At 63.3% G+C, this 230,686-nt stretch carries 175 protein-coding genes, 4 tRNA genes, 3 rRNA genes and 1 other RNA gene (2 of these 183 only partly in view); 104 read left to right on the top strand and 79 right to left on the bottom strand.

All coding sequences use genetic code 11. The annotated features are described in order from the left end of the window. The 5 genes from ACSX1D_RS02515 to ACSX1D_RS02535 all read right to left on the bottom strand — a co-directional run. On the bottom strand, positions 1-761 hold the start of the coding sequence (locus tag ACSX1D_RS02515; protein ID WP_439860835.1) for a hypothetical protein. It extends 1,318 nt beyond the left edge of the window; the window shows 761 of its 2,079 coding nt (coding positions 1-761); it begins with the start codon at positions 759-761; the stop codon falls past the left edge of the window. After that, a complete protein-coding gene (locus tag ACSX1D_RS02520) occupies positions 758-4,762 on the bottom strand; it encodes a hypothetical protein (protein WP_439860836.1) in 4,005 nt (1,334 codons plus the stop codon). The genes ACSX1D_RS02515 and ACSX1D_RS02520 overlap by 4 nt, the downstream gene beginning before the upstream one ends. Before the next feature lie 94 nt (positions 4,763-4,856). Next, the gene (locus tag ACSX1D_RS02525; RefSeq protein ID WP_439860837.1) at positions 4,857-5,504 is read right to left on the bottom strand and encodes a hypothetical protein; all 648 of its coding nucleotides are present in this window, start codon (positions 5,502-5,504) and stop codon (positions 4,857-4,859) included. Positions 5,505-5,885: 381 nt separating this feature from the next. After that, positions 5,886-6,692 carry a hypothetical protein gene (locus ACSX1D_RS02530; protein ID WP_439860838.1) on the bottom strand — a complete coding sequence of 269 codons (807 nt, stop codon included), beginning with the start codon at positions 6,690-6,692 and terminating at the stop codon, positions 5,886-5,888. 234 nt (positions 6,693-6,926) lie between these two features. Next, positions 6,927-7,913: a helix-turn-helix transcriptional regulator gene (locus tag ACSX1D_RS02535; protein WP_439860839.1), complete on the bottom strand. Its 987-nt coding sequence runs from the start codon at positions 7,911-7,913 to the stop codon at positions 6,927-6,929. An 83-nt stretch (positions 7,914-7,996) separates the two neighbouring features. On the opposite strand from ACSX1D_RS02535, the gene ACSX1D_RS02540 reads away from it, so the two are divergent. The 5 genes from ACSX1D_RS02540 (at position 7,997) to recD (ending at position 19,000) form a co-directional block, all read left to right on the top strand. After that, positions 7,997-8,857: a tetratricopeptide repeat protein gene (locus ACSX1D_RS02540; protein ID WP_439860840.1), complete on the top strand. Its 861-nt coding sequence runs from the start codon at positions 7,997-7,999 to the stop codon at positions 8,855-8,857. Positions 8,858-9,002: 145 nt separating this feature from the next. Continuing rightward, positions 9,003-9,617, top strand: a complete 615-nt coding sequence (locus ACSX1D_RS02545; RefSeq protein ID WP_439860841.1) for a hypothetical protein — start codon at positions 9,003-9,005, stop codon at positions 9,615-9,617. A 115-nt stretch (positions 9,618-9,732) separates the two neighbouring features. After that, the gene (recC, locus tag ACSX1D_RS02550; protein ID WP_439860842.1) at positions 9,733-13,194 is read left to right on the top strand and encodes an exodeoxyribonuclease V subunit gamma; all 3,462 of its coding nucleotides are present in this window, start codon (positions 9,733-9,735) and stop codon (positions 13,192-13,194) included. Beyond that, positions 13,191-16,874, top strand: a complete 3,684-nt coding sequence (gene recB / locus ACSX1D_RS02555; RefSeq protein WP_439860843.1) for an exodeoxyribonuclease V subunit beta — start codon at positions 13,191-13,193, stop codon at positions 16,872-16,874. The genes recC and recB overlap by 4 nt, the downstream gene beginning before the upstream one ends. Next, positions 16,871-19,000, top strand: coding sequence for an exodeoxyribonuclease V subunit alpha (gene recD / locus ACSX1D_RS02560; protein ID WP_439860844.1), 2,130 nt, complete (start codon positions 16,871-16,873; stop codon positions 18,998-19,000). The genes recB and recD overlap by 4 nt, the downstream gene beginning before the upstream one ends. Positions 19,001-19,047: 47 nt before the next feature. Here recD and ACSX1D_RS02565 read toward each other — a convergent pair whose 3' ends face one another. From ACSX1D_RS02565 to ACSX1D_RS02610, 10 genes are all read right to left on the bottom strand, one after another. Beyond that, complete coding sequence (locus ACSX1D_RS02565; protein ID WP_439860845.1) at positions 19,048-19,818, bottom strand: HNH endonuclease; 771 nt, start codon at positions 19,816-19,818, stop codon at positions 19,048-19,050. Positions 19,819-20,134: 316 nt separating this feature from the next. Next, positions 20,135-20,257: a hypothetical protein gene (locus ACSX1D_RS02570; RefSeq protein ID WP_439860846.1), complete on the bottom strand. Its 123-nt coding sequence runs from the start codon at positions 20,255-20,257 to the stop codon at positions 20,135-20,137. Positions 20,258-20,270: 13 nt separating this feature from the next. After that, positions 20,271-20,492, bottom strand: a complete 222-nt coding sequence (locus tag ACSX1D_RS02575; RefSeq protein WP_439860847.1) for a hypothetical protein — start codon at positions 20,490-20,492, stop codon at positions 20,271-20,273. Further along, a complete protein-coding gene (locus ACSX1D_RS02580; protein WP_439860848.1) occupies positions 20,459-20,824 on the bottom strand; it encodes a DUF4339 domain-containing protein in 366 nt (121 codons plus the stop codon). The genes ACSX1D_RS02575 and ACSX1D_RS02580 overlap by 34 nt, the downstream gene beginning before the upstream one ends. 81 nt (positions 20,825-20,905) lie before the next feature. Next, complete coding sequence (locus ACSX1D_RS02585; protein ID WP_439862258.1) at positions 20,906-21,355, bottom strand: hypothetical protein; 450 nt, start codon at positions 21,353-21,355, stop codon at positions 20,906-20,908. 35 nt (positions 21,356-21,390) lie between these two features. Further along, a complete protein-coding gene (locus ACSX1D_RS02590; RefSeq protein WP_439860849.1) occupies positions 21,391-21,591 on the bottom strand; it encodes a hypothetical protein in 201 nt (66 codons plus the stop codon). Between the two features lie 450 nt (positions 21,592-22,041). Beyond that, positions 22,042-23,775: a LeoA/HP0731 family dynamin-like GTPase gene (locus tag ACSX1D_RS02595; RefSeq protein WP_439860850.1), complete on the bottom strand. Its 1,734-nt coding sequence runs from the start codon at positions 23,773-23,775 to the stop codon at positions 22,042-22,044. After that, positions 23,747-25,486 (bottom strand): hypothetical protein, encoded by a 1,740-nt coding sequence (locus ACSX1D_RS02600; protein ID WP_439860851.1) that lies wholly within the window; start codon positions 25,484-25,486, stop codon positions 23,747-23,749. Before ACSX1D_RS02600 ends, ACSX1D_RS02595 begins: the two co-directional genes overlap by 29 nt. Before the next feature lies 1 nt (position 25,487). Continuing rightward, on the bottom strand, positions 25,488-26,282 hold the full coding sequence (locus ACSX1D_RS02605; protein WP_439860852.1) for a hypothetical protein: 795 nt from the start codon (positions 26,280-26,282) through the stop codon (positions 25,488-25,490). Between the two features lie 106 nt (positions 26,283-26,388). Next, positions 26,389-27,393: a helix-turn-helix transcriptional regulator gene (locus ACSX1D_RS02610; protein ID WP_439860853.1), complete on the bottom strand. Its 1,005-nt coding sequence runs from the start codon at positions 27,391-27,393 to the stop codon at positions 26,389-26,391. Positions 27,394-28,019: 626 nt separating this feature from the next. On the opposite strand from ACSX1D_RS02610, the gene ACSX1D_RS02615 reads away from it, so the two are divergent. After that, complete coding sequence (locus tag ACSX1D_RS02615; protein WP_439860854.1) at positions 28,020-28,889, top strand: site-specific integrase; 870 nt, start codon at positions 28,020-28,022, stop codon at positions 28,887-28,889. A 78-nt stretch (positions 28,890-28,967) separates the two neighbouring features. Here ACSX1D_RS02615 and ACSX1D_RS02620 read toward each other — a convergent pair whose 3' ends face one another. From ACSX1D_RS02620 to ACSX1D_RS02635, 4 genes are all read right to left on the bottom strand, one after another. After that, positions 28,968-29,627: a hypothetical protein gene (locus ACSX1D_RS02620; RefSeq protein WP_439860855.1), complete on the bottom strand. Its 660-nt coding sequence runs from the start codon at positions 29,625-29,627 to the stop codon at positions 28,968-28,970. A gap of 1 nt (position 29,628) precedes the next feature. Next, positions 29,629-30,024, bottom strand: coding sequence for a hypothetical protein (locus ACSX1D_RS02625; protein WP_439860856.1), 396 nt, complete (start codon positions 30,022-30,024; stop codon positions 29,629-29,631). 379 nt (positions 30,025-30,403) lie between these two features. Further along, positions 30,404-30,880: a plasmid pRiA4b ORF-3 family protein gene (locus ACSX1D_RS02630; RefSeq protein ID WP_439860857.1), complete on the bottom strand. Its 477-nt coding sequence runs from the start codon at positions 30,878-30,880 to the stop codon at positions 30,404-30,406. A gap of 14 nt (positions 30,881-30,894) precedes the next feature. Then, on the bottom strand, positions 30,895-31,770 hold the full coding sequence (locus ACSX1D_RS02635) for a helix-turn-helix transcriptional regulator (RefSeq protein WP_439860858.1): 876 nt from the start codon (positions 31,768-31,770) through the stop codon (positions 30,895-30,897). A 127-nt stretch (positions 31,771-31,897) separates the two neighbouring features. Here ACSX1D_RS02635 and rmuC point away from each other — a divergent pair, with 127 nt between their 5' ends. The 16 genes from rmuC (at position 31,898) to ACSX1D_RS02715 (ending at position 60,549) form a co-directional block, all read left to right on the top strand. After that, positions 31,898-33,478 (top strand): DNA recombination protein RmuC, encoded by a 1,581-nt coding sequence (rmuC, locus tag ACSX1D_RS02640; protein WP_439860859.1) that lies wholly within the window; start codon positions 31,898-31,900, stop codon positions 33,476-33,478. A gap of 25 nt (positions 33,479-33,503) precedes the next feature. Then, positions 33,504-33,722, top strand: coding sequence for a hypothetical protein (locus ACSX1D_RS02645; protein WP_439860860.1), 219 nt, complete (start codon positions 33,504-33,506; stop codon positions 33,720-33,722). Positions 33,723-33,872: 150 nt separating this feature from the next. Continuing rightward, positions 33,873-34,556: a hypothetical protein gene (locus tag ACSX1D_RS02650; protein WP_439860861.1), complete on the top strand. Its 684-nt coding sequence runs from the start codon at positions 33,873-33,875 to the stop codon at positions 34,554-34,556. Positions 34,557-34,567: 11 nt separating this feature from the next. Further along, positions 34,568-35,209, top strand: coding sequence for a peptidase M15 (locus tag ACSX1D_RS02655; protein ID WP_439860862.1), 642 nt, complete (start codon positions 34,568-34,570; stop codon positions 35,207-35,209). 12 nt (positions 35,210-35,221) lie between these two features. After that, positions 35,222-35,806 carry a hypothetical protein gene (locus ACSX1D_RS02660; RefSeq protein WP_439860863.1) on the top strand — a complete coding sequence of 195 codons (585 nt, stop codon included), beginning with the start codon at positions 35,222-35,224 and terminating at the stop codon, positions 35,804-35,806. A 20-nt stretch (positions 35,807-35,826) separates the two neighbouring features. Further along, positions 35,827-36,249: a hypothetical protein gene (locus tag ACSX1D_RS02665; protein ID WP_439860864.1), complete on the top strand. Its 423-nt coding sequence runs from the start codon at positions 35,827-35,829 to the stop codon at positions 36,247-36,249. A gap of 249 nt (positions 36,250-36,498) precedes the next feature. Continuing rightward, positions 36,499-39,372 carry a DEAD/DEAH box helicase gene (locus ACSX1D_RS02670; protein WP_439860865.1) on the top strand — a complete coding sequence of 958 codons (2,874 nt, stop codon included), beginning with the start codon at positions 36,499-36,501 and terminating at the stop codon, positions 39,370-39,372. 151 nt (positions 39,373-39,523) lie between these two features. Further along, positions 39,524-44,317 carry an Eco57I restriction-modification methylase domain-containing protein gene (locus tag ACSX1D_RS02675; protein ID WP_439860866.1) on the top strand — a complete coding sequence of 1,598 codons (4,794 nt, stop codon included), beginning with the start codon at positions 39,524-39,526 and terminating at the stop codon, positions 44,315-44,317. Next, the gene (locus tag ACSX1D_RS02680; protein WP_439860867.1) at positions 44,310-45,422 is read left to right on the top strand and encodes a serine/threonine protein kinase; all 1,113 of its coding nucleotides are present in this window, start codon (positions 44,310-44,312) and stop codon (positions 45,420-45,422) included. Before ACSX1D_RS02675 ends, ACSX1D_RS02680 begins: the two co-directional genes overlap by 8 nt. Positions 45,423-45,469: 47 nt before the next feature. Next, positions 45,470-47,257, top strand: coding sequence for a DUF262 domain-containing protein (locus ACSX1D_RS02685; protein WP_439860868.1), 1,788 nt, complete (start codon positions 45,470-45,472; stop codon positions 47,255-47,257). Between the two features lie 157 nt (positions 47,258-47,414). Next, positions 47,415-49,058, top strand: a complete 1,644-nt coding sequence (locus tag ACSX1D_RS02690; RefSeq protein ID WP_439860869.1) for a hypothetical protein — start codon at positions 47,415-47,417, stop codon at positions 49,056-49,058. Next, the gene (locus ACSX1D_RS02695; protein ID WP_439860870.1) at positions 49,058-49,789 is read left to right on the top strand and encodes an OmpA/MotB family protein; all 732 of its coding nucleotides are present in this window, start codon (positions 49,058-49,060) and stop codon (positions 49,787-49,789) included. The genes ACSX1D_RS02690 and ACSX1D_RS02695 overlap by 1 nt, the downstream gene beginning before the upstream one ends. Then, positions 49,773-50,861 carry a hypothetical protein gene (locus ACSX1D_RS02700; protein ID WP_439860871.1) on the top strand — a complete coding sequence of 363 codons (1,089 nt, stop codon included), beginning with the start codon at positions 49,773-49,775 and terminating at the stop codon, positions 50,859-50,861. Before ACSX1D_RS02695 ends, ACSX1D_RS02700 begins: the two co-directional genes overlap by 17 nt. An 81-nt stretch (positions 50,862-50,942) precedes the next feature. After that, positions 50,943-51,968 carry a toxin-antitoxin system YwqK family antitoxin gene (locus ACSX1D_RS02705; protein ID WP_439860872.1) on the top strand — a complete coding sequence of 342 codons (1,026 nt, stop codon included), beginning with the start codon at positions 50,943-50,945 and terminating at the stop codon, positions 51,966-51,968. A gap of 170 nt (positions 51,969-52,138) precedes the next feature. Further along, positions 52,139-58,459, top strand: coding sequence for a DEAD/DEAH box helicase (locus ACSX1D_RS02710; protein WP_439860873.1), 6,321 nt, complete (start codon positions 52,139-52,141; stop codon positions 58,457-58,459). Next, positions 58,456-60,549 (top strand): UvrD-helicase domain-containing protein, encoded by a 2,094-nt coding sequence (locus ACSX1D_RS02715; protein WP_439860874.1) that lies wholly within the window; start codon positions 58,456-58,458, stop codon positions 60,547-60,549. Before ACSX1D_RS02710 ends, ACSX1D_RS02715 begins: the two co-directional genes overlap by 4 nt. A gap of 65 nt (positions 60,550-60,614) precedes the next feature. Here the strand turns inward: ACSX1D_RS02715 and ACSX1D_RS02720 are convergent, their stop codons facing one another. From ACSX1D_RS02720 to ssrA, 6 genes are all read right to left on the bottom strand, one after another. Continuing rightward, positions 60,615-61,472, bottom strand: coding sequence for a helix-turn-helix transcriptional regulator (locus ACSX1D_RS02720; RefSeq protein ID WP_439860875.1), 858 nt, complete (start codon positions 61,470-61,472; stop codon positions 60,615-60,617). 240 nt (positions 61,473-61,712) lie between these two features. Continuing rightward, the gene (locus ACSX1D_RS02725; protein WP_439860876.1) at positions 61,713-63,860 is read right to left on the bottom strand and encodes an AAA family ATPase; all 2,148 of its coding nucleotides are present in this window, start codon (positions 63,858-63,860) and stop codon (positions 61,713-61,715) included. A 648-nt stretch (positions 63,861-64,508) separates the two neighbouring features. Further along, positions 64,509-64,676, bottom strand: coding sequence for a hypothetical protein (locus tag ACSX1D_RS02730; protein ID WP_439860877.1), 168 nt, complete (start codon positions 64,674-64,676; stop codon positions 64,509-64,511). Positions 64,677-65,287: 611 nt separating this feature from the next. After that, positions 65,288-66,559: a tyrosine-type recombinase/integrase gene (locus tag ACSX1D_RS02735; protein ID WP_439860878.1), complete on the bottom strand. Its 1,272-nt coding sequence runs from the start codon at positions 66,557-66,559 to the stop codon at positions 65,288-65,290. Between the two features lie 157 nt (positions 66,560-66,716). Beyond that, the gene (locus ACSX1D_RS02740) at positions 66,717-69,170 is read right to left on the bottom strand and encodes a site-specific integrase (RefSeq protein WP_439860879.1); all 2,454 of its coding nucleotides are present in this window, start codon (positions 69,168-69,170) and stop codon (positions 66,717-66,719) included. Positions 69,171-69,269: 99 nt separating this feature from the next. Beyond that, positions 69,270-69,627: a transfer-messenger RNA gene (gene ssrA / locus ACSX1D_RS02745) on the bottom strand. Between the two features lie 149 nt (positions 69,628-69,776). Here ssrA and ACSX1D_RS02750 point away from each other — a divergent pair. Further along, positions 69,777-72,308: an ATP-binding protein gene (locus tag ACSX1D_RS02750; RefSeq protein ID WP_439860880.1), complete on the top strand. Its 2,532-nt coding sequence runs from the start codon at positions 69,777-69,779 to the stop codon at positions 72,306-72,308. Positions 72,309-72,368: 60 nt separating this feature from the next. Here ACSX1D_RS02750 and ACSX1D_RS02755 read toward each other — a convergent pair whose 3' ends face one another. The 6 genes from ACSX1D_RS02755 to ACSX1D_RS02780 all read right to left on the bottom strand — a co-directional run bounded on the left by ACSX1D_RS02755 (position 72,369) and on the right by ACSX1D_RS02780 (position 80,440). Further along, positions 72,369-72,614 carry a hypothetical protein gene (locus ACSX1D_RS02755; protein ID WP_439860881.1) on the bottom strand — a complete coding sequence of 82 codons (246 nt, stop codon included), beginning with the start codon at positions 72,612-72,614 and terminating at the stop codon, positions 72,369-72,371. A 149-nt stretch (positions 72,615-72,763) separates the two neighbouring features. After that, positions 72,764-75,571, bottom strand: a complete 2,808-nt coding sequence (locus ACSX1D_RS02760) for an FAD-binding and (Fe-S)-binding domain-containing protein (protein WP_439860882.1) — start codon at positions 75,569-75,571, stop codon at positions 72,764-72,766. Further along, positions 75,568-76,239, bottom strand: coding sequence for a LutC/YkgG family protein (locus ACSX1D_RS02765; protein WP_439860883.1), 672 nt, complete (start codon positions 76,237-76,239; stop codon positions 75,568-75,570). The genes ACSX1D_RS02760 and ACSX1D_RS02765 overlap by 4 nt, the downstream gene beginning before the upstream one ends. A gap of 103 nt (positions 76,240-76,342) precedes the next feature. Beyond that, positions 76,343-77,803 (bottom strand): LutB/LldF family L-lactate oxidation iron-sulfur protein, encoded by a 1,461-nt coding sequence (locus ACSX1D_RS02770; RefSeq protein ID WP_439860884.1) that lies wholly within the window; start codon positions 77,801-77,803, stop codon positions 76,343-76,345. Further along, positions 77,800-78,624, bottom strand: a complete 825-nt coding sequence (locus ACSX1D_RS02775) for a (Fe-S)-binding protein (RefSeq protein WP_439860885.1) — start codon at positions 78,622-78,624, stop codon at positions 77,800-77,802. The genes ACSX1D_RS02770 and ACSX1D_RS02775 overlap by 4 nt, the downstream gene beginning before the upstream one ends. Before the next feature lie 121 nt (positions 78,625-78,745). Then, positions 78,746-80,440, bottom strand: a complete 1,695-nt coding sequence (locus tag ACSX1D_RS02780; protein ID WP_439860886.1) for an L-lactate permease — start codon at positions 80,438-80,440, stop codon at positions 78,746-78,748. A 319-nt stretch (positions 80,441-80,759) separates the two neighbouring features. On the opposite strand from ACSX1D_RS02780, the gene ACSX1D_RS02785 reads away from it, so the two are divergent. Beyond that, the gene (locus ACSX1D_RS02785; protein WP_439860887.1) at positions 80,760-81,527 is read left to right on the top strand and encodes an FCD domain-containing protein; all 768 of its coding nucleotides are present in this window, start codon (positions 80,760-80,762) and stop codon (positions 81,525-81,527) included. A 40-nt stretch (positions 81,528-81,567) separates the two neighbouring features. On the opposite strand, the gene smpB is transcribed toward ACSX1D_RS02785, so the two are convergent. Beyond that, positions 81,568-82,050 carry an SsrA-binding protein SmpB gene (gene smpB, locus ACSX1D_RS02790; protein ID WP_208708283.1) on the bottom strand — a complete coding sequence of 161 codons (483 nt, stop codon included), beginning with the start codon at positions 82,048-82,050 and terminating at the stop codon, positions 81,568-81,570. A 157-nt stretch (positions 82,051-82,207) separates the two neighbouring features. Between smpB and ACSX1D_RS02795 the strand changes: the two genes are divergently transcribed. From ACSX1D_RS02795 to ACSX1D_RS02805, 3 genes are read left to right on the top strand one after another with little or no spacing between them, the layout of a single operon-like run. Further along, a complete protein-coding gene (locus ACSX1D_RS02795) occupies positions 82,208-83,611 on the top strand; it encodes a sodium-dependent transporter (RefSeq protein WP_439860888.1) in 1,404 nt (467 codons plus the stop codon). Between the two features lie 34 nt (positions 83,612-83,645). Further along, positions 83,646-84,080: a type II toxin-antitoxin system RatA family toxin gene (locus ACSX1D_RS02800; RefSeq protein WP_208708285.1), complete on the top strand. Its 435-nt coding sequence runs from the start codon at positions 83,646-83,648 to the stop codon at positions 84,078-84,080. Then, on the top strand, positions 84,073-84,393 hold the full coding sequence (locus ACSX1D_RS02805; RefSeq protein WP_439860889.1) for an RnfH family protein: 321 nt from the start codon (positions 84,073-84,075) through the stop codon (positions 84,391-84,393). The genes ACSX1D_RS02800 and ACSX1D_RS02805 overlap by 8 nt, the downstream gene beginning before the upstream one ends. Positions 84,394-84,453: 60 nt before the next feature. Here the strand turns inward: ACSX1D_RS02805 and ACSX1D_RS02810 are convergent, their stop codons facing one another. After that, positions 84,454-84,972 (bottom strand): outer membrane protein assembly factor BamE, encoded by a 519-nt coding sequence (locus ACSX1D_RS02810; protein WP_439860890.1) that lies wholly within the window; start codon positions 84,970-84,972, stop codon positions 84,454-84,456. A 97-nt stretch (positions 84,973-85,069) separates the two neighbouring features. Here ACSX1D_RS02810 and fur point away from each other — a divergent pair, with 97 nt between their 5' ends. After that, the gene (gene fur / locus ACSX1D_RS02815; protein ID WP_255839970.1) at positions 85,070-85,474 is read left to right on the top strand and encodes a ferric iron uptake transcriptional regulator; all 405 of its coding nucleotides are present in this window, start codon (positions 85,070-85,072) and stop codon (positions 85,472-85,474) included. Between the two features lie 69 nt (positions 85,475-85,543). Here fur and recN read toward each other — a convergent pair whose 3' ends face one another. Beyond that, positions 85,544-87,217, bottom strand: a complete 1,674-nt coding sequence (recN, locus tag ACSX1D_RS02820; RefSeq protein ID WP_439860891.1) for a DNA repair protein RecN — start codon at positions 87,215-87,217, stop codon at positions 85,544-85,546. 155 nt (positions 87,218-87,372) lie between these two features. Between recN and grpE the strand changes: the two genes are divergently transcribed. The 8 genes from grpE to ACSX1D_RS02860 all read left to right on the top strand — a co-directional run bounded on the left by grpE (position 87,373) and on the right by ACSX1D_RS02860 (position 97,570). Continuing rightward, positions 87,373-87,939, top strand: coding sequence for a nucleotide exchange factor GrpE (gene grpE, locus ACSX1D_RS02825; protein WP_208708290.1), 567 nt, complete (start codon positions 87,373-87,375; stop codon positions 87,937-87,939). A gap of 100 nt (positions 87,940-88,039) precedes the next feature. Continuing rightward, a complete protein-coding gene (gene dnaK / locus ACSX1D_RS02830) occupies positions 88,040-89,956 on the top strand; it encodes a molecular chaperone DnaK (RefSeq protein ID WP_208708291.1) in 1,917 nt (638 codons plus the stop codon). 123 nt (positions 89,957-90,079) lie between these two features. Continuing rightward, positions 90,080-91,207 carry a molecular chaperone DnaJ gene (dnaJ, locus tag ACSX1D_RS02835; protein WP_208708292.1) on the top strand — a complete coding sequence of 376 codons (1,128 nt, stop codon included), beginning with the start codon at positions 90,080-90,082 and terminating at the stop codon, positions 91,205-91,207. 89 nt (positions 91,208-91,296) lie between these two features. Beyond that, positions 91,297-92,100, top strand: coding sequence for a 4-hydroxy-tetrahydrodipicolinate reductase (dapB, locus tag ACSX1D_RS02840; protein WP_208708293.1), 804 nt, complete (start codon positions 91,297-91,299; stop codon positions 92,098-92,100). Between the two features lie 193 nt (positions 92,101-92,293). Beyond that, a complete protein-coding gene (gene carA / locus ACSX1D_RS02845; RefSeq protein ID WP_439860892.1) occupies positions 92,294-93,430 on the top strand; it encodes a glutamine-hydrolyzing carbamoyl-phosphate synthase small subunit in 1,137 nt (378 codons plus the stop codon). 36 nt (positions 93,431-93,466) lie between these two features. Next, complete coding sequence (gene carB / locus ACSX1D_RS02850; RefSeq protein ID WP_439860893.1) at positions 93,467-96,688, top strand: carbamoyl-phosphate synthase large subunit; 3,222 nt, start codon at positions 93,467-93,469, stop codon at positions 96,686-96,688. Then, positions 96,685-97,161 carry a transcription elongation factor GreA gene (gene greA, locus ACSX1D_RS02855; protein ID WP_439860894.1) on the top strand — a complete coding sequence of 159 codons (477 nt, stop codon included), beginning with the start codon at positions 96,685-96,687 and terminating at the stop codon, positions 97,159-97,161. The genes carB and greA overlap by 4 nt, the downstream gene beginning before the upstream one ends. Positions 97,162-97,171: 10 nt before the next feature. Further along, positions 97,172-97,570 (top strand): DUF4149 domain-containing protein, encoded by a 399-nt coding sequence (locus ACSX1D_RS02860; RefSeq protein WP_439862259.1) that lies wholly within the window; start codon positions 97,172-97,174, stop codon positions 97,568-97,570. A gap of 46 nt (positions 97,571-97,616) precedes the next feature. Here the strand turns inward: ACSX1D_RS02860 and yhbY are convergent, their stop codons facing one another. Further along, on the bottom strand, positions 97,617-97,928 hold the full coding sequence (gene yhbY / locus ACSX1D_RS02865; RefSeq protein ID WP_208708297.1) for a ribosome assembly RNA-binding protein YhbY: 312 nt from the start codon (positions 97,926-97,928) through the stop codon (positions 97,617-97,619). A 102-nt stretch (positions 97,929-98,030) separates the two neighbouring features. Here yhbY and rlmE point away from each other — a divergent pair, with 102 nt between their 5' ends. The 16 genes from rlmE to ACSX1D_RS02945 all read left to right on the top strand — a co-directional run bounded on the left by rlmE (position 98,031) and on the right by ACSX1D_RS02945 (position 114,814). Beyond that, the gene (gene rlmE, locus ACSX1D_RS02870) at positions 98,031-98,654 is read left to right on the top strand and encodes a 23S rRNA (uridine(2552)-2'-O)-methyltransferase RlmE (protein ID WP_208708298.1); all 624 of its coding nucleotides are present in this window, start codon (positions 98,031-98,033) and stop codon (positions 98,652-98,654) included. Between the two features lie 194 nt (positions 98,655-98,848). Continuing rightward, a complete protein-coding gene (gene ftsH / locus ACSX1D_RS02875) occupies positions 98,849-100,762 on the top strand; it encodes an ATP-dependent zinc metalloprotease FtsH (protein WP_439860895.1) in 1,914 nt (637 codons plus the stop codon). Between the two features lie 8 nt (positions 100,763-100,770). Further along, entirely contained in the window at positions 100,771-101,622 is an 852-nt protein-coding gene (folP, locus tag ACSX1D_RS02880) for a dihydropteroate synthase (protein WP_439860896.1), read from the top strand. A gap of 19 nt (positions 101,623-101,641) precedes the next feature. Next, entirely contained in the window at positions 101,642-102,979 is a 1,338-nt protein-coding gene (gene glmM / locus ACSX1D_RS02885; RefSeq protein WP_439860897.1) for a phosphoglucosamine mutase, read from the top strand. 65 nt (positions 102,980-103,044) lie between these two features. Further along, positions 103,045-103,800, top strand: coding sequence for a triose-phosphate isomerase (gene tpiA, locus ACSX1D_RS02890; protein ID WP_439860898.1), 756 nt, complete (start codon positions 103,045-103,047; stop codon positions 103,798-103,800). Positions 103,801-103,804: 4 nt separating this feature from the next. Further along, on the top strand, positions 103,805-104,188 hold the full coding sequence (gene secG / locus ACSX1D_RS02895; protein WP_439860899.1) for a preprotein translocase subunit SecG: 384 nt from the start codon (positions 103,805-103,807) through the stop codon (positions 104,186-104,188). Positions 104,189-104,214: 26 nt separating this feature from the next. Continuing rightward, positions 104,215-104,300 (top strand) — tRNA-Leu (locus ACSX1D_RS02900). A 97-nt stretch (positions 104,301-104,397) separates the two neighbouring features. Beyond that, positions 104,398-104,474 (top strand) — tRNA-Met (locus ACSX1D_RS02905). A gap of 129 nt (positions 104,475-104,603) precedes the next feature. Beyond that, positions 104,604-105,062 carry a ribosome maturation factor RimP gene (gene rimP, locus ACSX1D_RS02910; RefSeq protein WP_208708304.1) on the top strand — a complete coding sequence of 153 codons (459 nt, stop codon included), beginning with the start codon at positions 104,604-104,606 and terminating at the stop codon, positions 105,060-105,062. 47 nt (positions 105,063-105,109) lie between these two features. Then, positions 105,110-106,591 (top strand): transcription termination factor NusA, encoded by a 1,482-nt coding sequence (gene nusA / locus ACSX1D_RS02915; RefSeq protein WP_208708305.1) that lies wholly within the window; start codon positions 105,110-105,112, stop codon positions 106,589-106,591. A 26-nt stretch (positions 106,592-106,617) separates the two neighbouring features. Continuing rightward, the gene (gene infB / locus ACSX1D_RS02920) at positions 106,618-109,101 is read left to right on the top strand and encodes a translation initiation factor IF-2 (protein ID WP_439860900.1); all 2,484 of its coding nucleotides are present in this window, start codon (positions 106,618-106,620) and stop codon (positions 109,099-109,101) included. Between the two features lie 112 nt (positions 109,102-109,213). Then, the gene (gene rbfA, locus ACSX1D_RS02925; protein ID WP_439860901.1) at positions 109,214-109,606 is read left to right on the top strand and encodes a 30S ribosome-binding factor RbfA; all 393 of its coding nucleotides are present in this window, start codon (positions 109,214-109,216) and stop codon (positions 109,604-109,606) included. A gap of 4 nt (positions 109,607-109,610) precedes the next feature. Then, a complete protein-coding gene (truB, locus tag ACSX1D_RS02930) occupies positions 109,611-110,528 on the top strand; it encodes a tRNA pseudouridine(55) synthase TruB (RefSeq protein ID WP_439860902.1) in 918 nt (305 codons plus the stop codon). Positions 110,529-110,683: 155 nt separating this feature from the next. Beyond that, positions 110,684-110,953 (top strand): 30S ribosomal protein S15, encoded by a 270-nt coding sequence (gene rpsO / locus ACSX1D_RS02935; RefSeq protein WP_208708309.1) that lies wholly within the window; start codon positions 110,684-110,686, stop codon positions 110,951-110,953. A 174-nt stretch (positions 110,954-111,127) separates the two neighbouring features. Beyond that, on the top strand, positions 111,128-113,233 hold the full coding sequence (pnp, locus tag ACSX1D_RS02940; RefSeq protein WP_439860903.1) for a polyribonucleotide nucleotidyltransferase: 2,106 nt from the start codon (positions 111,128-111,130) through the stop codon (positions 113,231-113,233). 165 nt (positions 113,234-113,398) lie between these two features. Beyond that, positions 113,399-114,814: a tetratricopeptide repeat protein gene (locus ACSX1D_RS02945; RefSeq protein ID WP_439860904.1), complete on the top strand. Its 1,416-nt coding sequence runs from the start codon at positions 113,399-113,401 to the stop codon at positions 114,812-114,814. A 17-nt stretch (positions 114,815-114,831) separates the two neighbouring features. Here ACSX1D_RS02945 and ACSX1D_RS02950 read toward each other — a convergent pair whose 3' ends face one another. From ACSX1D_RS02950 to ACSX1D_RS03030, 17 genes are all read right to left on the bottom strand, one after another. Continuing rightward, positions 114,832-116,286 (bottom strand): rhomboid family intramembrane serine protease, encoded by a 1,455-nt coding sequence (locus ACSX1D_RS02950; protein ID WP_439860905.1) that lies wholly within the window; start codon positions 116,284-116,286, stop codon positions 114,832-114,834. 21 nt (positions 116,287-116,307) lie between these two features. Then, positions 116,308-116,595: a DUF2845 domain-containing protein gene (locus tag ACSX1D_RS02955; protein WP_439860906.1), complete on the bottom strand. Its 288-nt coding sequence runs from the start codon at positions 116,593-116,595 to the stop codon at positions 116,308-116,310. A gap of 63 nt (positions 116,596-116,658) precedes the next feature. Beyond that, a complete protein-coding gene (locus tag ACSX1D_RS02960) occupies positions 116,659-116,958 on the bottom strand; it encodes a DUF2845 domain-containing protein (protein WP_439860907.1) in 300 nt (99 codons plus the stop codon). Positions 116,959-117,005: 47 nt separating this feature from the next. Beyond that, positions 117,006-117,299 (bottom strand): DUF2845 domain-containing protein, encoded by a 294-nt coding sequence (locus tag ACSX1D_RS02965; RefSeq protein ID WP_439860908.1) that lies wholly within the window; start codon positions 117,297-117,299, stop codon positions 117,006-117,008. Between the two features lie 12 nt (positions 117,300-117,311). Beyond that, positions 117,312-120,197, bottom strand: a complete 2,886-nt coding sequence (locus ACSX1D_RS02970; RefSeq protein ID WP_439860909.1) for a DUF748 domain-containing protein — start codon at positions 120,195-120,197, stop codon at positions 117,312-117,314. 104 nt (positions 120,198-120,301) lie between these two features. After that, the gene (locus tag ACSX1D_RS02975) at positions 120,302-121,318 is read right to left on the bottom strand and encodes a class I SAM-dependent rRNA methyltransferase (RefSeq protein ID WP_439860910.1); all 1,017 of its coding nucleotides are present in this window, start codon (positions 121,316-121,318) and stop codon (positions 120,302-120,304) included. Between the two features lie 99 nt (positions 121,319-121,417). Beyond that, positions 121,418-122,596 (bottom strand): acetyl-CoA C-acetyltransferase, encoded by a 1,179-nt coding sequence (locus tag ACSX1D_RS02980; RefSeq protein WP_439860911.1) that lies wholly within the window; start codon positions 122,594-122,596, stop codon positions 121,418-121,420. A 255-nt stretch (positions 122,597-122,851) separates the two neighbouring features. Further along, complete coding sequence (acs, locus tag ACSX1D_RS02985) at positions 122,852-124,789, bottom strand: acetate--CoA ligase (protein WP_439860912.1); 1,938 nt, start codon at positions 124,787-124,789, stop codon at positions 122,852-122,854. 121 nt (positions 124,790-124,910) lie between these two features. Continuing rightward, a complete protein-coding gene (gene pgi, locus ACSX1D_RS02990) occupies positions 124,911-126,575 on the bottom strand; it encodes a glucose-6-phosphate isomerase (protein WP_439860913.1) in 1,665 nt (554 codons plus the stop codon). A gap of 108 nt (positions 126,576-126,683) precedes the next feature. Further along, on the bottom strand, positions 126,684-127,064 hold the full coding sequence (gene panD / locus ACSX1D_RS02995) for an aspartate 1-decarboxylase (protein WP_208708323.1): 381 nt from the start codon (positions 127,062-127,064) through the stop codon (positions 126,684-126,686). Positions 127,065-127,146: 82 nt separating this feature from the next. Next, positions 127,147-128,007, bottom strand: coding sequence for a pantoate--beta-alanine ligase (gene panC, locus ACSX1D_RS03000; protein WP_439860914.1), 861 nt, complete (start codon positions 128,005-128,007; stop codon positions 127,147-127,149). Next, positions 128,004-128,804, bottom strand: a complete 801-nt coding sequence (panB, locus tag ACSX1D_RS03005; RefSeq protein WP_439860915.1) for a 3-methyl-2-oxobutanoate hydroxymethyltransferase — start codon at positions 128,802-128,804, stop codon at positions 128,004-128,006. The genes panC and panB overlap by 4 nt, the downstream gene beginning before the upstream one ends. A 240-nt stretch (positions 128,805-129,044) precedes the next feature. After that, positions 129,045-129,527, bottom strand: a complete 483-nt coding sequence (gene folK, locus ACSX1D_RS03010) for a 2-amino-4-hydroxy-6-hydroxymethyldihydropteridine diphosphokinase (protein ID WP_439860916.1) — start codon at positions 129,525-129,527, stop codon at positions 129,045-129,047. Beyond that, positions 129,527-130,927: a polynucleotide adenylyltransferase PcnB gene (locus ACSX1D_RS03015; RefSeq protein WP_439860917.1), complete on the bottom strand. Its 1,401-nt coding sequence runs from the start codon at positions 130,925-130,927 to the stop codon at positions 129,527-129,529. The genes folK and ACSX1D_RS03015 overlap by 1 nt, the downstream gene beginning before the upstream one ends. A gap of 698 nt (positions 130,928-131,625) precedes the next feature. After that, entirely contained in the window at positions 131,626-133,050 is a 1,425-nt protein-coding gene (locus ACSX1D_RS03020) for a sigma-54-dependent transcriptional regulator (RefSeq protein WP_439860918.1), read from the bottom strand. 34 nt (positions 133,051-133,084) lie between these two features. After that, the gene (locus tag ACSX1D_RS03025; RefSeq protein WP_439860919.1) at positions 133,085-136,039 is read right to left on the bottom strand and encodes a sensor histidine kinase; all 2,955 of its coding nucleotides are present in this window, start codon (positions 136,037-136,039) and stop codon (positions 133,085-133,087) included. A gap of 57 nt (positions 136,040-136,096) precedes the next feature. After that, positions 136,097-136,273, bottom strand: a complete 177-nt coding sequence (locus ACSX1D_RS03030) for a hypothetical protein (protein WP_208708330.1) — start codon at positions 136,271-136,273, stop codon at positions 136,097-136,099. Positions 136,274-136,494: 221 nt separating this feature from the next. Between ACSX1D_RS03030 and ACSX1D_RS03035 the strand changes: the two genes are divergently transcribed. The 3 genes from ACSX1D_RS03035 to ACSX1D_RS03045 are packed head-to-tail and all read left to right on the top strand — an operon-like array spanning position 136,495 to position 143,212. Next, entirely contained in the window at positions 136,495-139,785 is a 3,291-nt protein-coding gene (locus ACSX1D_RS03035) for a DUF2126 domain-containing protein (protein WP_439860920.1), read from the top strand. A 26-nt stretch (positions 139,786-139,811) separates the two neighbouring features. After that, complete coding sequence (locus ACSX1D_RS03040; protein WP_439860921.1) at positions 139,812-142,304, top strand: circularly permuted type 2 ATP-grasp protein; 2,493 nt, start codon at positions 139,812-139,814, stop codon at positions 142,302-142,304. Further along, positions 142,301-143,212 (top strand): transglutaminase family protein, encoded by a 912-nt coding sequence (locus ACSX1D_RS03045; RefSeq protein WP_439860922.1) that lies wholly within the window; start codon positions 142,301-142,303, stop codon positions 143,210-143,212. The genes ACSX1D_RS03040 and ACSX1D_RS03045 overlap by 4 nt, the downstream gene beginning before the upstream one ends. A gap of 6 nt (positions 143,213-143,218) precedes the next feature. On the opposite strand, the gene ACSX1D_RS03050 is transcribed toward ACSX1D_RS03045, so the two are convergent. From ACSX1D_RS03050 to ACSX1D_RS03065, 4 genes are all read right to left on the bottom strand, one after another. Further along, positions 143,219-143,806, bottom strand: a complete 588-nt coding sequence (locus ACSX1D_RS03050) for a TIGR00730 family Rossman fold protein (protein ID WP_439860923.1) — start codon at positions 143,804-143,806, stop codon at positions 143,219-143,221. A 714-nt stretch (positions 143,807-144,520) separates the two neighbouring features. Beyond that, positions 144,521-145,432 carry a glycerophosphodiester phosphodiesterase gene (locus tag ACSX1D_RS03055; protein ID WP_439860924.1) on the bottom strand — a complete coding sequence of 304 codons (912 nt, stop codon included), beginning with the start codon at positions 145,430-145,432 and terminating at the stop codon, positions 144,521-144,523. A gap of 203 nt (positions 145,433-145,635) precedes the next feature. Continuing rightward, the gene (gene osmE, locus ACSX1D_RS03060) at positions 145,636-146,013 is read right to left on the bottom strand and encodes an osmotically-inducible lipoprotein OsmE (RefSeq protein WP_439860925.1); all 378 of its coding nucleotides are present in this window, start codon (positions 146,011-146,013) and stop codon (positions 145,636-145,638) included. 162 nt (positions 146,014-146,175) lie between these two features. Then, positions 146,176-146,412: a hypothetical protein gene (locus tag ACSX1D_RS03065; RefSeq protein WP_439860926.1), complete on the bottom strand. Its 237-nt coding sequence runs from the start codon at positions 146,410-146,412 to the stop codon at positions 146,176-146,178. 315 nt (positions 146,413-146,727) lie between these two features. Between ACSX1D_RS03065 and ACSX1D_RS03070 the strand changes: the two genes are divergently transcribed. The 6 genes from ACSX1D_RS03070 to ACSX1D_RS03095 all read left to right on the top strand — a co-directional run bounded on the left by ACSX1D_RS03070 (position 146,728) and on the right by ACSX1D_RS03095 (position 153,922). Then, positions 146,728-147,234 carry a TRAP transporter small permease subunit gene (locus ACSX1D_RS03070; RefSeq protein WP_439860927.1) on the top strand — a complete coding sequence of 169 codons (507 nt, stop codon included), beginning with the start codon at positions 146,728-146,730 and terminating at the stop codon, positions 147,232-147,234. Next, positions 147,235-148,560 carry a TRAP transporter large permease gene (locus tag ACSX1D_RS03075; RefSeq protein ID WP_439860928.1) on the top strand — a complete coding sequence of 442 codons (1,326 nt, stop codon included), beginning with the start codon at positions 147,235-147,237 and terminating at the stop codon, positions 148,558-148,560. It begins immediately after the preceding gene. 161 nt (positions 148,561-148,721) lie between these two features. Next, complete coding sequence (locus tag ACSX1D_RS03080) at positions 148,722-149,774, top strand: TRAP transporter substrate-binding protein (protein WP_208708340.1); 1,053 nt, start codon at positions 148,722-148,724, stop codon at positions 149,772-149,774. A gap of 153 nt (positions 149,775-149,927) precedes the next feature. Continuing rightward, positions 149,928-151,301, top strand: coding sequence for a glutamine synthetase family protein (locus ACSX1D_RS03085; RefSeq protein WP_439860929.1), 1,374 nt, complete (start codon positions 149,928-149,930; stop codon positions 151,299-151,301). 54 nt (positions 151,302-151,355) lie between these two features. Next, positions 151,356-152,744: an aldehyde dehydrogenase family protein gene (locus tag ACSX1D_RS03090; RefSeq protein WP_439860930.1), complete on the top strand. Its 1,389-nt coding sequence runs from the start codon at positions 151,356-151,358 to the stop codon at positions 152,742-152,744. Between the two features lie 8 nt (positions 152,745-152,752). Further along, entirely contained in the window at positions 152,753-153,922 is a 1,170-nt protein-coding gene (locus ACSX1D_RS03095; protein ID WP_439860931.1) for an iron-containing alcohol dehydrogenase, read from the top strand. Positions 153,923-154,050: 128 nt separating this feature from the next. Here ACSX1D_RS03095 and choX read toward each other — a convergent pair whose 3' ends face one another. Both choX and ACSX1D_RS03105 read right to left on the bottom strand, forming a co-directional pair. Beyond that, a complete protein-coding gene (gene choX, locus ACSX1D_RS03100) occupies positions 154,051-154,995 on the bottom strand; it encodes a choline ABC transporter substrate-binding protein (protein ID WP_439860932.1) in 945 nt (314 codons plus the stop codon). Positions 154,996-155,314: 319 nt separating this feature from the next. Next, positions 155,315-156,217 (bottom strand): LysR substrate-binding domain-containing protein, encoded by a 903-nt coding sequence (locus ACSX1D_RS03105; RefSeq protein ID WP_439860933.1) that lies wholly within the window; start codon positions 156,215-156,217, stop codon positions 155,315-155,317. Positions 156,218-156,495: 278 nt separating this feature from the next. Here ACSX1D_RS03105 and ACSX1D_RS03110 point away from each other — a divergent pair, with 278 nt between their 5' ends. The 6 genes from ACSX1D_RS03110 (at position 156,496) to ACSX1D_RS03135 (ending at position 164,959) form a co-directional block, all read left to right on the top strand. Beyond that, positions 156,496-157,458, top strand: coding sequence for an NAD(P)-dependent oxidoreductase (locus ACSX1D_RS03110; RefSeq protein ID WP_439860934.1), 963 nt, complete (start codon positions 156,496-156,498; stop codon positions 157,456-157,458). 124 nt (positions 157,459-157,582) lie between these two features. After that, the gene (locus ACSX1D_RS03115; protein ID WP_439860935.1) at positions 157,583-159,112 is read left to right on the top strand and encodes an aldehyde dehydrogenase; all 1,530 of its coding nucleotides are present in this window, start codon (positions 157,583-157,585) and stop codon (positions 159,110-159,112) included. Positions 159,113-159,273: 161 nt separating this feature from the next. After that, positions 159,274-160,941 (top strand): ABC transporter substrate-binding protein, encoded by a 1,668-nt coding sequence (locus ACSX1D_RS03120; protein WP_439860936.1) that lies wholly within the window; start codon positions 159,274-159,276, stop codon positions 160,939-160,941. Positions 160,942-161,010: 69 nt separating this feature from the next. Further along, a complete protein-coding gene (locus tag ACSX1D_RS03125) occupies positions 161,011-161,943 on the top strand; it encodes an ABC transporter permease (RefSeq protein WP_439860937.1) in 933 nt (310 codons plus the stop codon). Between the two features lie 46 nt (positions 161,944-161,989). After that, complete coding sequence (locus ACSX1D_RS03130; protein ID WP_439862260.1) at positions 161,990-162,811, top strand: ABC transporter permease; 822 nt, start codon at positions 161,990-161,992, stop codon at positions 162,809-162,811. A gap of 15 nt (positions 162,812-162,826) precedes the next feature. Next, positions 162,827-164,959, top strand: coding sequence for a dipeptide ABC transporter ATP-binding protein (locus ACSX1D_RS03135; RefSeq protein WP_439860938.1), 2,133 nt, complete (start codon positions 162,827-162,829; stop codon positions 164,957-164,959). Between the two features lie 46 nt (positions 164,960-165,005). Here the strand turns inward: ACSX1D_RS03135 and ACSX1D_RS03140 are convergent, their stop codons facing one another. From ACSX1D_RS03140 to ACSX1D_RS03150, 3 genes are all read right to left on the bottom strand, one after another. Continuing rightward, positions 165,006-165,536, bottom strand: coding sequence for a hypothetical protein (locus tag ACSX1D_RS03140; RefSeq protein WP_439860939.1), 531 nt, complete (start codon positions 165,534-165,536; stop codon positions 165,006-165,008). A gap of 69 nt (positions 165,537-165,605) precedes the next feature. Beyond that, positions 165,606-166,904 (bottom strand): MFS transporter, encoded by a 1,299-nt coding sequence (locus tag ACSX1D_RS03145; RefSeq protein ID WP_439860940.1) that lies wholly within the window; start codon positions 166,902-166,904, stop codon positions 165,606-165,608. A gap of 171 nt (positions 166,905-167,075) precedes the next feature. After that, complete coding sequence (locus tag ACSX1D_RS03150; RefSeq protein ID WP_439860941.1) at positions 167,076-169,589, bottom strand: CoA transferase; 2,514 nt, start codon at positions 169,587-169,589, stop codon at positions 167,076-167,078. 921 nt (positions 169,590-170,510) lie between these two features. Between ACSX1D_RS03150 and ACSX1D_RS03155 the strand changes: the two genes are divergently transcribed. From ACSX1D_RS03155 to gcvA, 4 genes are all read left to right on the top strand, one after another. After that, on the top strand, positions 170,511-171,668 hold the full coding sequence (locus ACSX1D_RS03155) for an iron-containing alcohol dehydrogenase (protein ID WP_439860942.1): 1,158 nt from the start codon (positions 170,511-170,513) through the stop codon (positions 171,666-171,668). 68 nt (positions 171,669-171,736) lie between these two features. Continuing rightward, positions 171,737-173,233 (top strand): CoA-acylating methylmalonate-semialdehyde dehydrogenase, encoded by a 1,497-nt coding sequence (locus tag ACSX1D_RS03160; RefSeq protein WP_439860943.1) that lies wholly within the window; start codon positions 171,737-171,739, stop codon positions 173,231-173,233. A 121-nt stretch (positions 173,234-173,354) separates the two neighbouring features. Continuing rightward, positions 173,355-174,137, top strand: coding sequence for an IclR family transcriptional regulator (locus ACSX1D_RS03165; RefSeq protein WP_439860944.1), 783 nt, complete (start codon positions 173,355-173,357; stop codon positions 174,135-174,137). Between the two features lie 15 nt (positions 174,138-174,152). Next, the gene (gene gcvA / locus ACSX1D_RS03170) at positions 174,153-175,058 is read left to right on the top strand and encodes a transcriptional regulator GcvA (protein WP_439860945.1); all 906 of its coding nucleotides are present in this window, start codon (positions 174,153-174,155) and stop codon (positions 175,056-175,058) included. A 15-nt stretch (positions 175,059-175,073) separates the two neighbouring features. Here gcvA and gluQRS read toward each other — a convergent pair whose 3' ends face one another. Next, the gene (gluQRS, locus tag ACSX1D_RS03175; protein ID WP_439860946.1) at positions 175,074-175,961 is read right to left on the bottom strand and encodes a tRNA glutamyl-Q(34) synthetase GluQRS; all 888 of its coding nucleotides are present in this window, start codon (positions 175,959-175,961) and stop codon (positions 175,074-175,076) included. A 98-nt stretch (positions 175,962-176,059) separates the two neighbouring features. After that, positions 176,060-176,503 (bottom strand): RNA polymerase-binding protein DksA, encoded by a 444-nt coding sequence (gene dksA, locus ACSX1D_RS03180; protein ID WP_208708357.1) that lies wholly within the window; start codon positions 176,501-176,503, stop codon positions 176,060-176,062. 198 nt (positions 176,504-176,701) lie between these two features. On the opposite strand from dksA, the gene ACSX1D_RS03185 reads away from it, so the two are divergent. Next, positions 176,702-177,883, top strand: coding sequence for a pyridoxal phosphate-dependent aminotransferase (locus ACSX1D_RS03185; RefSeq protein WP_439860947.1), 1,182 nt, complete (start codon positions 176,702-176,704; stop codon positions 177,881-177,883). After that, complete coding sequence (gene sfsA / locus ACSX1D_RS03190) at positions 177,873-178,580, top strand: DNA/RNA nuclease SfsA (protein WP_439860948.1); 708 nt, start codon at positions 177,873-177,875, stop codon at positions 178,578-178,580. The genes ACSX1D_RS03185 and sfsA overlap by 11 nt, the downstream gene beginning before the upstream one ends. A gap of 202 nt (positions 178,581-178,782) precedes the next feature. Here sfsA and ACSX1D_RS03195 read toward each other — a convergent pair whose 3' ends face one another. Next, positions 178,783-179,100 (bottom strand): Rieske (2Fe-2S) protein, encoded by a 318-nt coding sequence (locus tag ACSX1D_RS03195; protein WP_208708360.1) that lies wholly within the window; start codon positions 179,098-179,100, stop codon positions 178,783-178,785. 201 nt (positions 179,101-179,301) lie between these two features. Between ACSX1D_RS03195 and ACSX1D_RS03200 the strand changes: the two genes are divergently transcribed. The 7 genes from ACSX1D_RS03200 to ACSX1D_RS03230 are packed head-to-tail and all read left to right on the top strand — an operon-like array spanning position 179,302 to position 187,488. After that, on the top strand, positions 179,302-180,285 hold the full coding sequence (locus tag ACSX1D_RS03200; RefSeq protein WP_439862261.1) for a FecCD family ABC transporter permease: 984 nt from the start codon (positions 179,302-179,304) through the stop codon (positions 180,283-180,285). Further along, complete coding sequence (locus tag ACSX1D_RS03205) at positions 180,285-181,052, top strand: heme ABC transporter ATP-binding protein (RefSeq protein ID WP_439860949.1); 768 nt, start codon at positions 180,285-180,287, stop codon at positions 181,050-181,052. Before ACSX1D_RS03200 ends, ACSX1D_RS03205 begins: the two co-directional genes overlap by 1 nt. 10 nt (positions 181,053-181,062) lie before the next feature. Next, on the top strand, positions 181,063-181,956 hold the full coding sequence (locus ACSX1D_RS03210) for a ChaN family lipoprotein (protein WP_439860950.1): 894 nt from the start codon (positions 181,063-181,065) through the stop codon (positions 181,954-181,956). Between the two features lie 34 nt (positions 181,957-181,990). Beyond that, a complete protein-coding gene (locus tag ACSX1D_RS03215; protein ID WP_208708363.1) occupies positions 181,991-182,188 on the top strand; it encodes a hypothetical protein in 198 nt (65 codons plus the stop codon). A 15-nt stretch (positions 182,189-182,203) separates the two neighbouring features. Then, entirely contained in the window at positions 182,204-184,975 is a 2,772-nt protein-coding gene (locus tag ACSX1D_RS03220; protein ID WP_439860951.1) for an ATP-binding protein, read from the top strand. Further along, entirely contained in the window at positions 184,972-185,343 is a 372-nt protein-coding gene (locus ACSX1D_RS03225; RefSeq protein ID WP_208708365.1) for a response regulator transcription factor, read from the top strand. The genes ACSX1D_RS03220 and ACSX1D_RS03225 overlap by 4 nt, the downstream gene beginning before the upstream one ends. A 3-nt stretch (positions 185,344-185,346) precedes the next feature. Further along, positions 185,347-187,488, top strand: a complete 2,142-nt coding sequence (locus tag ACSX1D_RS03230) for an exonuclease domain-containing protein (protein WP_439860952.1) — start codon at positions 185,347-185,349, stop codon at positions 187,486-187,488. 232 nt (positions 187,489-187,720) lie between these two features. Here ACSX1D_RS03230 and ACSX1D_RS03235 read toward each other — a convergent pair whose 3' ends face one another. From ACSX1D_RS03235 to ACSX1D_RS03255, 5 genes are all read right to left on the bottom strand, one after another. After that, positions 187,721-188,521, bottom strand: a complete 801-nt coding sequence (locus ACSX1D_RS03235) for a Crp/Fnr family transcriptional regulator (protein WP_439860953.1) — start codon at positions 188,519-188,521, stop codon at positions 187,721-187,723. 105 nt (positions 188,522-188,626) lie between these two features. Further along, the gene (locus ACSX1D_RS03240; protein WP_439860954.1) at positions 188,627-188,899 is read right to left on the bottom strand and encodes a TfoX/Sxy family protein; all 273 of its coding nucleotides are present in this window, start codon (positions 188,897-188,899) and stop codon (positions 188,627-188,629) included. Positions 188,900-188,951: 52 nt separating this feature from the next. After that, positions 188,952-189,701 (bottom strand): class I SAM-dependent methyltransferase, encoded by a 750-nt coding sequence (locus ACSX1D_RS03245; protein WP_439860955.1) that lies wholly within the window; start codon positions 189,699-189,701, stop codon positions 188,952-188,954. Positions 189,702-189,703: 2 nt separating this feature from the next. Beyond that, positions 189,704-190,048 carry a pentapeptide repeat-containing protein gene (locus tag ACSX1D_RS03250; protein ID WP_439860956.1) on the bottom strand — a complete coding sequence of 115 codons (345 nt, stop codon included), beginning with the start codon at positions 190,046-190,048 and terminating at the stop codon, positions 189,704-189,706. A gap of 79 nt (positions 190,049-190,127) precedes the next feature. Next, complete coding sequence (locus ACSX1D_RS03255; protein WP_439860957.1) at positions 190,128-191,690, bottom strand: AAA family ATPase; 1,563 nt, start codon at positions 191,688-191,690, stop codon at positions 190,128-190,130. A gap of 118 nt (positions 191,691-191,808) precedes the next feature. Here ACSX1D_RS03255 and mrcB point away from each other — a divergent pair, with 118 nt between their 5' ends. From mrcB to ACSX1D_RS03270, 3 genes are read left to right on the top strand one after another with little or no spacing between them, the layout of a single operon-like run. Then, positions 191,809-194,127 (top strand): penicillin-binding protein 1B, encoded by a 2,319-nt coding sequence (gene mrcB / locus ACSX1D_RS03260; protein WP_439860958.1) that lies wholly within the window; start codon positions 191,809-191,811, stop codon positions 194,125-194,127. A 15-nt stretch (positions 194,128-194,142) separates the two neighbouring features. Further along, a complete protein-coding gene (locus ACSX1D_RS03265; protein ID WP_439860959.1) occupies positions 194,143-194,850 on the top strand; it encodes a tetratricopeptide repeat protein in 708 nt (235 codons plus the stop codon). Beyond that, positions 194,850-195,179 (top strand): YqcC family protein, encoded by a 330-nt coding sequence (locus tag ACSX1D_RS03270; RefSeq protein ID WP_439860960.1) that lies wholly within the window; start codon positions 194,850-194,852, stop codon positions 195,177-195,179. The genes ACSX1D_RS03265 and ACSX1D_RS03270 overlap by 1 nt, the downstream gene beginning before the upstream one ends. Positions 195,180-195,200: 21 nt before the next feature. On the opposite strand, the gene ACSX1D_RS03275 is transcribed toward ACSX1D_RS03270, so the two are convergent. Continuing rightward, positions 195,201-195,638 (bottom strand): DUF4124 domain-containing protein, encoded by a 438-nt coding sequence (locus ACSX1D_RS03275; RefSeq protein WP_439860961.1) that lies wholly within the window; start codon positions 195,636-195,638, stop codon positions 195,201-195,203. Between the two features lie 401 nt (positions 195,639-196,039). On the opposite strand from ACSX1D_RS03275, the gene ACSX1D_RS03280 reads away from it, so the two are divergent. The 3 genes from ACSX1D_RS03280 (at position 196,040) to ACSX1D_RS03290 (ending at position 199,622) form a co-directional block, all read left to right on the top strand. Continuing rightward, on the top strand, positions 196,040-197,764 hold the full coding sequence (locus ACSX1D_RS03280) for an acetolactate synthase 3 large subunit (protein WP_439860962.1): 1,725 nt from the start codon (positions 196,040-196,042) through the stop codon (positions 197,762-197,764). 2 nt (positions 197,765-197,766) lie between these two features. Continuing rightward, complete coding sequence (gene ilvN, locus ACSX1D_RS03285; protein ID WP_090448329.1) at positions 197,767-198,258, top strand: acetolactate synthase small subunit; 492 nt, start codon at positions 197,767-197,769, stop codon at positions 198,256-198,258. A 143-nt stretch (positions 198,259-198,401) separates the two neighbouring features. Beyond that, a complete protein-coding gene (locus ACSX1D_RS03290; RefSeq protein ID WP_439860963.1) occupies positions 198,402-199,622 on the top strand; it encodes an ISL3 family transposase in 1,221 nt (406 codons plus the stop codon). An 18-nt stretch (positions 199,623-199,640) separates the two neighbouring features. Here the strand turns inward: ACSX1D_RS03290 and ilvY are convergent, their stop codons facing one another. Then, on the bottom strand, positions 199,641-200,522 hold the full coding sequence (gene ilvY, locus ACSX1D_RS03295) for an HTH-type transcriptional activator IlvY (RefSeq protein WP_208708377.1): 882 nt from the start codon (positions 200,520-200,522) through the stop codon (positions 199,641-199,643). 128 nt (positions 200,523-200,650) lie between these two features. On the opposite strand from ilvY, the gene ilvC reads away from it, so the two are divergent. From ilvC to rrf, 7 genes are all read left to right on the top strand, one after another. After that, positions 200,651-201,667 carry a ketol-acid reductoisomerase gene (gene ilvC / locus ACSX1D_RS03300; RefSeq protein WP_439860964.1) on the top strand — a complete coding sequence of 339 codons (1,017 nt, stop codon included), beginning with the start codon at positions 200,651-200,653 and terminating at the stop codon, positions 201,665-201,667. 156 nt (positions 201,668-201,823) lie between these two features. Further along, positions 201,824-202,639, top strand: coding sequence for a CDP-diacylglycerol--serine O-phosphatidyltransferase (pssA, locus tag ACSX1D_RS03305; protein ID WP_439862262.1), 816 nt, complete (start codon positions 201,824-201,826; stop codon positions 202,637-202,639). A gap of 935 nt (positions 202,640-203,574) precedes the next feature. Next, positions 203,575-205,111 (top strand): 16S ribosomal RNA (locus ACSX1D_RS03310). Between the two features lie 65 nt (positions 205,112-205,176). Further along, positions 205,177-205,253: transfer RNA gene (locus ACSX1D_RS03315), tRNA-Ile, on the top strand. A 31-nt stretch (positions 205,254-205,284) separates the two neighbouring features. Further along, positions 205,285-205,360, top strand: a tRNA-Ala gene (locus ACSX1D_RS03320). 250 nt (positions 205,361-205,610) lie between these two features. Further along, positions 205,611-208,501: ribosomal RNA gene (locus tag ACSX1D_RS03325) — 23S ribosomal RNA — on the top strand. 140 nt (positions 208,502-208,641) lie between these two features. Next, a 5S ribosomal RNA gene (rrf, locus tag ACSX1D_RS03330) occupies positions 208,642-208,757 on the top strand. Together the 16S, 23S and 5S rRNA genes with 2 tRNA genes alongside form the textbook arrangement of a ribosomal RNA operon. A 74-nt stretch (positions 208,758-208,831) precedes the next feature. On the opposite strand, the gene ACSX1D_RS03335 is transcribed toward rrf, so the two are convergent. The 3 genes from ACSX1D_RS03335 to imuA are packed head-to-tail and all read right to left on the bottom strand — an operon-like array spanning position 208,832 to position 213,942. Continuing rightward, on the bottom strand, positions 208,832-211,927 hold the full coding sequence (locus ACSX1D_RS03335; protein ID WP_439860965.1) for an error-prone DNA polymerase: 3,096 nt from the start codon (positions 211,925-211,927) through the stop codon (positions 208,832-208,834). Further along, positions 211,903-213,318, bottom strand: coding sequence for a Y-family DNA polymerase (locus ACSX1D_RS03340; protein WP_439860966.1), 1,416 nt, complete (start codon positions 213,316-213,318; stop codon positions 211,903-211,905). The genes ACSX1D_RS03335 and ACSX1D_RS03340 overlap by 25 nt, the downstream gene beginning before the upstream one ends. A gap of 6 nt (positions 213,319-213,324) precedes the next feature. Further along, a complete protein-coding gene (gene imuA, locus ACSX1D_RS03345; protein WP_439860967.1) occupies positions 213,325-213,942 on the bottom strand; it encodes a translesion DNA synthesis-associated protein ImuA in 618 nt (205 codons plus the stop codon). A 314-nt stretch (positions 213,943-214,256) separates the two neighbouring features. Here imuA and ACSX1D_RS03350 point away from each other — a divergent pair, with 314 nt between their 5' ends. From ACSX1D_RS03350 to ACSX1D_RS03360, 3 genes are read left to right on the top strand one after another with little or no spacing between them, the layout of a single operon-like run. Continuing rightward, positions 214,257-214,916 (top strand): paraquat-inducible protein A, encoded by a 660-nt coding sequence (locus ACSX1D_RS03350; protein ID WP_439860968.1) that lies wholly within the window; start codon positions 214,257-214,259, stop codon positions 214,914-214,916. Continuing rightward, the gene (locus ACSX1D_RS03355; RefSeq protein ID WP_208708383.1) at positions 214,903-215,526 is read left to right on the top strand and encodes a paraquat-inducible protein A; all 624 of its coding nucleotides are present in this window, start codon (positions 214,903-214,905) and stop codon (positions 215,524-215,526) included. Before ACSX1D_RS03350 ends, ACSX1D_RS03355 begins: the two co-directional genes overlap by 14 nt. Next, on the top strand, positions 215,519-217,825 hold the full coding sequence (locus ACSX1D_RS03360; RefSeq protein WP_439860969.1) for an MlaD family protein: 2,307 nt from the start codon (positions 215,519-215,521) through the stop codon (positions 217,823-217,825). Before ACSX1D_RS03355 ends, ACSX1D_RS03360 begins: the two co-directional genes overlap by 8 nt. 50 nt (positions 217,826-217,875) lie before the next feature. On the opposite strand, the gene mksF is transcribed toward ACSX1D_RS03360, so the two are convergent. Genes mksF through mksB form a run of 3 tightly spaced genes read right to left on the bottom strand, consistent with a single transcriptional unit; the run spans position 217,876 to position 222,661 of the window. Next, the gene (gene mksF, locus ACSX1D_RS03365) at positions 217,876-220,710 is read right to left on the bottom strand and encodes an Mks condensin complex protein MksF (protein WP_439860970.1); all 2,835 of its coding nucleotides are present in this window, start codon (positions 220,708-220,710) and stop codon (positions 217,876-217,878) included. Beyond that, positions 220,707-221,411: an Mks condensin complex protein MksE gene (gene mksE, locus ACSX1D_RS03370; RefSeq protein WP_439860971.1), complete on the bottom strand. Its 705-nt coding sequence runs from the start codon at positions 221,409-221,411 to the stop codon at positions 220,707-220,709. Before mksE ends, mksF begins: the two co-directional genes overlap by 4 nt. Further along, a complete protein-coding gene (gene mksB / locus ACSX1D_RS03375; protein WP_439860972.1) occupies positions 221,408-222,661 on the bottom strand; it encodes an Mks condensin complex protein MksB in 1,254 nt (417 codons plus the stop codon). The genes mksE and mksB overlap by 4 nt, the downstream gene beginning before the upstream one ends. A 353-nt stretch (positions 222,662-223,014) precedes the next feature. On the opposite strand from mksB, the gene ACSX1D_RS03380 reads away from it, so the two are divergent. The 3 genes from ACSX1D_RS03380 to rimI are packed head-to-tail and all read left to right on the top strand — an operon-like array spanning position 223,015 to position 225,805. Continuing rightward, positions 223,015-224,562 carry a 2-isopropylmalate synthase gene (locus tag ACSX1D_RS03380; RefSeq protein ID WP_439860973.1) on the top strand — a complete coding sequence of 516 codons (1,548 nt, stop codon included), beginning with the start codon at positions 223,015-223,017 and terminating at the stop codon, positions 224,560-224,562. After that, on the top strand, positions 224,559-225,356 hold the full coding sequence (locus ACSX1D_RS03385) for an energy transducer TonB (protein WP_439860974.1): 798 nt from the start codon (positions 224,559-224,561) through the stop codon (positions 225,354-225,356). The genes ACSX1D_RS03380 and ACSX1D_RS03385 overlap by 4 nt, the downstream gene beginning before the upstream one ends. Beyond that, complete coding sequence (gene rimI / locus ACSX1D_RS03390) at positions 225,353-225,805, top strand: ribosomal protein S18-alanine N-acetyltransferase (RefSeq protein ID WP_208708390.1); 453 nt, start codon at positions 225,353-225,355, stop codon at positions 225,803-225,805. Before ACSX1D_RS03385 ends, rimI begins: the two co-directional genes overlap by 4 nt. A 4-nt stretch (positions 225,806-225,809) precedes the next feature. On the opposite strand, the gene ACSX1D_RS03395 is transcribed toward rimI, so the two are convergent. Then, positions 225,810-226,181, bottom strand: coding sequence for a serine kinase/phosphatase (locus tag ACSX1D_RS03395; RefSeq protein ID WP_208708391.1), 372 nt, complete (start codon positions 226,179-226,181; stop codon positions 225,810-225,812). A 225-nt stretch (positions 226,182-226,406) separates the two neighbouring features. On the opposite strand from ACSX1D_RS03395, the gene can reads away from it, so the two are divergent. From can to ACSX1D_RS03420, 5 genes are all read left to right on the top strand, one after another. Then, the gene (gene can, locus ACSX1D_RS03400) at positions 226,407-227,051 is read left to right on the top strand and encodes a carbonate dehydratase (RefSeq protein ID WP_439860975.1); all 645 of its coding nucleotides are present in this window, start codon (positions 226,407-226,409) and stop codon (positions 227,049-227,051) included. 5 nt (positions 227,052-227,056) lie between these two features. Continuing rightward, positions 227,057-227,962, top strand: a complete 906-nt coding sequence (locus tag ACSX1D_RS03405) for a DMT family transporter (protein ID WP_439860976.1) — start codon at positions 227,057-227,059, stop codon at positions 227,960-227,962. 314 nt (positions 227,963-228,276) lie between these two features. Next, a complete protein-coding gene (locus tag ACSX1D_RS03410) occupies positions 228,277-228,942 on the top strand; it encodes a hypothetical protein (protein WP_439860977.1) in 666 nt (221 codons plus the stop codon). A 121-nt stretch (positions 228,943-229,063) separates the two neighbouring features. Continuing rightward, a complete protein-coding gene (locus ACSX1D_RS03415) occupies positions 229,064-229,351 on the top strand; it encodes a panthothenate synthetase (RefSeq protein WP_439860978.1) in 288 nt (95 codons plus the stop codon). Between the two features lie 231 nt (positions 229,352-229,582). Then, complete coding sequence (locus ACSX1D_RS03420; RefSeq protein ID WP_439860979.1) at positions 229,583-230,311, top strand: MBL fold metallo-hydrolase; 729 nt, start codon at positions 229,583-229,585, stop codon at positions 230,309-230,311. A 143-nt stretch (positions 230,312-230,454) separates the two neighbouring features. Here the strand turns inward: ACSX1D_RS03420 and ACSX1D_RS03425 are convergent, their stop codons facing one another. Continuing rightward, positions 230,455-230,686, bottom strand: the 3' end of a protein-coding gene (locus tag ACSX1D_RS03425) for a hypothetical protein (RefSeq protein WP_439860980.1). It continues 443 nt past the right edge of the window; the window shows 232 of its 675 coding nt (coding positions 444-675); the start codon falls outside the window, past its right edge — the gene reads right to left on this strand; the stop codon is at positions 230,455-230,457.

Here is a 230,686-nt window from a genome sequence, read left to right on the forward strand (position 1 = left end):
TTGGCATTTTCATTGTTCGTGGCGAAGGCCATGTAGTTGCGATCACTGTTCGTTGTCGCGCTGAGCCGGCGGGTGCGCTCGAATCGCTTCCCGGCCCAGTCGAACATGAGCTCGCCGCTGTCTGTGATCGATCGGCTGATGGCGTCCTGTGTGGTGGAGCATTCCATGACCACTCGATTGAGCTTAATGGCGAGCTCCTGTTCTTTGGAGAAGAACAGGTCGTACGCCAGTGCATCGAAGACAAATTTTCCGTCCTTGGATGTGCGGCTCAGCATCAGTCCAATGTACAGGTCAGCATTGAATTCGACCGGGGCAATTTCATAGTGCTTGTCCACGTCCATGAGGAACGAAAGTTTGAGTTTCAGGTCCAGCAGGGCCTGAATCGCGTAGAGAGGATTCAGCGAATGCTCAGCGATGACCTCGCGAACCTGACCAGGCTCTGGGGGCAGGGCGCTCAGATATAGGAAACCGAAAACCCCCTTTCTCGCGTTGAATTTGCTGTAGTGCACTTTGGTTAGGGCAGAAAGGCCAAGCTTCTTGCGGATGAAGTCTTTGATGGTCGCATCAACGCGCTGGTAGTACCTCTCGGTCCTCTCGTCAGAGTTACGGGTTACCTCAACCACGGCCGCCTGAATATGCCCAACCCCTTCGGTGCGGGCCGACAAGCGATCAATGATGGTCTCCAGGTCGCCAGGTAGCTTCAGCATGTTGGTGCGGGCCTTGGCGGCTGCTCCTGGTTCCAGGACGTTGAAAAGGGTCATTCCGCGCTCCTTAGCAGCTGTTCCAGAGTAGGGTTGATCATCAAGCGGTCATCGACTTTAAAGATGCGATTCTTGTCCTTGGTAGGGACGTAGCTAGTGATCGTCTTGAAAGCGTTTAGGAAGTGGATTGACTCCCCGAAATTAAACTCGCGCTCGGCATTTAGATCGTTGTGGTTGGGTTGCGTGTTGACATAGAGGAAGCGTGGGGTCAGGTTCAGTGCTCCACACAGCTCATACATGTCCTGCCTTTTTTTCTCCGCTCTGCGAAGGGTTTTGAGAGATTGCTCGTGGTTGTCCAGGGTGCCCGACCACCGCTTCACGTCGATGCAGATGATGGTGTCATCAACGTGGATATAGCTGTCGTAGTACTCGTACACCGCAGGCCCTAGAAGATCGATCAACTGATCCAGGTTCAGTGGTTTGATCCCCAGTGCGGAGAGCACCTTCGAGAAAATGAATTCCCCCACGTTCCCCTTCAGGAGCGGGATGAGGGCCGGGTTAGGTAGGTGTACATCAACCCCATCGCTGGCCATGTTGCACGCTAGATTAACGATGCCAGGCCCTGAGTCAGTGTCTTTGCCGTCTGTGCGCACGTAGTCAGGAACCAGCCATTTCGCGGGCTGATAGACAGCTTGCCCATGAAGCAGGTCGGTGAGGTGGTAGAAGCTTTCCGATGTTGTGCAGACGGTGACTCGATCTGTTACTTGCCTCGGAAGGTAAAAGGCACTAATGACTTCTTGGTAGTAGTTGGAGGCCTTTACAAGAGGAGAGGCCAGGAGCTTGCGGACGTACTTTTCAGGGGCGGTGATGCTATCTGGTGACCTGAGCAGCTCATTGAGCTCGATGGCATCCCGATTACCTTCACGCGCGCTGCTGAGAATCTTGTTTCGGAATGCCCCGCTGAAGAAGTTTTCGATGTCGTCAGCAGCGGCGGCTACGTTGGCGGTGAACTGCTCGCGTTCCACTTCGGATGGGAAGCAGCGTCTCTCCGCTTGTTCAAGGCAGAACTGCATGAGCCTGTGATTCAGTAGCGAAAGGCTGTTGATGAGAAGGTCGTTACCTTCACGGCGAAGCCGGCTATACCTCACCACCAAGTCGTCGATGACGTCACTCGGTAGGAAGATTTCGGTGTGGAGATAGCTATCCCGTCTTTCAACGCGACCTACAGCCTGGATGATGGCCTTGAGCACTGCTAGATCATGCTCGTGGTTCAGGATGCGGCGATTCTTGGGCTGCATCAGGTTTGAGTCGAACTCAGACAAACGAACAGCCTCGTTCTCCCCGGATGAGATGTGTTTCAGCAGGAGAATATGGTTTTTGACGGTGTTGAGGCCGGTGTCCTTCTCGCGGATCGCGCTGTAGAAGGGGGTATTGACCAGCACCAGACGGTCGAAGTCTTGGTGGAAGTTGTCCTCGCTTCGCTCAATGAACAGATTGAGGCCGGTACCAGCGCTGCCGTATGCGGAGATCAGGCAAATGCGAGTATCTGCATCAACCTTAAGGTACTCGTCGATGTTGACCTCTTTAGCCAGCTGGGAGCTGAAGAGGATGACCCTGATCCTAGTTTTGTCCTCAAAAGGTTTCAGCTCGAAAATCTTGTCTTGGTGCTTGCGCCGAAAACCCTTCAAGCGACCCTCAAGGCCCTGTGCCAACAGGGTTCTAAAAAGATCTGCAAAACGGTTGTTCAGGGAGAGAATGAAGGTGTTCTTTCCATCCCAGGCGGCCATGAGCATGGCCTCGATCTGCCGGCGGTAGGCTGACATTCGATACTTGCTTTCACGGTAGCCCTGAGGAAGCAGGGCGTTTGACCAGAATTTGTATGCACTCTGGAAGGCAGGGTCGCTGCGCAAACCGCTGATGTCATCTGCAGAGGTGTTGTGGAAGGGCCTGACTTGCATCGTTCTGGCTTTGGCGCGGGCCTCACGGAGGTCTTCCATTGCACTTACGTCCGCTACAGACCGCTGAATTACTCGTACACCAAGGTTATCGCCAAGCGCTTCCCCATAGCGGCTCAGCATTTTCCTGGAGAAGTTCCCTGAGTAGGAGTCCTTGAAGCCCGTTGTTGCGCTCAGGCACATCGCGCTGTTCTGTGTTCCATGCAGGATACGAAGCAGTTTGACCTCAGGTAGTTCCAGGATCAGGTCGAGGTGGAAGTCGACAAAAATACGGTTCTTCACCGCGTCATTTCCGAAGGGAATCTTGTCCACCTTGACCAGTGAAAACACGATTTTGGGAGCGAAGAAGGTGAAGAACGCATCTACGAAAATCTCGGCGTCCTTAGCGCGGTCGAAGATGGATGCGACATAGGAGCTATGCTGACGAGCCTTCGTGATGAACTCAGAAAGTGGGGCGTTCTGACTGGCATCCTCGCCCAGCGCCAGCAAATGTCTTAGCGAGCTGTTTTGAGGGATCTTGGAGCAGGCGTACAGGGCACAAAGCATGACTTGCAAGAAGTCGTGCAAAGTTGGGTCTGTGCTGGGGCCACCATCATTGAAGGACAGGCGGATCTCGCTCTTGCCGCAGACAGACCGCATTCGAATACGCTTGAGGGCATCCTCGTTGTAGAAGCGCCTTGGCGTCATGCTGAAGATGTTGCGTGACAAAGCGAGGATCTGCTCGACATCACGGTTGTCGATGGTGATGTGTCCGACATTCCCGGAACACATTTGCAGAATGGAGTCCAGGCTGACGCTGGTTTCGCAGTCCTCATCGTAATGCCGGCGGAGATCATTCATCAGCTCGACAGCTTCGTTGAACGCGATGGGCTCCTCCTCGTCAGGGCCATCCGTTGCCGAAATCATTTCCATCAGGCGGTGGAGGCCGGCAATAACATGAGGGGGCTTGACCTTCTCGCTGATCAGCTTCTTCTTACCGTCCTCAAAAATCCGGTCGTAGCTGTCGTGCTCCTCGTCGATGACGAGGTTGAAGGTGATTCCGTTCAGCTGGAAATAGTTGGCCTCGTCGGGGAGGAAGAAGTCACTCTTCAGGTACGCAATTTGCTCATCATGGCTCAGGCTGCAGGCTGCCCCAATCGGGGCGGCGGCGTCCTCATCCGCATCGGTTGGGCCGCGCTTAGCTCCGAGAATTTCGTCAAAGCCCAGCTTCTTGATATTGGGTTCTTTCTTGTTGTCTAAATATCCGATGAACGCGCGTTTCAGGAATCGGGCGGTGGTGGCAACGAAGATGGTAGGTCCCACCTTGGCCCGCTCGAACGGTAGAACGTGATCGATGATTTGGATCTTGGCCCGATCACGGTCGTCATTGGCACGCTGAAAGCGCTCGTGGGTGGTCTGGAACTCAAAACCAACCTTCTCCCGGATTACCGCCTTGGCCAAGTCTTGCAACGCATAGAGCAGGCGGCTTTTAGCGGCATCAATCCGACGCTCAAGATCAGCTTCTCGCAGGTAGTCGGTGACCCCCGACTTCAGGAATCGAGTCTGCTCCGCCTCAGTGATCTTGAGTCCACTAATAGCGCTACTCAGTTCGCCAATAGTCTCGCGGTAGTACTCAGTTTTGAGAACTCTAGTCCAGCCGACGTATAGATCTTCATTGCAAATACCCGATACCCAGCCGACAAAGTTGAGGTCGGATAAATCCTGCTCCGCCAGGAAACTGAGGATACTGACACCCCGAGCAGCTGCCTTCTCCTGAGTTGCCTTGGAGACGTCTATCTGTGCCTTGTGCGGGGTGATAAAGAACAGGTTGCGGTGGCCACCACGTTCGCCACGCACTGCCGCGTGCTCGATGAACTGGTCGAACACGTTGTAGGACTTCCCGAAGCCAGTGCCGTCGTTGGCGAAACTTACCGAAGGATTAGGCTTGGCGTGCCCATTGAAAAACGGCGCCAGCCTGGCCCGGTGCGAATTTATCTCGTCGCTAAGCGCAGCACTGACCGCCCCCTCCTGCGCAGAAGGGATGCCGGCGAACAGGTCGCCATTTTGCAGCGGTGGAGTCTCTGGGGGGCGGCTACCACCCTTGGTGTCTCTAAGTTTCTTCTGCATGGCGGCAATCCTTTGCTTGTCGAGGCAGCTGATGTTGCTCCCCAAAAACGGATTGATGGTTATTCATCTATTCAAGATGAACCGGTGTCCATCCTCAGCCAACCACTGGGTAGTTGGCATCGCCCCATAAGGTGTCCGGGCTGTCCAGCATGATCTGGATGATCAAGGGCACCAGTTTTCCTAGCAGGTTGCAGCAGTCTCGTAGCTGATCCCTGTTCACCCTGCCATTCCAGGTTGCTCCACCATGAATGAGCTGGTTTCGCAGGGTGTAGATGCGGTTGAACATCACGCCAAGTACAGCAGGCGTGTTGCGGTTGGCCAGCGCCATAGCCGCTGCTTTTTTTCCATTGGCGAAGCGCTCTTTCCACTGTTCTTCGCTGATCTTTCCGCTTTGATGCTCCCAGAAACTTTGGAAAACATACGGGTTGTCCAGTAGTACCCGGATGCTGCCGGGGAACTCCGACCAGACGAGCTTCTCGATGCTGTTGTTGCGATCAAGAGAGCACAGTTTTTCGAGAAAGGCTTTGAAGGTTTCCTGCTCGGATAATCGCTGCTGCTCGTCGATGTCGGTGGCGTAGGCAGCGTTGAAAGCGATCCACAGAAAAATGAATCGACCATCAGTGTCTTCGGCTTGTTCTGCTCGGTTCAGCCAACTGAGTGCTCGGTGTAGTCGTAGGCTGAGATTGGGATGCTGTTGGTCGCGCTCTTGGCGGTGACGTTCCTTCAAGGCCTGGTAGTGCATGCGATAGCTCCCTGTGATTATGGCCACACCATATCAAGGCTTCTGCCTGCTCGCAGCAGAGCTTTTAGGTCTTAACAGTTGCACTTCAGAGCCAGAGCGTATCGAGGAACCCTATGTTACCTGCCAGGCAGCGTTTTCTGAGGTGAACAGTGGCTCGATGGCGTCTAAATGGGACATGAACTCGTCCAGTAGCGCCTGGTCATCTTTGCAGATCGCATGAGGCCCAATTCGCAAGTGACTTGTGGTCAGTTGATTGGCTGGCCTTAATGCCACTAGGCGCCGAGCGTTGCGGCAGCATCTTTGACGTTGTTTCATGGGCTGCCTCCGAGCGATGCCGCTTCGGTAGTGGCTAATGGGTGTGAGTGCGCTAGATCAAGCTCATCAATGGCTGAAACTCAGGAGTTTAAGGCCATAGCCTGAATAGTTGAGACTCACCCAGCCGGTGGTGACAAAGTCCAATTCGAGGCTTCGCTCCAGCGTATCCACGATGTCGACGTAATCTCCGATACATGTGTTGATGCCACCTTCAATAATCAGGATTTCACCATCTGAGCGGCTTGGATCTGTTGCATTTGCCGACGCCAGCAGAGCATTCACCGCTGCGCTAGGTGTAGCCCCCCAACCAACACTCACTGTGGCAATGCAGTCAACACGTGGCTGCCACATAAAGTAGCTTTCCCAGTCCAGCTCTAAGAACCAGCACATTTCGCGAGAGAGGTAGAGGCTTGCCCAAAACTCTACCAGGTCACTTTCTGACCTCCAGCGATAGGCGCGAAATTCATACTGTAGTCTTGTATCGCTTTGCTCTAGCAGATGGATGTGCACGATGCTGCCTAGGCTCGCCAGAAGCTCCTGTGGTAGCGGGCAGGTGGGGCCGCCATGAATCCAATGGGCCTCATTAAATAGCCGCAGTGGTCGCCATGCCTGATCCAACCCGTAAGCCGTAAAGCGCTGCCTTGTCGGGCTGGATAGGTGCTTGTGCATGGCTCCTTCAACAAGCCCCATAAACCGGTCAGCCTCCGCTTGTGTAGCGGCGATAAGCCCAACTTCGTAAGTATCCAGGAGGGGCGCTTCTTGAGCTGCCATCTGGTCGAGCGCAGCTTTGGGGCTTTCGAGACTTTCTCCCTGGTTGAACAGGTAGTAGAGGTAGTCTCGAAGTCCCGATTTGCCAAAGCGTGGCTTGAGCACCTTTAGCGCACCTGCACGGGAGCGTTGGCACATTTGTAGCCCGGGTATTGAGCTTCGGCTGTGACGCGAGCCATTTCGGAGTTCACGGCTTGGACCGTGATCGTAAAGTTGGCGCGTGGCCCGGCATTGGATGTTACACGCTGGAGGAAAGCTGAATAGGTCTTCATCACGGAGTCTCCAAGGTCAGATGACAGGGGGCAGCGTGCTACTGGTATGCGACAGCCTGTGTCGCATTTAGTTTTTTTCGTACAGGGCTGCCATTCGTTTTGCAGATGTAGCCATCTGCTCTCTTAGCTCGATTGGCTCAAGCACCGCCAAGTGCTCGCCCTGACTGAGTAACCACAGGTCAAGGCCTTGGCTCAGTGGCAGGCAGCCGGTCATCAGCCACCAGCCATCAGCGGTGGGCTGTAGCTGCTGATCGGAGGTCAGTGCGTTTTCGCTCAAACGTTCATAAAGCGTCTGTGAAATGCGCAGCTTCAGCTGGACGGGAAATTCAGATTTCTGACTAATCAGGCTCCGTTTGGCTTCGAACGAGTTGATATCGAAATCACCGGGGGCTTCAAGGTTTTCCCAGGTAGCTTCAGCTGTTTGAAAACGATGCAGCGGGAGTGCGGCAACCGCATTTTTACCTTTGATAATGCACAAGAGGTAGATATTCGAGTCTTGATAGGAGAGTCCCAGAGGCTTTAGGTGCATTTGGCGTGGCTCGCTGGCTCCACGCTTCAGATAGAGCGCCTTGATTGATGCATCAACCAGCAGAGCCTGCTGAATAACCTCTAGCACCTCTGGCTTGACCTGGCCGGGCTCCAGGACTACGAAACGGGTGTTGCTGATGACTTTGCCTGAGCAGTCTTGGCTGGGGCGGTTTCCTTTCAACAGAGATATCGCGTAATCCCGAAGGGGTGCCAGGTCTGCTACCTGCACCGCCATTCCGAATTTAGCCGCGTGATCCATGATCATGACGAGGTTCATTGCATCTGTTGGCAGCATGCTGAGTCGCGACAGCGACTTTTCTGCCCACCACAACTTGGCTTTGCCCTTGGGCCTGCTGCGCACATGGGGGAATTTCTGTTCTAGCTCGCTCAGGTCACGCTGAATGGTGCGCTTATCAACCAGGACACCTTGGTTGGCTACTCGTTGGTGAATGGCGTTGCTATCGAGAGCGCTTTCCTTGCTCGGGAGAAGGCCAAGAATGAGCTCATGGCGAAGCAGCTGTTCCACACTTCCGTCCTTGTTCGCGTGCGACATAGGCTGTCGCATGGCTGTTGAAAATGGTCAGACATGATCATCGATGGGGCAGCAGCATGAGCAAATCTGCAGACGTCTTCAATCTTATGGACAACCTTCTTCCTCGGGCTGAATACGTCGAGCTAGCTGAGCCTGACGAGCTGCAACGCCTTTATGCTGGAATCGGTATGCCGTCGCTGAGAGCGATGGAACTGAGCGGGCAGGCGGGTGTTACCTATCACGAGATCAGGGCAGCCAATCCGCTTCTTGGATTGGTTGATCCGGTCAGGATTCGAAATCGCTATGTGGAGCTGCGTGAGCAGGCTCTGTTGGGCGATGCGGATGCGCTCAATGATCTTGGTTGGTGGTGGCTCAACGGTTTGCGGCTGAAGCCAAATCCTGCGCTTGCCAGGCGGTTGTTCAAGATTGCTGCAGTAATGGGCTCCTCCGAGGCGTTATTCAACCTCGCCGAGCAGGCCTTTTACGGCAAGGGGCTGGCAGTGAATCCTGGTTTGGCCATCGACTATTACGAGCAGGCGCTTGAGTCTGGGATTGTCTGTGCTGCAGAGGCATTGGGTAGCCTTTATGAGCGCGGGGATGAAGGCGTTATTGCTGATCATGGCAAGGCAATAAGCTGGTATAAGCGCGGTGCGGCGGAACACGACCTGATGGCGTGTTTCTCGCTGGGGCGGTTGGCACTGGATGAGTCATCACCGGAGCATGATCCTGCGCTTGGCTTGTACTGGTTGCAGTGGGCGGCAATGAAGGGGCAGGTGCTGGCAAGTGAACGGCTTGCCGATTTTTACTTCAGTACCTTTGAGTCTCCGCCGGACCCAGATGGACTGCTGTATCGCTTCTGGAGGGACTTGGCGGTCAAGCAGGGGAGTTCTTGGGCAAAGGAAAAATATGCTTTGGATAGTGCTATTTTGCCGCCGTGAAAATCTCTTAATGTACTTCGAAGAAATTTCAAGGTTCTGGTGGGCAACGATGTCGCCAGTCGCCTCATCCGATGACAAACTGTTTTTTGAGCTTATCGCTTCTTCGGGAATCTATAGTCTGTTGCTGATTTAGGGGGCAGGGAACATGCAGGACATTTTCCAAATTGAGAAGCAAACACTGATCGACCGGCAGCAGTCATATATTCGCTCATATCCACATCTGCTGGCATGGCTGAGCAGCAAGGCAATTCTAGATGCTCAGGACCTTGTTTGTGTCGCGCATATGGTGTATGGCTGGATGCCGACCGTTTTGGATATTTATCCTAGCGAGTCTTTCTCAATTCAAGATGGTGTTGCGCTGCTCAACAAGGCGCGCAAGCTAGGGGTGCTTGACTTGAAGGAAGTGGCTCAGCTTGCAGGCTTGGTCAATAATTCTGTGGTAGGTGCGTCCAAGCTATTGCACTTCGTGAATCCAGAGGCCTTTGCGATTTGGGACTCTAGGATTTACCAATTTATTTACTCCCCCAAAAGCAAAAAGGTTCATAACTATCAGGTCAACAAAGCAGCTGGATACGACAGTTATCTGATGCTACTCCAGCAGCTTCGGAATGACCCTCGCTTCCCAGACTTTCACGCCTCGATCAACCGAAAAATGGGTTACGAGGTATCTACATTGCGGGCTCTTGAGGTCGTGATGTTTTTGAATGCGAAGGCAAAGCGCCTTGATTCGATTGATCAGTTGGTTTGTGAAGCCTCCTAGCCGTTGGTTCAGGCCAACGACGTGCACATAGTCATCCGTGAAATAGCTTGTGCGACACGGGATGTCGCATCGGCTGGTTAATCTTTGCCCAGCCTTGCCATAGGGACATTTGCTAATGCAGAAGCTTCAACCTGGTTTCGTTGTTATCCATGGTAATCACCTTGAGGAGCTGCGAGCGCTTGCAGTGCAGTGGATGCACAGCCACCCGCTGCGACCACTGGAGAACGAAGTGCTGCTGGTGCAGAGCAACGGTATCGCCCAGTGGCTGAAACTGGCGCTGGCTGAAGACCCGCACAACGGCGGTTGCGGCATTGCCGCGGCGCTGGATGTCCAGTTGCCGGCGCGCTTTCTGTGGCAGGTGTATCGCGGGGTGCTGGGGGCGCAGACCACGCCGCAGTCCTCGCCGTTGGACAAGGCCGCGCTGAGCTGGCGGCTGATGCGCCTGCTGCCCAGCTTGCTAAATAACCCGGCTTTCACAAGCCTGCAGCGCTTTCTGGAGAAGGACGATGAACAGCGCAAGCTGCACCAACTGTGCGAGCGGCTGGCGGACTTGTTCGACCAATACCAGGTATACCGCGCCGATTGGCTGGAAGACTGGGCTGCCGGGCGGGATCAACTGCGACACATCAAGGGCACTCCGCAGCCCTTGGATGCGCCGAACCTGTGGCAGGCGCAGCTATGGCGCGAGGTGCTGGCCGACGTTGGCGAGGGCGCGCTTGAACAAAGCCGCGCAGGGGTTCACAAACGCTTCGTCGTTCACCTGCGCAGAGCTGACCAAGCGCCCAAGGGGCTGCCGCGCAGGGTTGTGGTGTTCGGCATTTCCTCGATGCCTGCGCAGGTGCTCGAAGCCCTGAAAGAGCTTTCCCGCTACAGCCAAGTGCTGCTGTGCGTGCACAACCCTTGCCGGCACCACTGGGGCGATATCGTCGCCGACAAAGATTTGCTGGCGCACCACTACCGTCGCCAACCCGCCCGTGATGTTGCCGCAGCTGCGAACGAGCACGGCCAACCCTTGCTCGCCGCCTGGGGCAAACAGGGGCGAGACTACATCAATCTGCTCGACCACCACGATGAGCCCGGTAGTTATCGTCACCTGCTCGACGGTCTCAACGGCGGGCGTATCGACCTGTTTACCGAGCCAGATACGGCAACCCTGCTGGGCCAGTTGCAAAGCGACATTCTCGAACTGCGCCCGCTGCCGGAAACCCGCGAAGCCTGGGGGCCGGTAGACGCTAGCGCCGACCGCTCGCTGCGTTTTCACGTGGTGCACAGCATGCAGCGCGAAGTGGAGGTGCTGCACGACCAACTGCTCGCCCGCTTCAGCGCCGACAAGCAGTTGAGCCCCCGGGATGTGATCGTGATGGTGCCGGACATCAACGCCTACACCCCTCACATTGAGGCTGTGTTCGGCCAGGTGCCAAGGAACGACCCGCGCTACCTGCCGTTTACCGTGGCCGACCAAGGCCAGCGCAGCCGCCAGCCGCTGCTGATCGCCCTGGAACACCTGCTCAAGCTGCCCCACAGCCGCTTCGCTGCCAGCGACATTCTCGACCTGCTAGACGTACCGGCCTTGCGTACACGTTTTGCGATCAACGAAGCCGACGTACCCACCCTGCAACGCTGGATCGACGGTGCCGGTGTGCGCTGGGGGCTCGATGCCGAGCAGCGCGAAAGCCTGGGCATGCCGGCGGGCCTTGAGCAGAACACCTGGCGCTTTGGCATGCGGCGCATGCTGCTGGGCTACGCCGCTGGGCGAGCGCCACAGCTGAACGGCATCGAACCCTACGACGAAGTGTCGGGGCTGGAGGCGGCCCTGGCCGGGCCGCTGCTGACCTTGCTCGACCACTTGGAAGTGGCCCTTCACGAGCTCCAGCAACCGGCCACGCCGGTGCAATGGGCCGAGCGCCTGCAAGCCTTGTTGAAGGTGTTCTTCCGCCCGGTGAGCGACGCCGAGGAACTGCTGGTCAACCAATTGCTCAAGCTGCTCGAAGGTTGGTTGCGCACCTGCGAGGTGGCGCAGTTCGCGCAGCCATTGCCACTGAGCGTGGTGCACGAGGCCTGGCTCAGCGGTATCGAAGATGGCGGCCTGTCGCAGCGCTTCCTGGCTGGCGCGGTGAACTTCTGCACCCTGATGCCGATGCGGGCGATTCCGTTCAAGGTGGTGTGCCTGCTGGGCATGAACGATGGCGATTACCCGCGCCAGCAATCGCCGGTCGATTTCGACCTGATGCGCAACGACTACCGCCCTGGCGACCGCTCGCGACGTGAAGATGACCGCTACCTGTTGCTGGAGGCCTTGCTATCGGCCCGCAAGCAGCTGTATGTGAGCTGGGTGGGCCGCAACATCCGCGACAACAGCGAGCGCGTGCCCTCGGTGCTGATCGGCCAGTTGCGCGACCACCTGGCCAGCGGCTGGCGCTCGGCCAGCGGCCAGCCACTGCTGCCAGCGCTGACCCAGGAGCACCCGCTGCAACCCTTCAGCGCCGCCTACTTCGCCAACGAGCCGGGGCCTGATGGCTTGTTCACCTACTCCAGCGAGTGGCGCGAGGTGCATGATCAACACACCTCGCCGCCAGCAGGCGAACGCCTGTCTGCGCTGGTGCAGGACACGCCGTTGAGCCTGCGGCAACTTTCCGAGTTCGTGCGCGACCCGGTGGGCGCCTTCTTCAGCCAGCGGTTGAAGGTCAACTTCGACGACGACGAGTTGGTCAACCGCGATGACGAGGCCTTCCAGCTCGATGGCCTGGAAAACTGGCAGCACCAGGACAGGCTCACCCAGGCGCTCAAGCGCTGGGTCGAGGAGGCTTACGACCCCGAACAGGCCGTGACCGAACTGGACCTGCAAGTGCAACGGCTGCAACGCGAGGGCGCCTTGCCGCTCGGCGGCTTCGGCACCTTGAGTGCCTCGGCACTGGTGGAACCGATGCCGGGCCTGCTGGCGCGCTACCACGCCCAACTGCAAGCCTGGCCTGAGCTTGAAGAGGGCCAGAGCGCCGCAACCATCGAAGCCACTGGCGAACTTCCTGCCCTCAAGGACTGGCTGGGTGGCATTCGCCGCAACCCGCAGGGTGAGCGAGCCTACCTGCAACTGGACAGCAAGAAACTGTGCAGCGACGACAGCCTGCGTTGGCAACACCTGGTGCGGCCTTGGTTGCGTCACCTGGCGTTGCAGTTGAACGGGCCTGCCTGCACGACCATTCTGGTGGGCTTGAATGGCGATGTGGTGTTTCGGCCAGTGCCTGAACACCAGGCTCGGGAGCAGTTGAAAGCGCAGCTCCAGGCCTGGGTGGCGGGCATGCAAGAGCCACTGCCGGTGGCCTGCGAAAGTGCCTTTGCCTGGTTGGCAGCGGGTGGGGAAAACAGCGAAAGCAGCGATTTGGCCTACGACAAAGCGCGCGATATCTACCAAGGCGGCTACATGAAAAAGGGTGAAGTGGAACGCTCGTTCGCCCAACGGCGTGCCTACGCCGACTTCGACCAACTGTGCGCGAGCGGCCAGTTCGCGGCCTGGGCCAAGCACCTGTATGGCGGCTTATTCGGCCACTTCACCTCGACCGACGCAGGGAGCGACCAATGACAGCGGTAAACCTCAATCCCCTCGATTTTCCCCTGCATGGCAGCCGCTTGATCGAGGCAAGTGCTGGCACCGGCAAAACCTTCACCATCGCCTTGCTGTATGTGCGGCTGGTACTGGGCCATGGCGGCGCCGCTGCGTTCAAGGAGGCGCTGACACCGCCGAAAATTCTGGTAGTGACCTTCACCGACGCCGCTACCCAAGAGCTGCGCGACCGCATTCGCGCACGCTTGAACGAGGCTGCCCAGTGCTTCCAGGCGGCGGAATCGTCCCATGACCCGCTGCTGGTGAAACTGCGTGACGAGTACCCCGCCGACCAGTGGCCGGCCTGTGCTCGCCGGTTGCAGTTGGCCAGCGAGTGGATGGACGAAGCGGCGGTTTCAACCATTCATGGCTGGTGCTACCGGATGCTCCGCGAGCACGCCTTTGACAGCGGCAGCTTGTTTACCCAGACACTGGAAACCGACCAGCGCGAGTTGCTCGATGAAGTGGTCAGGGACTACTGGCGCCGGCAGTTCTATGGCTTGCCGCCCGCGCTTGCCAAGGTGGTGACGGATAGCTTGAAAAGCCCGACCGAGCTACGCGAAGCGCTGACGCCGCTGCTGTCGCGTACCGATGCCGAGTTTCAGCAGGCGGGGACGTCGATCACAGCGCCCGCGCAACTGGATGCCTTGCTGCAGGAGCCTGCTGACTGGGCTGTGAAATGTGCTGAGCTTGAAGCGAAGGCAAGGGCCGCCTGGGCTCAGGGAGTCGCGCAGGTGGAGCAGTTGCTGCTTGACGCTTGTAGCGTGCTGAACGGCAAGTCCTACCCCACCAAAAGCCCCGAAGCCTTTAGGCAAATGCTTGACGATATCGCCGCCTGGAGCCAAGGAGGCGAAGCCAGTAGCCACGTTCGCAAGTGCGGGCAGACCCGCTTCAAGCTGAACAAAGGCGGTGCCATCGCCCCGGACGCTGCGTTCCAGGCTATCGACGCCTGGGTCGACCATGAAGAGTCGAAGCAGGACATCCGCGCGCAGTTGCTGCTGCATGCACTGCGTGAAGTGCAGGACGCCTTCGAGGAAGAAAAGCTGCGCCGGGCGCAGATCGGCTTCGACGATTTGCTCAACCGCCTCGGTCGTGCGCTGCAAGGCTCTTCCGGGAAGAGCCTGGCGCAGACCATTCGCCAGCAGTACCCGGTGGCCTTGATCGACGAGTTCCAGGACACCGACCCGGTTCAGTACGACATCTTCGACACCATCTACCGCATTGGCGAAAACCTGGCCGACTGCGGCCTGTTCATGATTGGCGACCCGAAACAGGCGATCTATTCCTTCCGCGGCGCCGACATCTACACCTACCTCAAGGCGCGTGAGGCTACCAAGGGCCGGCATTACACCCTGGGCACCAACTACCGCTCCACCCAAGCGATGGTCGATGCCGCCAACCACTGTTTCAAATTCGCCGAGGCCCACCCCCGCGCAGCGTTCCGTTTTGCCGAGGAGGGGAAGGAGAATCCGGTGCCGTTTGACGGCGTCGATGCCAAAGGCCGCAGCGATGTGCTGGAGATCGAAGGTAAGAAGCAGAAGGCCCTGACCCTCTGGCAGTTGCAAACCAACGGCGTCATCAACAACGCCACGTACCTGCGCGAGGCCTCCGAGGTGTGCGCCTCGGCGATTCAGGCCTGGCTCGCCCGCAGTTCAGACAAGCCCTCGGGCCTGCGCAGCAGCGATGGCCAACTCACTGAACTCAAGCCCGCCGATATCGCCATTCTGGTACGCAGCCGCAAGGAAGCCGAAGCCATTCGCAAGGCCCTTGCGCGTCGCAAACTGGCCAGCGTTTATCTGTCTGACCGAGACTCGGTGTTCGAAAGCGAAGAAGCCACAGACCTGCTGTGCATCCTGCGGGCCTGCGCTCAGCCCACCAGCGACCGCTTGCTGCGTGCGGCATTGGCCACCCGCAGCGTGGGCATTTCCTGGCAGGACCTGGAACAGTTGAACCAGAACGAGCTGTACTGGGAAGCGCATGTGCAATGGTTCCGCGACTTCCGCGTGCTGTGGCAGCAACAAGGCGTGTTGCCCATGCTGCGCAGGCTGCTTGCTACGTTCAAGGTGCCGGCCCGTTTGCTGGCTGAAGAACAGGGCGAACGCCGCCTGACCAACCTGCTGCACCTGGCCGAATGGCTGCAGCGCAGCGCCGCCGAACTCGACGGCGAGCATGCGCTGATTCGCCACCTGGCCGAGCAGATCGAGGAGCAGAGCGAGGAAGAAATTCTGCGCCTAGAGAGCGACTCGGACCTGATCAAGGTGGTGACCGTGCACAAGTCCAAGGGCCTGGAGTACCCCTTGGTGATGTTGCCGTTCGCGTGCAGCGCCAGGGCTGTGGATGGCCGCAGCAAGGCGCCGCCGATGTTCCATGAACAACAGGATGAGCAGTACAGCCTGGTGCTTGAACTGGCCAAGGGCGACCTGGCAAAGCCTGCGCAGAAACGCGCCGAGGATGAGCGCATGGGCGAGGAAATGCGCCTGCTGTATGTCGCCCTGACCCGCGCCCGCTACGCCACCTGGATCTGCGTTGCGCCCCAGGGCTTCAAGACCGGGGGCTCGTCGATAGACCTGCACAAGTCGGGCTTGGGTTACTTGCTGGCAGGCGAAGGCACGGTTGCGCCTGAGCGGTTGGCTGAAGTGGTGGAAGCCGTCGCGAAGGGCTGCAACGACATCGCAGTGTGCAAGGCACCTGCACGAACCGAGAGTGTCCATGTGGCGCCAACGCGCCCGACGGTAAGCGAGGCCTTGCGCCCATTGCACTCGCTGGCGGCGAACTGGTGGATCGCCAGCTACTCCGTCTTGGCAATCGCCGACGACCGTGCGCGGATGGGCGCCGAGTCGCCGGTTGCGCCTGAGCCTGCCACTGCACTGGAAGCCAACCTGCAAGAGCAGGACGACGAGCAGAACCCGCCTGCCGGCGTTGGTATTCACGCCTTCCCCCGAGGGGCTGGGCCAGGCACCTTCCTGCACGGGTTGTTCGAGTGGGCCGGCGATGAGGGCTTCGGCAATGCTGCCAGCGACGAGCAAGCCCTGCACGACGCCGTGGCGCGGCGCTGCAACCTGCGCGGCTGGGAGCGTTGGATCGAGCCGCTGTCGGCCTGGCTGAGCCACTACCTCAAGGCATCTCTGCGCTTCAACGGCACCCAGTGCACGCTCGCGGCCTTGAGCACCTATCAGGTCGAGATGGAGTTCTGGTTCTCCAGCCGCAACGTGAACGTCGAGCGCCTCGATGCCCTGGTGCGTGAACACACCCTCGGCGGTACGCCGCGACCGATACTGGCGCCCAACCAGTTGAACGGCATGTTCAAAGGTTTCATCGACCTGACCTTCGAGCACGAGGGCCGCTACTACGTGGCGGACTACAAATCCAACTGGCTGGGCAGCACCGACAGCGCCTATGCCGCCGAGGCCATGGCCGAAACCATGCTGGATAAACGCTACGACCTGCAGCTGTGTCTGTACCTGCTGGCCCTGCATCGCCAGCTCAAGCTGCGCCTGCCCGGCTACGACTACGAGCAGCACATGGGCGGGGCGTTGTACCTGTTCATCCGTGGGCACCAGGCGCCCACCCATGGCCTGCATTTCGAGCGCCCACCGCGGCAACTGATCGAGCAGCTTGACCAACTCTTCATGGGGCAATACGCGGAGGCCAGCGCATGAGCCAGACCCTCAAGCAACTGAGCAGCAGCCAGGGCAATACCGAGCAGGTGGCAGTGTTCATTGGCACCGCCAGCAACAGCGAGCTCTTGCAGCAACTCGATACCTGGGTGGCGCGTGGCTGGCTGCGTGCGCTGGATCGTGCGTTGGCGAAGTTCATTCTCGAACAAGACCCTCAAACCCATGCAAGTGTGCTGCTGGCCGCCGCGATGACCAGCCACCAACTGGGCCGTGGCCACGCCTGCCTGGACCTGGCCGCCACCCTGGCCGCGCCGGATTTCGTGCTGTCGTTGCCACCTGAAGGCGAGGAGGGCAGCACGCTGCCGTCGCAATGGTTGCACGGCCTGGACGCTACGCAGTGGCGCCAGGCGCTGGCCGCCAGCGCGCTGGTCGAGGACCGTGACGCCCGCCAGGACGCCCCCGAGCGGCCCTTGGTGCTGGCGGGGCAGCGCCTGTACTTGCGTCGCTACTGGAACTACGAGTGCAGCATCGCCCAAGCCTTGAGCGCCCGCTTGAGCGTGACACCCGTCACGCCGGACAACCTCGCCAGCCGCCTCGAAGAACTGTTCCCCGCCCGCTCCGAAGCCGAGTGCGCGCAAGGCAGTAACTGGCAGAAAATTGCCTGCGCGCTGGCGGCCCGGGGCTACTTCAGCGTCATCACCGGCGGCCCGGGCACCGGCAAGACCACCTCTGTGGTGCGCCTGCTGGGCCTGCTGCAAACCCCGGCGGTCGAGAGCGGCAAGCCGCTGCGTATTCGTCTGGCGGCGCCGACGGGCAAGGCGGCGGCGCGGTTGTCCGAATCCATTGGCAAGGAGGTTCGGGCGTTGCCGGTGAGTGACGCGGTACGCGCCGAGATACCGACGGATGTGTCCACCTTGCACCGCTTGCTGGGCAGCCGACCGAACTCGCGCAACTTCATTCACCAGCGCGACAAACCGCTGGAGCTGGATGTGCTGGTGGTCGACGAGGCCTCCATGATCGACCTGGAGATGATGGCCTGCGTGCTTGATGCCTTGCCCCAGGCGGCGCGCTTGATTCTACTGGGCGACAAGGACCAGTTGGCTTCGGTGGAGGCCGGTTCGGTGATGGGCGACTTGTGCCGCGAGGCTGAAAAGGGCGACTACAACGCGCAAACTGCCCAGTGGCTGATTACCCATAGCGGTGAGGCGCTGCTCGACCCTGAGTTGCAGATGGCCGAAGGCGCTGGTGCCCCGCTGGCGCAGCAGACCGTGATGTTGCGCCGCTCGTGGCGTTTCGACCCGCAGAAGGGTATCGGGCGCCTGGCCAAGCTGATCAACAAAAAGCAGGCTGCTGAAGCACGACATGTGCTCGAACAGCCCTCGGAGCAGCTTTTCAACCTGCTGGTGCGTGGCGAGCAGGATGCCGCGCTTAGCGACCTGGCCATCGATGGCAACCGCAATGCGCCCGGCTACCGGCATTACCTGGAGCAACTGCGCGACCTGCGCCCTGCGACTGATACACAGTGGGATAGCGAGCTATGGGCTGGCTGGGCGGGCAAGGTGTTGTCTGCATTCGACCAGTTCCGCCTGCTCTGCGCATTGCGCCGGGGGCCTTGGGGCGTGGAGGGGTTGAACCAGCGCGTGGCCACGCAGTTGCGTCGGCGCGGTTTGCTGGACAGCGACCACGGCTGGTACGAAGGACGGCCGGTGCTGGTGACGCGCAATGACTACAGCTTGAACCTGATGAATGGCGATATCGGCATTGCGCTATGGGTGCCGGGGCCGGACGGTGCGCTGGCCCTGCGCGTGGCCTTCCCACGCAACGACGGCAGTGGCAGCGTGCGTTTCGTGATGCCGAGCCGGTTGGTGGAGGTGGAAACGGTGTTCGCTATGACGGTGCACAAATCCCAGGGTTCGGAGTTCAACCACACCGCGCTTGTGTTGCCCGATGCGCTGAACCCAGTGTTGACTAAGGAGCTGCTGTACACCGCCATCACACGCGCCAGGGAGTGGTTCAGCCTGGCTGAGACTCACCCGGGGGTGTTCGAAGGCGCGGTGGGTCGCAACGTGCAGCGCACCAGCGGCTTGGCGTTGCAACTGCACGAGGCGCTGGCTCAACGAGTAGGGCATGCAGGATCACTGACATCAGTAGTGGGCGGGATAATGTAGATATCGAGCTTGCTCCATAACGCTTTGTGATGGAGCAAAATGAATCTTTAGCTGTCATTTAATTTTATCCGCAACTCCTCAACGGAGAGTGGCGGGTTTCGCCTATGAAGCATGGCGTGGCAGTTCGGGCAGACCGGTACCAAGTCGTTGATAGGATCGACTTGGTATTGCTTTTCGATCGAGGCGATCGGCACTATGTGGTGAACATGGATGTAACCACGTCCGATTTCTCCGTATTTTTCCTCAAAGTTTAAGGTGCATACCTGACAAATCGGTTTGTGATGATTGATGCATGTATTGCGAGCTGATTCGCTACGCTCGTAAGTATTAACGAGAACAGAGCGCGCTAGCCCCTCCACATGAGATGCATCATCAGGTAATTCATCTGGAAAAATAGTTTGTGCGAGAAGTTGTTCTCCTACGACGTCGGTGCTTTCGGTCTTGGTTGTATTACTTGGTGTGTCCTGATCGGTTGCCGAATGAGAATGCTGGGGTCGCGAGAAGTAGGCTTCAATTTCGGATGCGGGGCAGCCCTTTTCCCGGTCGTGATGCTCAAGTAGGTGACGGGCCACGGTCGCCATTTCAATCTCATAGTTGGAGCCCGGCTTGAGACGGAAGGCGTAGCCCGGATCACGATCCTCGTCCCATACAAAGATGCAGGACACTGGACCATATTTCTGCCACTTTTGGCCAACACGGCCTATATTCCGAAGAAGATTCTTTGCTCCATCCGGCCCGTCTATAGCTTTTTGGAGGGACGAGTGCTGGGCCTTTCTCCAAGGGCTGGTCGTGTGAATTGCACGATATTTGATAGCCATTGTGGCTCCCTTGTGAGGTTTAACGTGCACTGGAGTGTAGTGGTGGATTCTACCTGGCGCTCCGTTGAGTTCATGCAAACTCTACGGAATGAGGCGTCAACAGACGGCGCACAGTTGGAGCTATATGCTCAAGGCATAGAACTGGTTTCCGGGCGAAAAGTCATGGCTTATTGGCTGATATGGGGTGATTCGTTAACGTCAGCCTACGGCGATGCATGAGGTTCATCTCAATCAGATGAACCTCAATCATTTTTTCAAATGTCGATATTTCTAGTTGGCCGCGATCGCTAGTAGAGCAGCGTCAACCCTCGGCCATTCAGGTGGTTGGCTCCCTGCTGCCCTGTTTTTCGCGCTTCAGCTCCCGGAACTCGCGATAGTGTTCAAAAGCGGCCTTGACCACTACCGCTAGACCTATGGTGGCAAGAATATTTTTGACCATGATTAGGGCTCCGTTAGGCCAGAAGAACTAGTGCGAAACTCACTAGCCAGACAATGAAGTAGGCCAGGTTCTGCTGCAGGTTTTTGGCACGTTGATATAGATATACCGGCACCAGCCAGACCCAGCCCTTGAAGCGGCTTGTATTGTGTCCGGCCTTTTGCAGGCGCTTCTCGTCGAAGATGGAAAGCAGCAAATTGAGTGCTAGCGTGATGTACCAGTAGCTGGCGTTTTCCATCGCTCGCTCTGCTGCAGCTTTGCTGCCATGAGGGCCCCTGCGACGAACCACTCCATCAAATATCCAATGATGGGCGCGATGGCGAGTACCCAGACCAGGGTATTACTCACTTGGCTGCCAGCCAGTGGTGGAGGGGTATTCTGCAGGTGTTGCCTCAGTGGGGTGTTTTCCAGCTTCGTCCACTCGGTGAAGCCGTGCGCCCACACGGAGCTACCGTAGCTGAGGTGGCCTGCGCGAATCAGCTCGATCATCTCTTGCTCGCTCACGCCACCTTTGCGCACACCTTTTTCCTCGTAGAACCACTGATGCGTACTGCTTTGAACAACGGACATCGATTCACTCCTCGATTCGATAGATTGCATGGCACAGTGTCTCTGCTGCTGGCGACAAAATGTGTCGCTGTGTAGGTTTCCCTACCAAGCCGAGCGGCAACTGTTCTCCGGGCTGCCCAATGGTCTAAGCGCATTGGCGATGCTCTTTGTGGGCAGATTGATGGTCATGCCGCCCGCAACGAGCTTCAGGTGGTTGGCCTGGCGTAGGGCCTCCCAGAAACCGGGAAAGTTGGCCCCGCACACCCGGCAGTCGGTGAAGAAGGGGTTGCTGTAGGATTCTCCGTCGATGATCACGTCGAAGCCGCTGCCTTCCTCAGAGCTGTAGTGTCGGCCACCGATGCTGGCGTAGGCACGAACATAGCCATCTTCCTCGTAGTCCGGGCAGGAGATGTTCAACTCGTTTCCATTGCCGTCGTCCACCAGATGTTCACTGACGCCCATCCCCCAACCGGCGGTCCATTCATAGGTGCCGGCCTGGACGCAGGTGCAGGTGAGTAGACCGCAGAGCAGCAAAATCTTGGTTGTGTGCATGGTGTGTTCTTCTTTCATGTCGCTCAGATCCTTGGTTAGCGAAGGAACTGACTCAGCCGTTCCCGCATGATCTCCGCGCGGCTGGCCGGGCGGATTTTCAGTTCGGTGTGCTGGCAGATGGGGCAGCGGCAGAACCAGTCGACATTCAGCTTGAGGGCGTCGCTGGTTGGAACGCTGGTGCGCTTCCAGCCGCAGTGCGGGCAGATGGTGGTAAGCGAAGGGGGCGGTATTGGCATGTATGATCTCTACGTTGTGCGTAGAGTGACTATGCCGCAGCAGCGCGACAGATGGCGTCGCGGTATTGCAGTCAAGGATTGCCCTGGTAGGGTGCGGGGCCTCATTCGAGGAGAGAGCCATGCAGTTCCCGTCGCTCAAGCAACGCCATCGCCAGGAGCGCTATGCAGCTATCCCCGGTGGAGTATGAAAATCGCTATTTCCAAAGCTTGGAGAGTGTCTAGGAAAGCGGGGGCGATTCAGTCTTCAGGTTTCTGGTAGTTGGCCAGAAGCTAATCCAGCAGCTCGTCAGTGATGGGACGTTACGTCTTGCTCATGGTGTCTCCGGTTCGGAGCGACAGTGTCGCTCATGAGCCGGTTACACAAAAATTCGGACACCCTCGGACAGACCACGATTAGTCATCCTGAAAATCGTGGTCTGTCCCCGGTTCGAAGCGCCTTTTGCCACTTTTTCAGAGTGCTGCCTCAAGCCGTTCTGTTGTCGGTGTCAGTGCATTCAGCTTAGCCTTCACTGTTTGGAGTTTAGCTTGATTGGTGCTGATAAAGATCGAACGCTCCTCCACAGTTTCAACGATTTTCTCAAACGCCTTGAGCTGCGGTGCGAAGAAGTCCAACAGCTTTGCGTCGTCAGCAATGATGTCGTAGATATCCTTGAAGGCGCTTTTGATCATCTCGGTAATAGACTCCTTGGCATTCTTCAACTCCTGTTCCAGTTCATGCGCTTTATAGGCGTTGAGCAGGTCCGAGGTAAGTGTGATTGCAGCGCCTGCAGGGCCTGCCCACTTTGAAATGGCGCCGGCGATTTTGGTCGCTTGCCAAGGCTTGAATTTGATCGCCACGCCGGTCACTGCGCTGAGCGCATCGCGGGCTGCAAACACCGCCCCCTTGATGATGTCTGGGCTCAGGTTGGCAATGCCTTTGGCAGCCCCGCCCATCGACTTCAATGCACTGTCACCCATGGCATTGAGGAAGCTCTCGCTGGAGTTGAGCTGGCGGCCAATATCCTGAGAGATGCGGCTGGTTACCTTGGAAGACTGGTCGAAGGAGCGGTCAATTGCGCTCTTGATTTTCAGGTTCAACTTGAAACCTACGCCATCCTCGGTGTAACCCAGTTCGTCCTCGAGGAATTCACGAATGTTTTCCAAGCCAAGCGGACGTAACTTGCCCAGCATGCCTTTCTCAAGGTTCTGAAGTTCTTCGAACAACTCACCGGCCAGGCGTTTGACTTCACGACGACCCGATTCAATGTCCTGGGTGATACGTGCCGACTCTTCGGCATTCTGCTCGGCAAAAGCCTTGAGCCGCTCCAACTGTTCTTCGGCGCGCACCACATGCTGGCCGGCGACATCTCGCACTACATCCATGCCCGTCTTGGCAATCAGCACCGCAGGCACATTGTGCCGCAACACTTGCGTGGTCATGGCTTTGAGGTCGTTGATGCGCGAGCGGCTTTCGTAGTGCTCTGGCTTGCCAAACCAGAACGGCAGGCCGCGTCCATTCGGGTTGGATGCCAGGCAGACGATATTCACCTTGGCCAGTTCATCCGGGCTAAGGTTGGCTGCACGCTGCAGTTTGCCTTTGAGGTTGTCTTTCTTGATCGTGGCCTGCGCATCGAACAGTACTTGCTCGGTGAGGTCGGTAACTTCGTCCATCTTATTGATCACGAAAATGGTCGAGGACAGCTTGTTCAAGTCCCGCAGCACCCACTTGACGATGTCGTTGTGGCTTTCCTTGAGTGGGTTGGTAGCGTCCACCACATAAAGAATCAGGTGCGCCTCGGAGATGTAGCGCTTGGTCAGGTCTTCATACATGACCTGCTCGCCGTCGACGCTCTTCTCCTTGTCCCCGAACAGACCGGGGGTGTCGACGATTTCGCACTTCTCCGGCAGCCCCTCTGGAGCGTAAATTGCCAAGCGATCAGAGGACTCGTCCATGTTGATATTCATGTCGGCCATAATCTTGCCCAGCCAAGCGGCAATAACGCTGGTCTTGCCGTCAGAGAAGGCACCAAGCAAGGCAATGCGCAGCACATCGGACTCGATGGCTTGTACCGCCGAGTCGATCTTGTGCAACTCGCTACCGACGTCGGCGCCCATCTCCCCCAATTCGTCGAGCACCGCACGCAGTTGCTCCAGCCCCTTGAGCGCTGCCTGCTTCTCAACGTTGAACTGATTGAATTGTTCCATACGGCATGTTCTCCAACTGCTCTTTAATAAGGGTCATCAGCGCGATCTGCTGTTCGATGACGTTCAGAGGGTGCTTGAGCGACGCCTCAAGTTGTTGCACGCGAGACAATACGGTTTCGTCAATGTGCTTGCGAACAGGGGCAAACAGCGTTTTGCGTTCTTCCTTCAAGGCGTTACGGGCTTCGGTGTATGCGTCATCAATCTTCTCCTGAACTTGCCCCTGTGCTTTGCGAATGCGTTTTTCCTTGCTGGTAAAGATGCTCAGCACACTCACAAAGATGCCCACCACAGCGCCAGCAACGGCGCCGATCAGGTTGCCGATCACCGGAAACGCGGTGCCGATGCCTGCCCCAGCCAATGCGTAGGAGCCTATGTTGAAGGCCATCCACCCGTAATCACCCAGTTCGAAGCCAAGGTCCAAGTCAGGTGTCTTGTAGTTGATATTCAGGGATTCGGCGTCATAGAGAAGCTGCTCGAACTCTACACGTGCAACGTCCTCCATCAGACGCTGGATGGCTTGATGCAGGTCCTGCCCCAAATCATTTAGGTACGCTTCGAACTGCCCCTGGAGTTTTTCCTTGAGCTCATTCTGCCCACGCTTGAAAGCACGGTTGATCTGGCTGGAAATAACGTCGTTATCACCGAAATTCTTTTCGACGATATCGTCGGCATCTTCCTTAAGGTCGTTGAAAAGGCTATCCCAAAGGTTCCGCCTTCCCGCAACGACTAGCCCTTCGAATCGCTCCCGGGCCGCCTTGATCGCTTCGCGGCACTTCTCGAACTCCGGTTGGGTTCTGGCAACGAATGCTTCATGGGTCGCGTGCAACGCTTGCAAGGTCGAAATGTTTTCAACCAGCAGTTCGTACACCTTGGTCTTGTTGCTCTCGATCATGTCCTCGCGGAACGTCGCAAGCTTGGTATGCAGCACCTTGGCAACAGACTTGATCTGGCTGAATTCGTACATCGCTTTCGACGAGGCGAAGTGCTTCTGATAATTACGCTGCTGAATCACCAAGTCCTGGCTACGGGCGGGGTCAATTGTGGTACGCCCAGTTTGCGCATCGCTCGCCAGCGACGAAAATGCCAGCAAGCCCTGCACGTAGTGGCCTGTCTGTAAAACCTTGCTGCCCAATACCGAGCGCAGTACGTCCTCAGTCTGTTGCAAAGCGGCGGTGGAGTCGCCGTGCGCAGTCAGTGACTCGCGGTCTTCCTCGAACTCGTAGGCGTCGGCATTGCCACGCACGTTGACCAAGGGGCACACCTGAGTACCTAAACGCAGATAAGAACGAATTTTCTCTGCGGTGGCTTTCTCAGGCTTTTTATTGGTGCCGTTTACATAGAAAACGTGATGCGCCTTGGCAACGGCCTCGCGCACCATATGCGCATACTTGGCCTCGTCACCCTCAATACCAGGCACGTCGATCAACTGAAAGCGTTTGCCCTTGTAGTTCAGGGGGTAGAGCGTATTGCCCTTGGTGAAATCGGCTTCACCCGTGCCGATGATCGAGCCGTCTACACGATTTGCCTGGGCCTTCTTGTGTTCATAAGCCAACAGATCGTCATGCAGCCCTTTGAACTGCTGATTGAGCAGGTCATCCAGTGCGGGGGAGCGCGTCTCAATGCGTTGGAGAACCGGCGTGTCATCTGGAGAGACAGGCGAGGGGGGCGAGACGGCCTCATCGAACAGATCATCAAGTTCGTGTTGGGACATTTCAGGCTCCTGCGAACTTCAGTACCGCCACCGCAGCACCAGCGCCGATCAGAACTCCACCGATGGCGAACATCGACAGCCGGGCCTTGAGGCTCGATATCGCGTGCGCTCGCGCAATGTCCAGACGCTGTGAGGCTTCTTCTTGCTCCAGTGCCAGGTGAGCGCTGGACTCCTGTTCGGCGAGCACGCGCTTGGCCGCAGCTTCCGCCTCAACTATTTGCTGACGATGTGCAGCTTCCTGTTGTTGTAACTCAAGGCGTGCCTGAGTCTCTTGCTGGGCGAGCCGGGTTCTTGCATCGGTCTCGGCTTGGGCAATCGCATTTCGCTCCTGGGCTTCGCTCTGAACGATCTGCGCCAGCCGGGCTGTGCTTTGGCGAATGCTGGCCACTTCACCCGTGTACTCGCTGTACAAGGCGTGCAAACCTTCGCGCACCTGTTCGAGCCGAGCAGTAAGGGCCTTGGAGAACTGCTCCAAGTCATCGGCATGCTGTTGCAGCAGTGCCTCGCGGGATTCTTCCTTGAACAAGATGCGCAGTGATTCGATGATCGTGCTCTTGCCAGCGTTGGTCTCGCCGAAAAACGCCAGGGTGAACGTGTCCCACTCAGCGTGTGTTTTCAACTGCTGCAGTTCGCTGTCGAACCGCCCACGAATATCACGCAGCTTGTCAGTGATATTACCTATTTCTCGCTTGCCATCTTTGTGCTCGACACAAAGAGCGAGAATGTCTGCCATGGCGTTGGCAATGTTGTCTGAGATATCGGTATAGAGGTGGTTGAGCTCTTCAGGTGAAGTCATTACGGGCCTTGTGATGAAGTTAGGCTAGGCAGGGTTTTGTTCAGCAGTACAATCCGCGAACTGAAAGCAAGACGGCTGTGGAGATTTCTAGTGTTTTTTAATTAGGTCAATATTCATACAAAACACTCAAGCGCGTGGCCTTTTCCCTGACTGCCAGCACCCAACTCTGCGGCTCCCAAACTCTCACATTTTCCCCTAAGCCAAACACCCACCACAGCGTCTCCTGATCGTCCGGCACGATGGCGCGTAGGCGTTGCCAGTCGCTGTCTGGCAGCGGCTTCAGGCTTTGCTCGTTGCTCAACGGCGTCTCGCTAAGTAGCCAGGCAATCTGCGGTGATACGTCGGCGACCAGTTCTACCTGCTCAATGAGCGCGGCGGTGTTGAGGTTTTGGCGGATGTAGCTGTCGATCTCGAAGTCGTTGTGGGCGCGGGCTGCTGCGTCCAGGCACTCGGCCTGGTGGATGCGGTGCAGGGCGAACTGGCGCAGGTCGTCATAGCAGTCGACGCTGCCGATCAGGTAGCTGATGGCGTGGCGCGAGACTAGTCCAGCGGGGTGGATCAATAGCTGCTTGAGCTCGCTTTTGCTGCGGCTCAGGTAGTTGATCTGCAGTTGTTTGTGTTCCAGCAGGGCACTGGAGGTCTGCTCCCAGACCTGCGAGGCAATCTGTGCTGGTTGCAAGGACTTGCCGTTTGGGTGGGCTCTAACCCTGCGAGCCCAGTGCGCCAGGCCATTGTTTTCCAAGTTGTCGAGGTAATCGCGGGCCATACGGAATTGGGGGCCGAGCTGATCCAGAACGCTCTGTGGCAGTAGTGTCTTTAGGTGGCTTTCCGCGAGGTACAGTGCCAGTGCCGTGGGAGTGTCCATGGCCGACAAATCGATAGGCGCATTTTCCGAAAGGCTCCAGCGAAATGATGGGGAGCTCTCGTCACGCTGTAGTGCAAAGGGGGTCGACAGTCGGTCAAGGTCGCGTTGCACTGTGCGCAGGCTTACTGAGAAACCATCATCCTTGAGTTTCTCTAGCAAGGTTGTGGTCGCAATGCGGCCTGGGGCTCGTGGGATAAGGCGCAGCAGCGCGATAAGTCTCAGGAGTGTGTCCTTAGCTTCGGACATCGTTACTTCCCTGTCGTATCGAAATGGGTGCGCTTTGTTGGCGCCACTAACATGGCGAATCTAACCCGTTCGCTGGCAATTTGCCATGCCGGTAGTGAGAAATATATCTCGAGCGAACGAAGCTAGCTGCTAGGGCTTCTAGGCGGGTTGCTCGACGTTCAAGAAGCTCTGGCGAGCGGCACCAAGGGCAGTGATCGAAGCACTCTTTTATGGTGCTATCCCCATCGTGGGGCACCACCGTCTGCTGCCATTCACAATGGCGGCAGCAGTGGGTCAGAGCTGTTCTCATTCGACGAGTCTCCTTTGCGTGGCGCTTGCAGAGGACATTACCCGGCTATAGCGACAGAACCTGTCGCGCGCTCTCGCTGAAACACTGCGGTCTGCGATGCACTAAGCTCGCGTCGCTTTTGTTGAGTTACCGCCGATTGAAGCCATTCCCCTAATTGCAAGTCGGGTTTCGTTTTCAATCAATGAACCTATGTCCGCCTTGGCGTGGCGGCTTGGTTTGACGTTCGCCTTTTCTGGTGTATACAAAAATAATTGGTCTGCGTATTGCGATAGTTTTTGCTCATTAAGCATGCTGGTTATGTGCGAGATCGTTCGTACACATAAAAAGAAGAATCAGCATGAACACAGAGACCCAAAATGCTTACCGCTCACTAGCCAGCCATTTCTACGCCACACGTCTGCCAGGCATCCCGATCAGTGAGCTGAATGAGCTCAATATCATTGGTGCTTTACTGCGGGCTGCGCCCGAATATCGGCCCGACTATTTCAGGCGATTGCGCAATGCACTCGCGCTGGATCAGAAGCTCCGGAATCACTTCTGGATTGCCCAGGAAATCAATCGGACACTCAATCCGGTGACTGTGCTCAACCTTCCTCGGAAGCGTAAGCAAGCTCGTCGGCAGAGAGTTTCAGATGACGACTTCGGAAAATGGGTGACGGCGCTTTTGGTTAAGGGGCAGAAGGTGGAAGCCGGTGCGTTGATGCTGATCAGCATGACGGGGGCACGACCTTGCGAGCTGAGGGACATCAGTATTGAGGGCACGAGGATCAGTATTCTCGGCGCCAAACATAGCCACGGTGGACTGCGTGGCGCTGATCGGATCCTGGAGGCTGACGAGGATTTCTGCCAGCTCGTCTGTAATGCGCTGGAGGCGTTTCGTTCTGATGCAAGGAGCCTGGACTCTATTCGAATGGTGATCCATGAAGCCGCGAAGGAGGTTTTCTCGCGTGGGAAACCACCCAGCATGTACGCGCTGCGTCATCAGTTCGGTGCAAATTTGAAAGCGTCTGGGATGTCCAGAGTCCAGATGGCTTACGTCATGGGCCACCAAGCAACAGACTCTATCGGGCGCTACGGTGACAAACGCTTTGGGCGTGCCGAGGCTGTGAAGGTCAGACCTGCAGCAGATGCGGATCTGACGCAGGTTCGGAGAACGCATGCCTCTTACTACCCTGGTTATTCAAAGGCGGTGAAGGCAGAGCATTAAGGCGACGTAAACGAGCAGGTCAGCCCCAGGTTTTGATGACTTCAGCTCAGGTGAAGTGGCTCAGGTCGCACCCTGTAGTCAGCTCAGAAGGCTGGCAAATGTCTCGCCGAGGAACATGACCCTGGCAGGCTCGTTAGGCATTACGGCAGTGCCGAGCACGAGGGTTTCAAGGTGTGGGTTCGTTTCCTCAACCGTCTCGGCCACTTCGGAAAGCGCCTGGATGTCAGGCTGTTCACTGTCGATGAACAGTAGATAGAGCGTTCGGAAGTCCTGGCAGGGCAGCTGCAGCTGATGCAGAGGGTTTGCGTAATCAAACTCTGAGAGAGCAAACAGCAGCTGTCGGCCCTGACTGTAGCTCAGGAACTGGCGGAAGTCGGAGTAGTTGCGACCCGGCCAGTCGCACCCCACAGCGGCATAGCGAACGTACTGAATGACTTGATCAGCCCAGGTCTTGAATTTGATGGCTGCGATTCGCTTTTGCGCAACAATCTGAAAACCCCGCTGGCCCAGATTTCGGGCGCAAGGTGCCGGATCGACGAAGAACACGTATCTGGCACCGTCTTCGTCGGCCAGGTAGGTCAGTGGTGCATTGATCGCAAAGGAAACATCGCTTGGGCCGAGTAGGGTGCGCTGTTTTTCCCAGTTGAGTTGGGTGTGTATGGACTCATGCCCCGAGTTGAAATCCATAACCCGCATGCGCAATGGGGAAGGTGGAATCAGTGTGCTCAAGTCATCCATTTCAGGCTCCGGACTCCTGGTTTTTTTGACGAAGGATCCGGCGTGCCTGAGCTTGCCCCACAAGCCATGAGATCAGTTCGGCGTAGTTGATTTCACCAACATCCACGATGGCTTTTCGGGAGGCCTCCAGGCTGGCGACCATAGTGCCCAGTGCCTGGTCATCGAGCATGCGAGACATTCCGGCACGAGATAGCAGTGTGATTGGCTCCAGCAGGGCATCGAATGCGTCCTGCAAGATCAGCAGACGCGATAGGTCATTGAGCTGTGCCTGGATTCTGGCTGGGGGCTCAGTGTTTCCCAGGAATCCGGCAAGATTGATGATTCTCCGCCCCAGGCGTTTGCTTCCTGCAGACTCCTGCAGAAGAGCTTCAAGATTTTCTTTGATTAAACGATCCATGGTTGTGCTCCTGACAGGCCTGTCGAGAGCATGGGGTATCTGTGCGACGAAACGTGTCGCGATGGCCGGGCTACATGTGCAGTTTCTTTACGGACGAAAACTAGACAGATCGCGTCGTATCCAGGGGCGCGTTAGCTTGAGTCTCAACTGCTTACGGAGGACGACCCCATGATCTTGCCGCCGACGTTGAGTGACCTGTTACCGCTGGCCTTGGTGTTGCCTGTGTTGTTGGGGCTGGCTCGTGTCGCCTATGGCGGCAGTTCTGATTGAAGGCGAATGCCAGTGAGCACTGGACTGATTCTGCTCCTTACAGACTGCTGGATTACCTGTTGTTGCAGGGGGCAGTTTCGCTAAGGAGGTCGGGCTCCGGCCAAGCCCCTCAGTTGGTCTCACCCCCAGAAGTTATCGACACCAGTAACTCCTGGTAACCCGGCACGCCACCTGCATCCTCGGGCGGGCAGGCGCGGGCTCCGTCGAGCACCTCGCACCAGGTGCCGGTGAAGTCGCAAGGCTCGATACTTTCCACGGCAATCACATGCTGCCAGTTATCGCCGAAGTCGTAGAGATAGCGCAGCCGGTCTGCCTCCTTGAAGACGCGGCGCAGTTTGGTTTTGCGGTCATCCAGCACGTCGTCGTACTGGTACATCAGTTCGGCATCCAGCGGCATATAGCAATTCACGCCATTGCTGAACTCATGCAAGTGGCAGCTGTGCCAGCCGAAGGCCGCCTGAATGAAGTGGTGCAGTTTGCGTAGGGTGCAGTCGCCGCTCACCCTGATGCGCCGCCAGATCGGCGGATCGAGCTGCAATGGCTCTAGCTGGATATGTAGGGTGTAGAGCAGGGGGTGGGCGGCCATACGGGCTCCATCTGTCAGTGATAAAGCCAGGGCTTCAGTTCATCGAGGTTGGCTACGACAATCTGCTGAGCCTCCGCCTTGGCATGCAACTTGGTCGGGTCGATCTGGTAGCGCTGCAACACGTACTGCACCAGCGCGCCACGGGTCTCGATCAGTAGCTGACCGTTCTGCATGCCATAGTCTGCCTCGATAATGGCGCGCTGCTCGGGCTTCAGGCGCGAGTCTGGTTCGATGACCACCGCGAGCTCGGTATTCCACCCGCTATCCAGGTCCCGGCTGTGCTCAGACTGGTCATCCATAAGCCCCGGTTCACCCCGAAACCGGCTGAGCACGAAGTCCCGGTAATCTCTGTTCTTCTCGCAGTAAGCGCGCACATGCCAACGCATGCCGGTGTAAATCAGGGTATGTGGGGCAATCAACCTGGTCTCAACGTCCGGGGTGCTGAAAGACACATATTCGCACTCCAGCCGCAGCCCTTCTCGGCAGGCTTTGAGCAGAGGGCGCAACACCTCCGGGCGTACTGAGCGATCCGGTACACCCAGTACTTCGGTATGCGCATAGGCCAAGGCCAGGCCGTCGATATGAGGTGCCCGCTCGTAGTTTTGATTCAGCAGATGCAGGTAGGCGCTGGCACTGTCATCGATAAACAGCGGTTTAAATTGGCGGCTCGGTACATACCCCTTCAAATGCTTGTCGTATTCCAGGTTCTTCGGCGCGTAGTCGGTGATGTAGGAATTGATGTCCTTCGACGCCTGCTGCCGGCTGATGCCAAAGCTCTGCATCAGATGGCCTGTGGTCAAACGGCCCTCCCACCAGACAATGGTCTCGATCAGGCGGTAGCGCAGAGCCAGATCCCAGCGCACTGACTCAATTGCTTGCTTGCGTTTCATGGCTTCTCCATCTGCTCGAAAACTTTACCTGTACACGTAAACACCGTGGATGCGTCGTCTGAAGCTACATATTCTGATGGCGTCATTCAAGTTGGCGCTGTAGCCGCCACGGAAAAGGAGAAGCACAGTGAACGGTATCGGAATGTCCTGGGCAGTAATGGGCATCGCTCTGCTGGCTGTCTGCATGATGGCGTTGGCAATGTTCTGGCAGATCATGCGCCGCCGAGAGGCCTTGGCCACCCTGCAGCATTACCAGCTACAGCTGGAGCAGTTGCAGCAGTTGAGTCAGCAGCAAGAAGCTGAACTGCGTGAGCAAACGGCCGCTGCGCGAGCGGAAAAGGCCCATGCTGAACAGTTGCAGCGCCAGCTCGACTTCGCTCAAGAGGAGCTCACTGCCTTGCGCGATGAGCAGAAGCAACAGCTTTCCCGCTTGGCGGAGGCGCAAAGCCAGGCCAGTGCGGCACGTGCTCAGCATGGCCAATTCGAGCAGCAGCACGGTGAGCTCAAGCAGGCCCATGAGCGCCTGCAGAGTAGTCACGAGGTGTTGCAGGACAAATTCGCCAACCTGTCTAAGGAGCACGCCACCCTCAGCAGCAGCCTGGAGCAGAAGCAGCAGCACTTTGCCGAGCAACGGCAGCTGCTCAAGGAAAGCCGCGATCAGCTCAAGCTGGAGTTCGAGCAGCTCGCTGGGCAGATCTTCGAGGCCAAGGGCCAGGCCTTCTCCCAGCACAGCCAGCAGTCCCTAGATGCGCTGCTCAAGCCGTTCCGCGAGCAGATCGAAGGTTTCCGCACCAAGGTGGAAGACATTCACCACAAGGACGTTCAGCAACAGGCCGCGCTGACCCAGGAGCTGCAGCACCTCAAGGAACTCAACCAGCAGATCACCCAGGAGGCGCACGACCTAGCCACGGCGCTCAAAGGGCAGAAGAAGGCTCAGGGTAACTGGGGGGAGCTGATTTTGGAGAACGTGCTGGAGCGCTCCGGCCTGGTCAATGGCCGCGACTTCGAGCGTGAGGTCAGCATCAACGGCGAAACCAATCGCCAGCGGCCGGATGTGATCGTGCACCTGCCGCAAGGCAAGCACCTGATCATCGACGCCAAGGTCTCACTCAACGCCTACACCCGCTACATCAACGCCGAAGACGAAACCGAGCGCCATCTGGCCCTGGCCGAGCACGTCAGCGCGGTAGGGCAGCGGATCAAGGAGCTGTCCGAGCGTCATTACTTCGATCTGCCCGGGCTGAACGCCCCGGAGATGGTGTTTATGTTCGTGCCCATCGAGTCGGCGTTCGTCGAAGCGCTCAAGGCGGATGAAACCCTGTTCCAGAAAGCCATTGAGCAGAACGTACTGGTCGCGACCCCGACCACCTTGCTCACCAGCCTCAACATCGTGCGTCAGCTCTGGCGCTTCGAAGACCAAAACAAACACACCGCCGAGCTGGCCGAACGTGCCGGCAAGGTTTACGACAAGCTGCGCACCTTCCTCGGCAGTATGGATGCCATCGGCCACAGCCTGGACAAAGCCCAGGACGCCTACCGCAAGGCACGTGATCAACTGGTCAACGGCAAGGCCAACCTGGTCAAGCAGGTCAGCGACTTCCGCCAGTTGGGAGTGGCCGTCAAAGGTGAGCTGGACGAAACCTGGGTGGATCGAGCGGATCTTGAACTGACATTGGTCGGGCATGAAACCACTGAAATGGCGCAGTAGGCGCATTGGATCTGAGGAGGTGTACATGCAGGAGTCGTACGATTTTGCATTCGAGAACTATCGGTTGGAGCAACTGTGCGAGCAGTTTCTGACGGGGCCGCTGTCGACGGGGAAATCGTGTTCCATGGCGTGGCTGCTGAAAATCGACTCGACGCAGCCTCCTTCTTCTTTTCGGACGCTGATCTTGAAACTTTGGATGCGTCGGGTTTTAAAGCCTCTGTGCTCGCCCTTCTGGATGACCTGATCATCTATCGAGCGCGATGCCAGGAGCAGAATTGCCGCGATGGTGTTTTGCGGTTGGAGCAGTCCAGGCCATCTGTCGTCTGGCTGCCGAATGGGGCCGGCGACGTTATGGTTAGGGCCCGTCGAGATGTGTAGCTAGGGAGCAGTGTTAATGCAGACGGTGGGTTTAAAACAGCGTCTTGGGGATGCCTATCAAGCAGTACTTAGCCAAGACATGCTGGCCAAGTTTGATGGCTGTAGCGAAGGGTTGACCGGAGTGTTCTTGCCCTCGGCAGCAGAAAAGCCGATGAAGCTCATGATCGTTGGTATGGAGACTCGTGCCTGGAATGGTTCTTTCAAGCAGATCCATGATGGGGATCTGAGAGGCTACATTGAGCAGTCCATGCAAAAGCACGAGAAGTATCAGGGTATGCCTCCTGGTCGATCCTGCTTTGGGCGCTTTCACCAATATGCTGCGGAAAAGCTTGGCTGCTCTCGTAAGGAAATCGGCTGGGGCAATTTATTCGCGGTGGCCTATAAAAAAGGCTCACCTAAGAAAGGCTCCAAGTCTTTTTCTGCTGTGCAGGAACTGTCCATGCAATTGCTGCGTGAACAGTTGAGGGTCATACGGCCTCAGTCGATCATATTTGTTACGGGCTGGCGTTATGACGCGGACCTGAAACGATCTCTGGATGGGCTGATCGACCGCAGCAGAGTGCTTGAAAAGAAGGCTCTGTGGGAGTTCTATCTGGGCGATACCTTGTGTTACCGCACGAGTCATCCGCGCCATGTCACAGCTGCAAAGCACCGGGAGCATGCCCTCAGCAATATTTCTGCGCATCTGAGCGCCGGCTAAGGATGATGAGAATGCAAAAGCCACACACCGTGAGTGCTCTCGAAGACCTGGGCCGAGTTAGGCTCTCCAAGAGCTTCTTCATGCGCGATTTTCTCTATTCGGAAATCAGCCAGATCAACGGCATCCCGAATATCCCCGACATCCCCGACCGCGCCATCGAGGCCGGTCGCCAGCTTTGCGAACAGTTACTGGAGCCGCTGCAAGAGCGCTTCGGGCGCATCGCCATTCGCTCGGCTTATCGCTCCCCGGCGGTCAACGCCAAAGGCGCGGAAGACGGTAACAACTGCGCGAAGAACGATAACAACTACGCCGCCCATATCTGGGACTACCCGGATGCCGATGGCCACCTGGGCGCCACCGCCTGCATTGTGGTGCCGGCCCTGCTGCCCTGGTATGACCAAACCAGTGACTGGACGCCCCTGGCTTGGTGGATTCACGACAATCTGCCCTACGTCAACCAGTACTGGTTTCCCAAGCTGGCCGCTTTCAACCTGCGCTGGAGCGCCAACCCGCAGGTGCTGCCGAGCATCAACACCTATGTCACAAACCCACATACCAGGGACAAGAAGGCGCTGGTGCACAAGGGGGTAGCCACGCTTGGCTTGCAGGAACGTAAGCAGATCGTAGAGCCCTGGCTGAAGAGCCTTACTTGAGAGGTAAACCTGATGGACCTTGCTTATGCCCAAGAGGCATCTCGTCGCTACAGCGAATGCGTGCAGAAATTCAGACTGCAGCATGAATGGATGATGTCGTTACTGCAGGGAACGGTCGCAGAGGAGTCGCTCACCCTGCTTGCAAGCATGGTCGATGAGGCAGAGGGGTGGAATGAAGAGGCAGGCTGGCTTGATATTGAGGAAGCCGCGGACCTATTTGAGCTGCAGTTGAAACTCGATCTATACCAAACCCCCATTGGCTCGTTCGATCAGATCCCTGAGGCATTCAGGGATGAGTACAGCAACATGGACGACCGGCAATTCAAGGTTCACCTACAGGAGTTGCGACAGCGTGGCGATCTGGCTTGCGAGGAGCTTTCCCACCTAAGGCAGGGGGTCAAGCATGTGTTGGTGGAGCATGGTCTGTTCGATGACTTTCAGGCCATCCTGGAGGAAGCCAATCCGCTCGATGCTGAACGCCTGGAGCCGTTGCTCGAAAATCTAGTAGGGCTGTGGAACAGTCATTACAAGCTTGGTCTGAGCTTGTTACGGATGGCGGATCAGTTGCCATCTTATGAATCGGTGGGGCCGCGATGATTGGCGGGGCGGGAGAGATGATGCCCAGGATCGACGCTGCCCTCGAACAGGTATTCCGCCGGGCTTTGGGCGAAGGGTTCGATACTGCCTGGCTGCTGCCGGATGGGGCAGAGCAGGCCTGCGATGCGTTCCATAGGCGGTTTTTCGGCGGCGCACTGAGTGTCGAGTGCTCCGAAGAGGACATCGATACGCTTCTGGACTTCTCCTGTCGGGTCTATCTGGAATACGTGCCGGCTGACTTGTTTGTAACGGCTGAACGCTTGCCTGAGCCTCTTCCTGTGCATTCGCATGTGGATAGCCCTGTTTCCGTGCTACGCAGACGAGTCAGTTGCTCGCATCCGTTCTGCGGTACCGGGGCCTTCCTCGCTGGTACTGATCGGGGCATGGCTGATGTTCCCGGGCTGCCAAACGATACGGCGCAGACCTTAGCTGGTAAGGACTAACCGCCAGCAGAGCCCGCAGCCTAGAGAAGTTATTGTTCTAATTGAAAATGTCCACTCGGTCAGGCTTTACCCTCTACGGCTGAATGGATAATGTGAGCTACGTCATAAAGCCATCAGGGATGAGCGCCAGGCAGTTCATGGAGCATCGCCTTCTCTCCCGCAACAAATGCCGCGATTTGGCCGCTGTGCGCACACACCGGCAAGCCCTGCTCGTTGCACGGCTCCGCAAAATGAAGAGAAGGGTGCAGTATGCAATTGACCCAAGCCCCGGCGCCCGGCGCCCGTGCGCTGATCCGTGATGAAGAGTGGATCATCCAGAACGCCGACCAGTGCAACCTCGGTGGCTGGCAGCTCTCCTGCATCGGTGTTTCGGAAACCGTGCGCAACCGCCATGCGCTGTTCCTCACCGAGCTGGAAGACATCACGCTGATTGACCCGGCCAAGACCGAGCTGGTCTACGACGAGTCGCCCACCTTTACGGCTTCGCGCCTGTTTGTCGAGGCACGCCTGCGTCAGTCGGCGCTGCAGAATGGTGCTGTGGTGATTGGCCAGCATGCCGTGATGGATGCGCTGCCATTTCAGCTCCAGCCAGCGCAGCGGGTGCTCGAGCAACTGCGCCCGCGTCTGTTGATTGCCGATACCGTGGGCCTGGGTAAAACCCTCGAAGCCGGCATCCTCACCACCGAGCTGATGCGGCGCGGCAAGGCCAGGCGCATCCTCGTAGTCACCACCAAGAGCATGATGCGCCAGTTCCAGCAGGAGTTCTGGAACCGCTTTACCATCCCGCTCACACGTCTGGACTCGGCTGGCATTCAGCGCATCCGCCGCGATATTCCGGCCAACCATAACCCGTTCAACTACTACGACCGCACCATCATCTCGGTAGATACGCTCAAGCGCGACAGCGAGTATCGCCACTACCTGGAAAAGGCCTGGTGGGACCTGATCATCATCGACGAGGCCCACAACGTCTCCTACAAGGGCAACCGTACCCAGAGCAACCGTCTGGCCGAACTGCTCTCGCAGCGCTCCGATGCTCTGATCTTGCTCACCGCTACTCCGCACAACGGTAAGAAGGACAGCTTCGCCAGCCTGATGCGCATGCTCGACCCTACGGTGCTGCCATCCGGCGCGGACTACACCCGCGACGATGTCGAGCATCTGTTCATCCGCCGCTTCAAGAAAGACGTGCGCGAGCAGATGAAGCAGGACTTCCCCGAGCGCGAGGTCTTCCGTCTAGCCGCCGAAGCCAGCCCTGCGGAGAACCTGGCTTTCGATGCCCTGGCCGAACTCAAGCTGAACAGTGAAGGTTCAGGCGCCCGTGACGGCGCCATGCTGTTCCGTACCGTGCTGGAAAAGGCCCTGTTTTCCTCACCGGCAGCCTGTCTGCAGACCCTCAGGGAGCGCATCCGCAAGCTGGAGAACAAAGACCCGCAGCATCCGGACCTCGACGGCCTGCGTGACCTGCAAGGCCTGGTGCAAGCCATCGGCCCGCAGCAGTTCAGCAAATTCCAGCATTTGATCGAGCAATTGCGCAATGGCCAGCACTGGCGCTGGGACAGCCGAGACCCTAGTGACCGCTTGGTGATTTTCACCGAGCGGGTCGAGACCCTCAAATTCCTCCAGCAGGAGCTGCCCAAGGCGCTGGGGCTGAAGGACGAAGCAGTCGCCATCCTCCACGGCCAGTTGCCTGATCAGGAGATCCAGCAAACCGTTGAGGACTTCGGCAAGACCCACTCGCCGCTGCGCCTGCTGATTGCCTCGGACGTTGCCTCCGAAGGTCTCAACCTGCACTACCAAGCGCACCGCCTGATCCACTTCGATATTTCCTGGTCGCTGATGGTGTTCCAGCAGCGCAATGGCCGGGTCGACCGTTACGGTCAGACCCGCGCCCCGAAGATCGCTTACCTGCTCACCGAGCCGCGCCACGAGCGCATTCGCGGTGACCTGCGTTACCTGGAAATTCTCATCGACAAGGACGAACAGGCCGCCAAGAACATCGGCGACCCCTCGGCCTTCATGGGGCACTACGACGAGGAGTTGGAAGAGCTCGAAGTGGCCAAGGCCATCGAGGGCAATGCCACCCTGGAAGCCTTCGAGGCGCTGCTGGCGGGAGATGATGTCGATCCGTTCGAGGCACTCTGGGCCAGTGCCAGCGCAGCGGAAACACCCGCCGTCTATACCGCACAACCCCAAAGCGCGCAGACGCAGGAACTCACCAGCCTGTTCGGCAACAGCTACCAGTACCTGCGCGATGCGTTGCGCCTGCTGGCCGAGCAATCGCCGCGTGACTATCCGCCGGTCAAATACGACGACGCCAACAAGACTCTGAGCCTCCAGCCCAGTCGTGACTTGGCGCAGCTGCTCAAGCGCGATCTGGCCAGCGAGATGTGGCCGGAGGACAACACCTTCGCCCTGAGCGCCGACAGAACCGTGGTTGAGTCCGCCATCCGCCAGGCCCGCGACACCAACGCCTGGCCGCAGCTGCACTACCTCTGGGCGCTGCACCCCATTGCCCAATGGCTCGACTACAAGCTGATGGCCCTGTTTGGTCGTCAGCGCGCTCCATTGCTGCGCGTGGCGCAGGGCCTGCATGCCGGTGAGGCCATCGTGCTGGTGCTGGCGCAGGTGCCCAACCGGCGTGGCCAGGCGGTGCTCGCCGAGTGGATGGGCGTGCAACTCAATGCCGCCGGGCAGGTACAGGGCGTGCTCAGTCTGGAGGATGCCCTGCAACGCACCGGTCTCGCCGGCAACCTCGGAGGCGGCGCCAATATTCGCGCCAACGATGGCAACGCCCCGGATGCTTGCGCTCTGCAAGCGTCTCTGCAGGGTGTGATTCAGGCCGCCCAGCAGCACATCAGGCCGATCAAGCAGGCCTTCGATACCGACTGCCGGGCACGCCTGGACCGCGAGCTGAGCAAGCTGAAAACCCTGCAGGATAAGCACACCGCCCAGCTGGAGCTGGATTTCGCCAAGGGCATCGAGCAGGTCAACGCGGCCAAGCGCAAGCAGAAGGAAAGCGACACCGCCGAGCTGTTCAACAACTACCAGCAATGGATACGCGACACCCTGCAACTGGACGACCGCGCCCAGTTCACTGTCGTCGCAGCCCTGATGGCGTAAGGAAGGAAACCCCATGACTTTTGCCATTGCCGGCCTGACCAACGCCAACGAGTTCTACAGCCAGCATTACCTGGACGAGATCCTCGAAAAAGACCTCAAGCCGCTGTTCGACCAGTGGAAGGAGCAGGGCGCCGACAGCCCCATCGCCCGCTTGCGTACGGCCTCCGGGGCCAACGGTTACTTTCGCGCCCGCCAGCGCTTCCTCACCGAGCGTAAGGCCGGCGAGCGTGCCAGCCTGTTTATCGATCTGGTGCAGCCGCTGCTGCAGGCCATCGGCTACCAGCTGGCGCCGGAAAACCTTGCCCTGACCGACGGCGAGCTGCCGGTGCTGGCCACCTACCGCGATGCCAAGCACCAGCCGCTGCTGGTGATCGCCGCCGCCATTGCCGGAGTAGATGATGAGGAGCTTGGGCCGCTGCAGCTCAAGCCGCAGGCGACCGACAATCACGGCAAAAGCCGCCAGGCCGACAGCGATTGGGAAGAGGCTCTCAGCCGCCGTCTGTTCGCTGACGACCACCCGCCGCGTTGGGTGCTGCTGGTGCACCACGAAGAGTGGCTGCTGATCGAACGCAGCAAGTGGGGGCGCAAGGCGCTGCTCAGCTTCAAGCTGCCCGACCTGTTCGGCCCGCGTGATGACAAACTCCTGCGTGCCCTCGCGGCACTGGCCGGCAGGCAGTCGGTGCTGCCCGCCGAAGGCGGCGTGGCCCTGCTCGACAGCCTGGACGACAACTCCCACAAGCATGCCTTCGAGGTCTCCACCGACCTCAAGTATGCCCTGCGCGAATGCATCGAGCTGATTGCTAACGAGGCCATCTGGTACAAGCGCACCGTGGCCAAGGAAAAGGTTTACGAGCGCAACGACACCGACCTGGCTGAGCAGCTCAGCCGCGAAAGCCTGCGCTACATGTACCGCCTGCTGTTCCTCTTTTACATCGAGGCGCGCCCCGAGTTGGGCTATGCCCCCATCGACGCTGAGGCCTACCTCAAGGGCTACAGTGTCGAGCACCTGCGCGAGCTGGAGCAAACCCCGCTGACCACCAGCGAGGCGCAGGAGGGCTACTACTTCCATGAAAGCCTCAAGCAGCTGTTCGGCCTGATCTGGCAGGGCTTCCCGCGTCGTGCGGACAACAGCGGGCAGATGGACTTCACCGCAGGGCACGACCTGCTGCTCGACACTGGCTTTACCATTGCCCCGCTGCAAGGCCATTTGTTCGACCCGGCGCGCACGCCGCTGCTGGGCAGCGTCAAGCTGCGCAACCGCGTACTGCAACAGGTGATCGAGCTGATGTCGCTGTCCCGTGGGGGCGGCAAGCGCCGTCGTGGCCGTATCAGCTATGGCACCCTGGGCATCAACCAGCTGGGTGCGGTGTATGAATCCCTGCTGTCCTTCCGTGGCTTCTTTGCCGAGGAAGACCTCTATGAAGTCCGCCCCGACCCCAAAGGCAAAAAAGCCAGCACGGGCGAGGAGGGGGACGACGCCGACAGCGATGATGACCTCGACAGCAGCGACGAGCCGGAAAGCAGCGACGCGGATAAGAAGAAAGACGCCGAACTCGACCCGCTGCAAGCTGCCTATTTCGTCCCAGTCAGTGCCATTGGCCAGTACACCGATGCCGAGCGCCTGTTTGGTGGCAACCCGCGCAAATACGCCAGAGGCACCTTTATCTACCGCCTGGCCGGTCGTGCCCGGGAAAAGTCTGCCTCCTACTACACCCCGGAAGTGCTGACCCAGTGCCTGGTGGAGCATGCACTGAAGGAAATCCTCCCCGGCAAAACGGCGGACGAGATTCTTCAGCTCACCATCTGTGAGCCGGCCATGGGCAGCGCGGCGTTCTTGAACGAGGCTGTCAACCAGCTGGCAGAAGCCTATCTGCAGGCCAAGCAGAAGGAGCTGGGTCAAAGTATCCCGCACGAGCAGTACACCGAAGAAAAACAGCGGGTGAAGATGTACATCGCCGACAGCAATGTCTTCGGTGTGGACCTGAACCCCATTGCCGTGGAACTGGCCGAGGTCTCGCTCTGGCTCAACGCCATCTTCAAGGGCAGCCATGTACCCTGGTTCGGCTTGCAGCTGTACAACGGCAACTCCCTGGTCGGCGCCCGCCGCGAGGTGTTCAGCACCGCCCAGCTCACCCCCGGCAAGGGTGAGAACGGCCTGCCCGAGCGCGACTGGCGCGCCGCTGCCCCCAAGGCATTGCTGCTGACGCAAGCGCCACAGGCCACCGAGATTTACCACTTCCTGCTGCCCGCCGAAGGCATGGGCATGGTCAGCGACAAGGTGGTCAAGGCGCTGGAGCCAGCGGCCTTCGAGCAGTTCAAACAATGGCGCAAGGCCTTTACTGCGCCGCTGAGCAAGGATGAATTGCGCCGCGTACAGGCACTGAGCCAGGCCGCCGAACAGCTTTGGCAGCAACACGCCGAGGAACTGGCTCGGGTACGCAAAGCCACCTGTGACGAGCTGCACGTATGGCCGGACCCGGCGGCCAACCGCGCGCCCACCAGCACTGCGCAGAAGGACGCCATCTACCAGCGCGAGATGCTCAGCGAGGCGCAGAAAAACGCCAGCCCCTACCGTCGCCTCAAGCTGGTGATGGATGCCTGGTGCGCCCTGTGGTTCTGGCCGCTGGACAAGGCCAGCGAGCTGCCCAGCCGAGAACACTGGTGGTTTGTGCTAGAAACCGTGCTGCTGGGTAATGCCAGCCTGAGCAGCCCCCCAGCCGATGACCTGTTCCCGGAAACCCAACCGCAACAGGGGCTGGACTTCACCCCCGAGCGCGACCGCTACGGCCATGTGGATATCGCCGCACTGGTCGAGGCCCTGCCGCAACTGCAGGTGGCGCAGCAGGTAGCCGGTCAGCAGCACTTTATGCACTGGGCATTGGAGTTTGCCGATGTGTTCAAGGCTCGCGGCGGCTTCGATGTGATCCTTGGCAACCCGCCGTGGATCAAGGTGGAGTGGAACGAGCAGTCGCTGCTATCGGACTTTGATCCGCGCTTTGCTATTCGCAAGCTAAGCGCTTCAGACACTGCCAAGCAGCGTGATACCGTTTTTGCCGCGTTGCCTCAGGCCAAGTCTGACTACCTGGCCGAATGTGTGGCCACCGAGGGCATGGGGCAGTTCCTGAATGCCATACAGAACTACCCGCTGCTCAAGGGTCAGCAGAGTAACCTCTATAAATGCTTCCTTCCGCTGGTATGGCAGGTGGGCAGTGGCGTGCAGGCGTTGCTGCATCCGGAAGGGGTTTATGACGATCCCAAGGCTGGACCGTTACGTGCAATGTTATATCCACGTTTGCGGGCGCATTACCAGTTTGCCAACGAGCGCTTGCTGTTTGCCGAGGTCGATAACCACACGCGCTACAGCATCAATGTCTATGGGCGCGCTCGCCCTGAGATTTACTTCGTCACCGTGGCTAATCTACTTGATCCTGTGACGTTGGATCGTAGTTGGTCGCATGCCGGGAGCGGCAGAATCCCAGGAATGAAAACTGAAGAGGGCAAGTGGGAGCTGGCAGGGCATATCAATAGGCTCATTAAGGTTGAAGAGCCGTTGCTATCCACCTTCGCTCAGTTGTATGACACCGCTGGCACATCAGCAATGCAGGCACGTCTCCCCGCAGTACATAGTCGTGAACTCGTATCGGTGCTGGAAAAGTTCGCCCGCGTTCCACGTCGGCTGGGGGATTTGCAGGGCGATTACTACACCTTGGAAATGTGGCACGAAACCGGCGCGCAAAAAGATGGCACGATCCGTCGGCGCAGTCCCAGCGAGCAGGGCTTTGTCGCTGACCCTGCCGAGTTCGTGCTGTCCGGCCCGCACTTCTTTGTCGGTAACCCGCTCAATAAAACCCCACGAAAGATCTGCGACTCGAACAAAGCCTACGATGTCCTCGATCTAGATATCCTGCCCGACGACTACCTTCCGCGCGGAAACTACCTTCCCGCCTGCGATGCCATCGAATATGCCCGCCGCGTGCCGCGGGTGAGTTGGGTGGAGGAGGGGGAGCGCGAGGCGAGAGCTGCTACAAGGTATTACCGCATGGCTTTTCGCGGCATGCTAGCTCAGTCAGGTGAGCGTACTTTGACCGGTGCTGTTGTCACACCGGGGCAGGCACATATTAACGGCGTGCAAAGCACCGTATTCAAGAGGCCAGAGCATCTGCTTTACCAAGCGATGTTCTCGTCGTCGTTGCTCGCAGATTTCTATATCAAAACCACAGGTCGAAGCAATCTGCACTTTATCTGGGAGCAGTTTCCGTTAGTGCAGCTGCAGCCAACTGCTGCTTTGAGAGCCTTGGCACTTAACTGCCTCACTACCCACTACGCCGACCTCTGGCGTGATTGTTGGCAGCCTTCTTTCCAGCAGGACAGCTGGGCCAGCAACGACCCTCGCCTGCCACAGCACTTCTTCGCCCAGCTCACCCCAGAATGGCAGCGTAGCTGCGCCTTGCGCAGCGACTACGCTCGCCGTCAGGCGCTGGTGGAAATCGACGTGCTCGCCGCCCAGGCCCTCGGTCTGAATCTGGACGAGCTGCTGACCATCTACCGCGTGCAGTTCCCGGTGATGCGCCAGTACGAGCGCGATACCTGGTACGACGCCAACGGCCGCATCGTCTTCACCGCCAGCAAGGGTTTGGTTGGCGTCGGTCTGCCACGCAAACCCGGTAAGAAGGACGAGCCCTGCACCCTGATCCACCCCGACGGCCGCCGCGAAAGCAAACGCCTCGGCTGGGACGACGTAATGCCGCGCTCTACCGAAAACGGCATCGGCAAGCCCCAACTCGCCGACGGCACCGTCATCGAGCGTTGGGTCCTGGACGACACCCAACCCGGCGGCCCGATCAACCGCATCATCCGCTACACCGCCCCCTTCACCCTCGCCGACCGCGAAGCCGACTACCGCGTGGCCTGGACGCATTTTGCTAAGGAAGCAAGTCATGGCTAATCACGCTGCAAAATTGAGCAAGGCCGAGATCCAGCGCTTGTTGCCCGCTATGACGGAGCGGTTCGCTTTACGGGGCAAAGCCCCTATCGGAGAGCGCAGCGGTTTTGGTGCGGTATGGAAGGCGCTGGATACCTGGCTGGATCGCGAGGTGGCGATCAAGATCAGTCATGCCGATCTGTGTGAAGAAATCTTGCTGTGCCGCGATATCGAAGGGCAGACCGTGCGCATCTTCGACTACTTCAAGGGCGAGGACAGCTGGAACGCGTACGCCATGGAGTTGCTCGAAGCGCCCTGGATGACATTGTCGAGGTTTATCGAACAGCACAAGTACAAGGCCAATGATCTGCAGCACTACTACGACTGCTTCGAGATCGTTTATGAGGCGTTGCGCGGCCTAGCCGATATTCATGGGCGCCCATACAGCCGTAAGGGGCGGTACGTGCATGCCGATATCAAACCGGCCAACCTGTTCTTTCTCTGTCAGCCCAAGAAGCGCACCAATACGGTATTCCGCATGCCCGAGCATGAGCCGATGCTGCGGATCATCGATCTGGGCATCAGCACTCCGCGCGGCGAGCTGAATTTCGCGGGCACGCCTGCCTACGACTATCCGAAGAAGCTTGAAGCCCGCGTTGGGCATGACCTCTACTCACTGGGCATCACCTTTCTCGAGCTGCTGACCGGCGAACGCCCTGACCACTCGGTGATGGAGCACAAGACGCGTATCCGTACCTTCGTGGCTCGGCAGTCGTCTGGTAGCAAATTTGTCGATGAGCTGGCCATCGAGCTGGCTCGTAAGTGCGCACGTGCTGCAACGCAGGTGAATGTCACCGCCCGTAGTGTGTTAAGCGAGCTGGATAGACAGGTGTTTGAGGTAAACCCGCTCTACTGGCTGACGCTGCGAGCTATCAACAAGGGGCTTGAGCGAGGCCTGAAGAAGTCAGAGCTGGCCGAGTACCTATTCCCGAGATTGTCTGCTTTCTATGGTTGGATAAACCGCACGGAAGGGCGTATCGATCAACTCAAAGGGTTGATTGGGGATATGTACGAGCAAGAGATGCTGCTGCGTGAAGGCGGCAGCCAGCGCTATTTCGTGCGCGCCTAGCGGGTAGGCACCAACAGATAATTCCACTGATCACAAGGAAACGGATTTTGGCCACTCAAACCATTGAGCAGTTCTTCACCGGCAAGACCCTGGAAATTCCCGCCTACCAGCGCGACTACGCGTGGTCGACCAGCAACATCGACGACCTGTTCGAGGATATCGAGGAGGCCATGGAGCTGGATGGCGGCCATTACCTGGGTACCTTCATTCTGTCCCAGTCGGGCAAGTCGGCGCCGGTCAAGGTGGTGGATGGCCAGCAGCGGCTGACTACCCTGACCATGCTCCTGGATGCACTGGTGGATGCAGTGGAAGAGCCAGCCATCAAGGAGCATTACCGCGGCACCTATATCAAGCATCCGGTATACGGCCCCAAGTTCACTGTGCTGGGAGTCAATCAGGCGTTCTTTACTGCGCTGCTCAATGATGAGAATCCGCAGCCGGAGTCCGATGGGCAGCAGCGGCTGCTGGCGGCCTATCAGTGGATCCGCCATCGGGTGGCCGCCATCAAGACCCAGCAGGGTCAGGAGGCCATCAAGAACTGGCTGTTAGCGATCAGCCATCTTGAGGTGCTGGAGTTCACCGAAGGCAACGAAGGCAAGGCCATCCGTATGTTCCAGTCTGTGAACGACCGGGGGGTGCCGCTGGCCAAGATGGATATCGCCAAGAGCCTGTTGATCTACTACTCCAACCGTTTCCTGGATGGCGAGCTGGACGCGATGGTCTCCGATCGCTTTGGCGAGGCATTCCGCTGTTTCAGCCGGCTGAAAAAGCTGGCGGCCGAGCCGGGCTATCAGATTCGTCTGATCAATCGCGATCCGTTCCGCGAAGATGATGTGTTGCGCTATCACTACTTTGCTTTTGATGGCGAGAAGCACGATGTGGAGTCGGGGGCGGATTACAGCGCGACCTCTGAAACGGTGTTGGAGTCTTTCCTCAAGCCGGCACTGAAAGGCATGCGCAACGACCGCGAGCGTTTGGCAGCCTTTATCGAAGATTACGTCTGCGATCTGGAGCGTTTCTTCAAGGGCTTGTTGGAGCTGGCCGAGGCGACTCGCAGTAATCGTGAGCTGTATCTGTTACTGGTGGTACAGGACCTGGCCGCCACCCTTTACCCGCTGCTGGTGCGCCTGCACAACGAGCAGAAGCTGGATATCCGCGTACCGGAACATCTCGATTACACCCTGCTGCAACTGGTCGAGTTGGCGGATCTGCGCGTATTCAAGCTGCAGGGGACCAACCCCCAGGCAGACATGGCTGCATTGATGCGCGACTTCGGGCGACTGAGCCCTCTACAGATTGCTGAGCGGCTTATTTATTTCTGTCAGCGCTTTATGCCGAGCGCTCGTTTCGAAGCGAAGCTGGCCAACGAGGAGATGTTCCGTAACCCCGGCTTGTCGCGCATTCTGCTGGAAGCCGAGGGGGCTGCCAGAGAGGCTTCCGGGCAGCCGCGCCTGGATATATCCGACCTGGCACTCGTCAATACCGAAGGTCTGACCATCGAGCACATTCTGCCCCAAGAGGCTTCCTTTGGTGTGCGCCTGTATGGTTTCCACAGCACTGAATCCTATTTGGAGCACATTCATTTGCTCGGCAACCTGGCGCCACTGGAAAAGCGCATCAACAGCGCATGCAGCAACAGCTCTGTCGAGAAGAAGATGACCGAGTCCAAGCTCTACAGAAGCTCACAATTCAACCTGATCAAGACCCTCGCAGCCGGTGGCGCCAATAAAAGCCCTGCCTACTCCAAGGACGCCCTGATCGAGCGAGGTGAAGAGCTGGCCAAGTTCGCGGTGAAACGCTGGCCGCTGCTGGAGAGTGATTTGGTTGAGGAGTAAGCGGAGTGCTCTACAGACTTCGTGTTGATGACACGCGTAAAGCGCCCTGAGTTCTTCTCACGGTGCTTTGCGTATGAATTGAGTGAGCCGCATCAGGCACTAGCCACGCGGCCTAAGTGTTCCGCAAAGATCCAGCGTTCGATATTGGAGTAACTGAATGATTGGGAGTTATATCGAAGGCGTGCTGACATCTGTCTCAGCAAGCTCTGTGACCGAGATTTTTATCTGGCTGATGCTCGGTATTTTTGCGATGGCGGCGATCCAGGGAAAGAGCGGAAGGCATGGGCTTTTTCTGGAGCATGCACCGGCGGTATTGGTGTCGCTGGGCATTCTCGGTACTTTTGTCGGTATCGTGATTGGCCTGCTGGATTTTGATGCCCATGACATCAAGGGCAGCATCGAGGGGTTGCTCGATGGGCTGCGCACGGCCTTTATCACCAGCCTTGTGGGTATGACTCTCTCCATTTTCCTGAAGGCGCTGGATGCGTGGTGGTTTGCCCCGGCCCGCGGCCGTGCGGAACAGCCGGACAGTGTCACGCCCGAGCATATCTATGGTGTACTCACCCAGCAGGTCAAGCTGCTGGAGGGGCTCAATCAGTCACTGGCCGGTAATGAGGAAGGCTCGGTGGCGGGCCAGCTGAAGCTGATGCGCACCGACGTGAGCGATTTTCGCAACGGCATGGATCGCACCCACCGCGAGTTCCAGGAAAAGCTTTTTGTACAGTTGAATCAGTTCGGCGAGATGCTCGCCAAGTCGGCCACCGAGACGGTGATCGAGGCGCTGCGCCAGGTGATTCAGGATTTCAACAAGCACTTGGTGGAGCAGTTTGGCGATAACTTCAAGGCGTTGAACGAATCGGTCGGCAAGATGAATGAGTGGCAGGCACTCTACAAGCAACATGTAGAGGCCCTGGAGGCGCGCATCGAATTGGCGATCAATGAGCTGGAGCGTACCGCGACGGCTAATGAGGCGATTAGCCGTTCCCTGACCAGCTCGGAGCAGTCTATCGGCTCTATCGATAACCATTGCCAGAGCATCCCCACGGCTATTGGTCAACTGGAGCCTGTATTGCAGGTCAACCAGCATCAGATTCAGGAACTGCAACGGCATCTGGATGTGTTTATCGCCATGCGTGATCAGGCCACCAGTGCGGTGCCGCAGCTGCAGCTGCATATGGAAACGCTCTCCAGCCAGCTTGCTGAGGGTATGAAGGGCGTAATGACCACCATGCATGAAGGCGCACAGGAATTCGGCCGTTCGGTTGACATCACCAATGCGGCGTTGGCGGAGTCTGCGCATGTCGTGAGCAGCAAGTCCGAGCAGATTGCCGAGAACATGCAAGACGCCTCGCAGGAGTTTGGATCATCGGTGCGCGGAACACTCGAAAGCATGCTGAACAACTCCCAGGCGTTGGAGCGTCAGATGGGGCAGGCGGTTGAGCAGGCGGCCAGCTCCATGACCGAGGCGTTCCGCCAGGCAACCGGAAAGATTCAGGAGGGCCTGACCGGGTCGGTGGAGGCCGCCATGAATACCCTGCGCTCCAGCGTGGAAGGCAGCCTGAGTCATACCGAGGCGCAGATTCAGGGTTCGGCTAATCGCACCATGGGCGCTGTGGAGGCCCAGGTGCGCGAAGCCACTGAGCGTGCCAGTGCCTCGCTGCAAATCCAGCTCAACGCGATGGACCAGGCCATTGGCCGCGAGCTGGAGAAAGTCTTCAAGGAAATGGGCTCGGCTCTGGCCACTATCTCCCGGCGGATTGCTGATGATCATGCCGAGCTGACACAGCGGGTACGTGCCTGATGAGTGTGTTGGACAGCCTGTTTCGCAGCCGGCGCTCGAACAAGGAGGATGCCGAACACTGGATCGGTATTTCTGACCTGATGTCCGGGCTGATGATGATGTTCCTGTTCATCGCTGTGGCCTACATGTATTACGTGCAGGTTGAGCGGGACAACATCAAGGAGATCGCTGTCGCTTACAAGGACACCCAAGTGGCGATCTACAACGACCTGGTTAATGAGTTCAAGGCGGATCTGCCGCGCTGGAATGCGGCTATTGAACGCGACACACTGGAAGTGACCTTCAACAATCCTGATGCACTGTTTCGCTCCGGATCGCCGGAGTTGAACCCGCAGTTTAAGACGATGCTGGCAGATTTCTTCCCACGTTATGTGGCGGTGCTGTCCCGTTACCGCAAGGCTATTGAAGAAATTCGTATTGAAGGGCACACCAGTAGCGATTGGGGAAGTCTTCACGGAGAACAGGCCTACTTCCCGAATATGGCGCTCTCTCAGGATCGCACCCGCACGGTGCTGCAGCAGGTGCTGTCGCTGTTGGCGGCGGGAGATGATCGGGAGTGGGTTCGCTCCAGCTTTGCAGCGGTCGGCTACTCATCCTCGCGGCGCATTGTTGATAGCGATACTCAGCAGGAAAACAGCGCCAGCTCGCGGCGGGTGAACTTCCGTGTCATAACCAATTCGGAACTGCAGATCCGCAACATCATTGAGAGGCTCGATGGAAATCAGGGTTGATTTTTTCGAGCTGTGGGCCCAAGTGAAGCGGTTGAGTGAGGCTCCTGTTGAATTCGACTGGATGGCTGCGGCGCAACTCGATCCCATTGATATCGAGCTGCTGGAAGGGCGCGAGGTCCGCCTTGAAGATTTAGACGTCATCAACGGGCTTCTGAGCGTCGATGGACGTCAGGTGTTGCTGTATATCCCCGACCAGTTTTCTCCGGTCGATGTGGTGCAGACCTCGCCCGATAAAGGTAAGCGGTTCCATGTGGCGGACTGCAAGACGCTGGCGGATATGCGTGCAAAGGGCCGCTTCGAACGGTACTTGGTCACCAATAACCTAACGGGTGTTTTTCCGATCAGTGGCAAGAACAGCCGAGGCATGCCGGAGGAGCTGGATTCGCGCTTGCTGGTCTGCAAAAACTGCCTGGAAAAACTCAACTATCAGAACTATCGCCACGACAGTGCGCGTTTGCACATCTGGCAACGCTTTGAAATTGCCCATTTCTTCGAGACCTACAGCACCAGCTTCACCCATCTTCCGCGCAACCTCGGCCAACGTGCCATTGGTAACGATTACACGGCGGACTGGGCTGAAGTGTCAGCCGATGTGCGGCGACGCGGTGGATTCAAGTGCGATGGCTGTGGCCTGGATCTGAGCGAGCATCGCCATCTATTGCATGTGCATCACGTCAACGGCGTGAAGCAGGACAACAGCAGCGTCAATTTGCGCCCCTTGTGCGCAGACTGCCACCGCAAGCAACCGCTGCATGAGCATATGTTTATCTCCGTGGCCGATATGCAGCTGCTGACTCGCCTGCGTCGTGACCAGAGCATAACCGCTGGTGATTGGACTCAAGTACTTGAGATGGCCGACCTTTCAGTGCATGGCGCTCTGATGCATGCAAGGCACAAAGGATTTGAAGTGCCAGAAGTGGGTTATGGGTTGATGAACCAGAGCCAGGTGATTACGTTCGAAGTGGAAGTGGCCTGGGAGCAAAGACGTGTCGCCATCAGTATCACCGCTGCTCCGAAAGTTTCTGGTTGGGAGATTCTAAGTCCAGCTGATTTTATTGATCAATATTCGTGATTCAATGGGGTTTATGCTGGCTGATTTGTTTATAAGTGTAAGATAAAGGTCATTTTGAAGCGTTTTTCCTGGAAGAAATAAATGTCATTTTTCAAGAATGCCAAGACCCTGATTTCTGCCTCGGCAAGAGCTGCGGGTCGGTCTGTTGAGCTAATGGCAGATCTGGCCGTTAGACTGGAGCATGAAACAAATATTTTGGCACTTCGTGCAGCTGTCAATAATCTTGAATTGCTTGAGAAAAATCCAAAGGTTGATCTGGAGGGGCGTGGCCGTGTTCAGCTTAGGAAAGAGCTTTTTGAGAAGTATGATGAGCTGATTACTTTACTTGGACCGCAAGAGAGGCTGGATTTTGAGGCTAGGAAAGAGGCCTTGATGCGATCTGAGCGCCTGGAGAAGGTGCACGCCTTGAATTCCCGAATAGCTGAAATGGAGCTTCGCGTTAAAAAGGGAGGTTACAGCCTTCCAGTTCAGGAACAGCGGGCTCTACAAAATCTCGTCGACAGCTATGAGCAGCTCTTTAAGTTCGATAGTTGTAATCGCACTGCGGAGCTTGTCAAGCGGAATCGGCAGCTGAAATTGGATATCGAGGCTCTAGAAGTGCGTCGTCGTCGAATTAAGGAGGATTTTTTTCCTTCCGGCATAAAGAAGAGCCTGATTCGATTTCTGGATGAGAAAAAAGAGGGTATTTCCGAGTGCTGGTACGAAACTGGAGTCCTTAAGGCCCAAGTTGATTTTAAGGCTGGACTGGCTCACGGTAAGTGTGTTTTTTGGTATGAGAGCGGTGCCCTTGAGTTGGATGCAATATGTCGTGGTGGTCATATTGTTTTCCCGTCTACCGGATACTCCAGTAATGGTGTGAGGGTAATAGAGTTATTGGGTGATTGTGTAAGAGTCAGGATGTGGAATGGGGTTTATCTTGGCTGTTATCGGTTAGGGTCTAGCGTCTTGTTTGCTAAATTCCGGATGTTTTTTCGCCTGTTGTTCAGTTTTAAGACCGTTCGAGAGTTTTATCGGGCTAAGAAGGGTGGCCCGGAGAAGGATTTTTTTAATGAATTTATGGGTGTTATGCGGAAGCTTACTGTAGATGTGGGTGATGTTTTTATGTAGATCAAGAATCTATATTGGCGTTAATATAGGCTCGGCTTTTGCTGTGCTGTGCGAAACTTAAGTTGAATTGCAAGATTTGCGAGTCTTGTAATTGCTGTCGCTCTTGTCCGGCAATATATGCCAGTTATTCCTATAGGAGTGTCTGGTTAATTTAATAAGGAAATTAGTGCATGCAACCCTTGATCGTTTCCCAGCAGCTCACGCAGGGCGTCGCGGATTTCCTGCGTACGGCATTTCCCTCAACCACGAATGGTTTCGAGGGCTTGTTAGAGCGGTTTCTGGCGCAGCGCAGCAATGTGTTCAAGGGCCCCTACCTGTCGCTGCCTTTGCCTTTTCGCAAGCATGTGGGGGATGGCACGCCGGCCTTTCCCTGGCTGTTCGAAGGGTTTGTGCCGCACGCGCATCAGGCCCGTGCTTTCGCTCGGCTGAACGGAGCTTCGGCTCAATCGACCCTGGTAGCAACCGGTACCGGCTCAGGTAAGACCGAGTGCTTTCTGTATCCGATTCTGGAGCATTGCCGGCAGTCGCAGGCCGAAGGGCGGCGAGGGATCAAGGCGATCATCCTGTATCCGATGAATGCCCTGGCTACTGACCAGGCCGGACGTGTCGCTAAGGAGATTGTCAAAACGGCTGGGCTGGCAGGGGTTCGAGCGGGCTTGTATGTAGGGGATGCGCCTGCCGAGCTGTCGCAAATGGTACGCCGCCTGGAGGATGGCAGCTTTTCGGTGATTACCGATCGCGATGTGCTGCGTAGCAATCCGCCGGATATCCTGCTGACCAACTACAAGATGTTGGATTTTCTGCTGATTCGTGCCGCCGATACGCCGCTGTGGGTGCATCAGCAGCCGGATACGCTGCGCTATTTGGTAGTGGACGAATTGCATACCTTCGATGGTGCGCAGGGTACCGATTTGGCCTGTCTGATCCGTCGCCTGAAAGGCCGCCTGCAAACTCCTCCTGGGCAACTGGTGTGTGTAGGGACTTCAGCCACTCTGGGCGATGATGGGGTAGGTGAACTACTGGCGTTTGCGGGTGATGTATTCGGCGAGGCGCTGGATGAGCAAGCGGTCATCTCCGAAGATCGTGAGTCGGTTGGCGATTACCTGGCTGAGGCTCTGGTGGAGTTCACCCTGAGCCCGCAGCCTGCGCAGGTGGATGGGCTGCCTCCTGAACAATATGCCGATCTGCCTGCCTATCTAGCTGCTCAAGCCGAGCTGTGGTTTGGTGAGCCGTGCACGGCCGAGCAGGTGCAGGACTTTCGTTGGCGCTGTGAGCTGGGAGATCGACTCAAAAGCCACTTTGCCTTTCAGAACCTGCTGCGTGACCTGGAACGGTTAGGGCCTAAGTCGGTATTGCTGGACGATCTGCTGACGCTGTTGCAGCGTCGCCTGCCCGCTTGTGATGAACCACGTTACCCCATGCTCTGGTTGTCCAGCCTGCTGGCGCTGGTGGCCCATGCGCGTAAAGACGCACATCAGGATTTCTTCCTGCAGGTGAAAGTTGAAATCTGGCTGCGTGAGTTGCGCCGCATGGTCGCTGTGCTGGATGAGCACCCGCAGTTGCGTCACCACGATGATCTGCGCAAGGCCGATCTGACGCGCTTGTATCTGCCGGTGATCCACTGCCGGGAGTGCCATGCCACGGGCTGGGGTGCGACTGTGCAGAAGACCAGCCCCAATCAGTTGGGGCACGATTTGCAGGGATTCTATAGCGCGTTCTTTGCCGAAGATGTGGCGACCCGATTCGTCTTCCCTGTGGGTAACGAGCACAACCCTGCGGTGTTTGAACGCAAGCAAGTCTGTCCTGCTTGCGGCACCTTGCATCCGGATGCGCAAAGCCACTGTGCCCATTGCGAGGATCAGCCGTTGGTGCGTGTGGATATTGCCCACAACCTGCGAGAGAGCACCCGCAATGGTGCCAAGTTCACCAAGGCGCACCACGACTGTCCTTATTGCAATGGCTATAAAACCCTGACCATTGTTGGCTCCCAGGCAGCCAGTCTGGCGGCGGTGATGGTCGGGCAATTGTTTGCCAGTCGATTCAATGCGGACAAGAAGTTGATCGCTTTTTCCGACTCCGTGCAGGATGCGGCTCACCGTGCTGGCTTTCTTGCTGCTCGTACCTGGCGCCTGAATCTGCGCCCGGCGTTGGCTCAGGTAATCGTTCAGGCGGGTGAGCGGCCTCTAACCCTGGCTGAGCTGCCGGCAGCCTTTGCCGGCTTCTGGCGTGCCAGGCTGGGCGATGGTCACTACGTGGCCAACTTTTTGCCGCCGCAACTGCAATGGCTGCGTGACTTCGAGACCCTGGTGGAGGAAGGCCGGCTGCCCGAAGGCAGCAACCTGGGGCGTGAGCTGGACAAGGTACTGCCTTGGGTGCTGAAAGCCGAGTTCGGGCAGGACGCGCATATCGGCCGAACCTTGGTTGCGACGGCAACGGCCAGCGTGGTGCCGCTACCTGGTCGATTGCAGCAGGCGGTGGACTGGATGGGGCCTCGCCTGCGAGAAGCCCTGGAACCATTGGCAGGCACTCACGGCAATGACTTGGCCGTGTTTCTTCATGGCCTTATCCAGATGCTGCAGCGTTTGGGGACCTGGCGTGACCAAGAGCTGGATTTTTATGCGCGCATGGGCAGCAGTCCCTGGGGGTACAAGAAGAACCCCAGCCATTTCAAACTGCTCAGCGGCCCCAGACCTCCGCGCTTTGTCACCTTGACCGAGTACCAGCGTTGCGCATCCGTGAGTGGCAGCCATTCCGGGATATTCCGCGCCTGGGCATTCCAGGCGTTGCCAGAGCTGGATGGGCTGGCGCTGGGTGCCGAGCAGCTGTGGTTGCCGCTGTATCGTCTGGCATTCGAGGCTTTAGCCGAGGCGGGGCTGGCAGATTATGTGGAGGCAGAGGGCAAGTCGGATATCCGCGTATGGGGGCTGCAGCCGGATGCCTTTGCTGTTTTGCCGGGTGGTCGAGGCTGGCGCTGTGATCGTTGCCATAGCAGCCTAATGGCTGGACCGGAAGAGAACCTGGCTGGGCAACCGTGCCGTCGTAAGGATTGCCGCGGACATCTGCACGCATCTGCCGAGCAAGGGGATTTTTACCGCAAGCTCTATCTCAATGCCGATATCCAACGGGTGGTTGCTCATGAACACACCGGGCTGCTGCCTCGTGATACACGCGAGGCGGTTGAGCGCAACTTCAAGTCCGATAGCGGGCGCCCGGGTGCGATAAATGTGTTGTCGGCAACGCCCACGTTGGAGATGGGTATTGATATCGGTGACCTATCCAGCGTGCTGCAATGTTCGGTACCACCTCAGCAAGCCAATTACATTCAGCGTGCTGGCCGGGCAGGGCGCAGTACCGGTAATGCGCTGCTGATGAGCCTGGCTGCCAGCAAGCCGCATGACCTGTATTTCTGGGAAGACCCCAAGAGCATGATCGCCGGTTCGGTCCAGGCACCGGGGGTTTTCCTGAATGCTTCTGCGGTGCTGGAGCGGCAGCTGACCGCCTTTACCCTGGACTGCTGGGTGCAGCAGAATGGTCGCAATGCGCAGATACCTGCAGAAATTCGCCAAGTGTTTAGTGCCATCGTTAATCAGAGTACAACGCGCTTCCCCTATCCTTGGCTGAGTTTTGTCGAGCAAAACCGGGCACTCCTACTGGAGCGCTTCCTGCGACTGTTCAATCACGGGGCTCAGGCGCCACTGAGTGAAGCTACGCAGCAGTTCTTACAGCGTTTCATCGAGGGTGATGAAGCGCAGAACAGCCCGTTGGCGCTGAAGATCATCAACCGCTTGCAGGGTATTGCCTCCGATGTGGAAAGCATCAAGCGCAAGCGCGATGCCACGGTCAAGGAGATCGACAAGCTTCAGGCACTGCCAGTGCGTGGTGAAGAGCAGGAGGAGGAACTGTCCCGTCTGACGCAGGATCGCACGGCTCTAGCGCGACTGATCGGCAGCATTGAGGGCAAGGCGACGCTGAATGTGCTTACCGATGAGGGCCTACTGCCGAACTATGCCTTCCCCGAACAGGGCGTTCTGTTGCGCTCGATGATTGTGCGGGACTCCAAGCCGGGTACTGCGACACCGGATTCGGAAACCTTTGAATATGAGCGGCCGGGGTCAACGGCCATTACCGAGTTGGCGCCGAACAACACCTTCTATGCCGAAGGGCGCAAGGTGGTGATCAACCAGGTCGATGTGTCCAAGGTAAAGCCAGAGTACTGGCGCTTTTGTCGGCAGTGCTCCTATACCGAGCCCCTGAGTTCCGGGGATCAGCATCCGAGCTGCCCTCGTTGTGGCGATGGTTTGTGGAAAGACAGTGGTCGGGTGCATGAGATGCTGCGCCTGACCACGGTATTTGCTCGAACCCTGGATCGCGATAGCCGTATTGCCGATGACTCGGATGAACGTGAGCGCGGCTTTTATGTGCGTCAGGCTCTGGTGGATAGCCCACCTGATGCCGTACGCCAGGCATTCGTGTTCGATCAGCAAAGCTTCCCCTTTGGCTTCGAATTCCTCGACAGGGTGACCTTCCGCGAGGTCAACTTCGGTGAGCAGTCGGAACAGGGCGCGCCGATGGAGATCGGCGGCAAGGAGCTTAACCGCCCTGGATTTAGCATATGCACCGAGTGCGGTACCTTGCAGCGCAAGCGTAAGGCCGAAGAGCTGTTCCGTAATCACGCATCTTGGTGCTCCAAGCGTAAGAATCCTGAAGCCAGTACCCAGCAGTGCGTGTTCTTGTACAGGGAGTTCACCAGTGAAGGTATTCGACTGTTCCTTCCCGAGGTCGGCTTTGCCGATACCAACGAAGCGCTGTTGAGCTTCGTGGCTGCGTTGGAGTTGGGTCTGGCCAGGCGCTTCCGTGGGGCGGTTGATCACCTGCGAATCGCGTTGGATATGCGTATGGCTGCCGGTTCGGACAATCCGCGTTGCTATCTGGTGATCTATGACAGTGTGCCCGGAGGTACGGGCTATTTGAAGGAGCTGATGCGCGCACCGGAGCCGTTGTTGGAGGTGTTTGAAACGGCCCTCAAGGCGCTTGATGAGTGCAGTTGCAATCAGAATCCGGAAACCGACGGTTGCTACCGCTGTGTCTATCGCTACCGCAACAGCCATGAGCGCCAGGCGATCTCTCGCAGCACGGCGCAGAAGCTGTTGGGGGAAGTGATGCAGCACAAGGGTGGACTGCATCCGGTCAATCAACTGGCTGATGTGCAGCCTAATAATCAGCTGCTGGAAAGTGTGCTGGAGAAGCGTTTTATCGAGGCTCTGCGCCGTGAGCATGATGGCGGCAAGTTCAAGCTGAGCGAGGTGCTGTTCAAGGGCAAGGCTGGTTATGAATTGCAGGCCGGTGGGCGCCGCTGGCGAGTGGAGCTTCAGGTGCCTCTTGGGGAGGCCGATGGTGTGGTGGTGTCGTGCAGGCCGGACTTCGTGTTCTGGCCTGACGACACTGTGGATGATCTGCCGATTGCGTTGTTTGTCGACGGTTGGCAGTACCACAAGGACATCGTGGCTACTGATCTCGTCAAGCGTATGGCCGTAGCCAAGAGCGGGCGTTTTTCTGTCTGGACATTGACCTGGGACGATGTTGAAGCGGCTCTTATGGGGCAGGCAGTTAAGACCCCCTCTCCCTGGCCAAACCTGATAGAGGCTCAGTCCCAACAGGTCGTTGAGAAACTCTGTAGCGTCATGGGATTACAGGGCTTCTCCAGCTTTGCCGTGCTTGAGCCATTCACTCAGCTGCATCGGCGCCTTGCTGGTGTCACAGGCGCGCAGATGCGGCAGTTCAGTGTTGCGCTGGCGGTGGGGCTGTTGATGCCGCGGGGGGATCAGGCTGCATTGCAGGCCATGAAGGGGCGGGTCTTTTGGCAACGGTTGGATGAGCTGGCCTTGCTGCCGAACCATGCCGATTTACACCAGTCGCTCAGGGCGCTAGGTGATGGCGTGTCCATGACGTTGGCGATGCGTGCTGACCAATTGCGCCAGGTAATGAGCGGCAAGTGCGCAGCTGATGACGAGCCTTGGCTGGCCTTGGAGTGGCTGCAAGAGAATATGGGGGGCAATGAGATCAAGCTGCGCTGGCAGCAACTCTGGCGTTTGCTCAACCTGCTGCTGCCTTTGCGCCATCTGTGGGCCGGTTCTGCCGATATGCCCGGTCTGGTGGCGCTGTTAAACAGCCCTCTGTTGCAGCAGTCGGACGTAACGGCTGATTGGCTGGAAGCATTGGAAAATGTCGCTACTGAACTCTCATCCTGGTGTCAGACCCTGGCCACCATGGGGGTTAATGCACCGATTGCCGGTTTTGAATTACTGGATGATAAGCAATGTGTGCTAGCGGAGGTAGAGCTGGCTTGGCCGGCATTGAAGGTGGCGATTTTCCTGCCGGACTACTCGGATACCCTCGGTGTATTTGAGAGTCGAGGGTGGCACTGTTTTGTCGCTGATGGCGGGGCGCTGCCTGAACCGCTACGTAATCTTTTGATGGAGACTCTGGCATGACGCTGGCCCCGAAAATCGCGATGTCTGACGACTTTCTCAAGTCCTTTGCTGCTGTGCCTCGTGCTCAGCAGTTGGCCGTGCTGAATTTTGTGGCCAAGTTTCGGCAGAACCCCATGGCTTCAGGGATCAATTACGAGCGCATTCGTGATGCTGCCGATGCGAACATGCGCTCGGTGCGCATCAATGACAATATGCGTGGCATTGTGCTCAAGCCGGATGTGGGCAATGTGTATTGCTTGCTCTGGGTCGATCAGCACGATGCAGCATACCAATGGGCCAGCCGCCATCGCGTAGCTATTCATCCTGATGTGGGCAGTATTCAGGTGTATGCGGTGCATGAAGTCTCCGAGGTTCAGCCTGCGCAGTCCGAGCAGAGCCTTGAGATGGCTGGCCTTTTCCATGCCCTCAAGGATCGCGAGATTCGCCGCTTGGGGGTTCCGGATGATCGGTTGTCGGCAGTGCGGGCGGTGTACGCCGAGGAGCAGCTGGAAGCTCTTCAGAGTGTGCTTCCCGATGAGGCCTTTGAGGCGCTTTATCTTTTTGCAGCTGGTGATTCTTACGAGAAGATCATCAGCGAGCGAAGCGCGCCAGATGAAGTGGATCAGAGCGACTTTGCTGCGGCGCTTGAGCGTGATGGCAGCCGTCGTCATTTTGTCGTGCTGACGGATGACAGCGATCTGGAGGCTTTGTTGGCCGCGCCCCTAGAGCGCTGGCGAGTGTTTTTGCATCCTAGCCAGCGCAAACTGGTGGAGCGCGACTGGAATGGCCCGGTCAAGGTGACGGGCGGTGCCGGAACCGGGAAAACGGTTGTGGCGATGCACCGGGCAGCGAGGCTTGCACGCCAATACGCGGCACTGTCTGGTAAGCCTGTTCTGTTCACCACCTTCACCAAAACGCTGGCTGAAGACATTCGCCAACATTTACAGATGCTCTGTACACCGCAGGAGCTGGAAAAGATCCAGGTGGTCAACCTTGATCAATGGGCCTTGGGTCTGTTGCGCCGCTTTGGTTACCCCCATGAGTTGCTCTACAAAGAGGCGGATCGTCGGCGTTTCTGGCAGGCAGCGATGTCTGCCATGCCTGCGGGGGCTGATTTATCTCTGCCCTTTATGCGTGCCGAATTCGAGCGTGTTGTGCTGCCCCAGGGCTGCGAAACGGCAGATCAATATATGCGTGCCAGCCGTATTGGCCGCGGAGGACAGCTTGGGCGCGCCCAGCGCAAGTCAATCTGGCCGGTGTTTGCCGAGTACCGTGCACAACTCCAGGCAGCCAATCTTCGGGAGCCGGAAGAGGCATTTCGCGAGGCATGCCAGCTGTTGGAGCGGGAGAAACCGGTATTGGGCATACGCTCCATGGTGGTAGACGAAGGGCAAGACATCAGCGCTGCAGCCTTTGCCTTGATCCGCGCAGCCGTGCCTCCCGCTGACAATGATCTGTTTATCGTTGGAGATGCGCATCAGCGTATCTATCGGCACAAAGTCGTTCTGAGTCGAGTAGGCATTGAGGTGCGTGGCCGTAGTCGCAGTCTGCGGATTAATTACCGTACAACGGATGAGATTCGTCAGTGGGCCTGTGCGCAGTTGGAGGGCTGCAGCGTTGATGACCTGGATGGTAACGCCGACAGCTTGCGTGGCTATCGCTCACTCACCCATGGCGATGCGCCAGACCTCATGCGTTCATCTTCGCTTCAGGAGGATGGAGAACATATCCAATCGCTTCTGAATCAGCTCCAGGCCGATGGTATTGAACTCCGCCAAGTCTGCATTACGGCGCGGACCAACGACGATCTCGATGCTCTAGGGGAGGGACTCAAACGCGTCGGGATCCCCACTCTGCGCCTGGATAACTCGACATCAGATGATGCTTCGGCTGAGGGGGTACGCCTGGCAACCATGCATCGCATCAAAGGACTTGAGTTTGGCGTGATCATCGTGGCGGCCTACAAGGGGGCTGTGGCCTATGCCGAGCAATTTAGTCGTGACGAGGATGCGGGGGTGGCCGAGGATACCGAGCTGGCCGAACGTTGCCTGCTGCATGTGGCCGCGACGAGGGCTAAGAGGAATTTGTTTGTATTGACTCGTGCCAACTGATCCGTACAGAGAGCACTGTCATAGGTGGGGAGCTGAATTACTCTCCCTTTATCTCTGGGCTGGGGCTAGTTGCTTTCGTAAGCCGCAGCGGCTGCGATCAGTCGCGCCATGATCTCTCTACGCAGTGACACTGGCTCATGCACGATAACGGACTCGGCATGCGACAGGATCCACCAGCGCAGTTCCCAGCTGTTCCCGACTGTCGCATTTAGCTCAATGCCATTAGGGCTGGAGCTCAGCTCCATATCATCGGAAAACGGGGTCTCTTGTAGTAAGCGCGCTACCCCTTCGCTGAGGGTCGCCCTCAGCCTGATCTTCTCGCTCGAACCAAACTGCATTGCACCGCCGTCGATGTAGTCGCGTAGTTTGAAGCTCTCTGGCTTTACGCTGGGCGTTTCCAGTACGGATGCCTGCTCGAATCGGTGCAGCACATATTGGCGGATGTCGTGGTAGGGGGAAGCAGTAGCGATTAGGTAGGTCACCTGACCGCGCTGTACCAGCCCAAGAGGGTTCAGGGTCAGTTCGCTGTGCTGGTCTCGATGGGCTGAGTAGTAGTGGCAGCTGAGTTGCCGCTCATGCAGCAGTGCTTGTTGCACTTGTTCCAGAATGGCGTGATCGAGTTCTGGTGGAAGCTGAGTGATTTCTGGCTGAACACTGGCGACTTTTTCTATCCAGCGTGCCGATTCGTTCTCTGCCGCCATGGCCTCAAGCTTGCCATGTGCCAGGTTGAAACGAGGCTCCAGCGTGCTCAGCATGTAGGCAGGAATCAGCGGGCGAAGGCTTTTCTCCAGGAGTTGCAGAGTGAGTGCTTCGCTCAGGGTGATGCCGGGCAGCTCTGCACTCTTGCCTGGTTGCCAGTACCAGCCGAAGGGCATGCTCTTGTCGTTGCACTGCAGCGGGAATAGGCGTGACAGCTCGATCAAGTCCCGCTCTACGGTGCGCTTGCTCGTGGTGTAGCCAGCACTACTGAGCTGCACGGTGAGTTGTGCTGCTGTAAGGCCTGGGCCTTTGGCGGGCAGAAGTTTGAGTAGTTCCCATTGCCGGGTCAGAGTGGTTCGGCTAGCAGCGGAAGGCACAGTTGCTCCTGATGGCGAGGTATATCCAGAGAGCCGATCATGCTTGTGCCTCTGTCTGACGGCAATGCCGATTCCTTTCGGCTGCGGCTAATGGATAAAGCCAATGGGGTGTTTTGGTGAATGCGACTTCAGAGCGCTCTCAGCCAACAGAGCTTCAATGAACTGGGTGCTGTCTGTGAAGGCTTTGAAGCGTGCACGTCGGGCAAGCAATGCAAAGTCTCCGGGCGTCAGGCGGCTGTTTTTGAGTAGCTCTGCCAGCTTCAGCTCACTGGGTGGGGCAAGAGAAAACTGCTGTAGGTGTTCCTCCAGCAACTGCACAGTCTGGCTGGTGGTGAGGTAGCCAAAACCAATCTTGAGATCGAAGCGGCGAAGTGATGCCTCATCCAGATTGCCCATGAGATTGGTCGAGGCAATGAAAAGGCCGGGGTAGCTTTCCATCTGGGTAAGCATTTCGTTGACCGCACTGACTTCCCAGCTGTGACGGGCGTTGCGCCTGTCCTGTAGAAAGCTATCAACCTCATCCAGGAGCAGGACTGCCTGGTCGTCCCTTGCCTGGCTAAATGCGCGGGCTAGATTCTTCTCTGTGAGGCCGACGTAGGGTGAATTCAGATCCGAGGCACGGTGCGTGAGCAGCGGTCTTCCCAGCTCCCTTGCCAGCCAATGTGCAAAGGCAGTTTTCCCTGTGCCTGGTGGGCCATAGAAGCACATGCGGGCTTCTGCGTGCAGGCGGAGTCCATCGAGCAGTTGCTGGAGGTCGACGTCGGCATTGCTCAACTGGGGGCTGTAGAAAGATGGAAGCGACTGATTGCGGCCATGCGCCAGGCGCGCAAAGCCCTGGGCTTCGAGCGTCGCATCTACCAGGCTCTCAACTGTTGCTTCGAATGGGCCGTCCGGTCCGACAGCTCTTTCCGCCACCTGTAATGCGCGAGTGATGACGGCTGGCATCAGCTGTTCGTGGGATACCAGTTTCCCCACAAAACCCTGGCTCAGACGATCATTGCTAGCCTGAAGCACGATGCGCTCCCTTTGGATGCGAGGCGGGTTATCGAGCTTCATGACTAAGTCGAAGCGACGGATATACGCGTTATCCAATGCATCGATGTTGTTGGTGAGCCAGAAGCAAGGAACAGGGTTCTCTTCCAACATGCGGTTGATCCATCCCTTGAGGTTTTCCTGGCTGCCGATATGCCGGCTGAATTCCCGGTTGCCGCTGAATAGGTCCTCGATCTCATCCAGTAGTACCAGGGCTTGCTGCTGTCCGATTACCGACATGGCAGAGCTCAGGGCACAAAGGCGACCTTGACGATTGATTGGATCGCCCTGACTGTTGGTGCAGGCAATCTCATAAAGATCAACATCCAGTTCATTCGCGAGGACGCGGGTCAGCTGGCTCTTGCCAGTACCAGGTGGCCCGTAGATGAGGACGTTTACACCCTCTTGCCGACTACTGATGGCGTGCTGCAGATAGCTACGAGCGATGCTGAACTGGTCTTGCAGGTGACTGAAGTCCTCTACAGACAGTTGGGCGGCAGGTGCCTTGCGGAACGCGCTTTGGAACACCTCTATCGTGCTGCCCTGGTGATAGCGCAATGAGAACAGTAGATCCTTATTGGTGAAGGCCAAGTAATCGGAAAAGCAGTTTCTACCACCGCTGTAGCGGGTCACATCGAGTAGCCCTGAGTGAGAGAGGCGGCCGTCGTTCGAAAAGCTCTGTCGGATATCCTCCACGGAGACATCCAGTAGCTGACTCAAGATGCGCAGCATCCGTCCGTAGCTGATCAGACCGGTCAGGTTGGCACAGTCTTCAAGAAGTGATTCGGTTTTCAAAATGGCGCAGAAGGCGAGCAGTTTTTGATCGACCTCGCTCAACTCGATCAGCGTGGCAAGGCTGGAAATATTAGCCGCCAGGTTATCGGGCAGTTCATGGGAGGCTTCATTTCCGCAGCGATTGGCTCGCTTTCTCCGTAATGCCGATTGTGCTCGGTCTCGGAAGCTTCGGCGCAGCCTGGCTCCAGAGCTTGGCTCGTCATCGAGCATTGAGAGAAATTCGTCATTACTTTCTGCGAGGCCTAGCACCCCAAGCTCTCTTGCAACGTCATCATCCCGGAAGCCATTGCCTCTGTGGATGAACTCTTGCAGTCCGCCGCAATCGAGGATCAGGGCATACATCCAGGCGAGCGCTGGCTGGCAGGTATCTCTGTTCTTAAGTGCGGTTTTCTTGGCGCTCTGACGCATGTGGAGATCCCCGTTGAGTACTCCGATAGCATGCCTGGGTTGTGCGACATAATATGTCGCGCAAGGCGGTGCGGTCGTCAGGGCGGGGGAGGGAGCGGTGCCTCAACATACTTTCTCTCTGGCGGGAAATTTTCCGGGGCTCGCCGGTAATGACCAGCCAAGAGTCTGGTCGTAGGGCTGACTGAAGGGTAGTTCGCAGCTAGCCATGCTAGGCATCGAATGGTGAAGCTAGCCATTCACCAGGGTGAATGAATGCTCCTGTTTGACAACAAAGCCTGTCGCTTCGCGATGGCAGTTGGGTGTTTTTCCACTTCGCTAGGCTTGCTTCACATTCGTTCTGCAAACCATGGCTACGTGGAAAAACACCCAACTGCCCCATACTTGAAGGCTTCAAGTATGGGGGGGAGGGGGCGTACTTGAAGATGCGACTGGACGGCTGCCTCAAGTACGCCCCCTCCCTTGTATTTGTTGTCAAAGCTTAGCCAGCCCGGCACGCCGGTCTGAAAAGGCGGCCTTGCCGGTGGTGCGGCGTTTTGGCTGCTCATGCCGTTTGCGATCAAATTCAAAAAGTACTCAGTGCCCGAGGCGCTGAAGTGACGAGCGCGTCGTCCATAAACGTGCTCATGGCTCATGCAGAAAAAGCTGCATTCAAAATGCTAGCCATGCGATGGCGGTTTGGTTATGAAAAAAGCCACTGAAGTCAGTGTTTTCAAGGGTTTCAGCGATAATATAACCAAAAAAAGGAGTGCCAGTTTTGGCACGTTTCGCGCCACAAAAGGCCACTTCGGTGTCGGTTCCGGCTACCTCCAGTGCCACTAGAGGCACTCAAACTGCCGCTATTGGTACGATCCAGGTGTCGGAAACCGCGTGTGCGACACACATGGTGTATCGCAACAACTGAGTGCGACATGGTTGGAGTGTCGTAGTGCGAGCGTGCGACAGGCCGAGAGTGTCGCATTGATGTCCTGCGACACACCTTGGGTGTCGCAGGCCAGAACATGCGACACGAAGGTTGTGTCGCAAATCTGCGATCACATTGCTGGTACCGCTTGAGGCACGGTATGGGTGTCGCAAAACGCATGTGCGACATGCTGGGTGTGTCGCAGTCAGTTCATGCGACAGGGGGCGCGTATCGCAGCGTGAGCGTGCGACAGCCCAGGTGTGTCGCATGGAGGTGCCGCTGATACACCATTGGGTCCCGGTACATGTGGTGGTATGCCGCCGGTCTAAAGCCAGGGTGGTAGCCGTATGTGATGGCCCAGTGCCGGCGGCATTCTGGTCGCATCAGCGTTCTGCGACAGGTTGCTAGTATTGCTGATGCCTGAAAGCTTTCTAAACATGCAAAAAGGCCGCACTGACGGCGGCCCTTATTGATCCTTCATCACATCATCTCCAGCTGATGATGGTGCCCTTCATTTATGAAGGGGCTAGTGCAGCGTTTTCTTGGCTTTCCGGCCTCGCTTGCTACGTCCTTTCTGGCTGCTCATCAAATGCTTGAAATGCTGCCAGTTTATGCTGTCCAGGGGCAGGTTGTAGCTCAGGTTGCGCTCCAGAATATCCAGCAGAATTATGGACGGTGGCGTGTTGAGGTAGTGCTCGTTAGTGACTTCGAGCTTGCCCTCTTCGTGGCCGAGCAGGTGCGCAATCGTCGGGGCGGTAAGGCCTGACTTCTGAAGCCGCACCGCGAAAGTGCGGCGAAAGCTTTTAAAATTGAAGCCGCCACTCAGTGCCACTGGGCAATGCTGGCCGATGAAGCCGGCTCCTGTGACTGGGCCGCAGAAGAAGCGGCTCGCAGCGCGTGAATAGAGGTGCTTTTCGTCAAAGCGCAGCTCTGAAAATAGCAGCGCATCCGGGCCTTCGGCTTGGCGGCGCTCCGTTACGAAGTCCAGAAAACCCATTGCGATCAGCTTCGAGCAAATCGGGATCTCGCGTTTCGATTGCTCATTTTTCAGCGACTTATTGAAGCCGTTGTCGTTGATGCTGATTAGGGGCACGCCATGAGCGTCATGGAATACATCGTGTGCGCGTAGCTGGCAGAGCTCATTGAGTCTGGCACCAGTGAAGAGTCCAAGCGGCATCAGCCAAAAGCAAAAGCTATGAGCATCCTGGCGCACTTGGGCTGTCGGTGTGCCTGGCGCGTAGGTCTGATATGGCCAGCTGTTGAAGAGGCTGACCAGATTGGAATCCAAAAAGAACTTGGCGACCTTTGGTTTGGTGGTCTGGCAGCCCTCGGTTTTGAGTTCTTGATCGGCGATCAGCTTTCCCTTTAGCGCCTCGTTAATCATGCGATTGAACAGCTGATAGTAGGCCTGCAGGTTTTCTCCCTGGCTGCCTGAGGCGCGGCCTTTTCTGAGTAGCGCCGGGAGCTTATCCCTGATCGCATCAATGTCTGTACTACCCAGTTCCGACACCCGGCGCTGAGGGTTGTCCTCAGTGAGTACTAACTTCAGCTTGGCCATCCGGGCTTGGAGCATGTAGGCAGTCTTGGCGGTGTAGTCGTTTTCGCGAAGGAAACGAGCCAGAACTGTATCCAAAAATTCGCTGAGGAGCGGGGAGTGATGAAAACGATAAATCGCGTCGGCAATGCTGGAAAGGTGCGGCAGTGCCAGTTCCAGGCTTTTTTCATGCCCAGGGGCGGCGACCAAGGTTAGGCCGTGGAGAATTGGAGCGGATAGATGGGGGTTGTTTATAGCATTCATGCGAGCCTCGCTTGTTGGTGAGGCTCCAAATTAAAACTGTATGGATAGCCAGTCAATAGGAGTCCATTAAAACCTTTTAATTATTTATCCTGATTGACACTTTGTCAATAGGTTTTTTGGTGCGAGAAGAGGGAAAATTCTCCCCGCGCCGCCTCAACTATCGGGTGATGCGGGATTGCCAGTGCCGTTTTTCAGTCCAACTGGTGGCCTTGGCCTTGTCGACGCCAGCTGGGCGGCCGATACGAAAGACGCCTTGCTTGGCTTGCAGCGCCCGGTAGTGGCTGTAGTGGATGTGCGTAGTCGAGGCCTCAAAGTCGATCTTGTCGAGCTCCTCTTTCAGCACATAGCTCGGGTAGCAATCGCCATAGCCGCCAGTGGTGCTGCGGTCGGCGTGGCCGACCAAGGCTTTGCCGATCAGCATGTCCAGCTTTTGTCGACGGAACTGCTGAATGAATGTGTGTCGCAGGCCATGAAAAGTCAGCTCATCATCACCGAGTCCACATTGACCCAAGTAGCCCTTGTCATCTTTGTCTGAGCCCCGGTACCAGCGACTGGCTGTGTGCCCGGGCGAAAGGTCGCCATACACGCGGAGATTTTCAAAAAGCGAGGCCGACAGATCACCATCATTCGCCTCCAGACGCTGCTGATGAAACGCCAAGAACCCGGCCTCAATAATGACCTTATGTAGCGGCACGAGGCGCTCCGAGTCGGCGGTTTTCAGCTGTCGTGCCCCGGAGCTGTTGATGCTGATCACCCACACGCCAAGCTCTTCGCGAATATCCCCAAGCTGAAGCTGGCAGAGTTCACTCAAGCGAGCGCCGCTATAGAGGCCGAGCAATGGCAGCCAAAAACGGTAGTCGTCCAGGCGCCAGCGTGGCGGTGCTTTTAGCGTGTAGACCGGGCCTTGCAGCAGTTGCTCGATCTGTCTGGGGTTATAGGTGCGCTTGCGTGGCGAGGGGGCGCCTTTGGTGCTGAACGTCAGGCCTGCGGCCAGATTCTCTTTCAAATATCCTTGGTCGTGCGCATAGCCGATGAGTGCGCGTGCCAGCTCGAAAAACTTCTTCGCCGTCCTAGCATTCAAGGGCTCGTACTTGCCGCTCTGGATAATCTGACTCAGGGGCTGATGGCGAGTCGCGCGCAAGCGATGCCGGTTCTTGGGGTAGCTGCGCAACTGGTCGCGCAAGGCATTAAAGTCAGCCCGGGTCAGGGTGGCGAGTGGGCGATGTCCACCGATTAGCTCTGCAAGTCCTTCCAGGCGAGCATGCATTGTGATGCGGGTGCGTGGATTCTTCCACGCACCTTCGCGTACCTGGCGCTCTTCGAACTCACGGGTGAGGGCACCGAAGTGCCGGCAGTTCTCATGAGTGAGTGGTGGCTGGATCAGCAGGTCGTTTGAGGTGGGCGTCTCAAGCAAGGCTTGTAGCTTGGCGTTCTGAGCAGGTGACAAAACGCTGCCGAGGGCATTCAGCAGTGCGAGCGTGCCAGCGTCCTGGGGCGCTGTGGCTGCGTCGTTGGCCGCGCTCATGTCCGGCAGAGTGTACATGGGCTCGGCTGGCGGTACTGGGCCAAGCATGCGCCGGATCAGGTCCTGAATTTCTTGCAGGGCGCGCTCATAGGCATCCGCTGAGGGAGCTTCAATAAAACTTTTCACCAGAATTTTGTCTATTTGACCCAGGCTGAAGTGCAAGAGGATCGACGCCAGGATCGGTGAACTAGTCAGCAGCTCGACCCGCATTTCATCGGGATGACGAGGCGCGCCGGTGAGTCGTGCGCCGGTCAGCGGAATAAGGAGCGTATAGAGCCCGCTTTCCTCCTGAAGAATCTGAAAATTTTGGCAGAGTGTCAGGCGGTCGAGCTGTCCCGAGATCCGGCTGAGGTGAAACATGACGCTATGTGCGGAACGTGGCAGGCCCGGTGGAATATGCAGCAGATGGCGGCCTTGGTCGGGGCGTGCAAAACACAGGTACTCGTAGAGCGACAGCATCGTGATAAGCGGATGCCCGGTTTTGAAGACGTTCCTGGCCATTGGGGTAGTTTCCAGCACTGTGATGGCGCTGTAGATGTAAGCCGCAGCCGCGTTGGCGGTGACGTGGTCGTTGGTGCCGAGCGGCCAGTCGAAACGGGTGAAACCGAATTTGAGGGCTTGGCGCAGGGCTTCGCTCGGATACAAGGCGAAGTGGATTTCACCGCCCGGCTCGTTGCAATAAAGCACGGTGTGCTCTTGGCACTCTTTCAGCAGGCGCTCATGCCCGGCGCTCAGGTCAGAGTTGGCCAGTACGGCAGGTGCAGGGCGGAGCGCCCAGATTTTCAGGTGGCTTTCGGTAAAACGGCTGATTTCAGCGTGAACAGTGGCCAGGTTTAACAGAAAGCCATCAGGGTCCAGCTCAATCGTGGCGGCGCTGCTGCGCCTAAGCAGATCTTCGAAGCGCGGGTTGAGATATTGGGCGAGATCGCGTGCGAGCGCTTCATCATGGCCGAGTGACCAGCGGATTTGTGCCGGCAGCTGCGGGTGATTGCCGATATAGCTCGGGAAGGTGAAGTAGTACTGGAAGCCGGTTTTGGCTTGATAGACCAGGTGCTGAACACCGGTTTTGTTTTGACGCTTGGACATGATGGCATACCTATTTGGATTCACAGTTGGACTGTGTGAAATCCAGTGCCATCAAATCGTGCCTGAAACCCGCGTTTTAGACGGGTTTCAGGCCTTATTTGGTGGAGCCGGGGGGATTTGAACCCCCGTCCGCCAGTTCTCCGCTATCGGTTCTACATGCTTAGCCATCTCTATTGAGTTAACTCATCGCGGCCCGAGTGGCAGGGCGCTTTGAGCGAGCTGTATGAGTTTTAGCCGTTACGTCTACAGCGAACTTGGCGGCGATCCTGTTCTATATGACTGACCAAATCTTCGGGTTTACAGGCATCCCCTAGGGTCAGCTAGCGGCACTTAGGCGGCTAGAGCGTAGTTGTCGTCGTTGGCAACTATAAGTTTGCAGCAGCGAATTTACGAGTTCTGCTACCAGCTCGGCATGCCCCTCAAGTTTTGCTACCGGCGTCGAATCCTAATCGGCCCCAAAACTGTCGTGGGTGAAGCTACGCCCGAAGTGTACGGCATCGGCTGCCTGGCGTCGACCCGGCAATCTCGGCGCGGACGCCGGGCGCCGAGTGCGGCTATGATTAGACACCTGAGCTGCAGTCATGTCTTTGGGACGAGACCTTATCTATGTCGCGCACGTCGCGTTATCCCCTGCGCCAGTGGATCTGGCGCGCCTTCGTACAGAGTGCGTTGATTCCACTGATTCTCGTCGAGTCGGTGCTGATTACCGTCTACCTGCTGAGTAACGCGGCGATTCGCGATGCGCAGATCGGCTATTTGCAGCGCAGTGCGCTGGGCGATTTGTCGGCGGCGGTGGCCCGGGAGGGGCAGGTGATCGACAGTCGCCTGCGTGCCGTCGAGGCACAGGTGCAGATATTCCGCGACGCGACGCTGCTGGCGCTGCAGAACACCGAGTTCCAGCCCGATCAACTGGAACGCCAGCGTCATGCCACCACCCCCAGCGGCGTGTTCTACACGCGCAGCGACGATGGCCGCGCGGCATCCTTCTATGCCAACAGCACACCGCCCGAGCGGCAGGATCGTGCCAAGGCACTGCGCCTGTCGCAGGTCGACCCGCTGATGCGCTCGATCCGCGAGGCCAATCCGCTGGTGGCGGCGGTCTACTTCAACAGCTGGGACAGCTACAACCGCATCTACCCGTTCTTCATGACGCCCGAGCAGTATCCCCATGACATGGTGATACCCGATTACAACTTCTATTACCTGGCCGATGCCAAGCACAACCCGCAGCGCAAGGTGGCTTGGACCGATGTCTACCTGGATCCGGCCGGGCTCGGCTGGATGATGTCTGCCGTCGCCCCGGTGTACCGCGGCGATTTCCTCGAGGGCGTTGTCGGCCTGGATATCACCGTGGGCCAGATGCTCACCGAGATCGGTGAGCTGGATGTGCCCTGGCAGGGCTACGCCATGCTGGTCAGTCGTGACCACAACATCATGGCCCTGCCGCAGGCCGGCGAGCGCGATTTCGGCCTGCGCGAGCTGACCGAGTACTCCTATGCCGAGGCGGTGCGCCGCGAGGTGCTCAAGCCGGAAGACTTCCGCCTGGACAAGTACGCCGATATGCAGCCTCTGCTGCAGGCCATGGCAGCCGGGCAGGGCAATGTGCAGGAGGTCCAGCTGGGCGGGCGCAATCGCCTGGTGGCCTGGAGCGAGATTCCGCAAACCGGCTGGCGCCTGTTGCTGGTGGTGGACGAGGAACAGATCTTCAGCGAAACCAACCGCCTGGCCGAACGCTACCTGCAGATCGGCTACCTGCTGATCGCCGGTCTGGCGCTGTTCTATCTGCTGTTCTTCGCCTGGATGTGGATGCGCTCGCGGCAGTTGAGCGACCAGCTGGCGCAGCCCATCGCCGGTATCGGCGGCATGATGCGGCGGATCGGCCAGGGGGATTTTCATCCCAGCGCGCCGACCAGCCAGATCGCCGAGCTGACGTCCATGGCGCAGGCGGTGCAGCACACCGGCGAGCAGTTGCAGGCGAGCGAGACCGAGCGCCGCGAGGCCCAGCGGATTCTCGACCTGGTGCTGGAGAGCACCACGGAGAGCCTGTGGGAGGTGGACTCGCCGAACGCCACCATCAAGCTCAGTGGCCGCTTCCTCAAGCGCTTCGGCCTGGCCCAGGAGTGCATGAGCCTGAGCGAGTTCAACCAGCGCATGCACCCCAACGATCTGGAGCGCATTCGCCACCTGCGCGAACAGTTCGTCACCAGCGGCGAGGATCAGTTCGAGGCCGAGTACCGTTATGCCGACGCGCGCGGCGAGTACGCCTGGCTGCTCAGCCGTGGCAAGGTGCTCGAGCGCGATGCTGCCGGACGCGTGCTGCGCATCGCCGGCACCCATGTCGATATCACCCGGCTCAAGCAGGCCCAGGAGGAACTGCGCCGCGCCAGCCTGGAGGCCCAGGCGGCCAGCCAGGCCAAGAGCCGATTTCTCTCGAGCATGAGCCACGAGCTGCGTACGCCGCTGAACGCGATCTATGGCTTCGGCCAGTTGATCGAGATGGAGGCGCAGGACAAGCCCGATGCCCAGCAGGAGGCGGACTACGCGCGGGAGATCGTCAACGCCAGTCGTCATCTGACGTCACTGGTCGACGATATCCTCGACCTTTCAAGTATCGAGAGTCGCCGTCAGCAGTTGCAGCTGCAACCGGTCGCGATCGGCGAGCTGCTCGCCAGCTGTTCCGAGCTGGTGCAGCCGGAGGTGCAGCAGCGGCAGCTGCAGCTGGAGGTGCAGGCGGAGCTCGAGGCGCCGCTCTATGTGCAGGCGGACTTGCGCCGGGTACGCCAGGTGATGCTCAACCTGCTGTCCAACGCCATCAAGTACAACAGCCCCCGGGGCGTTATCCGCATGGGCTACGAGCTGCGCCCTGGCGGCGTGCGGCTGTGGGTCGAGGACAATGGTTCGGGGCTGACCGAGGAACAGCAGGCCCAGCTGTTCCAGCCGTTCCAGCGCCTCGGTCGGGAGAACTCCAGTACCCCCGGCACCGGTATCGGCCTAGTGCTCTGCCGCGAACTGGCCAGCCTGATGGGCGGCGAAATGGGCTTCGAGAGCCGCGCCGGTCATGGCAGTCGGTTCTGGATCGACCTGCCCAGCGCCGCCGCGCCCGAGACGACACGACTCCCCGCCGCTAGCGAGGATTGAGCGGCGCCTGAGGGCAATGCCAGGCTCGGCCAGGGAGATGCGCCCTGGCCGAGCCGGCTGTTACTCGCTGGCTTCGAGCAGTTGCAGGGCCTCGCCGAGGACCTGCACGGATTGGCCATGGTCGCCGCTCTTGTGCAGCGCCTCGCCCTCGGCGCGGAGCTTCTGTACCTGCGCCAACACCGCCGCATCGCTGGGCGGGTTGCTGGCCAGCATGGCATCTATCTTGGCCATATCCGCCGGGCATTGGGCGGCCCAGAGCGGCACGCTGAGCAGGGCGGCGGCGAGGAAAACGGCTAGGCGGCGCATGGCATCGCTCCTTCTGGGGGGAGCTTTCAGTATAGAAAGCGGTGGGCAAGGCCAATGGCCGCCGGTCCGCTTTCTGCCGGCAGAAAGCGGACCGGCGGCGCGAGCTGGGGCCCGCGCGGCGGCTGCCCGGTACGGCAGCGGGCAGTGCGTCAGGCTCGCGGCCGGGAGACCCGATCGACCAGGTAGACCAGGCCGTGGTAGTCGATGCCGGCATGCTGGCTCAGGCCGATCTCGCAGGTGCGGCTGGTGGACAGCCCCTCGCTGCAGTGCTGCACCGCATCCTGCAGCGTGCGCAGCGCATGGGCGTTGAGCTCCGGGGTGGTGAAGCCCTTGTCGCCGGCGAAGCCGCAGCAGTGGATGCCCTCGGGGACTATCACCTCGCGGGCGCAGCGGCGGGCGATGTCGATCAGTCCCTGGGCCTCGCCCAGGTGCTGGGTGCTGCAGGTCACGTGCACCGCCACGGGTTGCTGCTGCGGGGTGATCTGCAATCTGTCCAGGAGCTTCTCGCGGATGAACTTCACCGGGTCGAACAGCTTGAGCCGTGGGTCCAGGCCGTCCTGCAGCAGGCGTAGGGTGCAGGGGCTGGTGTCGCAGTAGACCGGATCGAGGCCGCCGCGGCTGGCCTCGAGCAGCGCGTCGACCAGCTCCTGGCGCTTGCGTTCGGCCTGCTCGGCATAGCCCTTGGAGGCGAAGGGCTGGCCGCAGCACAGGTTGTCCTGCCGCTCGGGAAAGATGGCCTGGAAGCCGGCCTTGTCCAGCAGGGCGCGGGTCTTGTCGATCAGCGGCATCTGCTCCGGGTCGGCGAACGCCGGGCCCATGACCCGCGACACGCAGGCGGCCAGGTAGACCACCCGCGGTCGCGCGTCGCCGGCCGGCGCGCCGATGCGGAGCGGCTGGGCGGCCTGGGGCATGGCGCTGCTCCACTGCGGCAGGCGCTGACCCGAGACCGTACGCAGGCCGCTCGAGACTTTCGTCAGCAGCGGCGCGCCGAGCAGCCGGCGGGCGCCGTCGGCGGCTCGCAGGGTCAGGCGCGCGGCGCTGAGGGTGGCGGCGAAATGAGTGGCCAGCCAGTCTGCGCGCCACTGCTGGTTGGCGTCGCGACCACGCAGCTTGCGCACCAGGTCGCCGGTGTTGATGCCCACCGGGCAGCGCTGGGCGCACAGTCCGGTGGCGGCGCAGGTGTCGAGGCCCTGGTACTGGTAGCGGCGCTCGAGCTCGCGGGTGTCTTCGCCGCGCCGCTGCCTGGCCTGGATGTCGCGCCAGATGACGATGCGCTGGCGCGGGCTCAGGGTCAGCTCCTTGGACGGGCAGACCGGCTCGCAGAAGCCGCACTCGATGCACTTGTCGACCAGCTCGTCGGCGGCCGGCAGCGGCTTGAGGTGTTTCAGGTGGATCTGCGGGTCTTCGCTGAGCACCACGTCCGGGTTGAGGATGCCCAGGGGGTCGAGCAGGCGCTTGATCCGCCACATCAGCTGGTAGGCGTCCGTGCCCCACTCCAGCTCGACGAAGGGCGCCATGTTGCGCCCGGTGCCGTGCTCGGCCTTGAGCGAGCCGCCGAACTCCACCGCCACCAGCAGCGCCACCTCGTCCATGAAGGCCTGGTAGCGCGCCACCTGCTCGGGGTTGTCGAAACCCTGGGTGAAGACGAAGTGCAGGTTGCCCTCCAGGGCATGGCCGAAGATGATCGCCTCGTCGTAGCCGTGCTTGTCGAACAGCGCCAGCAGGCGGTTGACGCCCTCGGCCAGTTGCTCGACCGGGAAGGTGACGTCCTCGATGATCACCGTGGTGCCGGTCTCGCGCACCGCGCCGACGGCGGGGAAGGTGTCCTTGCGGATCTTCCACAGCTGGTTGTAGACCGCCGGGTCCTCGCTGAAGTCGACCCGCTTCTCCAGGGCAAAGTCGGCGAGCGAGTCCATGATCTGCGCCAGCTGTTCGTGCAGCAGGCTCTGGCTGGCCGCCCGCGCCTCGATCAGCAGGGCGCAGGCGCCGGCCGACAGGCCCCTGACCCATTCGGGCATGCCCGGCTTGTTCTCGACCGAGCGCAGGCTGCGGCGGTCCAGCAGTTCCACCGCCGACACCGGCTGGCTTTTCAGCACGCTGACCGCGCGACAGCAACTGTCCACGTCGGGGAATACCAGCAGGGCGCTGGCCTTGTGCGGATGGTCCGGTACGGTGTGGTAGGTCACCGAGCTGATGAAGCCCAGGGTGCCCTCGGAGCCGACCAGCAGGTGGCTGAGGATGTCCAGCGGTTGGTCGAAGTCGACCAGGGCGTTGAGCGACAGCCCGGTGGTGTTCTTCAAGCGGTACTTGTGGCGAATGCGCGCGGCCAGCTCGGAGTCGGCGCGGGTCTGCCGGCCGAGGCGGGCGAGCTGCTCGAGCAGCTCGCCATGACTGGCCTGGAAGGCGGCGACGCTGGCCGCGTCCTCGGTGTCCAGCACGCTGCCGTCGGCCAGCACCAGGCGCATGCCGGCCAGGGTGTGGTAGCTGTTCTGCGCGGTGCCGCAGCACATGCCGCTGGCGTTGTTGGCGACGATGCCGCCGATCTTGCAGGCGTTGATCGAGGCCGGGTCCGGGCCGATCTTGCGCTGCCAGGGCGCCAGCGCGACGTTGGCCTGGGCGCCGATGACGCCCGGTTGCAGGCGGATCTGCGCGCCCTGGTTGCGCACCTCGCGGCCGTTCCAGTTGTCACCCAGGACGATCAGCAACGAGTCGCTGATGGCCTGGCCGGACAGGCTGGTGCCGGCGGCGCGGAAGGTCACCGGCACGCGCTCGGCGCTGGCCAGCTGGAGCAGCTGCACCACTTCCTCCTCGGACTCGACGCGCACGACCAGCTGCGGGATCAAGCGGTAGAAGCTGGCGTCGGTGCCGAAGGCCAGGGTCGACAGCGGGTCGTCGAAGCGCCGCTGGCGCGGGATCAGGCGTTCGACCTGCTGGAGGAAGGTCGCCGGCAGGCTCATGCATCCTCCAGGATCAGCACGATCAGATCCTTCGGGCCGTGGGCGCCATAGGCCAGCACCTGTTCGATGTCGGCGGTCTTAGACGGGCCGGACACCAGCAGGGCGTTGGTCGGCATGCCGGCGGCCCAGCCCATTTCCCGCTGCACCTGGTAGAGGTTGTCGCGCACCTGGCTGGCCTTGAGCAGGGCGATGTGCAGCGGCGGCACCAGGCTCATCAGGCGCGGCTCCTCGCGGCTTGGCCAGAGGATCAGGCTGCCGGTGGAGGCGATGGCGCCGAGGGTGCCGGTCAGGCTGGCCGGGGTGTCGTCGAACAGCTCGGCCTTCCACTGCTCGATGGGCCGGTCGTAGGCCTTGAGCGCGAGTGGGCTGCCACTCTGCTGGCAGTGTTCGGCGAGCTGCTGGCCATGCACGGTGCCTGGGGCGATCAGCAGGCTGGCGATGCCGCGCTCGGCCAGCAGGCGCTCGACCAGCGCCGGCCACTCGGCCTGGCGGCACAGGTGGGTCTCGGTATGCACCGCCTCCATCAGCTGGCGCAGGCGCGGGATGCGCTGTTCGGTCGGGTAGCTCCAGGGCTGGGTCACCAGCGCCTCGTCGAAGTCGTCGGCGAGCGGCGTGGTGCCTTCCAGGCTGCGCTTGAGCTTGGCGAGGATATTGGCTTTGGCGCTCATGCGGATGCTCCCGTATATGCAGCAACGGTAGGGTGCGCGGTGCGCACCTTGGGCGTTCCGGTGATGGTGCGCGTGGCGCACCCTACGGTGATTCGAACACTCATCATTTGCCCTCCAGGTGCTGACGGGCCAGTTCATGCAGCGAGCGCTTGGCCGGGACCGGTGCGCTGTGGTGCTCGGTCCAGGGGCCGAGCTTGCTCGGCGTCAGGCCGCCCAGGCGGGTGGCCAGGAAGCTGAACAGGCGGTACAGCAGCGGGGTGGTGTAGAGCGTGCGCCAGGTTTTCCAGGCCAGGCGTTCGCCCGCCGAGTACTTGCTGCCCTGGCCGCGCATGACCCGCTGCGGGTCGTCGGGTTTTTTCACGTTCTCTTCGCGCAGGCGCCGCAGCAGCGAGGGGATGGGGATCTTCACCGGGCAGACCTCGCCGCAGGCGCCGCACAGCGACGAGGCGCTGGGGTGCTCGGGGACCTTGTTCAGGCCGACCAGGTGCGGGGTGATGATCTTGCCGATCGGCCCGGGATAGACCTCGCCGTAGGCGTGGCCGCCGATGCGCGTGTACACCGGGCAATGGTTCATGCAGGCGCCGCAGCGGATGCAGTTCAGGGTCTGGCGCAGTTCGCTGTCGGCGAAGGCCTGGCTGCGGCCGTTGTCCAGCAGCACCAGGTGGACTTCCTCGGGGCCGTCCAGTTCGTCGGCCTGGCGCGGAGCGGAGATCATGTTGACGTAGGTGGTGATCGGCTGGCCCAGGGCCGAGCGGGTCAGCAGCGACAGCAGCGGCGCGGTGTCGCGCAGGTTCTCCACCACCTTCTCGATACCGGTCACGGCGATGTGAATCCGGGGCACGGTGGTGCTCATGCGGCCGTTGCCTTCGTTCTCCACCAGCAGCAGGGTACCGGTCTCGGCTACCGCGAAGTTGACCCCGGACACGCCAATGTCGGCCTCGAAGAACTTCCGGCGCAGGGTGCGCCGGCCGATCTGAATGAGTTGGTCGACGTCCTTGGTGTACTCCACGCCAAGTTTGTCGTGGAACAAGGACGCGACCTGACCGGCATTCTTGTGGATCGCCGGCATAATGATATGAGAAGGCTTCTCGTGGTCGAGCTGGACGATGTACTCGCCCATGTCCGATTCCAGGCATTCAATGCCCTGGCCTTCGAGGAAATGGTTCATCTCCATTTCTTCGCTGACCATCGATTTGCCCTTGATCACTTGTCGCGCCTCGTGAGCGCGGGCGATCTGCAGGACGATGGCGTTGGCCTCGTCCACCGTTTCCGCCCAGTGCACCTTCACACCGTTGCGGGTCAGGTTCCGTTCCAGTTGCTCGAGCAGCTCGGGTAGCTTGGATAGTGCGCGGGCGCGAATCTGGTTGCCCAGGGCGCGCAGCCGCTCGCGTTCGTCGGCATCGCTGAAGGCGCTGGCGCGCTTGCTCATCAGCGAATCCATGGCGGTGCGGAAGTTCTTGCGCAGCTGGGCGTCGCCCAGCGCGTGATGGGCGCGCTGTTTGAAGCCCGGTGCGACGGATTCGTCACCCAATTGCACGCTGGGAATGCGTTGTTCGAGGTTCATCGCTCGCTCCTCGTGCGCTGCCAGAGGAAACTGGCCAGGTGCTGGCCGCGCAGGGCGGCGCGTTGTTTCTCCAGGGCGCCGTTGATGTTCATCAGGCAGCCGCAGTCGGCGCTGACCACCTGGGCGGCGCCGGAGTCCTGCAGGGCGCGGGTCTTGTCCGCGACCATCGCCCCGGAGATGTCCGGCATGCGCACGCTGAAGGTGCCGCCGAAACCGCAGCACTCGCTCTCATGGTCGTGCTCGACGCGCTCGACCTGGCTCAGTTGCCCCAGCAGGGCGCGGCCGTGCAGGTGGGTGTTCATCTCCCGGCGCGCGCTGCAGGAGGTGTGCAGGGCCACCTTGGTCGGCGTGCCCTGGTCCTGCAGCTGCACCTTGCATACATGCAGGAGGAACTCGGCCAGCTCATAGGTGCGCTCGGCCAGGGCCTGGAGACGGGCGTGCAGGTCGGGCTCGTCCTTGAACAGCTCGGCATAGTGCTCGCGCAACATGCCGGCGCAGGAGCCGGACGGCACCACCACAGGCCAGTCCTCGCTGAACAGCTGCAGCTGCCGGCGCGCCACCTCGCGCGCCTCCGCGGTGTAGCCGGAGGTATAGGCCGGCTGGCCGCAGCAGCCCTGGTCCTGGGGGAAGTGCACGCGGATGCCTTCGCGTTCCAGCAGGTGGATCGCGTCCATCCCCGCTTCCGGGAAGAACAGGTCGACCACGCAGGTGCCGAACAGGTAGACCTGCTCGGGCTTGTGCGGCGGATATTGGCGCGGTTGCGGCAGGGGCGGCGCGACGCGGGTGGCGTTGGGGGCGGCGTTGTGGAACAGCTGGCTCATGGTTGTGCGCTCCGGGTGGTCCCGGTGGTCCGCAGAGCCCGGCGGCGATATTGGCGCCGGGTTCTGCGGGTTGTGGATACGGCCGCGCCGCGGGTCAGCGGGGCGCGGATTCAAGCGTGCCTCAGCGGGCCACCAGCGGGTCGCTGATGCCCAGCAGGTAGATCGCGACGAGGGCGATCAGCCCGGTGAACAGCACGTAGTACAGGGTAGGCCAGACGGTCTTGCGCAGGGTGCTGCCCTCGCGACCGAGCAGGCCGACCGTGGCCGAGGCGGCGACCACGTTGTGGATCGCCACCATGTTGCCGGCTGCCGCGCCGATGGCCTGCACCGCGACGATCAGCGCCCCGGAGATCCCCAGGCTGTGCGCGACGCCGTACTGGAACTGGCTGAGCATCATGTTGCTGACGGTATTGGAGCCGGCGATGAAGGCACCCAGGGCGCCGACGCTGGGCGCCAGCAGCGGGTAGACACCGCCGACGCTGTCGGCCACGTAGCGGGCCATGGCGATCGGCATGCTCGGCAGGTCGGCGGCGTTGACCCCGGAGTTGATCAGGATGCGCACCATCGGCACGGTGAACAGCAGGACGAAGCCGGCGCCGAGCAGGACCTTACTCGATTCGCCGATCGCGGCGGTCAGTTCGCGCAGCTTCATGCGGTGCAGGAAGAAGGTCGCCAGCACCACCGTCACCAGGATGCCGCCGGGCAGGTACAGCGGCATGAAGTCGGCCTTGATGCCGCTCTCGCCGAGGATGTCGGGGAATACCAGCAGCACCGACTTCAGCGCCGCGCTGACGTCCGGGAAGACCCGGCTGACGACCAGCAGGGCGCCGACCAACACGTAGGGGAACCAGGCGCGCAGGCTGCTCATCGGCTTGGCGCTCAGCGCGTCCAGCTTCATCTCCACGCTGCCCAGCCACTCGCTCGGCCAGTCCTGTGCCGGGGCGAAGTCCCAGGTCTTCTTGGGCACCAGAAAGCCCGCGCGGGCGGCACTGGTGACGATGGCCAGGCCGATCAGGCCGCCGGCCAGGGAGGGGAACTCGGGGCCGAGGAACACGCCGGTAGCCATGTAGGGCAGGGTGAAGGCCAGGCCGGCGAAGAGGGCGAACGGCAACACCTCGAAGCCGGCCTTCCAGCTTTTCTGCTGGCCGAAGAAGCGCGTCAGCATCAGCACCATGATCAGCGGCATCAGGGTGCCGACCAGGGCGTGGATGATCGCCACGTTGCTGGTGATCAGCTGCAGGAAGACTTCCCAGCTGGAGCCCTGGGCGCTCAGTTGCGCCCCCAGGGCGGCAGTGTCCAGGCCGCTGTTGATGCCGATGATGATCGGCGTGCCGACCGCACCGAAGGACACCGGCGTGCTCTGCACCAGCATGCCGAGCATCACCGCGGCCATGGCCGGGAAGCCGATGGCTACCAGCAGGGGCGCGGCGATCGCCGCCGGCGTGCCGAAGCCCGAGGCGCCCTCGATGAAGCAGCCGAACAACCAGGCGATGATGATTGCCTGGATGCGACGGTCCGGGCTGATGGTGGCGAATCCGGCGCGGATCTTGGTGATCCCGCCGGAATGCTTGAGGGTGTTGAGCAGCAGAATCGCGCCGAAGATGATCCACAGCACGCCGGCGGTGATTACCAGGCCTTGCACGGTGGAGGCGAGTACGCGGTTGAGGCTCATGTCCCAGGCGTACAGGGCGATGCCCGCCGTGAGCAGGTAGACCAGCGGCATGGCGCGCTTGGCGGGCCAGCGCAGGCCGATCAGCAGGATGGCGGCGAGCAGGATGGGGGAGAAGGCGAGTAGGGCGAGTAGACCGGATGACATGGCGAGTCCTCCGATCAGCGACGCGCAGGGCGCGGCGGGTTCACGATAGACAGCGTTGCTGCGAGCGTGGTGGTGGGCGTGACGTGCATGAGAGACCTCGTAGGCTTCTTGGAATTGTTGTCTCTGCTTCTATATTGGTAAGACCAATTTACAAAACAGCCTGCTCAGGTTAAGAGTGTGATTGTGGGCCTGTCAATTAGCAGGCTTACGACTTTGGTATGGAGGGCTCGCCTTGTAAGGGGCGCTGGGGCGCTATAGGCTGACCAAGTAAGTGCCTGAAGCGGCACGTAAAGCTGGTAAAACCAATGGAGAGCGGGTTATGGAAGTAGGTCAGGTGCGCCAGCGCCGTCTGTCGGACGATATCGTCGCTCAGCTGGAGACCATGATCCTGGAGGGCACGCTCAAGGCCGGTGAGCGCCTACCCGCCGAGCGGGTGCTGTCCGAGCGCTTCGGCGTGTCGCGGCCATCGCTGCGTGAGGCGATCCAGAAACTGGTGGCCAAGGGGCTGCTGGTCAGTCGCCAGGGCGGCGGCAACTATGTCGCCGAGTCGCTGGGTTCGACCTTCAGCGATCCGCTGCTGGAACTGCTGGAAAACAACCCCGAGGCGCAGCGCGATCTACTGGAGTTCCGCCACACCCTGGAGGGTTCCTGCGCCTACTACGCCGCATTGCGCGCCACCGAATTGGACCGCGAGCGCCTGAGCGAGGCCTTCGCCGCGCTGCAGGACTGCTACAGTCGCAGCGGCAAGGTCACCCGCGCCGAAGAAGGGGCGGCCGATGCGCGCTTCCACCTAGCCATCGCCGAGGCCAGTCACAACGCGGTATTGCTGCACACCATTCGCGGCCTGTTCGACCTGCTCAAACGCAACGTGGTGACCAATATCGGCGGCATGTACGCCCAGCGCAGCGAGACCCGGGACATGCTGATCACTCAGCACCGGGCCTTGTTCGAGGCGATCATGGAGGGGCGTGCCGAAGAGGCGCGGGAGCTGTCCAACCGGCATATCGACTATGTCCGGGAGGTGCTTTCCGAGGTGCAGCAGGAGGTGCAGCGGGTGGCGCGGGCGCAGCGGCGCAGTCTGCGCTAGTCGAGGCCGGCAGCGGGGCGGGAGCGCTTGGCTCCCGCGTTCACTCGTCCTTGCCTTTGCTGCGCATGGCGCGCTGCACTTCGCGGTCGGCGTCGCGCTCTTTCTCGGTGTGCCGCTTGTCGAAGTCCTTCTTGCCCTTGGCCAGGGCGATCTCGCACTTGACCAGGTGCTGCTTCCAGTAGAGCGACAGGGCCACGCAGGTGTAGCCCTTCTGCTGCACCGAGCCGAACAGCTTGTCCAGCTCGCGCTTGTTCAACAGCAGCTTGCGGGTGCGGGTCGGGTCGGCGATCACGTGGGTGCTGGCGGTCTTCAACGGGGTGATGTGGCAGCCCATCAGCCAGGCCTCGTCGTCCTTGAGCAGCACGTAGCTGTCGACCAACTGGGCCTTGCCGGCGCGCAGGCTCTTCACTTCCCAGCCGGCCAGGGCCAGGCCCGCCTCGAATTTCTGGTCGACGAAATAATCGTGCAGCGCCTTCTTGTTCTGCGCGATGGTGCCTTGAGGGTGTTTCTTTTGTTTAGCCATAGGGCGCGCATTATAGGGAGTCGCCTGCGCGGACGCCATGCGCTGCGCAGGGCAAAATCACGGATATTCACCGGCCCGCGGCGGCTGCGCTTGAGCCGATTCGGTGAATCCCCGACAATGCCCGACCTTTTTTCCAATCAGAACGGGCGAGTCGCACATGGCGAACGACAAGGTCTCGATTCACGGCGCCTGGGCCAGCCGCTGGGTCTTCATTCTCGCGGCGACCGGCTCGGCCGTGGGGCTGGGCAATATCTGGAAGTTCCCCTATATGACCGGCGTCTACGGCGGCGGTGCGTTCGTCGCCATGTACCTGATCTGCATCGCCCTGGTCGGGGTGCCGATCATGCTGGCGGAAACCCTGATCGGCCGTCGCGGCCGGCAGAGCCCGGTCAACGCCATGAAGAACCTGGCCATCGAAGCGGGGAAGTCCCGCGGCTGGTCGCTGGCCGCGGTGATGGGGATGATCGCCGCGCTGCTGATCCTGTCCTTCTATAGCGTGGTCGCCGGTTGGTCCCTGGACTATATCCTCGGCATGGCCGGCGGCGACTTCGCCGGGATCAGCGGCGAGGGGGCCGGCGCCGCGTTCGGCGGGCTGACCAGCGACCCCTGGCGCCTGACCCTGTGGCATACGCTGTTCATGTTCCTCACCGCGCTGGTCATCGCCCGCGGCGTGGTCGCCGGCCTGGAACGCAGCCTGCGCATCATGATGCCGCTGCTGTTCGTGCTGCTGCTGGTGCTGCTCGGCTACAGCCTGACCACCGGGCACTTCATGCAGGGTTTCGACTTCCTCTTCCATTTCGACCCGAGCAAGGTGCGCGAGGGCATCCTCGCCGCCATGGGCCACGCCTTCTTCACCCTCAGTGTGGGGGTCGGCTCGATCATGGTCTACGGTGCCTATATGCCAAAGAATTCGTCCATCGGCGCGACGGTGATCGCGGTTGGGCTGCTCGATACTCTGGTCGCCCTGACCGCCGGCCTGGCGTTGTTCCCGATCGTGTTCGCCGCCGGCCTGGAGCCGGGCGCCGGTCCCGGGCTGATGTTCGTCACCCTGCCGATCGCCTTCGGCAATATCGCCTTCGGCCAGTTGATGGGCCTGGTGTTCTTCGTGCTGGTGGCGGTAGCGGCATGGAGCTCGTCGATCTCCATGCTGGAGCCGGCGGTGGCCTATTTCGTCGAGCTCAGCGGGCGCAGCCGGACCACGGTCACCGCGCTGCTGGCGCTGCTGTGCTGGGTGATCGGCATGGGTACGGTGTTGTCGTTCAATGTCGGTGCCGAGGCCAAGTTCTTCGTCTTCGCCGAGGATGGCTTCCATCTGTTCCAGTGGGGCGCCGAGGGCGGCAAGACCTTCTTCGACAGCATCGATTACCTGACCAGCCGCATTCTCCTGCCGCTCGGTGGCCTGGCCTTCGCCTTGTTCGCCGGCTGGGTGCTGAACCGCGAAGCGGTGCGCGAGGAGCTGGCGATCAAGAGTCCGCTGCTGTTCAATCTGGCCTATTGGCTGATTCGCGTGGTGGCTCCTGTCGGCGTGCTGGTGGTGTTCGTCGCCGAGTTGAGCAAATGAGGGCACGCAAGCTGATGAGTGAAGTTGCCGGTTTATGAGTACGCATATCCACCGCTCGGCCCTGTTGCCCTATCCGGCGCAGGCGCTGTACGACCTGGTCAATGACGTGGCCAGCTACCCGCAGTTCCTGCCCTGGTGCTCGGCCAGCGAAGTGCTGGAGCTGAGCGAGACCCACATGCGCGCCAGCCTCGGCGTGGCCAAGGGCGCGCTGCGCCAGCGCTTCGTTACCTGCAACACGCTGGTTGCCGGGCAGTCCATCGAGCTGAACCTGGAAGAGGGGCCGTTCACCCAGCTGCAGGGTCGCTGGGAGTTCAAGGTGCTGGGGGAGAAGGCCTGCAAGATCAGCCTGGACCTGACCTTCGACTACGCCGGGCCGCTGGTGCGGGCGACCCTCGGGCCGTTGTTCAATCAGGCGGCCAACACCCTGGTGGATGCCTTCTGTCAGAGGGCCAAGGAACTATATGGATAGCAGGACCATAGTGGTCGAGGTGGTCTATGCCCTGGCCGACAAGCAAAAGCTGCTGCGCCTGAGTCTGCCTTATGGCACCACGGTGCGGCAGGCGGCACTGCAGTCCGGGATGGAAGTGCACTTCCCGGGTTTGGACCTGGCGAGCAGTCCGCTGGGGATATTCGGCAAGGCGGTGACCAAGCCCGATGAGCGCGTCCTGGAAGACGGCGAGCGAGTGGAGATCTATCGCCCGTTGATCGCCGATCCGAAGGAGGTGCGCAAGCAGCGCGCCGCCCGAGCGGCCAAGGCCAAGGCCGACGAGCAGGGCGCTTGATGGGCAAGCGCCGGCCATGAAAAAGCCCGGAGGTCTTCCGGGCTTTTTTGTCTTTGGTGCTTACTGCGGCGAGCTTTCCAGGGGCTCGGGAACCGGCACCGGCACGGTTCTCACCTCGTCGACCTCGCGCTGGATCTGCTCGAGCAGCGAGCCTGGAGTCGGCGCTGCGTCCTCGATCTGCGGAGCAGCGCTGACCGGCGTGGTCGGATCGCCGTCCTCGCCAAGGATCGCCTGGTCGCGGCTGACGCCGGGCATGAAGTCGCCGGACAGGCCGGCCAGCTGGTCGTTGCCATCGAAGACCAGGCTGACGCGCTCCTGCAGGCGCTGGCCACCCCCCGGCTGGATGCTGTAGAGGTAGTCCCAGCGGTTGCTGTGGAAGGTGTCGGTGAGCAGCGGGTTGCCCATGATAAACCGCACTTGGCGGCGGGTCATTCCAGGGCGCAACTGGTCTATCATGTCCTGCGTGACGACATTGCCCTGTTGGATGTCGATTTTGTAAACCCCGGGGAATGAGCAACCGGCGAGTGCGAAGAGCCCCGTCAAGGTGAGGCTGGTCAGCAGGAGCTTGGCATTTTGCATCGGTGGGTGACTTCCACTATCTTGGCTGGGCAACGTAAACCCGGATCATACCCGTAATAAGGGAAGCTGCAAAACCGCTTCCACGAGAAAGCAGACCATGGTTGAAAATAGCGAACTACGCAAGGCTGGCCTGAAAGTGACCCTGCCGAGGGTCAAGATATTGCAGATGCTCGATTCCGCCGAGCAGCGCCACATGAGCGCAGAGGATGTATACAAGGCGCTGATGGAGGCGGGCGAGGATGTCGGTCTGGCAACGGTGTATCGCGTGTTGACCCAGTTCGAGGCGGCAGGCCTGGTGGTGCGACACAATTTCGATGGCGGCCATGCGGTGTTCGAGTTGGCCGACAGCGGTCATCACGATCATATGGTCTGTGTCGACTCCGGCGAGGTGATCGAGTTCTTCGACCCGGAAATCGAGAAGCGGCAGAAGGAGATCGTCCGCGAGCACGGCTTCGAGCTGGTCGATCACAACCTGGTGCTCTACGTGCGCAAGAAGAAGTAGGCGCACTGGCGCGGCATGAGAAAGGCGACCCTAGGGTCGCCTTTTTTGTTGCTTGGCGCCGCTACTTGCTCAGGCCTGGGCGCTGGCGACCATCTGCCGGGCGTGGGCCAGGGACTCCTCGGTGAGGTCGACGCCGCCGAGCATGCGGGCGATCTCCTCGACCCGCTGGTGACGCTCGAGCTTGCTCACCGCGGTGCGGGTCGCGTCGCTTTCCCGCACCTTGTGCACGAACAGGTGCTGGTGCCCTTGCGCAGCCACCTGCGGCAGGTGGGTGACGGTCAGGACCTGGCCGCGCTCGCCAAGGCGGCGCAGCAGCTGGCCGACCACCTCGGCGGTCGGCCCGCCAATGCCGACGTCGACTTCGTCGAAGACCAGGGTCGGCACCCGTGAGGTCTGGGCGGTGATCACCTGGATGGCCAGGCTGATACGCGACAGCTCGCCGCCGGAGGCGACTTTGGCTAGGGCCTTGAGCGGCTGCCCGGGGTTGGCGCTGACCAGGAACTCGACCTGCTCCAAACCGTTGGCCTGCGGCTCGTCGCTGCTGTTGCCGCGCAGCTGGATAGTGAAGCGCCCGCCAGGCATGCCCAGGCTGTGCATCTCCGTCTCCACGGCCGTGGCGAGGCGGTTGGCGGCCTCGTTGCGCAGGGCGCTCAGCTCCGCGGCCTTTTCCTGGTAGTGGCGGGCATAGGCGTCGAGCTCTTCGCCGAGGCGCTCGACGGCCTGGTCGTCGGCGTTGAGGCTTTCCAGTTCCTCGAACAGCTGCTGCTGCAGCGCGGCCATCTCGCTGGGCTGGATGCGGTGCTTGCGCGCCAGGGTGTAGATGGTGTCGAGGCGCTCCTCGAGCATCTGCAGGCGCTCGGGGTCGGCGTCGAAGTGGTCGAGAAAGCGGTTCAGCTCGCCGACCGCCTCTTCCACCTGGATCTGCGCACTGGCCAACAGGTTGATCGCCTCGTTGAGGGCGCCGGGTTGCCCCTGGAAGCCGCTGAGGCGGTTGAGGCTACCGGTCAATGCCGACAGCACGTTGCCGGCATCATTCTCGCTGCATTGCTCGATCACCAGGCGGCAGGCGCTGAGCAGGCTTTCGGCGTTGGTCAGGGTCTTGTGCTCCTGCTCGAGCTGTTCCAGCTCCTGTTCGCCGAGGGCCAGGTTGTCCAGTTCCTCGAGCTGATAGCTGAGCAGCTGATGGCGGGCGCGCTGCTCGTCACCCATCCCGGAGAGGCGCTCAAGCTCGCTCTTGGTCTGCTTCCAGCGCTGCGCGGCCAGTTGCACCTGGCGCGCCAGTTCCTGGCTGCCGGCGTACTCGTCGAGCAGGCGGCGATGGGTGTCGGCCTTGAGCAGGGACTGGTGTTCGTGCTGGCTGTGGATGTCGATCAGCAGTTCGCCGAGGGCCTTGAGGTCGCCTTGGGGGCAGGGCGAGCCGTTGATATAGCCGCGCGAGCGGCCTTCGGCGGTGATCACCCGGCGCAGGATGCATGGGCCGTCGTGCTTCAGGTCGCGCTCGGCCAGCCAGGCCCGCGCCTCGGGAATGTCGTTGAGGTCGAAGCTGGCGAGGATGTCCGCCTTGTCCGCGCCGGGGCGCACCACGCCGCTGTCCGCACGATCGCCCAGGCAGAGGCCGAGGGCGTCGAGCATGATCGACTTGCCGGCGCCGGTTTCGCCGCTGATCACGCTCATCCCGCTGTCCAGCTCCAGGTCGAGATGTTCAACGATGGCGTAGTTGTGTACGGACAGGTGCACCAGCATGGCGAGGCCTCTCGGGGTTGAAGTCTGGTTATTTATACAGTGTTTGTTTTGCCGCTGACAATCCTCCCGCCGCCCTTGAAGCGTGAAATTTAGGCCCCATATAGGCGGCAGGTGCGCAGGTTCCGACCTGTGCCGAATTATCAGAGGAGAGTTGCATGGCAGACGAACAGACCCAAGATAACCAGCTTCCTGAGGTTTCCGCCGAGGTCGAGGCGGCGGGCGGCGAGTTGGATGCCCGTATCCAGGTTCTCGAGGAGGAGTTGGCTGCCGCTCAGGACAAGGCCCTGCGCATGGCCGCCGACCTGCAGAACGTGCGTCGCCGCGCCGAGCAGGATGTGGAGAAGGCGCACAAGTTCGCCCTGGAAAAGTTCGCCAGCGACCTGCTGCCGGTGGTCGACAGCCTGGAGCGCGGGCTCGAGCTGTCGAGCCCGAACGACGAGGCGATCAAGGCGGTGCGCGAAGGCATGGAGCTGACCCTCAAGCTGTTCCAGGACACCCTCAAGCGTCACCAGCTGGAGGCGGTCGACCCGGAAGGCGCGCCGTTCGATCCGGAGCAGCACCAGGCGATGGCCATGCAGGAGAGCACCCAGGTGGAGCCCAATAGCGTGCTCAAGGTGTTCCAGAAGGGCTATCTGCTCAACGGTCGGCTGTTGCGCCCGGCCATGGTGGTGGTCAGCAAGGCCCCGGCCGAAGCGCCGCCGTCCATCGACGAGCAGGCTTGAAATTCGCCGGCGAGCCCCCATTTGTTGAATCAAGCGTTTTAGTGCTACCGCGGCCGGTCAAGCAAGGCGGCGGGGAAATCGAAATTTCGGGAGAGTGAATATGGGCAAAATCATCGGTATCGACCTGGGGACTACCAACTCCTGCGTCTCCATTCTGGAAAACGGCAGTGTCAAGGTGCTGGAGAACGCCGAAGGCGCTCGCACCACGCCGTCGATCATCGCCTACAGCAACGACGGCGAGATCCTCGTCGGTCAGTCGGCCAAGCGCCAGGCGGTGACCAACCCGCACAACACCCTGTACGCGGTGAAGCGCCTGATCGGTCGTCGCTTCGAAGAAAACGTGGTGCAGAAAGACATCCAGATGGTGCCGTACAAGATCGTCAAGGCTGACAACGGCGACGCCTGGGTGCAGGTCAAGGACCAGAAGATGGCCCCGCCGCAGATCTCCGCGGAAGTGCTGAAGAAGATGAAGAAGACCGCCGAAGACTACCTCGGCGAGCCTGTGACCGAGGCGGTGATCACCGTGCCGGCCTACTTCAACGACAGCCAGCGTCAGGCCACCAAGGACGCCGGCCGCATCGCCGGTCTGGACGTCAAACGCATCATCAACGAGCCGACCGCCGCGGCCCTGGCCTATGGCATGGACAAGGCCAAGGGCGACCACACCGTGATCGTCTATGACCTGGGTGGCGGTACCTTCGATATTTCGGTGATCGAGATCGCCGAAGTTGACGGCGAGCACCAGTTCGAAGTGTTGGCCACCAACGGCGACACCTTCCTCGGTGGTGAGGACTTCGACCTGCGTCTGATCGATTACCTGGTGGAAGAGTTCAAGAAAGAAACCGGCATGAACCTCAAGGGCGACCCGCTGGCCATGCAGCGCCTGAAAGAGGCGGCGGAGAAGGCCAAGATCGAGCTGTCCTCGAGCCAGCAGACCGACGTCAACCTGCCGTACATCACCGCCGATGCCAGCGGTCCCAAGCACCTCAACGTGAAGATCTCCCGCTCCAAGCTGGAGTCGCTGGTCGAGGACCTGGTGCAGCGCACCATCGAACCGTGCCGCATCGCCCTGAAGGATGCCGGCATCGACGTCGGCTCGATCCATGACGTGATCCTGGTCGGTGGCCAGACCCGCATGCCGCTGGTGCAGAAGACCGTTGCCGAGTTCTTCGGCAAGGAAGCGCGCAAGGACGTCAATCCGGACGAAGCCGTGGCCATGGGCGCCGCCATTCAGGGCGCGGTACTGGCCGGCGACGTCAAGGACGTGCTGCTGCTGGACGTCTCTCCGCTGACCCTGGGTATCGAGACCATGGGTGGGGTGATGACCGCACTGATCGAGAAGAACACCACCATCCCGACCAAGAAGTCCCAGGTGTTCTCCACCGCCGACGACAACCAGAGCGCCGTGACCATCCACGTGCTGCAGGGCGAGCGCAAGCAGGCCGCGCAGAACAAGTCGCTGGGCAAGTTCGACCTGGCCGAGATTCCGCCGGCTCCGCGTGGCGTGCCGCAGATCGAGGTGACCTTCGACATCGACGCCAACGGCATCCTGCATGTCGGCGCGAAGGACAAGGCCACCGGCAAGCAGCAGTCCATCGTGATCAAGGCCAACTCCGGCCTGTCCGAGGAGGAAATCGAGCAGATGGTCCGCGACGCCGAGGCCAATGCCGAGGAAGACCGCAAGTTCGAGGAACTGGCGACCGCGCGCAACCAGGGTGACCAGCTGGTGCATGCCACCCGCAAGATGCTCACCGAGGCTGGCGACAAAGCCACCGAGGATGAGAAGGCGGCGATCGAGAAGGCCCTGGGCGAGCTGGAAGTGGCAGTGAAGGGTGACGATAAGGCGGCCATCGAGGCCAAGATGAATGCCCTGTCCGAGGCGACCACGCCGCTGGCGCAGAAGATGTACGCCGAGCAGCCGCAGGCGGGTGCCGCAGCGGACGCCGGTGATCAGGCCAAGAACGCTGGCGACGACGTGGTCGACGCCGAGTTCGAAGAGGTCAAGGACAACAAGTAAGCGCAGGCTTGCTGCTGCTCCATCCGCTCGTGGCGCGCGTCACGGGCGGGATGAATCGCCGCGCGGGGGCTTGCTCCCGCGTTGGCGTGTCTGGAGGAGGCGATTTGAGGGTGTTGAGGATCTATGTCTAAACGTGACTATTACGAGGTGCTGGGTGTCGAGCGCGGCGCCAGCGAGGCGGAGCTGAAGAAGGCTTACCGGCGCCTGGCGATGAAGCACCACCCGGACCGCAATCCCGACGACAAAGCGTCGGAAGAGAAGTTCAAGGAGGCCAATGAGGCCTACGAGGTGCTGTCCGACGCCAGCAAGCGGGCCGCTTACGACCAGTACGGCCACGCCGGCGTCGACCCGAGCATGGGTGGCGGCGGTGGCGCCGGCTTCGGCGGCGCGAACTTCTCCGATATCTTCGGCGACGTGTTCAGCGACTTCTTCGGCGGCGGTCGTGGTGGTCAGCGCGGTGGCGCCCAGCGGGGCAGCGACCTGCGCTACACCCTTGAGCTGGACCTGGAAGAGGCGGTGCGCGGCACCACGGTGACCATTCGCGTGCCGACCCTGGTCAATTGCAAGAGCTGCGATGGCTCGGGCGCCAAGAAGGGCACCAGCCCGGTGACCTGTACCACCTGCGGCGGTATCGGCCAGGTGCGCATGCAGCAGGGCTTCTTCTCGGTGCAGCAGACCTGTCCGCGCTGTCATGGCAACGGCAAGATGATCACCGACCCCTGTGGCAGCTGCCACGGCCACGGCCGGGTCGAGGAGCACAAGACCCTGTCGGTCAAGGTGCCGGCCGGCGTCGACACCGGCGATCGCATTCGTCTGTCCGGCGAGGGCGAGGCGGGCGCCATGGGTGGCCCGGCGGGCGACCTCTATGTGGTGGTCAATGTGCGCGAGCACTCGATCTTCCAGCGTGACGGCAAGCACCTGTATTGCGAGGTGCCGATCAGCTTCGCCGACGCCGCCCTGGGCGGCGAGCTGGAAGTGCCGACTCTGGATGGCCGGGTCAAGCTGAAGATTCCGGAAGGCACCCAGACCGGCAAGCTGTTCCGCCTGCGCGGCAAGGGCGTGGCGCCGGTGCGCGGCGGTGGTGCTGGCGACCTGATGTGCCGGGTCGCGGTGGAGACCCCGGTCAATCTGGATCGACGCCAGCGTGAGCTGCTCGAGGAGTTCCGTCAGTCCCTGGCCGGCGACAGTTCCCACTCGCCCAAGGCCAGTGGCTGGTTCGAGGGCGTCAAGCGCTTCTTTGGCGATTTGTAACGAGTCGGCCGGCCGGGCGCTCGGGCTGATGATGGTATGAGTCAGCCCTCTATACCCGGCGGCGGACCTGCAGCTTGGAGTTTCTAGATATGCAACGAATTGCCGTGATGGGCGCCGCGGGGCGCATGGGCAAGACCCTGATCGAGGCGGTGCAGCAGGCCGAAGGTGCCAGCCTGAGTGCCGCGGTCGATCGCCCGGACAGCAGCTTGGTCGGTGCCGATGCCGGCGAGCTGACCGGGCTGGGCAAGCTGGGTGTGCCGTTGTCCGGCGACCTGGCTGCCGTGCTGGACCAGTTCGATGTGCTGATCGATTTCACTCACCCCTCGGTGACCCTGAAGAACCTGGAGGTCTGCCGTCAGGCGGGCAAGGCCATGGTCATTGGCACCACGGGCTTCAGTGTCGCGGAGAAGCAGCTGCTGGCCGAGGCGGGCAAGCAGATCCCGATCGTCTTCGCCGCCAACTTCAGCGTCGGCGTCAACCTCTGCCTGAAGCTGCTGGATACCGCGGCGCGGGTGCTGGGCGACGAGGTGGATATCGAGATCATCGAGGCCCACCATCGGCACAAGGTCGATGCGCCCTCCGGGACTGCTTTGCGCATGGGCGAAGTGGTGGCCAATGCCCTGGGGCGTGATCTGCAGAAGGTCGCGGTCTACGGCCGCGAAGGCCAGACCGGCGCTCGCGCTCGCGAGACCATCGGCTTTGCCACCGTGCGCGCCGGCGACGTGGTCGGCGACCATACCGTGCTGTTTGCCGCCGACGGCGAGCGGGTGGAGATCACCCACAAGGCCTCCAGCCGCATGACCTTCGCCAAGGGGGCGGTGCGCTCCGCCCTGTGGCTGCAGGGGCGGGATGCCGGGTTGTATGACATGCAGGACGTTCTGGGGCTCAACTGAGCCCCGTGCAACTGGGCGGAGGCTTATCTGGATGTGGACCAAAAAGTCACTTTCCTGTAAGCTTCCCGCTTTAGTGTGTCCACTAAAAGTTACGCAGAATGAATCAGATAAAAAAGCGGGGTGACGGTCGATACGTCATCCCGCTTTTTTACAACCTGCGTTTGCTTCAAGCCTTGATCGACGGGAGGTCTTCTTGACTAAGCCAGCCATACTCGCCCTTGCTGACGGCAGCATTTTTCGCGGCGAGGCCATCGGTGCCGATGGCCATACTATTGGAGAGGTGGTGTTCAATACCGCCATGACCGGCTATCAGGAAATCCTTACCGATCCCTCCTATGCCCAGCAAATCGTTACCCTGACCTATCCGCATATCGGCAACACCGGCACCACCCCGGAGGACGCCGAGTCCAATCGGGTCTGGGCCGCCGGTCTGATCATTCGTGACCTGCCGCTGACCGCCAGCAACTGGCGCAACAAGCAGTCGTTGCCCGACTACCTGAAGGAAAACGGCACCGTTGCCATCGCCGGCATCGACACTCGCCGCCTGACCCGCATCCTGCGCGAGAAGGGGTCGCAGAACGGCTGCATCCTCGCCGGCGCAGACGCCACCGAGGAAAAAGCCCTGGAACTGGCGCGCAGCTTCCCCGGCCTCAAGGGCATGGACCTGGCCAAGGTGGTCAGCTGCACCGAGTCCTACGAGTGGCGCGAAAGCACCTGGAACCTGAAGGACGACAGTCACCCGCAGATCCCGGCTGGCGAGCTGCCCTATCACGTGGTGGCCTACGACTACGGGGTCAAGCTGAACATCCTGCGCATGTTGGTGGCGCGCGGCTGCCGCCTGACCGTGGTGCCGGCGCAGACCCCGGCCAACGAAGTGCTGGCGCTGAATCCCGATGGCGTGTTCCTGTCCAATGGCCCGGGCGATCCCGAGCCGTGCGATTACGCGATCCAGGCCATCAAGGACGTGTTGGAGACCGATATTCCGGTGTTCGGCATCTGCCTTGGCCACCAGCTGCTGGCCCTGGCGTCCGGCGCCAAGACCCTGAAGATGGGCCACGGCCACCACGGTGCCAACCACCCGGTGCAGGACCTCGATTCCGGCGTGGTGATGATCACCAGCCAGAACCACGGCTTCGCCGTGGACGAGGGCAGCCTGCCGGGCAACGTCCGGGCCATCCACAAGTCGCTGTTCGACGGCACCCTGCAGGGCATCGAGCGGACCGACAAGGTCGCCTTCAGCTTCCAGGGTCACCCCGAGGCGAGCCCCGGCCCGCACGACGTCGCGCCGCTGTTCGACCGCTTCATCGAAGCCATGGCCAAGCGCCGCTAAGCCACGCCGACTGACCCAAGGATTCGAGTAAGAGACATGCCAAAACGTACAGATATCAAAAGCATCCTGATCCTCGGCGCCGGCCCGATCGTCATCGGCCAGGCCTGCGAGTTCGACTACTCCGGCGCCCAGGCCTGCAAGGCCCTGAAGGAAGAGGGTTTCCGCGTCATCCTGGTGAACTCCAACCCGGCCACCATCATGACCGACCCGTCGATGGCCGACGCCACCTACATCGAGCCGATCAAGTGGCAGACGGTGGCCAAGATCATCGAGAAGGAGCGCCCCGACGCCCTGCTGCCGACCATGGGTGGCCAGACCGCACTGAACTGCGCCCTGGACCTGGAGCGCCACGGCGTGCTGGAGAAGTTCGGCGTCGAGATGATCGGCGCTAACGCCGACACCATCGACAAGGCCGAAGACCGCTCGCGCTTCGACAAGGCGATGAAGGACATCGGCCTGGCCTGCCCGGTTTCCGGCATCGCCCACAGCATGGAAGAAGCCTACGGCGTGCTGGAGAAGGTCGGCTTCCCCTGCATCATCCGACCGTCCTTCACCATGGGCGGCACCGGCGGCGGCATCGCCTACAACCGTGAGGAGTTCGAGGAAATCTGCGCCCGCGGTCTCGACCTGTCGCCGACCAGCGAACTGCTGATCGACGAGTCGCTGATCGGTTGGAAGGAATACGAGATGGAGGTAGTCCGCGACAAGAAGGACAACTGCATCATCGTCTGCGCCATCGAGAACTTCGACCCGATGGGCGTGCACACCGGCGACTCCATCACCGTCGCCCCGGCCCAGACCCTGACCGACAAGGAATACCAGATCCTGCGCAACGCCTCCCTGGCGGTGCTGCGCGAGATCGGCGTGGAAACCGGCGGCTCCAACGTGCAGTTCGGTATCTGCCCGAACACCGGGCGCATGGTGGTGATCGAGATGAACCCGCGGGTGTCGCGTTCCTCGGCCCTGGCTTCCAAGGCCACCGGCTTCCCGATCGCCAAGATCGCCGCCAAGCTGGCCGTGGGTTACACCCTCGATGAGCTGTCCAACGACATCACCGGTGGTCGCACCCCGGCCTCGTTCGAGCCGGCCATCGACTACGTGGTGACCAAGATCCCGCGTTTCGCCTTCGAGAAGTTCCCCAAGGCCGACGCCCGCCTGACCACCCAGATGAAGTCCGTGGGTGAGGTCATGGCCATCGGCCGCACCTTCCAGGAATCCCTGCAGAAAGCCCTGCGCGGCCTGGAAGTCGGCGTCGCCGGCTTCGATGAAAAACTCGACCTGAACGATCCGGAAGCCGAAAGCACCCTGCGCCGCGAGTTGACGGTACCGAGCGCCGATCGTATCTGGTACGTGGCGGACGCCTTCCGCGCCGGCAAGACCATCGAAGAAGTCTTCGAGCTGACCCGTATCGACGAGTGGTTCCTGGTGCAGATCGAGGACCTGATCAAGGACGAAGAGCGCATCAAGACCCAGGCGCTGTCGAGCATCGATCGTGACCTGATGTACAAGCTCAAGCGCAAGGGTTTCTCCGATATCCGCCTGGCCAAGCTGCTGGGCGTGACCGAGAAGACCCTGCGCAGCCATCGCCACAAGCTCAAGGTGCTGCCGGTCTACAAGCGTGTGGATACCTGCGCGGCCGAGTTCGCCACCGACACCGCGTACATGTACTCGACCTACGAGGAGGAGTGCGAGGCCAATCCGTCGAGCCGCGAGAAGATCATGATCCTCGGCGGCGGCCCCAACCGCATCGGCCAGGGCATCGAGTTCGACTACTGCTGTGTGCACGCGGCGCTGGCCATGCGTGAAGACGGTTACGAGACCATCATGGTCAACTGCAACCCGGAAACCGTCTCCACCGACTACGACACCTCGGACCGCCTGTACTTCGAGCCGGTGACCCTGGAAGACGTGCTGGAAATCGTCCGCGTCGAGCAGCCCAAGGGCGTGATCGTGCAGTACGGTGGCCAGACCCCGCTGAAGATCTGTCGCGCCCTGGAAGAAGCCGGCGTGCCGATCATCGGCACCAGCCCGGATGCCATCGACCGCGCCGAAGACCGCGAGCGTTTCCAGCAGATGGTCCAGCGTCTCGGCCTGCGCCAGCCGGCCAACGCCACCGCGCGCAGCGAAGACGAGGCCCTGGCGCACTCCAAGTCCATCGGTTATCCGCTGGTGGTGCGTCCGTCCTACGTGCTGGGCGGCCGGGCCATGGAGATCGTCTACCAGGAAGACGAACTCAAGCGCTACATGCGCGAGGCGGTGAAGGTCTCCAACGACAGTCCGGTGCTGCTCGATCACTTCCTCAACTGCGCCATCGAAGTCGACGTCGACGCGGTGTGCGACGGCGAAACCGTGGTGATCGGTGCGATCATGCAGCACATCGAGCAGGCCGGCGTGCACTCCGGTGACTCGGCCTGTTCGCTGCCGCCTTACTCGCTGCCCAAGCACATCCAGGACGAGATCCGCGACCAGGTCAAGAAGATGGCCCTGGAGCTCGGCGTGGTCGGCCTGATGAACGTGCAGATGGCCGTGCAGGGCGAGGATATCTTCGTGATCGAAGTGAATCCGCGCGCTTCGCGTACCGTGCCGTTCGTCTCCAAGTGTGTCGGCGAGTCGCTGGCCAAGGTGGCGGCCCGCGTCATGGCCGGCAAGTCGCTGGCCGAGGCCGGCTACAGCGAGGAAATCATTCCGCCGTTCTTCAGCGTCAAGGAAGCGGTGTTCCCGTTCGCCAAGTTCCCCGGCGTCGACCCCATCCTCGGCCCGGAGATGAAGTCCACCGGCGAGGTGATGGGTGTGGGCGACACCTTCGGCGAGGCCTTTGCCAAGGCGCAGATGGGCGCCAGCGAAGTGCTGCCGAACAGCGGCTGTGCCTTCATCAGCGTGCGCGACGACGACAAGCCGCTGGTGGCCGAGGTCGCCCGCGACCTGATCGGCCTGGGGTTCGAGGTGGTCGCCACCGCCGGTACCGCCAAGTTGATCGAGGCCGCCGGCCTGCCGGTGCGTCGGGTGAACAAGGTTACCGAAGGCCGCCCGCACGTGGTCGACATGATCAAGAATGATGAGGTCACCCTCATCATCAACACCACCGAGGGGCGTCAGTCCATCGCTGACTCCTACTCGATCCGTCGTAACGCCCTGCAGCACAAGATCTACTGCACCACCACCATCGCGGCGGGGCAGGCGATCTGCGAGGCGCTCAAGTTCGGTCCCGAGAAGACCGTGCGCCGCTTGCAGGATCTCCATGCAGGAATCAAGGCATGATCAAATACCCCATGACCGTCCAGGGCGCGCGCGCCCTGGAAGAAGAGTTGGCCCACCTGACCAAGGTCGTGCGTCCGAAGCTCAGTCAGGATATCGGTACCGCCCGTGAGCTGGGCGACCTCAAGGAGAACGCCGAATACCATGCCGCCCGCGAGCAGCAGGGCATGGTCGAGGCGCGTATCCGTGACATCGAGGGGCGTCTGCAGAATGCGGTGGTCATCGATGTGACCACCATCGCCCATACCGGCAAGGTGATCTTCGGCACCACGGTGGAGATCGCCAACGTCGAAACCGACGAGAGCGTGACCTACAAGATCGTCGGTGAGGACGAGGCGGACATCAAGCAGCGCAAGCTGTCGGTCAGCTCGCCGATCGCCCGTGCCCTGGTGGGCAAGGAGGAGGGTGATGTGGTGGCGGTGAACACGCCGAGCGGCGTGGTCGAGTACGAGATCGTCGAGGTTCGCCATATCTAAGCAACCGGCCCTGAGCGCCGGAGCGATCAGCTGGCTGCTGGCCCAGACCCTCTGGGTCGGCGGTCTCTGGCTCTTGCAGTTTCTGGTGCTGCCGGCCCTGGCCAAGCTGGGGCTGGCACCGTTGCTGCTCGAAGAAATCGACGCGCTGCTGGGGTCGCTGCTGATAGGCCTCGCGGCCTGCTGCGCGCTGCTGCAGATTGTCGTGCTGGTGCGTATCGAGCGGCTGGCCAGTCTGTGGCGGGATTTGCGCGGTCAGCTGTTGCTGACGGTGTTGCTGATCGCGGGTGGCTACTTGCTGGTGCGCCAGTGGTGGCCGGACGCCCAGCGCTGGCTGCTGTTCAGCTATCTGGTCCTGGCGTTCTGCGGGCTGTTGCTGGTGTTGCAGCCGGTGCCGGTTCGTCGCGCCTGATCGACGAGGCGAGCCGACGGCCTGGCGGCGGTCGGCTGGTGCCGGCTCAGCCCTGGTAGCGGCTGATGTTGGAGAGGTTCTTGTTCGGCTTGGGGTTCTTGCGGTAAATCAGCGCCATCTTGCCGATGACCTGCACCAGTTCGCCCTTGGCCGCCTTGCACAGTTCGTCGATCGCGGCGAGGCGATCCTCGCGTTCGGTGATGCGCAGTTGCACCTTGATCAGTTCGTGATCGTTCAGTGCGCGTTCCAGTTCGGCCAGAACGCCCTCGGTCAAACCATTGTCTGCCACGATCAATACCGGTTTCAGGTGGTGGCCGATAGATTTGTATTGTTTCTTCTGCTCCTGAGTGAGCGGCATAATCTGACCCCTGCGTCTGATCTGGTAAAAAGCGGCGGCTAGTTTACCCGAGCGCCTTCGGACCCGCCCAGTTATTCACGACTTGTAAAATCGAGGTGCCGTGTGGCTCGCTCCAAGACCAGCCCCCGTTGGCTGAAAGAACACTTCGACGATCCCTACGTCAAAATGGCGCAGAAGGACGGCTACCGTTCGCGCGCCAGCTATAAGCTGCTGGAGATCCAGGAGAAGGACCGCATCCTGCGCCCGGGCATGACCGTGGTCGACCTCGGCGCCGCGCCGGGCGGCTGGTCGCAGGTGACCAGTCGACTGATCGGCGACAAGGGCACGCTGATCGCCTCGGATATCCTGGAGATGGACAGCATCCCGGACGTCACCTTCATTCAGGGTGATTTCACCGAGGACGCGGTGTTCAGTCAGATCCTCGAGGCGATTGGCGGCAACCCGGTGGACCTTGTGATTTCCGACATGGCCCCCAATATGAGTGGAGTAAGGGCGGCCGACCAGCCGCGCGCCATGTACCTGTGCGAATTGGCCCTGGATCTGGCGGGGCGCGTGCTGCGTCCGGGTGGTGATTTCCTGATCAAGATCTTCCAGGGCGAGGGCTTCGACCAGTACCACAAGCAGGTGCGCGAGATGTTCGACAAGGTGCAGATGCGCAAGCCGCTGTCCTCCCGCGATCGTTCCCGTGAACAGTACCTGTTGGCCCGCGGTTATCGCGGCGCCTAGGTCGATGCAACCAAGGGCGGGCTTGTCAGTCCAATAGGCTGCATGCATTGTGCGTTCTCGCGCAAATAAAGGGTTACAGACCGCGTCTGCCAGCTGCAGGCGATGTGTAGTAAGTTAGATCGGTACATAACTGGTCGTCATGCGAAGCACGCTTGCGCACGGGGCCTGCTTCAGAGGGTAGTTAATTGAACGACATGGCAAAGAATCTGATCCTGTGGCTGATCATCGCTGCTGTTTTGGTCACGGTGATGAACAATTTCTCCAGCCCGAGCGAGACGAACAAGCTCAACTACTCGGACTTCATCGAGCAGGTTCAGGATGGTCGGGTTCAGCGGGTTACCGTTGACGGCTACATCATCAATGGTGAACGGATCGACGGCACGCGCTTCGAGACCGTGCGTCCCGCCATTCAGGACAACGGTCTGATCAAGGACCTGATCGACAACAATGTCGAGATCGTCGGCAAGCAGCCGGAGCAGCAGAGCATCTGGACCCAGCTGCTGGTCGCCAGCTTCCCCATTCTGGTGATCATCGCGGTGTTCATGTTCTTCATGCGCCAGATGCAGGGCGGCGCCGGCGGCAAGGGTGGGCCCATGAGCTTCGGCAAGAGCAAGGCGCGCCTGTTGTCCGAGGATCAGGTCAAAACCACCTTCGCCGATGTCGCTGGTTGCGACGAAGCCAAGGAAGAGGTCAGCGAGCTGGTGGAGTTCCTCCGAGATCCAGGCAAGTTCCAGCGCCTCGGTGGGCGCATTCCGCGCGGCGTGCTGATGGTCGGCTCGCCGGGTACCGGTAAGACCCTGCTGGCCAAGGCAGTCGCCGGTGAGGCCAAGGTGCCGTTCTTCACCATTTCCGGCTCCGACTTCGTCGAGATGTTCGTCGGTGTCGGCGCCTCCCGCGTGCGCGACATGTTCGAGCAGGCCAAGAAGCACGCACCGTGCATCATCTTCATCGACGAGATCGACGCCGTCGGCCGTCACCGTGGCGCCGGCATGGGCGGCGGGCATGACGAGCGCGAGCAGACCCTCAACCAGTTGCTGGTGGAGATGGATGGCTTCGAGATGAACGACGGCGTGATCGTCATCGCCGCTACCAACCGCCCCGACGTGCTCGACCCGGCGCTGCTGCGTCCGGGGCGTTTCGACCGTCAGGTGGTGGTCGGTCTGCCGGATATCCGCGGTCGCGAGCAGATCCTCAAGGTGCACATGCGCAAGGTGCCGATGGGCGAAGATGTGCAGCCTGCGCTCATCGCCCGGGGAACCCCAGGCTTCTCCGGCGCCGACCTGGCCAACCTGGTGAACGAGGCGTCGCTGTTTGCCGCCCGAGCCGGCAAGCGTCTGGTCGAGATGAAGGAGTTCGAGCTGGCCAAGGACAAGATCATGATGGGCGCCGAGCGCAAGACCATGGTCATGTCCGAGAAGGAGCGCCTCAATACCGCGTTCCACGAGGCCGGCCACGCCATCGTCGGTCGCCTGGTGCCGGAGCATGACCCGGTCTACAAGGTGTCGATCATTCCCCGTGGTCGTGCCTTGGGTGTGACCATGTTCCTGCCGGAAGAAGACCGCTACAGCCTGAGCAAGCGCGCGCTGGTCAGTCAGATATGCTCCCTCTTTGGCGGCCGTATCGCCGAAGAGATGACCCTGGGCTTCGAGGGGGTCACCACTGGTGCGTCCAACGACATCATGCGCGCGACCCAGTTGGCGCGGAACATGGTCACCAAGTGGGGCCTGTCCGAGAAGCTCGGTCCGCTGATGTACGCCGAGGAAGAGGGTGAAGTGTTCCTCGGTCGCAGCATGGGCAGCCAGCACACCAACGTCTCGGCCGACACGGCGAAGATGATCGACCTGGAGGTGCGCAGCATCATCGACCAGTGCTACGGCACCGCCAAGCGCCTGCTCGAGGAGAACCGCGACAAGCTCGATGCCATGGCCGAGGCGCTGATGAAGTACGAGACCATCGACGCCGAGCAGATCGACGACATCATGAATGGCCGTACGCCGCGTGAGCCGAAGGGCTGGGGCGATGACGGCGGAGCGGGCAAGCCATCGGCCAAGACCGACCAGGCCGATAGTCCCGAGAAGCCAATCGGTGGCCCTGCCGCCGAGCATTAAGGTTGCCAATGCCTCTCTCGCTCGAACAAAACCGGCTGCCCTGTGGCAGCCGGTTTCTTGATTTGGCCCGTCCGCAGGTGATGGGCATTCTCAATGTAACCCCCGACTCGTTCTCCGACGGTGGTCGCTATCACCAGCGTGATGCGGCGCTGCGCCATGCGGCCGAGATGGTGCGGGCCGGCGCGACGCTGATCGACGTCGGCGGTGAATCGACCCGCCCCGGGGCGCGCGCGGTGTCGCCCGAGGAGGAGCTGGCGCGCGTGGCGCCTGTTGTTGAGGTCATCGCCGCCGAGCTAGACGTGATCATTTCCGTGGATACCTCGACGCCCGAGGTCATGCGTGAGGCCGCGCGACTCGGTGCCGGGCTGATCAATGACGTGCGCTCATTGCAGCGCGACGGGGCGCTCGCGGCGGCCGCGACCAGTGGCTTGCCGGTCTGTCTGATGCATATGCGCGGCGAGCCAGGCACCATGCAGCAGGATCCGTGCTATGCCGACATTCTGCTCGAGGTGCGTGACTTTCTCGCCGAGCGGCTGGCGGCCTGTGCGGCTGCGGGGATCGCCGCCGAGCGGATCGTGCTCGATCCGGGCTTCGGTTTCGCCAAGACCCTGGAGCACAATCTGCGGTTGTTCAAGCATATGGAGTCGCTGCATGCCTTCGGACGGCCGCTCCTGGTCGGTGTCTCGCGCAAGAGCATGATCGGCCGGGTGCTGGGGCACGAGGTCGGCGACCGTCTGTACGGCAGCCTCGGCCTGGCGGCCCTCGCCGTGACCAAGGGGGCGCACATCCTGAGGGTTCACGATGTGGCGGAAACGGTCGATGTGATGCGCATGATTGCCGCAGTCGAAGCGGCCGAATAAGTCAGAAGGAAATGTGGTTATGGGTAGAAAATATTTTGGTACTGACGGTATTCGCGGGCGAGTCGGCGAGTTTCCCATCACCCCGGACTTCATGCTCAAGCTTGGCTGGGCGGCCGGCATGGCATTTCGCAAGCAGGGCAAGTGCCGCATCCTGATCGGCAAGGACACGCGGATTTCCGGCTATATGTTCGAGTCGGCCCTCGAGGCCGGGCTGCTGGCGGCCGGGGCTGACGTGATGCTGCTGGGGCCCATGCCGACCCCGGCGATCGCCTACCTGACGCGCACTTTTCACGCCGAGGCGGGCATCGTCATCAGTGCCTCGCACAATCCGCACCATGACAATGGCATCAAGTTCTTCTCCGGGCAGGGCACCAAGCTCCCGGACGAGGTCGAGTTGATGATCGAGGAGCTACTCGACGCGCCGATGACCGTGGTCGACTCGGAGCGCCTCGGCAAGGTGTCGCGTGTGCATGACGCGGCTGGCCGCTACATCGAATTCTGCAAAAGCAGCGTGCCGACCAGCACTGACTTCGCCGGTCTGAAGATGGTGATCGATTGCGCCCATGGTGCCGCCTACAAGGTGGCGCCCAGCGTGTTCCGCGAACTCGGTGCCGAGGTGTCGGTGCTCTCGGCGCAGCCCAATGGGCTGAATATCAACGATGCCTGCGGCTCCACCCACATGGAGGCGCTGCAGGCCGAGGTGGTTGCCCAGCAGGCCGATCTGGGCATCGCCTTCGATGGTGACGCCGATAGGGTGTTGATGGTTGACCACACCGGTGCCCTGGTAGATGGCGACGAACTGTTGTTCATCATCGCCCGCGACCTGCAGGAGCGCGGCAAGCTGCATGGCGGCGTGGTCGGGACCCTGATGAGTAATCTCGGGCTGGAACTGGCGTGCGCCGACCTGGGGATACCCTTTATCCGCGCCAAGGTCGGCGACCGCTACGTGATCGCCGAATTGCTGGCGCGCAATTGGCAGCTTGGCGGGGAAAACTCAGGCCATCTCGTGTGTTTCCAGCACACCACTACCGGTGATGCGATGATCGCGGCGTTGCAGGTCCTGCTGGCGCTCAAGCGCCGCGGTCAGAGTCTGGCCGAGACGCGACAGGGCATGCAAAAGTGTCCGCAGGTGCTGGTGAATGTGCGCTTTTCCGGTGGCGAAGACCCCCTCGAGCATCCAGCCGTACAGGATGCCAGTGCGCGTGTCACGGAGCGAATGGCGGGGCGCGGGCGTGTGTTGTTGCGCAAGTCCGGCACCGAGCCGCTGGTCCGCGTGATGGTCGAGGGCGACGACGAAGCCCAGGTGCGTGGCTATGCCGATGAATTGGCTAAAGTTGTTGCCGAAGTATGTGCTTGATTCGGCTTGCCAGGCTAACGGCTGTTGGGTAACATCTGCGCCCTCTTTGACCGACGAGGTAAAGCATGCGTCGCCCAATGGTTGCTGGTAACTGGAAGATGCACGGTACCCGCGCCAGCGTCGCAGAGCTGATCGAAGGTGTTCGTCGACAGGCGTTGCCTGTCGATGTGGAGATTGCGGTATTCCCGTCTTGTCTGCATGTGACCCAGGTCGTAGAGGGTTTGAGCGGCCTGCCGGTGATGGTTGGCGGGCAAGACTGCGCGGTCGAGTCGTCGCAGGGTGCGCTGACCGGCGAGGTGGCTGCCAGTCAATTGCAGGATGCCGGTTGTGCCCTGGTGCTGCTCGGTCATTCTGAGCGCCGCCTGCTGCTGGCGGAGTCCGACGAGTGGGTGGTGCGCAAGTTCGCTGCGGCTCAGTCGTGCGGCTTGGTGCCGGTGCTCTGTGTGGGGGAGACCCTGGCGCAGCGTGAAGCGGGCGAGACCCTCGAGGTGGTGGGTCGCCAGTTGGCCGCTGTGGTCGATGCCTGCGGCGTCGCAGCCTTCGGTCGGGCGGTGGTGGCTTACGAGCCGGTCTGGGCGATTGGTAGCGGGTTGACCGCTTCGCCGGATCAGGCGCAGGCAGTGCATGCTGCCATTCGGGCGCAGCTGGCGGCAGCAGATGCCGAGGTGGCGCAAGGGGTAAGAATTCTGTACGGCGGCAGTGTCAAGGCCGTCAACGCGGCCGAGTTGTTTGGCATGCCGGATATCGATGGGGGGCTTGTGGGTGGGGCCTCTCTGAATGCGGATGAGTTCGGTGCGATCTGTCGCGCCGCGGGAAACTGAAAAGATGCTGGAAACAGTCGTAGTAGTTCTTCATCTGCTGGGTGCGATCGGCGTGGTTGCGCTGGTATTGTTGCAGCAGGGTAAGGGTGCCGATGCGGGCGCGTCTTTTGGTTCGGGTGCTTCTGCTACCGTGTTCGGTAGTCAAGGTTCCTCTACCTTTTTGAGTCGCGTTACTGCTATACTCGCCACCGCATTTTTCTTAACCAGCCTGGGCTTAGCGTTCTTTGCTAATGAAAAGGCTGATGCGCTGAGTCAGGTAGGTTTGCCGGCTCCGGCGGTCGAGGAAGTGCAGCAAGAAAAGCCGGCGGCAGAAGATGTGCCGGTGCTCGAAGAGCAACAGTCAGCGGTGAATGCAGCTGACGTACCTCAGGCTCCAGAGCAGCAGTAACAGCGGTAAAAGATTCAAACGATTTTGCCGAGGTGGTGGAATTGGTAGACACGCTACCTTGAGGTGGTAGTGGCCATAGGCTGTAGGGGTTCGAGTCCCCTCCTCGGTACCAATTTACAACAAGGCCCGCTACATGCGGGTCTTGTTGTTGCTGGAGCTTCGGTTGACCCTTTCGGGTGTTCGGCCGTATACTTCGGCCCCAGCTTTGACGCGGGGTGGAGCAGTCTGGTAGCTCGTCGGGCTCATAACCCGAAGGTCGTTGGTTCAAATCCAGCCCCCGCAACCAGTAGTAGCGGAGCCCCTTTCAAGGGGCTTTTTGCTAGCTGGGAGACAGGTTTTTCGGCCTCTTGAGCCGAATCGAAGGGATGGGCGTTTCGCCCATTTTTTATTTGCACAGCATGCGCGAGGGGTTCAGGTGTCGAGCAAGCTAGAACAGTTGCAGGCCTTGGTGGCCCCGGTAGTCGAAGCACTCGGCTATCAATGCTGGGGTATCGAGTTCCTGTCGCAAGGGCGGCATTCGTTGCTGCGTATTTATATCGATCATGCCAACGGCGTTCTGATTGACGATTGCGAGAAAGTCAGTCGGCAGGTCAGTGGTGTCCTCGATGTCGAGGATCCGATCAGTGCGGAGTACACCCTGGAGGTGTCGTCGCCGGGCATGGATCGGCCGCTGTTCACGCTGGAGCAATTTGCCAGCTATGTCGGTGAGCAGGTGAAAATCAAGCTGCGCACGCCTTTCGAAGGGCGCCGCAACTTTCAGGGTCTTCTCCGAGGTGTGGAGGAGCAGGACGTGGTGGTGCAGGTGGATGACCACGAGTTCCTGTTGCCGATCGATTCGATCGACAAGGCCAATGTCATCCCCCGGTTTGATTGAGACGCGGATCCCGCGGATCCAATGGATTGCGAAAGGCGAGGCGTACGATGAGCAAAGAAGTACTGCTGGTTGTTGAGTCGGTGTCCAACGAAAAGGGCGTGCCGGCCAGCGTGATTTTCGAGGCGCTGGAGTTGGCCCTGGCCACGGCGACCAAGAAGCGATTTGAAGACGAAGTCGAGTTGCGAGTGGCGATCAATCGCCTCACCGGCAACTACGAGACCTTCCGCTGCTGGACAGTGGTGGAAGAGGAAGATTTTGAGGACCCTGCGCATCAGTTGACCCTGGATCTGGCCCAGGCGCGCAAGGCCGATGCGAAGATCGGCGATGTACTCGAGGAGAAGATCGAATCCATCGAGTTCGGCCGCATTGCCGCCCAGACTGCCAAGCAGGTCATCGTGCAGAAAGTGCGCGAGGCCGAGCGTGCCCAAGTGGTCGAGGCCTATCGCGGCCGTCTGGGTGAGATCATTTCCGGTACGGTCAAGAAGGTCACCCGCGACAGCGTCATCGTCGACCTGGGTAACAATGCCGAAGCGCTGCTGGCCCGCGAAGACATCATCTCCCGCGAGACCTTCCGGGTCGGCGCCCGTCTGCGTGCGCTGCTCAAGGAAATCCGCACCGAGAACCGCGGCCCGCAACTGATCCTGTCGCGTACCGCCCCGGAAATGCTGATCGAGCTGTTCCGCATCGAAGTGCCGGAAATCGCCGAAGAGCTGATCGAAGTCATGGCTGCCTCCCGGGATCCGGGATCGCGGGCCAAGATCGCGGTGCGCTCCAAGGACAAGCGTATCGATCCGCAGGGTGCCTGTATCGGCATGCGCGGTTCGCGTGTGCAGGCCGTTTCCGGCGAGCTGGGTGGCGAGCGGGTGGATATCGTCCTGTGGGACGAGAATCCGGCGCAGTTCGTCATCAATGCCATGTCCCCGGCGGAAGTGGCGGCAATCATCGTTGATGAGGATGCCCACGCCATGGACATCGCCGTCGGCGAAGACAACCTGGCCCAGGCCATCGGTCGTGGCGGTCAGAACGTTCGCCTGGCCAGCCAGCTGACCGGCTGGACGCTGAACGTGATGACCGAGGCGGACATCCAGGCCAAGCAACAGGCCGAAACCGGCGATATTCTGCAGCGCTTCATCGACGAGCTGGAAGTCGACGAGGAGCTGGCCCAGGTGCTGGTGGAAGAAGGTTTCACCAGCCTGGAAGAGATCGCCTATGTGCCGATGGAAGAGATGCTCAGCATCGACGGTTTCGATGAAGAAATTGTCAGCGAGCTGCGTGCGCGGGCAAAAGATCGCCTGCTGACCAAAGCCATCGCCACAGAAGAAAAGCTGGCAGACGCCCACCCGGCCGAAGACCTGCTCTCGCTCGAGGGTATGGAGAAGGGCCTGGCGCAGGAACTGGCAGTGCGCGGTGTGATTACCCGCGAAGACCTGGCCGAGCAGTCGATCGACGACTTGCTCGACATAGACGGCATCGACGAAGAGCGTGCCGGCAAGCTGATCATGGCCGCCCGAGCCCATTGGTTCGAGTAAGTTTTACGGCCTGAGGAGAGAAATGCATGTCGCAAGTCACGGTGAAAGAACTGGCCCAAGTGGTCGACACACCGGTAGAGCGCCTGCTGCAGCAGATGCGTGAGGCGGGTTTGCCGCACAGCAGTGCCGAGCAAGTTGTCACCGATAATGAGAAGCAAGCCCTGCTCGCCCATCTCAAGAGCAGCCACGGCGATAAAGTAGAAGAGCCGCGCAAGATTACCCTGCAGCGCAAGACCACCAGCACCCTGCGTGTTGCTGGCAGCAAGACCATCAGCGTTGAAGTGCGCAAGAAGAAGACCTTCGTCAAGCGCAGCGCCGAAGAGATCGAGGCCGAGAAGCAGCGCGAGCTCGCCGAGCAGCGTGCCGCTGCCGAGGCGGCGCGGGTGAAGGCCGAAGAAGAGGCCAAACGCCGCGCCGAGGAAGAAGCCAAGCTCAAGGCCGTCAGTGCCAAGACCGAAGACAGCGCGCCTGCGCCGGCTTCGGCGACCGTGGTCGAATTGCCGGTCGCCGCGCCGGTGGTCGAGGAGCGCAAGAAGGACGAGCCGCGTCGCCCCGACAAGGTGCGCAGTGACGACGACCGTCGCGGCGAGCGCAAGACCACCCAGCACCGCCCGACCGTCAAGGAAAAGGCTCCGGCGCCGCGCGTCGCGCCGCGCACTGTCGACGAAGAGAGCGATGGCTTCCGTCGCGGCGGTCGTGGCAAGTCCAAGCTGAAGAAGCGCAACCAGCACGGCTTCCAGAGTCCGAGCGGGCCTATCGTCCGCGAAGTGGCGATCGGCGAGACCATCACCGTCGGCGAGCTGGCTCAGCAGATGACGGTGAAAGCCGCCGAAGTGATCAAGTTCATGTTCAAGATGGGCACCCCGGTGACCATCAACCAGGTGCTCGATCAGGAAACCGCACAGCTGATCGCCGAAGAGCTCGGCCACAAGGTCAAGCTGGTCAGCGATAACGCGCTCGAGGAGCAGCTGGCTGCGTCCCTCAAGTTCGAAGGTGAGGCTATTTCCCGCGCGCCGGTGGTGACCGTGATGGGTCACGTCGACCACGGCAAGACCTCGCTGCTCGACTACATCCGTCGCGCCAAGGTGGCGGCGGGCGAAGCCGGTGGCATCACCCAGCACATCGGTGCCTACCACGTGGAAACCGACCGCGGCATGGTCACCTTCCTCGATACTCCCGGCCACGCCGCCTTTACCCAGATGCGTGCCCGTGGTGCCAAGGCCACCGATATCGTCATCCTGGTGGTGGCAGCCGACGACGGCGTCATGCCGCAGACCCAGGAAGCCGTGCAGCACGCGAAAGCCGCTGGCGTGCCGATCGTGGTCGCGGTGAACAAGATCGACAAGCCCGACGCCAACCCGGACAACATCAAGAACGGCCTGGCCGCGCTGGATGTCATCCCCGAAGAGTGGGGTGGTGATGCGCCCTACGTGCATGTTTCCGCCAAGCTCGGGACCGGCGTCGACGAACTGCTCGAGGCCGTACTGCTGCAAGCCGAAGTCCTCGAGCTCAAGGCCACGCCTTCGGCACCTGGCCGTGGCGTGGTGGTCGAGTCGCGTCTGGATAAGGGCCGTGGCCCGGTGGCAACCCTGCTGGTCCAGGATGGCACCCTGCGCCAGGGCGACATGGTGCTGGTCGGTTCCAACTACGGCCGCATCCGCGCCATGCTCGACGAGAACGGCAAGCCGGTTAAGGAAGCTGGCCCGTCGATTCCGGTCGAGATCCTCGGTCTGGACGGTACGCCGGAAGCCGGTGATGAGATGACCGTGGTGGCCGACGAGAAGAAGGCCCGCGAAGTGGCTCTGTTCCGCCAGGGCAAATTCCGCGAGGTCAAGCTGGCCCGTGCGCATGCCGGCAAGCTGGAAAACATCTTCGAGAACATGGGCCAGGACGAGAAGAAGACCCTCAACATCGTCCTCAAGTCCGACGTTCGTGGCTCGCTGGAGGCCCTGCAGGGCTCGCTCGGTAGCCTGGGCAACGACGAAGTGCAGGTACGTGTGGTCGGTGGCGGTGTCGGTGGTATCACCGAGTCCGATGCCAACCTGGCGCTGGCCTCCAACGCCGTGCTGTTCGGCTTCAACGTGCGCGCCGATGCCGGTGCCCGGAAGATCGTCGAGCAGGAAGGTCTGGACATGCGTTACTACAACGTGATCTACGACATCATCGAAGACGTCAAGAAGGCCCTCACCGGCATGCTGGGCAGCGACGTCCGGGAGAACATCCTGGGTATCGCCGAGGTGCGTGACGTGTTCCGCTCGCCGAAGTTCGGCGCGGTGGCTGGTTGCATGGTCGTCGAAGGCGTGGTGCACCGTAACCGTCCGATCCGCGTGCTGCGCGACGACGTGGTGATCTTCGAGGGCGAACTGGAATCCCTGCGCCGCTTCAAGGACGACATGTCCGAAGTGCGGGCCGGCATGGAGTGCGGTATCGCGGTGAAGAGCTACAACGACGTCAAGGTCGGCGACAAGATCGAAGTGTTCGAGAAAGTCCAGGTGGCTCGCAGCCTGTAAGGCAGCGAGTTGCAACATGCAACGCCCGGCCCCGCTTTTCGCGCGGCCGGGCGTTTGCCGCTTTTGAGCCCGATGCCTTTCGAAGCGTCGCGGCGAGTGAAAGGTAGTAGAGATGGCAAAAGACTATAGCCGGACCCAGCGTATCGGCGACCAGATGCAGCGCGAGCTGGCGCAATTGATCCGCCGCGAGGTCAAGGACCCGCGCCTGGGCCTGGTGACCATCACCGCCGTTGAAGTCAGCCGCGACGTTGGCCACGCGAAGATTTTCATCACCGTGATGACCGCCGACGATGGCGTCGACCAAGTCACCCAGAGTCTCAAGGTGCTCAACGACGCCAGTGGCTTCCTGCGCATGCAGCTGGGCAAGGCGATGAAGCTGCGCAGCGTGCCGCAGTTGCGCTTCCATTACGACGAGAGCGTCAGTCGTGGCGCCCACCTGTCGGCGCTGATCGATCGTGCGGTGGCGGAAGACAGCCAGCACGACGCCGGCAAGACCGAGGAGTAAGCCCGTGGCCCAGGTAAAGCGTGTGCGTCGCCAGGTCAACGGCATCATCCTGCTGGATAAGCCGCGTGGTTTCAGTTCCAACGCGGCCCTGCAGAAGGTGCGCTGGCTGCTCAATGCCGAGAAGGCCGGTCATACCGGCAGTCTCGATCCGCTGGCCACCGGGGTGCTGCCGCTGTGCTTCGGCGAGGCGACCAAGTTCTCCCAGTACCTGCTGGATGCCGACAAGGGCTATGAAACCCTGATGCAGCTGGGCGTTACCACCAGCACCGGGGATGCCGAAGGCGAGGTGCTCGAGCAGCGTCCGGTGACCGTTGGTCGCGCCGAGATCGAGGCCCTGTTGCCGCGTTTTCGCGGTGAAATCAGCCAGATACCGCCGATGCACTCGGCCCTCAAGCGCGATGGGCAGCCGCTGTACAAGCTGGCGCGTGCCGGCGAAGTAGTGGAGCGCGAGCCGCGTTCTGTTACTATTGCGCGCCTGGAATTGCTGGCCTGCGAGGCAGAGCAGGCGCGCCTGGCGGTGGATTGCAGCAAGGGCACCTATATTCGCACCCTGGTCGAAGACCTCGGTCAGCTGCTTGGCTGTGGCGCCCATGTCGCCGAGCTGCGCAGAACCAAGGCCGGTCCTTTCGAACTGGCCCAGACGATCAGCCTGGAAGAGCTGGAACAGGCCCACGCCGAGGGCGGCAACGAGGCCCTCGACCGCTTCCTGCTACCGGTTGACAGTGGCCTGCTGCACTGGCCGCTGTTGCAGTTCTCCGAGCACAGTGCGTTCTATTGGCTGCAGGGGCAGCCGGTGCGCGCGCCGGAGGCGCCGAAGTTCGGCATGGTGCGGGTGCATGATCACACCGGTCGCTTTATCGGTATCGGTGAAGTGAGCGAAGACGGGCGCATCGCGCCACGTCGCTTGATTCGGTCGGCATGACCGTAGCGCGGGACCGGGGTTTCGGCTCCGACCCGCGTGTATCGAGGGTGGCTGTTAATAGGCACGGTCATACCTCACTTTAAAACACGGGAAGCGATTCCCGGCCTATTGAAACTGTTGTCCTGCAGCAGTTTCCTAACTGAGAGGATGCCCACATGGCACTCAGCGTTGAAGAAAAAGCCCAGATCGTAAACGAGTACAAGCAAGCTGAAGGCGACACCGGTAGCCCGGAAGTGCAGGTTGCACTGCTGTCCGCCAACATCAACAAGCTGCAAGGCCACTTCAAGGCCAACGGTAAGGACCACCACTCGCGTCGTGGCCTGATCCGTATGGTTAACCAGCGTCGTAAGCTGCTGGACTACCTGAAGGGCAAGGACACCACTCGTTACAGCGCCCTGATCGGTCGCCTGGGTCTGCGTCGCTAAGCAATGCTGGCGCGCAGCTGAATGCCGAAGCTGGAAGTGGGGCTGGTCCCCGCTTCCAGCTTTTGCGTTTCAGCCTGCTGCATTTTGGACAGACGCGGGTCCGACTCCCGTAGCTGCCCACGAATTTTGCTACATACAGATTTCCCCAAAGGCAACAGAGAGAAGGAAAACACCGTGAACCCGGTAATCAAGAAATTCCAGTTCGGTCAGTCGACCGTTACCCTCGAGACCGGCCGTATGGCCCGTCAGGCCTCCGGCTCCGTGCTGGTCACCGTCGACGACGACGTCGCCGTGCTGGTCGCCGTGACCGGTGCCAAGACCGCCGACCCGAGCAAGGGCTTCTTCCCGCTGTCGGTGCACTACCAGGAGAAGACCTACGCAGCCGGCAAGATCCCCGGCGGTTTCTTCAAGCGTGAAGCGCGTCCTTCCGAGAAAGAGACTCTGACCTCGCGCCTGATCGACCGTCCGATCCGCCCGCTGTTCCCGGAAGGTTTCCAGAACGAAGTGCAGGTCATCTGCACCGTGGTCTCCACCAGCAAGAAGACCGATCCGGACATCGCGGCGATGATCGGTACCTCGGCTGCCCTGGCGATCTCCGGCATTCCGTTCAACGGCCCGATTGGCGCCGCGCGCGTGGCCTTCCACCCGGAAACCGGCTACCTGCTGAACCCGACCTACGAGCAGCTCAAGGCCTCCAGCCTGGACATGGTCGTGGCCGGTACCAAGGACGCCGTGCTGATGGTCGAGTCGGAAGCCAAGGAGCTGACCGAAGACCAGATGCTGGGCGCCGTACTGTTCGCCCACGACGAATTCCAGGCCGTGATCCAGGCCGTGACCGAGCTGGCTGCCGAAGCGGGCAAGCCGACCTGGGACTGGCAGCCGAAGGCGGAAAACACCGCTCTGCTCTCTGCCATTCGCAGTGAATTCGGCGAGGCGATTTCCCAGGCCTACACCATCACCATCAAGCAGGATCGCTACGCGCGCCTGGGCGAGCTGCGTGATCAGGTCGTGGCCAAGTTCTCCGGCGAAGAAGGTCAGCCTTCTGCCGGTGAAGTGAAAGAGGCTTTCGGCGAAATCGAATACCGCACCGTGCGCGAGAACATCGTCAACGGCAAACCGCGTATCGACGGTCGCGACACCCGTACCGTACGCGGCCTGAACATCGAAGTCGGCGTGCTGGCCAAGACCCACGGTTCGGCGCTGTTCACCCGTGGCGAGACCCAGGCCCTGGTGGTCGCGACCCTGGGTACCGCCCGCGATGCGCAGCTGCTCGACACCCTGGAAGGCGAGAAGAAAGACCCCTTCATGCTGCACTACAACTTCCCGCCGTACTCGGTGGGCGAGTGTGGCCGCATGGGCGCCACCGGTCGCCGCGAAATCGGCCACGGCCGCCTGGCCCGTCGCTCCGTTGCCGCCATGTTGCCGAGCCCCGACGAGTTCCCGTACACCATCCGCGTGGTGTCGGAAATCACCGAGTCCAACGGCTCCAGCTCCATGGCCTCGGTCTGCGGTGCCTCCCTGGCGCTGATGGATGCCGGCGTGCCGATGAAGGCGCCGGTGGCCGGTATCGCCATGGGTCTGGTCAAGGAAGGCGAGAAGTTCGCCGTGTTGACCGACATCCTCGGTGACGAAGACCACCTGGGCGACATGGACTTCAAGGTTGCCGGTACCGCCAAGGGCGTGACCGCGCTGCAGATGGACATCAAGATCCAGGGCATCACCGAAGAGATCATGGAAATCGCCCTGGGCCAGGCCCTGGAAGCGCGCCTGAACATCCTCGGCCAGATGAACCAGGTCATCGCCGAGTCGCGTAGCGAGCTGTCGGCCAATGCGCCGACCATGATCGCGATGAAGATCGACCAGGACAAGATCCGCGACGTGATCGGCAAGGGTGGCGCGACCATCCGCGGCATCTGCGAGGAAACCAAGGCTTCGATCGACATCGAAGACGACGGCACCATCAAGATCTTCGGCGAGACCAAGGAAGCTGCCGAGGCCGCGCGTCAGCGTGTGCTGGGCATCACCGCCGAGGCCGAGATCGGCAAGATCTACGTCGGCAAGGTCGAGCGCATCGTCGACTTCGGCGCCTTCGTCAACATCCTGCCGGGCAAGGACGGTCTGGTGCACATCTCGATGCTGAGCGATCAGCGTGTCGAGAAGGTCACCGACGTGCTTAAGGAAGGCCAGGAAGTGAAGGTACTGGTACTGGACGTGGACAACCGCGGCCGTATCAAGCTGTCGATCAAGGACGTCGCGGCTGCCGAAGCCTCGGGTGTCTGATAGCGGGCAACTGCCACGCTGAAACGGAGGGCCGCATTGCGGCCCTCTTTTTTTGTCTGGACAATGGTGCCCGCGCGTCACCAGCCCGGGCTGTTCGATCTGTTGCCGCAGCCAGCCGTGCGCCCCTCCGCCGGCTTTCGTCAGCCGTTCCAGGATTCTTCGCTTATGGACAAGACCCTCTGCCGCTACCATCCCGCCCAGCCCGCCACCTGGCAATGCCAGCCCTGTCAGCGGGCCTATGGCGACTGTTGCATCCCGTTGAATGCCGATGCTCCCGACGATACGCCGGCTTGCCCGCTGTGCGCCGGGCCGTTGCAGTTTCTCGGCGCGGCGAACAGCGCCCAGCCGTTCTGGGAGCGTATCCCCGGCTTCTTCGCCTACGCCCTGCAGGCGGGCCCCCTGGCGTTCGCCGCCTTGCTGGCGCTGGCCAGCCTGTTCATGCCGCGCTGGATCGTCCTGTGGATACTCCTGTTCAGCGTGGCGACCAAGTACTTCCACAGCGTGATCGAGGCCAGCAGCCAGGCCGACCGACAGGCGCCGAGCCTGGCTAGCGCCTTCAGTGGTGAAGGCTTCAGCCTGTTCTGCAAGCAGTTGGCGGTATTTCTGATCGCCTTCGCCGCGCTCTGGCTGGCCAGCGACTTCGACAGCGAGGCGCTGTACTGGACGGTGAATATCGGCCTGCTCCTGGTATTGCCGGCCAGCATCATCCGCCTGGCGCTGGACAAGGAGCTGGGCGCGGCGCTGAGCCCCGAGCAGGTTGGCCAGGTGATAGGCGCGATGGGCTGGCGTTACCTGATCCTGTGCGCCTTCCTGTTCATCCTCTGGCAGTCGCCGGGCTGGGTCACCTACATGCTCTCCAGCGGCCTGCCGCGGGTGGTGCTGATGCCGGTCGCCGCCTTCCTGTTCGGGTACTTCGGCGTGGTGATGTGCGCGATGATGGGCTATGCGGTGTTCCAGTATCAGGGTGCCCTGGGCTACGTGATCGCCGACGAAGAGGGCGCGGCGGCCTACCCGGCGCCGGAATACCTGCGGCGGCGCGCCTTGGCCGAGGCGCAGATACGCCTCAAGGAAGGGCAGAGTGCGCAAGCCCTGGACACCCTGAGCAAGGCCCTGCAGCGTGATGGCGACGACCTCGGGCTCAACGAGCGTTACCACCAGCTGCTATTCGGCCTGAATGACCGGGTGCGCTGCCAGCGCCATCTGGCCCATTTCCTGCCATTGGCCGCCCGTTTGAACCCCTCGCTGGCGGCCAGTGCCCTGCTCAACGCGCGCCAGCTCGGCGTCGACTACCTGCCCGATGACGCCCTGGTCTGCGAGCGAGTGGCCGAATCGCTGTTGCAGCGCCACAAGACCCGCGAAGCGCTGGCACTGTTGCGCAACCTGCACCAGCGCTTCCCCGACTACCCGCACATTCCCCGCGCCTATCTGCTGGCCAGCCGTGGCTTCGCCGAGGGGCTCGGGCAGATCGAGCCGGCCCGCAAGCTGCTGGCCTTTATCCGCTTGCGCTACCCGCAGTCTCCCCTGTTGGGCGAAGTGGCGAGCCTGGAGGCGAGCCTGGACCGGTTGGCCAGTCTCGCCTGAGGCTCGTTCAAGGGCTGTCAGCGGGCCAGATGTTGCCGGAGCAGGCCCAGTTGGGCGGTCTGCTCGGCTTGCGGGTAACGCTGAGTGAGGAACTGCCCGAGCTCGGCGAGGCCGCCCATGTCCTGTCGGCTCCCCAGCTGCTTGGCCAGGCGCAGGGTCAGCGCCGGTAGCTCGGCCGGCTGTTTGGCGGCGCGGCTAAGTCGGCGCCAGGCGGCCAGGGCCAGGGCGTGCTGCTCGGCCTGCAGCAGGCGCCGGAGCAGGTGCAGCTGCACCGCCGGGAGCTGCAGCAGCGGCTGCGCGGAGTCGGCACTGTCCTCGGCCAGGCGCAGCAACAGCGGCAGCTGGGCGGGCTGCGCCGGCAGGCCGAACAGCTGCCGCAGCACGCCGCCGAGCAGTGCCTTGTCCTGGCGGGTGCGGGCCAGCGGGTAGAGGCGCTCGAGCAGTTCCAGGCGCCCGGGGTAGCGTTCGAGCAGCTCCAGGCCGCGGCTGGCGGCCTGGTCGAGGGCGAAGCCGCCGATCGCGCGATCCAGGCCATCCAGTTCGCGCTTGAACGGCGCGTCCGGGTCTTCCTTGTGCAGGTAGGCCTGGTCGACTCGCAGCTTGCCGCCCAGGCGCGGCAGCCAGACGGCGAGGAAGCCGGCGCCCAGGCCGCCGAGGTGGGCGTAGTAGTTGACGTTGTCGTCGGCCAGCAGCAGACCGTACAGCTCCTTGCCCATCCACACCGGCAGTATCCACAGCGCCGGCGCCCGGAAGTAACCGAACAGCGGCCCGAGCCAGTAGAAGAAGTTGATGCGGCGCAGGCCGTAGACCCCCAGGTACATGCCCATCAGCCCGGAGATCGCCCCGGAGGCGCCGACTCCGGTGATCCAGACCGGGTCCATGATCCACCACAGCAGGTGCGAGGCCACGCCGCTGAGCAGGTAGAGACCGAGGTACAGCCAGCGGCCCAGGGCGATTTCCAGAGCGAAGCCGAAGATGAACAGGAACAGCATGTTGCCGGCCAGGTGGCCGAAGTCGCCGTGCAGGAACATGGCGCCGAACAGCCCCTCGACACTGAAGCGGGCCGGGATGAAGCCGAAGCGCATGCTGCTGATGCGATCACGCGCCGCCTCGGCCCGCTGGCGTGCCGCCTGCCAGGACGGGTCGGCCAGGTAGTCGGGATTGTGCCGCAGGCGGCTCTCGAACTGCAGGTCGTAGAGCACCAGGCGGGCCAGGTCGCTGCGGCGCATGCTGTCGACGTAGCGCCGCTGCTCGGCGTCCAGCTCGCGGCGCTGGCTGAAGGCCTCGAGGAACAGCGCGCGCTCGCGGTTGAGCAGGCCACCATCGAGGTAGGTCTGCACGGCCTGGGCTTCGCGCGCCTGGTCGCCGCCCTGGTAGCCGAAATAGATCAGTACGTTGAGCAGGATCAGCAGCAGGGTGGCGACCGGCGGTTTCTTCCAGTCCAGCGGGTGTTCGGCGGGGAGGATGAGCATGTGCTGGTGATCCTGCCGGCGTCAGTTGCCGCGCTTGCTGTCGATGCGCAGCAGGCGTCCGCCCTGGAAGGTCAGGTAGTAGTACATGCCGCTGCGCGGGCCATAGACCCACTCCTCGATCGGCAACTCCTGATCGCCGTTGGCGTTCTGCGTGTAGCCGACCAGGGCGCGGCTGGCGGCTTCGCCACATTTGGCCTGGACCTCGACGCTGCGATCGCCCTTGCTGGCGATGCCCTTGTCGCAGCGCAGCGAGGCCTCGGCGCAGGTGACGCTCAGCAGCAGGGCGGTGGACAGAGAGAGTTTGCGCATGATGGAGCTTCCTTGTTCCAGGTAGAGAAGAAGCGGCGAGACTAGCAGCCGCCTGAAAAATTGTCAGTTGCCACGCTCGCTGTCGATGCGGTCCAGGCGATTGCCCTCGAAACGCAGGAAGTGATACATGCCATTGCGTGGCCCGTAGGTCCATTCCTCGACGCTCACCTCGTGGCGGAAGCCGTAGTAGTCCAGCACCTCGCGGTAGCCGAGGAAGTCGCGGCTGACCGGCTCGCCGCATTTGTCGAGGACCTCGGCGGCGCTGTCGTCGCGGCTGACCAGCGCGCTGCCGCAGCGCAGGGTCGAGGCGGCGTCGACGGCGTTCGCCAGGCTCAGCGCAATGAGCAGGATGGGGATTCTCATCGTGTACCCGGGCAGTGTCATGGAGTCCCCAGCCTATACCCTGATCGTCAGCGCTGGCGGCGCCGCTCGATGCGGGTCAGGCGGTTGCCTTCGAAGGTGAGGATGCTCAGCGCGCCATTGCTCGGCCCGTAGACCCACTCCTCGATCTTGAACTCGCGCCGGTCATAGGGACCCAGGGTGTAGCCGACCAGGTCACGGAAGGCTGGCTCGCCGCACTTCTGCTGCACCTCGAAGCTGCGGTCGCCGAGGCTGACCAGCTGGCTGCCGCAGCGCAGGGTGTCGGCCTGGGCCCAGGCGGCGCAGCCCATAAGCAGGGCCAGGCTGAAGGTTTTCATGCTCATCACCGCTTCAGCTTATTCGCTATCCAGGTGCAGCGGGGTGGCCACTCGTCCGTCGGCGCCGGGGTCGCCCAGGCCGACGTCGAGCAGGTAGATGCGCTCCTGGGCCAGGCTGGTCTTGTCGACCAGGTAGTCCTTGATGCGGGCGGCGCGTTCCTGGGCCAGCTGGCGCAGCAGCAGCTTGCTCTGCGCCCAGGACTGCAGCACGGCCTCGCGCAGCTGGTCGGCGCGCTGTGGCCCGTCCAGTTCGGCCCACTCGCCTGGTGGTGGCTGTTTCAGGCGGCTGCGGTAGATGTCCTCGAGCAAGGCGCTCTTCTCGTCTTCGGGCACCTGCAGCTGCGCCGGGTCGTTCGGCACGGCTTCGCCACGGCTCTGCAGGAGCTTCTGGTAGCTGGCCTGGTAGGCGCGCTGCAGGCGCTGTTCGGCCAGCGGCGGACCGTCGCTGCTTGGCGCGCTCAGGCCCTCGATCTCCAGGCGCAGCGCCGGGCGCTTCTGCAGGGCCCCGGCGAGGGTGTCCAGGCTGCTCTGGGCGGCGACGTCGAGCTCGGCGCTGCCCGGGGCGAAGGGCACATGGCCGAGGTCCATCTGCGTGCCGCCGCTGACCAGTCCGCCGAGCAGCTTGAAGGGCGCCTGTACGGCACGCAGCACCAGGCCGCGCAGGGTCTTCCAGACGATCGGCATGACATCGAAGTCGGGATTGTTGAGGTTGCCCTGCACCGGCAGCTGGATGGCGATCTTGCCGTTGGCGTCCTTGAGCAGGGCGACGGCCAGGCGCACCGGCAGATCCACGGCGCTGGGGCTGTCGACCTGCTGGCCGAGCTGCAGCTGTTCGACCACCACGTTGTTCTCGGCCTGCAGCTGGCCCTTGTTGATGCGGTAGTGCAGGTCCAGGTTGAGTCGGCCCTTGCGGATACGGTAGCCGGCGAACTTGCCGGAGTAGGGGGTCAGGGTGGTCAGTTCGACCTGCTTGAACTGGCTGGTGAGGTCCAGGCTGTCCAGCGGGTTGAAGGGGTTGAGGCTGCCCTTGATGCTGACCGGGGCATAGCGATCGACCTTGCCGCTGATGGCCACGCTGGCCGGCGCGCCGCTGCGGCTGTCCAGGGTGCCGATACGGCCATTGAGCTGCTGGATGGCGGTGGCGAAGTTGGGGGTCAGGCTGAAGTCGGCGAAGTTGGCCGAGCCCTCGGCGATGGTGATCTCGCCGATACGGATCGCCAGCGGTTTTCCGGCGCGCGCGCCTGTTTCGGCCGGGGCCTCGGGCGCCGCCGCTTGGCTGATGATCAGGTCGTTGAGGTTGGTGCTCAGGTCCTCATTGACGATGAAGCGCCCATAGGGTTGCTGCAGCTTCACCTTGTCGATGCTCAGGGCCTCGCCATGCTGGTAGTTCAGGCCGTCCAGGTCGAGCTGCTCCCAGCGTACGAAGTCGCGCTCCTTGAGGGTGTCCAGGCTGTGCAGGCGATTGATCCGGGCGCTGCCGGTGATGCCGAACGCCAGCGGGCTTGTGCCGCTGAGGTTGAGCTTGAGGTCGCTGGCCAGCTGGCCGCTGCGCAGCTCCAGGCGAAGCAGTGGAGTGAGGTAGGCCTGGGCCAGGCGCAGGTCGATGTCCCGGCTGCTGATCTGCAGAGTGGCCGTGGTGGGGCTCAGCTGCGCCTGGCCCTCGGCCTTGAGTCGGCCCTTGGCGCCCAGGCCGGTGTCCAATTTGAGGCGGAAGGGCGCGGTGCCGCGGCTGTCGAAGTCCTGCAGGTCGAGATCCAGCGGGCCCAGCTGCAGTTCAACCGCCTGTTGAGGGACGCGGTCGGCCAGGTGGATGCGGTAGTCGCGCAGCTGCGCGTCGGCCAGCAGCACCTGCCAGGCCTTGGTCGGCGCGGCCTGGGTGGGTGCCGGCTTGGTTGGTGAGTCGGCTTTGCTCGCCAGCAGCTTCAGCCAGTCCAGCTGGCCGTCGGCCTCGCGCGCCGCCCAGGTTTCCAGTTGCTGGCTGCGTAGCGTGCCGATGCGCACCTGGCGTTTGCCCAGGTCCACGCGGGTGTCGGCGATCTCCAGGCTTGCCAGCTTGAGCAGCGGGCGGCCATCGGGCGCCTTGAGGGCAAAAGGTGCGAGGCGCGCCCGGGCCTTGTCCAGTTGCAGGCGCAGGCCGTCGGCCAGCTCCAGCTGGTAGTCACCGGACAGGTCGATAAGGCCGTCTTCCAGTACCAGCGGCAGGGCGTCGCGGACATAGGGCCAGACGCTCCTCAGGCGCGCCTTGCGCAGCTGCAGGTGGCCGCTGGAGCTGAGCGGCGCCAGGCTCAGCTGTCCGCGCCAGTCGATGCGTGCCCCTTGCGCGTCGCTGGCTTTCAGGGTCAGCGTGGCGCTGTCGCCCGTCAGGGTGCTGAGGTCGCGCAGCTCGAGGTTGAGGTCGTCATAGCGCAGCTCGACCGGCTCGCTTGGGCGCAGGTCCTGAAACCTGAGGTTGCCGCCGTTCAGCGTCAGCTGATCGATACGCAGGGCCACCGGCTCGCGGGTCTCCTCGCTGGGCTGTGCAGGTTCCGGCAGCCTGAACAGCTGGACGAGGTTGAGCTGGCCCTGGCGATCGAAACGCACCTCGGCGCGGGGTTGCTCCAGTTCGATGCGCGCCAGGTGCACGGCGCCGCGCCACAGGCTGTCGATCTCCAGGTCGGCGCTGAGCCGGCCCAGCGCCAGTTGCTCCTGCCCGGCTGCGCCGACCCGCAGGCCCCACAGGCTGAGCTCCAGGCTCAAGGGGTTGAACTGCAGGCGCTCCAGGCTGGCGGGCTGGTTGCTGTACTGCGCCAGTTGCTGGTTGGCGATGCGCAGGGCGACCCCGGGCAGGATCAGAAAACCCAGCAGGCCGTAAAACAGCGTGGCGATCAACAGGGCGCCGGCGGCGCGTTTCAATCCTTTGTGCATGGTGAGGCGACAACTTTCCCGAAAAGAAGTGCCTTGGAGTATGGCATGCGTCGCAGGTTCGAAAATGCCAGCTGTGGCGGCTTTTGCGTCGTCCGAACGGCTGTTCAGAAGCTCAGGATCAGGGTCTTGAGTGGTGGCTGGGCGTCCTGCGAGGGGAAGTCGGCGGCCGGTGTCAGCACCTGGCAGTCGCGTACCGGGCGACCGAGCTTGGCGGCGCAGCGCAGCACCTGCTCACGCCAGTCGGCGAGGGCGACCTTCGCCAGGTTGTTGCAGCAGACCAGCATGCCGTCGGCGGCGGTGGCGAGAATCGCCGGCTTGAGCAGGCTCTGGTAGTCGCGCAGCAGATCGACTGTGCCGAAGGCGCTCTTGGCCCAGGCCGGCGGGTCGAGAAATACCAGGTCGAACTGGCGCGCGGCCAGGCGCGGGTAGCTGGGCAGCTTGTGGTCGCGGCGCTGGGCCACCGGCAGGCCGGCCAGCTGGCGGATCGCCGGGAAGTAGTCCGACTGGATGAACTGCATGGGCGGCAGTTGCGGGTTGAGCGCGCCGTTCTCCCGGCCGACCGCCAGGTTGCCTTCGGCGAAGTCCAGGTTGAGCGACTCGCGGGCGCCGCCGGCGCTGGCCGCGAGGCCGACGCCGCAGGTGTAGGCGAACAGGTTGAGCACGGACTTGCCGGCGCTGTGCGCCTTGATCCAGCCGCGGGCATTGCGCAGGTCGAGAAACAGTAGCGGGTCCTGACCGGGATGGCGGCCGCGTACCCGATACGTGAGGCCCCATTCGTGGCCGACCAGGTCGTCCAGGGCTGCGTCCTCGGCACGGTAGATCGGGTCCTGCCGGTCGACCCGCGAGTTGCCCTGGGAGCGGTCGTTGTAGACCAGCAACAGGGGCTCGTTGAGGTGCTCGCGGCACTGCTCGGCCAGACGCAGCAGCTGAGCGCGCTCGAGGCTCTGGTGAAAGCTCTGCACCAGCAGTTGCGGGCCGTAGCGGTCGAGGGTCAGGCCGCCGGCGCCCTCCTGGCTGCCGTGGAACAGGCGATAGCAGTCGGTGCCCTGCTGGTGCAGCTCGGCGAGTAGTGCCTGGCGGTTGTCGAGGGCGGCGCGCAGCGCCTGATCGAGAGAGGTCATGCGCGGCGACTCGGAAAGAGGAGGCGCGCAGTCTAGCAAGAAAAACGCCGGCGCCTGCTTGCGAAGCGGCGCCGGCGTTCAGTCGCGCGGTGGCAGGGCTTAGCGTTCGATGGCCAGGGCCACGCCCTGACCGCCGCCGATGCACAGGGTGGCCAGGCCCTTCTTGGCGTTGCGCTTGATCATTTCGTGCAGCAGGGTCACCAGTACCCGGCAGCCCGAGCCGCCGATCGGGTGGCCCAGGGCGATGGCACCGCCGTTGACGTTGACCTTGTCGGCGTTCCAGCCCAGTTCCTTGCCGACCGCCAGGGCCTGGGCGGCGAAGGCCTCGTTGGCCTCGATCAGGTCCAGCTGCTCCAGGCTCCAGCCGGCCTTGTCCAGGCAGCGGCGGGTGGCCGAGACCGGGGCGATGCCCATGATCGCCGGGTCGACCCCGGCGTTGGCATAGGCGGCGATGCGCGCCAGCACCGGCAGGCCGAGGGCCTCGGCCTTGGCCGCGCTCATCAGCAGCACCGCGGCGGCGCCGTCGTTGAGGCTTGAGGCATTGCCGGAGGTGACGCTGCCGTCCTTCTTGAACGCCGGTTTGAGGGCGGCCAGGGACTCCGGGGTGGTGCCGGCGCGCGGCTGTTCGTCGGTGGCGAAGGCCTTCGGCTCACCCTTGCGCTGGGGGATCAGGATCGGGGTGATCTCGTCCGCGAAGCGGCCGGACTCGATGGCCGCGGCGGCCTTGCGCTGCGACGCGGCGGCGAAGGCGTCCTGCTCCGCGCGGCTGATGCCGTACTTTTCCACCAGGTTCTCGGCGGTGATGCCCATGTGGTAGTCGTTGAAGGCATCCCACAGGCCGTCATGGATCATCGTGTCGATCAGCTTGCCGTGGCCCATGCGCAGGCCGCTGCGCATGCTGGGCACGACATGGGGCGCGAGGCTCATGTTCTCCATGCCGCCGGCGATGATCACCTCGGCGTCGCCGCAGCGAATCGCCTGGGCGCCCAGGTGCAGGGCCTTGAGGCCGGAACCGCAGACCTTGTTGAGGGTCAGCGCCGGTACCGCATGGGGCAGGCCGGCGTGGATCGCCGCCTGGCGCGCGGGGTTCTGCCCGGCACCGGCGGTGAGCACCTGGCCGAGGATCACCTCGTCGACCTCGGCGCCGTTCAGGCCGGTCTGCTCGAGCAGGCGGCGAATTACCGCGGCGCCCAGCTCGACGGCCGGAATGCCGGACAGCGAGCCCTGGAAGCTGCCGATGGCGGTGCGGGTGGCGGCGACGATGACGACTTCTTGCATGATCGATCCTCACGAGTGGCGGGCGCGGCTGGCCGCGAAGGGGCCATATGTTGGCACACGAAGTTTGCCGGCGGCCAGCACGCCGAGCGCGCCCGGCGATTCCAGGCGTTGCTGCTCCCGATGATGGTGCATTGGACGCGTCACAGGGCGGCAGCAGCGCTGGAGCATCACGGCCCGACAAGCAGAGCGGCGGAGGCGCGGCTCGATCAACCGCCTGCACAAGAGCAGGCGGTGATCGTTCAGTGCTGAGTGGGCTCAGCGATTCAGGCGCTGGTCGATCAGGCCGTCGACCACGCTCGGGTCGGCCAGGGTCGAGGTGTCGCCGAGGGTGTCCAGCTCGTTGCAGGCGATCTTGCGCAGGATGCGTCGCATGATCTTGCCGGAGCGGGTCTTCGGCAGGCCGGGGGCCCATTGCAGCAGTTCGGGCTTGGCGAAGCTGCCGATTTCCTTGCCGACCAGGGCCAGCAGTTCCTTCTTCAGCGCGTCGCTCGGTTCCACCCCGTTCATCGGCGTGACGAAGGCGTAGATGCCCTGGCCCTTGACGTCATGGGGGTAGCCGACCACTGCCGCCTCGGCCACGGCATCGTGCAGGACCAGGGCGCTTTCCACTTCGGCGGTGCCGATGCGGTGGCCGGAGACGTTGATCACGTCGTCGACCCGGCCGGTGATCCAGTAGTAGCCGTCCTCGTCGCGGCGCGCGCCGTCACCGCTGAAGTAATAGCCGGGGTAGGGCTTGAAGTAGGTGTCGATCAGTCGCTGGTGATCGCCATAGACGCTGCGGATCTGGCTCGGCCAACTGGCCTTGATCGCCAGTACGCCGTTGGCCGGGCCGTCGATTTCCTTGCCCTGCTCATCCAGGAGGACCGGTTGCACGCCGAAGAACGGCAGGGTCGCCGAGCCTGGCTTGAGGTCGGTGGCGCCGGGCAGTGGGGCGATCATGATGGCGCCGGTTTCGGTCTGCCACCAGGTATCGACGATCGGGCAACGCTGGTCGCCGACCACGTTGTAGTACCACTCCCAGGCTTCCGGGTTGATCGGCTCGCCGACCGAGCCGAGCAGGCGCAGGCTCGTCCGCGAGCAGCTCTTGACCGGGCCTTCGCCTTCGCGCATCAGGGCGCGGATGGCGGTCGGTGCGGTGTAGAAGATGTTCACCTGGTGCTTGTCGATGACCTGCCAGAAGCGCGAGGCGTCCGGATAGTTCGGCACGCCCTCGAAGACCAGGCTGGTGGCACCGTTGGCCAGGGGGCCGTAGACGATGTAGCTGTGCCCGGTGACCCAGCCGACATCGGCGGTGCACCAGTAGATGTCGCCGTCGTGGTAATCGAACACGTACCTGTGGGTCATCGCCGCCATCAGCAGGTAGCCGCCGGTGGTGTGCAGCACACCCTTGGGTTTGCCGGTGGAGCCGGAGGTGTAGAGGATGAACAGCGGGTCTTCGGCGTCCATCGGCTCGGGCGCGCAGTCGGCGCCGGCGCCGCGCAGCGCGTCGTGATACCAGATGTCGCGTTCGGCGTGCCAGTCGATCTCGCCCTGGGTGCGTTGCACCACCAGTACGGTGGAGACGTCCGGGCAGCTCTGCAGCGCCTTGTCGACGTTGGCCTTGAGCGGCACGTACTTGCCGCCGCGCACGCCTTCGTCGGCGGTGATCACGGTGCGGCAGTCGGCATCCAGGATGCGGTCGCGCAGGGCGTCGGGGGAGAAGCCGCCGAATACCACCGAGTGCACCGCGCCGATGCGCGCACAGGCGAGCATGGCGTAGGCGGCCTCCGGGACCATCGGCATGTAGATGCACACCCGGTCGCCCTTCTGCACGCCGCGGCTCTTCAGTACGTTGGCCAGGCGGCAGACCTGTTGGTGCAGCTTGTTGTAGGTGATGTTGGCCGATTCGCTGGGGTCGTCGCCTTCCCAGATCAGCGCCACCTGGTCGCCGCGCTGCAGCAGGTGGCGGTCGATGCAGTTGTAGCTGACGTTGAGCTGGCCGCCCTTGAACCAGGTGGCCTGGCCCTTGTACATGTCGACGTGGTGCACGCTGAGCCAGGGTTTGAACCAGTCGAGAAAGGCCTTGGCCTGTTCGGCCCAGAAGGTTTCCGGCTGCTCGATCGACTGCTGGTAGAGGCGCTGGTAGTCGGCGCTGTCGAGGTGCGCGCGCTGGCGTACGGCGTCGGCCACGGGGTGGCGGGTGATCTCAAACATGGCGGGTCCTTTTGTTTGGTTGTGTCCGCGATGCCCGTAAGGTTAGCACCCCCGCGGCGGCCCGGATCAAGCGCTGCAACCCCGTGCCTGCGCCCCGGCCTGAGCCAGGGCGCGGCTGGGCTCAACCGCGGTGGCGGGCGCGGAAGAAGTCGATCAGGCCCTGGGTGGAGGGATCCTCGGCCGGTCCCGGTTCGCTGCTGAGCAGGCGCGAGTAGACGTTCTTGCCCAGCTCCTTGCCCAGCTCCACGCCCCACTGGTCGAAGGCGTTGATGCCCCAGATCGCGCTCTGGGCGAACACCTTGTGCTCGTACAGCGCCACCAGGGCGCCCAGGCGGCGCGGGCTGACCCGTTCCATCACCAGGGTGTTGCTCGGCCGGTTGCCGGGGATCACCTTGTGCGGCGCCAGGCGCTGCACCTCATCCTCGTCCAGGCCCTTGGCGCGCAGTTCCGCCTCGGCTTCGGCCTGGGTCTTGCCGAGCATCAGCGCCTGGCTCTGCGACAGGCAGTTGGCATAGAGCCACTGGTGATGGTCGGCCACCGGGTTGTAGCTGACCACCGGCACGATGAAGTCGGCCGGGATCAGCGCGGTGCCCTGGTGCAGCAGCTGGTGGTAGGCGTGCTGGCCGTTGCAGCCGACCCCGCCCCAGATCACCGGACCGGTGGCGTAGGGCACCGGGCGGCCGTCCTGCAGCACGCGCTTGCCGTTGGACTCCATATCCAGCTGCTGCAGGTGCTTGGTGATGTTGCGCAGGTAGTGGTCGTACGGCAGGATCGCCTGGGTCTGGGCGCCCCAGAAGTTGCCGTACCAGATCCCCAGCAGGGCCATGAGCACCGGCATGTTTTCTTCGAACGAGGCGTTCTGGAAGTGCTCGTCCATGCTGTAGGCGCCGGACAGCAGTTCCTTGAAGTTGGACATGCCGATGGACATGGCGATCGGCAGGCCGATGGCCGACCACAGCGAGTAGCGCCCGCCGACCCAGTCCCACATCGGCAGGATGTTCTCCTCGCGGATGCCGAAGGCCACCGCCGCCGGCACATTGCTCGACACGGCGATGAAGTGACGATGCAGCTCTCCCTCGGTGCCACCCTGGGCCAGGTACCAGCTGCGCGCGGCCTGGGCGTTCTTCAGGGTTTCCAGGGTGCTGAAGGTCTTCGAGGAGATGATGAACAGGGTGGTTTCGGCGCGCAGCTTGGCCGCCAGCTCGTGGAACGAGCTGCCGTCGATATTGGCCAGGTAGTGGCAGCGCACGCCGCGCTGGGCGAACGGCAGCAGCGCCTCGGAGACCAGCTGCGGGCCGAGGAAGGAGCCGCCGATGCCGATGTTGACCACATCGGTGATGGGCTTCTCGCTGTAGCCGCGCCACAGCCCGTCATGCACCTTGCCGACCAGCTCGGTCATCTGGAGCAGCACCCGGTGCACCTCGGGCATCACGTCGACGCCGTCGACCAGCACCTTGTCGCCGATCGGCCGGCGCAGGGCGGTGTGCAGGGCCGGGCGGCCCTCCGAGGCATTGAGCCGTTCGCCGTCGAACAGCGCGCGGATCGCCTGCTGCAGGCCACACTCCTGGGCCAGGCGTACCAGCAGGTCGCGGGTTTCGTAGGTGATTAGGTTCTTCGAATAGTCGAGAAACAGGCCGCAGCTGCTCAGCGACAGCTGGGTAAACCGCTCGGGGTCTGAGCCGAACGCCTCGCGCATGCTGAACTCCTGCAGGCGGGCTCTATGGCTTTGCAGCGCCTGCCAGGTAGGCAGGGCAGTGACATCGAGCGGGTGCTGGTAGTACGCCATTGCGGGGCTTCCTTCTGCTTGTGCGTTCTCTGGATATCGATAGGGGCAATAAAAAGCCCGGAGCACTGTCTGTGTCCGGGCTTTGAGTGTAACCGGCGGGCCGCCGTCTCAGGCAACCTGCAACGGAATGGCGTTGCTGGTGTGGCTCAGTTCGTTGCCCGGCGCCATGTACAGCATGCGCGGCTTGAAGCTGGCCAGTTCGGCCTCGCTGTACTGGGCATAGGCACAGATGATCACCCGGTCGCCGACCTTGGCCTTGTGCGCCGCCGCGCCGTTCACCGAGATCATCCGCGAGCCGGCTTCGCCGCGAATCGCGTAGGTGGTGAAGCGCTCGCCGTTGTCGATGTTGTAGATCTGAATCTGCTCGTACTCATGGATGCCGGCCAGGTCCAGCCACTCACCGTCGATGGCGCAGGAGCCCTCGTAGTCGAGCACGGCGTGGGTGACTTCGGCGCGGTGCAGTTTGGCCTTGAGCATGATCGCGTGCATGGCGTTCTCCTAAGCGGTTGCAGTGGCTGAGCGAACCGGTGCGCCGCGGCTCAGGGAGCCGGCGCACTGGCTCGCTGGCGGGTTACGGGGTGGCGTCGAGGTCGAGCGCCAGGTTGTCGATCAGTCGGGTGTTGCCGATGAAGGCGGCGACCAGGATCACCAGCTGGCGATCCTGTGCGGTGGCCGGACGCAGGCTGTTGGCCTCGCGAACCTCCAGATAGTCCGGGCGGAAGCCGACGGCGAGCTGTAGCTGCTGAGCGGCGGCGATCAGCTTGGCGAAGTCGCGGTCACCCTCGCGAAGCGCCGCGGCGATCTGCTGCAGGCTGCGATACAGGGTGGGCGCCACGACGCGCTGTTCAGGGGTCAGGTAGCCGTTGCGCGACGACAGCGCCAAGCCGTCCTCGGCACGCACGGTGGGCTCGCCGATGATCTGGATCGGCATGTTCAGGTCGCGGACCAGGGCGCGGATCAGCGCCAGCTGCTGAAAATCCTTCTGGCCGAACACCGCGAGGTCCGGCTGGACCATGTTGAGCAGCTTGGTCACCACGGTGGCGACCCCTTCGAAGTGTCCGGGGCGACTGGCGCCGCACAGGTCTTCGGAAACCCGCGGCACGCTGACCCGGGTCTGGTCGTGCATGCCGTCCGGGTAAATCTCCTCGACGCTGGGGGCGAACAACAGGTGGCAACCGGCGTCGAGCAGCTTGTCCTGGTCTTCGGCGAGGGTGCGCGGGTACTTGTCGAGGTCTTCGCTCGGGCCGAACTGCAATGGGTTGACGAAGATGCTCGCCACCACGAAGTCGGCGCGCTGCGCCGCCTTTGTCACCAGAGCGGCATGGCCGGCGTGCAGGTTGCCCATGGTCGGCACGAAGCCGATCTGCTTGCCCTCGGCGCGCGCCTGGGCCACGGCGGCCCGCAGGTCGCGAATGGTCTTGACCGTATTCATAGGGAGAATCCGTGTTCGGCGGCGGGGAAGGTCTGCGCCTTGACCGCCTGGACGTAGGCGCCGAGCGCCGCCTGAATGTTGCTCTGGCCGGCCATGAAGTCCTTGACGAACTTGGGCGTGCGGCCGCTCAGGGACAGACCGAGCATGTCGTGCAGGACTAGCACCTGGCCGTCGGTGTGGCCGCCGGCGCCGATGCCGATCACCGGGATCTTCACCGCCTGGCTGATTTCCGCGGCCAGTTCGCTGGGCACGCACTCGAGCAGCAGCATGGCCGCGCCAGCCTGCTCCAGGGCCATGGCGTCGGCGCGCATCTGCCGTGCCTGGGCCTCCTGGCGGCCCTGCACCTTGTAGCCACCGAGGATATTCACCGCTTGCGGCGTCAGCCCCAGGTGCACGCAGGTCGGCACACCGCGCTCGGCCAGCAGGCGGACCGGTTCGGCGAGCCAGCCGGCGCCTTCCAGCTTGACCATGTGGGCGCCGGCCTGCATCAGGGTGGCGCAGTTGGCCAGCGTCTGCTCGGTGGTGGCGTAGGCCATGAACGGCAGGTCGACGAGGATCAGCGCACCCTGGTTGCCGCGCTTGACGCTGGCGGTGTGGTAGGCCATATCGGCGACACTGACCGGCAGGGTGCTGTCGTGCCCCTGCAGGACCATGCCGAGGGAGTCGCCGACCAGCAGCACCTCGACCCCCGCCTGGCTGGCTGCCTGGGCGAAGGTGGCGTCGTAGCAGGTCAGCATGGCGATCTTCTCGCCGCTCTGCTTGAGGCTCTGCAGGGTGGTCAGGGTAACGTCAGGCATGAGAATCGTCCTCAATCAGGCGTCGAGCCAGCAGCCGTGCTGCTTCAAATTGGCCTGCATTGGCCTCGGTTTTCACCGGTGCCGGGCAACGGGACGCATATAGTCCTGATGGGGCGGCTTGAAGTCAATTGCGGGTGTTACCGGCACGTTACTGGCGTTACCGTCCTGCGCCGGCGTGCGCAGCGCCCGTGGTGTCGGCGCGGCGCACCCGGGCGCTTGGCGACGGGGCGACGAGAGGCTCTAGGCCAGGCGCTCCAGTCCCTGGAAGGGGCAGACGTCGAGCAACTGCTGCAGCGCGCGACCGTCGGGCAGCACCAAGTCCGGGGCCAGTTCGGCCAGGGGGTAGAGGACGAAGGGGCGGGCATGCATGTGGTAATGCGGCACCGTCAAGCGCGGCTCATCGAGGCGGCGCTGGCCGAACAGCAGGATGTCCAGGTCGAGGGTGCGCGGCCCCCAGCGTTCGGCCTTGCGCGTGCGTCCCTGGTTCAGCTCGATGGCCTGCAAGGCGTCGAGCAGGGTCAGGGGGGAGAGCGCGGTATCGAGGGCGGCAACGGCATTGACGTAGCGCGGCTGGTCCGCCGGGCCGAGCGGGTCGCTGGCATAGAAGGACGAGGTGGCGCTCAGCTGCGACTGCGGCAGTTCGGCCAGCGCGGCGAGGGCGCCGCGCAGTTGCTGCAGGGGCTCGGCCAGGTTGCTGCCGAGGCCGATATAGACCCGTTCCATCAGTCGTTGCTCGGCTTCGCCGCGGCTTCGCCGCTGCGCTTGCGCCGGCCGCCGCTGCGCTTGCGCTTGCGCGGGGCGCCGGGGCCGTCGTCCTTGCTGCTGAGCTCGCGGATCATCGCCCGTCGCTCGCTGTCGCTGGCGTCCTGGTAGGTGGTCCACCAGGCGCCGAGGCCGCCGGTCTGCTCGCCGGCGCTCTCGCGCAGCAGGAGGAAGTCATAGCCGGCGCGGAAGCGCGGATTCTCCAGCAGCAGGTCGGCGCGCTTGCCGCTGCGCCGCGGCAGGCGCTCCTGCATGTCCCAGATCTCGCGGATCGGCAGGGTGAAACGCTTGGGCACGGCGATGCGCTGGCACTGTTCGCTGATCAGCTCGTGGGCGGCTTCCTGCATGGCCGGGATTGGCGGCATGCCACGCTCCTGCAGCTTCAGCACGCGGGCGGGTAGCGCCGGCCAGAGCAGCGCGGCGAAGAGGAACGCCGGGGTCACCGTCTTGCCCTGCTGGATGCGCAGGTCGGTGTTAGCCAGGGCGTTGTGGATCAGGGTGTCTGTGTAGTCCGGGTTCTGCTTGAGCGCCGCGGCGCTGGCAGGGAACAGTTCGCCGAACAGGCCGTAGTCGACCAGCAGCTCGTAGGTGTAGACCGCGTAACCGGCGAGGAACAGCTTGAGCACTTCCTCGAACAGGCGTGCCGAGGGAATCTCGCGCAGCATCGGCGCCAGCTTGTAGATGGGCGCGGCGCTGTGTTTCTCGATGTCGAAGTCCAGCTTGGCGGCGAAGCGCACGGCCCGCAGCATGCGGACCGGGTCTTCCTGGTAGCGCTGGCTCGGATCGCCGATCAGGCGGATCAGATGGTTGCGGATGTCGTGCACGCCATGGGCGTAGTCGAGAATGCGCTCGCTGCTCGGGTCGTAATACAGCGCATTGATGGTGAAGTCGCGACGCTGGGCGTCGTCCTCCAGGCTGCCGTAGACGTTGTCGCGCAGGATGCGCCCGCTCTCGTTGCGCGAGGCCAGGTTGCTGTTCTCTTCCTCATCGCCCTGGGGGTGGTTGGCGCGGAAGGTGGCGACTTCGATGATCTCGCGGCCGAAATGCACATGGGCCAGCTTGAAGCGCCGGCCGATCACCCGCGCATTACGGAACTCGGCGCGCACCTGTTCGGGGGTGGCGCTGGTGGCGACGTCGAAATCCTTGGGGTCGATGTCCAGCAGCAAGTCGCGCACGCAACCGCCGACCAGGTACGCCTGGTAGCCGGCATTCTGCAGGCGCTCCACCACGCTGGTGGCGTAGCGGCTGATTTCCCCGCGCTGGATCGGGTGCTGGCTGTTGTTCAGCACCTCGGGGGTGCTGTGCGAATGCTTGGCGCGGCGTAGGGGAGAGCGTAAAGACTTGAACAGCTTTTTCAGCATGGGATGCACTGTTTGACGGAATGACTGGCCAGAATACGTGATGGCCGCAGGGTTGGCGCGGATTCTAGCATCGAGTCGGGAGATGGTGTAGGAAGCGGCGGGAGATAGTCGGGCTGGGCGGGGCTGAAGCTACTGGGGGAGCCTAGGCTCCCCCCCAAGTAGGTGCGTGCTTTGTTCTTGTTGTTATGGCGAGCTTGTTGTTGTTTTCGGCTTGCTCGTTCCGCCGAGTCAATGACTCGTGGAAAACCTCCCAGCGTGGGAGCCAATAGCAAACGGATTACTTTGGATGCTGATGCTGCCATGGTCCTTGCGTGACCCAACCAGTACAGGAGCTGCCTCGTGGCAGTTTTATTGTTCTCGGCCTGGCTGTGGGGCGAGCCCCAAAGGCAATTCCTTTCCAAAATGATCAGTTAGCTGCGCCTCCGTCTTGTTGTTCTTGTTGTTCTGGAGTCGTTACGTCTTGTTTTTATTGTCGTGGGTGGAACTTGTTATTGTTGTTGTGCCAGCGATAAAGCAGATGTCGTGCCAGTTTTTGGTAATTCCTTGTAAAACAAAGGCTTGAGTGATTCTGCTGGTGCCCGGCAGGGACAAAAAAACCGGGCTGTCGTTACCGATAGACCCGGCTTTTGTTACGCGATGCTGATTGGGTAACAGCTCGGGGAACCTTTGTCCGGCGCATCTGTCGCGCACCTGGGGGCTCAGGTCCCGGTCGCCGCCCCCGACTTGCGCCGCGGAATGCCCAGGCGCTGGCGCCGTTCCCACAGGCACTTGCGGCTGATGCCGAGCTTGCGCGCCAGTTCGGTCTCGGTCATGTGGTCCTGGTGCTCCAGCACGAAGTGCTGGAAATAGTCTTCCAGCGACAGGTCCTCGGTGGGCTCCAGGCTGCTGTTGCTGGCCTGGGGCGCACCGCTGGAAGGGCCGTCGTCGTCTTCGTCGAGGTCGTCCAGCTCGATGTCGATGCCCAGCAGCTCGGCCGTGATGCTGCTGTTCTCGCAGAGGATCACCGCGCGCTCGATGGCGTTCTCCAGCTCGCGCACGTTGCCCGGCCAGGAGTAGTGACGGATCGCCTGCTCGGCGTCCTGGGCGAACTGCAGGTCGTCGCGGCCCATTCGGGTGCACTGGCGCAGCAGGAAGGCGCGGGCGATCTCCAGCACATCGTTGCCGCGTTCGCGCAGGGCGGGCAGCTTCAGGGCGATCACGTGCAGCCGGTAATACAGGTCCTCGCGGAACTGGCCGATCTTGGCCAGGCCCTTCAGGTCGCGGTGGGTGGCGGCGATCAGACGCACGTCGACCTTCTGCGACTGCACCGAGCCGACCCGGCGGATTTCGCCCTCCTGCAGCACCCGCAGCAGGCGGGCCTGGGCCTCGAGCGGCAACTCGCCGATCTCGTCGAGGAACAGGGTGCCGCCATCGGCCGCCTCGACCAGGCCGGCCCGGCTGGCGCTGGCGCCGGTGAACGCGCCTTTTTCATGGCCGAACAGCTCGGACTCGATCAGGGTTTCCGGGATGGCCGCGCAGTTGACCGAGATCAGTGGCGCCTTGGCGCGCTTGGACAGGTTGTGCAGGGCGCGGGCGACCAGCTCCTTGCCGGTGCCGGACTCGCCCTGGATCAGCACATTGGAGTCGGTCGGCGCGACCTTGCGGATCTTGCTGTACAGCTCCTGCATCGGCGCGCAGGAGCCGATGATGCCGATCTCGCCGTTGCCGCTGTCCTTGTCGCTGGCGGCCCGGCCGCTGCTGGCGGCGGGTTCGCCTGGGGCGCTCTTGGCCGTCTGTCGGTCGCGCAGGATGCGCGCCACGGTCTGGAGCATCTCGTCGTGGTCGAAGGGCTTGGCGATATAGTCGACCGCGCCCATCTTCATCGAGTCGACGGCCGAGCGCAGGCTGGCGTAGCTGGTCATGATCAGCACCGGGGTGCCCTCGGCCAGCTTGATCATTTCGGTACCCGGCGCGCCTGGCAGGCGCAGGTCGCTGACGATCAGGTCGAAGCCGGGGATGCTGTAGCGTTCCTGGGCTTCCTGTACCGAGCCGGCTTCGCTGACCTGGTACTGGTTGCGCTCGAGCAGGCGGCGCAGGGCAGAGCGGATAATGGTTTCGTCTTCGACGATCAAAATATGGGGCATCAATCTGTTCTCTCGACGGTCTCAGGTCGCAGGTTCAATTCGCTTTGGACGTCGCCTCGACATGCCGTGGCAGGGTCACCCGGATGCGGGTGCCGCGTTGGTGCTCGGGATCGGCCGGGCTGTCGATTGTTATCTGTCCATAATGCTCTTCCACGATGGAATAGACCAGCGCGAGGCCGAGTCCCGTGCCCCTGCCCACCTCCTTGGTGGTAAAGAAGGGCTCGAACAGGCGGTCCATGATCGCCTTGGGAATGCCGCTGCCTTCGTCCTCGACGATCAGATCGACGGTGTGTTCGCTGGCCTCGCTCTTGACCCGGATGGCCGCGCCCGGGGGCGAGGCATCGCGCGCGTTGGACAGCAGGTTGATCAGCACCTGGGCGAGGCGCTGGGGGTCACCCTCGGCCCAGTGCTCCGGGTCGCACAGGTTGAAGAACTGCACCTCGGTGCCGAGCCGGTTGAGCGCCAGCAGGCCGATGGCGTCCTGCGCCACCTGGGCCAGGGACACCGGTTCGTCGGCCTGCTGGTGGCTGCCGGAGTGGGCGAAGCTCATCAGTGACTGGACGATGCGCGAGACCCGCTTGGTCTGTTCGAGGATCTGTCCGCTCAGCTCGACCATCTCCTCGTCCTGCTCGCGGTCCTCGCGCAGGTTCTGCGCCAGGCAGGCGATGCCGGTGATCGGGTTGCCGATCTCGTGGGCCACCCCGGCGGCCAGGCGACCGATGCTGGCCAGGCGCTCGGAGTGGACCAGCTTGTCTTCCAGCATCTGGGTTTCGGTGAGGTCCTCGACCAGCAGCACCAGGCCGCTGTTGCCCGGCGCCAGCGGCTCGTCGATCGCCGCCTTGTGCAGGTTGAGCCAGCGGGTCTCGCCATCCAGGTCCAGCTGCTGCTTGTGCAGGTGCTGGTCGGGCAGCTCGATGAAACCGCTGAGCAGGCCGTGCCAGGGTTCGCCGAGGGTCGCCAGGCGCGAGCCGACCACGCGCTGCGCGGGGATCTCGGTGAGTTCCTCCATGGCCTTGTTCCACATCAGGATTTCCTGGTCCTTGGCCAGCGAGCAGACGCCCATGGGCAGTTCCTGCAGGGTCTGGCGGTGGTAGCGGCGCAGGGTGTCGAGTTCGGCGGCCAGGCCGGTGAGGCGCGAGTGGTAGTCCTCCAGGCGGCTCTCGATGAAGTGGATGTCCTCGGTGACATAGGTTTCGCTGCCGGCCTTATAGGGCAGGAAGGTCTCGACGATGTCCTGGGCCACGCTCGGCCCCATCAGGCCGGAGAGGTTGGCCTCGATGCGGTCGCGCAGGCGGCGCAGGGCATAGGGGCGGCCCTCGTCGAACGGCAGGTGCAGGTCGCGCAACGCCTGCTCGACCTCGCGCTGGGCGGTCTTGGCACCCAGCGGCTTGGCCAGCTGGGCGGCGAATTCCTGGGGCGACAGGGCCAGCAGCTCGCGGCGTTGCGGGCGGCGCACGTTGTCCACCGCGCAGGCCTCGGCGGCGCTCTTCTCCTCGTCGCTGGCCTCGGTGAACAGCGAGACCAGGGTGAACACCAGCACGTTGGCCGCCAGCGAGCCGATCGCGGCGAAGTGCCAGCTGCTGTCGTCCAGCACGTAGACCAGGTTGAACATCGGCAGGTAGAAGCCCTGCAGGTTGCCGAGCATCGGCAGCAGCATGCCCACCACCCAGACGCCGATGCCGGCCAGCAGGCCGGCGATGAAGCCGCGGCGGTTGGCGGTTGGCCAGTACAGCACCGAGAGCACCCCGGGGAGGAACTGCAGGGTGGCGACGAAGGCGACGATGCCCAGGTTGGCCAGGTCCTGCTCGGCGCCGAGCAGGTGATAGAAGCCGAAGCCGGCCATGATCACGGCGAAGATCAGCACCCGCCGGGTCCACTTCAGCCAGCGGTAGATGTTGCCTTCGGTCGGCGGCTGGTACAGCGGCAGCACCACATGGTTGAGGAGCATGCCGGACAGCGCCAGGGTGGTGACGATGATCAGCCCGCTGGAGGCCGACAGGCCGCCGACGTAGGCGATCAGCGCCAGGGTCTGGCTGTTCACCGCAATGCCCAGGCCGAGCGTGAAGTACTCCGGGTTGGTGGTGGCGCCCACGCGCAGGCCGGCCCAGAGGATCAGCGGCACCGCCAGGCTCATCAGCAGGAGGAACAGCGGCAGGCCCCAGCTGGCGCTGACCATGGCCCGCGGGTTGAGGTTCTCGGTGAAGGTCATGTGGTACATGTGCGGCATGACGATGGCCGAGGCGAAGAACACCAGCAGCAGGGTGCGCCAGGGGCCTTCCTGCAGCGGCGTGTGCAGGCTGGTCAGGGCGGCCTGGTTCTGCACCAGCCAGGTCTCCAGGGCCTGCGGCCCGTCGAACACCCCGTACAGGGCGTACAGGCCGATGATGGCCAGGGCGCCGAGCTTGACCACCGACTCGAAGGCGATGGCGAACACCAGCCCCTCGTGCTTCTCGCGGGTGGCGATATGGCGGGCGCCGAACAGGGTGGTGAAGAGGATGATCAGGCCGCAGAAGGCCAGGGCCACGCGGTCCTTCACCGGCTCCTGGGTGAGGATGCCGATCGAGTCGGCCACCGCCTGGATCTGCAGCGCCAGCAGTGGCAGCACGCCGATCAGCATGAATACCGTGCTCAGCGCGCCGGCCCAGGTGCTGCGAAAGCGGAAGGCGAACAGGTCGGCCAATGACGACAGCTGGTAGGTGCGGGTGATGCGCAGGATCGGGTAGAGCAGCACCGGCGCCAGGAGGAAGGCGCCGGACACCCCCAGGTAGCTGGCGAGGAAGCCGTAGCCGTACTGGTAGGCCAGGCCGACGGTGCCGTAGAAGGCCCAGGCGCTGGCATACACGCCGAGCGACAGGGTGTAGGTCAGGGGGTGGCGGATGATCCAGCGCGGGATCAGGCCGTGCTCGCTGACCCAGGCGACGCCGAACAACACCAGCAGGTAGGCGGCGCTGATCAGGATCAGCTGGCTCAGGCTAAAACTCATCAGCATCGGTTCGGCTCGGCGAATAAGGAATAAAGGGCGGTCGCTGCAGTTCGCCGCTGCGCATCAGAGCTCATCGGTGTCTCGCTGGCTCTGCAGGATGAAGGTCACCACGATCAGGATCAGCCACAACAGGTACGGCCGGTACCAGGCGCCGTTGGGGTCGGTCCACCAGTCCATGATGGCCGGGGAAAACAGGTAGATCCCCACAACCAGGATCAGAACCAATCGATAGATATACATGCGCAGCTCTTCTGGGATGTGGCGCGATGGTAACGGATGCGCGGCGGCCTGCGTAGGGCGCCCGGGCGCACGGCCGGCCTGGGCTGCACGGAGATTGTGCAGCGTTGCCGGTCGCCTGGTGCTGCGCGTTGCCGGGTGGGAGGGGCTAGAGTCTCTATAGCAGAGTACTGGCACAAGACTTGCGCGGGATGCGTGTCGTCCAGGCTCGCAGGAGGTTTACCGTGTCGATCCATGTTGCCTTGCACCACGTCAGCCATTACCGCTACGACCGCGATGTCCAGCTCGGGCCGCAGATCGTGCGCCTGCGGCCGGCGCCCCACAGCCGTACCCGGGTGCTGTCCTACGGCCTGAAGGTCGAGCCGGGCGGGCACTTCATCAACTGGCAGCAGGACCCCCAGGGCAACTACCTGGCGCGCCTGGTGTTCCCGGAGAAGACCCGGGAGCTGAAGGTGGAGGTCGACCTGGTCGCCGAGATGGCGGTGTTCAACCCCTTCGATTTCTTCCTCGAGCCCTATGCCGAGCAGATCCCCTTCGCCTACACCGAGGGCGAGCGGCGCGAGCTGGCGCCCTATCTGGTGCAGCTGCCGGCGACGCCGCTGTTCGCCGAGTACCTGGCCGGCATCGACCTGACGCCGACGGCCAGCGTCGACTTCCTAGTGGCGATCAATCAGCGCCTGTCCTGCGACATCGCCTACCTGATCCGCCTGGAGCCGGGGGTGCAGACGCCCGAGGAAACCCTGGAGAAGGGCTCGGGCTCCTGTCGCGACTCGGCCTGGCTGCTGGTGCAGCTGCTGCGTCACCTGGGCCTGGCCGCGCGCTTCGTCTCCGGCTACCTCATCCAGCTCACCGCCGACGTCAAGGCGCTGGACGGACCGTCGGGCACCGAGGTGGACTTCACCGACCTGCACGCCTGGAGCGAGGTCTACCTGCCCGGCGCCGGCTGGATCGGCCTGGACCCGACCAGCGGCCTGTTCGCCGGCGAGGGCCACATTCCCCTGGCCTGCAGCCCGGAACCGTCGTCGGCGGCGCCGATCAGTGGCGGGGTGGACGAGAGCGAGTGCGAGTTCTCCCACGAGATGCGCATCGAACGCATCTGGGAGGCGCCGCGGGTCACCCGGCCCTACAGCGAGGCGCAATGGCAGGCGATCGACGCCCTCGGCCGGCGCGTCGACGAGGACCTGCAGCGTGACGACATGCGCCTGACCATGGGCGGCGAGCCGACCTTCGTGGCCCTCGACTACCCGGACGAGGAGGAGTGGAACACCGCCGCCCTTGGCCCGCACAAGCGGCGCCTGGCCGCCGAGCTGTTCCATCGCCTGCGTGGCCACTACGCGCCGAAGGGGCTGGTGCACTTCGGCCAGGGCAAGTGGTACCCGGGCGAGCAGCTGCCGCGCTGGTCGCTTAACTGCTACTGGCGCCGCGATGGCGAGCCGCTGTGGCACGAACCGCTGCTGTATGCCGACGAGCAGAGCGACTACGGCGCCGACGCCGACCTGGCCGCGCGCTTTCTCGCCGCTCTGGCGCCGCGCCTGGGCCTGAGCGGCGAGCACTGCTTCGCCGCCTACGAGGACTTCCTCTATTACCTGTGGCGCGAACGCAAGCTGCCGAGCAACGTCAGCCCGGAGGATTCGCGGCTGAGCGACCCGCTGGAGCGCGAACGTCTGTGCAAGGTGTTCGAGCAGGGCCTGGGCAAGGTGGTCGGGCATATCCTGCCGCTGGCTCGCAGCGCCAGCGAAGACGCCTGGCAGAGCAGCGCCTGGTTCCTGCGCGACGAGCGCTGCCGGCTGCTGCCGGGCGACTCGCCGCTGGGCTACCGCCTGCCGCTGGAGTCGCAGCCCTGGGTCAGGGAGGCCGACTACCCCTATGTCAACCCGGTCGATCCGTCCCAGCTGCTGGCGCCACTCCCGCCGGCAGGGCAGATCGCCCGCCAGTTGCGCGGCGGCATGCCGGCGGGCCCCGGCCTCGAGGTCGAGCGCCCGCGCCGTGGGCAGTCGGCCGACCGCGTGGTGCGCACCGCGCTGTGCGCCGAGCCGCGGGAAGGGCGCCTGTATCTGTTCATGCCGCCGCTGAGTCGCCTGGAAGACTACCTGGAGTTGGTCGCGGCCATCGAGGCGACCGCCGTCGAGCTGGACTGCCCGGTGCTGCTCGAAGGCTACGAGCCGCCCCAGGACCCGCGCCTGCAGTTCTTCCGGGTCACCCCGGACCCGGGGGTGATCGAGGTGAACATCCACCCGGCCGCCAGCTGGCCGGAGCTGGTCGAGCGCACCGAGTTCCTCTACGCGGCGGCGCGCCAGTCACGCCTGTCCAGCGAGAAGTTCATGATCGACGGCCGTCACACCGGCACCGGCGGCGGCAACCATTTCGTCCTCGGCGGCGCGACCCCGGCCGACTCGCCCTTCCTGCGCCGCCCCGATCTGCTGCGCAGCCTGATCAGCTACTGGCACAACCACCCGTCGCTGTCCTACCTGTTCTCCGGCCTGTTCATCGGCCCGACCTCCCAGGCGCCGCGGGTCGACGAGGCGCGCAACGATGCGCTCTACGAGCTGGAGATCGCCTTCGCGCAGATCCCCGAGCCGGGGCAGCCTTGCCAGCCCTGGCTGATCGACCGCCTGTTGCGCCACCTGCTGGTGGATGTGACCGGCAACACCCACCGGGCCGAGTTCTGCATCGACAAGCTGTATTCGCCGGACTCAGCCACCGGTCGCCTCGGCCTGCTCGAGCTGCGCGCCTTCGAGATGCCGCCCCACGGGGAAATGAGCCTGGCCCAGCAGTTGCTGCTGCGCGCGCTAATTGCGCGCTTCTGGCAGCAGCCCTACGCACCGGCGCGGCTGGTGCGCTGGGGCACCGAGCTGCACGACCGCTACCTGCTGCCGCATTTCGTCGAGCAGGATTTCGCCGACGTGATGCAGGAGCTCTATGCCTTCGGCTATCCGCTGCGGGCCGAGTGGTTCGCCCCGCACTTCGAGTTCCGCTTTCCCAAGGTCGGTGACTTCAACGTCAAGGGCATCGAACTGGAGCTGCGCCAGGCTCTGGAACCCTGGCACGTGCTGGGCGAGGAGGGCGCCACCGGCGGCACCGTGCGTTACGTCGACTCGTCCCTGGAGCGCCTGCAGGTCAAGGTCGACGGCATGCCGGCCGACCGCTACGTGCTGACCTGCAATGGCGTGCCGGTGCCGCTGCAGCCCACCGGTACGGTCGGCGAGTTCGTCGGCGGCGTGCGCTTCCGCGCCTGGCAGCCGGCCTCCTGCCTGCAGCCGAATATCGGCGTGCATGCGCCCCTGGTGTTCGACCTGATCGACAGCTGGATGAACCGTTCCCTGGGCGGTTGCCAGTATCATGTCGCCCATCCCGGCGGGCGCAACTACGAAAGCCTGCCGGTCAATGCCTACGAGGCGGAAAGTCGGCGTCTGGCGCGCTTCTTCCGACTCGGCCATAGTCCGGGCGAACGGACGCCGCTGGCGCCGATCGCCAATCCCGAGCTGCCGATGACCCTGGACCTGCGTCGTCACTAGGCGGCCACCCTTTTCTTGAGTGACTCATGCCCGACCTGCTAGCCGACTACCCGCTGAGCGATGCGGCCTATCACGAATTGGTGGATGCCAAGGGGCGGGTGCGGCCGCACTGGCGCCGGCTGTTCGAGCGCCTGCAGGCCGCCAGCCCCGAGCAGCTGGCCCAGCGCCAGGCCCTGGTGGCCCGGCAGATCCAGGAAAACGGCGTGACCTACAACGTCTACGCCGATCCCGAAGGCACCGACCGGCCCTGGGAGCTGGACCTGCTGCCGAACCTGATTCCCGCCGACGAATGGCGCCAGATCGCCGCCGGCGTGGCCCAGCGCGCGGCCCTGTTGAATGCCGTGCTGGCCGATATCTACGGGCCGCAGCAACTGATCGCCGATGGCCTGCTGCCGGCCGAGCTGGTATTCGGTCACAACAACTTCCTCTGGCCGTGCCAGGGCGTGAAGCCGGCGGGCGACACCTTCCTGCACCTGTATGCGGTGGACCTGGCCCGCGCGCCGGATGGCCGCTGGTGGGTCACCGACGACCGCACCCAGGCGCCGTCCGGCGCCGGCTACGCCCTGGAGAACCGGCAGATCGTCTCGCGCACCTTGCCCGAGCTGTACCGCGAGCTGAACGTGCAGTACCTCGGCGGCTTCTTCCGCACCCTGCAGGAGACCCTGGCGCGCCAGGCCCCGGCCGACGGCGAGACGCCCCTGGTGGTGCTGCTGACGTCCGGGCGCTTCAACGAGAGCTACTTCGAACACCTGTATCTGGCCCGCCAGCTCGGCTACCCGCTGGTCGAGGGCAGCGACCTGACGGTGCGCGACGCCACCCTGTACCTGAAAACCCTGGCCGGCCTGCGCCGCGTGCATGCGGTGCTGCGCCGGATGGACGACGACTTCTGCGACCCGCTGGAGCTGCGCGCCGACTCTGCCCTTGGGGTGCCTGGCCTGCTCGAGGCGGTGCGTCGCGGGCGGGTGCTGATCGCCAACGCCCTGGGTAGCGGGGTGCTGGAGTCGCCGGGACTGCCCGGTTTTCTCCCGGCCATCGCCGAGAAACTGCTCGGCGAAAAGCTGCTGCTGCCGAGCATCGCCAGTTGGTGGTGCGGCGAGGCGCCCGTGCTCCAACAGGCCCTGAAGAAACTGCCGGAGCTGCTGGTGCGCCCCAGCTTCCCCTCGCAGAGTTTCCCCCCGGTATTGGCCCGCGACCTCGACGAGGCCCAGCGCGCGGCGCTGGCCGAGCGCCTGCGGGCCCGGCCCTATGCCTATGTCGCCCAGGCCCGCCCGCAACTGTCCCAGGCGCCGGTATGGCTGGGCGAGGCGGGAGGCTTGCAGGCTCGGGCCATCGGCATGCGGGTGTTCGCCGTGGCCGGTACCGAGGGCTACCGGGTGATGCCCGGTGGTCTGACCCGGGTGGCTGCCGCGGCCGGCGCCGAAGCGGTGTCGATGCAGAGCGGCGGGGCGAGTAAGGACACCTGGGTGCTCGGCGAGCGTCACCCCGGCGGCGAGCCCTGGCAGTGGTGGCGCGCCCTCGGCGTGGCCGACCTGGTGCGCAGCGACCCCTTCCTGCCGTCGCGGGTGGTGGAGAACCTGTTCTGGTTCGGCCGCTACAGCTCGCGCTGCGAGGACGGTGCGCGCCTGCTGCGCATCATGCTGGCGCGCTATGTCGACGATGACGACGATCCCCAGGCCCTGCAGAGCGCCCTGGCCCTGGGCGAAAGCCTCGGCCTGCTGCCGGAGGCGGCCAGCGGCGAGCTGGAGCAGCGTCTGCTGCAGGCGCTGCTCGGCGCCGACTGGCCGGCCAGCCTGCGGACCAACCTGCAACGCCTGCAATGGACCGCCGGCAGCGTGCGCGGCAAGCTGTCCCAGGGCAACTGGCAACTGCTGCTGGAGCTGCAGCGCGAGGCCCATCGGCTGGATGCCGAGGCCGAGGACTTCGGCGAGTTGCTGGACTACCTCGACGGCCTGCTGATCTCTCTGGCGGCGCTGTCCGGCTTCGCCCTGGACGACATGACCCGCGACGACGGCTGGCGTTTCCTGCTGGTCGGGCGCAGCATCGAGCGCCTGCACTTCATGGCCGAGAGCGTCGCCGCCTTCCTGCGCAGCGATGCGGTCGGCGACTCCTCCGCCCTGGCCTGGTTGCTGGAGCTGGGCAACAGCAGCATCACCTACCGCACCCGCTACCTGGCCTCGGCGCAACTCATACCGGTGCTCGACCTGCTGCTGCTGGATGAGCAGAATCCCCATGCCGTGCTGTTCCAGCTGCGCACCCTGCTGCGCGCGCTGGGCCGTCTCGGCGAACGCTACGAGCTGCCGGACGAGGTGCCCTTGCGCCAGCTGGAGCAGCAGCTCAGCGACTTCAGCCTGGCCAGTCTGGAGAACCCGCTGTTCGGCCCGAGCAGCGTCAAGGCGGTGCTGCTGGGCCTGGCCGATCTGCTGGAGCGCATCGCCGGGGCCGGCGAAGATGCCTCCGAACACCTCGGCCTGCGCTTCTTCGTGCACGTCGATCCCAGCCAGCGGACCCAGTCGACATGAACAGCGCGGCCTATCGGATCATCCACGACACCCACTACCGCTACTCGGCGCCGGTCTCCCTGGCCCAGCAGCTGGCGCACCTGTGGCCGCGGCCCTGCGCCTGGCAGCGCTGCGACGAGCGCGAGCTGCAGGTCAGCCCGCGGCCCTGCCAGCGCCGCGACGAACTGGATGTGTTCGGCAACCCGCTGACCCGCCTGGTGTTCGAGCGCCCCCATGACGCCCTGGTGGTCGGCGCGCGCCTGCGTATCGAGGTGCTGGCCCGGCCAGCGCTGACGCTGACGGACTCGCCGCCCTGGGAGAGCATCAGCGGCGCGCTCAGCTACAGCGGTCGCGCGCTCTCACCGGCCTTGCTGGATGCCGCCCGCTACCGCTTCGAGTCGCCCTATGTGCGCCTCAAGCAGGCTTTCGTCGATTACGCCGACGACTGTTTTCCGGCCCGCCGCCCGCTGCTCCTGGCGGTACAGGCGCTGATGGGCAAGATCTTCGAGGAGTTCACCTTCGATGCCGTGGCCACCCAGGTGGCCACGCCGCTGCTGCAGGTGCTGGAGGCGCGCCGCGGCGTGTGTCAGGACTTCGCCCACCTGATGCTTGCCTGCCTGCGCTCCCGTGGCTTGGCCGCGCGCTATGTCAGCGGTTACCTGCTGACCCAGCCGCCGCCCGGCCAGCCGCGGCTGATCGGCGCCGACGCCTCGCACGCCTGGGTCTCTGTGTATTGCCCGCGCCAGGGCTGGGTGGACTTCGACCCGACCAACAATATCCGTCCGGCTCTGGAACACATCACCTTGGCCTGGGGCCGCGACTTCGCCGATGTCTCGCCGCTGCGCGGAGTGATCCTCGGCGGCGGCAGCCACGACCCCGAGGTGCAGGTCACCGTGCTGCCGCTGGCCGAGGCGGTGGCGCCGAGCTGAGGCGACTCAGTCGGGCTGGCGTTCGGCCCACTTCGCCGGCCCGTTCGGTTGCCACTGGCGCAGCGCCTGCAGCAGTTCGCTGGGTGATTCGCCGAGCTGCAACATGGCGCGGTGCTGGGAGCGGACGAAGCGCTCGGCCACCAGGTGGTCGAGAAACTCGCCGAGCTTGGTGTAGAAACCCGCGACGTCCAGCAGGCCCAGGGGTTTGCCGTGGTAGCCGAGCTGGCCCCAGGTCCACACTTCGAACAGCTCCTCCAGGGTGCCGAGGCCACCGGGCAGGGCGATGAAGGCGTCGCTGAGCTCGGCCATCCGCGCCTTGCGCGCGTGCATGCCGTCCACCACCTCCAGGCGGGTCAGGCCCTGGTGGCCAATCTCCGCGCGCTCCAGGCCCTGCGGAATGATGCCGACGACTTCGCCGCCGGCGGCCATCGCCGCGTCCGCCACTACCCCCATCAGACCGACCGCGCCGCCGCCATAGACCAGGCGCAGGCCCTGTTCGGCCAGGTGCCGGCCGAGGTTCTCCGCCGCCTGGCGATAGATCGGCTGGGCACCGGGGCTGGCACCGCAGAATACGCAGATTGAGCGCAAGGTCATGCTCGACTCCTTAGGGCAATGATGCCTTCAGGGTAACGAGTCAGGCCGGCACGACCAAGGGCGGTTTGGCGCTATTCGTGGCTGCTGCCGCTGGCGCCCGAGGCGTAGGCGGCGAGCAGGCTGTGGATCAGGTCGTTGAGTGGCATGGGCGTTCTCCTTGAGGGCTGCGGATGAGGCTAGGCCAAGACGCTGCCAGCGGCTGGTTGATTGTCTCGATCAGGGCAATAGGCGGTCGCGGACAGTTGCCCACAGAGCCTGTGGATCAGCCTGTGGGTAAGCTGGTGGCAGAGTTGCCAAGGCCTCGCTGCACGGCCCTCGCGGGGAATTGCATGTTTTTTGAGCTGAGGAGTTTTCCCAGTAAATACAGCGACTTGGGCTTGACGAGAGTGGATGGAATCAGTGCGGATGAGTTGTCCACCACTGTTGTGGGTAGGCCTGTTGATAACTGTCGGGTAAGTGGCGCCAGGCCAGGCAGCGTATGGTCCGGCGGGCATTGTGTGTTTTCTGATCAGTCGTCGGGTGGGTGTGGGAGGGGCCTTTCGCTGTACTGCAGTCAAGCAAAAAGTCTAGATTTATCAGCAAGTTGGAAAATAGGTGTGAGAGTTATCCAGTCTGCCTGTGGAACGAGCTGTGGATAAGCTGCGGGTGATTGGCGCCAGCCGCGACGGCTCTAGGCGTGGCCGGCGCTGGTTTTTTTTTGAGCGGTTGGCGCGCCTAGTCGTCCACTGCACTGATCCGGGTTGAGCGGCCGAGCAGCTGCATGGCGCGTTCCGGGTGGTCGGTGATCAGCCCCCGGGCGCCGAGGTCGAGCAGCCGGCGCATCGCCGGCTGCTCGTTGATGGTCCATAGCAGCACGTCGAGGCCGCGGTCGCGGGCGGTTCGCAGCAGGCTGGCACTGGCGATCGGCACGCCGCTGTGTCGCTCGGGGATCTGTAGAGCCTGGTAGGAGGGTGACAGCAGGCCGCCCAGGCCCAGCCAGTCGAGCGTCACCAGCAGTCGTACCGAGCCGGGGCCGGCGGAAGTGGCGACGCCCGGGCACTGCTCGCGGAACAGCTGCAGGCTGCGCTCGTGGAAACTGCCGACCAGCACCCGCTCGCGCTGACCGCTGGCCTCCAGCAGCCGACACAGGCGCGCCTCGAGGCCAACGTCCGGTGCCTTGATCTCGATCACCTTGGGCATATCCGGCAGGCGCTCGAGCACCTCGGCGAGGCTCGGGATGCGGATGCCCTGGCCGCGGTAGGGGAAGCTCTGGCCGCCGTCGGCGCTCCAGTGGTAGCCGGCATCCAGGGCCTGCAGCTGTTCCAGGCTTCGCGCCGCCACCGGTCCCTGGCCGTCGGTGGTGCGTTCCAGGCTGCTGTCGTGGATCACCACCGGTTCGCCGTCGCTGGACAGGTGCAGGTCCATCTCCAGCATATCCACACCCAGGGCGCGGGCACGCTCGAAGGCGAACAGGCTGTTCTCCGGCCACAGGCCCATGCCGCCGCGGTGGGCGATCACCAGCGGACGCTCACCGAGGGCGGCCAGCACCGCCGGCGGCGAAGCCGGGCGACTGGTCTGGGCCAGCGCCAGCAGGGCGATGGCGGTCAGCAGCAAGGGGGCGAGGAGAAAGCGGGCGAGGCGCGGCATGGACCCTTCCGGTGCAGTCGATGGTGGCAGCAGGCCTGCGACTATGGCAAAGCTGGCGCTGCTCGGCGAGGCCTCGATTGCGACCATCGACACAGTCCGGGCATTGGCCGTCCAGGCGCCAGCGTGGTGGCCTGGCGCGCCCGGTATGACCCGTTCCGCCAGCTGTACCCTTCGCGCTCGGCCGAGCCGCCTGAAGCCGCCGCTCAGTAGCCGCCGCCTCCGCCACCGATCCCGTAGGGCGCGCGAGCCCGGGCGCGGGCGTTGCTTTCCATCTGTTCGCAGGTGGCGAAGCCCTTGCCGTCGACCCGCCCGGCCGAGTCGAGGCTGACGTGGTAGGCCTGGGGTTGGCCGTCACGGGTGAGGATGTAGTCGAGACAGCTGCCCGGGCTGACGCTGCGCGGCATCTCGCCGGATGGCGGGCCGCCGATCTCGAGGACCTGCTGCTTGTTCATGTCGAGTTCGACCTTGGCCACCAGTGGTTCGTCGCGATAGCTCAGGTAGGCGGTGGGACTGCCTTGCGAACCGGCGCAGCCAGCCAGTGTGCACAGGAGCAGGCCGGCGCCCAGCGTGTGCTTGTTCATGGATACCTCCGTGAGGAAGCCTGTAGCGGGGCGCCGGAGTGCCCCGCTGTTTTGCCGCTGGTCAGTGACTGCGCGCGTGGTGATGGCACCTCTGGATTTATCTTAGTTGATCGGGCGATTGCGCCGATTACTACGGTATTACTGCCGGACGCCGTCCTGCGTTCAGCCCTGGCCGTGCTGCTCCAGCAGGCGCTCGGCGCCGCCTTCGGCCAGGCGCAGACGCAGCTGTCCGGGGGTGCGTTCGGCGCCATCTTCGGCGAGGTGGCGCTCGTGAGGGCGCACCTCTTGCTGGCTGTCCGTCAGCTCGCCGAGCAACGGCTGGGGGATCTGATTCGGTAGGGCCAAGGCGTTGGCGGCGAACAGGCCGAGGGCCAGGCCAAGGATCGATGGGTAGTTCATGATGGCTCCTCCGTTTGGAGAACAAGGGTTACGGAGGGCCATGCTAGGGGCTTGTCGGCGCCGACAGAAGTTGAGCACTTCGATAGTGTCAATCGATGTTGGTGATGCTCCTATTTTTCGATCTTATCGGTGCTGTTCGCCGATCTTGTTTGGTTTTTATCGACGTTGTCTGGCGCCTTGGCAGGCGAGGTCGACCGTGCAGCCGCCCCCGCTCGGCGGCCACAGAGCGCCCCGCAGGCGCGCGACCCGGGCAAGTTGGCAATGTGAAATCTTCGGCTAGTCTGACGGGATAACAACTATTTCGTAGAGAACTGCATGCCAAGGGCCATTCGGGTATTCGTGCGCGGGGTGGATGCGATGAACCGGGTCATAGGCCGGTTTGCCATGTACCTGATATTCGCCATGCTCGCGGTGCTGCTCTACTCCTCAGTCAGCAAGACCTTCGCCGATCCGGCGATCTGGACCCTGGAAACCGCGCAATTCCTGATGGTCGCCTACTTCCTCCTCGGCGGCGGCTATTCCATGCAACTGGATGCCCATGTGCGCATGGACCTGTTCTACAGTCGCTGGTCGCCACGCACCAGCGCGGTCATGGACGCACTCACCGTCGGCTTCCTGATCTTCTACCTGGTGTTCCTGCTCTACGGCGGCATCTCCTCGACCCAGTACGCCCTGCAGTACGGCGAGACCAGCTACTCGGCCTGGTCGCCGCCCATGGCGCCGATCAAGATCATCATGACCCTCGGGGTGGCGCTGATGCTGCTGCAGAGCATCGCCACCTTCTTCAAAGATGTCGCCGCGGCGCGTGGGGAGACGCTGTAAATGAGTTACGAGCTCATCGCCCTGTTGATGTTCTCCTCGATGATGTTGCTGTTGCTCACCGGCAAGCGGGTGTTCGGCGCCATAGGCTTCGTCGCGGTCAGCGCCGCCCTGCTGCTGTGGGGCGACGGTGGCTCGGAAATCGCCTTCAGCGCCGCCATGAAGCTGATGAAGTGGTACCCGCTGCTGACCCTGCCGATGTTCGTCTACATGGGCTACATGCTCTCCGAGTCCGGCCTGGCCGAAGACCTCTACCGCATGTTCCACGTGTGGATGGGGCCGCTGCACGGCGGCCTGGCGGTCGGCACCATCGGCCTGATGGTGGCGATCTCGGCGATGAACGGGTTGAGCGTCGCCGGCATGGCCATCGGCGCCAGCATCGCCCTGCCGGAACTGCTGCGCCGCGGCTACGACAAGATCATGGTCACCGGGGTGATCCAGGCCGGCAGCTCCCTGGGCATCCTGATTCCGCCCAGCGTGGTGCTGGTGCTGTACGGCATGATCGCCCGTCAGCCGGTCGGCCAGCTGTGGCTGGCGGGGGTCTTTCCGGGGCTGATGATGGCCGGGCTGTTCATCCTCTATATCGTCATCCGCTGTCGCCTGCAGCCCAACCTGGGGCCGGCCCTGGCCGAGGAGGAGCGCGAGCGGATCGGCTGGGGCGAGAAGCTGCGCCTGCTCAAGGCCGGCATCGCCCCGCTGTTCATCTTCTTCTGCATGACCGGGCTGTTCCTGATGGGCGTCACCAGCCTGGTGGAGAGCTCGGCGGTGGGCGCCGCGGCCGCCACCTTCACGGCCCTGGTCAAGGGCCGGCTGAACGCCAAGGTGATGGAGGAAACCCTGCGCAAGACCCTCGGCATCAGCTGCATGTTCATGTGGATCATCCTCGCCGCCCTGTGCTTCGGCGCGGTGTTCGACGGCCTCGGCGCGGTCAATGCCATCGAGGCCTTCTTCGTCGACCGCCTGAACCTGGGGCCCTGGGAGATCCTCATCATGATGCAGCTGTCGTTCATCCTGATGGGCATGTTCCTCGACGACACCGCCATGCTGGTGATCGTCGCGCCGCTCTACGTGCCCCTGGTCGGCGCCCTGGGCTTCGACCTGATCTGGTACGGCGTGCTCTACACCATCACCTGCCAGATCGCCTACATGACCCCGCCCTTCGGCTACAACCTGTTCCTCATGCGCGCCATGGCGCCGCCGGAGGTGACCCTGCGCGACATCTATGTCTCGGTCACGCCCTTCGTGCTGATCATGGTCCTGGCCCTGGTGCTGGTGATGGTCTTTCCACAGATCGCCCTGTGGCTGCCGCAGTGGCACTACGCGCGATGAACCATGTAATTCAGGAGCGGCCGGTCGACCTCGACAGAGGGCCGGCGCAGGCGTCATGAGGGGGATTGAGCCTACCTGAACACGCTGCACCGACCTTGCCGGGTCGCAGTGGTGCTATGCGGTTGTATGACATCTGGATCGACACTATTGGAGATAACAGCATGAGTACGAGACGCAAGTTCCTCAAGACCGCCGCGGTCACCACCGGCGCGGTGGGCGCTTCGGCCCTGGGCTCGGCGCACATCTACGCCGCCGAGCCGAAGAAGATCACCTGGCGCCTGCAGACCTACGCCGGTCCGGCCCTGGCCGAGCATGTGATCAAGCCGTCCATCGACGCCTTCAACCTGGCGGCCAACGGGCAGATGGAAATCCAGCTGTACTACGCCGACCAGCTGGTGCCCACCGGCGAGCTGTTCCGCGCCATGCAGCGCGGCACCATCGACGCGGTGCAGAGCGACGACGACTCGATCGCCGCGCCGGTGGACGTCTCGGTGTTCGGTGGCTATTTCCCCTTCGCCACCCGCTACAGCCTGGACGTGCCGGTGCTGTTCGAGAAGTACGGCCTGCGGCAGATCTGGGAGGAGGCCTACGGCGAGGTCGAGGGCGTCACCTGGCTCGGCGCCGGCGCCTGGGACCCCTGCCATTTCGCCACGGTCGAACCGATCCGCAGCCTGGCCGACCTCAAGGGCAAGCGCATCTTCACCTTCCCCACCGCCGGCAAGTTCCTCTCGCGCTTCGGCGTGATCCCGGTGACGTTGCCCTGGGAGGATGTCGAGGTGGCGGTGCAGACCGGCGAGCTGGACGGCATCACCTGGTCGGGCATCACCGAGGATTACACCGTCGGCTGGGCCGACGTTACCAAGTACTTCCTCACCAACAACATCTCCGGCGCCTGGATCGGCTCCTATTTCGCCAACTCGGAGAAGTGGGCCGAGGTGCCCGAGCACCTCAAGACTCTGTTCAAGCTGTGCATGGACAGCTCCCACTACTACCGCCAGCACTGGTACTGGGGCGGCGAGGCGCAGCTGCGGGTGGAGGGCGGCAAGCTGCAGCTGACCACCATTCCCGATGCCGAGTGGAAGACCGTCGAGGAGGAGGCGCACAAGTTCTGGGACGAGATCGCCAAGACCAGCCCGCGCAGCGCCAAGGTGGTGGAGATCTTCAAGAAGTACAACGCCCTGATGGCCAAGGCTGGGCCACCCTACCGTTACTGACACTGACTGCCTGCGCTGCCGGGCGCAGGCCGGTGCCCGTGCCCGGTTGCGTCTGCGCCGGCACGGGCGCCGTGCGTTTTGCGCCCGGCCGCTGGCAGCGAAGCAGAACCGCCGACAGGGGACGTCGGCCATAACAACAGACAGGGGGCGAGTATGCTCAAACCGCGAGAAGTGAAGACCATTGAGGACGCCAAGCGCATCGTCGAGGAGCGCGGGCTCAGCCATATCAAGGTCGGGGTGTTCGATAACGATGGGGTGATGCGCGGCAAGTACCTGAGCCGCAGCAAGTTTTTCTCGGCGCTGGACTCGGGTTTCGCCTTCTGCGACGTGGTCCTGGGCTGGGACGTCAAGGACCAGCTGTACGACAACGCCAGCTACACCGGCTGGCACACCGGCTACCCGGACGCCCCGGTGCGGGTGCTGCCGCACACCTGCCGGGACATTCCCTTCGAGAACGGCATGCTGCTGTTCATCTGCGAGTTCGACCAGCAGGCCGAGGCGGTCTGTCCGCGCGGCACCCTGCGCCGGGTGATCAAGCGCTGCCAGGAGATGGGCTTCGATCCCTTCGCGGCGCTGGAGTACGAGTTCTTCATGTTCGACGAGACCCCGGAGTCGGCGCGGGAGAAGGGCTTTCGCAACCTCAAGCCGTTCACCCCGGACTGGTTCGGCTACTCGACCATCCGCAACTCGGTGCATGCCGAGCTGTACCACGAGATCCTCGAACTGGCCGAGCAGATGGACTTCCCCATCGAAGGCCTGCACACCGAGACCGGCCCCGGCGTGCTCGAGGCGGCCATCGCCTATGACCATGCCGAGGCCGCGGCGGACAAGGGCGCGCTGTTCAAGACCTTCATGAAGGTGCTGGCCCAGCGCAACGGCCTGATGGCCACCTTCATGGCCAAGTGGTCGGGCAAGTACCCGGGGCAGAGCGGGCATATCCACGTCTCCCTGCGCGACCGCAGCAGCGGCAAGTCGGCGTTCCACGACCCCAGCCAGCCGCACAACATGAGCGCACTGCAGCGTCACTTCCTCGCCGGCCAGCAGCGCCTGATGCCGGAGTTCCTGTCCATGGTGGCGCCGACGCTGAACAGCTACCGGCGCCTGATCCCCGGTTTCTGGGCGCCGACCGATGCCACCTGGGGCGTGGAAAACCGCACGGCGGCGTTGCGCGTGATCCCCGGCAGCGACAAGTCGCAACGCCAGGAATATCGCCTGGGCGCGGCGGACGGCAATCCCTTCCTGGCGCTGTCGGTGGCCATCGGCTCGGGGCTCTACGGGGTGATGCAGCAGTGGCAGCCGACCGAGCCGGTGTCCGGCAACGCCTACGCGCAGAAGCATCCGCCGGAGCTGGCGCTGCCGCGCACCCTGTGGGACGCGGCGCAGCGCCTGCGCGTCTCCACCGCCGCGCGCGAGCTGTTCGGCGACCCGTTCGTCGAGCATTTCGCCGCCAGCCGCGAATGGGAGGAACGTGAATACCGTCGGCATGTCAGCGATTGGGAGCTCGATCGCTACTTCGAAATCATCTGATTGCCGGGGGCGGCGCGCTGTCGCCGCGCCCCTGTCCCGTTCTGGAGTGTCGCAATGAGCAAGTTGCAGTGCATATCACCGATCGACGGCTCGCTGTACGTCGAGCGTGAACTGGCCTCGCCCGAGCAGATCGCCGTGGCCCTGGCCAAGGCCGAGCAGGCCCAGCGGGTGTGGAAAGACACCCCCCTGAGCGAGCGGGTCGCCATCGGCCGCAAGGCCATCGCCGCCTTCGCCGCCAAGGAAAACCAGCTGGCCGAGGAGCTGTGCTGGATGATGGGCCGGCCGATTCGCTACACCGCCGGGGAGATCCGCGGTTTCGTCGAGCGCGCCAGCCATATGGCGGACATCGCCGAGAGCGCCCTGGCCGACATCCGCCTACCGGACAAGCCCGGCTTCACCCGCTTCATCCGTCGCGAGCCGCTGGGCGTGGCGCTGGTCATCGCGCCGTGGAACTACCCCTACCTGACCGCGGTGAACGCGGTGATGCCGGCGCTGCTGGCCGGCAACGCGGTGCTGCTCAAACACTCGGCGCAGACCCCGCTGTGCGCCGAGCGCATGGTCGCGGCCTTTGCCGAGGCCGGGCTGCCGGACGGGGTGTTCCAGTACCTGCACCTCAGTCACGCCGATACCGAGCAGCTGATCAAGGCGCCGGCGGTGCGCTACGTGGCCTTCACCGGCTCGGTGCCGGGCGGCGCCATGGTCGAGCAGGCGGCCGCCGGGCGCTTCATCGGCACCGGACTGGAGCTGGGCGGCAAGGACCCGGCCTACGTGCGCGCCGATGCCGACCTGGCCCACGCGGTGGAGACCAGCATCGACGGCGCCTTCTTCAACTCCGGGCAGTCGTGTTGCGGCATCGAGCGCATCTACGTGCATGAGTCGCTGTACGACGCCTTCGTCGAGCAGGCGGTGGCGCTGGTGCGCCAGTACAAGCTGGGCCGCTCCGACGACCCCGAGACCACTCTCGGCCCGCTGGTGCGTGCCGAGGCCGCCGACTTCGTCCGTGGCCAGATCGACGAGGCGGTGGCCCAGGGCGCGACCGCCCATATCGACCCGGCCGACTTTCCCCAGGACTTGCGCGGCACGCCCTACCTGGCGCCCCAGGTGCTCACCGGCGTGCACCACGGCATGCGGGTGATGACCGAGGAGTCCTTCGGTCCGGTGGTCGGCATCCAGAAGGTCAGCGGCGATGACGAGGCGCTGGCGCTGATGAACGACAGCGAGTTCGGCCTCACCGCCGCCATCTTCAGCCGCGACGTCGAGGCCGCCCAGGCCCTGGCCGAGCGGGTCGAGGCCGGCACCGTGTTCCTCAACCGCTGCGACTACCTCGACCCGGCGCTGGCCTGGACCGGGGTCAAGCATTCCGGCCGCGGCTGCACCCTGTCGAGCATCGGCTACGAGCAGCTGACCCGGCCGAAATCCTTCCACTTCAAGACTCAGCTGTGAGGCGCCCCATGGACCTGAAGCAATACCGGATGAACTGGAACTACCCCACCGCGGTGCGCGTCGGCGCCGGGCGCATCACCGAGTTGCCGGCGGCCTGTCGTGAGCTGGGCATGCAGGCACCGCTGCTGGTCACCGACCCCGGCCTGGCGGCGCTGTCGATGATCGACGACGCCCTGCTGCAGTGCCGCGACGACGGCCTCAAGGCCGGGCTGTTCTCGGCGATCAAGGGCAACCCCACCGGCCAGAACGTGATGGACGGCGTGGCGGCCTTCAAGGCCGGCGGGCATGACGGCGTGGTCGCCTTCGGCGGCGGCTCGGCGCTGGACGCCGGCAAGGCCATCGCCCTGATGGTCGGCCAGGATCGCCCGCTGTGGGACTTCGAGGACGTCGGCGACAACTACCTGCGGGTCAACGTCGCCGGCATGGCGCCGGTGGTGGCGGTGCCGACCACTGCCGGCACTGGCTCGGAAGTCGGCCGCGCCTCGGTGATCACCGATGAGGCGGCGCAGATCAAGCGCATCATCTTCCACGCGCGCATGCTCCCGGCCCTGGTCATCCTCGACCCGCAACTGACCATCGGCCTGCCGGCCAAGGTCACCGCCGCCACCGGCATGGACGCCCTGTCGCACAACCTGGAGGCCTACTGCTCGCCGCTGTTCCACCCCATGGCCGAGGGCATCGCCCTGGAGGGCATGCGCCTGATCCAGCACTTCCTGCCGCGGGCCGTGGCCCACGGCGCGGACGTCGAGGCGCGGCTGCAGATGCTGGTGGCCTCCAGCATGGGCGCCACCGCCTTCCAGCGCGGCCTGGGCGCCATGCATGCCCTGGCCCATCCGCTCGGCGCGCTGTACGACGCCCACCACGGCCTGCTCAACGCGGTGCTGATGCCCTATGTGCTGCAGGCCAACCAGGAGCGCATCGGCCCGCAGATGTACCGCCTGGCGCGCTACCTCAACCTGGCCAAGCCGGGGTTCGATGGCGTGCTCGACTGGGTGCTGGAGCTGCGCAGCGAGGTGGGCATCCCCCACAGCCTCGGCGAGATCGGCATCGACGACAGCCGCATCGAGCAGGTCGGGAAGATGGCCGAGGTCGACCCGTCGGCGGGCACCAACCCGATCGCCTTCAGCGCGGCGCAATACAGCCAGCTGTTCGAGAAGGCGCTGCGCGGGACGTTATGAGTGGCGGGGTACCGGCGCCCTGTTGCGGGCCGGCGGACGGTGGCTGATGCCGGGTCGAGGTGTTGCCGGAGTCGGCGGTCGGAGAGGGCCCGGTCTCGCGGCAGAATGCCCGAGACCAGGCTCAGGATTCAGAGACCCAGGTGGTTCTTCACGGCAACCAGGCCATCCTTGCCGTCGATGGTGCTGACGCCGGCCAGCCAGGTGTCGAGCCACTGCGGATTGCTCCTGATCCAGTCCGCCGCCACGGTGGTCGGCTTCTCACGCTCCATGATGCGGGCCATCAGTGCGGCTTCCATGTCCGTGGTGTAGGTAAGGTTCGCCACCAGCTTGGCGGCGTTCGGGCAGCGCTGGTCATAGTCGGTGGCGGTGATGGTGTAGACCTCGGCCGCGCCGTAGTTGGGGCCGAAGTAGTCGTCGCCGCCGGACAGGTAGGTCATGTCGAACTGCAGGTTCATCGGGTGCGGCGACCAGGCGAGGAAGACGATGGCCTCCTCCCTTTTGATGGCACGGGCGACCGCGGTGCGCATCGCCGCCTCGCTGGACTCGATCAGCTTGAAGTCACCCAGGCCGAATTTGTTGTCGGCGATGATCTGGTTGAGCATCTTGTTGCCCCCCGAGCCGGCCTCGATCCCGTGGATCTTGCCTGCGAGCTCCTCCTTGAAACGGGGGATGTCGGCGAAGTCCTTCAGGCCCTTCTCATACAGGTAGGTCGGTACCGCCAGGGTGTATTTGGCGCCACGCATGTTGGGTTCAGCGGAAATCTTGACGGTCTTCTTGTCACGGTACGGCTTCACGGTTTCGTCCGTGGAGGGCGACCAGTAGTCCAGGTACACGTCCATCTGCTTCTTCTGGATGGAGGCCAGGGTGATGGGCAGGGACACCATGGTTTTCTTGGGCTGGTAGCCCAAGCCCTCGGCCAGCAGTTCGAGAATGCTGTTGTTGGCGGCGTTATCCACCCAGCCGATATCGGCGATGCGCATGGTTTTGCAGGAACTGGACTCTTGAGCCATCAGATTATTGGCGCTGACACACAGCACTGTGCTCAACAGGATCGGTGCAAACTTGCTGTTCATATTATTCCTCGAATTTACTCGGCGTGAGGCCGATAATTCGCATTGCGAAATATCGGGTCCATGTTGGGCAGGTAAGTGCTTGGGTGTCCGGAGTTGTTATTGTGATGGGTGGTTGAATTTGTCCTGGAACTTTCGCGCTGTTGGATAGTAGGAACTAATGCGCACTTCGGACCAACAATATAAATCGGGTCTGGTTAGGCATTTTATTTATGGCTGGACGTTCGCAAGGCCGAGGTGCTGCGTCGTGGATAGCTGCCGACTGTGGCAGCCGGCAGGGCCCGGAGCTTGGGCGAGTCCTCGCGGATGGCGCCAGGCGGACTCAGCACTCGCCCAGGAGCCAGTCGCGGAAGCTGACAATGCGCTGATCCTGGTAAATCTCCTTGCGGCAGACGATGCCCCACTGCCCCTGACCTTCGGCGCAGTGCTCAACCGGCCTGACCAGGCGACCCGAGCGCAGGCCGTTGTCGGCCAGGGGGCCGTTGACCAGCGCGATACCCTCGCCATCCATGGCCATCTCCAGGGCCACCACCAGGGTATCGACCACCAGGGTCGCCGGCGGCTTCTCCACCGTCAGCCCGGTCGATTCGAACCACTGATGCCAGTTCCAGAACTGGTCTTCGGAGTTGACCGTGATCAAGGGGTACTGCATCAGGTCCTGCGGCTGCGGTGCTGCCGAGCGATGCTCCAGCAGCTTGGGGCTGCAGACCGGAAAGTAGCGGGAGTCGAACAGCTTGACCCAGTGCAGGTGCGGGGGCAGGGGCGCGCTGCGGTAGATCACGCCGATGTCGGCGTTGGCTTCGTCGAAATCCCAGTCGGCGCCGGATGTAGCCAGGTGCAGCTTGATCTCCGGGTGCCGTGCGCGAAAGTGGGCGAGGCGATGGGCCAGCCAGCAGATGGCGAAGCTGATGTAGGTCTGCACGCGCAGGACGCTCGGCGCCTCGATGCGGCGGATGGCATCGGCGCCCTGCAGCAGCTGCTCCAGGGCAGCGCGCACGCAGGGGTAGTAGAGCTCGCCCTCCGGGGTCAGGACCAGGCTGCGGCCTTCGCGGGAAAACAGCTTAACCCCGAGGCTTTCCTCCAGGGTCTGGATCTGGTGGGTGATGGCCGGGTGGGTCAGGTTGAGCTCTTCGGCCGCGCGTCTGACGCTGCACAGCCTTGCCGTGGCCTCGAAGCCCTTCAACGATTTGAGGGGGGGGAGTTTGCGGAAATCCATGCTGCTCATTGCCTGCCCTTGTTCACCCGGCCTGACCTGTGGATTCGCGTTGACCGCGTGGTCACGGAATATACCCTGAGTGATCGCGCGACCGGTAAAAAATACTGACCGGTCCAGAAAAAAATCTCAATTGTTGCGACGTTACTTCGGTAATAGTTTGGGCTCCGAGTCTCCAGCAGTTTCCTGATGCATGCCTTGAATGAGTGTCGGTTTACAAGTAGCCGATATGGCGATGCGGCGGGGTTAATTAATGCTTCTGATACCTGTGAATTAATAAAGAGGGATATATGAAAGTAGGGTTTATTGGCCTCGGTAATGTCGGTGGAAAACTTGCTGGAAGTTTACTGCGCAATGGCTACGACCTGACGGTTCGGGATCTCGATCGCGAGTTGGCGCAATCCTTCCTGGACAAGGGCGCGAAGTGGGCCGACTCGCCCAAGGAACTGGCCGAGAAGGTCGACCTGGTGATCACCTGCCTGCCATCTCCGGCCGCCTGCTCCCAGGTCATGGAGGGTGAGGACGGCCTGGTCCACGGCCTGAGCGAAGGCAAGATCTGGCTGGAAATGAGCACCACCGACGACGCCGAAGTGAAGCGCCTGGGTGCCCTGGTCGAGTCGACCGGTGCCCTGGCCATGGATTGCCCGGTGTCCGGTGGCTGTCACCGCGCCGCCACCGGCAACATCTCGATCTTCGCCGGTGGTGCGCGCGCCGCCTTCGAGCGTGTGCTGCCGGTGTTGTCGACCCTCGGCCGACGTGTGCTGCACACCGGCGAGATCGGCTCGGCCTCGGTGCTCAAGGTGATGACCAACTACCTGGCCACCACCAACCTGTGCTCGCTGGCAGAGGCCCTGATCGTCTGCAAGAAGGCCGGCCTGGACCTGGGCACGACCTACGAGGCGATCCGCATTTCCTCGGGCAATTCCTTCGTCCATGAGACCGAATCCCAGTTGATGCTCAACGGCAGTCGCAACGTCAACTTCACCATGGACCTGGTGATCAAGGATGTCGGCCTGTTCGACAGCCTGGCCCAGCAACTGGGCGTGCAGCTGGAGATCTCCCCGCTGGTGCTGGACATCTTCAAGGACGGTCAGGCGCGCTACGGCGCCCGCGAATGGTCCACCAACATCGTCAAGCGCCTGGAAGAGGCCTGCGATGTAGAGGTGCGGGCGCCGGGCTTCCCGGCGGAGCTGGTGGACTTCGAGCCGGAAGAGCCGGGCGCCGAAGTGGTGCCGCCGGGCCGCGGCGCCTGACGTCAGCGACCGTGTGCCCCCGCCGCAGGGCGGGTGGTGCACGGTGCGCTCGCCGAGTCTGCCCAGGCGGCCGCTCTGCGCGCCGCTTTGAACCGTTCACCATTCGCCAACCAAGGATCGCGCCATGTCGACCCAAGCCCTAGTGACCGAAGCACCGCAGACACTGCGCCAGCAGGACTGGCTCACCCTGGCGAACAATCTGCAGCTGGAAACCGGGCTGTTTATCGACGGTCGTTTTGTCGAGGCCCGGAAGGGCAATCGTTTCGACAGCCTCAACCCGGCCACTGGCGAGGTGCTGGCCTCGGTCGCCTTCGGCGACGAAAGCGATGTAGACCGGGCCGTTGCCTCCGCCAAACAGGCGTGGAACGGCGGGCACTGGCGCTACATGGCGCCGCGCAGCCGCATGGCCGTGTTGATGCGCCTGGCCGATCTGGTCGAGCAGAACGCCGGGGAACTGGCGCTGCTGGAAACCCTGGACATGGGCAAGCCGATCACCGATGCCCTGACCATCGACCTGCCCGAGGTGGTGTCGAGCATCCGCTTCTACGCCGAGTGCATCGACAAGCTCGAAGGTGCCGTCACCAATACCGCCGCCGCGGCCTTGCACCTGATCCAGCGGGAGCCGCTGGGCATCGTCGGGGCCATTTCGCCCTGGAACTATCCGCTGCTGATGGCCACCTGGAAGGTGGCGCCGGCGCTGGCCGCCGGCAACTGCGTGGTGCTCAAACCGGCCCAGCAGGCTCCGCTGAGCTGCCTGCGCCTGGCCCAGCTGTTCATCGAGGCCGGCGGGCCGCCCGGGGTATTCAATGTGGTCAACGGTGATGGCCCGGTGACCGGCAGGGCACTGGCGCTGCACATGGATGTGGCGAAGATCAGCTTCACCGGGTCAACCGCGGTGGGCAAGCAGATCATGATCTATGCCGGCCAATCCAACCTCAAGCGCGTGGCGCTGGAGACAGGAGGCAAGAGCCCGCAGATCTTCATGCCCGACCTGGAGGACCTGGACGCGGCGGTCGAGCGCGCCTATGGCGGGATATTCGACAACGCCGGACAGGTCTGCAACGCCGGCTCGCGGTTGCTGGTGCACCGGGACCTGCATGATGCGTTTGTCGAGAAATTCGTCGAGCGCAGCCGCCAGGCTTATCGGCCCGGGGATCCGCTCAACCCGGCGACGACCCTGGGCCCGGTGGTCACCCGCGCGCATCAGCAAGGGGTGCTGGCGAAGATCGAGCAGGGCCTGCGGGAGGGCGCGCAGCTGGTCATGGGCGGCGGCGAACCCAGTGGCATGGAGCAGGGGGCCTACGTTTCGCCGACGCTGTTCACGGGCGTCGAGCCAGGCATGAGCATCGCCCGCGACGAGATATTCGGTCCGGTCGCCGCGGTGATTCCGTTCGAGGATGAGGCCGAGGCCATCGCCATCGCCAATGACTCCATCTACGGGCTGGCCGCCAGCGTCTGGACGCGGGACCTGAAGACGGCCCACCGCATGGTCGGGGCCCTGGAGGCCGGGGTGGTCTGGGTCAACTGCTTCGGCGATGGCGACATGACCCAGCCGTTCGGCGGCTACAAGCAGTCCGGCAACACGCGCGACAAGTCCTTCGAATGCCTGCTCGGCTACACCCAGAGCAAGTCGGCCTGGTTCGACCTCGGCTGATCGGCGCCTCGCCCCGCCGCAGCACCTATTGATGCCATTTGCAGGTGCCGCGTGGGTGCGCGGCCGGGATCCGCTGGCTGGCCGAAAGCTGCTGACCGCCGGGTCAGTACTCCGTCCGTTAGCAAATTCGTTAACTAGAAAAAACAAACGATGAGGTTGCTATGAGTGATGAAAGAATCAACCCCCATGTCGAACAGTTGCAGGCCGATATGCAGGCGGGAAAACTCGGACGTCGCGAGTTCCTGCGCAAGTCGGTGCTGCTGGGTGTTTCGCTGGCGGCCGCTTACGGCATGTCGGGGATGACCATGTCCAGCATGGCCCTGGCAGAAACCCCGAAGCGTGGCGGCAATCTGCGCGTCGCCATGCGGGTCAAGGAAATCACCGACCCGGCCCTCTTCGACTGGCCGGACAAAGGCAATATCGCCCGGCACTTCGTCGAGAACCTGACCCAGACTGGCGCCGACGGCATCACCCGGCCGCACCTGGCGGAGCGCTGGGAGGTGTCCGATGACCTGCTGACCGTGACCCTGTATCTGCGGCGCAACGTGAAGTGGTCCAACGGCGACAGCTTCAACGCCGACGACGTGGTGTTCAACTTCAATCGCTGGCTGGACCCCAAGACCGGCTCCTCCATGCAGAGCCGCCTGGTGGCCCTGACCGTCGAAGTCGACAGCGACGAGAAGAGCGACGACGGCTCGCCGAAGATGACCCGGGTCGCCGCCAGCAATGCGGTGGAGCGGGTCGACGACCACACCGTGCGCCTGAACCTGGCGCGCCCCGATATCAGCATTCCAGAGGCCATCGCCGACTACCCGGCGCTGATCGTCCATCGTGGCTTCAGCGGCGATCTGCTCAAGCACCGGGTCGGAACCGGGCCCTTCAGCCTGGCGAACATGGAGGTGGGCGTCAGTGCGGTGCTCAAGCGTCGGCCGGATGCCGATTACTGGGGGGAGCCGCCTTTCCTCGATCAGATCACCTACGTCGACCTGGGCGACGACTCATCGGCCGAACTGGCGGCCTTCGCGTCGGACCAGATCGACATGAACACCCTGACCGACCCCGACCAGGTGGCGATCCACAGAACCCTGCCGAACCTGATCGTCAACGAGGCCGTGACCGCCAGTACCGGCGTGGCGCGGATGAACATCACCAAGGCCCCCTTCACCGATATCCGGATTCGCCGCGCCCTGGCGCTGGCGGTGGACAACGAAAGGGTGCTGAAGATCGGCTACCAGGGGCTCGGCAAGGCCGCGGAAAACCACCACGTCGCGCCGATTCACCCCGAGTACGCGCCGCTGCCCAAGTTGCAGCGCGACGTGGCCAAGGCCAGGCAGCTGCTGGCCGAGGCCGGCTACCCCAACGGCATCGACCTGGTGATCGACTGCGTCGCCCAGCCGGCGTGGGAGTCGAACGTCTGCCTGGCCATTGCCGACCAGGTGCGCGAGGCCGGCATCCGCCTCAAGGTCAATATCATGCCCGGCGGCAGCTACTGGGACGTGTGGAAGACCACGCCCTTCGGTTTCACCGAGTGGAGCCACCGCCCGCTGGGCATTCAGGTGCTGAGCCTGGCTTATCGCAGTGGCGCGGCCTGGAACGAGACCGGTTACGAAAACCCCGAGTTCGACAAGTTGCTCGATCAGGCCAGCATGACCCTGGATGTCGACAAGCGGCGCGAGGTCATGGCGCAGATCCAGCAGATCCTCCAGGACGATGCCATCGTTCTGCAGACCCTGTGGCGCTCCAACTTCAACACTACCCACCAGCGCGTCAAGGGCGCGGCGGTGCTCCCTTCCATCCAGCATCACTTCAACAAGGTCTGGCTGTCCTGAGCGGTTCTCCCTTGGTCGCGCTCGTTCGGGCGCGGCCTTTTTTACCAGAAACCCATGGAGGACTGCCGAGTGGCTTTCTTAATCATCAGGCGCCTCGCCATCATGGCGCTGACCATGCTGGTGGTGTCGATCATCCTGTTCCTCGCCCTCGAGCTGAATATCGATTCGGTGGCGATCAAGGTGCTGGGGCCCTACTCAACCGATGAGCAGCGCCAGCTGTGGCTGGAGGCCAACGGTTACAACCGCTTCGTGCTGGAGCGCTATTTCGTCTGGGTGGCCAATTTCATAAGCGGCGATTTCGGCGAGTCGATTCGCTTCCGCGTGCCGGTCGCCGACATTCTCTGGGACCGCCTCGGCAATACCCTGATCCTGGCGGCCGCCACCTTCGGCGTGATGATTCCGCTGTCGATCCTGCTGGGCGTGCTGTCCGGGATGAAGGAAGGCTCGCTGCTGGACCGGATCATTTCGCTGATCTGCATCATCACCACCTCGATCCCGGAGTTCGCCAGCGCCGTGTTCCTCTCGGCGATCTTCGTCTTCTCCCTCAACCTGTTGCCGGGCACCAGCAGCATGACCGGCGGCTTCGACCCGGTGCAGCTGGTCCTGCCGGCCATGGTCCTGGTCGGTTATGGCTTCGGCTATGTGGCGCGCATGACCCGCGCCTCGATGGCCGAGGTCATGGCGACCCACTACATCCGCACCGCCGTGCTCAAGGGGCTGCCCTACCACTACGTCATCCTCAAGCATGCGCTGCGCAATGCCCTGATCGCGCCGTTCACCATCATCATGCTGCAGATCAACTGGCTGCTATCGGGCGTCATCGTTGTGGAGTACGCCTTCGCCTACAAGGGTTTCGGCGCGCTGTTGCTGGAGGCCTCGCTGAACAGCGACGTGTACCTGATCGAGGCCTGCACCATGGTCGCCGTTTGCGCCGCGGTGCTGACACAGCTGCTGGCCGACATCGGCTACAGCTACCTCAATCCCCGCATCCGTTTGAGCTGAGGGCGTGCAGATGAATCAGTCGATCTATAGCTCCGCCTGGAAAGCCATCGGCCTGCTGCGCGAGAGCAAGGTGGGCCTGGTCGGAGCGGGCATCTGTCTGTTCTGGGTGTTCATCGCGCTGTTTGCCGATGTGCTGGCGCCCTATGACCCGGTCAGCAACCTGCTGCCCATGCAGAAACCCCTGGCGCAGAACCCGGACGGAGGCGTGTTCTGGCTGGGCACCGACCTGCTGGGTCGGGACATCCTCTCGCGGATCATCTACGGCACCCAGACGGTGCTGATCTATGCGCCGCTGGCGACCTTCAGCGCCTACCTGGTCGGTATCGTCATGGGCCTGGCCGGCGGCTATTACCAGGGACGGGTGGACACCCTGCTGTCGTTCCTCGCCAACGTGATCCTGTCCTTCCCGGTGCTGGTGCTGTACATCCTGATCATCGCCTCGATCGGCGCCTCCGGGCTCAATATCGTGCTGGCCGTGACCTTCGCCAGTGCGCCGGGGATCTTCCGTATCGTCCGCGGCCTGGCCATGGACCTGCGCAACCGCGAATACGTGGCCGCCGCCCAGACCCGCGGCGAAAGCGGCCTGTGGATCATGTTCGTGGAGATCTTGCCCAACGCCCGCGGTCCGCTGATCGTCGACGCCTGCCTGCGCATGGGCTACGTGACCATCACCATCGGTGTGCTGGGGTTCCTCGGCATGGGCCTGCCGCCGCCCACCCCCGACTGGGGCGGGATGATCAGCGAGGCGCGCAAGCTGTTTCCGGTGTTCCCGCACATGGCGATCTTTCCCTGCATCGCCATCTCCTCGCTGGTACTGGGTCTGAACATGCTGTCAGACGGCCTGCGCGAAATCTCGTTGAAAGACTAAGAAGAGAGATTGGCTATGAGCAACCCGATCCTGGAAATCGACAACCTGAGCATCTCCTACTTCAGTCGCGCGGGCGAGATTCCGGCGGTGGTGGACTTCAACCTGACCCTCAATCCGGGTGAGCGCATCGGCCTGGTGGGGGAGTCGGGCTGCGGCAAGTCCACCGTGGCCATGGCCATCATGCAGTACCTGGGCGGCAGCGCGAAGATCGTCGGGGGCTCGATCAAGTACAAGGGCCAGGACCTGGCGCGGCTGAGCGCGGCCGAGTTGCGCAGGATCAGGGGCAATGAAATCGCCATGATCTACCAGGAGCCGATGGCCTCGCTGAACCCCTCGCTGCGCATCGGCCAGCAGCTGATGGAGGTGCTGCAGTACCACAAGAAGCTCGACAAGGCGCAGGCCTACCAGCAGTCGCTGGAGATGCTCGGCAACGTGCACCTGCCGGACCCCAAGCGGGTCATGAGCGCCTACCCGCATCAGATCTCCGGAGGCCAGCAGCAGCGGGTGGTGATCGCCATGGCGCTGCTGTCCAATCCCTCGCTGCTGTTGCTGGATGAGCCGACCACGGCCCTGGACGTCACGGTCGAGGCCGGCATCGTCGAGCTGATCGACGAGTTGGCCGCGCGCTTCAACACGGCGCTGATCTATATCTCGCACAACCTCGGACTGATCCTGCAGACCTGCTCCAGGGTGAACGTGATGTACTCGGGCCAGGTGGTCGAAGTGGGACAGGTCAAGAATGTCTTCGACCATATGAAGCACCCCTACACCAAGGGCCTGTTCGACTGTATCCCGTCGGCCACGGCGGACAAGCACAGCCGGCCGTTGCAGCCGATCCGCGGCCAGCTGCCCTTGCCCCACCAGCGTCCCAGGGGCTGCTTCTTCGGCCCGCGCTGCGATCACTTCGTCGCCGGCACCTGTGACCGCAATGCGCTCGGGGTAAGCCGGGTACCGGGGCTGGACAGTCATGCGGTGCGTTGCGCGCGCTGGCAGGAACTCGAGCTGAACGCGCCGCAGCCGGCGTCGTCGATGTCGCCCACCGTCGTGCAACGGGGCGAGCTGAAGCTGGCGGTCGAGCAGATGCGCAAGTACTACGAGGTCTCCGACAGCTCCCTGCGCGCCACCTTGCAGGGTGAGCGGGTGAAGATCGTCAAGGCCGTGGAAAACATCAGCTTCCAGGCCCACGCCGGCGAAACCGTGGCGGTGGTCGGCGAGTCGGGGTGCGGCAAGTCCACTTTTGCCAAGGTGCTGATGGGGCTGGAAACGGCGAGCGCTGGACGGGTCCGGCTCAATGGCCAGGACATCGCCGACAAGCCGGTGACCGAGCGCTCCACCGAGCAGACCCGGGCGATGCAGATGGTCTTCCAGAACCCCTTCGATACGCTCAATCCCAGCCTGAGCATCGGCTCCCAGCTGGGCCGGGTGATCAAGAAGTTCGGCGTCTGCGAAGGCAAGGCGGCGATCGAGGCCAAGGTGCTGGAGCTGCTGGAACTGGTCAAGCTGCCGGCCGAGTTTGCCAGCCGCAAGCCGCGCCAGTTGTCCGGCGGGCAGAAGCAGCGGGTGGCGATAGCCCGCGCGTTCGCCGGCCAGCCTTCGCTGGTGGTCGCCGATGAGCCGGTATCGGCGCTGGATGTCTCGGTGGGGGCTGCGGTCACCCGTCTGCTGATGAACATCCAGGCCGAGCAGCAGACCTCCCTGGTGTTCATCAGTCACGACCTGAGCCTGGTGCGCTACCTGGCCGACCGGGTGGTGGTGATCTATCTCGGCAATATGGTCGAGCAGGGCAGCACCGCCGAGGTGTTCTCGCCGCCCTACCATCCCTACACCGAAGCGCTGATCTCGGCGATTCCGCTGGCCGATACCCGTGTGCAGAAGAAGCGCGTGATTCTCCAGGGGGAGATCCCCAGCGCGATGAATCCGCCCACGGGCTGTCCGTTCAACGCCCGTTGCCCGCGCAAGCTCGGCACCCTTTGCGAGCAGGAGAAACCGCCAGTGCTCGAGGCGTCGGGCTCCCACCAGATCGCCTGTCATATCCCGCTGGCCGAGTTGCGCGAGGTGGAGCCGGTGTACCGTGTGATTCCGGCCCAGACGCCGACGGAGCCAGATCTGCGAACTGCGGACAAGCCGCTGCAGGTCGGCGTGGTCTAGGGCTTCAGCCGCCGTTAGCCGGTCCCTTTGGCCGGCCAACGGCCGCCTAGCTGTCCTGCGCCGCCTTGCACGCCTCATAGGCCGGCGCCGCATAGATGCCCACTTCCACCGCCAGTTCCATCACCCGTGGCAGGTCGGTGCTGTACACCAGCACGGCCTGCAATTCGTCATCCAGCGGTTCGCTGAAGTCGAGCAGGACGTAGCCCCGGGTCTCCGGTGACAGGCTGGATAGCTGCACCTGGATGCGGTTGAGCGCCTTGAGCGGTTCGACCTTCTGCAGCTGCTTGGGCTTGAGCACGAAGTTCACGCTGGGGCCGAAGGAGTCGGTGATCTGCTGGAACAGCTGGTCGTAGCTGTCGGCCTGGAACAGCACGGTGTCCGGCAGGCTGCCGACCACCACCCATTCGCCGAGCGGGATGGGGAAGTTGTCGTCGTAGTTGATGTCCGGGTTGGCGGCGAGGAAGGCCTGCGGGTCGGCATAGGCCTGGGCGGCCTCGGCGGCGATGCGGGCGATGTCCTCGGCCAGCATGCAGCCCGAGCTTATCTTGCCGATCAGTTCTTCGAGTTGCGCTTGCATGCTGTGGGTCCTGGGGCGATGGAGAAGGGCGCCAAGGATAGCCGAAATCGCCCAGGCCGCGGCGCCGCCTCAGGCCCTTGGCGACGGCGGTTGCGCGCTGCCCTCGGTTGCTTCGGCCGCCGCTGCGTCGGGCTCGTCGTCGTTCGGCATCGACTCCATCAGCACCGAGCCCACCGCCAGGGGCGCCTGCATCTGGAAGTGGGTGGGCGTCTCGCTGGTGGCGGGGAAGGGGTCGGTGATGCGCTTGTAGACGGCGTGGGTGACCATCAGGCTGGCCATCACCGCCAGGCTCCAGAAGAAGCTGGCCGGACCCCATTGCTCCATGGTCAGGGAGACCATGAACGGGCCGATGCTGGCGCCGACGCTGCCCAGCAGCAACAGGGTGCTGCTGGCGCCGGTGGCTTGGTCGGCCTCCAGCTGGTCGTTGGTCAGCGCCAGGTACAGGGCCAGCAGGGGGAAGCAGCTGCCGCCGAACAGCAAGGCCAGCAGCAGGTGGCTGTGGTTAGCGGCGAAGCCGACCAGGGCGCTGGCCGCGGCGAACAGCACGGCGGCCGCGGCGGCCGCAGCGATCACCGTGCGCCGGTCCATGCTGTCGGACAGCCGGCCCAGCGGCCACTGCAGCAACATGCCGCCGACCACCAGCAGGGCCATGAACAGCGAGATGTCGCTGACCTGCATGCCCAGCCGGCTGGCGTACACCGAGCCCATGCCCAGGACCATGGCGTAGCAGGCGTTGATCAGGAAGGAACCGACCAGGCCGGTCGGCGCCAGGCGATACAGGGTGGCGATGCTCACCGGGCGGGCGGCCGCGAACGAGGGCATCGGCGTGGCGGTGATCAGGATCGGAATCGCCGCCAGGCTGATGAGGATGGAGATCAGGGTGAACAGCTCGAAGCTGGCCGGGTCGGAGATGTTCAGCAGGAACTGCCCGCCCGACAGGCCGGCGAGCATGGTGATCATGTACAGCGACAGCAGCTGGCCGCGGGTGCGGTTGTCGGCGGCCTGGTTCAGCCAGCTCTCGGCGACCACGTAGATGGCCGACACCGAGAAGCCGGTGAGCAGGCGCATGACGCCCCAGACCCAGGGGTCGACCCACAGCGAATGGATCAGGATGGTCATGGAGGCCAGGGCGGTCAGCGCGGCGAAGGCGCGCACGTGGCCGACCCGCTGGATGATCGCCGGGGCGCGCAGCGAGCCGAGCAGGAAGCCGGCGTAGTAGCCGGACATCAGCAGGCCGGTGACGCGGGTGTCGAAGCCTTCCAGCTCGGCGCGAATGCCCAGCAGGGTGTTCTGCGCGCCGATGCACAGGCCGATGATGCCCAGGCCGAAGAACAAGGGCCAGACGGCCCGCACTGTCTGCTGAAACATGCTCACCACCGTGTTCGCGCAGCCGCGTCTTGCGACCCGGGCCGGCACCGGCAAAACGTGGCCAGGCCGTGAAAAATGGCTGGCCGAGGGCAGCGCGCCGCGCCTCGGCCCAGAAATGCAAAAGCGGGCGGGACAGCCAAACTGTCCCGCCCGCCGGTCTGACGCCTGAGTTTAGCTAGGCAGGAACTCCTTGGCCCAGCCCAGGCTGGCGATGTTGCGCTCGAGCATCGATTCGATCTCGCTCGAGCTGTAGCCGGCATCGGCCAGCACTTCGCGGGTCGAGTGGCCCCAGCGCTCCGGCAGGCTGACCGCCTTGATGCTGGCCTCGCTCGGGCGGATCGCCAGGTGGTCGATCTGGGTCAGGCAGTGGCCGCTCGGGTGGTTGCGGTGGATCGAGAAGGCGAAGCTGCCCTTGTCGATGCCCACGGTGCCATCGCCTTCGCGGCTGTACTGCTCGCGCAGCGACTCGATCGACTGCGGAACCGCGGCGGCGATATCGGCCGCCTGCAGCTTCTCCGCCCAGTAGGCGGCCGGTGCGGCCTGCAGGGCGTTCTTCAGGAACGCACCGACATCGGCCGCGGCGCTGATGCCGGCCAGGCCCTCGACCTGCTCCAGCTTCGGCAGTTCGGCTTGCTTGGAGTCGAGGTAGATCCAGCCCTCGGAGGTCTTGTAGAAGTGCGACAGGGCGTGGTGGCCCAGCACTTCGCGACCGGACGGCTCGTTGAAGGGCGCGCGCCCCTCGTAATCGAAGGCGAAGGTGATCTGCGCCAGGTTGGTGACCGCCGACAGCGAGGTGCGCGAGCGGCTCGGCTGGCCGGTCTTCAGCTTGTGGTAGATCGACACCGCCATGCCCAGGCCGGCGGCGAAGCCGCAGTTGACGTCCAGGGTGCCGAGGTGGGCGTGCTCCTCCGGGGTCTCCGGGCCACCGAAGCGGCTCATGATGCCGCTGTGCGCCTGGATGATGTCGTCGTAGCCGATGTAGTTGGTCTTCGGACCTGGCAGCGGGCCGCCGAGGCAGTCGAGGCGGCAGAACAGCACGCCCGGTTTGACCGCCTGCAGGCTGTCGTGGTCCAGGCCCAGGGGCTTGAGCTGACGCTCGGGGGCGTTGATCACCACCATGTCCACCGAGCGCACCAGGCGGTTGAACACCTCGCGGCCTTCCTCGCTCATGATGTCGACCAGGGCGCTCTGCTTGCCCATGCTGGTCTGGAAGCTGAACAGGGTGCCGATCAGCGGATCGTACAGCGGCTTGACCGGGTCGAGCTTGATCACCTCGGCGCCGAAGCGGGCGAGGAAGGCGGTGGAGTGCGGGCCGGCGATCACGTTGGTCAGGTCGAGGATGCGCAGGCCGTCGAGCCAGCCGGCGTTCGAGGCGGGGGCGATGGCGGCGCCGACCGGACGGGTCACCACCTCGGCGGCGGCCACTTCGCTCAGCTCGGCCAGGGCCTGCTCGAAGCTGACATTCTTGCGTGGCCGCGGGCTGACCATCTGCCCGGCGCACTCTTCCAGCCAGGCGAACGGGCCGGGCTGCTTCATCAGGCCGTACTCGGGGTCGTTGACCTCGACGATCAGCCCGGCGGCGTTGGTGTGCTCGTGGTTGACCCACTCCTGGGTGGTGCGGTGCGGCGCGCCGGGGATCTGGCCTTCGCCGAAGATCTTCGCCCACTCCTCGGAGGTCTTGGTCAGGAAGGCCTTCTTCATCTTCGCCGAGATGTGGTCGGCCCATTTCTTCGGCAGCGGGTAGACGCCGATGGAGGTCTCGCCGTCCCACTCGCTGATCGGCGCGTGCAGGTCGTTGACTTCCGGCAGGCCTTCGGCGACCAGCTCGTCGTAGATGCCCAGCACGGTCAGGGCGCGCTTGGCGTGGTTGCGGTGCGACGGGCAGACGCAATAGAACATGCGGCCGTCGGCGCACTTGTAGGTGCGGTAGAAGGGGTCCAGGTATTCCTGCAGGTCGTCGTAGCTCAGGTCCATCGCGATGTTGTTGGCCTTGCGGTACTCGATCTCCTTCTCGCGCATGGTCTTGTAGCGCTCGGGCAGGCCTTCGATGACGTAGGAGTTGTACGACAGGCCTTCCATCAGCGCGGAGATCACCGGCACTTCGATGGCGTCGCCACGGCCGGTGCGCTCACGGGCCTGCAGGGCCAGGGCGACGGAGGCGGCAGCCAGGGCGGTGGCGTAGGCGGAGCCCAGCGGCAGCGGCGAGAAGCTCGGGTTCAGGCCCAGCAGCACGCGGTTGAAGCCCATGTCGGTGAAGGCACCAGCGGTCGCCGCGACCACGGCCTCGGTGGCCTTCCACTCGCGGCGCAGTTCGTCGTTGCTGGCGAAGCCGGGGATGGACAGGGTGATCAGCTCCGGACGGGCTTCACGCAGCTTGGCGAAGTCGATGCCCAGCTCCTGCATGACGCCGGGACGGAAGCTCTCGATGACGATGTCGGCCTTGTCGATCAGGGCCATGGCCTGGGCGCGTCCGGCATCGGACTTGAGGTCCAGGCGCAGGCAGCTCTTGTTGCGGTTCAGCACGGCATTGGCCGGGTGGTCCCACTGCGGGCCCTGCGGCGGATCGATGTGCACCACGGTGGCGCCCAGGTCGGCGAGGGTCATGGCCACGGCCGGGCCGGCGATCTGCTGGCCGAAGTCGACGACGCGGACACCATTTAAAGGCAATTGATTGTTGTTGTTCATTTCAATTTATCCCTCGAGGAACGATCCAGCCTGCTGCTGCAAATCAGGCAAGTTGGTTGTTTTATTAATAAGTTGGCGAACTGCCACCAAGCTTTCCGGTTTGTCATCGAGCACGAGAGACTCGTTTTCGATGCGCTGTGGTTCGAGCGAGGCCGGCAATAACCTGGGCATCAATATCGATGGGCAGTTGTGCCCGTTATTGCCGCGCCGTTCAGTTCCCGAACCGGCCTGTTCTGCTTGTCGCCTCTATCGCTGGCGGCAATAGGTGCGTTCGGCAGGTGCTTGGTCTGCTTCGGTGAGGCGGATATTAGGAATGAAGAATTGCGCTAACCAGCAATAAAAAATGGACCTAAGGCGGGGTTTTGCTTATGGGTGCATAAGCGCGTGACCTGGCGGTCACTCGAGCGCCCGAGGTGCTGTCAATGCGACCTATGTCGTCGGCCGCCGCTGCCGTCCATGAGGTAGTTTGCTAATGGATCCATAAAAAAAAACGGCTCATAGGCCGCTATTTTTTTGCTTTTCAGCGCTTTTCATCTTCATAACAATAGATTTCGTATCGATATCGCGGGATCGCCAGGCCGGGATCGAGCGCTGAGGGCCGCTATCCGTGAGCGTCTGAGCGAGGGGGAAAGGCAGGGCAGTGGCGAAGTTTGAGAGTGCCGGGCGTTGTGTTACCAGCGCCGGCAGTTCCGCCGCGAATCGATAAGCAAGTCGCCTTTCGCCTGCTGGAATAGTGGCGGTGCTTTATTACCAGTGGCGTGATGGCACTTTAGCAAGTACGGCGAAATCGGCCCTTATCGACAGCTTATTTGCGTCACCCGCGTCGACTTAGCTGCGCGGTCGACATCAACAGAACAATAACGCCTGGGACTATTCAGTCCGAGTTTCCAGGCCCAGTTACTCGGAAATAATGGAGTCGTCATGGCTACTCAAGTGATCCTTCCCCGCATCATGCAGATTGGCGAGAACGCCAGTCAGGATATTCCGCTGGTGATGACCAACCTGGGCTGCAAGCGGCCGCTGATCATCACCGACAAGATGATGGTCAAGCTGGGTTACGCCGCCACCATCCAGGAGCGCCTGGCGGCCCACGACATCACCGCCGAAGTGTTCGACGAGACGGTGCCGGAGCCGACCGTGGCGTCGATCCAGGCCGGCGTAGAGAAGGCGCGCAACGGCGACTACGACTGCATCATCGCCCTCGGCGGCGGCAGCCCGATCGACAGCGCCAAGGCCATCGCCATCCTCGCCAAGCACGGCGGCGAGATGCGCGACTACAAATTCCCGCGCATCGTCGTCGAGTCCGGCCTGCCGATCATCGCGGTGCCGACCACCGCCGGCACTGGCTCGGAAGTCACCCGGGTGACCATCATCTCCGACGAGAAGACCGACGAGAAAATGCTCTGCGTGGGCATCGGCTTCATGCCGGTGGCGGCGCTGATCGACTTCAGCCTGACCCTCAGCCTGCCGTCGCGCATCACCGCCGACACCGGCATCGACGCGCTGACCCACGCCATGGAGGCCTACGTCAGCAAGAAGGCCAGCCTGTACAGCGACAGCCAGGCCCTGGAGGCCATGCGCCTGATCGCGCCGAACCTGCGCCGCGCCTACCACGACGGCGCGGACAAGGCCGCCCGCGAGGCCATGATGCTCGGCTCGACCCTGGCCGGCGTGGCGTTCTCCAACGCCTCGGTGGCGCTGGTGCACGGCATGAGCCGACCGATCGGCGCACACTTCCATGTGCCTCACGGCCTGTCCAACGCCATGCTGCTGCCGACCGTCACCGAGTACTCCATCCCGGCCGCCGCCGCGCGTTACGCCGACTGCGCCCGCGCCATGGGCGTGGCCAGTGCCCAGGACAGCGACGAGGTGGCCAACGACAAGCTGCTCGCCGAGCTGCGCGCCCTCAACGACGAGCTGCAGGTGCCCACGCCCGAGCAGTTCGGCATCGATCGTCAGCACTTCTTCGACCAGCTGCAGGTCATGGCCGAGCAGGCCCTGGCCTCCGGCTCGCCGAACAACAACCCGCGCGTGCCGAGCGCCGAAGAGATCATCGAGCTCTACAAGAAGCTCTGGTAAGCCCACGTCTATCAGCCATTAGCGGTGGCGAGCCAGCCGCCTCAACCCCTTATCGAGGAACAGTTGCGATGAACACAGTAGGACACCTGATCAACGGCCAAGTCATCAGCGACGCCGCGCGCCTGCAGGATGTTTACAACCCCTCCACCGGCGAGGTCAGCAAGCAGGTTGCCTTGGCGTCCAAGGCCACCGTCGAGCAGGCCATCGCCGCCGCCGAGGCGGCCTTCCCGGAATGGCGCAACACCCCGCCGATCAAGCGTGCGCGGGTGATGTTCCGCTTCAAGGAGCTGCTCGAGCAGAACGCCGAGCGCATCGCCCAGATGATCGGCGAGGAGCACGGCAAGATCGCCCACGATGCCCTCGGCGAGCTGCAGCGCGGCATCGAGAACGTCGAGTATGCCTGCGGCGCCCCCGAGCTGCTCAAGGGCGAGCACAGCAAGAACGTCGGCCCGAACATCGACTCCTGGAGCGAGTTCCAGCCCCTGGGCGTAGTCGCCGGCATCACTCCGTTCAACTTCCCGGCGATGGTGCCGCTGTGGATGTTCCCCATGGCCATCGTCTGCGGCAACTGCTTCATCCTCAAGCCGTCCGAGCGTGACCCCAGCTCCACCCTGTTCATCGCCCAGCTGCTGCAGGAAGCCGGCTTGCCGGATGGCGTGATGAACGTGGTCAACGGCGACAAGGAAGCGGTCGACGTGCTGCTCAGCGACGAACGCATCCAGGCCGTCAGCTTCGTCGGCTCGACGCCGATCGCCGAGTACATCTACAAGACCGCCAACGCCAACGGCAAGCGCTGCCAGGCCCTGGGCGGGGCGAAGAACCACGCCATCGTGATGCCCGACGCGGACATGGACAACGCCGTCAACCAATTGCTCGGCGCGGCCTTCGGCTCCTCCGGCGAGCGCTGCATGGCGCTGTCGGTGGCCGTTGCGGTGGGTGACGCGGCCGCCGATGCGCTGGTCGAGAAGATGCAGGCCGCCATGCAGTCGCTGAAGGTCGGCGCCTACTCGGACAAGAGCAACGACTTCGGCCCGGTGATCACCAAGGCCCATCAGCAGAAGGTGGTCGGCTACATCAATAGCGCCGAGGAGCAGGGCGCCAAGGTGGTGGTCGACGGCCGCAATCCGCAGGTCGAAGGGCACGAGAACGGCTTCTTCGTCGGCGGCACGCTGATCGACAACGTCAATCCGGAGATGCTCAGCTACAAGGAAGAGATCTTCGGCCCGGTGCTGCAGGTGGTGCGCGTCAACAGCATGCAGGAGGCGATGGACCTGATCGATGCCCACGAGTACGGCAACGGCACCTGCATCTTCACCCGTGATGGCGAGGCGGCGCGCTACTTCTCCGACAACATCAAGGTCGGCATGGTCGGCATCAACGTGCCGCTGCCGGTGCCGGTGGCCTACCACAGCTTCGGCGGCTGGAAGCGCTCGCTGTTCGGTGACCTGCATGCCTACGGCCCGGACGCCGTGCGCTTCTACACCAAGCGCAAGACCATCACCCAGCGCTGGCCGTCGGCCGGGGTGCGCGAGGGTGTGTCCTTCTCCATGCCGACCATGAAATAAGCGGCCGCCAGCTCGGGGCAGCCTGCGCCTTGCGCAGGCCGGAGGCCACGCCCACGCAAGGGGGCGTGGCCTCGGTCGTTTATGCCCAGGGATCGCCCGCTGTACAGGGGGAAATGAACGAATGACTACGACGACGCGGGAGAAAGGCTCCTCGATCAGCCGGGTGCTGGAGATCATCGAGGCGGTCTCCAAGGCCGAGCGGCCGATGTCGCCGGCCGACCTCGCCTACCAGCTGGATATCCCCAAGCCGAGCATCCATCGCCTGCTCAGCCAGCTCGAAGGCGACGGCTACCTGCAGATCAACATGCGCGGGCTCATCGTACCCGGCGACCGCATGCACGACATCGCCCTCGGCGTGCTGCATAGCGGGCGCTTCAAGGCGCCGCGCCAGGCCATCCTCAAGCGCCTGACCGCGGAGATCGGCGAGACCTGCGGCATTGCCATTCCCAATGGCACCGAGATGATCTACTACGACCGGGTGCAGACCGACCGGCCGCTGCAGGTGTACCTGCCGGTGGGCAGCCATACGCCGATCTGGTGCACCGCCAGCGGCAAGCTGTACCTAAGCTCGCTGCCCCGGGAGCGGCGCCTGCGCATCATCAATAACCTGCCGCTGCAGCGTTTCGCCCGCAACACCCTGACTAGCGCCGCGGAGCTGGAAGCCGCCTTGCTCAAGACCCGGGATGACGAGCTGGGCACCGATGACGAGGAGTTCGTCGATGGCCTGGCGGCCTGCGCGGTGCCGATCCGCGGTCGCGATGGTCGCTTGTTCGCCTGTCTGTTCGCCCATGCGCCGCTTATACGCAAGAGCCTGGACGAGCTGCTGACATATACTCCGTTGTTACGCGAGGCGGCCGGGGAGTTGGGTCAGCTGATCAATGACACGGAGGTTGTCAGGGACTGAATTCGAGCGTGAGCGATGAAGAAGAGGCTTCCCCCACTGAACTGGCTGCGGTCGTTCGAGGCGTCCGCCCGCCACCTGAACTTCACCCAGGCGGCCACCGAGCTGAACCTGACCCAGGCGGCGATCAGCCAGCAGGTCAAGGGCCTGGAGTCGCAGCTCGGCGTCAGCCTGTTCAAGCGCCTGCCGCGCGGCCTGGAGCTGACCGAGGCGGGCCAGGCCTACATGCCGGTGGTGCACGAGGCGGTCGAACGCCTGGCCGCGGCCACCGACGAACTGTTCGGCCAGGGGCGCAAGCGCCTGCTCACCGTGCGGGTCAATCTGGTGTTCTTCACCACCTGGCTGGCCCCGCGGCTGGCGCGTTTTCGTGAGCGTCACCCGGATGTCGGCCTGCGCTTCACCAGCAATATCTGGCTGGACGAGCGGGAGAAGGAGGCGGACATGGAGATCCGCTACGGCCAGGGCGTCTGGGCGGGCTACAAGGCCAGCCGGCTGACCTGGGACGAGCTGTTTCCGGTGTGCAGCCCGCGGCTCAACAACGGCGAGGCGCCGCCCGCGTCCCCCGAGGCCCTGGCCGATCACACCCTGCTGCATGTGATCGGCTACGAGGAGGGCTGGGGTTACTGGCTCAACCAGACTGGCTTCCTCCACGTCGATCCGTCCCAGGGCATGCAGTTCGATACCCTGATCACCGCCCTGGAGATGGCCACCCTCGGCCATGGCCTGGCGCTGGGGCGCACCTCCCTGGTGGCGGGGATGATCGACAGCGGGCGTCTGCTGGCGCCGTTCGAGCAGCGGATTGCCACCTCCGAGGCGTTCTACCTGGCCTGCCCGGCGCACCAGTACATGTCGCCCCAGGCCGAGGCCTTCTGGTCATGGCTGGAGGAGGAGGCGGAGCTCGCCCGCGATCCACTGCGCCACTGAGCCGCCGGGCACCGTCTAGCGCAATTGCGCCTCGGCCAGGGTGCGGCAGCGCGGAATGCCGGCGGCGTCCCAGTGCCGCGCGGCCCATTCCAGCAACTGCGCCGGGCGCGCCTCGGCGAGTTCGTCGGGGACCTTCTGCCCCAGGGCATGCAGGGCGCGCAGCAGCAGCGGCGCGGCCTGGTCGGCGGGCAGCGGCGGCGAGCGGTAGGACTTGCCCAGCTTGTGGCCGTCGGGCTGGATGATCAGCGGCACGTGCAGGTAACGCGGCTGGGCCGCGCCGAGCAGCTCCTGCAGATAGAGCTGGCGCGGGGTGGAGTCGAGCAGGTCGGCGCCGCGTACCACGTCCGTGACCCCCTGCCAGGCGTCGTCGAGCACCACCGCCAGCTGGTAGGCGTACAGGCCGTCGCGGCGACGAATGACGAAGTCGCCCACCTCGCGGCCCAGGTGCTGGCGATACTCGCCCTGCACGCGGTCGTTGAAGCCGTAGCTCAAATCCGGCACGCGCAGGCGGATTGCCGCGTTATCGGGCGCGTGGCCGGCATCGCGGCAGAACCCCGGATAGATACCGTGATAGCCCTCCAGCTGCTTGCGCGAGCAGGTGCAGGCATAGGCCAGGCCGCTGTCCAGCAGGCGCTCGATCAGGGCCTGGTAGTCGGCATGCCGCGCGCTCTGGCGCACCAGCTCGCCGTCCCAGTACAGGCCGTAGCTCTCCAGGGTGCGCAGGATCGCGTCCTGGGCGCCGGGCACCTCGCGCGGTGGGTCGAGGTCCTCCATGCGCAGCAGCCAGCGACCGCCGACGGCGCGCGCATCCAGGTAGGACGCCAGGGCGGCGACCAGGGAACCGAAGTGCAGATAGCCACTGGGGGTGGGGGCGAATCGACCGATGTAGCGGGGAGCGTTCATGCGGGCGGGCTGCAGGGTTGGGCGCGGGAGAGCGTGGGGCGGGGTGTGCGGGCGCGGGGCAGAAACAACGCGGGGCGCCTCAGCGCCCCGTGATCAGATCAGGAACCGATCTGCTTTTCCTTGATTTCCGCCAGGGTCTTGCAGTCAATGCACAGGGTGGCGGTGGGGCGGGCTTCCAGGCGGCGGATGCCGATCTCGACACCGCAGGAATCGCACCAGCCGTACTCGTTCTCTTCGATCAGCTCGAGGGTCTCGTCGATCTTCTTGATCAGCTTGCGCTCGCGGTCGCGGGCACGCAGTTCCAGGCTGAATTCTTCTTCCTGGCTGGCGCGGTCGGCCGGGTCGGGGAAGTTGGCCGCTTCGTCCTGCATGTGATGCACGGTACGATCGACTTCCTGCATCAGTTCCAGCTTCCACTTGTTGAGGATGCCGGTAAAGTGGGCGCGCATCGGCTCGCTCATGTACTCCTCACCCTTGCTCTCTTGGTAGGGTTCGAAGCCACGAATCAGTTGGCTGCTCTTTGCTTTTGCTTTGATGGGCATGGATGACCGCCTCTCACTCTCTCTAATCCACTGCGCAGGAGTGGTGTCCCTTTGCCGATTTCGCATCGGCCCTGCGGCTGCAAGCGGGCGAACTTACCAGAACGATTGAAGCCGCGCCACTCCCGGTTGTCGAGGTTGCTGCCGTTTCGCCGGACGCTTGGTTAGAATCCGCCTTTCAACCTCTTTCAAGGCAGGTCCATGGCCCAGTCATACAGTGCGCGCAGCCGTGCCATCGAACCCTTCCACGTCATGGCCTTGCTCGCCCGCGCCAATCAGTTGCAGGCCGATGGCCACGACGTGATCCATCTGGAGATCGGCGAGCCGGATTTCACCACCGCCGCGCCCGTCGTCGCCGCCGGCCAGGCCGCGCTGGCTGCCGGGCATACCCGCTACACCGCGGCGCGGGGCATCCCGGCGTTGCGCGAGGCGATTGCCGGCTTCTACGCACAACGCTATCGGTTGAGCATAGACCCTGAGCGGATTTTGATTACCCCGGGGGGCTCCGGCGCCCTGCTGCTGGCCAGCAGCCTGCTGGTCGACCCGGGCAAGCACTGGCTGCTGGCCGACCCGGGGTACCCCTGCAACCGCCACTTCCTGCGCCTGATCGAAGGCGCCGCGCAGCTGGTGCCGGTGGGCCCCGAGGTGCGCTACCAGCTGACGCCCGAGCTGGTCGACCGGCACTGGGATCGCGACAGCGTCGGCGCCCTGGTCGCCTCGCCGGCCAATCCGACCGGCACCCTGCTGCCGCGCGAAGAGCTGGCCGCGCTGTCCCAGGCGCTCAAGGCGCATGGCGGTCATCTGGTGGTCGACGAGATCTACCACGGCCTGACCTACGGCGTGGACGCGGCCAGCGTGCTGGAGGTGGACGACGAGGCCTTCGTGCTCAACAGCTTCTCCAAGTATTTCGGCATGACCGGCTGGCGCCTCGGCTGGCTGGTGGCGCCGCCGGCGGCAGTGCCGGAGCTGGAGAAACTGGCGCAGAACCTCTATATCAGCGCGCCGAGCATGGCCCAGCACGCAGCCCTGGCCTGTTTCGAGCCGCAGACCCTGGAGATCTGCGAGCAGCGCCGCCACGAGTTCCAGCGGCGCCGCGACTTCCTCCTGCCGGCCCTGCGCGAGCTGGGCTTCAGGATCGCGGTGGAGCCGGAAGGCGCCTTCTATCTATATGCCGACATCAGCGCCTTCGGCGGCGACGCCTTCGCCTTCTGCCAGCACTTCCTGGAGACCGAGCATGTGGCCTTCACCCCGGGGCTGGACTTCGGTCGTCATCTGGCCGGCCAGCATGTGCGCTTCGCCTACACCCAGGACCTGCCGCGGCTGCAGCAGGCGGTCGAGCGCATCGCCCATGGCCTGAAGAGCTGGCGCCCCGATGCGCTTTGACGCGCCGCTGCAGCAGGGCCGCCTGCTGCGCCGCTACAAGCGCTTTCTCGCCGATATCGAGACGGCGAGCGGCGAGCAACTGTGCATCCACTGCCCCAATACCGGCTCGATGCTCAACTGCATGAGCGAGGGCGCGCGGGTCTGGTTCAGTCGCTCGAGCGACCCCAAGCGCAAGCTGCCGGGCACCTGGGAAATCGGCGAGACGCCCCATGGACGCCTGGCGGTGATCAATACGGCGCGGGCCAACGCCCTGGTGGAGGAGGCGCTGCGGGCCGGGCTGATCGCCGAGCTGGCCGGCTTCACCGAACTGAAGCGCGAGGTGCCCTATGGCCGGGAGCGCAGCCGCATCGATTTTCGCCTGGATTACCCGGGCGGGCCGGCGTTTGTCGAGGTCAAGAGCGTGACCCTGGGCTTCGCCGATTCGGCCGTGGCGGCCTTCCCCGATGCGCGCACCGAACGCGGCGCCAAGCACCTGCGCGAGCTGGCGGCGCTGGCCCGCGATGGCGTGCGCGCGGTGCAGCTGTATTGCGTCAACCTGAGCGGGATCGAGGCGGTGCGCCCGGCCGAGGAGATCGACCCGGCCTATGCCGCGGCCCTGCGCGAGGCCATCGCCGCCGGGGTCGGGGTGCTGGCCTATGGCGCCGACATCGGCCCCGAGGAAATTCGCCTGGTGCGCAGGCTCGAGGTGCAAGGCTAGGGCACGCCATGCCCACCGCTGGGTAGGCGCCATGGCCACGAACGCCGGTGCGCACGGCGCACCCTACGTGGCATGGACATCCCAACCGATGGGCTGCGGGCTACGCTGGGCCCTGATTAGTAGGGTGCGCCATGCGCACCGATAGATAGACGCAATGGCCTCGAGCGTCGGTGCGCGCGGCGCACCCTACGCGGCGTGGGGGCTAGGACTGGAGCCAGATTCCCTCGGCGTCTTCCACGCAGGTGAGCGCCTCGAGCGCCTGTCCGGCGCAGGGGCCGGCGACGCACTCGCCCGATTCGATGAGAAACAGCGCGCCATGGGTGGCGCACTGGATCAGGCTGGCGCTGGCGTCGAGGAACTGGTCGGGCAGCCATTCCAGGGGAATGCCACGGTGCGGGCAGCGGTTGGCGTAGACGAACACCTGGCCAGCCTTGCGCACGGCCAGCAGCTTGCGCCCCGCCACTTCAAAGCCCCGGCTCTGGCCCTCGGCCAGCTCGTGCGGGGCGCATAAACGCGTCATCGGATTCTCCACGGCAGGCGGGCATTATGCCGTGCCGCGCCCGCTTGCCAAGCGCCGGGCGACGGAGCCGCCGTGATCGGGCTGGCGGCCAGCTCCCCAGCCTTTTATCCTGCCAGCCAACTTCCGGCCGCCAGGTCCGTCCACGCCATGCATCCTGTCATTCAACCGCGCGCGCTGTTTCTCGCGCTGGGCCTGCTGCTGTTGCTCGCCCTCTGGCTGTCCCTGGCCCTGGGGCCGGTCAGTCTGCCGCTGCAGGACACGCTGCGGGCGGCCCTGCGCCTGGTCGGCCTGCCGCTGGGCGGTGCCGAGCTGCAGCAGGCCGAACTGATCCTCGGCCAGATCCGCCTGCCGCGCACCCTACTAGGGCTGGCGGTGGGCGCGGTGCTGGCGCTGACCGGGGTGGCCATGCAGGGGCTGTTCCGCAATCCACTGGCCGATCCGGGGCTGATCGGCGTGTCCGGCGGCGCCGCGCTGGGGGCGGCTGTCGCCATTGTCGGCGGGGCGGCGTTCGGTGGCCTGCCCGCCGGCTTCGAGCCCTACCTGCTGTCGGCCTGCGCCTTCGGCGGCGGGCTGACGGTGACCAGCCTGGTCTATCGCCTGGGCCGCCGCGACGGCCAGACCGACGTGGCGACCATGCTGCTCGCCGGCATCGCCCTGACCGCCCTGGCCGGTGCGGCGATCGGCCTGTTCACCTACTTGGCCGACGACGCCACCCTGCGCAGCCTGACCTTCTGGAACCTCGGCAGCCTCAACGGCGCCAGTTATTCGCGGCTGTGGCCGCTGCTGCTGATCACCCTCGGCGTGGCGCTGTGGCTGCCGCGCCGGGCGCGGGCGCTGAACGCCCTGCTGCTCGGCGAGTCGGAGGCGCGCCACCTGGGCTTCGATGTCGAACGGCTGAAGCGCGAGCTGGTGCTGTGCACCGCCCTGGGAGTGGGGGCGGCCGTGGCGGCGGCGGGGATGATCGGCTTCGTCGGCCTGGTGGTGCCGCATCTGGTGCGCCTGCTCACCGGCCCGGATCACCGCCTGTTGCTACCGGCCGCGATGCTCGCCGGCGCCGCCTTGTTGCTGCTCGCCGACCTGGCCGCGCGGCTGCTGCTGGCACCCGCCGAACTGCCCATCGGCATCGTCACGGCGCTGCTCGGTGCGCCCTTCTTCCTCTATCTGCTGATACGGGGGCGAGCCTGATGCTGCAGGCGCAAGACCTGGCCGTTCGCCGTGGCCACAACAGGGTGTTGGCGGACATCGACCTGCAACTGCGTCCGGGCGAGCTGCTCGGCGTGCTCGGGCCGAACGGCGCCGGCAAGAGCACCCTGCTCGGCGCCCTGGCCGGCGAGCTGCCGGCGGCCCACGGTCAGGTGCTGCTGGACGGGCGCCCGCTCGCCGACTGGCCCGGGCCGGAGCGGGCGCGGCGCCTGGCGGTGCTGCCGCAGAGTTCGACGCTGAACTTCGCCTTTCGCGTCGAGGAAGTCGTGGCCATGGGCCGGCTGCCTCACGCCAGTGGCCGGCGGCGCGATGCCGAAATAGTCGCCGAGGCCCTGCAGGCGGCGGACGCCGCCCACCTGGGCGGGCGTAGCTACCTGCAGCTGTCCGGCGGCGAACGCCAGCGCGTGCACCTGGCGCGGGTGCTGGCCCAGCTGTGGCCGGGCGGGGCGGGGCAGAGCCTGCTGCTGGACGAGCCGACCTCGATGCTCGACCCGCTGCACCAGCACATCACCCTGCAGGCCACCCGACGCTTCGCCGAGCAGGGCGCCGCGGTGCTGGTGGTCCTGCATGATCTCAACCTGGCGGCGCGCTACTGCGATCGCCTGCTGCTGCTCGCGGACGGCCGCCCCCATGTGCTGGGCACGCCCGACCACGTGCTGCGTGCCGAGCCGCTGCGCGCGGTGTTCGGCCTGGAGGTGCTGGTGCAGCGCCACCCCGAGCGCGGCCACCCCCTGATAGTCGCCCGCTGAGGAGTCACGCATGCGCCTGCTACTTATCGCGTTGGTGCTGCTGCTCGCCGGCTGCCAGGCCGCCTTGCCGCCGCTGCCGGCCTGGCAGAGCCCCGAGGGGCGCCAGCACGCGCAGCTGGGGCAGATCGTCGAGCTGGCCAGCGGCCGGCGCCTGAGCCCGACGCAGCTGGTCGAGCGCCTGGCCGCGGCGCCACGGGTGCTGATCGGCGAGCGGCACGACAACCCGGATCATCACGCCCTGCAACTGTGGCTGCTCGAAGCCCTGGCGGCGCGGCGCGCCCAGGGCAGCCTGCTGCTGGAGATGCTCGGTCCGGACCAGCTGGAGCGGGTCGAGGCGACGCGCCGGCGCCTGGCCGGCGGCCAGGCGGTGACCGACCTGCCCGCCGCCCTGGCCTGGCAGCCGGGCTGGGACTGGGCGCTGTACGGACCGATCATGCGCCATGCCCTGACCCAGCCTTATCCGACGTTGCCGGCCAACCTGGGGCGTGACGAAGTCATGCAGGTCTATCGCCAGCCGCCACCGCTGGCCGGCAAGGCCTCTAGCGCGCCGAAGGTGCGCACGGCGCTGCTGGCGCAGATCCGCGATGCCCATTGCGACCAGCTGCCGCAGAGCCAGCTGCCGGCCATGCTCGCCGTGCAGCAGCAGCGCGACCGGCGCATGGCCGAGGCGCTGTTGGCCGCGCCGCAGCCGAGCCTGCTGCTGGCCGGCGCCTATCACGTGCGCCGCGACCTGGGCGTGCCCCTGCACCTGGCCGACCTGGGCGCCACGCAGGACACCGGCGTGCTGCTGCTGGCCGAGGTCGGTAGCCGGGTCGCGGCCGGGCAGGCCGACTATGTCTGGTACACCCCGGCGCAGGCGGAACAGGATCATTGCGCGCGCATCCGTCAGGCGGCGGATCGCTGAGATTCGTCCACACTAGTCTCAGGAGGTGTGGACCATGGCCGATCAGACCCGGCGGACCCAGCGGCTGGTGGCGCTCTTTGCGCTGGGCTGGCTGCTGTTCAGCTACCCGCTGCTCGCGCTGTTCAACGTCGACGGCACGCTGCTGGGCATTCCGTTGCTCTATGCCTACCTGTTCCTGGCCTGGGCCGCACTGATCGGGCTGATGATCCTGGTCATCGAACGCTCGGGCTGAGAGGGGGCACGGCCGATGCTGCATGGCGGCGTGATCCTGCTGGCCTCCTGCGCCTACCTGGGGATTCTCTTCGCCATCGCCTACTGGGGCGACAAGCGTGCCGACGCCGGCCGCTCGATCATCGCCAACCCCTATATCTACGCCCTGTCGATGGCGGTCTACGCCACCTCCTGGACCTTCTATGGCAGCGTCGGTCGCGCCGCGGCCAGCGGCGTCGGCTTCCTGCCCATCTACCTCGGGCCGACCCTGATGGCGGCGCTGTTCTGGCTGGTGCTGCGCAAGATGATCCGCATCAGCAAGGCCAACCGCATCACCTCGATCGCCGACTTCATCGCCGCGCGCTACGGCAAGAGCGCCCTGCTCGGTGGCCTGGTGACGCTGATCGCGGTGGTCGGGGTGATTCCCTATATCGCCCTGCAGTTGAAGGCGGTGTCGACCAGCTTTCTCATCCTCCTGCAGTACCCGCAGATCGTCATGCCGGCGCAGCAGGCCAGCGCCGGCCTGCTGCAGGACACCGCGCTCTATGCGGCGCTGCTGCTGGCGGCCTTCACCATCGTCTTCGGTACCCGTCACCTCGATACCACCGAGCGCCACGAGGGCATGGTGGCGGCGATCGCCTTCGAGTCGCTGGTCAAGCTGCTGGCCTTTCTCGCCGTGGGCATCTTCGTCACCTTCGGCCTCTACCACGGCTTCGCCGACCTGTTCGAGCAGGCGCGGCGCCTGCCGCAGGTGAGCGGCCTGCTGACCCTCGGCGGTGCGGCCGGCAGCTTCGGCTCCTGGGCCTCGCTGATCCTGCTGTCGATGCTGTCGATCCTGTTCCTGCCGCGGCAGTTCCAGATCGGCGTGGTGGAGAACGTCAACGAGCAGCACCTGGCCAAGGCGATCTGGCTGTTCCCCCTGTACCTGCTGGCGATCAATGTCTTCGTCCTGCCGATCACCTTCGCCGGCCTGATGCACTTCGCCCCGGGCCAGGTCGACGCCGACACCTTCGTGCTCACCCTGCCCATGGCCCTGGGCCATGAGGCCTTGGCCCTGCTGGTATTTATCGGCGGCCTGTCGGCGGCCACCGGCATGGTCATAGTCGAGAGCATCGCCCTGTCGACCATGATCTGTAACGACCTGGTGATGCCGCTGCTGCTGCGCTGGCGGGCTCTGGGCCTGGCGCGGCGCAGCGACCTGTCCGGATTGCTGCTGGGCATCCGCCGCGGCGCCATCGTGCTGCTGCTGTTGCTCGGCTACGTCTACTACCGCGCCGCCGGCGAGGCCTACGCGCTGGTGTCGATCGGCCTGGTGTCCTTCGCCGCGATGGCCCAGTTCGCCCCGGCGATGCTCGGCGGCATGTACTGGAAGCAGGGTACCCGCGCCGGCGCCCTCTGCGGCCTGCTGCTGGGCTTCGCGCTGTGGCTCTACACCCTGCTGCTGCCGGCGTTCGCCAAGTCCGGCTGGCTGCCGCTGTCGTTCATCGAGCAGGGGCCGCTGGCCATCGCCTGGCTCAAGCCGCTGGCGCTGTTCGGCCTGAGCGGCCTGGACGAGATCAGCCACGCGCTGTTCTGGAGCCTCACCGCCAACCTCGGCGGCTATGTCGCGGTGTCGCTGCTGGGCCGGCAGAGCGCCCGTGAACACGCCCAGGCGCTGCTGTTCGTCGACGCCTTCAAGGTCGCCGGGCGCGGCTCCAGCCTGTGGCGCGGCAAGGCCTCGGTGGCGGAGATCAGCGTCCTGGTCGGCCGCTTCCTCGGCCCGCAGCGCGCCGCCGCAGCCTTCGCCGGGCACGCGGCGCGGCGCGGACTGCGCTCCAGCGAGGAGCTCGAGGCGGACGCCGAGCTGGTGCATTTCGCCGAGCAGCAGCTGGCCGGCGCCATAGGCGCCGCCTCGGCGCGGGTGATGCTGGCCTCGGTGGTGGAAGAGGAGCCGCTGGGCATGGACGAAGTGCTCGGCATCCTCGACGAAGCCTCCCAGGTGCTCGCCTACAGCCGCCGCCTGGAGCAGCAGTCCCGCGAGCTGGAGGCGGCCACCGGCGAGCTGCGCGCGGCCAATGCGCGGCTGCAGGAACTCGACCGCCTGAAGGATGACTTCATCTCCACCGTGACCCACGAGTTGCGCACGCCACTGACCTCCATCCGCGCCTTCTCCGAGATACTCAACGACAATCCCGAGCTGGAGGCGCAGCAGCGCGCCCGCTTCATCGCCATCATCGTCAAGGAGAGCGAGCGCCTGACCCGGTTGATCAACCAGGTGCTGGACCTGGCCAAGCTGGAGTCGGGCCGGGCCGAGTGGCACGCGAGCGCCGTCGACCTCGGGCAGGTGATCGAGGACGCCGTGGCCACCACCAGCCAGCTGCTCAGCGACAAGGGGATCAGCCTCGGCCTCGACCTGCCGGCGCGGGTCGCGCCGGTGCAGGCCGACCGCGACCGCCTACTGCAGGTGCTGCTCAATTTGATCTCCAACGCGGTCAAGTTCTGCGCCGCCGAGGACGGGCGCATCGACATCGTCCTGCGCGAACTGCCCGAGGCGCTGCGGGTGGAGGTGCGCGACAACGGCGCCGGCGTCGACCCGGGCGATCAGGAGGCGATCTTCGAGAAGTTCCGCCAGGCCGGCGACCACCTCACCGAGAAACCCCAGGGCACCGGCCTGGGCCTGCCGATCAGCCGGCAGATCATCGAGCACTTCGGCGGCCGCCTGTGGGTGGACAGCGCGCGCGGGCAGGGCGCCTGCTTTTCTTTTACCCTTCCCTTAGGGGGCGACGGCGAGACGCCGGCCCCTGACCGCAAGACGGAGGAGCAAGCATGAGCCGTACCGTGTTGATCGCCGACGACGAGCCGAACATCGTCATCTCCCTGGAGTTTCTCCTGCAGCAGGAGGGCTATCGGGTGCAGGTGGCGCACGACGGCCAGGAGGCCTGGGAGGCGATCCAGCGTCAGCCGCCGGACCTGGTGCTGCTCGATGTGATGATGCCGCGGCTGAGCGGCTTCGATGTCTGCCAGAAGATCCGCGAGAACCCGGCCTGGCAGCAGCTGCCCATCGTCATGCTGACCGCCAAGGGCCGCGAGGTGGAGGTCAGCAAGGGCCTGGCACTGGGCGCCGACGCCTATATCAGCAAGCCGTTTTCCACCCAGGAACTGCTGGCCCAGGTGCGCGCGCTGCTCGGGGACGCCTAGGCCATGCGCCCGCGGCTCAGGTTCGTCGCCTGGCTGGCCGGGCTGGGGCTGCTGCTGGGCGCCTTGCTCGGCTTGGCCGGCGCGGCGCTGTGGCTCGACCTGGATGCGACGGAGCGGGCCGCGCTGCTGGCGCTGCCCGAGGGGCGCGGCGCCTTGCTGGTGGTGCTTGGGGGGCTGCTGCTGGTGCCCTTCGCCGTGCTCCTGCGAATCGGCCTGGCGGGCTATCCGGAGGCGGCGGCGCGCCTGGTCGAGGAGGTCGACATCATCCGCCGGGTCAACAGCGGCCATCGCCTCAAGCCCGCGGGAGCCCGGCCGATGCGTCGCCTGGCCCGCGCGCTGAATGCCTTCGCCGAGGCCCATGGCGCCCTGCAGCAGGAGGTCAAGCAGCGCATCGACGAGGCCAACGCCCATCTGGAGCAGGAAAAGAATCGCCTGGCCGCGCTGATGTCGGAGCTCGCCCAGAGCGTGCTGGTGTGTAACCGCGAGGGGCGCATCCTGCTCTACAACAGCAGCGCCAGCCTGCTCCTGGAGCCGGGCGCCGCGGAGGCGGTCGGCACGCCGGTCGGCCTGGGGCGCTCGATCTTCGCCATCCTCGACCAGCGGCTGATCGTCCACGCCCTGGAACGCCTGCGTCAGCGCCTGGCGCAGCACAGCCCGCGGCCGGTAGCCAATTTCGTCACGGCGCGCGGCGCCCATCTGCTGCGCGCGCAGATGGTGCCGCTGCAGGATGCCCGGGGCGAGCTGATCGGCTTCGTGCTGATTCTCGAGGACATCACCCGCTCGGTGGAGCTCAACAGCCGTCGTGACGCCCTACTGCTGCAGCTCACCGAGGGCAGCCGCGCCGCCCTGGGCAATATCCGCGCCGCCGCCGAGACGGTGCAGCAGTACCCGCAGATGGACGCCGAGCAACGCCAGCGTTTCGGCGCGGTGATTCTGGATGAGGCGCAACGCCTGTCCCAGCAGCTGCAGCAGACCCTGGCCCGGCATGCCGACATCCTCAGGCCGCAGTGGCCGCTGGAGGACATGCTGGCCAGCGACCTGCTGCTGGCGCTGCAACGCAACTTCGCCACGGTACTGGGGGTCACCGCGCACTACGGCGGCGATGATCGACCGCTGTGGCTGAGCCTGGACAGCTATTCCCTGGTGCAGGCCATGACCCAGCTGATGGGCGCGCTGGCGAACGCCTGCGGGGTGCGTGAGGTCGAGCTGGAACTGGCCGGCGAGGCCGGCTTCGCCCGCCTGGGGCTGCGCTGGAACGGCGCCGGTCTGGAGCCGGAAGTGCTGCACGAGTGGGAGGAGCGGCCGTTCAGCCTGGGCGGCGACGACCCCGGCGCCTCGACCCTGCGCGAGGTGCTGGAGCGCCACGGCGGCGAGCTCTGGTGCCAGACCGACCACGCCGCCGGCGTCGGCCGCCTGTGTCTGCAGTTGCCGATCATCGAGCCGCAGTCGCAGCCGGCGCAGTCGTCGCCGGCCCACGGGCGCCCGGTGTACTACGACTTCGACCTGTTCAGCCAGCCGGGGCAGACGCCGGAGCTGGATGAGCGGCCCCTGAGCGAACTGGCCTACACCGTGTTCGACACCGAGACCACCGGCCTGGCGCCGTCCGAGGGCGACGAGATCATCTCCATCGGCGCGGTGCGCATGGTCAATGGCCGGCTGCTCAAGCAGGAGTGCTTCGAGCAGTTGATCGACCCCCATCGCTCGATCCCGCGGGAATCGCAGCAGGTGCATGGCCTGACCCCGGAGCTGCTGGCCGGCCAGCCCGGTATCGCCCAGGTGCTGCCGCTGTTCCAGCGCTTTGCCGAAGACACGGTGCTGGTCGCGCACAACGCCGCGTTCGACATGCGTTTCCTGCAGCTCAAGGAGGAGCAGACGGGCGTGCGCTTCATCCAGCCGGTGCTCGACACCTTGCTGCTGTCGGCCCTGGTCCATCCCGGGCACAACCCCGACGAGCACCGTCTCGAGCAGATCGCCGCGCGCCTCGGTGTACAGGTGATCGGCCGGCATACCGCCCTGGGCGATGCCATGGTCACCGGCGAGGTGTTCCTGCGCCTGCTGCCGTTGCTCGCCGAGCGCGGCATCCACACCCTGCGCCAGGCCCGCGAGGCTTCGCAGAAGACCTTCTACGCCAAGCTCGAGTATTGAGCTTCGGCGCACGCCGAAAACAGCCGGGCAAAAAAAAGACCCGGCATGTGCCGGGTCAATAACCGTGATTAGCCTGATGAGGAGATAATCTGAAGAGTCCGACTGCCGGGCCCTAGAGCTTATCGGCTGATCTCGCGACCAGTTGAGTGAATAATAACAATTCTCATTTCGATGTCAACGCTCTTTCGCGAGAAATTCTGCGCGGCTGTGTGTGTTGGCGCGGGGGCTGTTTCTAGAGCGCGATCGGCGGCAGGCGCAGCTGGGTGATTTCCTTGTTCATCAGGTCGATGCGCCTGGCCATGCTTTCGATCAGGCTATGGGCGATCCGCGGGTTGCTCTGCATCAGGCTGAGGAACTGGTCCTTGGGGATCACCATCACCGTGCAGGGCTCGGTTGCCAGCACTGTGGCGCTGCGCTTCTCCCGGGTGAACACGGCCATGGCGCCGAAGATCTCGTCCTTTTGCACGTCACCAACCTTGTGTCCGTCGACGAAGGCCTCGGCATGGCCCTCGATGATGATGAACACGTGATCGGCGGCGTCGCCCTGGTGAATCAGTTCTTCGCCGGCGGCAAAGTGCTGGAAGCCGGTCGAGGTGCGCAGCTCCGGCTGCTTGAGGCGCGCCAGGGCATCGGAGAGCAGCGCGGTATGGCCGACCAGGTACTGGATGAACAGTTCCTGGCGCTGCTCGCTGGCGTAGATGTGCTTGAACACCTCGCCGCGGGAATAGGGCAGCAGGCTGAGGGGCTCTTCGCTGCGGTAGCGGCAGCTGGGCAGGTCGATGCCCTGGCGCAGGCCGACCAGGTCGCCCTCCTGCAGGTAGAACAGCGGGCGTTCATCGACCAAGGCGTGCAGCAGGCCATCCTCGATGATGAACAGCTGGTTGCTCGGCAGCTCCGGCGCCAGGTCGTCCACCTGCTCCAGCAGCAACGCTGGGCCACAGGGTTCCAGTCCGTCCAGCAGCTGGGCGGGGATGCTCTGCAGTCGACTGATCAGCTGGTCGGCGTAAGCCGGTTGCTCCCCGAGTAAATACATGGGCGTAATTCCTTGAACGGACTGGACTGACGAAGCGCACGGATGGCCCTGACACAATAGGTGGCGCCCGACTTCTGGTAAATCCCCGTAAGCAGAGGTTGTGAGCTAGCTCTTGTTGTGTGCCGCGCAGGCTTCCAGCTGGCCGTTCAGCTCCGCCTTGTGGGCGGGCGGCAGTTCGTTCCAGTGCACGTTCAGCAGCGCGCCCTCGATGGCGTAGAGCAGCACCTTGGAGGCGCGAAAGCCCCGGGCCCGGACGGCCTGGTAGGCGCTCACCGCGCCCAGCCGGCGCAGGTCGTTGGCGCTGTGGATGCCGGCGGCATGTAGCCACAGGGCCGAGGTCTTGCCGAGATTCTTCAGGTGTTGCAGTTCGTCGTTCATCAAGCCTCCTTGCGTCGCGAATGGGCGAAGCTGAATAACGAATGGAAGGCGATCAGCGTGCAATGCCTGCCAGTAAGTGTAGCGGCCAGCGAATCGGGCGCGGCCGGTCGGGATCTCCCCAGGCCTGCTGCAGCGCCGGCGTCAGCGCGCCGACCGGGTCGCGGCCGTGCTTGCGCTGCCAGCGCTGCACCGCCGACCAGGTGCGCAGATAGCCGGTCAGCTGGTCGAGGTTCCAGATCGCTTCGACGGCCAGTTCGGGCGCTTCGAGGCGGGGAAGGGGAAGCCGGATGTCGCGGTAGCCGGCGTCGACGCTGGCGCGACCGTCCAGCCAGTAGCCGGCCAGGGTGGTGCCGTAGAAATCCTCGATCAGCGCGTCCAGGCGGGCGTCGATCTGCATCAGGCCGTAGCACCAGGCGCAGAACAGGCCGTCGGCCCTGAGTAGCCGACCGACCTCGGCGAAGAATGCCGGGCCGGCGAACCAGTGCAGGGCCTGGGCGACCACGATCAGATCGAGGCTGGCAGATGGCAGGGGCAGCGCTTCGGCGCTGGCGGCGAACAGCTGGATGCCCTGCCAGTCGCGACCGGCACGCAGTTGCTCGAGGCTGGCGTCGCAGGCCAGTACCTGGGCGAAGTGCCGAAGCAGGGGGCGGCTCGCCTGGCCGTTGCCGCAGGCGATGTCCAGGGCGCGTTGGCGTTGCGGGCTGTGCTCGGCCAGCCAGTCGAACAGGGCGTCCGGGTACTGCGGGCGATAGCTGGCATAGGCGGCTGCGCCTGCTCCGAACAGCTCGGCCACCTCGCTCATGCTCATCGGGTCCGGTAACGCAGGCGCGTGCCGAAATTGACCGACATCAACAGTTCGTCGGCGGACAGGTCGGCGGGGAAGTAGGCGCCGGAAATCTGTGCGTGAGCCAGGCTGGCGCCTTCGAGGTGCGCCTCGCGCAGGTCCAAGCCGCGCAGGTCGGTGCCGCGGAAATAGGCGTCGCGGAAGTTGATGCCCTGGGCGTCGAGGGTGCGCAGATCGAGGCCGCGGAAGTCGCCGCCGCTGAGGTCGACTTCGACATCCCTGGGGCGCTGGGCATTGAAACCAGCGATGTTTTCCTCACGCAACAGGCGGTAGAGCGGGCTATCGAGTTGGCGTGGCTGGCTCATGGGGGAAACCTTCCTGGGTGGCGTCCCCCGCCAGTATAGAAGCCGCGGCGCGATCTGCCCGATCACGCCGTGGCAGTTCTTACAGCCCCGGCAGGCGCTGACGGATCTGCTTCACCAGGTTGTCCAGGCTGGCACTGTCGTGGGTCTCGACACGGCGGCTGTTGGCCTGTTCCTCCTCGCTGAGCGGCTCGCGGCTGGCCTGCTGGGCCTGGATCACTTCGAGGGTGGCGTCGGACGGGTCGACGCCGGCGGCCTGGCGCTGGCTCAGCCAGCTGGCGATGACGTCCTCGGGGGCGTGGCAGTCGAGGATCAGGAAGGGCACGGCGTTGGCTTCGGCGACCTGCCAGGCCGCCTGGCGCTGCGCCCGCTTGAGGTAGGTGGCGTCGATCACCACCGGAAAACCGGCATGCAGGGCGAGTTCGGCCAGGCGATGCAGGCGCTGGTAGGTGGCGAGGCTGGCATCCTCGCTGTAGATGCCGGCGCTCAACTGGCCCAGGTCGGCATTCGACTGCTCACCGAACAGGCGCTTGCGTTCGACGTCCGAGCGCAGACGCACGGCGCCCAGGGCTTCGACCAGGCGCATCGCCACGGAGCTCTTGCCGACGGCCGAAACCCCGTGGGTGACGGCCAGGAATGGCGTGGGAATGGCGCTGTAGCTTTCCGCCAGGGCGGCGTAACGGCGGTACTGGCGCAAAATCACCGCACGCTGCACCGCGTCCTCTTCCTGGCCGAGGCGGAACAGCGCGACCTTGCCGCGAACCATGGCGCGATAGGCCTTGTAGAAGTTCAGCAGCTCCAGCGCGGCGTAGTCGCCGGTGTATTCCAGCCAGGTGCTGACGAAGCGCCGCGACAGGCACTTGAGTCCGCGGTCCTCCAGGTCCATGGCGAGGAAGGCGGCGTCGGAGATGATGTCGATCAGGCGGAACGGTTCGTTGAACTCGATGCAGTCGAACAGCACCACCTGGCCGTCGAGCAGGGTCACGTTGCCCAGGTGGATATCGCCATGGCATTCGCGAATGAAGCCCTCGGTCTTGCGCTGGCCGAGCAGGGGTATCAGGCGCGCGTAGCTGCTCTCGGCCCAGGCCTGCAGGGCGTCCAGCTGTTGCAGGTCGGCCTGCTCCGAGAGCAGCGGGCGGATCTGCTCGAAATTCTGCAGCACCGGCGCCATGACCGCCTGGGCGCTGCCGAGCTGATGCTCCTGCGGCACTTGCGGGGCCTTGAGGTGGAATTCGGCGATCTGCCGGGCCAGGGCCTCGATATGGCCCTCGCTCAGCTCGCCGCGCGCCTGTACCTCGCCGAGCAGGTGCTCCTGGGGGAACTGGCGCATCTTCAGCGCGTACTCGATGACCGGGCCGTCGCCGGACAGTTGTGGGGCCTCGGCACTGCCGCTGATCGGCAGGACTTCCAGGTACAGGCCCTGGGTCAGGCGCTGGTTGAGGCGCAACTCCTCGTTGCAGAAGTGCTCGCGCGCCGCCAGTTCGGTGAAGTCGAGGAAGCCGAAATTCACCGGCTTCTTGATCTTGTAGGCATAGGGGCCGGTCAACAGGACCCAGGAGATATGCGTCTCGATGACCTGGAACCCGTCTACCGGGTGGGGGTAGAGGGCCGGGTTCTGCAGGGCGGCGATCAGGGCTTGGCTCACAGGCGATCCTTGGCGTTCGGGCAATAGAAGAGGCCGGCATTATGGCCGCTGTGAGCCGCTCTGCAAACCGCCTGGCGGCGCCTGCCCGTGCCCGGCAAAGTGCGTATAATGCCGCGCCATGACTCGTACCCGATCCCCCCGTTCCCGCTCCAAACGTCGCTCGCGCGGCCTGCGTCCCTGGCTTGGCTGGGCTTTCAAGCTCGGCCTGGTTGGCTTGGTCGTCCTGGCCGGTTTCGCCGTCTACCTCGATGCCGTGGTCCAGGAGAAGTTCTCCGGCAAGCGCTGGACCGTGCCCGCCAAGGTCTATGCCAGGCCCCTCGAGCTGTTCGTCGGCCAGAAGCTGGCCAAGGACGATTTTCTCAAGGAACTGGACGCCCTCGGCTATCGCCGTGAGAGCGCCGCCAATGGCCCCGGCGCCGTGGCGGTGGCCAGCAACAATATCGAGCTGCACACCCGTGGCTTCCAGTTCTACGAGAGCACCGAGCCGGCGCAGCGCGTGCGCGTGCGCTTCTCCGGCGATTACGTCGCCGGCCTCAACCAGGGCAATGGCGCCAACCTGGCGGTCGCGCGTCTTGAGCCGATGCTGATCGGCGGCCTGTATCCGGCGCACCAGGAAGACCGCGTGCTGATCAAGCTGGAGCAGGTGCCGCCCTATCTGGTGGAGACCCTGGTGGCGGTCGAGGATCGCGAGTTCTTCAACCACTTCGGCGTCTCGCCCAAGGGCATCGCCCGCGCGGTATGGATCAATGCCACGGCCGGCCAGCTGCGCCAGGGCGGCAGCACCCTGACCCAGCAGTTGGTGAAGAACTTCTACCTGACCAACGAGCGCAGCCTGACCCGCAAGGCCACCGAAGCGATGATGGCGGTGCTGCTGGAGCTGCATTACGACAAGAAGGACATTCTCGAGGCCTACCTCAACGAGGTCTTTCTCGGCCAGGACGGCCAGCGCGCGGTGCATGGTTTCGGCCTGGCCAGCCAGTACTTCTTCAGCCAGCCGCTGTCGGAGCTGAAGCTCGAGCAGGTTGCGCTGCTGGTCGGCATGGTCAAGGGGCCGACCTACTACAATCCCCGGCGCAATCCCGAACGCGCCCTCGAGCGGCGCAACCTGGTGCTCGACGTGCTCGTCGAGCAGGGCGTGGTAAGCACCGAGCAGGCCGAGGCGGCCAAGCGCAAGCCGCTCGACGTGACCCCGCGCGGCAGCCTGGCCGATAGTTCCTTCCCGGCCTTCCTCGATCTGGTCAAGCGCCAGCTGCGCCAGGACTATCGCGAGGCGGACCTGACCGAAGAGGGGCTGCGCATCTTCACCAGTTTCGACCCGATCCTCCAGCTCAAGGCCGAAACCGCCTTGGCCGACTCCCTGAAGCGCCTGTCCGGGCGCAAGGGCGTGGACCAGGTGGAGGCCGGGATGGTGGTGACCAATCCGGAAACCGGCGAGATCCAGGCGCTGATCGGCAGCCGCCAGCCGCGCTTCGCCGGCTTCAACCGGGCGCTGGATGCGCTGCGGCCGATCGGCTCGCTGATCAAGCCGGCGGTCTACCTGACGGCCCTGGAGCGCCCCAGCCAGTTCACCCTGACCAGCCTGCTGCAGGACCAGCCCTTCTCCATCAAGGGCCAGGACGGCCAGGTCTGGAGCCCGCAGAACTACGACCGCAAGGCCCATGGCACCATCTACCTGTACCAGGGCCTGGCCAACTCCTACAACCTGTCCACCGCCAAGCTCGGCCTGGAACTGGGCGTGCCGAATGTGCTCAAAACTCTTGAGCGTCTCGGTGTCGAGCGCAAGTGGCCGGCCTACCCCTCGATGTTGCTGGGGGCCGGTGCGCTGACGCCGATGGAGGTGGCGGACATGTACCAGACCCTGGCCAATGGTGGCTTCAATACCCCGTTGCGCGGCATTCGCAGCGTACTGACCGCCGAAGGCGAGCCGCTCAAGCGCTATCCCTACCAGATTCAGCAGCGCTTCGATGCCGGCGCCATCTACCTGCTGCAGAACGCCATGCAGCGCACCATGAGCGAAGGCACCGGCCGCTCGGTGTACGGCCAGCTGCCCCGCTCCTTGAATCTGGCGGGCAAGACCGGCACCAGCAACGACTCGCGCGACAGCTGGTTCGCCGGCTTCAGCCAGGACCTGCTGGCGGTGGTGTGGCTCGGGCGGGATGACAATGGCCCGACGCCGCTGACCGGCGCCACTGGCGCCTTGCAGGTGTGGACCGATTTCATGCGCAAGGCCGACCCGCTGCCGCTGGACATGCCGCTGCCGGACAACGTGGTGCAGGCCTGGGTCGATGCCCATAGCGGCCAGGGCTCGGATCCCAGCTGCCCGAACGCCGTGCAGATGCCGTATATTCGCGGCAGTGAGCCGGCGCCGGGACCAGGCTGCGGCATTCAGGCCCCGGTCGATTCGGTGATGGACTGGGTACGTGGCTGGTTGAATTAAGTGAGAGGGTGTGAAGTGATTAAGTGGTGGATTCCTGCTCTGACAGCCTCGATGGTGCTGGGTGGCTGCGCCAGCGTCCCGCGCGGTTCGATTCCGGTGGTCGACTCCAGCGGATCGGTCTACGACCAGCAGGAGGCGGGTGGCGGCAGCTATGGTCAGCCGGCCATCCAGCCTCAGGCCCAGGCCGTTCCGCAGGATTCCGGGGTGGTGGTGATGGTGCCCCAGGGCGCCGGCAGCTCGGCGCCGATCCAGACCTTCCCGGCACCGAGCGCGCCGATAGGCGGCGCCATCGACAGTTCACCGCTGGTCATCGGCGAGCCGCAGGGCGGTTACAGCGCGCCGGCCCCCTCGATGCCCAGTGGGATTCCCAGCAGTGGCGGGCTGGCTGCCGACGAGCAGTTGGATGGTCCGGTACTGGCGCTGCTCACCACGGCGCAGCAGCAGCAGGGTAGTGGTGACCTGAACGGCGCGGCCTCCAGTCTCGAGCGTGCCCAGCGCATCGCCCCGCGCGAGCCGCAGGTGCTCTATCGCCTGGCCGAAGTTCGTCTGGCCCAGGGCGATGCGGCGCAGGCCGAGCAGTTCGCCCGCCGCGGCCTGAGCTACGCCAGTGGCCGGCCGGCCCTGCAGGCCAGCCTGTGGAATCTGATAGCCCAGGCGCGTGAGCGTCAGGGTGATCCTGCCGGCGCCGCCCAGGCGCGCGAGCGGGCGCGGGTCAGTCTCTGATGGATGCGCGAGTGCCGGCTATCGCGGAGCAACTGCTACTGATCGAGCGCGAATTGCGTGCGCAGGGCTGGTGGAGCGAGCAGCCGCCCACCGCCCAGGCGTTGGCCAGCCGGCAGCCATTCTGTGTCGACAGCATGGCGCTCGAGCAGTGGTTGCAATGGATATTCCTGCCACGGATGAAACAGATGCTGGAGGCCGGGGCGGCGCTGCCCAGTGTTTCGGGTATCCAGCCGATGGCGGAGCAGGTCTATAGCGAACGCAGTGCCCAGGCTGCGGAACTGATTCGCCTGCTGGGCGAGTTCGATCGACTGATCGGCGGGACGGCCTGACGCCACGCCGATCCCGGCGCCTTACTTGCAGTTGTCGGCAATCGACTTCTGCGCCGTGCTGATGCGCTCCTGACGTTCCTTTTCGCTGAGTCGGCGCACCTCGCCACCTTCCTCCACGCGCACGCGCGGATTGTTCTGCAGTTGCGCCAGGTTGGTGCGCATGTTTTCGCAGTATTTCCTGCGTTCGGCCTCCTTGGCCGCGACCTGCTGCTTGACCTTCTCGTCGATGGCGGCCTGCTCTGGGTCGGCAATGCTCTCGAAGGTTGGTGCGGCTTGCTCTTGGGCGGAAGGCTTGGGCGGCGGTGCGGCGGTATTGATGGTGGTGGCCTGCGCACCTTGCGGCGGCTGCGCGCTGAAGTGGGTGACGCCCTGGGCGTCGACCCACTTGTACACCTGGCTGGCCATGGCGGTTCCGCTCAGGGCGAGCAGCAAGCTGCTGATGAGGATTGTGCGGCGCATGCTGTTTCCTTTTGATGTGCTGCGAAGGCTGAGGGCTACTATAACCAAATCGGCCCAATCTTCATCCTGCGCCACGTCACAGCAGAAGATTGCGCAAAGCGTCACGCGCCGCTTGACTTGCCTTCGCCGAATCCGAACAATCCAACGTTCGCTGTAGTGGAGTCCGCCGCAAGTGTCCTCCAGCTCAGCAACAAGAGGCGCTACCCGTGCCGAACCGTGTTACCCGCAACGCGTTACCTCGCGCTGGGAGGGGCAGTCCCGCAAGACCATGGGCTGTTCCGTTACTCGTCATGCCGATGTCCAGAGTTCACGATCACAGTCGTGCAAGTCAGCTGACCAGTAAGACCTACTAAGAGTCACTCGTTGTCGGGTGGCATTCTGGCGTTCAAGAGGTGAACAACGTGGAGCTTTTATCCGGCGCTGAAATGGTCGTCCGCTTTTTGCGTGACGAAGGCGTTAAGAACATCTATGGGTACCCGGGCGGTGCTCTCCTGCATATCTACGATGCCCTGTTCAAGGAACCGGAAGTCAATCACATCCTGGTTCGCCACGAGCAAGCGGCAACCCATATGGCTGACGGCTACGCCCGCGCCACCGGCAAGGCCGGCGTGGTGCTGGTGACTTCCGGTCCGGGTGCGACCAATGCCATCACCGGTATCGCCACCGCCTACATGGATTCGATTCCGATGGTGGTGCTGTCCGGTCAGGTGCCGAGCAACATGGTCGGTACCGACGCCTTCCAGGAAACCGACATGATCGGCATCTCCCGGCCGATCGTGAAACACAGCTTCATGATCAAGCATGCCTCGGAGATTCCTGAGGTAATGAAGAAGGCGTTCTATATCGCCCAGTCCGGCCGTCCAGGCCCGGTGGTCGTGGACATACCCAAGGACATGACCAATCCGGCGGAGAAGTTCGAATACGTCTACCCGAAGAAGGCCAAGCTGCGCTCCTACAGCCCGGCCATGCGTGGCCATTCCGGGCAGATCCGCAAGGCGGCCGAGCTGCTCCTGAGCGCCAAGCGCCCGGTGGTCTACTCCGGTGGTGGTGTGATCATGGGCGGTGCCGCGGCGCCACTGACCGAGCTGGCGCAGATGCTCAATCTGCCGGTGACCAATACCCTGATGGGGCTGGGCGGCTATCCCGGCGGTGATCGTCAGTTCCTCGGCATGCTCGGCATGCATGGCAGCTACACCGCCAACCTGGCGATGCACCATGCCGACGTGATCCTGGCGGTCGGCGCGCGTTTCGACGACCGCGTGATCAATGGCGCCGGCAAGTTCTGCCCGAATGCCAAGATCATCCATATCGACATCGACCCGGCTTCGATCTCCAAGACCATCAAGGCCGACATCCCGATCGTCGGGCCGGTCGACAGCGTGCTGACCGAGATGGTCGCGATCCTCAAGGAGATCGGCCAGGCTCCGAGCAAGGAAGCGCTGTCCAGCTGGTGGAAGCAGATCGAGGAGTGGCGCGGCAGTCGCGGCATGTTCCCTTACGACAAGGGCGACGGCAGCATCATCAAGCCGCAGACCGTGATCGAGACGCTCTGCGAGGTCACCCAGGGCGACGCCTTCGTCACCTCCGACGTTGGTCAGCACCAGATGTTCGCGGCGCAGTACTACCGCTTCAACAAGCCCAATCGCTGGATCAACTCCGGCGGCCTCGGCACCATGGGCTTCGGTCTGCCGGCCGCGATGGGCGTGAAGCTGAGCTTCCCGGATGATCACGTGGCCTGCGTGACCGGCGAAGGCAGCATCCAGATGAACATCCAGGAGCTGTCGACCTGCCTGCAGTACGACCTGCCGGTGAAGATCGTCAACCTGAACAACGGCGCCCTCGGCATGGTCCGTCAGTGGCAGGACATGATGTACAGCAGCCGTCACTCGCACTCCTACATGGAGTCGTTGCCGGACTTCGTCAAGCTGGCCGAGGCCTATGGCCATGTCGGCATGCGCATTACCGAGCTGAAAGACCTCAAGCCGATGATGGAGCAGGCCTTCGCGATGAAGGATCGCCTGGTGTTCCTCGACATCCAGGTCGACACCAGCGAGCACGTCTATCCGATGCAGATCAAGGACGGGGCGATGCGCGATATGTGGCTGAGCAAGACGGAGCGGACCTAACCATGCGACACATTATTTCCTTGCTGCTGGAAAACGAGCCAGGCGCATTGTCCCGTGTGGTTGGGCTGTTCTCGCAGCGCAACTACAACATCGAAAGCCTGACCGTGGCGCCGACCGAAGATCCGACGCTGTCGCGTCTGACGCTCACGACGGTGGGACATGATGAGGTAATCGAGCAGATCACCAAGAACCTCAACAAGCTGATCGAGGTGGTGAAGCTGGTCGACCTGTCGGAAAGCGCTCACATCGAGCGTGAGCTGATGCTGGTCAAGGTCAAGGCCACCGGTGCCCAGCGCGCCGAGGTCAAGCGCACCACCGACATCTTCCGTGGGCAGATCGTCGACGTGAATACCAGCGTGTACACCATTCAGCTGGCCGGCACGAGCGACAAGCTGGACAGCTTCATCCAGGCCATCGGCACCGCGTCGATTCTGGAAACCGTACGCAGTGGTGTTACTGGCATCGCCCGGGGCGACAAGGTGCTGAGTATCTGACTGCCATGCTGAAGAAAGCCCCGCCCAGTGCGGGGCTTTTTTTCGGTTCTTCGCGGACTCTGGGGAAAGAGCGAGTTGACAGTCAGGGAAATGGGTAGATTGGCAGTCGCCAAACACACCAACTCCCAGTCCCTGCTGTCGCCGTGCATCCTATTGATCTTGCCGCTTTCTGGCCAGGCTACGAGGTCGTCGCCTGCCGCCCCGCCGCTGAAAACACCCTGCTGATTGAGCTGGAGCCCCAGGCCAACCGGCTACCCCAGTGTGGGCGCTGTGGCCAGCCCTGTCCGTTGATCCACGAACGGCGCATGCGCCAGGTGCGTGACCGTGACCTGCTGGATCGGCGTGTTGTTCTGCAGTTACCCGTGCGCCGCATCGACTGCCTGACCTGTGGACGCGTGACCGAGCGTATCGACTGGTTGGGACCGGCCGCACGCCTGACTCGGCGCTTGCAGATCTGGCTCGAAGGCCTGTTGCAGCTCTTGCCGATAAGCCATGTCAGTCGCCTGACCGGCTTGCACTGGCACACCCTCAAGGCCATCGACAAGCGTCGATTGGAAGCCGCAGTGGGCGCCTTCGAGCCCGCTGACGTGCGGCGCTTGGTGATGGACGAGTTCGCCCTGCACAAGGGCCATCGCTACGCCACGGTGATCATGGATGCCGAGCGAACCCGCGTGCTGTGGGTCGGGCACGGCAACAGCCGCGAGGCTGTTCGGCCGTTCTTCGAGCTGCTTGGCGAGCGCTGCCAGCAGATCGAGGCGGTGGCGATGGACATGAACACGGCCTTCGACCTGGAGGTGAAGCGCCATTGCCCGCGGGCCGAGGTGGTGTACGACCTGTTCCATGTGGTGGCGCGCTACGGCCGCGAGGTGATCGACCGTATCCGCGTCGACCAGGCCAACCTGCTACGGCATGACAAACCGGCGCGCCAAGTGGTCAAGCGCAGTCGCTGGTTGCTGCTGCGCAACCGGGCCAACCTCAAGAGCGAGCAGGCGGTGCAGTTGCAGGAGCTGCTGCAAGCCAATCAATCACTGGCCACCGTCTACCTGCTCAAGGATGCGCTCAAGGACATCTGGTACGCGCCCGGCGTCTGGGAGGGCTGGCGGCGCTGGCGGCGCTGGCGGCGCTGGCGGGACTGGCAACGGCACGTCCGGGACAGTAGCCTGGCGCCGCTGCAGCGCTTCGCCAAGAACCTCAGGCGTTACCTCCGCGGCATCCTCGCCAGTGCCCGCTTCCCGATGCACACCAGCGTGCTGGAGGGGGTGAACAACCGCATCAAGGTCATCAAGCGCATGGCCTATGGCTTCCGCGACTCGGACTACTTCTTCCTGAAAATCAAGGCCGCCTTCCCCGGGAAAGTGCGATGAACCTTTTTTCGCCGCAGGTTATTGCTGGCGATTCCAGAAGGCCGCGATCAGTGGATCCTTGAGGCGCTTTTGCAGCGCGAACAGGCCGATATCGTAGGCGGTCAATGGCGGCTGAATGTCGTAGATGCGAATGCGTGCGGTCAGCGGGCTGTTGTCGAGGACGATCTGCGGCACCACGCCTATGCCGAACCCCAGGCTCACCATGCTCACGATAGCTTCGTTGCCGCTCACCTGGGCGTAGATGCGCGGTTTGATGTTGTGGCTTTTCAGCCACCGGTCGGTCCGGGTTCTGGCCAGGCCTTCTTCCGATAGGATCATTGGCACATCTTTCCAGCTTTCCGCGTCGGGGTGGATCAGTTGGTCTTCGGTCAGTAGCTGTGGCGACTGCGGGCCGATGAAGCGCAACTCGGAGCGGGTGATCGACTGAAAATCGATGCCGGCGGGTAAGTGGTCGGGGCGGGCGCCGATGGCGAGATCTTCCAGTCCTTGCTGTACCCGCTCGACGGCTCTTGCCGGGTCGCCGGTGTGCAGCTTCATTTCGATGCGCGGGTAGTCCTGTCGAAAGCTGCTGAGGATGTCGTAGAGGAAGCTGTAGCTGGCCGTGACGGAGCAGTACAGGGAGAGTTCGCCGTGCAGAACCAGCTGGTCCTGCCGGAACGCCTGGCGAATGGCCTGCCAGCCATTCATGACCTCGCTGGCGTACTCGCGGAACTGCTGCCCCTCACGGGTCAGTCGGACCGAGCGATTGTCGCGCAGGAACAGCGGTGCGCCGAGTTCATCTTCCAGCTGCTTGATGCAGCGACTGAGTGCGGAGGGGCTGACGTGCTGCTCGTGGCTGGTTTTGCCGAAGTGCAGGTTGTCTGCCAGGGCAAGAAAAAGCTTGAGGGCGTGGCTGTCCATTTATGTTTCGTATTTCGGCATGTTGTGTTGCAAATATATCATTTTACGCAACGGTGCGGATCACTTAAGGTGCCTCTTGTCACGGTGCCTTTGCGCCCCACTCCTTTCGATTCAAAAGAGCCAAGAACATGAAAGTTTATTACGACAAAGACTGCGACCTCTCCATCATCCAGGGCAAGAAAGTCGCCATCATCGGTTACGGTTCCCAGGGGCATGCCCAGGCGTGCAACCTGAAGGACTCCGGTGTCGACGTCACCATCGGTCTGCGCAAGGGCTCGGCTACTGTCGCCAAGGCCGAGGCCCACGGCCTGAAGGTCACCGACGTTGCCTCCGCTGTCGCGGCTGCCGACCTGGTGATGATCCTCACTCCGGACGAGTTCCAGGGCCAGCTGTACAGGAACGAGATCGAGCCGAACATCAAGCAGGGTGCGACCCTGGCTTTCTCCCACGGTTTCGCCATCCACTACAATCAGGTAGTCCCGCGTGCCGACCTCGACGTGATCATGATCGCGCCCAAGGCCCCGGGCCACACCGTGCGTTCCGAGTTCGTCAAGGGCGGTGGTATCCCTGATCTGATCGCGATCTACCAGGACGCCTCCGGTAACGCCAAGAACGTCGCCCTGTCCTACGCCTCCGGTGTCGGCGGCGGTCGTACCGGCATCATCGAAACCACCTTCAAGGACGAAACCGAAACCGACCTGTTCGGTGAGCAGGCCGTTCTCTGTGGCGGTTGCGTCGAGCTGGTCAAGGCTGGCTTCGAAACCCTGGTCGAGGCCGGCTATGCCCCGGAAATGGCCTACTTCGAGTGCCTGCACGAGCTGAAGCTGATCGTCGACCTGATGTACGAGGGCGGCATCGCCAACATGAACTACTCGATCTCCAACAACGCCGAGTACGGCGAGTACGTGACCGGTCCGGAAGTGATCAACGAGGAGTCGCGCAAGGCCATGCGCAACGCCCTGAAGCGCATCCAGGACGGTGAGTACGCGAAGATGTTCATCAGCGAAGGTGCTACAAACTATCCGTCGATGACCGCCAAGCGCCGCAACAACGCGGCCCATGGCATCGAGATTATCGGTGAGCAGCTGCGTTCGATGATGCCGTGGATCTCCGCCAACAAGATCGTCGACAAGAGCAAGAACTAAGCCCTGTCGGTGTGAGAAAGAACGCGGCCCTGGCCGCGTTTTTTCGTTCTATCGCAAGGCTTCTGGTATAAAGCCTGATTGCTGAGCCTGGGCAGTGGCGAGTTGGCACTGCCGCTGTCTGGCGAAATTCTCCCTATACGTTGCAAGGTGTTGTTCATGAGCGAGCGTCCAGAAGCGCCCAACGCGGCCTCCGACGAAGAGAGCCTGCTACCGATCGATGAGCATGTCGAGGAAGGCCATGATGATGAGGGGCGCAAGGTTCGCCATCGTGGGGTCTACCTGCTGCCCAACCTGTTCACCACGGCGAATCTGTTTGCCGGCTTCTACGCCATCATCAATGCCATGAACGGTAATTTCTATGTGGCCGCGGCCGCAGTGTTCGTGGCCATGGTGCTGGATAGTCTCGATGGTCGAGTGGCACGCCTGACTAATACGCAGAGCGCCTTTGGTGCCGAATACGACTCTCTGTCCGACATGGTCGCCTTCGGTGTGGCGCCTGCGCTGTTGGCGTTCGAGTGGGCCCTGGGCAGCATGGGCAAGGTGGGCTGGATGGTGGCGTTCATATACGTCGCCGGAGCGGCGCTGCGCCTCGCGCGCTTCAATACCCAGATCGGTACGACCGACAAACGCTTCTTCATCGGCTTGGCCAGTCCGGCGGCGGCCGGTGTGGTCGCGGGCACGGTCTGGGCCTTCAGTGACTTCGGCATCAAGGGTTCCAACATGGCCTTTGGTGTGGCGGTGCTGGTGGCGGCCGCCGGCATGCTGATGGTCAGCAATATCAAGTACTACAGCTTCAAGGATCTGGACCTGAAGGGGCGCGTGCCCTTTGTTGCGATCCTTGCCGTTGTGCTGCTCTTTGCGGTGGTGTTCAGTGATCCGCCGCGCATACTGCTGATCATCTTCCTGGCCTATGCCGCGTCCGGTCCGTTGCAGTACCTCCTGCTGTTGCGTCGGCGCAAGTCGGTAAAGTGATCTAGCGTCCGGTCGACGCCGCAACCCGTGGTGCGGCGTCGGCGGGCGGCAGTCAGGCCTGCCCATTCCTGTCCCCTCTCTCTGTCCTCTGTGCCGCTGGCCTTCTTGCTAGTGCGCACTGGGTGTTCTCTCGCTGGGCTTCGGTGCTCCCCTATCTGTATTCGTTCGATAGGGCGGCCATGTATGGTGCTTGGTTGTGGGTGCCTTCTATGCGGCTATTGGGTTTCTGCTTGGTATCGGTCTACGGCTATTTCGGTCCGGACGGTTTGGGCTGTAGACGACGCTCTGGGTCTCGGGCGCACGGGTCACGTCAATTCCCTGGAATTGGGATGAGAGGGGGCTGTAGTAAGGCGTTCGCGCTATGTATTGGAAAGAATTCGATAAAGAGTTGACCTGCTGCGTGCGGGGCCTATAATGCGCGCCTTCTCCGGCGTAAGCCTCTTATAAAACGCTTTGCAAAACAAAGGGTTAAGTTTAGATAAGGGGTTGCAACGCAGCGCAGGCGGCGTAGAATGCGTCGGGCTGACAGGGTGGCAAGTTGATCCTGTCGGTGCTTCGATTGAGTGGGGCGAGAGCGGTTGAAAAGGTGGTTGACAGTGGTTTTGAGCGCTGTAGAATTCGCCTCCCGCTGACGAGAAGCTGAAGGTTGATCGAAGGCGCAGGTGGTTGAAGTAGAAAAGAAATTTTCGAAACTGCTTGACGGAAGATGAGGCTGCTGTAGAATGCGCGCCTCGGTTGAGACGAAAGACTTAACCAACTGTTCTTTAACAACTGAATCAAGCAATTCGTGTGGGTGCTTGTGGGGTAAGACTGATAGTCAACTGATTATCAGCATCACAAAGCAACACTCGTTAATTCGAGAGTTAACTCTTTTAAGTAAGAGGTTTGCGATTGCTGAGCCAAGTTTAGGGTTTTCTCAAAACCCAAGCAGTATTGAACTGAAGAGTTTGATCATGGCTCAGATTGAACGCTGGCGGCAGGCCTAACACATGCAAGTCGAGCGGATGAGGGTAGCTTGCTACCTGATTCAGCGGCGGACGGGTGAGTAATGCCTAGGAATCTGCCTGGTAGTGGGGGACAACGTTTCGAAAGGAACGCTAATACCGCATACGTCCTACGGGAGAAAGTGGGGGATCTTCGGACCTCACGCTATCAGATGAGCCTAGGTCGGATTAGCTAGTTGGTGAGGTAATGGCTCACCAAGGCGACGATCCGTAACTGGTCTGAGAGGATGATCAGTCACACTGGAACTGAGACACGGTCCAGACTCCTACGGGAGGCAGCAGTGGGGAATATTGGACAATGGGCGAAAGCCTGATCCAGCCATGCCGCGTGTGTGAAGAAGGTCTTCGGATTGTAAAGCACTTTAAGTTGGGAGGAAGGGTTGTAACCTAATACGTTGCAATTTTGACGTTACCGACAGAATAAGCACCGGCTAACTCTGTGCCAGCAGCCGCGGTAATACAGAGGGTGCAAGCGTTAATCGGAATTACTGGGCGTAAAGCGCGCGTAGGTGGTTTGTTAAGTTGGATGTGAAAGCCCCGGGCTCAACCTGGGAACTGCATCCAAAACTGGCAAGCTAGAGTACGGTAGAGGGTGGTGGAATTTCCTGTGTAGCGGTGAAATGCGTAGATATAGGAAGGAACACCAGTGGCGAAGGCGACCACCTGGACTGATACTGACACTGAGGTGCGAAAGCGTGGGGAGCAAACAGGATTAGATACCCTGGTAGTCCACGCCGTAAACGATGTCAACTAGCCGTTGGAATCCTTGAGATTTTAGTGGCGCAGCTAACGCATTAAGTTGACCGCCTGGGGAGTACGGCCGCAAGGTTAAAACTCAAATGAATTGACGGGGGCCCGCACAAGCGGTGGAGCATGTGGTTTAATTCGAAGCAACGCGAAGAACCTTACCTGGCCTTGACATGCTGAGAACTTTCCAGAGATGGATTGGTGCCTTCGGGAACTCAGACACAGGTGCTGCATGGCTGTCGTCAGCTCGTGTCGTGAGATGTTGGGTTAAGTCCCGTAACGAGCGCAACCCTTGTCCTTAGTTACCAGCACGTTATGGTGGGAACTCTAAGGAGACTGCCGGTGACAAACCGGAGGAAGGTGGGGATGACGTCAAGTCATCATGGCCCTTACGGCCAGGGCTACACACGTGCTACAATGGTCGGTACAAAGGGTTGCCAAGCCGCGAGGTGGAGCTAATCCCATAAAACCGATCGTAGTCCGGATCGCAGTCTGCAACTCGACTGCGTGAAGTCGGAATCGCTAGTAATCGTGAATCAGAATGTCACGGTGAATACGTTCCCGGGCCTTGTACACACCGCCCGTCACACCATGGGAGTGGGTTGCACCAGAAGTAGCTAGTCTAACCGCAAGGGGGACGGTTACCACGGTGTGATTCATGACTGGGGTGAAGTCGTAACAAGGTAGCCGTAGGGGAACCTGCGGCTGGATCACCTCCTTAATCGACGACATCAGCTTCCTTATAAGCTCCCACACGAATTGCTTGATTCATTGCGAAAGACGATTGGGTCTGTAGCTCAGTTGGTTAGAGCGCACCCCTGATAAGGGTGAGGTCGGCAGTTCGAATCTGCCCAGACCCACCAATTGTTGTGGGGTTTGGCCTTGGTAGAATATGGGGCCATAGCTCAGCTGGGAGAGCGCCTGCCTTGCACGCAGGAGGTCAGCGGTTCGATCCCGCTTGGCTCCACCACTTACAGCATCGTTGTGTAGAGTTCAGAAATGAACATTCCTGAGATCGTCAGTTGAATGTTGATTTCTGGTCTTTGACCAGTACGAAAATCGTTCTTTAAAAATTTGGGTATGTGATAGAAGTGACTGATTAATTACTTTCACTGGTAATTAATTTGGTCAAGGTAAAATTTGCGTTGTTCTCAAGTGCAAATTTTCGGCGAATGTCGTCTTCACGTTATAGACAATAACCAGATTGCTTGGGGTTATATGGTCAAGTGAAGAAGCGCATACGGTGGATGCCTTGGCAGTCAGAGGCGATGAAAGACGTGGTAGCCTGCGATAAGCTTCGGGGAGTCGGCAAACAGACTTTGATCCGGAGATCTCTGAATGGGGGAACCCACCCAGCATAAGCTGGGTATCACACACTGAATACATAGGTGTGTGAGGCGAACCAGGGGAACTGAAACATCTAAGTACCCTGAGGAATAGAAATCAACCGAGATTCCCTTAGTAGTGGCGAGCGAACGGGGACTAGCCCTTAAGCTTCTTTGATTTTAGCGGAACGCTCTGGAAAGTGCGGCCATAGTGGGTGATAGCCCTGTACGCGAAAGGATCTTAGAAGTGAAATCGAGTAGGACGGAGCACGAGAAACTTTGTCTGAATATGGGGGGACCATCCTCCAAGGCTAAATACTACTGACTGACCGATAGTGAACCAGTACCGTGAGGGAAAGGCGAAAAGAACCCCGGAGAGGGGAGTGAAATAGAACCTGAAACCGTATGCGTACAAGCAGTGGGAGCCTACTTTGTTGGGTGACTGCGTACCTTTTGTATAATGGGTCAGCGACTTATATTCAGTGGCGAGCTTAACCGAATAGGGGAGGCGTAGCGAAAGCGAGTCTTAATAGGGCGTTTAGTCGCTGGGTATAGACCCGAAACCGGGCGATCTATCCATGGGCAGGTTGAAGGTTAGGTAACACTGACTGGAGGACCGAACCGACTACCGTTGAAAAGTTAGCGGATGACCTGTGGATCGGAGTGAAAGGCTAATCAAGCTCGGAGATAGCTGGTTCTCCTCGAAAGCTATTTAGGTAGCGCCTCGTGTATCACTGCTGGGGGTAGAGCACTGTTTCGGCTAGGGGGTCATCCCGACTTACCAAACCGATGCAAACTCCGAATACCAGCAAGTGTCAGCACGGGAGACACACGGCGGGTGCTAACGTCCGTCGTGAAAAGGGAAACAACCCAGACCGTCAGCTAAGGTCCCAAAGTTATGGTTAAGTGGGAAACGATGTGGGAAGGCTTAGACAGCTAGGAGGTTGGCTTAGAAGCAGCCACCCTTTAAAGAAAGCGTAATAGCTCACTAGTCGAGTCGGCCTGCGCGGAAGATGTAACGGGGCTCAAACCATACACCGAAGCTACGGGTTCATCTTAGGATGAGCGGTAGAGGAGCGTTCTGTAAGCCTGTGAAGGTGAGTTGAGAAGCTTGCTGGAGGTATCAGAAGTGCGAATGCTGACATGAGTAACGACAATGCGAGTGAAAAACTCGCACGCCGAAAGACCAAGGTTTCCTGCGCAACGTTAATCGACGCAGGGTGAGTCGGCCCCTAAGGCGAGGCAGAAATGCGTAGTCGATGGGAAACGGGTTAATATTCCCGTACTTCTAGTTACTGCGATGGAGGGACGGAGAAGGCTAGGCCAGCACGGCGTTGGTTGTCCGTGTTTAAGGTGGTAGGCAGAGTGCTTAGGTAAATCCGGGCGCTTAATGCCGAGAGCTGATGACGAGCGTTCTTTTAGAATGCGAAGTGGTTGATGCCATGCTTCCAGGAAAAGCTTCTAAGCTTCAGGTAACTAGGAACCGTACCCCAAACCGACACAGGTGGTTAGGTAGAGAATACCAAGGCGCTTGAGAGAACTCGGGTGAAGGAACTAGGCAAAATGGCACCGTAACTTCGGGAGAAGGTGCGCCGGTGAGGGTGAAGCATTTACTGCGTAAGCTCATGCCGGTCGAAGATACCAGGCCGCTGCGACTGTTTATTAAAAACACAGCACTCTGCAAACACGAAAGTGGACGTATAGGGTGTGACGCCTGCCCGGTGCCGGAAGGTTAATTGATGGGGTTAGCGAAAGCGAAGCTCTTGATCGAAGCCCCGGTAAACGGCGGCCGTAACTATAACGGTCCTAAGGTAGCGAAATTCCTTGTCGGGTAAGTTCCGACCTGCACGAATGGCGTAACGATGGCGGCGCTGTCTCCACCCGAGACTCAGTGAAATTGAAATCGCTGTGAAGATGCAGTGTATCCGCGGCTAGACGGAAAGACCCCGTGAACCTTTACTATAGCTTTGCACTGGACTTTGAGTTTACTTGTGTAGGATAGGTGGGAGGCTTTGAAGCGTGGACGCCAGTTCGCGTGGAGCCATCCTTGAAATACCACCCTGGTAACCTTGAGGTTCTAACTCTGGTCCGTTATCCGGATCGAGGACAGTGTATGGTGGGTAGTTTGACTGGGGCGGTCTCCTCCTAAAGAGTAACGGAGGAGTACGAAGGTGCGCTCAGACCGGTCGGAAATCGGTCGTAGAGTATAAAGGCAAAAGCGCGCTTGACTGCGAGACAGACACGTCGAGCAGGTACGAAAGTAGGTCTTAGTGATCCGGTGGTTCTGTATGGAAGGGCCATCGCTCAACGGATAAAAGGTACTCCGGGGATAACAGGCTGATACCGCCCAAGAGTTCATATCGACGGCGGTGTTTGGCACCTCGATGTCGGCTCATCACATCCTGGGGCTGAAGCCGGTCCCAAGGGTATGGCTGTTCGCCATTTAAAGTGGTACGCGAGCTGGGTTTAGAACGTCGTGAGACAGTTCGGTCCCTATCTGCCGTGGACGTTTGAGATTTGAGAGGGGCTGCTCCTAGTACGAGAGGACCGGAGTGGACGAACCTCTGGTGTTCCGGTTGTCACGCCAGTGGCATTGCCGGGTAGCTATGTTCGGAAAAGATAACCGCTGAAAGCATCTAAGCGGGAAACTTGCCTCAAGATGAGATCTCACTGGAGCCTCGAGCTCCCTAAAGGGCCGTCGAAGACTACGACGTTGATAGGTGGGGTGTGTAAGCGCTGTGAGGCGTTGAGCTAACCCATACTAATTGCCCGTGAGGCTTGACCATATAACACCCAAACAATTTGTTGTTTGTGTGTCAGACGGCTGAAGTCGACAACAAACCGAAAATTTGCCAGAACACGCAATACCGCATATCACATACCCAATTCGGGGAAGCGCCTCAACCGCGACTCCCCTGCTGAATTGCTTGACGACCATAGAGCGTTGGAACCACCTGATCCCATCCCGAACTCAGTAGTGAAACGATGCATCGCCGATGGTAGTGTGGGGTTTCCCCATGTGAGAGTAGGTCATCGTCAAGCACCTATCCCAAACCCCCGACCCGCGTAAGCAGGTCGGGGGTTTGTCTTTGTGCGCAGGAAAAGTCCGTTGGGCTTCACTGGAAGTCGCGGCTGCGCACCGCCAGCCCGGCCAACAGCGGGGTCAGGTCCAGCAGGCGGCCGGCGATCACATGGCGGACGTCCGAGGCCTCTTCCAGATGGCCATCGACCTGCAGCAACTGCGCTTCCAGCAGCACGCGGCGCTGACGTTCTGCCAGGTCGCGCCAGACCACCACATTGATCATGCCGTGTTCGTCCTCCAGGGAGACAAAGGTCACGCCGGCGGCGGTTTGCGGACGCTGGCGACCGACCACCAGGCCGGCGACGCTGAGGCTACGGCCATGGCCGATAGCCCGTAGCTCTCGCGAGCTGCGACAGCGTCTGCGCTCCAGCTCGCCGCGCAGCAAGGACAGCGGGTGGGGCCCAAGGGTGGTGCCCAGCGTGGCGTAGTCGGCCTGCAGGTTTTCCCCTAGCGTCGGCTGGGGCAGGGGGACTGGCGCCTCGGCCTGGGCGGGCAGGTGGGCGAACAGGGGCGTCTGCTCCTCGATACCGGCGACTGACCAGCGAGCCCGGTGACGGTCGCCGGCCAGTCCCTGCAGGCCGCCGGCGTCGGCCAGTTGGGCGAGGGTGCGGGAGTCGAGCTCGGCGCGCCTGGCCAGGTCGTACGCATCCTCAAAGGGGGCTGCTGTTCTGGCCGCTTCGATACGCCGCCCAGCGGATTCGTGCAGGCCGCGGACCATGCGCAAGCCGAGGCGGATGGCCGCTTGGCCAGTGTCGGTCTCCAGGGTGCAATCCCAGTTGCTGCAACACACGTCCGCAGGGCGCGTCTCGATTCCGTGGCGGCGGGCGTCCTGCAGCAGCTGGTCGGGGCTGTAGAAGCCCATCGGCCAGCTGTTGATCAGGGCGCAGGTGAAGGCCGCCGGTTCGTGGCACTTGAGCCAGCAACTGGCGTAGGTCAGCAGGGCGAAGCTGGCGGCATGGGACTCGGGGAAACCATAGCTGCCGAAGCCCTTGATCTGCTCGAAGATGCGCGCGGCGAATTCGCCGCTATAGCCGCGGGCGAGCATGCCCTGGGTCAGACGCTGGCGATGTGGCTCGAGGCCGCCATGGCGTTTCCAGGCGGCCATGGCGCGACGCAGCTGGTCAGCTTCGCCCGGACTGTAGCCGGCCGCGACTATGGCCAGCTCCATGACCTGCTCCTGGAACAGCGGAACGCCGAGGGTACGCTCGAACACCTGGCGCAGTTCCTCCGAGGGATAGCTGACCGCTTCCTCGCCATTGCGCCGGCGCAGGTAGGGGTGGACCATGTCGCCCTGGATCGGCCCCGGGCGGACGATGGCGACTTCGATGACCAGATCGTAGAAGCACCTGGGCTTGAGTCGCGGCAACATGGCCATCTGCGCCCGCGACTCGATCTGGAACACGCCGATGGTGTCGGCGCGGCTGATCATCGCGTAGGTCTGCGGGTCTTCGGCCGGGATGCTGGCCAGGCTCAGGTCGCGGCCACGATAGCGGCGCAGCAGGTCGAAGGTGCGGCGCAGGGCGCTGAGCATGCCCAGGGCGAGGATGTCGACCTTGAGCAGGCCGAGCATGTCCAGGTCGTCCTTGTCCCACTGGATGATGGTGCGCTCGGCCATGGCTGCGTTTTCCACCGGTACCAGGCTGTGCAGGGGCTGCTCGGAGATGACGAAACCGCCCGGATGCTGGGACAGGTGGCGGGGGAAGCCGATCAGCTCGGCGCTGAGGGTCAGCACCCGGCGCAGCAGCGGACTGTCGGGATCGAAACCGGCCTCCAGCAGCTGCTCGGCCGGCGGCAGTCGGTCGCTCCAGCGTCCGCAGCAGGCGGCCAGGGCGTTGAGCTGGTCAGGTGGCAGGCCGAGGGCCTTGCCGACATCGCGCACGGCGCCGGCGCCATGGTAGGTGCTGACCACGGCGGTGAGCGCGGCACGCTCGCGGCCATAGCGCTGGAACACATACTGCAGCACTTCTTCCCGGCGCTCGTGCTCGAAGTCGACGTCGATGTCCGGCGGCTCGTTGCGCTCCCGGGAGATGAAGCGCTCGAACAGCATGTTCATCCGCGCCGGATCCAGTTCGGTGATGCCCAGGGCGTAGCACACCGCCGAGTTGGCCGCCGAACCGCGGCCCTGGCAGAGGATGTTCTGGCTGCGGGCGAAGCGCACGATGTCGTGCACCGTGAGGAAATAGCTCTCATAGCCCAGCTCGGCGATCAGCGCCAGTTCGCGCTCGATCAGCTGCCGGGCTTTCTGTGGCGCGCCCTGGGGCCAGCGCCAGGCCATGCCCTGCTCGGTCAGTTGGCGCAGCCAGGTGCTTGGCGTCTGGCCCTGGGGGACCAGTTCGCGCGGGTATTGGTAGTGCAGTTCGCTGAGGTCGAACCGACAGCGCCGGGCAATGCGCAAGGTCTCTTCCAGCAGTTGCGGGGGATAGAGCCCGGCCAGCGCCTGCGGGGCGCGCAGGTGGCGTTCGCCATTGGCGAACAGCCGCAAGCCGGCTTCGCCGACCGGCTGGTGCAGGCGGATCGCCGTCATGCAGTCCTGCAAGGCGCGGCGGCCACGGGCGTGCATGTGCACGTCGCCACTGGCGACCAGCGGCAATTCCAGTTCGGCGGCCAGGACCTGCAGGTCAGCCAGGCGCTGGCTGTCGTCCGCGCCACGGTGCAGCTCCACCGCCAGCCACAGGCGCTCGGCAAATACGCCGCGCAGCCAATGGCCCTCGCTGGTATCGCCAGGCGAACCGGGCAACCAGAGCGCCAGCAGACCCTCGGTTGGCTCGGCGAAGTCGTCGCGGAGCAGGCGATAGTGGCCCTTGGCCGCGCGCCGCCGGGCCTTGCTGATCAGCCGGCACAGGTTCTGGTAGCCGCCGAGGTTTTCCACCAGCAGGACCAACTTGGGCCCCTCCTCGATGCGCAGCTCGCTGCCGACGATCAGCGGCACGCTGCTGTCCTTGGCTGCCTGCCAGGCACGTACGATGCCGGCCAGGCTGCATTCGTCGGTGATGGCCAGGGCCCGGTAGCCCAGGCGGGCGGCGCGGCTGAAGAGTTCTCCGGCGCTGGAGGCGCCGCGCTGGAAGCTGAAGTTGGACAGGCAGTGCAGCTCGGCGTAGTCGACGCTCATGCGAACCACCCGTGCAGCCATAGCGGCCCCGCCGAGCCGACCGGGCGGTAGGCCCAGGCGCGCTGGCCCGAGCGAGTCTCGATCAGGTAATAGTCGCGGCGCATATCGTTACCGTCCCACCAGCCGGACTCGATGCGTTCCGGGCCGGCGAGCAGGCGCGGGGCCGCGTCGTCCAGGACCAGTGGCTCTGCGAGCAGCCAGCCGGGCCTGGGACCGGTCGCGCCGGGGACAGTCGTCGCGGCTGCGCTGTATGGCCGCCAGGCCTGTTCGGGGCGGTGATCGGCGTGCACGCCGAGGCCCTGCACCGCCGCGTCGCCCAGGCGCGCGCGCAGGCGTTCGCGCAGTTGCTCCCAGGCCAGCGTCTGTTGCGCACGTTCGTCGAACAGGTTGGCGTGCGCCGGGACGAAGTCCGGCAGGTCCCGGGCCTGCAGGCGCAGCGCCTCGACCGGGGCGGGCAGCTGCAGGCGTTCCAGGCGTTCGCGGGTCAGCTCGAACAACAGGGTTGCGTCGCGCTCGGCGCCGAGCAGGCCGACCGCCACCAGGCTGTCGGCGCGGGCCCGGTGTTCCAGGTGCAGGACGAAGCGCTGCACGCCGCTGTCGCGGCCGGCCAGGTAGGCGGCCAGATCGTGGATCAGGCGGCGCAGGGGAAACAGCAGGGCCTGGTGGGATTCGACGTCGAAGTTCAGCTCGATACGCTCATCGAAGTGGTCCGGCGGGCTGTAGTAGTCCAATGCCAATGGGCGCAGACCGAGCAGGGTGTCGAGGTGGAGCAGCACCTCGGCGGGGAAACGCCGGGCCAGGCCGTCGCGGGGCAGGACCAGGACCTGGCGCAGGGTGCGCAGGCCCATGCGGGCCAGGGCGCTGGCCACCTCGCGGGGCAGGCCGAGGTGCTCGATCGGCAGCTGTTCCAGCTGCTGGCGCAACGCGGCCGCATCGGCGATTGCCAGGCCGTCATGGACATTGGCCATCACCCTGGCTGCGGCCGGGTTCGGCGCCAGGGTGATGCGGTGGCGAAAGCCCAGGGCCTGCAGTTCGGCGCGCAGGCGCGCCTCGAAGCGCGGCCAGGGGCCGAACAGGGCGAGGCTGGATTCGACCTCCATGAGCAGCGCGCGCGGGTAGTGCAGGCTGATCTGGGAGCTGAAGCGATAGGCCCAGGCCGCCAGGAAGCGCTGGCAGCGCTCGATCTGCTGCGTGTCGTACTCGGCCGTGGCGAAATCGCGGCTCAGGGCCTGGGCGGCGTTCAGCGACTGGCCGGGACGCAGGCCGAGGGCGCGTGCGGCCGGATTGACCGCCTGCAGCACGCGCCGCTGCGCCGGCCCGCTGAGCAGCGCCAGGGGCGCAGCGGGATCGGCGCAGCGCCGCAGCACCGCATCCAGTGCCAGCTGCGGCAGCACTATGCAGGCCCAGCGCATGGCGGCTCACGCCCCGACGGCGAAGCACAGCGGCGTCGCCGGGGCCAGGCCGCCGCGACACTTGAGCACCCGGACCTGGCCCGGTCGGCCATCCAGGGCCAGGCGCAGGGCGGCCGGCGACGGGTTGTGCGCCTCGCGCAGCGGGCGGTAGGCGAACGCCAGGCTCTGGCCGTTTTCGGCGGCGACCTGCAGGCGCCGCAGGGCGCGGTCGTCGGCGCGCTCAGGCCAGCACAGCAGTGCTGCGCAGCTGCCCGAGCGCAGGCATTGTTCGGCCGCCCACAGGGCATCGCGGCCGCTCGCCTGGATTACCTCGAGGCGGCGCAGGTCGAGTCCGGCGGCCTGCCAGGCCGGGGCGTAGGGCACGAAGGGCGGCGCGACCAGGATCACCCGTTCGGCTGCCCGGGTCAGGCGCGCCAGGGTCGGCCACAGCAGGTGCAGTTCGCCGAGGCCAGGTCCGGGCATGAGGATCTCGGAGAGCGCCGACGCCGGCCAGCCACCCGTGGGCAGGGCGGCATCCAGCGCGGCATGGCCGCTCGGCTGTCGGCCGGCCGTCCGCGCGGCCGGCCGGCCACGCCACACCCGGCGCTCGTCGAGCAACCTGTCGAGGCTGACCACGGCGCTCATCGGCGTGGGCCTCGGCCGGCCCGGGTGAGGGCGCTGGAACAGGCTCGCGGTTCAATGACTGGTGTGTGGCGGGTAATGAGGCGCATGGGGAGGACTGCCGGAGGAGTTGTTGCCCCGGAGTGAGGCTTGCCGGTTAACTGTATATAAACACAGTAGTCTATCGGCGGGGTGACCGGCAAGCGCCCGGGCCTGGCAGCAGACGGGTGGACCAGGCCCGCTCGTCCTGGGCAAGGCTCCCGCGACCGTCGCTTCGCACTTCACCTGCTGGCGGTCGCGCTCGGCTAGAATAGGCGCACTTTTGCGAGAACCCGTTTATGTCCGATTCGGCCGACCTTCAGCCTTTGCCGGCGCTTGCCGTCGAGCAATTGATCGCCTGCCACGAATGCGACCTGCTGATGCGCAAGCCGGATACCGGTTATGACGAGCGGGTCGAGTGCCCGCGCTGCGGCTTCGAGCTGTATACCCATCGGCATCAGGTGGTGCGCCGCAGCCTGGCGCTGGTGATCACCGCCTTGTTGCTCTATGTGCCGGCCAACTTCCTGCCGATCATGCACCTCAACCTGCTCGGGCAGAGCAGCGAGGACACGGTGTGGAGCGGGGTGCTCGGGCTGTACGAGAGCGGCATGCAGGGCATCGCCGCGGTGGTGTTCCTTTGCAGCATGGCGGTGCCATTGCTCAAGCTGTTGTGCCAACTGGCGGTGCTGCTGAGCATCCGCCTGGACCTGGGGCGCAGCTACGGCCTGCTGCTGTACCGCATCTATCACCACCTGCGCGAGTGGGGCATGCTCGAGGTGTACCTGATGGGCATCCTGGTGGCCATGGTCAAGCTGGCCGACCTGGCCGAACTCAGCCTCGGCGTCGGGCTGTTCTGTTTCGTCGCGTTGTTGCTGATCCAGGTCTGGCTCGAGGTGAGCATGGCGCCGCACCAGATCTGGCAGGCGCTGTCGGGGGAGGACGTGCATGCGGGCGATTGATGCGGGGCTGCTGGTCTGCCACGAGTGCCACCTGCTCAACCCCGTGCAGGCCGGAGTCGCCCACCAGCACTGCGAGCGCTGCGGCGGCCTGCTGCACGCGCGGCGGCCGAACAGCCTGGCGCGCACCTGGGCGCTGCTGCTGACCGCGGCGATCCTCTATATCCCGGCCAACCTGCTGCCGATCATGACGGTCAACTCGCTGGGCAAGGGCCAGTCGGACACCATCATGTCCGGGGTGATCGAGCTGGTGCACCTGGGCATGCTGCCGATCGCCGCGGTGGTTTTCATCGCCAGCATCCTGGTGCCGACCTTCAAGCTGGTCGGCATCGCCCTGCTGCTGTATTCGGTGCAGCGCCACCAGCCGATGTCGCCGCGCCAGCGCATCTTCATGTTCCGCTTCATCGAGTGGATCGGCCGCTGGTCGATGCTCGACATCTTCGTCATCGCCATCCTGGTGGCGCTGGTCCGGTTCGGCAACCTGGCCAGCATCGAACCGGGGATGGGCGCGGTGGCCTTCGCCAGCGTGGTGATCCTGACCATGCTCGCCGCCCTGACCTTTGACCCACGCCTGATCTGGGATAACACGGAGTCGCAACACGACCATGAATGATCTGCCTCTGGCCAAAACCCGCCCGGCCTCCAATTGGTCGGCCATCTGGGTGCTGCCCATCCTCGCCCTGCTGATCGGCGGCTGGCTGGGCTGGCGCGCCTACAGCCAGGCGGGGATCGAGATCGAGGTGTTCTTCGACAGTGGCGCCGGCATCCAGGCCGGCAAGACCGAGGTCATCTACAAGGGCATGCCGATCGGCAAGGTCAAGGCCCTGGCCCTGGACGACAGTGGCGAGCAGCGCGGGGTGATCGCCAGCATCGAAATGAACCAGGAACTGGACGAGCAGCTGCGCGAAAACACCCGCTTCTGGCTGGTCAAGCCCAGCGTCAGCCTGGCCGGGATCACCGGCCTGGAAACCCTGGTGTCGGGCAACTACATCGCCGTCAGCCCGGGCGACGGGGAGCCGGCGAGGAAATTCCAGGCGCTGCCAGAGGCGCCGCCCTTGGCGGATGACCAGCCCGGCCTGCACCTGACCCTGAAGGCCGAGCGCCTGGGTTCCCTGAGCCGTGACAGCCCGGTCTTCTACAAGCAGATCCAGGTCGGCCGGGTGAAGAGCTACGAACTGGCCAGCGACCAGAGCACCATCGAGGTGAAGATCTTCATCGAGCCGACCTACGCCAGCCTGGTGCGCAAGCACACGCGTTTCTGGAACGCCAGCGGCATCAGCATCAACGCGGGGTTGTCGGGCTTCAAGTTGCGCAGCGAGTCCCTGGCCAGCATCGTCGCCGGCGGTATCGCCTTCGCCACGCCGGAGCACCGCAAGGACAGCCCGCCGACCGACCCGGTCTTCCCCTTCCGCCTCTACGAGGACTTCGACGCGGCCCAGGCCGGCATCCGGGTGCAGGTCAGGTTCAGCGACTTCGAAGGCCTGGAGGCCGGGCGCACGCCGGTGCTGTACAACGGCATCCAGGCCGGCAGCCTGAAGAGCCTCAAGGTCAGCGACGACCTGGCCTCGGCCACTGCCGAGCTGACCCTCGATCCGCGCACCGAGGACTATCTGGTCGAGGGTGCCGAGTTCTGGGTGGTCAAGCCGTCCATCTCGCTGGCCGGCATCACCGGCCTGGAAGCCCTGGTCAAGGGCAACTACATCGCCGTGCGCCCCGGCGAGAAGGGCGCCCCGGCCAAGCGCGAGTTCGAGGCACGGCCCAAGGCGCCGCCGCTGGACCTGGCCGCGCCGGGCCTGCATCTGGTGCTGCTGAGCGACAGTCGCGGTTCCCTGGAGGTCGGCAATCCGATCCTCTATCGCCAGGTCAAGGTCGGCTCGGTGCAGAGCGTGCAGCTGGCCCGCAACGACCAGCAGGTGGCCTTCGGCGTGCACATCGAGCCGGAGTACGCCCACTTGGTCAACAGCAGCACGCGCTTCTGGAACGCCAGCGGTATCACCCTCAAGGGTGGACTGTCCGGTATCGAGGTCAAGAGCGAGTCGCTGCAGACCCTGCTGGCCGGCGGCATCGCCTTCGAGACCCGCGACCCGCAGGCGCCGGTGGTGACCAAGCGGGTGCAGCGCTTCGCCCTGTACGACAGTCGCGACAGCGCGCTGCAGAACGGCGTGGCGATCAGCGTCCGCCTGGAGCGTGGCGACGGCCTGGGGCCGGGCACGGCCATTCGCTACCGTGGCCTGGACGTCGGCAAGGTCGAGCGCATCGAGCTCAGTGACGACCTGCAGAGCGTCATGTTGCACGGGCGGATCACCCTGGCGGCCGAGCGCATCGCCCGCGCCGGTTCGCAGTTCTGGGTGGTCAAACCGGAGCTGAGCCTGAGCCGGGTGACCAACCTCGACACCCTGGTCGGCGGCCAGTATCTGGAGGTGCTGCCGGCCGAGCGCGCTGGGCCCCAGCAGACCGCGTTCGTCGCCCTGGCGGCGCCGCCGAACCAGGCGCTGCGCGAAGCCGGGCTGCACCTGGTGCTCAGCGCCGCCAGCCGCAACTCGCTGAAGCCCGGCGAGCCGGTGACCTACCGCGAGGTGCCGGTGGGCAAGATAACCGGCGTCGAGCTGAGCCCCAGCGCCAACCGGGTGCTGGTCCACGTGCTGATCGAGCCGCGTTATGCAGTCCTGGTCCACGGCGGCAGCCGCTTCTGGGTCAGCAGCGGCATCGGCGTCGAGGCGAGCCTGTTCAAGGGGCTGAAGGTGCGCACCGAGTCCCTGGAGACCATCATCGCCGGTGGGGTGGCCTTCGCCACGCCGGAGGGCGAGGAGATGGGCGTGCGGGCCCTGCCGGGACAGACTTTCGCCCTGTTCGAGGAGGCCGAGGAGCACTGGCTGCGCTGGGCGCCGAAGATCGACCTGGCGCCGCAGTGAGGCGATGAAAAAGGGCCGCATCTGCGGCCCTTTTCATTGAGGCGGAAGGATCAGGCCGGTTCGGCACTGGCTTCTTCGTGGACGGCCTCGGTCTTGGCCGGTTCACGGGGGCGGATAAATTTCCAGTCGGCCTCGTCGATGTAGATGCCGGCCGGGCCGCTGCCGCCCTCCAGGTCGATGGCCACGTGGGCCGAGACCTGCGGTTTGACCGAGGCGAGGATGGGCACGAAGCCCAGCTGCAGGCTGGTCTCGATCAGCGCCTGCTGGTTGCGCTCGTCGATGTCGGCCGCCTCGTCCAGGTAGTAGGGCAGGCGCACGCGTCCGGCCTGCTCGCGGTCCATCAGGTGCAGCAGCAGGTACATGTTGGTCAGCGCCTTGATGGTCATGGTGGTGCCGTTGGACGCTGCCCCGTCGATGTCGGTGTGGATCACCGGCTGGCCACCGACCTTGGTGATCTCGAACGCCAGCTCGAACAGGTCTTTCAGGCCCAGCTGGTTCTGGTTGGCCGCCACCAGGCGCGCCAGGTACTCCTTGGCCTGCTCGTTCCTGGCGTCCTGCTCGCTGCTCTGCTGCAGGTCGAACACCGACAGGGTCTCGCCTTCCTCGTACTGGCCGGCGCTGTGGATGATCTGGTCGATGTGCTTGAGCGCCTCCTTGTTCGGCGCCAGGACGATGCGGAAGCTCGCCAGGTTGGAGACCTGGCGCTTGTTGATCTCGCGGTTGAACAGCGCCAGCTGGTGTTCCAGGTTGTCGTAGTCGCTGCGGATATTGCGCAGGGTGCGGGCGATATCGGTGACCGCGGCGCGGCGGGCCTTGGCCAGGGTCAGGGCCTCGTCCTGGCGATGGGCGTAGGCGTTGACCAGCAGTTGCAGGCGGCGCTCGACATCGTCCTCGCTGTCGAACTTGGCCACGCCCTTGAGGCGCACCTGGGCATACAGCGCCTCGATCTGCCCGTCCACGCGCTGCAGGCCCTGCCAGGCGTCCTGGTAGTCGTTGAGCAGCGGCAGCAGGTTGTCCAGCGAGTCGTCCACCGGGTCGGTGAAGGGCGTGCCGAACGGCAGGTCGGCCGGCAGCAGCTGGCGGCGGCGCAGGGCGTCGTCCAGGGTGCGCTGCTTGGCTTCCAGGTCGGCCAGCTGGCGGCCGACCAGCTGCAACTTGGCCGACAGCTGCTGCACGCGCTCGGCGAAGGCGTCGCTGGTACGGCGCAGTTCGTCCTGGGCGGCCTCCAGCTGCGCCAGCTGCTCCAGCTTGCCGGCTTCTTCGACGGCCAGGGTCTGGCTGCGGCGGTAATCCTCCAGGGCCTTCTGCGCATCCAGCACGGCCTGGTACAGCGCCTCGGCCTGGGCCTTGCTCGCGGCGCGGTCGGCGGCCACCGCCTGCTGGGTCTTGAGCTGCTTGAGCTCGCGCTCCAGGCGGTCCTTCTGGTCGCGCAGGGCGGCGCGGTCGGCCAACGCCTGCAGGGCCGGCGGCTCGATATGGGACAGGTCGATGGACAGGCCCGGGGCCTCGAAACGCTCGCCCTTGAAGCCATCGAGCACCGCTTCCAGGGATCTGACCCAGGCCTCGCCGTCGTCCAGGGCGATGCCCTTCTCGCCCAGCGGCAGGCTGAACAGCTGGCCGTTGAACAGGCGCATCAGGCGGTCGACATCGGCCTGGCTGAACTCCTCGCGCAGCCTGGCGTAGCTGTTGTTGTCGGCGTGGTCGAGCTGCTGCCTGACCGACTTGAGGCGCTTTTCCAGGTCGCGCAGGCGCTCGTCCAGGTCTTCACTGGAGAACTGCCGCGACTGCGCCAGGGCGCCGGCCAGCTCGTCGTGGGCGTCCTTGGCCGCCAGCAGCTGGGCCTCCAGCACCTGGGCATTGTCGATCAGGGCGAAACGATTCTTCAGCACGGACAGCTCGCCGAGCCAGCGCTGGATCTCGCTGATCGCCCGCTCCAGGCGCATCAGCTCGGCGGTGCCACCGCGCTGCTCCTGCTGCAGGCCATCCTGCTCGCGCTGGTAGTGCTCGGCCTGGATCACCAGCTCCTCGCGGCGGGCGCCGGCATAGTCCTGCCAGGTGCCGAGCAGCGAGTCGAGCAGCGGCGAGAGGCGGTGCAGCTTGCCGCGCAGCTGCTCGCGCTGGGCCACGCCGGCGGCCAGGGCCTCGATCAGCGGGCCGGCGCCGACCAGGGCCTGGTAGTCCTGCTCCATGCGCCGCACGTCGCGGAAGGCCTCCTCGGTGGCGGCGATGTAGTCGACGCTGCCCGAGCGCAGGCTGTGCTCGAAGGCGTCGAGGAACAGCTGCTTGAGCTTGGCCGCGGTGATCTCGCGCATATGCAGCAGGTTGATAAACAGCGCGCGGAAGGTCTTCAGGCTCTGCTCGCTGGTCGAGCGCAGCGGGATCAGGGTCAGGTCCAGGGGGATCGAGGTGTGGCCGCCGACCAGCAGGCGGCGCAGTTCGTCCGGCTTGAGCTCGAAGGCCTTGATGCCGGCCCGCTCGAGGTTGTTGAACAGTTCGCGCTGGCGCAGGCAGGTGCCGTTGTTCTGGTAGTGCTCCAGGTCCAGCTCGCCCTGGTAGGCGAAGAACTGGTGGCCGAAGCCGCCGCCGGGGCCGCGCCCGGCCACGCCGATGACGTGGGGTCCGTGGGGCAGGGCGACCTCGACGAGGATGTAGCTGGTGTCGCTGGCGAAGTAGAACCTGCGCGACTGCTCCAGGCTGTACTTGCCGAAGCTCATGTCCGACATGCGCGCCAGGATCGGGAACTGCAGGGCGTTGATCGAGGCGGACTTGCCCAGGTTGTTGGCGCCATACACCGACAGCGGGTTCTCCAGGGGGAACAGGCCGAGGCTGTAGCCGGCGGTATTCAGCAGGGCGAAGCGGCGAATGCCGTAGCGTTCCTGGCTCATGCGAGGGTCTCCTGCAGGGCGCGTTCTTCGGCCAGGGCGCGGGCCAGGGCCTGTTCTTCGGATTCGTCGGATTCATCGGCGCCGTCGTCGAGGGCGATCAGCGCCTCACCGCTGTCGTCGTCGATCAGCACCGGCGCCGGCAGGGGCAGGTCGTTGCTGTGCAGGCTGGCGGCCAGGTCGCGGTCGTGCTGCACCGCCAGGCAGACATCGAGGAAGCGGTGCATCGGCGCGAGGAAGCGGTACACGCCGTTGCTGTCCGCGGCGAAACCGAGCTGGGTCAGGCGGCGGATGACCTTGTCCTCCAGCTCCTCCTGGGTGGTGACCTCGGCCTGGAGGAACAGGTCGCGGTACTTGTCCAGCAGCGCCGGCAGCTCGTCGCGGCCGATGCTGCCGCCGTCCAGCACGCTGAGCGGGTCGCGGCCCTGGTCGGCCAGGTGCTCGACCAGGATGAAGGTGAACAGCGCCAGGCGCTGGGCGGTCTTGTTGACCTGGGCGCCCATCTGCTCGGGGACGAAGTAGTAGAAACCGCGCGGGTCGCACACCAGCTCGAAGCCGAGGGCCTTGAACAGTGCGCGGTACTGGTCCTGCTGGCTGGACAGCTGGGCGTAGCACTCCGGCTCGCTGCGCGACAGGTGGTAGCCCTTGAACAGCTCGCGGAAGATCGCCGAGAGCTGGGTCATTTCTTTCAAATCGATATTCATGCGGAGGTCATTCCTGGCGCAGGCTTGATCAGGGCGTAGGAGCTCAGGCTGAGCTGATGCTCGCGGGTCAGGTAGTCACGGCGCTCCAGGCGCTCGCGCTGGAAGCGGGCGTCGCGGGACAGGCGCGAGAACCAGTAGAGCAGCTCGTCGGTGGCGCCTTCGGGCTCCTGGTCGAGCAGCCAGAGCATCAGGTCCGGCAGCGGCAGGGCCTGCTCGCAGCGTTCGAGCATCTCGCGGGCGGTGCGCGGCGCCTTGGGGCCGACCTGCTTGCGCGTGCCGCTGGCCTTGGGGAAGTGGCTGGGCTTGGGCTCGAAGCGGGCCAGGGCATAGACATAGGCCTCGACCTGGGACGCGCTGCCGAGGAAGGTGCTCTGCGGCCGGCTGAACAGCGGCAGGGCGGCCTGGGGCACGGCGTCCAGGCCCTTCTTGCGGATCACCGACAGGGCCAGGGCGGCGCCACGGGTCACCGCGTTGTGCCGGCGTGCCTCCTCGCGCAGCGGCAGCAGCAGTTCGCGGGCGCGGCGCAGGGTCAGCTGGGCGGTGGTCTGCATTTCCAGGATGCGCGCGTGGGTGCGCAGCAGCAGGTCGTCGTCGACCAGCTGGCCGAGGCGCTGCTGCTCACCGAGCAGGCGCAGCAGCACGTGCTCGACGCGGTACACGCCCTGCTCGAAGGCACCGTCGGCGGCGACCAGCTGGATCATCGGCTCGACGTACTCGTCCCAGGTCGCCAGCACTTCGGCGTAGCGTTGGCGCAGGGGAATCTGCCGGTCGCTGGTCTTGGCCCGCTCGGCCACGGCGACCAGCGCCTGTTCGTCGTTGGCCAGCTTCTTCAGTACGTCGCGCACGCGCATGTCGAGCAGGCGCAGCTGGCGCGCCAGGTCGGCGGCGTCGCGCACCTCGAAGGCATCCTTGATATAGCCGGCCAGGCGCTCGAGGTGGCGCAGGTAGGCCTCGATCTCCAGGCATAAACCCAAACGGTGTTCACGCCGCAGGTAGGCGAGGAAGTCGTGGATCTGCGCGTTGAGCTCGAAGCGGTTGGGGCTCTTGGCCACCGGCACCAGGATGTCCAGGCGGATCCACTGGTCGAGCAGGGCGGTGATGTCCACCGGCGTGCTGTCCGGCAGTTGCGCATTGAGCTGGTTGCGCAGCTCGACCAGGCTCAGGGTGCCGGCATCGAAGCGCTCGCACAGCGGCTCGAGCAGGGTCCAGTGTTCGGCGAGGGCGCGCAGTACGCGCTTGGGGTCGATCATCGCAGGGCCGGTCGCTCAGTCGGAAAAAACGCCGATTGTACTGCATCGCATGGCCCGTGCCGGAACCCCTGCCGATCGGAGGCGCTTCCCCTCGCGCAAAGGCGGAGCCAGGCCATCGAGGCGGCGATTGCCGAGCATCTGCTCGGCCTGTATGACCCTTGCTGAGCATGGCCCGCGCCATCGGTCGTGAGCGCCAGCACGCGGCTTATAGCTAGCCGGGCTGACCGCATAGCCGTTGCAGGCTTTCCGTGAGCCCGGTTTCACGCCACAATTCCTCAATTGAGTGCCGCCACCAGCAGGCACTATCTGCCTGAGTCCCGCCGTATCCAAGGCCGGGCCACGAGGAGTCGAGCATGAGCAGCAGCGATCGTGTCATTATTTTCGATACCACCCTGCGCGACGGCGAGCAGAGCCCCGGTGCGTCCATGACCGGCGAAGAAAAGCTGCGCATCGCCAAGGCCCTGGAGCGCCTGCGGGTCGACGTGATCGAGGCCGGCTTCGCCATCGCCAGCCCGGGTGACTTCGCCGCGGTCAAGGCGATTGCCGACAGCATCAAGGACAGCACCGTGTGCAGCCTCTCCAGGGCCGTGGACGCCGATATCGACCGCGCCGCCGAGGCGCTGAAGAACGCCAACTCCGGGCGCATCCACACCTTTATCGCCACCAGCCCGATCCACATGCAGTACAAGCTGCGCATGCAGCCGGACCAGGTGGTCGAGCAGGCGGTGCACGCGGTCAAGCGCGCGCGCAACCTGTGCAGCGATGTGGAGTTCTCCTGCGAGGATGCCGGGCGTTCGGAGATCGACTTCCTCTGCCGCATCATCGAGGCGGCCATCGACGCCGGCGCACGCACCATCAATATCCCCGACACCGTCGGCTACGCCATTCCGCACCAGTACGCCGAGACCATCCGCCAGCTGCTGCAGCGCATCCCCAATGCCGACAAGGCGGTGTTCTCGGTGCACTGCCACAACGATCTGGGCCTGGCCGTGGCCAACTCCCTGGCCGCGGTGGTGGCCGGCGCGCGGCAGGTGGAATGCACCATCAACGGCCTCGGCGAGCGCGCCGGCAACGCCGCCCTGGAAGAGATCGTCATGGCGATCAAGACCCGCGCGGACCTGCTCGGCGTGCACACCAACATCGACACCCCGCACATCCTCAGCACCTCGCGCATGGTCTCCGGCATCACCGGCTTCCCGGTGCAGCCGAACAAGGCCATCGTCGGCGCCAACGCCTTCGCCCACGAGTCGGGTATCCACCAGGACGGCATCCTCAAGCACCGCGAGACCTACGAGATCATGTCGGCGCAGTCGGTCGGCTGGCACACCAACAAGCTGTCCCTGGGCAAGTTGAGCGGGCGCAACGCCTTCCGCTCGCGTCTGGACGAGCTGGGCATTTCCCTGTCCAGCGAGGCCGAGCTGAACGCGGCATTTGCCCGCTTCAAGGAGCTGGCCGACAAGAAGCACGAGATCTTCGACGAGGACCTGCAGGCGCTGGTCTCCGACACCCTGGGCGAGGAAGCGCCGGAGCACTTCAAGCTGATCAGCCTGGAAGTTGCCAGCAAGACCGGCAGCGTGCCCCAGGCCAAGCTGGTGCTCAGCGTCGATGGCACCGAGCATGCGGCCCAGGCCCAGGGCTCGGGGCCGGTGGACGCGACCTTCAAGGCCATCGAGTCGGTCGCCGCGTCCACGGCCAACCTGCAGCTGTACTCGGTCAATGCCATCACCCAGGGCACCGATTCCCAGGGCGAGGTCACGGTGCGCCTGGAGAAGGCTGGACGCATCGTCAACGGCAATGGCGCCGACACCGACATCCTGGTGGCCTCGGCCAAGGCCTATATCAATGCCCTGAACCTGATGCAGGCCGGGCAGAAGGCCCATCCGCAGGTGGCTGACGTTTGATCGCAGAACTGCGCCGCCGTGCCTATCTGAGCGCCATGCAGGTGGCCAGCTGGCTGCCGCGGGTGGAGCTGCCGTTCGCCGCGCCGTCGCGGCCGGAGTTGCTGGCGCCGCCCGAGCCGGAGCAGCCGGCCGACGAGGCGCCGGCGGTGCAGGCGCTGCGCGAGAGCGTGGCACCGACGCCCGTCGCCCCACCCAGCGAGCGGCCGAAGGTCGAGGTGCCGCGCCCCGCGGCTACTGCCCGTGGCGCCAAGCCCGCGGCGGATGAGCCCACGGGCGAGTCGCCCGCGGCGGGCAAGCCTGTGGTGGTGGTGCCGCCGCGCTTTGCCCTGCAACTGCTGCGCGCTGGCGACTGCGCCCTGCTGGTCGAGCTGCCCACCGGCGAGCCGCTGCAGGGGCGTGATCCGGCCTACCTGCTGCTCAAGGACCTGCTGCGCGCCGCCGGATTGCCGGACAGCCCACAGCTGGTCGGTGAGCCGGTGCGCTGGCCGCTGCTGGTGCGCGGCAATATGGACCAGGGGCCGCAGGCGGCGCTGGAGTTCGTGCAGAGCTTCGTCGGCGCCCGCCTCGAGGAGCAGGCGCCCTGTGCCTGCCTGTGGCTGGTCGGCCTGCCGGCCGTGCGTTTTGCCGGCGAGGCCGACGCCGAGTCCTATAACCGCGAGTTGCAGATCGAGGGACTGGGCGCGGCCTGGGCCTTGCCGGGCCTGGAGCTGCTGATGGACGAACCGCAGCGCAAGCGTGAACTGTGGCAGGCGATGCGGCGGGTACGCCAACGCTGGATGAGTCAGGCGCAATGAGTGATGCAATAAGCTTCCGCCCGATGACCGAGGCAGATCTCGAGGCCGTGCTGAAAATCGAGTACGCCGCCTTCAGCCATCCCTGGACCCGCGGCATCTTCACCGACAGCATCAAGTCCTACGACTGCTGGGTGATGTTCGAGGGTAGCCAGCAGGTCGGCCATGGGGTGATCAACGTGATCATCGACGAGGCCCACCTGCTCAACATCACCGTCAAGCCGCAAAGCCAGGGGCGCGGCCTGGGCCTGCGTCTGCTCGAGTTCCTCATGCAGCGGGCCATGCAGCTCAAGGCCGGCGAATGCTTCCTCGAGGTGCGCGCCAGCAATCAGGCGGCCTACCGCCTGTACGAGCGTTACGGATTCAATGAAATCGGCCGGCGGCGCGATTACTACCCGGCAGTCGGGGGGCGCGAGGATGCCCTGGTGATGGCCTGCACCCTGATCGACTGAGCGCCTAGCGATCTTCCTTGGGCGTGGCGCCTCGAGGCGCCCGTTCGTCATCCTTCAGGCTGAAGTCGAGGTCATCCTCGTCGATGATGCTCAGTTCATGGTCTGCCGGCTGGTCGCCACCTTCCTCGTAGGGCGAGCGGGCGCCGTCTTCGTGGATCAGGTCCTCCAGGTCCGCATCGTCCTTGTCGGGGCCATGGCCCGGCGGGGCATCGTCGCTCAGGCCGGCTTCGCGGCGCTGGATGTGCTCGAACTCTTCGATCAGCTCATGCTCATCCTCGAGCTCATCGAGCAGCGGCTCTTCGACGTCGTCCAGAACCGGATCCTCTCGCGGCTTCTTGGTCGAACCGGACCCGCTCGCGGGTGGGGTGACAGGCATCAGTCCTTCTCCTCTGCAGCGGTTACCTAGGGTTTACGCTAGCAGTGGCGCAAGCGTGCGCGGCCGCTGCCTGACCGGCGGCCCCGCCGCAGAGGCCCGACCGTGGCTCGCAGGCAACTGCCGGTGATGGCCGGCAACCCGACCTGTGACTGCGTGAGGCGGTAACCTGTCAAAAGCCACGAACGCTCCGTATGGTGAGCATCGGCAATTTACGGAGCAAAAGGCATGAGCGATCTACAGCACCTTTTCGACAACAACGCCCGCTGGGCCGAGGCGATCAACCAGGAAGACCCGGAGTTCTTCGCCAAGCTGGCCCGCCAGCAGGTGCCGGAGTACCTGTGGATCGGCTGCTCGGACGCGCGGGTGCCGGCCAACGAGATCGTTGGTCTGCTGCCGGGCGACCTGTTCGTCCACCGCAACGTCGCCAACGTGGTGCTGCACACCGACCTCAACTGCCTGTCGGTGATCCAGTACGCGGTCGACGTGCTCAAGGTCAAACACATCCTGGTCACCGGCCACTACGGCTGCGGCGGCGTGCGCGCCTCGATGCAGGACGCCCAGTACGGCCTGATCGATGGCTGGCTGCGTTCGATCCGCGATCTCTACTACGAGCATCACGAGGACCTGGCGCAGCTGCCCGACGAAGAGACGCGGGTCGACCGCATGTGCGAGTTGAACGTGATCCAGCAGGTGGCCAACGTCAGCCATACCACCATCGTGCAGAACGCCTGGCATCGCGGCCAGGCGCTGTCGGTGCACGGCTGCATCTACGGCATCAAGGACGGACGCTGGAAGAACCTCGACGTCACCGTCAGCGGTATCGAGCAGTTGCCGCCGCAATACCGCCTGCGTCCGCTGCGTCAGGTCTGAAGCCCATGACCAGTTCACGCGGCATGGCCACGCTGGGCCTGCTGCTGGCCGTGCTCTGCTGGTCGGGCAACGCCCTGGTGGCACGGGCCTTCGTCAGCGAGATCCCGCCCTTCGCCCTGTCGTTCTGGCGCTGGAGCCTGGCCCTGGCGCTGCTGCTGCCCTTCGTCGCCGCGCCGTTGTGGCGCCACCGCGCGGCCTTGCGCGATGCCGGCTGGCGCCTGCTGGTGCTCGGCGGCCTGGGCATCGCCGCCTACAACACGCTGTTGTACAGCGCGGCGCAGACCACCGTGGCGATCAACATCACCCTGGTCAACACCTGCCTGCCGCTGATGACCTTTATCGGCGCCGGCCTGTTGCTCGGCGAGTGGCCGCAGCCGCGCGCCTGGTGGGGCATGGGTCTGGCGGCCATCGGCCTGCTGGTGCTGATCGGCCAGGGCAGCCTGGCGGCGCTGATGGCGCTGTCGTTCAACCCGGGCGACCTGATCATGCTCCTGGCCGTGGCCGACTGGGCGCTGTATTCGCTGCTGTTGCGGCGCTGGGCCAGCTACCTGCTGCCCATCCCGCCGCTGGCCTTGCTCGGCGCATTCATGCTGCTGGGCCTGCCGCTGATCCTGCCGTTCTACCTGGTCGAGCTGGCCCGTGGCGCGCACTTCGTGGTCACCCCGGGCACCCTTGGCGCCATCGGCTACACGGCGGTATTCGCCTCGCTGCTGGCCTACCTGGCCTGGAATCATGGCGTGCGGGTGCTCGGCGCGGCCAAGGCGGCGCTGGCCAACTACCTGATGCCGGTGTTTACCGCCGTGCTTGGCTGGCTGCTGCTGGGCGAGGGGCTGCAGCCCTTCCACTGGTTCGGCGGTGGTCTGATCTTCGCCGGCCTGTTGCTCGGCACGCAGCGCTCGGCCAAGCGCTAACGCGGTAGCGGCCGCAACCTGCGGTTCCACTCGGCGCCTGGCGGGCTAAATTGCCGTTACTGCTGAGCAGGGCCGGCCATAGGAAAACTCCGTCTAGGGAAAACCCGCCTGACGTCGCGGATCGGGCGCTCAGGCGCGCCGGTTGGTCTCTACTTCTTGTGTGAGTTCGCGCCTGTTCGACAGCGGCAGTCGTGCCGCCAGGGACCGCTCTGGCAAATCCAGGGCGCGAGGTGCGGCCTGGGTGATAGCGAGGCCGTTGAGGCATCGCTGGGCTGATGCGACAGCCAAGGCAACGGCCAGCAGGGTGAGGCAGCATGACAGCCAAGGGCATTCGGCCACTTCTTAGGACCTCGATCATCCTGTGCGGATGGGCTGCTGCAGCGCTGGTATCTGCCGCCCAGGAACTGACCGAGCGCTCCTATGCCGGGGCCGGTTCGTCCATGGGCGTGGTCCTGCTGGGAGTGGGCTGGGGTCGGGCGTGGGGCTATTGTGGGTTCGAGAATGAGCAACTGCGCAGCCTTGGCTTCGACCGCATGCCGGTGCGCAAACTCGGCGACCAGGCGGCCGCCGATATCGAGCTCGAGGGGCCCGGGCTGCTGGCCAAGCCGGTGTCGCAAGACTATGCGCTGCTGGTAGCGCCGGGTGAGTACGCCCTCACCGCGTTCCATATCAAGGCCGCCAGGTCGGTCAACGACGTCGGCGCCTTTCAGGCGCGGCGCACTCAGTTACTGGACGGCGGCACGCCTCTGGCGGGCAGCTTCAGCGTGGCCGCGAATGAGGTGGTCTATGTCGGCCACTTCGGCCCCGAATGTCTGCGGGCCGGGCAGCCGATGATCTGGCGTTACTACTTGAGCGATGCGCCAGCCTTCACGGACTACCTGGCGAAGGTCAAGCGCCGCTATCCCTATCTGGAGGTGGGCGCCGCACAGTTCCGGCTGTTCCAGACGAGCACCATCGGTGAGGCGTTCCAGTTGCCTTGAGTGCGAGGCTCAGCTGGGCGTCTCTAGGCTGCCGCCTTGCAGGGCAGTAGCCGGGCGTATGCGGCAGCGCCTTGGCATGCCGCCTCAGCAGGACATCACCCCATGAAGATGCTGCTTTCGGTTGAGTTCCCCCCATGAACCCTTCAACGCGCTGGTTCGCAACGGCACCTGTGGTGAGGTCATCGGCCGAATCCTGGATACCATCAAGCCCGAGGCCGCCTACTTCACGGAGGAGGGCGGCAGGCGCGCGGGCGTCTTCGTGATCGAGGTGAAGGAACCCTCCTCGGTGCCGGCGATTGCGGAGCCGTTCTTCCTCAACTTTCAGGCCGACTGCCGGTTCCGCATCCTGATGAGTCCGCAGGACTTGCAGCATGCCGGGCTCGACGCGCTCGGCAAACAGTGGGGCTGAGTAACGGGGAGGACGCCGACCCTGGGCGGCCAACCTCCCAGTTAAACGGATGGCCAGGGGATAGTCAGCCTGATGGCCAGGTGTGTGGGCTTATTGGCCGACATTCCCTCCGGACGGGGCGTAGGCTGGCTCTGCGAAACCCGGCGAGTGGCGCGTTATCGCCTAGGTTTCGGACTGTCTGCATATAGAGCCATACAAGGCGAACATTCACGGATACAACGAGGAGGCGTCATGGCCGTTACCAACCATCAGTCCGGCACCAATGTGCATGAGGTGGCCGACGGCATCTACCGCATCAACACGCCGCTGGTCATCCCCGGTGCCGGTGGTTTCTCGTTCAATCAGTACCTGATCGTCGACGACGAGCCCCTGCTGTTCCACACCGGCCCGCGCAAGCTGTTTCCCCTGGTGCGCGAGGCGGTCGCCAGCATCCTGCCGGTCGAGCGCCTGCGCTATATCGCCTTCTCCCATGTGGAGTCGGACGAGTGCGGTTCGCTCAACGAGTGGCTGGCTGCCGCGCCGAACTCCGTGCCGCTATGCGGGGCGATCGCCGCCATGGTCTCCATCGAGGACCTGGCCGACCGCAGTCCGCGAGCCATGGCCGACGGTGAGCGCCTCTCGCTGGGTTCGCGGGTCGTGCGCTGGTTCGACGCACCGCACCTGCCCCACGCCTGGGAATGCGGCTTTCTCGCGGAAGAGCGGACCGGCACCCTGTTCTGCGGCGACCTGTTCACCCAGGGTGGTAGCGACCTGCCGCCCATCACCGAGTCGGATATCCTCGGGCCCAGCGAAGCCTACCGGCATGAACTGGACTACTTCTCCCATACGAAAAATACCCGTTCGTTGCTCGAGCACCTGGCGAGCGCCAAGCCCACCACCCTGGCCTGTATGCATGGCAGCGCCTGGAAAGGCGATGGCGCGGCGCTGCTGCGGGCCCTGGCAGACTCGCTGAGCCGGTAGCGCTGCGCTATCAAGCCTCGGCAGTCGGGCCACGGGCGCGCTGCCGGCGCGGGAACAGAATGCAAGACGCCCCCGAACGGCTTGGCGTTCGAGGGCGTCAGGGGCCAGGCCGATGTTCAGCCTGGCGAAGGAACCAGCGTGGCTTATCCCGCTGCCAGTGCCGGGTTGCGAATGACCGGGGCAAGTGCGAGATCGCCTTGCTCTTCGCGGGCTTCACGCTTCATCGCCCACTGGGTGAGCAGCACCATCGCGGCGAAACCACCGACGATCATCACCGGATAGGCAGCGAGAATCTCGGTCAGCGAATACTTCCAGGACAGCGGGCGGCCGATGCCCAGCATCGCCGCATAGAACCAGGACACGCCCGACAGCGCA

The organism is Pseudomonas sp. MBLB4136, from assembly GCF_051904765.1.
In the GTDB taxonomy this organism is placed as follows: Bacteria; Pseudomonadota; Gammaproteobacteria; order Pseudomonadales; family Pseudomonadaceae; genus Aquipseudomonas.

Excerpts from the sequence above, each read along its gene's own strand:
- ACSX1D_RS02520 (WP_439860836.1), bottom strand. The coding sequence starts at position 4,762 with ATGCAGAAGAAACTTAGAGACACCAAGGGTGGTAGCCGCCCCCCAGAG.
- ACSX1D_RS02525 (WP_439860837.1), bottom strand. The coding sequence starts at position 5,504 with ATGCACTACCAGGCCTTGAAGGAACGTCACCGCCAAGAGCGCGACCAA.
- ACSX1D_RS02540 (WP_439860840.1), top strand. The coding sequence starts at position 7,997 with ATGAGCAAATCTGCAGACGTCTTCAATCTTATGGACAACCTTCTTCCT.
- ACSX1D_RS02545 (WP_439860841.1), top strand. The coding sequence starts at position 9,003 with ATGCAGGACATTTTCCAAATTGAGAAGCAAACACTGATCGACCGGCAG.
- recC (WP_439860842.1), top strand. The coding sequence starts at position 9,733 with ATGCAGAAGCTTCAACCTGGTTTCGTTGTTATCCATGGTAATCACCTT.
- recB (WP_439860843.1), top strand. The coding sequence starts at position 13,191 with ATGACAGCGGTAAACCTCAATCCCCTCGATTTTCCCCTGCATGGCAGC.
- recD (WP_439860844.1), top strand. The coding sequence starts at position 16,871 with ATGAGCCAGACCCTCAAGCAACTGAGCAGCAGCCAGGGCAATACCGAG.
- ACSX1D_RS02565 (WP_439860845.1), bottom strand. The coding sequence starts at position 19,818 with ATGGCTATCAAATATCGTGCAATTCACACGACCAGCCCTTGGAGAAAG.
- ACSX1D_RS02570 (WP_439860846.1), bottom strand. The coding sequence starts at position 20,257 with ATGGTCAAAAATATTCTTGCCACCATAGGTCTAGCGGTAGTGGTCAAG.
- ACSX1D_RS02575 (WP_439860847.1), bottom strand. The coding sequence starts at position 20,492 with ATGGAAAACGCCAGCTACTGGTACATCACGCTAGCACTCAATTTGCTG.
- ACSX1D_RS02580 (WP_439860848.1), bottom strand. The coding sequence starts at position 20,824 with ATGTCCGTTGTTCAAAGCAGTACGCATCAGTGGTTCTACGAGGAAAAA.
- ACSX1D_RS02585 (WP_439862258.1), bottom strand. The coding sequence starts at position 21,355 with ATGCACACAACCAAGATTTTGCTGCTCTGCGGTCTACTCACCTGCACC.
- ACSX1D_RS02590 (WP_439860849.1), bottom strand. The coding sequence starts at position 21,591 with ATGCCAATACCGCCCCCTTCGCTTACCACCATCTGCCCGCACTGCGGC.
- ACSX1D_RS02595 (WP_439860850.1), bottom strand. The coding sequence starts at position 23,775 with ATGGAACAATTCAATCAGTTCAACGTTGAGAAGCAGGCAGCGCTCAAG.
- ACSX1D_RS02600 (WP_439860851.1), bottom strand. The coding sequence starts at position 25,486 with ATGTCCCAACACGAACTTGATGATCTGTTCGATGAGGCCGTCTCGCCC.
- ACSX1D_RS02605 (WP_439860852.1), bottom strand. The coding sequence starts at position 26,282 with ATGACTTCACCTGAAGAGCTCAACCACCTCTATACCGATATCTCAGAC.
- ACSX1D_RS02610 (WP_439860853.1), bottom strand. The coding sequence starts at position 27,393 with ATGTCCGAAGCTAAGGACACACTCCTGAGACTTATCGCGCTGCTGCGC.
- ACSX1D_RS02615 (WP_439860854.1), top strand. The coding sequence starts at position 28,020 with ATGAACACAGAGACCCAAAATGCTTACCGCTCACTAGCCAGCCATTTC.
- ACSX1D_RS02620 (WP_439860855.1), bottom strand. The coding sequence starts at position 29,627 with ATGGATGACTTGAGCACACTGATTCCACCTTCCCCATTGCGCATGCGG.
- ACSX1D_RS02625 (WP_439860856.1), bottom strand. The coding sequence starts at position 30,024 with ATGGATCGTTTAATCAAAGAAAATCTTGAAGCTCTTCTGCAGGAGTCT.
- ACSX1D_RS02630 (WP_439860857.1), bottom strand. The coding sequence starts at position 30,880 with ATGGCCGCCCACCCCCTGCTCTACACCCTACATATCCAGCTAGAGCCA.
- ACSX1D_RS02635 (WP_439860858.1), bottom strand. The coding sequence starts at position 31,770 with ATGAAACGCAAGCAAGCAATTGAGTCAGTGCGCTGGGATCTGGCTCTG.
- ACSX1D_RS02645 (WP_439860860.1), top strand. The coding sequence starts at position 33,504 with ATGCAGGAGTCGTACGATTTTGCATTCGAGAACTATCGGTTGGAGCAA.
- ACSX1D_RS02650 (WP_439860861.1), top strand. The coding sequence starts at position 33,873 with ATGCAGACGGTGGGTTTAAAACAGCGTCTTGGGGATGCCTATCAAGCA.
- ACSX1D_RS02655 (WP_439860862.1), top strand. The coding sequence starts at position 34,568 with ATGCAAAAGCCACACACCGTGAGTGCTCTCGAAGACCTGGGCCGAGTT.
- ACSX1D_RS02660 (WP_439860863.1), top strand. The coding sequence starts at position 35,222 with ATGGACCTTGCTTATGCCCAAGAGGCATCTCGTCGCTACAGCGAATGC.
- ACSX1D_RS02665 (WP_439860864.1), top strand. The coding sequence starts at position 35,827 with ATGCCCAGGATCGACGCTGCCCTCGAACAGGTATTCCGCCGGGCTTTG.
- ACSX1D_RS02670 (WP_439860865.1), top strand. The coding sequence starts at position 36,499 with ATGCAATTGACCCAAGCCCCGGCGCCCGGCGCCCGTGCGCTGATCCGT.
- ACSX1D_RS02680 (WP_439860867.1), top strand. The coding sequence starts at position 44,310 with ATGGCTAATCACGCTGCAAAATTGAGCAAGGCCGAGATCCAGCGCTTG.
- ACSX1D_RS02690 (WP_439860869.1), top strand. The coding sequence starts at position 47,415 with ATGATTGGGAGTTATATCGAAGGCGTGCTGACATCTGTCTCAGCAAGC.
- ACSX1D_RS02695 (WP_439860870.1), top strand. The coding sequence starts at position 49,058 with ATGAGTGTGTTGGACAGCCTGTTTCGCAGCCGGCGCTCGAACAAGGAG.
- ACSX1D_RS02700 (WP_439860871.1), top strand. The coding sequence starts at position 49,773 with ATGGAAATCAGGGTTGATTTTTTCGAGCTGTGGGCCCAAGTGAAGCGG.
- ACSX1D_RS02705 (WP_439860872.1), top strand. The coding sequence starts at position 50,943 with ATGTCATTTTTCAAGAATGCCAAGACCCTGATTTCTGCCTCGGCAAGA.
- ACSX1D_RS02710 (WP_439860873.1), top strand. The coding sequence starts at position 52,139 with ATGCAACCCTTGATCGTTTCCCAGCAGCTCACGCAGGGCGTCGCGGAT.
- ACSX1D_RS02715 (WP_439860874.1), top strand. The coding sequence starts at position 58,456 with ATGACGCTGGCCCCGAAAATCGCGATGTCTGACGACTTTCTCAAGTCC.
- ACSX1D_RS02725 (WP_439860876.1), bottom strand. The coding sequence starts at position 63,860 with ATGCGTCAGAGCGCCAAGAAAACCGCACTTAAGAACAGAGATACCTGC.
- ACSX1D_RS02735 (WP_439860878.1), bottom strand. The coding sequence starts at position 66,559 with ATGAATGCTATAAACAACCCCCATCTATCCGCTCCAATTCTCCACGGC.
- ACSX1D_RS02740 (WP_439860879.1), bottom strand. The coding sequence starts at position 69,170 with ATGTCCAAGCGTCAAAACAAAACCGGTGTTCAGCACCTGGTCTATCAA.
- ACSX1D_RS02750 (WP_439860880.1), top strand. The coding sequence starts at position 69,777 with ATGTCGCGCACGTCGCGTTATCCCCTGCGCCAGTGGATCTGGCGCGCC.
- ACSX1D_RS02755 (WP_439860881.1), bottom strand. The coding sequence starts at position 72,614 with ATGCGCCGCCTAGCCGTTTTCCTCGCCGCCGCCCTGCTCAGCGTGCCG.
- ACSX1D_RS02760 (WP_439860882.1), bottom strand. The coding sequence starts at position 75,571 with ATGAGCCTGCCGGCGACCTTCCTCCAGCAGGTCGAACGCCTGATCCCG.
- ACSX1D_RS02765 (WP_439860883.1), bottom strand. The coding sequence starts at position 76,239 with ATGAGCGCCAAAGCCAATATCCTCGCCAAGCTCAAGCGCAGCCTGGAA.
- ACSX1D_RS02770 (WP_439860884.1), bottom strand. The coding sequence starts at position 77,803 with ATGAACCTCGAACAACGCATTCCCAGCGTGCAATTGGGTGACGAATCC.
- ACSX1D_RS02775 (WP_439860885.1), bottom strand. The coding sequence starts at position 78,624 with ATGAGCCAGCTGTTCCACAACGCCGCCCCCAACGCCACCCGCGTCGCG.
- ACSX1D_RS02780 (WP_439860886.1), bottom strand. The coding sequence starts at position 80,440 with ATGTCATCCGGTCTACTCGCCCTACTCGCCTTCTCCCCCATCCTGCTC.
- ACSX1D_RS02785 (WP_439860887.1), top strand. The coding sequence starts at position 80,760 with ATGGAAGTAGGTCAGGTGCGCCAGCGCCGTCTGTCGGACGATATCGTC.
- smpB (WP_208708283.1), bottom strand. The coding sequence starts at position 82,050 with ATGGCTAAACAAAAGAAACACCCTCAAGGCACCATCGCGCAGAACAAG.
- ACSX1D_RS02795 (WP_439860888.1), top strand. The coding sequence starts at position 82,208 with ATGGCGAACGACAAGGTCTCGATTCACGGCGCCTGGGCCAGCCGCTGG.
- ACSX1D_RS02800 (WP_208708285.1), top strand. The coding sequence starts at position 83,646 with ATGAGTACGCATATCCACCGCTCGGCCCTGTTGCCCTATCCGGCGCAG.
- ACSX1D_RS02805 (WP_439860889.1), top strand. The coding sequence starts at position 84,073 with ATGGATAGCAGGACCATAGTGGTCGAGGTGGTCTATGCCCTGGCCGAC.
- ACSX1D_RS02810 (WP_439860890.1), bottom strand. The coding sequence starts at position 84,972 with ATGCAAAATGCCAAGCTCCTGCTGACCAGCCTCACCTTGACGGGGCTC.
- fur (WP_255839970.1), top strand. The coding sequence starts at position 85,070 with ATGGTTGAAAATAGCGAACTACGCAAGGCTGGCCTGAAAGTGACCCTG.
- recN (WP_439860891.1), bottom strand. The coding sequence starts at position 87,217 with ATGCTGGTGCACCTGTCCGTACACAACTACGCCATCGTTGAACATCTC.
- grpE (WP_208708290.1), top strand. The coding sequence starts at position 87,373 with ATGGCAGACGAACAGACCCAAGATAACCAGCTTCCTGAGGTTTCCGCC.
- dnaK (WP_208708291.1), top strand. The coding sequence starts at position 88,040 with ATGGGCAAAATCATCGGTATCGACCTGGGGACTACCAACTCCTGCGTC.
- dnaJ (WP_208708292.1), top strand. The coding sequence starts at position 90,080 with ATGTCTAAACGTGACTATTACGAGGTGCTGGGTGTCGAGCGCGGCGCC.
- dapB (WP_208708293.1), top strand. The coding sequence starts at position 91,297 with ATGCAACGAATTGCCGTGATGGGCGCCGCGGGGCGCATGGGCAAGACC.
- carB (WP_439860893.1), top strand. The coding sequence starts at position 93,467 with ATGCCAAAACGTACAGATATCAAAAGCATCCTGATCCTCGGCGCCGGC.
- greA (WP_439860894.1), top strand. The coding sequence starts at position 96,685 with ATGATCAAATACCCCATGACCGTCCAGGGCGCGCGCGCCCTGGAAGAA.
- yhbY (WP_208708297.1), bottom strand. The coding sequence starts at position 97,928 with ATGCCGCTCACTCAGGAGCAGAAGAAACAATACAAATCTATCGGCCAC.
- ftsH (WP_439860895.1), top strand. The coding sequence starts at position 98,849 with ATGGCAAAGAATCTGATCCTGTGGCTGATCATCGCTGCTGTTTTGGTC.
- folP (WP_439860896.1), top strand. The coding sequence starts at position 100,771 with ATGCCTCTCTCGCTCGAACAAAACCGGCTGCCCTGTGGCAGCCGGTTT.
- glmM (WP_439860897.1), top strand. The coding sequence starts at position 101,642 with ATGGGTAGAAAATATTTTGGTACTGACGGTATTCGCGGGCGAGTCGGC.
- tpiA (WP_439860898.1), top strand. The coding sequence starts at position 103,045 with ATGCGTCGCCCAATGGTTGCTGGTAACTGGAAGATGCACGGTACCCGC.
- secG (WP_439860899.1), top strand. The coding sequence starts at position 103,805 with ATGCTGGAAACAGTCGTAGTAGTTCTTCATCTGCTGGGTGCGATCGGC.
- nusA (WP_208708305.1), top strand. The coding sequence starts at position 105,110 with ATGAGCAAAGAAGTACTGCTGGTTGTTGAGTCGGTGTCCAACGAAAAG.
- infB (WP_439860900.1), top strand. The coding sequence starts at position 106,618 with ATGTCGCAAGTCACGGTGAAAGAACTGGCCCAAGTGGTCGACACACCG.
- rbfA (WP_439860901.1), top strand. The coding sequence starts at position 109,214 with ATGGCAAAAGACTATAGCCGGACCCAGCGTATCGGCGACCAGATGCAG.
- rpsO (WP_208708309.1), top strand. The coding sequence starts at position 110,684 with ATGGCACTCAGCGTTGAAGAAAAAGCCCAGATCGTAAACGAGTACAAG.
- ACSX1D_RS02945 (WP_439860904.1), top strand. The coding sequence starts at position 113,399 with ATGGACAAGACCCTCTGCCGCTACCATCCCGCCCAGCCCGCCACCTGG.
- ACSX1D_RS02950 (WP_439860905.1), bottom strand. The coding sequence starts at position 116,286 with ATGCTCATCCTCCCCGCCGAACACCCGCTGGACTGGAAGAAACCGCCG.
- ACSX1D_RS02955 (WP_439860906.1), bottom strand. The coding sequence starts at position 116,595 with ATGCGCAAACTCTCTCTGTCCACCGCCCTGCTGCTGAGCGTCACCTGC.
- ACSX1D_RS02960 (WP_439860907.1), bottom strand. The coding sequence starts at position 116,958 with ATGAGAATCCCCATCCTGCTCATTGCGCTGAGCCTGGCGAACGCCGTC.
- ACSX1D_RS02965 (WP_439860908.1), bottom strand. The coding sequence starts at position 117,299 with ATGAGCATGAAAACCTTCAGCCTGGCCCTGCTTATGGGCTGCGCCGCC.
- ACSX1D_RS02970 (WP_439860909.1), bottom strand. The coding sequence starts at position 120,197 with ATGCACAAAGGATTGAAACGCGCCGCCGGCGCCCTGTTGATCGCCACG.
- ACSX1D_RS02975 (WP_439860910.1), bottom strand. The coding sequence starts at position 121,318 with ATGACCTCTCTCGATCAGGCGCTGCGCGCCGCCCTCGACAACCGCCAG.
- ACSX1D_RS02980 (WP_439860911.1), bottom strand. The coding sequence starts at position 122,596 with ATGCAAGAAGTCGTCATCGTCGCCGCCACCCGCACCGCCATCGGCAGC.
- acs (WP_439860912.1), bottom strand. The coding sequence starts at position 124,789 with ATGTTTGAGATCACCCGCCACCCCGTGGCCGACGCCGTACGCCAGCGC.
- pgi (WP_439860913.1), bottom strand. The coding sequence starts at position 126,575 with ATGGCGTACTACCAGCACCCGCTCGATGTCACTGCCCTGCCTACCTGG.
- panD (WP_208708323.1), bottom strand. The coding sequence starts at position 127,064 with ATGCACGCGATCATGCTCAAGGCCAAACTGCACCGCGCCGAAGTCACC.
- panC (WP_439860914.1), bottom strand. The coding sequence starts at position 128,007 with ATGAATACGGTCAAGACCATTCGCGACCTGCGGGCCGCCGTGGCCCAG.
- panB (WP_439860915.1), bottom strand. The coding sequence starts at position 128,804 with ATGCCTGACGTTACCCTGACCACCCTGCAGAGCCTCAAGCAGAGCGGC.
- folK (WP_439860916.1), bottom strand. The coding sequence starts at position 129,527 with ATGGAACGGGTCTATATCGGCCTCGGCAGCAACCTGGCCGAGCCCCTG.
- ACSX1D_RS03015 (WP_439860917.1), bottom strand. The coding sequence starts at position 130,927 with ATGCTGAAAAAGCTGTTCAAGTCTTTACGCTCTCCCCTACGCCGCGCC.
- ACSX1D_RS03020 (WP_439860918.1), bottom strand. The coding sequence starts at position 133,050 with ATGCCCCATATTTTGATCGTCGAAGACGAAACCATTATCCGCTCTGCC.
- ACSX1D_RS03025 (WP_439860919.1), bottom strand. The coding sequence starts at position 136,039 with ATGCTGATGAGTTTTAGCCTGAGCCAGCTGATCCTGATCAGCGCCGCC.
- ACSX1D_RS03030 (WP_208708330.1), bottom strand. The coding sequence starts at position 136,273 with ATGTATATCTATCGATTGGTTCTGATCCTGGTTGTGGGGATCTACCTG.
- ACSX1D_RS03040 (WP_439860921.1), top strand. The coding sequence starts at position 139,812 with ATGCCCGACCTGCTAGCCGACTACCCGCTGAGCGATGCGGCCTATCAC.
- ACSX1D_RS03045 (WP_439860922.1), top strand. The coding sequence starts at position 142,301 with ATGAACAGCGCGGCCTATCGGATCATCCACGACACCCACTACCGCTAC.
- ACSX1D_RS03050 (WP_439860923.1), bottom strand. The coding sequence starts at position 143,806 with ATGACCTTGCGCTCAATCTGCGTATTCTGCGGTGCCAGCCCCGGTGCC.
- ACSX1D_RS03055 (WP_439860924.1), bottom strand. The coding sequence starts at position 145,432 with ATGCCGCGCCTCGCCCGCTTTCTCCTCGCCCCCTTGCTGCTGACCGCC.
- osmE (WP_439860925.1), bottom strand. The coding sequence starts at position 146,013 with ATGAACAAGCACACGCTGGGCGCCGGCCTGCTCCTGTGCACACTGGCT.
- ACSX1D_RS03065 (WP_439860926.1), bottom strand. The coding sequence starts at position 146,412 with ATGAACTACCCATCGATCCTTGGCCTGGCCCTCGGCCTGTTCGCCGCC.
- ACSX1D_RS03070 (WP_439860927.1), top strand. The coding sequence starts at position 146,728 with ATGCCAAGGGCCATTCGGGTATTCGTGCGCGGGGTGGATGCGATGAAC.
- ACSX1D_RS03075 (WP_439860928.1), top strand. The coding sequence starts at position 147,235 with ATGAGTTACGAGCTCATCGCCCTGTTGATGTTCTCCTCGATGATGTTG.
- ACSX1D_RS03080 (WP_208708340.1), top strand. The coding sequence starts at position 148,722 with ATGAGTACGAGACGCAAGTTCCTCAAGACCGCCGCGGTCACCACCGGC.
- ACSX1D_RS03085 (WP_439860929.1), top strand. The coding sequence starts at position 149,928 with ATGCTCAAACCGCGAGAAGTGAAGACCATTGAGGACGCCAAGCGCATC.
- ACSX1D_RS03090 (WP_439860930.1), top strand. The coding sequence starts at position 151,356 with ATGAGCAAGTTGCAGTGCATATCACCGATCGACGGCTCGCTGTACGTC.
- ACSX1D_RS03095 (WP_439860931.1), top strand. The coding sequence starts at position 152,753 with ATGGACCTGAAGCAATACCGGATGAACTGGAACTACCCCACCGCGGTG.
- choX (WP_439860932.1), bottom strand. The coding sequence starts at position 154,995 with ATGAACAGCAAGTTTGCACCGATCCTGTTGAGCACAGTGCTGTGTGTC.
- ACSX1D_RS03105 (WP_439860933.1), bottom strand. The coding sequence starts at position 156,217 with ATGAGCAGCATGGATTTCCGCAAACTCCCCCCCCTCAAATCGTTGAAG.
- ACSX1D_RS03110 (WP_439860934.1), top strand. The coding sequence starts at position 156,496 with ATGAAAGTAGGGTTTATTGGCCTCGGTAATGTCGGTGGAAAACTTGCT.
- ACSX1D_RS03115 (WP_439860935.1), top strand. The coding sequence starts at position 157,583 with ATGTCGACCCAAGCCCTAGTGACCGAAGCACCGCAGACACTGCGCCAG.
- ACSX1D_RS03120 (WP_439860936.1), top strand. The coding sequence starts at position 159,274 with ATGAGTGATGAAAGAATCAACCCCCATGTCGAACAGTTGCAGGCCGAT.
- ACSX1D_RS03135 (WP_439860938.1), top strand. The coding sequence starts at position 162,827 with ATGAGCAACCCGATCCTGGAAATCGACAACCTGAGCATCTCCTACTTC.
- ACSX1D_RS03140 (WP_439860939.1), bottom strand. The coding sequence starts at position 165,536 with ATGCAAGCGCAACTCGAAGAACTGATCGGCAAGATAAGCTCGGGCTGC.
- ACSX1D_RS03145 (WP_439860940.1), bottom strand. The coding sequence starts at position 166,904 with ATGTTTCAGCAGACAGTGCGGGCCGTCTGGCCCTTGTTCTTCGGCCTG.
- ACSX1D_RS03150 (WP_439860941.1), bottom strand. The coding sequence starts at position 169,589 with ATGAACAACAACAATCAATTGCCTTTAAATGGTGTCCGCGTCGTCGAC.
- ACSX1D_RS03155 (WP_439860942.1), top strand. The coding sequence starts at position 170,511 with ATGGCTACTCAAGTGATCCTTCCCCGCATCATGCAGATTGGCGAGAAC.
- ACSX1D_RS03160 (WP_439860943.1), top strand. The coding sequence starts at position 171,737 with ATGAACACAGTAGGACACCTGATCAACGGCCAAGTCATCAGCGACGCC.
- ACSX1D_RS03165 (WP_439860944.1), top strand. The coding sequence starts at position 173,355 with ATGACTACGACGACGCGGGAGAAAGGCTCCTCGATCAGCCGGGTGCTG.
- gcvA (WP_439860945.1), top strand. The coding sequence starts at position 174,153 with ATGAAGAAGAGGCTTCCCCCACTGAACTGGCTGCGGTCGTTCGAGGCG.
- gluQRS (WP_439860946.1), bottom strand. The coding sequence starts at position 175,961 with ATGAACGCTCCCCGCTACATCGGTCGATTCGCCCCCACCCCCAGTGGC.
- dksA (WP_208708357.1), bottom strand. The coding sequence starts at position 176,503 with ATGCCCATCAAAGCAAAAGCAAAGAGCAGCCAACTGATTCGTGGCTTC.
- ACSX1D_RS03185 (WP_439860947.1), top strand. The coding sequence starts at position 176,702 with ATGGCCCAGTCATACAGTGCGCGCAGCCGTGCCATCGAACCCTTCCAC.
- sfsA (WP_439860948.1), top strand. The coding sequence starts at position 177,873 with ATGCGCTTTGACGCGCCGCTGCAGCAGGGCCGCCTGCTGCGCCGCTAC.
- ACSX1D_RS03195 (WP_208708360.1), bottom strand. The coding sequence starts at position 179,100 with ATGACGCGTTTATGCGCCCCGCACGAGCTGGCCGAGGGCCAGAGCCGG.
- ACSX1D_RS03205 (WP_439860949.1), top strand. The coding sequence starts at position 180,285 with ATGCTGCAGGCGCAAGACCTGGCCGTTCGCCGTGGCCACAACAGGGTG.
- ACSX1D_RS03210 (WP_439860950.1), top strand. The coding sequence starts at position 181,063 with ATGCGCCTGCTACTTATCGCGTTGGTGCTGCTGCTCGCCGGCTGCCAG.
- ACSX1D_RS03215 (WP_208708363.1), top strand. The coding sequence starts at position 181,991 with ATGGCCGATCAGACCCGGCGGACCCAGCGGCTGGTGGCGCTCTTTGCG.
- ACSX1D_RS03220 (WP_439860951.1), top strand. The coding sequence starts at position 182,204 with ATGCTGCATGGCGGCGTGATCCTGCTGGCCTCCTGCGCCTACCTGGGG.
- ACSX1D_RS03225 (WP_208708365.1), top strand. The coding sequence starts at position 184,972 with ATGAGCCGTACCGTGTTGATCGCCGACGACGAGCCGAACATCGTCATC.
- ACSX1D_RS03230 (WP_439860952.1), top strand. The coding sequence starts at position 185,347 with ATGCGCCCGCGGCTCAGGTTCGTCGCCTGGCTGGCCGGGCTGGGGCTG.
- ACSX1D_RS03235 (WP_439860953.1), bottom strand. The coding sequence starts at position 188,521 with ATGTATTTACTCGGGGAGCAACCGGCTTACGCCGACCAGCTGATCAGT.
- ACSX1D_RS03240 (WP_439860954.1), bottom strand. The coding sequence starts at position 188,899 with ATGAACGACGAACTGCAACACCTGAAGAATCTCGGCAAGACCTCGGCC.
- ACSX1D_RS03245 (WP_439860955.1), bottom strand. The coding sequence starts at position 189,701 with ATGAGCGAGGTGGCCGAGCTGTTCGGAGCAGGCGCAGCCGCCTATGCC.
- ACSX1D_RS03250 (WP_439860956.1), bottom strand. The coding sequence starts at position 190,048 with ATGAGCCAGCCACGCCAACTCGATAGCCCGCTCTACCGCCTGTTGCGT.
- mrcB (WP_439860958.1), top strand. The coding sequence starts at position 191,809 with ATGACTCGTACCCGATCCCCCCGTTCCCGCTCCAAACGTCGCTCGCGC.
- ACSX1D_RS03270 (WP_439860960.1), top strand. The coding sequence starts at position 194,850 with ATGGATGCGCGAGTGCCGGCTATCGCGGAGCAACTGCTACTGATCGAG.
- ACSX1D_RS03275 (WP_439860961.1), bottom strand. The coding sequence starts at position 195,638 with ATGCGCCGCACAATCCTCATCAGCAGCTTGCTGCTCGCCCTGAGCGGA.
- ilvN (WP_090448329.1), top strand. The coding sequence starts at position 197,767 with ATGCGACACATTATTTCCTTGCTGCTGGAAAACGAGCCAGGCGCATTG.
- ilvY (WP_208708377.1), bottom strand. The coding sequence starts at position 200,522 with ATGGACAGCCACGCCCTCAAGCTTTTTCTTGCCCTGGCAGACAACCTG.
- ilvC (WP_439860964.1), top strand. The coding sequence starts at position 200,651 with ATGAAAGTTTATTACGACAAAGACTGCGACCTCTCCATCATCCAGGGC.
- pssA (WP_439862262.1), top strand. The coding sequence starts at position 201,824 with ATGAGCGAGCGTCCAGAAGCGCCCAACGCGGCCTCCGACGAAGAGAGC.
- ACSX1D_RS03335 (WP_439860965.1), bottom strand. The coding sequence starts at position 211,927 with ATGGCTGCACGGGTGGTTCGCATGAGCGTCGACTACGCCGAGCTGCAC.
- ACSX1D_RS03340 (WP_439860966.1), bottom strand. The coding sequence starts at position 213,318 with ATGCGCTGGGCCTGCATAGTGCTGCCGCAGCTGGCACTGGATGCGGTG.
- imuA (WP_439860967.1), bottom strand. The coding sequence starts at position 213,942 with ATGAGCGCCGTGGTCAGCCTCGACAGGTTGCTCGACGAGCGCCGGGTG.
- ACSX1D_RS03350 (WP_439860968.1), top strand. The coding sequence starts at position 214,257 with ATGTCCGATTCGGCCGACCTTCAGCCTTTGCCGGCGCTTGCCGTCGAG.
- ACSX1D_RS03355 (WP_208708383.1), top strand. The coding sequence starts at position 214,903 with ATGCGGGCGATTGATGCGGGGCTGCTGGTCTGCCACGAGTGCCACCTG.
- ACSX1D_RS03360 (WP_439860969.1), top strand. The coding sequence starts at position 215,519 with ATGAATGATCTGCCTCTGGCCAAAACCCGCCCGGCCTCCAATTGGTCG.
- mksF (WP_439860970.1), bottom strand. The coding sequence starts at position 220,710 with ATGAGCCAGGAACGCTACGGCATTCGCCGCTTCGCCCTGCTGAATACC.
- mksE (WP_439860971.1), bottom strand. The coding sequence starts at position 221,411 with ATGAATATCGATTTGAAAGAAATGACCCAGCTCTCGGCGATCTTCCGC.
- mksB (WP_439860972.1), bottom strand. The coding sequence starts at position 222,661 with ATGATCGACCCCAAGCGCGTACTGCGCGCCCTCGCCGAACACTGGACC.
- ACSX1D_RS03380 (WP_439860973.1), top strand. The coding sequence starts at position 223,015 with ATGAGCAGCAGCGATCGTGTCATTATTTTCGATACCACCCTGCGCGAC.
- rimI (WP_208708390.1), top strand. The coding sequence starts at position 225,353 with ATGAGTGATGCAATAAGCTTCCGCCCGATGACCGAGGCAGATCTCGAG.
- ACSX1D_RS03395 (WP_208708391.1), bottom strand. The coding sequence starts at position 226,181 with ATGCCTGTCACCCCACCCGCGAGCGGGTCCGGTTCGACCAAGAAGCCG.
- can (WP_439860975.1), top strand. The coding sequence starts at position 226,407 with ATGAGCGATCTACAGCACCTTTTCGACAACAACGCCCGCTGGGCCGAG.
- ACSX1D_RS03405 (WP_439860976.1), top strand. The coding sequence starts at position 227,057 with ATGACCAGTTCACGCGGCATGGCCACGCTGGGCCTGCTGCTGGCCGTG.
- ACSX1D_RS03410 (WP_439860977.1), top strand. The coding sequence starts at position 228,277 with ATGACAGCCAAGGGCATTCGGCCACTTCTTAGGACCTCGATCATCCTG.
- ACSX1D_RS03420 (WP_439860979.1), top strand. The coding sequence starts at position 229,583 with ATGGCCGTTACCAACCATCAGTCCGGCACCAATGTGCATGAGGTGGCC.